Raw genomic sequence first — 224,893 nt, 5'->3', positions numbered from 1 at the left:
GGCAGGCTCCGCAAGACACCGGACGCCGTTGTAGACGAGTGGATCGACCTCTCGACCGCGCTGAGAGCTGGTCGCTGATGGACGAGCGACTTGCGCACATGACCCGCGACGCCCGCGGGTTGGACTACCGAGTCAAGGGCTTCCTCAATCTCATCGCGAGTCGAGGTGGAGTGCTGTACGGCAGCGTCGAGACGAACATGGCCGATCTCGGCATCAAATCGAGGAAGGGCTACTACGCCTGGCGCAGTGCTGCGCTGGAGTCGGGGCTGATGGTCGAGCAACGGCGATTCGACGCGGCCACGGCCTATGTCGCCGATCTCGATCTCCTCGCGACCCTCGTTTCCGAGGCGCCGAGCGAGGGGGCATGTACTCCAAAGGAGTACGTGGTCGGCGAGACCCCCCACGAAGCATGTACTCCAAAGGAGTACATGGTCGGCGAAGCATGTACTCCAAAGGAGGAATCTGAAGACTCCTATGTGTCTCCTACCAACACGGCTCACCCTGACATCGGCAAGGCTCCCTCCTTCTGGGACGACGGTGACAAGGAGGCTCAGAACACCGAGACCCCTTCGGGGATCTCTCCTCGGGTAGCCGCTGTCAACAAGGTCGAGGCAACGGAGGAGACGACGGTGCCCGAGATCGCTCTCTGTGTCGATCACGGCAATGTCTATCCAAAGGACGGCTGTCCTCATTGCTTCGCCGTCGCCAGTCGAGAGCGGAGCGAGTCGAAGCACTCCGACGAGCAGCGTCGTCAGTGGTTCGAGAACAACCTGGAGCAGAACGAAGACCCGAGGGCTCTCGGGATCGACCCTGACGAGATCACTCCCAGCGGATACGTTCCTCGCCGTCGCCGATGAACTGTCTCGTCTGAGATAGATCCTCGATCAACCCAAGGTTCCAACTCGGAACCTTCCATCCCTCCGTCGCCCCTCCGGCTGAGGCGCGAGGAGCGATCCGCGAGGCACCTTCGGTACTCCGCGCTGCGCCGTGAGCGCTGCAATCCATCTTCACCTCCGGTGGACGACACCCGTCCATCCGGCGATCTAGTCATGCCCGAAACCGGGCTACGCAGAGAAGGAGAAAACCCATCAGGAACACGATCAACGACCCCGGCCTGCTGGCCCGGCCCCATGAGCGCTGGGAGCACCTGCTCCCGCTACTCCCCGGCCAAGAGGCTCGAGTCGCCATCGAGCCGATCACGGTCATGGCGATCCACCCGAGTTTCGACGCCAGCCGAGAAGCCGCTGCCGACCGGAAGCTCCAGCGGAGCCGCCGAAACCGAAAGCGCGCCGGCCAGACCGACCCCGTCAACTGAAGGAGATCGACAGCATGACCAACACCTACAAGAACCTCGAAAACCAGATCCTCGCCGGCGCCAAGGGCATCACTGCTGCCGACCTGGCTTCCGCGTACTTCGCAGATCGCTTCAACGAGCTCGTCCTACGACGGCAGACCATGGAAGCAACGGCAAGGCGCGACGCTGCTGCCAACGCAGATGCGGAACTCGCCGAGTTCGTCGCCCAGGTGCTCCGCGACAGCGCGTACGACCTCCGGCTGCCGCTGGACACGAAGTACGCCGTCGGAGACATCGAGATCGAGGATGGTGTGCCGACCATCGTCGTGAAGCCGCTCGCTCCGACCGAGCACACGGGCACTGGCACCGCGTCCGGCAAGGTGAGCGTGAAGCTGCACAACCTTGGCAGTCCCGTTCTCGACACCAAGATGCTGCGCGACCTGATGGCGAAGCACTCGCTGAACGGCAACCTGTCGTTTGTCGATGTTGGGAACTTCAGCCAAGGCGAGTCGATCAACATCGTCACGATGAAGCACGCTCTCCTCGACAACCCCGTTGTTCCGAGGCCGAGTGCTGACGGCCTTGCCCACGAGATCGTCGCGTTCGCCAAGCGTGGTCGCAGTGACACGGTGGGACGGGCTGCTCGTGTGCTCGACACGACCGTGGTCGCCAGCGATGAGCAGGCTGCCACTGTTCGGGGCACGATCGCCGCCTACAGCGACAACGGCATCCGCTGGACACTTAACGAGATCGTCAACGAGATCCGACCCTTCGTCGAGCGGCGATCCGGCCTCGCGCCGAACCTCGGTGTCATCGAGAAGATCGAGATCTCGAACGTGCGCCCGTGGTCGAGCGGTCCCGGTGGCGCTAGCGGCGCCGAGATCGAGTTCACCGCCACTGCTCGCTCCCGTCGAAGTGTCAACTGATGGCTCGGCAGCCAACGGCGTCATCCCGTCGCGCAGAGACCTTGGAGCAGGCTCGGACATGGCACCGGGTGAAGAACACGTACCTCAGCGACGGCTTCTGCGAGCCCTGCAGCGTGCAGGCTGCCTACGGCCACCAACTCGGCTTCTCAGAGGTCGCTCCGGTCTGTGCGGACTGCACCGGCACGGGGCCCTCGTGGCGCAACGCGGGGGACGACGCGGCCAGGTGGGCTGGGAACACCCCTTCGGTCTCTGGTCCGCCTCAGATCGGAGCGTGGGCCGCGTGAAGGGCGGTAAGGCGCTGGGCAGGAAGTTCGTTCGGCAGGGCAAGCAACTCGACTGCGAATCGGCGTTCAAGCCGGGGCAGAAGGTCACGGCCGGCAGCATCAAGCGGCGAACGGCGGTGCAGATCATGCGGATCGAGGCGAGGACGACCTGAGGATGACGATGACGACCACCGACATCTACCGCCTTGGTGCATTCCTGTCAGCAGGGATCGAGGTCGACAGAGCCGAAGCGCTAGTGGCCCTCGTCCGCTCCATCGAGGAGAACGATGACGCCGGAGCAAGGGTGCGTCAGAAGGCGGCGCTGCTCGATCGCCTCGTCGGCGTGCCCTTGTACGACGCCTACGCCGCGTTGTTCTGCCATCCATCGGAGCACGAACCCTTCGGAGCCATCGGCTCCGATTACCTCAACAAGAAGGAGACCAAGCTTGGCAACGATGCCGAATCGCACTGAAGACCTCACCCCGGCCGGTGAGCGAAAGCGCAAGCAGCGTGGCACGACGACAGTCCGGGGCAAGAGCAACCCCGCGACTGTTCCGGTGCCCGATCCCGAATGGTCCAAGGCCGCTCGGATGGTGTGGGACTCGATGTTGGAGTCCGGAGGCGCGGCCTACTTCGAGTCCAGCGATTACGCCGTGCTCTACATCGTATGCGACCAGATCGAGCATCTGTATCAGCAGGGAGGCCGACGATCTCCCGAGTACCTGCGTGTCATCATGCAGGCGCTCGGTGCTCTGCTCGCCACCGAGGGCGATCGACGCAAGCTCCACATCGAGTTGCAGAAAGCTCCCGACGACGAGGAGGACTTCCTCGCCGGACTGGACGACCTGTTCGGCACCGGTTGAGCGAACAATGCCCCCTCCTGCCTCTCGATTCCGGGAGCGCCAGGAGGGGCCATCTGTCGTTCCATTAGACGCCGCGGCGCAAATGCGGCTCGGCATCAGGGGTGTGGCGTCATGCTGGTCCCGTGACGGAGAGTGACAGCAGCCAAGAGTTCGATGCGCAAGCGTGGTTGGACGACCTTGAGCGCGCTGGGGAAGAGCACCGTCAGGTCGTGCAGTTGCGGCCCACTGGCGACGTGCTCGGGCCGCTGCTTGCAGAGATTGCTCGCAGCAGCCAAAGGATCCTTAACCTCGCGAGGGTGCACTACTGCTTGGCGGCTGGTATGTCGCCGACACAGACGTACGCGTGGAAGCCTGCGACCGGCTCGATCGCTGAACAAGACGTCTCCCGGTGGGATGCTCCAACGGTCGCCTTCAGCGCGTCGCCTGACCTTCAATCCACGCACTGGTTGGACACAAACCCGATCCGCAATCCCACGGTCAGAGCGATCGAACATCTAACCCGGTGCTCCAACACTGCGTTGGATCACTTGGCTGCCGTTGGAGACCTGCTGGCAATCGAAGGCGGCGCATTGAGAGCACCGCTAACCCTCACTCGAACGGTTCTTGAAGCCGCCTCTGTGGCGTGCTTCCTTACGGATCTCGATGTCGGACCGCAGGAACGTCTGCGGCGGGCGATGAACGTCCACTTCAACGATGTGAAGGAGGGCGCGAACTTCACGGGGGACGCTGAGATCTCGGAGAGACTACTTACCGAACTGGATGAGTTGCGGGAGTTTGCGATTCAGCTCGGCTTTAGCGTTACCCCGCACAACCGGAAGAGGTGGACGCCGCCAGTCATCCACGGGGACGGCGAAACCAGGCCAGCCTCCGCCATGTCGATGGCTGAACTGCTCCTTCCGGGCATCGGGCGGACGACGTATCGCTCGCTGTCTGCTGTCGCACACTCCTACCGTCCTCCGATTCACATCGCTGGTGAGCATGCGATCTGGATCGAAGTCGACTCGTGGCAACGAACCGAGGGCATCGCGTGGCACTTGATCGCGCCGCTCCTGGCGGTTGACGAGATGCTGAAACGCTTGCAGGCGTACCTTGGATGGGAGATCGGTTCCGACAAGGCCGTTTTCGAGGAAGTCATCAAGGCGCTCATGATCGCCGGTGGCCTTCGGGACCAGGAGATACGCGAGCACTTGGGACTCCCGCCGCGGAACACCTGACCCAAATGCCCTCGGAGTGGTCACACCTGCGGCTGCCTGCCTCCAGACCTTTGAGCGTCACAGGATCTTTCGTGCTATGACGTAGCGGTCGGGAGGTTCAGCGCGAGGGGTCCTGCCCCCAGGGGGCGCGAGCAGGTGAGTCACGGCGACTCGCCTGAGGCAGCACGTCCAAGGCTCCCCTCAGTGGTCGCCGCGCCCTAGGCTCGCCAGATGACGGAGGAACGGCGAGGCGAACAGTGGCATACGGGGATGCGCGTCCGGGTGTGGAACCGCTACGAGGAACCGGGACAGTGGCGCATCGGAACCATCGTGGACCGATCGTGGGGACGAGACCGAGGAGCGCCGATCTACCGATTCACCGTCGAGATGGATGGCGTCGAGGGTGACTGGGTCTTCGAGCCCGGCCAGTTGCATTCCCCGACCGACGAGTGACTCAGACCCCAAGGGTTTCGAGCAGCGCAGACATATGTCCGAGGTCAGGGGCCAGCCCGTTGCCCATCTGACGGGGGCCGCTCTCAACGTCCAGCCCTGCCTCTACGAGCGCATCAACGAGGCCGGTGGGCGGCAGGACCACCAAGCCTTGATCGCGCAGTACGGCAGCTCGTTTGAGGATCCCTTTGTCGATGGTGAGGAACACGTCTGCACCGACCGCGAAGGCGTCCGGAACCATCACGCGGTCGTGTCCCTTCGGGAGGCTGGCGATGACTCGTGGAGGCAGGTACGGGATGCGTGGCTCCGGGTCCTCTCCATCCCCGTCGAGACCGAGCGACAGCGCGCGTCGCAGCCCCTCCATCGCACGGTCGCGTTGCTCCACTAGGGCAGCCGGCCTTGGATTCTTGGTGTCCGTTGCGGTTGCGTCGACGATGATGAAGCGCAGATCCCACCAGAGCCAGACGAAAATGAGCGTGGACAGCGCCTCGACCTCATTTGGGTCCGTCCCTAGGACAGTGAGCTCGTCCCCCTCACACATGGCTGCGACGTAGCGTTCGTAGAGAGAAAGAACGTTCGTGTCCCAAGCGACCCAGACAGGCCCCATGCCTTGCCGTGTGGGCACGAGGTCACGGATGCGGTCGTACTCGAACAACGGTCCGGCGAGCATCGCGGACCTACTCCGGCCAGGGGCCGGCGTCGTCGGGGTCGATGCGTGCGAGCGCGGAGATCATGCGCTCCAGTCCCCACGACGGATCGAGTAGCGGCACTCGCCGCTTCGCCCAATCGAGGTCTATGTCAGCGATCTCATCGGCTAGGTCCTCGTGGTCCGACTCGGGTGCCAGCACCGCAACCACCTTGCGGGGCCGGAATGCGAAGTGACCGGCATGTCGCCACTCCCGTTCCCACCAGAACTCCTTACGGGTGCCTGAGGGGTTGCCCATCTGCTCGATGAACGGCGTTAGCCGGAAGACGCTCTCATTCGCGAGGAGCTCCGCCTTAAGCCGTCCGCGACGGCCCTGGCTCGCGGCCTTCGCCTGGGAGATCAGCTCGTTCACGGGAACGGTGAGCCAGTCATGTCCAATCGTGATGTCGAGGTACCAGACCGGATTGCAGCCGCACCGGCGAGCGAAGGACTTGCTGAACACGATGCCGTACGGCTTGAACTTCTGCTGTCGACCCTTGATGTCCCGGACCATCATCCAGGAGTGCTCCAGCGGCGTTTCCGAGAAGCAGACGACACGTTGGGTCGCGATCGTGTCTTTGAGGTAGTCATCGAGATCCGCAGCCATCCCGAGCGGCGTTCGCGCCTGAATGGTTCGGTCTTCCAACAGGCTAAGGAGGTTTTGTCGCGCCTCGTACTTCTTCGTGTCACGTGTCAGGTGGACCAAGAAGGTGCTCAGATCGGTGCGCCGATGCAGCAGATCCTCAATGTTGTCCATCCAACGGTCCCCTGTCGCTTCAAGTTCCGAACCCAAGCGAGCGTAGAGGGCTCAGCGGACAGGCCGTTCAGAGCCGCACAGAAGGTCACATTCCGAGGTACTTCCCGCCCCGCAACACCGCGTTGCGAGCCCCGAAGGCAATCGTGAGGGCGAACCCCACACTGGAAGCGACCTCGAAGCGGTTGGCCTCCAACAGATCTTCGCCGGTCCTGTTGGCCTCCCCCAAGAAGTAGCCCAGGCACCAGAGGAGGACGCACGTGAAGACGAGGTTAGCGAAGAGCATCAGCGGCAACGGCCCATCGTGACCTGACGTGCTGGCCTGCTGCTCCTCCCACGCAGCTGCGAGCCGCTGACGGATGGCCGCGCTGACCGTTGGGTCAGCCATCTGCTGAGAGATCCCTTCGAGCGACTGCCTCACCGCGTCCGCGTACATCTGGTTCGTGGCGGACAGGGCAGCAACCTGTCTCTGGAGAGCAGCAGCGAAGTCAGGGCTCGATACGACCCTCGTCGCCGTCATCATCTGCTCGCGGAACGACTCCCAGAACTTGGGGTCCGAGAACAGCGACATCGTGGCGACGACCGAGCGGCGGTACGACTCCCAGAACTCCGCGCTCGACAGCGTGGACATCATGCTGACGACGGAGCGGCGATACGACGCCCAGAACTCGCGGTCGGCCATCAGGTTGGCGACGTCCTGCATGGATCGTCTGACGGCTGCCATGTACTCCTGGTCCGCGAGCCGGCGGGTAGCCGCGATGAGTTGGGCCTGCACCGCAGGATCGGAAAGCGCACGCGCAGCCGCCTGCTGACGCTCAATGTCCGATGCCATCCGCCCTCCTCGCGGGACATCGTAGGGCCAATCGCAAACTCCTTCTCTCTCCACCTTCGTCGGGCTATAGGCGAAGAGCGCCGTCGTCGGGAGGACGAGGAAGACAACGACTGGCCCCATCATCGCGCGCTCCTTACGGGACGCCTGCTCGATCATCTCGCGGCGGCCGGCCTCGCGGACGTCGGCGGCCTGCGCGTGGAGCAACGTCGGCCCGCGGGAAACCACGTTCGGTCGCCACCGCCACGTGGGTGGACCGGGCTACGACGCACGCCGGCTCGTCGCACCGAGGCGATCGAAGGTGTCGGCGATGGGGTTGCCGGTCTGGATCCGGGCGACCAAGGGCGCCGAGCTCGCGTGACGTTCGTGATCGACTACGAAAGGGCCCGCCTTCGGCGTGCCGAAGTGAGGGGCGGTCCGCCCCGCCAGTGGGGGTCCGGCCCCGCCGTCATGGTGACTGCCCCCGCCAGCTGGAGGAGTGCCATCAGTAGCAGTTCGTGACTAGATGTAGGACCGCAGCGTATCGATCGTGTCGGCTTCCTCAGCAGGCTTGTCCTCGCGGTAGCGAACGACGCGTGCGAACCTCAGCGCTACGCCGCCGGCGTACCGAGTGGAGCGTTGGACGCCATCGAACGCGATCTCTACGACTTGCTCGGGCCTGACGTAGACGATGTGTCCGTCTCGGTGGGTCTCCAGTTCGAGGAATCGCTCGGTCTGCCACGCAAGCATCTCGTCCGACATGCCTTTGAACGTCTTGCCGACCGGAACCCACCCTGGCGGGCTAGTGTGTGATCCAGTTTTGTCCAAGGTCTTGCCGAGCATCACGAACCCGGTGGGCGAGGACGGGTCGCGGGCGCCGAGGTGGATGTTGGAGAGCCAGCCGCGGCGCCGGCCGGAGCCGTGCTCCACGGCGAGGACGACCAGGTCGAGGGTATGCACCGGCTTGACCTTGACCCAGGCCGAGCCGCGGCGACCGGCGTCGTACCCGGCGTCGGTGGACTTCACGACGACGCCCTCGTGGCCCGACGCGAGGACCGCGTCGGTGAAGGCGGTGGCGTCGGCGACGTCGGTGCCGATCCAGCGCTGCACCCGGTGCTCGGCGGGGACCAGGTCCTCCAGGATGCGCCAGCGCTCATGGGCGGGCCGGTCGATGAGGTCGGTGCCATCGAGGTGCAGCACGTCGAAGAAGTACGGCGTCATGCCGGTGCTGTCAGTGCCGCCTACCGCGACCTCGGAGGCGGCGCGCGCCGCCGTCTCCTGGAAGGGGCGCGGGCGGCCGTCGTCGGCCAGGGACAGGGCCTCGCCGTCGAGCACGAGCCGGGTGGCCGGCAGCGAGCGGGCGATGGCGACGATCTCGGGCAGCCGGTGGGTGACGTCGTCGAGGCTGCGGGTGGCGATCACGACGTCGTCGCCGCTGCGGTGCACCTGGATCCGGATGCCGTCCAGCTTGGCGTCGACGCCCACCGGTCCGGCGCCGCCGGCGGCCTTGGCGATCGCAGCGGCGACATCCGGCGCGGAGGAGGCCAGCATCGGCAGGACCGGCCGGCCGACGGTCAGGCCGACCTCGGCGAGGGCGTCGGGGCCCGAGAAGGCCGCGTCGACGACATAGGTCGAGCCGCCCGCGAGCATCGCGGCGCGCCGGACCGCGGCCAGCGGGACCTCGGCGGCCGCGGCCAGCGCCTCGGTCACGATCGCCTCGAGCGCGCCCTGGCGGACCTCGCCGACGGCGACGGCGCGCAGCCACTCCTGCTCGCTCGCGGTCGCGCGCCCGAACAGGTCGGCGACCGCGACGCCGCGCTGGCCGACCGAGCCCGGCCCGGCGAGCAGCGACATCGCCGCGAAGGCGGCGTCGACCTCGCCGACCTCCAGGGTGGACGCGGAGGCGGGGGAGGGTAGGGCCTGGAGGCCCCGCCACCCGAGCCCGGTACGGCGCTGGCGGAGTCGTCCGCCGAGGTAGTGGGCCACGAGCGCGCGCTCACCGGGGTCGGCGGCGAGCAGCAGGGCGCTGATCAGGCGGGTCTTCTCCTTGCGCGAGCGCGTCGCGGCGACCTGGCGGGAGACGTCGACGAGGTCGCGGAGCAGCATCGGTCCGTCAGAGGGCTTCCAGGGAGGCGGCGGTCACGGCGCCGTCGATGACCTGCTCGTAGACCAGATCGAGGTCGAGGGCCTCGGCGCTGGTGCCGGACAGGTCGCCGAAGTAGCCGGCCACCTCCAGCGACACGAACCCGTGCAGCGAGGCGAACAGCGCCATCGCGCTCTGCAGCAGCCGGTCGTCGGGGAGTCCTGCGGAGCGGACCATGACGGCCAGCGCCTCGATCGCGTCGAGTGCCGCCGTGTAGAACGCCTCGCGGTCGATCGGCGGGCGGGTCAGGGCGGCATAGCGCTGGGGGTGGGTGCGGGCGAAGGCGCGCAGCGCGTGACTGAGGGCGCGCAGGCCGTCGATGCCGGCGTGGCCCATGGCGGCGGCGCGGACGTGCTCGCCGAGCAGGCGCATCGCCCGCACCTGGATCAGCGCCCGCAGGTCCTCGAGGTTCGCGACGTGGTTGTAGAGCGAGGAGACCCGGGCCTCGAGCTCGGCGGCGAGCGAGGTCATGGTGAGCGCGTCGTACCCGTCGCGGTCGACGAGCCGGTCCGCCGCCTGGAGCACCGCCTCCTGGTCGAGGCGGGTCCGGCGCCCGCGCGTGGTGTCGATGCTCAACTGCCCTCCGGAGCCTGAGGATGTACGTCCGGAACGAAAGGGGTTCGTCCCTGCGCGAGAGAGCCTAGTCCGTCGCGGGCCGAAGCGCAGCGACCTGCCGTGCGCCGTACAGTGCTGCGATGACCTCGTCGGGCGCCGCGGCCACCTCGGACGCCCCCGACGCGACCCGGCTCTGGCGGCCGGGTCGGCCGGTCCCGGTGGGCGCGCTGCTGCGCCAGCAGCGCCGGGGCGCCGGGGACCCGACCCACCGGCTGGCGGTCGCGGGCCGGCACTGGCGCGCGACGCGCACGCCGCAGGGCGTGGCGGCGCTCGCGGTCTCCGAGCCGGACCGCGCCGGCGCCGTCACGGCGTCCGCATGGGGACCGGGAGCCGACTGGGCCCTCGACCGGCTGCCCGCGCTGCTCGGCGACCTCGACGACTGGACCGGCTTCGAGCCCCGGCATCCGGTGCTGGCCGACGCCCGCCGGCACCACCCGCACCTGCGGCAGGGGCGCACCGGGCTGGTCCTGGAGGCGCTGGTGCCCGCGATCATCGAGCAGAAGGTGACCGGACAGGAGGCGTTCTCGTCGTTCCGGGCCCTCGTCCGCCGGCACGGTACGCCGGCTCCGGGGCCCGGCGCCGCGCACGGCCTGATGGTCCCGCCCGATGCGGCGACGCTGCGGCGGATCCCGTCGTGGGAGTGGCTGCGCCTCCACGTCGACCCGGCCCGCAGTCGGGCCGTGGTCCTCGCCGCCCGGCACGCCGACGCGCTGGAGCGCGCGGCCGTGCTGACGGGGGAGGAGTTGGAGCGCAGGCTGCGGGCACTGCCGGGGATCGGCGTGTGGACGGCGGCCGAGGTGCGTCAGCGGGCGCTCGGCGACCCGGACGCGGTGTCCTTCGGCGACTACCACGTCGCCAAGGACGTCGGCTGGGCGCTGGAGGGCCGCCTCTTCGACGACGCGGAGCTGGCCCGCTACCTGCGTCCGTGGGCCGGCCACCGGGGGCGGGTGCCGTTCCTCGTCGCCGCGGCGGGCCTGCGCCGACCGCGGCGCGGCCCGCGCCTGGCGCCACGCGGTCACCTCGGGACCCGTGACCAAATGCCGTGATAAGTGTTACACCGAGCAACAGGCAGTCGCGGGGGCGGGCGGGTTCGGCGCTCCGGTGTGGCAGGCAGGGGTGCGTATGGGAGAGCCGGGCGCGGTGTTTGCCGTCGCGGGCCATGACGTCGACCGGGTGACATCCGTTGTCGGGGGCATGGACGACGTGAGGCGGGCGCGCGGATGAGCGCGGTGGTCGCCGGGGGACGCTCCCTCCTCGACAACATGACCGGCCGGTTCCGTGCGGGGGTGGTCACGACCGGTGAGCTGGTGAAGCTCGCGGTGGAGTCCATCCAGTGGGGCTTCTCCGACATCGTCGCCCGCCGGTTCTCGTGGTCCGAGTTCCTCCTCCAGTGCTGGTTCATGACCCGGGTCTCGCTGCTGCCGACGATCCTGGTGGCCATCCCGTTCGGCGTCATCACGTCCGTCCAGATCGGCGCCGCCGCCAATCAGATCGGCGCCCAGTCCTTCATCGGCGCGGTCAACGGCATCGGTGTGCTCCGGCAGGGCGCACCGCTCGTGACCTCGCTGATGATCGCCGGTGCCGTCGGCTCCGCGGTGTGCGCCGACCTCGGCGCCCGCACCGTCCGGGAGGAGATCGACGCGCTCAAGGTCATGGGCATCTCGCCGATCCAGCGGCTGGTCGCCCCCCGCATCCTGGCGGCCCTGGTCGTGTCGCTGCTGCTCACCGTGATCGTGGCGATGACCGCCATGACGACCGCCTTCGTCATCGTCGTCGGCGGCGGCCAGATCTCGTCGGGCACCTATCTCGACTCGTTCGTCGGACTCGCCCAGCCGGGTGATCTGGTGCTCGCCGAGCTCAAGGGCCTCATCTTCGGCTTCGTCGCGATCATCGTGTGTGCGCACAAGGGGCTGAGCGCGCGCGGCGGCCCCAAGGCGGTCGCCGACGCCGTCAACCAGGCCGTCGTCCTCAGCGTGATCCTGCTCGCCGTCATCAACGTGGGCCTGACCCAGGCCTACGTCATGCTCTTCCCCGGAGGTGCCTGATGTCCGAGGTCCAGCTCGGTCGCGGGCTCGGGGCCCGGTTCTCCGACGCCGTCGTCGGCCTCGCCGACGCCCTGATGAGCACGCTCGCGATGTTCGGCTCCTTCGTGAGCTTCTCCGGCAAGGTGTTCCGCGAGATCCCGGCGACCCTCGCCCTCTACCCCAAGGAGGTGCTGCGTCAGATCAAGGACATCGCCTGGGGCAGCGGCGCCCTTCTCGTCGGGGGCGGCACGGTCGGCGTGATGATCCTGCTGTCGGTCGCGGCCGGCACGTCGATCGGCATCGAGGGGTTCAACGGCCTCGAGATCGTCGGCCTCGCTCCGTTGACCGGCTTCATCTCCGCTAGCGTCAACACCCGTGAGCTGGCGCCGCTGATCGCGGCACTGGCGCTCGGCGCCCAGGTCGGCTGCCGGTTCACCGCCCAGATCGGCTCGATGAAGATCCACGAGGAGATCGACGCCCTCGAGGTGATGGCGGTCAGCGCGGTGCGTTACGTCTGCACCACGCGCGTGATCGCCTGCATGGTCGCGATCCTGCCGCTCTACCTGATCGGCCTGATCGGGAGCTATATCGCCTCGGAGGCATCGGTCGTTCTCCTGTTCGGGCAGTCGCGGGGCCAGTACGACCACTACTTCTCGACGTTCATCCAACCCAGGGACGTCGCCTTCTCGATCGTGAAGATCCTGATCTTCTCCCTGACCGTGGCCCTGATCCACTGCTGGTACGGCATGCGCGTCGGGGGCGGTCCGCAGGCTGTTGGCGAGGCCACCGGCACCGGGATCCGCGCGAGCATCGTGTCCATCGTCGTGCTCGACATGGTCCTGACCCTGGTGTTCTGGGGCGGCGACCCGGGCTTCCGGATCTCGGGGTGAGGTGAGGACATGGCACGCGAGGTCTCTCGCAACGAACTGGCCCGCCGGGGCCTGATCGCGCTCGTCGCGCTCGCCGTCATCGGCGCCTTCATCACGCTGCGCAGCAACGGCACCTTCGGCTCCCGGCCCCATGTCACCGCCGAGGTCGCCAACGCCGGCGGCGCGCTGCGCACCGGCTCCGACGTCAAGATGAACGGCGTCATCGTCGGCAAGGTGTCCAAGATCAGTCGCGCCGCCTCCGGCGGCGTCACGGTCGACATGGAGATGTCGAAGCAGGACCTCGACGTCGTCCCGGGCAACGTCGTGGCGCGGATCCTGCCGGCGACCGTGTTCGGCACCACCTTCGTCGACCTGGTCGTCCACGGGGCCGCGTCGGGCGAGCTGAAGGCCGGTGCCAAGGTTCCCGCCGACAGCACCCAGGAGACCCTGGAGCTGCAGCAGGCGCTCGACGACATCGACCGTCTGGTCAAGGCGCTCGGTCCGGCCGAGCTCGCCTCGGCCATCGGCTCGGCGGCCGAGGCGCTCGACGGCCGCGGCGGCCGGATCGGCGCCACCGTGCGCACCCTCAACGGCTACCTCGACCGGATCAACCCGCGGATGCCGCAGGTCCGCGCGGACCTGGAGGCGCTCGCCTCGACCACCCGCCTGGTCGACGAGATCGCGCCGGACCTCCTGGACGCGACCGACGACGTCCTGGTCACCCTGCACACGATCGTCACCCAGGAGGCGGCCATCACGGCGCTGATCAGCGGCGGCACCAACCTGGCCCGGACCTCGCGGGGCTTCCTGAGGACGAACGAGCGGAAGCTGGTGGACTTCATCAACGGGTCGGCGGTCCTGCTCGACGCGGTCTACGACAACCGCAAGGCGGGCATCACCGACGCGCTGGCCGTCAACATCCTGCTCGGTACGAACCTGCCGCAGGCCGTGCGCGGCGGCTTCGTCAAGACCGACGGCACGCTGCGCCTCTCGCCGCCGCCGTACTACACCAGTGGCCAGCGGCCGGCGTACCGCACCGGCAGCACCGACCCGGCCGGCGTCGGCCGGCTGTGGGGGGACGGCCGATGACCGGGCTGCGCTCGATCGCGATCAAGTTCGCCGCCTTCGCGGTGGTCAGCGGCCTGATGCTGCTGCTGCTGGTCAACACCATGCAGAACGGCGTCAGTGGCGGCACCCACGAGTTCAAGGCCGAGTTCGCCGATGTCAGCGGCCTGCGGGTCGGCGACGACGTCAAGGCGGCCGGCGTCCGGGTGGGCCAGGTCACGGGGATCGAGGCGACCCCGGACGGCGCCGAGATCAGCCTCGAGCTGGTCGAGGACCAGCCGCTGCTCGACTCCACCAAGCTCGTCATGCGCTACCAGAACCTGCTCGGCCAGCGATACATCTCGCTCGTCCAGGGTGCCCAACGGGGCGGGGAGCTGAAGGACGGCGCCACGGTGCCGATCGCCCGCACCGACCCGGGCTTCGATCTCACCGGCCTGCTCAACGGCTTCCGGCCCCTGTTCAAGGTGCTCCAGCCCGGCGACGTCAACCAGCTGGCGACCTCGCTGATCAAGGTGCTCCAGGGCGAGGGCGGCACCGTCGAGCAGCTGCTCGAGCAGACCGGCGAGCTCAGCAACTTCCTCGCCGACCGCGACGCCGTGATCGGTGAGGTGATGACCAACCTCAAGCCGGTGCTCGACAACATCGCCGGGAAGGGCGACGAGCTCTCCCAGACCGTCGCCGAGCTGCGCGGCCTGATGACGGGGCTCGCCGAGGACCGCGAGTCCATCGGTGCCTCGATCGACGGCGTGAGCCGACTCGTCGGCGCGACCAGCTCCCTGCTCAAGGAGGTCAAGGTGCCCCTGACCAAGACGACGGATCAGCTGGTCACCGTCGCCGACATGTTCGAGCGGTCCCGCAAGAGCCTGGTGGACGCGGTCCCGGCATTCACCACCGTCTTCGACTCGCTGGGGCGCGCGACGTCGTACGAGAACGCGCTCAATGTGTACGTGTGCTCGATGTCGATCGCCCTCACCGAGAACGGCACCGGGATCAATCCGGTCGGCAACAACGGTCCCTGGTCGGCGGCGTGCCGATGAAGCCCATGAACGAGCGCAACCCGCTGCGCGTCGGCATCGTCACCCTGGCGATCCTCGGCCTGGTGGGCGCGGCGGTGATCGTGCTCAGCGTCAGCACCTTCGGCACGAAGACCTACAGTGCGGTCCTCGAGCACACGGGCGGTCTGAGGCAGGGCGAGGACGTGCAGGTGCACGGCGTGATCTCCGGCAAGGTCACCGCCATCGAGCTGGAGAAGGACCACGTCCTGGTGACCTTCGCCCTCGACTCCGGGATCAGCCTGGGCGAGCGGTCCTCGGCGACGGTCAAGGTCGCCACGCTGCTCGGCACCCACTACCTGGAGGTCGACCCGAACGGGTCGGGCAGCCTCGCCGGTGGCCAGATCCCGCTCGAGCGGACGTCGGTGCCCTACAACCTGCAGGACGTCATCGAGAAGGGCTCCGAGGCGCTCGACGAGCTCGACCCCGAGTTGTTGGCCCAGGCATTGACCGCCATGGCCGACACCCTCGGCGCGAGCAAGGAGGAGATCGGCCCGGCGCTCGAGGGGGTCGCCCGCCTCTCCGAGGTCGTCTCGAAGCGCTCCGACCAGGTCGGCGACCTGCTGGAGTCGACGCGCAAGGTCACCGACCAGCTCTCGGCGAGCAGCCAGGACTTCGTCGGCCTGATGAAGCAGACCAACCTGGTCGTCAGCGAGATCACCGCCCGCCGGGAGGCCATCCACCGGCTGCTGGTGGAGACCACCGACCTGTCCAAGGCGCTCACCGCGATCGTGAAGTCGACCAACGGCAAGCTGGAACCCGCGCTGAAGGACGTCAAGGCCGTCCTCGACACGCTCAACAGCCAGGACAAGCAGCTGACCAAGCTCCTGGAGCAGATGGCACCCGCCGTCCGCTATGTCGCCAACGCGACCGGCAGCGGGCCCTACCTGCCGCTCTACGTCAAGCCGCCGGCGATCCCGGCCGACGACACCACCTGCAAGCTGGAAGGGACGTGTCAGCGATGAGCCGGGTCCTCGACAGGCGCGTGCTGCGCGCCGCCGCCGCGGTCGCGGCGACCGTCGCCGTCCTCCTGGCCACCGGGTGCGGCCTCGTCGGCGGGTCGGACAAGATGACGGTGAAGGCGTACTTCGCCGACTCCGCGGGACTGTTCGTCGGCAACGACGTCGGCGTCCTCGGCGTCACCATCGGATCCATCAGCTCGATCGAGCCGGCGGGCGACAAGGTTCTCGTGACGATGGAGATCGACGCCGGACAGCCCGTCCCCGCCGACGCCGGCGCCGTCGTCGTGGCCCGGTCGGTGGCCACCGACCGGTACGTCGAGCTGACGCCCGTCTACCGCGAGGGCGCGAAGCTGAAGGACGACGCGACCATCGGACTGGACCGCACCCAGACACCGGTCGACTTCGACCAGGTGCTGGAGTCGCTCAACGACTTCGCCACCGGCATCGGCGGCAACGCCGAGACGACGAAGGCCGTCCAGAAGTTCATCGACGCCGGCACCGAGGCCCTGCAGGGCCGCGGCCCGCTGCTCAACCAGACGATCCACTCGCTCGCGAACGGCGTCGACGGGATCGCCAGCCATCGCGAGGACATCGCGGCGACCCTGCGCTCGCTCGACGTGCTGCTGACCACGATCGCGGCCAACGAGGACACCGCCCGCACCTTCATCCAGCAGGTATCCGCGGCGTCCCAGCTGCTCGCCGACGAGCGGGGCAACTTCCAGCAGGCGCTACGCTCGCTCGACAAGGCGGTGACGACCGTCGCGAAGTTCGCCGTCGACAACCGGGAGTCGATCGTCGCCAGCCTCGACGGCTCGACGACGCTGATGAACACCCTGCTGACCAAGCAGGACCAGCTCGCCGAGATCCTCCGGGTGATGCCGCTCGCGCTGCAGAACCTGCAGCTGGTCCAGGGCGACCGCCTCCCGGTCCGGATCGACCCGCTGATCCTCGACCCGCTGGGCGGGCTCCTGCAGCAGGTCTGCCAGGGCCTGCTGGGACCGCTGTGCAACATCATCAACGGCACGCAGCCGGGATCGTGAGGGAACGATGACCGCGATGACTGCGATGCGGACGAGGGCCGGCGTCGCCGGCCTGCTCGTCCTCGTGCTGGGCGTGCTCTCGGCCTGCAGTACGACGATGCGCGACCTGCCCATCCCGGGCACGGGGGTCGCGGGCGACACGATCGAGATCGAGGCGCAGTTCGACGACGCCCTCAACCTCGCGGTGGGCGCGCCGGTCAAGGTCAACGGCGTCGACATGGGCAAGGTCAAGTCGATCGAGCCCGACGACTTCACGGCCCGCGCGACCTTGACGGTCAAGAAGGACGCGGTGGTGCGGGAGGGCGCCCAGGCGCGGCTGCGCTACACCACGCCGCTCGGGGAGCTGTTCGTCGACGTCACCAACCCGGCCACGGGCCCGGAGCTCGCCGACAAGGCCGTGCTGGGCCGCGAGAGCACCCGGACGGCCCCCTCCGTCGAGGACGCGCTGGCGCAGGCCTCGCTCCTGATCAACGGCGGCGGCCTCGACCAGCTGCAGACGGTCACCGAGGAGCTGAACACCGCGCTGAGCGGCAACGAGGCGGACTATCGCGCGCTGCTCGACAAGGCCTCCGTCTTCCTCACCCGGGCCAACGCCACCACCCAGGCGATCGACGGCGTCCTGTCCTCGATGAACTCGCTGTCGACCACGCTGAACGGGCGCAAGAAGACCATCAACCGGGCGCTCAAGGACATCCGCCCGGCCGCCAAGGTGCTGCGCGAGAAGACGCCGGCGTTCACCGAGCTGCTCGCCGAGGTCGAGAAGTTCAGCGGGGCCGCCAACGACACCGTCACCAAGACCCGCACCCAGCTGCTCAGCATGCTCAGCGAGCTGGAACCGGTGCTGGCGGAGTTCGCCGCCAACAACGGGACCTTCGAGAAGTCGTTGCAGGCCGTCATCCAGGCGTCCGGCTCGGCGGACGCGGTGATCGGCACCGACTACCTCAACATCGCGCTCGAGCTGCACGTCGACAACCTCAACATCGACGGCCTGCTGACCGGCGCCGTCAACGGGCTGGTCACCGACCTGCTCGACCTGATCGGCCTCGGCGACCTGCTGCCCGGGCTGCTGGGTGGCGGGAAGGGTGGCGGCAAGGCCAAGCACGGCGCGGCCGCCCCGGCGGCTCCTGCCGGTCCGGCCGGGACGGGGAGCACCCCGGACGGCACCGGGCCCACGTCCGACCCGCTCGGCCTCAACGGCCTGCTCGGCGCGCTGTTCGGACGGGGGGCCTGAGATGGTCAAGAAGATCCTGGGCGACCGGCTCTACCTGAGCCTCGCCGGCATCGTGGTGGTGCTGGTCGTGACGACGGCCTACATCTTCGCCGCCGTCCTCGACCAGCCGCTGACCTCGCGCCCGGTCGAGGTGAAGGTCCAGCTCGCGCAGACCGGCGGTCTCTTCGAGGGCTCCGTGGTGACCTATCGCGGCATCAAGGTCGGCAAGGTCCGCTCGATCGTGCCCGCGGCCGAGGGGGTCGAGGCCACGATCGCCATCACCACGGGCACCGAGATCCCGAAGGACTCGCTGGCCCGGGTACGCAGCCTCTCGCCGGTCGGCGAGCAGTACCTCGACTTCCAGCCACAGCAGGCCGCCGGGCCGTACCTCGCCACCGGCGACGTCGTGCCCGCCGAGTCGACCGACCTGCCCAAGAGCCTGAGCTCGACGGTCGTCGCGGTCAACAACGTGCTGCGCCAGATCGACGACAAGAAGCTGCGGATCGTCCTGGGGGAGCTGAGCACCGGCCTGAAGGGCACCGGCGACGACCTCGGCCAGATCCTCGACCAGGGGACCGCGATCCTGCAGACCCTCGACGAGGTGTGGCCCGAGACCGACCGGGTCATCGCCAACTCCGGCAGCGTGTTGTCCATCGCGACCGACAACGCCGACTCGCTGCGCCGGCTCGCGACCTCGGCGAAGCAGTTCGCGCGCTTCCTGCGCGACTACGACCCGGAGCTGCGCGACCTGCTGAAGCGGGGACCGGGCCAGCTCGACGAACTGGTCGAGCTGGTCGAGGACGCCAACCAGGTGCTGCCCGGCTTCTTGTCGACAGGAGTAAGTTTCACCGACGTGTTCCGTTCCTACGAGCCCCACCTGCGCAACCTGCTGCAGAACTACTCGCCGGGACTCCGGTCGCTGCTGTCGAAGGTGCGCGACGGCGAGCTGCGGATCGAGCTGATCCCCGACATGGACCCCCGGTGCAGCTACGGCACCGCGCGGCTGGACCCCAAGAAGACCGAGCGCCGGCCGCTGCAGAAGGACGGCCGCTGCGCCGCGTCCTTCGCCACGCTCCAGCGCGGCGCCGCCCACGCCCCGGGGCCGGTGCGGTGACCCGGGAGTCCCGGCCCAGCACCCTGCTCGTCGCGCTGGTCGCGGCCCTGGTCGCGAGCCTCGCGGTCATCGGCTGGCTGGTCGTCCAGGAGCGGGGAGCAGACGACGACCTCGCGGACGCCCGGTCGCGGGCACAGACCCTCGCGGCGCAGGACGACGCCGAGAAGGCGGCGATCGAGGCGGCCAAGGAGGTGCTGGTCGAGACCACGACGTACTCGTGGAAGGACGGCGAGCACGACTTCGCCTGGCTCGACAAGATCGCCGACACCGAGCTGAGGGCCAAGCTCGAGGCCAACGTCAGCACGCTCCAGCAGGCGATCGTCGACGGTCGAGCCACCGCGAAGGGCCAGGTCGTCGACGCGGCCGGGCGCGTGGTCGACGCCAGCCAGGTCGAGGTGCTCGCTTTCGTCGACCAGGCCATCACGGACGAGACCAATGCCGACGTGAAGATCGAGGAGCAGCGCGTCAGCATGACGATGAAGCTCGTCGACGGCAGCTGGCTGGTCGACCGGCTCGAGCTGCTGAGTGGCACCAACAGCGGCGAGGGCACCCCGTAGGACGTGAGCCCACCCACGACGGACGTCCGAGGACACCACTAGATTGACGCGCGTGGCGCACGACGACAACGACCCCCTGGCCGGCCTGAGGACCGCGCTGCGCCGCGTCCTGCTGACGCTGATCGGCGTGCCCTTCCTGGTGGCGATCGCGATGTCGCTCGTCGACTCCTACCGGCGCCGGGGCAAGCGGCCCAAGCCGTTCCCGACGACCCCACCGCGCACGGTCGCGGTGGGCGACGGGAACGTCACGACCTACACGTTCGGCCGCGACCTGTACGACGACATGCTGGCCGCGATCGACGGCGCCCAGCGCCAGATCCTCTTCGAGACCTACATCTGGAAGGGCGACGCGACCGGGGAGCGGTTCAAGCGTGCGCTGATCGCCGCTGCCGAGCGCGGCGTCGACGTCTACTGCATCTACGACGGGTTCGCGAACCTGGTCGTCTCGCCGGCCTTCCAGCGCTTCCCCCCGAGTGTGAAGGTGCTGCGCTACCCGGTCTACTCGGCCGGGTGGCGCTTCTTCGACCTGCGGCGCTACGGCCGCGACCACCGCAAGATCCTCGTGGTCGACGACAACGTCGGCTTCGTCGGCGGCTACAACATCGGCTCGGCGTACGAGTCGGAGTGGCGCGACACCCACGTCCAGATCACCGGACCCGCCGTCTGGGACCTCAAGCGGGCGTTCGCGGACTTCTGGAACCTCAACCGCCGCCGGCGGCTGCGCGGCTCCGAGCGCCCCCTGCTGCTGGAGACCGCGTCGACCTGGGAGCCCCGGGTGCGGGTGCAGCGCAATGTGCCGCGGCTGTGGATGTTCCCGATCCGCGCGATGTACATCGAGGCGATCAACCGGGCCAGCCGCAATGTGTGGATGACCCAGGCCTACTTCCTTCCCGACGAGGACTTCATCGACGCCGTCAAGGCCGCCGCCCGTCGTGGCGTCGACGTCCGGCTGCTGCTGCCGCTCAAGTCCAACCACATCGTGGCCGACTGGATCTCTCGCGGTCACTTCACCCAGTTGCTCGACGCCGGTGTGCGCATCCTGCGCTACCGCGACGCGATGGTGCACGCGAAGACCGCAACCGTCGACGGCACCTGGGCGACCGTCGGCACCGCGAACATCGACCGGCTCAGCCTCACCGGCAACTTCGAGATCAACGTCGAGATCATCGACGAGGGCTTCGCCCGCGAGCTCGAGGAGATCTTCGAGATCGACCAGTCGCACTGCCTCGAGCTGACCAGCGGCGAGTGGGAGGCGCGCGACGTGCACCGCAAGTTCACCGAGCTCGTCCTCGCTCCGCTCCGCCCGCTGCTCTGAATCCGGCCTGCTAGGGTGACGCTGTTGTAACAGCGTGTTGCACTCGGGGTTGCAACAACGCGGGAGGGCCGGCTGCCCCGGCCCGGCTCGTCGCCGCGACGCGCCGCCGACCCGAACCGAGGAGAAGCCCATGTGGTTCCGTGCACCCGTCCGCGACCTGACCGGCAAGCAGGTCCTGGTCACCGGCGCCGCCAGCGGCATCGGCCGTGCGGTGGCCGAGCAGGCGGCCGACCGGGGGGCGGTGCTGCACCTGACCGACGTCCAGCCGGAGCGCCTCGCCGAGGTCGCCACAGCGATCCGGGCCCGCGGCGGTCGGGTCGGCACCGCGGAGGTCGCCGATGTCGCGGACCATGAGCAGGTGCGCCGCCTCGCCGCCCACGTCACCGAGCGCGCCGGTGCCATGGACGTCGTGCTCAACGTGGCTGGCATCGCGATCTGGGGCACTGTCCGCAGCCTCGAGCCCGAGCACTGGCAGCGTCTCGTCGACGTCAACCTGATGGGTCCCATCCACGTCATCGAGGAGTTCGTGCCCCCGATGATCGACGCCGGCCGCGGTGGCCAGCTGGTCAACGTCTCCTCGGCCGCCGGCATCATCGCGATGCCGTGGCATGCGGCCTACAGCGCCACCAAGTTCGGTCTGCGGGGTGTCTCCGAGGTGTTGCGCTACGACCTGCGCAAGCACCGGATCGGCGTCAGCCTGGTGTGTCCCGGCGGCGTCGACACCGGCCTGGTCGAGACGATCCGGATCGCTGGGATCGACCAGCAGAGCAAGGCCTTCGTCCGTGCGCGCGGGCACTTCCAGAAGCGCGCCGTCTCCCCGGAGCAGGCCGCCGCGGCGATCTGGAAGGGCGCCCTGCGCAACCGGTACTGGGTCTACACCTCGCCCGACATCCGGCTGGTCCACTGGCTGCAGCGCTACTTCCCGCCCGGGTACGCCGTCGCGATGCGGGTGTTCAACTACGGCGCCAACAAGGTGCTGCCCGCGGTCGAGCAGGCGCGGCGGGTCGCATGAGCGGTCCGGACGAGCCGCGGATCACGCCCGGGGGCTGGCGCGAGGTCGGCCCCTTCGTCGCGGCCTTCGCCCGGATCGCCGGCCGGGTCCAGGGCACCGAGCCGCCGGCGGTCTTCCTCACCCTGGGCCGCCACCGCCGGCTGTTCTGGGGCTGGCTGCACTTCGCCGGCCGGCTGATGCCGGGGGGCCGACTGTCGCGGCGGGAGTCGGAGCTGGTCATCGTCCGGGTCGCGGCGCGCCGCGGATCGGCGTACGAGCTCGAGCAGCACCGGCGCCTGGCCCGCCGGGCCGGGCTGTCCCGCGCCGAGGTCGCCGCCATCGAGGCGGGGGAGAGGGACCCGGGTCTCAGCGCCCGGGAGCGGCTGCTGCTGCGCGCCACCGACGAGCTGCTCGCCGACCAGGACCTCTCCGACCCGCTGTGGGCGGAGCTGGGGACGCACTTCGAGGACCGCGAGCGGATCGAGATCCTGATGCTCGTGGGCCACTACACGATGCTCGCCACGGCACTGCACGCCCTGCGGGTCCGGCCCGACAGGCCGCGCTGATCCCTTGTAACTAAGTGTTACGTGCGCAACAACGCCCGGGTAGGTGCGAAAACCATGCTGTAACCCTTAGTTACAAGCGAGGCGGCGGTGCTGTCGGCGCTCCCTCGTAGGCTGGAGCCATGCGTCCGGTCACCGATCTCGAGCGTCGTGTCGCGCCCTTCCACGTGCAGTCCGACTACCAGCCCTCCGGTGACCAGCCGGCCGCCATCGCGGAGATCACGAAGCGCATCAACGACGGGGTCCAGGACGTCGTCCTGCTCGGCGCGACCGGCACCGGCAAGACCGCGACGGTGGCCTGGGTGGCCGAGCAGGTGCAGCGGCCGCTGCTGGTGCTCCAGCCCAACAAGACGCTGGCCGCGCAGTTCGCCAACGAGCTGCGTCAGCTCTTCCCGGACAACGCCGTCGAGTACTTCGTCTCCTACTACGACTACTACCAGCCCGAGGCCTACGTCCCGCAGACCGACACCTACATCGAGAAGGACTCCTCGATCAACGAGGAGGTGGAGCGGCTGCGCCACTCGGCGACCAACAGCCTGCTCACCCGGCGCGACGTGATCGTGGTGTCGACCGTGTCGTGCATCTACGGCCTCGGCACCCCGCAGGAGTATGTCGACCGCATGGTCCGGCTGCGGGTGGGGGAGGAGCACGACCGCGACTCCGTGCTGCGCCGGCTGGTCGAGATCCAGTACACCCGCAACGACCTCGCCTTCACCCGCGGCACCTTCCGGGTGCGGGGCGACACGCTGGAGATCTTCCCGGTCTACGAGGAGCTGGCGGTCCGCATCGAGTTCTTCGGCGACGAGATCGAGCGGCTGATGACGCTGCACCCGGTCACGGGCGAGGTGATCACCGAGGACCAGGAGCTCTACGTCTTCCCCGCCAGCCACTACATCGCCGGTCCCGAGCGGATGGAGCGGGCGATCAACGGCATCGAGGCCGAGCTCACCGAGCAGCTCGAGACCTTCGAGCGGCAGGGCAAGATGCTCGAGGCGCAGCGGCTGCGGATGCGCACGACGTACGACATCGAGATGATGCGCCAGGTCGGCTCCTGCTCCGGCATCGAGAACTACTCGATGCACATGGACGGCCGCAGCCGGGGGAGCGCGCCCAACACGCTGCTCGACTACTTCCCCGAGGACTTCGTGCTCGTGGTCGACGAGTCCCACGTCGCTGTCCCGCAGATCGGCGGCATGTACGAAGGCGACATGTCGCGCAAGCGCAACCTGGTCGAGCACGGCTTCCGGCTGCCGAGCGCCATGGACAACCGGCCGCTGCGCTGGGAGGAGTTCCTGGACCGGATCGGCCAGACGGTCTACCTCTCCGCGACGCCCGGCGACTACGAGCTCGACAAGGTGCAGGGCGACGTCGTCGAGCAGATCATCCGCCCCACCGGCCTGGTCGACCCCGAGGTCGTGGTCAAGCCGACCAAGGGCCAGATCGACGACCTGATCCACGAGATCCGGCTGCGCGCCGACAAGGAGGAGCGGGTCCTGGTCACGACGCTGACCAAGAAGATGTCCGAGGACCTCACCGACTACCTCCTCGATGCCGGCATCCGCACCCGCTACCTGCACTCCGAGGTCGACACCCTCAAGCGGATCGAGCTGCTGCGCGACCTGCGGCTCGGTGCCTATGACGTCTTGGTCGGCATCAACCTGCTCCGCGAGGGGCTCGACCTGCCCGAGGTGTCGCTGGTCTCGATCCTCGACGCCGACAAGGAGGGCTTCCTGCGCTCCGACAAGTCGCTGATCCAGACCATCGGCCGCGCGGCGCGCAATGTGTCCGGCGAGGTCCACATGTACGCCGACCGGATCACCCCGTCCATGGAGTCGGCCATCGACGAGACCAATCGTCGCCGGGCCAAGCAGGTCGCCTACAACGAGGCCCACGGGATCGACCCGCAGCCGCTGCGCAAGAAGATCGCCGACATCACCGAGATGCTCGCCCGTGAGGACGAGACGACCCAGGAGCTGCTGCAGACCTGGGCCGATGTCGGGCAGAAGGGACGCGCCGGGGGCGTGAAGCCGAAGAAGTCGCCCACGCCCCAGCTGCGCAGCACCGACATCGGCGGGCACGCCGCCGAGCTCGCCGGCCTGCCCAGCTCCGACCTGGCGCAGCTGATCCAGGACCTCACCGACCAGATGAAGGCCGCCGCGGCCGAGCTGCAGTTCGAGCTGGCCGCCCGGCTGCGCGACGAGATCGGCGAGCTCAAGAAGGAGCTGCGCCAGATGCTCGAAGCGACCAAGTGAGGAGGAAGCGCCGACCGAGGAACGAGGTCGAAGTGCTTCCGACGAACGCGGGAGCGCGGGAGCGCCAGCGAGCGCCGGCGACGAAGTGAGGAGCGGACGCCAGCCGAGGGACGCCGTGACTCGGGCCCGGACGGCAGCGTTGGAGTGAGAAGTCGGGTGAAAACGACCACGCTCCGGCCATGTCGCCTTGGTCACAACGAGAACGTGTTCTAGTATCGCCCCGTTGCCGGAGCAGGACCGGCGACAACCGTGGGGAGAGGAGTCGGCGCGTGGCGTTCAATGCCATGGCGGTCGTGCGCGGCCCCGGCGAGATCGCGCTGATGGTCGTCGAGGTCACCAAGCGGATCTTCACGCGCCCCTTCCAGTTCCGCGAGTTCCTCGAGCAGGCCTGGTTCGTCACCAGCGTGACGCTGATGCCGACGATCATGGTCTCGATCCCCTTCGGCGCGGTCATCTCGCTGCAGGTCGGCAATCTGACCGGACAGCTGGGCGCCCAGTCCTTCGCCGGAGCGACCGCCGTCCTCGCCACCGTGCGCGAGGCGGCGCCGATGGCCGCGGCGATGATCATCGCGGGGGCGGCCGGGTCGGCGATCTGCTCCGACCTCGGCGCGCGCAAGATCCGTGAGGAGATCGATGCCATGGAGGTCCTCGGCATCGACCCGCTCGAGCGCCTCGTCGCGCCGCGGGTGGTGGCGACGACGTTCGTCGCGGTGATGGTCAACGGCATCGTGATCGCCGCGGGCATCGGCGGCGGCTATTTCTTCACCGTCATCGTCCAGGGCGGGTCCGCGGGTGCGTTCCTGTCGACCTTCGCCGGGCTCGCCTCGCTGCCCGACCTCTACGTCGCGATGATCAAGGCGCTCATCTTCGGCTGGCTGGCCGCGATCATCGGCTCCTACAAGGGCCTCAACGCGGGCGGCGGCCCCAGCGGCGTCGGCCGCGCCGTGAACGAGACGGTGATCATCGCGTTCATGGCGCTGTTCTTCCTCAACGCCGTGATCACCGCCATCTACTTCCAGGTCGCACCCCCGGCGGGTCTGTGATGGCGGCGGCAGGCGAGTTCCTCGGCGACGCGTACAAGAGCGGCCGGGCGTCCCTCGAGGGGTACGGCGACCAACTGCTCTTCTACGTCAAGGCGCTGACCTGGGCGCCGCGTGCCATCCGGCGCTACCCGCGCGAGATCTCCAACACCCTGGCCGAGGTCACCTTCGGCGCGGGCGGCTTGAGCCTGATCGCCGGCTCGGCCGGCGTGATCGCGTTCATGGCGTTCTTCGCCGGCACCGAGGTGGGCATCCAGGGCTACGCGTCACTGAGCCAGATCGGAGTGGCGAAGTTCAGCGCCTTCATCTCCGCCTACTTCAACACTCGCGAGGTCGCCCCGCTGGTGTCCGCGATCGCCTTGGCCGCCACGGTGGGCTGTGGCTACACCGCCCGCCTGGGCGCGATGCGGATCTCCGAGGAGATCGACGCCCTCGAGGTGATGGGCATCCCGTCGCTGCCGTTCCTCGTCACCACCCGGATGGTCGCCGCCTTCATCGCGGTGATCCCGCTCTACCTCGTGGCCCTGTTGGCGTCCTTCCTCTCGCCGCGCCTGATCGTCGTCTACATCTACGGGCAGGCGCCAGGGACCTACGACCATGCCTTCTTCCAGTTCCTGCCGCCGATCGACATCCTGTGGTCCTTCTTCAAGCTGCTCTTCCTGGCGGTCGCGGTGATCCTCATCCACTGCTACTACGGCTACACCGCCTCGGGCGGCCCGGCCGGCGTGGGGAGGGCGGTCGGCAGGGCGATCCGGACGAGCATCGTGACCATCGTCGTGGCCAACTTCTTCCTGAGCTTCGCGATCTGGGGATCGACCACCACGGTCAGGATCACGGGGTGAGCCGCCGATGCTGGTGAACATCCATCACGACAGCCCCCGGGAGCACAACCGCCTCCTCGTGGCCGGCGTCGTCTTCCTCACCGTGATCGCGGTGCTCATCTGGCTCTCGATCGCCATCTACAACAAGACCTTCGACAACGTCACGACGGTCACGGTCAAGGCCGACCGCGCGGGCCTCCAGCTGGCCAAGTTCGGCGACGTCCGGATCCATGGCGTGCTCGTCGGTCGGGTCGACAAGATCGACCAGGACGGTGAGGAGGCGGAGATCACCCTCGCCCTGGAGCCCGACCAGGCCGAGCGGATCCCGGCCAATGTCGGCGTCCGGATCCTGCCGACCACCCTGTTCGGCCAGAAGTTCGTCGCCCTCGTGCGTCCCGAGGCCCCGTCCGGCCAGATCGAGGACGGCGACGTGATCCCGTCCGACCGGGTCGAGACGAACGTCGAGCTGAGCCAGGTACTGGCCGACCTCTTCCCGCTGCTGCGCGCGGTCCGGCCCGCCGACCTCAACGCCACCCTGCACGCCCTCGCCACGGCGCTGGAGGGCCGGGGCGAGCAGCTCGGCGCGACGATGGACCAACTCGGCGACTACATCGGCGCGATCAGCGATCACCTGCCGACGCTGCGCAAGGACCTGATCGCCCTCGCCGACGTCGCCGACGCCTACGACCTCGCCGCCCCCGACCTGCTCGACGTGCTCGACAACGTCACGGTCACCAGCAAGACGGTGACGGAGAAGGCCCAGGAGCTCGACGTCTTCTTCTCCGACCTCACCGGCCTGTCCGACACCGCCACGCGATTCCTGGGCGACAACGAGCAGAACCTGATCCGGATGGGGCAGGTCACCGCTCCCGTCATCGACCTGCTCGCCGAGTACTCCCCGGAGTTCCCGTGCCTGATCCGCGGCGCGGCCAACTACGCGCCGATCCTGTCCAAGACCTTCGAGGGCAACGTGGTCAAGCAGTACATCGAGTTCTTCCAGCCTCAGTTCCGGCCCTATGACGAGCGCGACCTGCCCCAGTACGGCGAGGTCGGCCACGGCCCCTGGTGCGCCGGCCTGCCGAACTTCACCGTGCCCGGCACCCCGAACCCGCTCGACCAGGGGTCCGACATCGACGAGAAGGGCGGCTTCTCGCCGCTTCCCCTGCAGGGCCTGCTCGGCCGGCCGGCCTCCATCGACAGCGGGTACGCCGGCAGCGCGGCCGAGCAGCGGGTGGTCAACGCGATGCTGGCCGGTGAGAGCGGTGCCGACGACCCGGCGGCGTACGGCGCCCTCGGCTCGCTCCTCTACGGCCCCGTCGTGCGCGAGGGGAGGGCCGCCGGATGAGCGGCCGCAACCAGCGCAACGCGGTCACCGTCGCCGCGGCGGTCAAGCTCGGCGTGTTCACGGTGGTCTCGGTGTTCGTGACCGGCCTGCTCGCGGTGATCATGGGCAATATCGGCTTCGGCGAGCGCAACGAGTACCAGGCGATCTTCACCAACGCGACGATGCTGGAGAAGGGCGACGACGTACGGGTCGCCGGCGTCAACGTCGGCGAGGTCAAGAAGGTCGAGCACTACCGGCGCTCGATGGCCAAGGTGAGCTTCAAGGTCGACGCCGGGGTGACGCTGACGACCGCCTCCCGGGCCAACATCCGCTTCCTCAACCTCGTCGGCGACCGCTACATGAGCCTCGAGCAGGGGACCGGCGCCGACGCGGCGGACCCGCTCGTCGACGGTGCCACGATCCCGGTCGGCAACACCGAGCCTGCGCTCGATCTGACCGTCCTCTTCGACGGCTTCAAGCCGTTGTTCGCCGCGCTCACCCCCGACCAGGTCAACGAGCTGAGCATGAACCTCGTCCAGGTGCTCCAGGGCGAGGGCGGCACGGTGCGCAGCCTCCTCGACCACACCGCGTCGCTCACCACGACCCTGGCCGACCGTGACCAGCTGATCGGGGAGGTCGTCACGAACCTCACCCAGACCCTTAAGACCGTCGACGACCGCCACGAGCAGCTGAGCACGCTGATCGTGGAGCTCAAGGATTGGATGACCGATCTCGCGAAGGACCGCGACACGATCGGATCCTCCCTCGACAACATCTCCGAGCTCACCGTGGCGGTCGCCGACCTGCTCCGCCGGGGCCGGCCGCTGCTCAAGGAGGACATCGCCGCCCTCCGCGAGCTCTCCAAGCTGCTCAACCAGAAGGAGAACCGGGCCAACCTCGCCGAGCTGCTCGACCGGATGCCGGAGACGATGACCGACCAGACCCGGACCGGCACCTACGGCTCCTGGTACCAGTACTACGTCTGCGGCGTCTCGGCGAGCATCCGGCTCCCGCTGATCGGCGACCTGCCGATCATCAAGGAGATCCAGAAGTTCATCACCGACTTCTCCTTCAAGTCCACGGCCCCGAGGTGTCAGGACCGATGAATCACCCCACGACGTTCTTCTCCCCCGCTTCGCTCCTCCGAACAACGTCGCGGGGACCCCGATGACCCATCCCGCGACCAAGGCCCGTGACGCCCGCATCCTGCGACTGGGCGTGATCACCCTCGTGCTCATGGCGCTCGTCTCGGCCGCCACCTTCAACCTCGGCAAGTTTCCCGGCTTCCGCGGCACCAGCTACTACGCCGAGTTCAGCGACGCCAGCGGCATCCGGAAGGGCAATATCGTCCAGGTCGGCGGCATCCGGGTCGGCCGGGTCACGGCCATCGCCCTCGCCGGAGACCGGGTGAAGGTGCGCTTCGAGGTCGACGGCGACGTCGACTTCGGCAAGGAGAGCAGCGCGTCGATCGAGGTGCTCAACCTGCTCGGTGAGAAGTTCCTCGACCTCCAGCCGGCCGGCAAGGGCCAGCTGGCGGCGGGCGGGACCATCCCGGTCGAGCGCACCCAGGCGGCGTACGACATCGTCGGCGTGTTCGGTGACCTGACCACGACGACCGAGGAGATCGACACCGACCAGCTCGCGCAGGCCCTCGACACCGTGGCCGACACGCTCGACGAGTCCGCGCCCGAGATCCAGGCGTCCTTCGACGGCATCTCCCGGCTCTCACGGAGCATCGCGTCGCGCGACGCCGAGATCCAGACCCTCTTCGAGAGCTCGAAGGAGGTCACCCAGGTCCTCGCCGACCGCAGCGAGGACATCGTGGAGCTGATGAAGAACAGCGACCTGGTCTTCCAGGAGCTGACGAAGCGCAAGGACGCGGTCCACGCGCTGCTGGTCAACGCCCGCGCCCTCGCCCAGGAGCTGCGCGGCGTGGTCGAGGACAACCAGGAGCAGATCGGTCCGGCGCTCCAGGAGGTCGACGGGCTCGTCTCGTTCCTGGTGTCGAAGAAGGACAAGCTCAAGGCTACCCTCGCCGCGCTCGGCCCCTATGTGTCCATCCTCAGCAACATCATCGGCACGGGGCCGTGGTTCGACGCGTACGCCGCGAACCTGCTGGCCCTGCCCACCGGTGAGTTCGTCCCCGGGTTCGACGGGTGAGGGCGATGGTGACCACCGTGCTCCGGCGCATCGACCGCCGCCTCCTCGCCGCCGTCGGCGTGGCCCTGCTGCTCGCCGTCGCGGTCAACCTGGTCCGCTCGCCGGCGGAGATGAAGACCGTCACCGCGCACTTCCCACGCGCGGTCAGCGTCTACGAGGGCACCGACGTGCGGATCCTCGGCGTCAATGTCGGCAAGGTGACCGCGGTGACGCCCGAAGGCAACTCGGTGCGGGTCGAGATGGAGTACGACGCGTCGTACCGGGTGCCCGCCGAGGCGCAGGCCGTGATCGTGACCCCGACCCTGGTCGCGGATCGCTACGTCCAGCTCACGCCCGTCTACCAGGGTGGCGACGTGATGGCCAGCGGTGCCGACATCGCGCTGCCGAAGACGGCGGTGCCGGTCGAGCTGGACCGCATCTACGGCAGCCTCCAGGCACTCACCCGTGCCCTGGGCCCCAACGGCGTCAACGCCGACGGCACCCTCGACCATCTGCTCGAGGCCGGCACCAAGGCGTTCGCGGGCCAGGGCGCCAAGGGCAACCAGATGATCCGCGACCTCGCCGACGCGGCACAGACCTTCGGCGACGGCGCCGGTCCGCTCTTCGAGTCCGTCACCCAGCTGGCGCGGTTCACCACGACCCTCGCCGAGAACGACTCGCTGGTCCGGGCCTTCATGCAGGACCTCACCGGCGTCTCGGCCATGCTCGCCGAGGAGAGCGACGAGCTGCAGCGGGCCGTGGCTGCCGTCGCCAAGGCGGTCGGCAGCGTGAAGGGCTTCGTCCGCGACAACCGGGACGCCTTCGTCGCCGACGTCCGCAAGCTCACCGAGGTGATGAGCACCATCGCCTCCGAGAAGGAGAACATCGAGACCGCGGTGAAGGTCGCGCCGGTCGCGATGGGCAACCTCGCCATGGGCTTCGACCACGTCAGTGGCAGCCAGAACTCCCGGATGGCCATCGGCGGACTGGTCTGGGACGTCGACGGCGTGGTCTGTGCGTTCATCCAGCAGCACCCGGCGATGCCGGCGGCGCTCAAGGACACCGCCTGCGACCTGATCGAGAAGCTGATCGAGCCGATCCTGACCAAGCTGCCCTGGCTGCCGCCCGAGTTCAAGAGCTATCTGCCCCGGCAGGCCGCCACGAAGGACGGCGTCCAGGTGCCCGACGTGTCGGACGTCTCCTACTCCACCGGCGAGGACGCCTCGGTCCTGACCCTGCTCGGAGGTGCCTCGTGACCGGCTCCCGGACCGTCCGGCGCAGGTCGTGGCGCGGCGTCGTCGCCCTCCTGCTCGGCACCACCCTGCTCGCCGGCTGTAGCAGCTTCGACGGCGCCTACGACCTGCCGCTGCCCGGGCACCCCGTCGACGCCGACGAGGCGTTCGAGGTGACGGCCTACTTCCGCGACGTCCTCAACGTCGTCCCCCGCTCGCCGGTCATGGTCGACGACGTGGTGATCGGCGAGGTGACCGAGGTCGAGCGGGCCGGGTGGAACGCGAAGGTGACCCTGCGGCTGCGCGATGACGTCAAGCTGCCCGACAACGCGATCGCCGACATCCGCCAGGTCTCCCTGCTCGGGGAGAAGTACGTCGCCCTCGAGGCGCCCGAGCAGGAGACGCCGACCGGGAGGCTGGGGGAGGGTGACGAGATCGCCCTGGCCAAGACCGGCCGCAACCCCGAGGTCGAGGAGGTCCTCGGCGCGCTGTCCTTCCTGCTCAGCGGTGGCGGCGTGGCCCAGCTCGGCACCATCACCCGGGAGGCGAACCTGGTCATGTCCGGGCGTGAGGACCGGCTGCGCAACCTGCTCTCGTCACTGGACTCGGTGGTCGGGACCATCGACCAGCAGAAGCTCGACATCATCCAGGCGCTGGAGTCGCTCAACAACCTGACCTCGACGCTCAATGCGGAGAAGAAGACGATCGGCGACGCGCTCGACGCCGTCGGTCCCGCCGTCGAGGTGCTCGCTGCGCAGCACGACGAGCTGATCCAGATGCTCGGCTCCCTCGACCAGCTCGGCAAGGTCGGCACCCGGGTGATCAACGCGAGCAAGGAGGACGTGCTCCGGATCCTGGAGGACCTCAGCCCGATCCTGCGCCGGCTGACCGAGGCCGACGAACAGCTCGCGCCCGGGCTCAACCTGCTGGTCAGCTTCCCGTTCCCGCAGGCGGCCAACAACATCGTGCAGGGCGACTACGCCGACACGATCATCCGGGCCGACCTCGACTTCGCGAACCTGTACAAGACGCTGGGCCTTCCCGAGATCCAGCTGCCCGATCTCGGCGAGGTCCTCGATCAGGTGGGCAAGTGCCTCAAGAGCGGCAGCCTGACCAGCGCCGCCTGCCTGAAGGTGCTCAGCGACGTCAACCTGCTCGCCGACCTGCAGACCAAGTGTCAGGACCCGGCCATCAAGAACAGCCCGGTCTGCAAGCTGCTCACCTCCCTGCCGAACCTCGACCTCGGTGGCCTGCTCGGCGGCTCCAACGGGCTGCTCGGCCCGAACGGGCCGCTCGGCGGCCTGCTCAAGGGCCTGACCGGAGCGCGACCGTCGGCACACCGGACCTCGACCACCGACCTGCTGGGCGGAGGCGTGCTGTCATGAGCAGGGGAGTGCGGATCCGGCTGATGGCGTTCGTGGCGCTGAGCGCCATCGGCATCATCTACGTCGGCGCGACCTATCTCGGCGTCGTCGACCGGATCACCGGCCGCGGCATCACCGTGACGGCGAGCCTGCCCGGTTCCGGGGGGCTCTTCGAGGGCAGCGAGGTGACCTATCGCGGGGTCAAGATCGGCCGGGTCTCGAAGATGGACACGACCGACGACGGCGTCGACCTGACCCTCGATCTCGAGGAGAGGACCCGGCTGCCGCTGGACTCGCGGCTCTACGTCCACAACCTCTCGGCCGTCGGTGAGCAGTACCTCGACTTCCAGCCCGCCGATGTCGCGGGTCCCTATGCGAAGGATGGCTCGACCTTCGTCGGCGACGAGCGTTCGCTACCGGTCGACGAGGGCGACCTGCTCGTGGATCTCAACCGGTTCGTCGGCTCGGTCGACAAGGAGAGCCTGGCGAAGGTCGTCGAGGAGCTCGGGCTGATGTTCACCGACACCGGCGCCGACCTGCAGCGCCTCCTCGACGGCGGCTCGGCGTTCATCGCCGAGGCCGGTGCGCACACCGAGGAGACCATCCGGCTGCTCGACAGCGGTCTCGCGGTCCTGAAGACCCAGCAGGGACAGAAGGAGAACATCCGTCGCTTCGCGGCCGATCTCAACACGATCACCACCGCGCTGCGCGGCAGCGACGGCGACCTGCGCACCGTGCTCAGTGTGACTCCCGGTGCCGCCCGGGCGGTGACCAAGCTGCTCCAGGAGCTGGAGCCGACGATCCCGGTGCTGCTCAGCGACCTGATCACCGTCGACCAGGTGCTGCTCAGCGAGCTCGACGGCATCGAGCAGCTGCTCGTCACCTACCCGGCGCTGATCGCGGGCGGGCCGACCGGCAGCACCTCCGACGGCTGGGGACATGTCAACCTCCAGTTCGACTACAGCGTCCCGCCCTGCACCCAGGGCTACGTTCCGCCGTCGGAGTGGCGCTCCACGCAGGACCTGACCGACGCCAAGCCGGCGGACGTCAACTGCACGGCGGGGCCGCCGTACGTCATGCGCGGCAGCAAGTACGCGCCGGGCAACCGGAAGAACCGGGCCTCGCCCGGTCGCGTCTACAGTGGCACCTACGATCCGTCCACCGGCCAGGTGCCGGGGCTGGTCGACACCGCGGGGAACCCGGTCGAGCTGCGGCAGCCGGAGGACCTGTCCGTCCTGGGAGGGGATGCGTGGAAGTGGCTGTTGGTGGGTCCGGTGGCGAGCAGGTGAGCGACGAGCGGAGCCGGGTCCGCCTCAATGTCGCCCTGTACGCCGCCACGGTGGTGTGCGGCTGCGTCGCACTGCTCCTCCTCTACCTCCACGTGAGCACCTCCGACAACGAGGTCAACGGCACCGACGTGGTGCCGGGCGCCGGCCGGGACGTCGGCCGGGGCACGATCGAGGCGGTCCGGCTCGCGAACGACACCGAGCAGGAGCGCACGGCCGCCCAGCTCGACGCCGCGACGAAGATGGTCACCGCCTTCGTGAACTTCGACTACCAGGAGCCGAAGAGCACCATCGAGGCGGTCAAGTCGATGGCCACCGGCACCTTCCTCTCCCAGTACTCCCAAGGCGCGAAGGACCTTGAGAAGCTCGCGGCCGAGGCCCAGTCCGACATGGTCGCCGAGGTGGTCTGGGCCGGGCTGGTCGCCGGCGACGAGGACACCGCGACCGCCATCGTCGCGACCAGCGGCACGGTCCGGAACAAGACGACGGACTTCCAGCCCGAGGCCCGCAACTACCGGATCCAGCTCGAGCTGGTGCTGGAGGACGGTCGCTGGCTGACCAAGGACCTCCAGTACGTCGCGCTGGGCTGATGCTGCGCAGGATGAGGAAGAGATGAGTCGCCCCACCCCCCGCAAGCCCGCCAGCTCGCGCGGCCAGACGCCCCGGCCGCGCCGGATCGCGGGCCGCCCGGACACCACCCGCGCGACCTCGTCGGAGACCGGCGACGTGACGGACGACCCGATCGATGCGCCGGTCGATGTGCCGGTCGATGTGCCGGTCGAGCTGTCCGTGGAACCGCCGGCGGATCCGGACGATCGCGCTGCCGGGCTGCTGGCCCGCCCGCGCACCACCCGGGTGCTGATCGCGGTGCTCGCCCTGGTCACCTTGGCCTTGGTCGCCGAGTTCGCGCTGCTGCTGGTCGACCGCTTCGGCGACGACGACGAGCCGTCCACGCGGGTCAGCGACGCCAGCGGCCTGAGCGTCCCGAAGGGACGGCCGGTGGTGATCCCCGCACTCCAGTGGCGCGACGGCGTCGAGGCCGCCGCGAAGGCGGCCCAGGAGCTGGTCTCTGTCGACTACGGGAAGTACGACGAGGAGGTCGCCCGCGCCGTCGAGCTCACCACGGACCGCTACGAGCAGGACTACCTCAAGACGATCGGCGACGTGAAGGAGCAGGGCATCGCCCAGAAGCTCGTCGTCCAGGCCAGCGTCGTCGCGCAAGGGGTCGTGCGCGCCAACCGCACCCGGCTCGAGGCGCTGGTGTTCCTCAACCAGGTGGTCCAGCGCGAGCGTGACGGCAAGCCGGAGACGGTGGTGACGCCGTACCGGGTGCTCGTCACGATGGTCAACACCGACCACGGGTGGCTCGTCGACCGGCTCGACACCGACGACCCGTCGGCCACGCCCGCTCCCGAGGCGCCGGGCGGGGACGCGCCGAGCCAGGACCCGACAGAGCAAGACAAGACCGAGTAGTCGTGTCTCCCACGCCCCCGCCTGCTACGCGACGTTTCCGACTCGATCTGGCCGCGTTGGCGTCGCTCGACGTGCGATCCAGCATGCCGTCGCTCCGCCGCCTTGCCAGATCGGCCGGAAACGCCGCTCGCTACGACGGCGACGTGCGAGACACGACTAGCTAGAACACGTTACAGTTCCGTCGTGGCCACCCCAGGAGAGAGCATCGTCGACTGCGATCTGGCCGTGGTGGGCGCGGGCCCGACCGGTCTGTTCGCCACCTACTATGCAGGATTCCGCGGGATGCGGGTAGCACTGATCGACTCGCTGCCCGAGCTCGGCGGCCAGATCACCGCCATGTACCCCGAGAAGGCGATCCTCGACGTCGCCGGCTTCCCGAGCGTCAAGGGCAGGGATCTGGTCGAGGGCCTCGCCGCCCAGGCGCTCAGCGCCAAGCCCGAGCAGCTGCTCGGCCGCACCGCCACCGACCTCGCCGTCGACGACGACGGTCTCACCCTGCGCCTCGACGACGGCATCGACGTGCGCGCCAAGGCGCTGGTCATCACCGCGGGCATCGGCAAGTTCAGTCCGCGCCCGCTGCCCGCGGCGGAGGGTTGGGTCGGGCGTGGCGTGGAGTTCTTCGTCCCCGGCTTCGAGCCCTACCGCGACCAGGACGTGGTCATCGTCGGCGGCGGCGACAGCGCCTTCGATTGGGCCGTGCACCTGGAGCCGGTCGCCCGCTCGGTGACGCTCGTGCACCGGCGCGACGCCTTCCGGGCGCACCAGCGCACCGTCGAGCAGGTCCAGGCGTCCTCGGTCAGGATCGTCACCAAGGCCGAGGTCGCCGCGCTCCGCGACGCCGACGGCGGGAGCGCGGGTCCGCTCGCCGAGGTCGAGCTGAGCGTCGACGGCGAGTCGCAGCGGCTCCCCGCCCAGGCCGTGGTCGCCGCGCTCGGCTTCATCGCCGATCTCGGACCGCTGCAGCAGTGGGGTCTGGAGACCCACCGCCGCCATATCGTCGTCGACCCGTCGATGCGGACCACGCTCCCGCGCGTGTTCGCCGCGGGCGACATCACCGAGTACGCCGGCAAGGTCCGGCTGATCGCGGTCGGCTTCGGCGAGGCCGCGACCGCCGTCAACAACGCGGCCGTGGTCATCGACCCGACCGCTCACGTGTTCCCCGGACACTCCTCGGAAGGGAGCTGAGCATGAGCGCCGGTCGCGACCAGGTCAAGCTGACCGAGGAGGAGGTGCAGGGCCTGCTCGAGGAGAACCTCAAGGTCCAGGTCGCGGCCAATGGCCGCGACGGCTTCCCGCATCTCACCACGCTCTTCTACGACCTCCAGGACGGCCGGATCGTGTTCTGGACCTACGGCCGCAGCCAGAAGATCCTCAACCTCGAGCGGGATCCGCGGGTGACCGCGCTGGTCGAGGACGGCACCGACTACTTCGAGCTGCGCGGCGTCTCCATCGAGGGCCGCGCCGAGATCGTGCGCGAGCACGACCGGATCCTCGAGATCGGCAAGGCCGTGTCCGTGCGGATGTTCGGCGTCGACTCGTTCGAGGCGCTCGGCGAGATCGGCGCGCAGACGGTCGAGAAGCAGGCGACCAAGCGGGTCGGCGTGATCATCCATCCCGACCGCGTGGCGTCCTGGGACCACCGGAAGATGACGTGAAAGGCAGCATGTCCATGAAGATCAAGGTCGACTTCGACCTGTGCGAGTCCAACGGCCTGTGCGAGGCGATGGCGCCCGAGGTGTTCGAGCTGGACGACGACGACTTCCTGCAGCTCCACACCGAGCACACGACCGACGAGAACCTCGAGAACGTCAAGCGCGCCGTCGCGGCCTGCCCGCGCGCCGCGATCACGCTGGTGGAGGAGTGAGCATGGAGGCGACGACGTCGCTCGACGGCAAGGTCGCGATCGTCACCGGCGCCGGTGCCGGCCTGGGCCGCGCGGAGGCGGTCGCGCTGGCCCGGGCCGGGGCCCGGGTGGTGGTCAACGACCTGCCGGGAGCCGGGGACGACGCGGTCGAGGAGATCCGCTCGCTCGGCGGCCAGGCGGTCGTCGTACCGGGCGACGTGAGCGAGCGGGCCACGGCCGACGCGATGGTCGCGGCCGCGGTCGAGCTCGGTGGGCTCGACATCGTCGTCAACAACGCGGGCATGACCCGCGACCGGATGCTCTTCAACCTCGGCGACGACGAGTGGGACGCGGTCATCGCGGTCCACCTGCGCGGCCACTTCCTGCTCTCGCGCAATGCCGCGGCCTACTGGCGCGGCAGGGCCAAGGAGAGCGAGTCGGGCACCGTCTACGGCAGCATCGTCAACACCGCCTCCGAGGCGTTCCTCGGTGGCTCGCCGGGCCAGGCCAACTACGCCGCCGCCAAGGCCGGCATCGCCGCGCTCACGCTGTCGACGGCCCGCGGGTTGTCCCGCATCGGCGTGCGGGCCAACGCGATCTGCCCCCGCGCCCGGACCGCGATGACGGCCGAGGTCTTCGGCGAGGACCGGTCCGGCCAGGCGGTCGACCCGTACTCGGCCGACCACGTCGCGCCGCTGGTCGCCTACCTCGCCTCGCCTGCCGCCGAGCGGATCACCGGCCAGGTCTTCGTCGTGTACGGCGGCATGGTCGCCCTCGTGGCCGCCCCTGTCGTGGAGCAGCGCTTCGACGCCGCCGGAGACCTGTGGACCGGCGACGACCTCGACAAGCAGCTCGGTGGCTTCTTCGCCGACCGCGACCCCCACGTCGGCTTCGCCGCCGACTCGATCATGAGGCTGAGTGTGTGATGGGACGTCTGGACAGCAAGGTCGCGATCGTCACCGGAGCCGCGATGGGCCAGGGCGCCGAGATCGCACGGGCCTATGTCTCCGAGGGGGCCCACGTCGTCATCGCCGACGTCGCCAAGGAGCAGGGCCAGGCGCTGGCCGACGAGCTGGGCGACGCCGCTCACTTCGTGCACCACGACGTCGGCGACGCAGCCTCCTGGGCGAGCGTCGTCGACGACGCGAACGCCCGCTTCGGGGCGGTGAACGTGCTCGCCAACAACGCCGGCATCCTGCGGTTCGGCGACATCGAGCGGATGCCCGCCGAGGAGGTCGAGCTGCTGTGGCGGGTCAACCAGCTCGGGTGCTTCCTCGGGATGCAGGCGGTGACCCGAACGATGCGCAAGAACGGCGGCGGCTCGATCATCAACGCCTCGTCGGTCGAGGGACTGGCCGGCATGCCGTCGTGCACGGCGTATGCCGCCACCAAGTGGGCGATCCGCGGCATGACCAAGTGCGCGGCGATGGAGCTCGGCCCCAAGGGGATCCGGGTCAACTCGGTGCATCCCGGGATGATCGACACCCCGATGACCCGGGTCCACGGCGGCGACGCCGCGATGGAGTTCGGCGCCAGCAAGGTGCCGCTGCGCCGGGTCGGCACGCCGGAGGACATCGCGCCGGTCTACGTCTTCCTGGCCAGCGACGAGTCGTCGTACATCAACGGCGCCGAGATCGCCGTCGACGGCGGCGTCACCTCCACCCATGCGTTCGGGGCCTGAGTCTTGTCAGTCGCGCAGGATGAGGCCGACCGCGGTCTCCATGTGCGCCGCGGTCTCCGCCGCCGTGGAGCGGCCGGTCACCCAGGCCACCAGCGCGGAGAGCCACACGTCGCCGATGACGCGCGCGATGGCGACGTCCTGGTCGGTCAGCGCGCCCTCGTCCGGGACGCCGCCGTGCATCGCGTGGGTCACGATCGAGGTCATCGCCATGCCGACGACGTGGATCTCGTTGGTGACGCTGCTGTCGGCGAACATGAAGGCGCGGGTGAGCGCCTCGGTCAGCTTGGGGTCGCCCTGCATGCCGCGGGCCATCCGCTTGAGGACGTACAGCACCCGCTCGGCCTGCGTGTCGCCCGGGATCTCGCGCTCGCCGAGACGGGCCGAGGCCTCGTCGAACTGGCGGCCGAGGGCCGAGACCAGCAGGTGGATCTTCGAGGGGAAGTAGCGGTACAGCGTGCCGAGGGCCACGTCGGCCCGCTCGGCGACCGCGCGCATCTGGACGGCGTCGAAGCCGCCGGACTTGGCGAGGTCGTAGGTCGCGTCGAGGATTCGCTTGCGGCGCTCCCGCTGTGCGGCCGATCCGAGATCGTCGGACGTGGACGGGTTCGCGATGGTCACGAGAGGTCCCCCTGCGGTGCTGTGAAGAGTCGGGTCGATATGGACCCAGTGGATAGGCTACCGGCAAGTAGCGCATAATTTGGAACACGTTCCACTACGTTTCGTTTCGGACTGCTCCCCGGGAGCAAGGCTTGGGGAGAGGTACCTGTGCGGATCGCGATGCTTTCCTACCGCAGCAAGACCCACGTCGGGGGGCAGGGTGTCTACCTGCGCCACCTGAGCCGTGAGCTCACCCGGCTGGGGCACACCGTCGAGGTGTTCTCCGGCCAGCCCTATCCGGCGCTCGACGAGGGCGTCACGCTGACCAAGGTCCCCAGCCTCGACCTCTATCGCGAGCCGGATCCGTTCCGGGTGCCCAGGCTGCGCGAGTTCCGCGACCTGATCGACGTCCAGGAGTTCGCGATCATGTGCCTGGCGGGGTTCCCCGAGCCGCGCACCTTCGCGCGCCGGATCGTCAAGGTGCTCGCGCAGCGCCGCGGTGACTTCGACGTCGTGCACGACAACCAGGTGCTGGGCCACGGGATGCTCGACGTCGAGGCGGCCGTCGGCGCCCCGATGCTGACCACGATCCACCACCCGATCACCTTCGACCGGAGGATCGATCTCGCGCAGACCCGCAACCCCTGGCGGAAGTTCACCCTGCGGCGTTGGTACGGCTTCCTACGGATGCAGGCGCACGTCGCACGCCGGGCCCGCTGGATCCTCACGCCGTCGGAGGCGTCCAAGCGCGACATCGCCCGCGACTTCGACGTCGACCCGGCGAGGATGCAGGTCATCCTGCTCGGTGTCGACGACAACTTCGTGCCGCCCAGCAAGCCGCGGGTGCCGGGCCGGATCATGGCGATGGCCAGCGCGGATGCCCCGATGAAGGGCGTCGCCACGCTGCTCGAGGCGTTCGCCAAGTTGCGCACCGAGCGCGACGTCGAGCTGGTCCTGGTGACCCGCCCCGCGCCGGGTGGTCGCACCGAGAAGCTGATCGAGAAGCTCGGCATCGGCGACGCCGTCCGCTTCGCCCACGGGCTGACCGACGACGAGCTGGTCGAGCTGATGGGCTCGGCCGAGGTCGCCTGCGTCCCGTCGCTCTACGAGGGCTTCTCGCTGCCGACCGCGGAGATGATGGCGTGCGCGACGCCGCTCATCGTGTCGCGCGCCGGTGCGATCCCCGAGGTGGTCGGCGAGGACGGCGAGTGCGCCGACCTGGTCGCCCCCGGCGACGTCGGTGAGCTGCTGCACGCCCTGGAGCGGATGCTCGATGACCCCGAGCGCCGCGCGCGGATGGGTGCTGCCGGCCGCCGACGGGTCGAGGAGCAGTTCAGCTGGAAGGCCGTGGCCGTCAAGGTCGCCGCGGCGTACGACAAGGTCATCGCGGACCACGCCGCCGAGGCCGCGGAGAAGGGGAACTGAGGACATGCTGACCGTTGACTTCGACCGTCTCGGCCTGCGGGCCGGCGACCGCGTCCTCGACATGGGCGCTGGTGCCGGTCGGCACAGTTTCGAGATGTACCGCCGCGGCGCCGACGTGATCGCCTTCGACCTCGACGCCGAGGAGCTGGAGGGCGTCCGCGACCTGTTCGTCGCGATGAAGGAGGCCGGCGAGGTGCCCGAGGGCGCGGAGGCCGACGTCAAGCAGGGCGATGCGCTCGCGCTCCCGTTCGCCGACGGCGAGTTCGACCGGGTCGTGTGCTCCGAGGTGCTCGAGCACATCCACGACGACGTCGCCGCGATCCGGGAGCTGATCCGGGTGCTGCGCCCGGGCGGCACCCTCGCGGTGACCGTGCCCCGGTGGCTGCCCGAGGTCATCAACTGGCGACTCTCGGCCGACTATCACCATGCCGCGGGCGGCCACATCCGGATCTACACCGACCACGAGCTGGTCGACAAGATCACCAAGGGCGGTCGCTCCAACGACGGCACGCCGGGCGAGGCGATGCTGTTCGAGGGCAAGAGCTATACCCACGGCCTGCACGCGCCGTACTGGTGGATCAAGTGCGCCGTCGGCGTCGAGAACGACACCCACCCGCTCGCGAAGGCCTACCACAAGCTCCTGGTCTGGGAGATCATGAAGCAGCCCACGGCGCTCCGGCTCGCCGGCAAGGTCCTCGACCCGATGATCGGCAAGTCCATGGTCCTCTACTTCCGCAAGCCGGACGACGCATGACGGCGGTCCCCGAGGTCGCCCTCTCGCGGCTGCCGTACGTCGACGGAGTTCTCACCGCCCAGGAGGTCGCCGACACCGCGGCCGCCATCGCGGCGATGCAGGAGCCGTGGGGCGCCGTGCCGTGGACGACGGGTGAGCACGTCGACATCTGGAACCACGTCGAGGCTGCGATGGCGATGCTGGTCGGCGGCCAGGTCGAGGCCGCCGAGCGCGCCTACGCCTGGGTGCCGACGATGCAGCGCGCCGACGGCTCGTGGCCGATGAAGATCGTCGGTGGCGAGCCGGCGGACGAGCGCGGCGAGGTCAACATGTCGGCGTACTTCGCGGTGGGCCTGTGGCACCACTGGCTGGTACGCCGCGACATCCGCTTCGTCGAGCGCTACTGGCCCTCGGTCCGGGCCGGTCTCGACTTCGTCGTCTCGCTGCAGCAGCCCTTCGGCGGCATCCGCTGGACGCCGGTCGATGACTTCTGCCTGCTCACCGGCAACTCCAGCATCTACCACTCGCTGCGCGCCGGCGTCGCCCTCGCCGACCTGATGGACGACCCCCAGCCCGAGTGGGAGCTGGCGGGCGGCCGGCTCGGCCACGCGGTGCGCACCCACGCGGACAGGTTCGCGGACAAGTCGACGTACTCCATGGACTGGTACTACCCGGTCCTCGGGGGCCCGGTCCGCGGCGAGGCGGCGCTCGCCCTGCTGGAGCGGCGCTGGGACGACTTCGTGGTCCCGGGGCTCGGCATCCACTGCGTCGACACCAATCCCTGGGTCACCGGTGCCGAGACCTGCGAGCTGGCGATGGCCCTCGATGTCATCGGCGACTCCGCGTCGCGCCGCCGCGCCCTGCGCCTGGTCGCCGACATGCAGCACCTGCGCGAGTCCGACGGGCGCTACTGGACCGGTTGGGTCTACGCCGACCCCGCGCGTCCCGCCCCCGACGACGAGCCGCGCGACGTGCACTGGCCGCACGAGCACACGACGTACACGGCGGCGGCTGTGCTCCTCGCCGTCGACGCCCTGGGGGAGACCTACGGCCATGCGACCCCGGGGTCCGGGATCATGCGCGGCACCTCGCTCGCCCCCCATTTCGAGGAGATCGCGCTGGAGTGCGAGTGCGCCTCAGAGCGGGTCGCCCGCTGAACCCTGGGTGCGCTGCAGGACGCGCAGGGAGCCCTGGACGGCGACCTCGCTGAACGCGCCGCTGGCCAGCGCGGGCAGGTAGATCAGCTCGTACGGCGGCCGCCCACCGTCCGCGGGGTCGGGGAAGACGTCGTGGACGGCGAGGTAGCCGCCGGTGTCGACCCAATGCGCCCAGCCCGCGAAGTCGTCGCGGGCAGGCTGCTCGCCGTGGCCGCCGTCGATGAAGAGCAGGGAGAGCGGCGTGCGCCAGTGGGCGGCGACGGTCCTGGACTGGCCGACGACCGCGATCACGTGGTCCTCCAGCCCAGCCCGCGCGATGTTCTTGCGAAACTGCCCCAGCGTGTCCATGAGGCCGAACTCGGGGTCCACGACGCTGGCGTCGTGGTGCTCCCATCCGGCCTGGTTCTCCTCGGAGCCGCGGTGGTGGTCGACGGTGAAGACCACAGCGGTGGCACCGGTCGCTCGGGACACCCGCTGCGCGGCCGCACCGAGGTAGATGCCGGACTTGCCGCAGTAGGTGCCGATCTCGAGGCCCGGCCCGTGGGGCAGCCGCTCGAGCGCGATCCGGAAGAGCAGATCGCCCTCGTCGCCGGGCATGAAGCCCTTCGCGGCACGGGCGAGATCCAGCAGGTCGGACGGCATCTGGTCCGGGGCGGTGTCGGGCACCCCGTCACTCTAGTAGAGTTAGAACGCGTTCTAGTTTTCGTACGGCGGGAGAGCATCAATGTCGATCGGCATCACCGACGAGCAGGTCGAGCTCGCCAACAGCCTGCGCAAGTGGGCCGCGAGCCTGTCCCCGCTCGCGGCCGTGCGGACCGCCGAGGGCGAGACCGCCGCGGACTTCGCGGCGACCTGGTCGGCCGCCGAGGAGATGGGCGTCGCCGCGATCGCGGTCGCCGAGTCCGGAGGGGGCGGCGGGGGCACCGTGCTCGACCAGGCGGTCGCGCTCGAGGCCTGCGCCCACGAACTCGTGCCCGGGGGGCTCCTCGGTGCCGCGGTCGGCTCGCTGCTGACCGGCCGTCCGGGCCGGTACGGCGTGCAGGTGCATCCCGCCGGTGCGGTCTGGGACGGCGGCGCGGCCCGCGAGCTGCTGCTCCTCGACGCCGGGGAGGGTGTGGAGGTCGTCCCGGAGCAGGGCATCGATCTCAGCGCCCGGCATGCCCGGATCGTCGGCGCCGCCGTGGGTGCGCCCGACGAGCGCCGCCACCGGCTCGCGGTCACCCTCGCTGCTGCCGAGGCCGCGGGCGTCACCCGCTGGTGCCTGGAGACCGCGGTCGACTACGCCAAGGTCCGCGAGCAGTTCGGCCAGCGGATCGGTGCCTTCCAGGCCATCAAGCACTTGTGCGCCCAGATGCTCGAGACGGCGGAGGCGGTGACCGCCGCGGCCTGGGACGCCGCCGCGGCCGCCCCGGCGCCGGATGCGGGGGACAGCGAGCAGGATCAGTGGGCCTTCGCCGTCGACGTCGCGCAGGCCGTCTGCTTCGACGGCGCCGTGGAGGTCGCGAAGTCGTGCATCCAGGTGCTCGGCGGGATCGGGTTCACCCACGAGCACGATGCCCATCTCTATCTCCGCCGTGCGTTGACCCTGCGGGCACTCGTGGGCTCCGCCGACGCCGCTGCCGAGCGGGTGACCGCCGCTGCCGTGGCCGGCGTACGCCGCCGGGTGGATGTCGACCTCGAGGGCCGCGACGCCGCGGTCCGCGCCGAGGCCCGGGCCACCGCCGAGCGGATCGCCGCCCTGCCGCGGGCGGAGCAGCGCGCGGCCCTGGTCGACGTCGGCTACCTGACCCCGCACTGGCCGGCGCCCTACGGCCTGGGTGCGGACCCGACGCTGCAGATCGTCATCGACCAGGAGTTGGGTCGTGCGGGCGTGGTCCGTCCGGACCTGGTCATCGCCGGCTGGGCGGTGCCGACGATCCTCGGCCACGGCACCGACGCCCAGCGCGAGCGCTACGTCCGGGCCTCGCTGCTGGGCGAGCTCACCTGGTGCCAGCTGTTCTCCGAGCCGGGTTCGGGGTCCGACCTCGCCTCACTGCGCACCCGCGCGGTCCGGGTCGAGGGCGGCTGGTCGCTGACCGGCCAGAAGGTGTGGACGTCGGTGGCCGAGCGCGCCGACTGGGGGATCTGTCTGGCCCGCACCGACGCCGACGTGCCGCAGCACAAGGGGATCACCTACTTCCTCGTCGACATGCGCTCCGCGGGCATCGAGGTGCGCCCGCTGCGCGAGATCACCGGTGAGGCGCTGTTCAACGAGGTCTTCCTCGACGACGTCTTCGTTCCCGACGAGTGCGTCGTCGCCGAGCCGGGCGACGGCTGGCGGCTGGCCCGCACGACGCTCGCCAACGAGCGCGTCGCGATGGCGAGCGCCCGGCTGACCAAGAGCGTCGAGCGGGCCGTCGAGCTGGCCGCCACCCGCGACCTCGGTCCGGTCGAGCGGGTCGCGGTCGGTCACCAGGTCGCCCTCGCCACCGTCTGTGCGCTGCTCGGCGTCCGCACCACGCTGCGTGCCCTGGGCGGCCACGGCCCCGGAGCCGAGTCGAGCGTCGCCAAGCTGCTCGGCGTCCGCAGTCGTCAGGACTCCTCCGAGCTCGTGGTCCGGCTCCAGGGGGATGACCTCGCCCTGCTCGGCGCCCTCGCCAAGGAGTCCGGCGACCCGCTGACCGCCGACGTCTGGGAGCAGCTCAACACCCGCTGCCTCTCCATCGCCGGCGGGACGACGCAGATCCTGCGCAATGTCGCCGGCGAGCGGATCCTCGGCCTGCCGCGCTGAATGTCGCTGGGTGCGGGCCGAGCACGTGCTGGGCCCGGTCAGGCCGCCGGTGGCAGACGCTTCAGGATCTCGGCGAGCTGTCGGCCGTGCTCGACGAGGGTCTTGTCGATCGAGGTGACCTTGTCTTCGATCACGGTGATCTTGTCTTCGATCACGGTGATCTTGTCTTCGATCACGGTGATCTTGTCTTCGATCACGGTGATCTTGTCTTCGATCACGGTGATCTTGTCTTCGATCACGGTGATCTTGTCTTCGATCACGGTGATCTTGTTCTCGATCACGGTGATCTTGTCTTCGATCACGGCGATCCTGCGGCCCTGCTCGGTCAGCAGGCCGTAGAGCGCGACGACGTCGTTGGTGTTGCGCTCGACGCGGAGCTCGAGGTCGGGATTCGGCGTGGGCATCGTTCCTCCGAGGTGGACGGGTACGGCGACCCTAGGCCGCGCTCGGCTCTCACGCCAGCGCTTCATCCGCGCCTGTGGACGACTGCGCTCGCCGCCACCTGTTCCAGTGCCAGTGCAGGAACCGGTCGGTGGCGCGGACCAGGTGCTGGGAGCGGATCGAGGGGAAGATGTCGAAGGCGTGCTGGGCGCCCGGCAGCTCGGCATAGGTCACCGTCCGCCTCGATGTCGAGCGCAGCGCCGCGACGAAGGCGCGGGCCTGTCCCGGGTCGACCAGGGTGTCGCGCGACCCGTGGATGACGAAGAAGTCGGGAGCCTCGGGAGTCACGCGCAGCAGCGGACTGGCCTGTTCGAAGACGGTGCGCTCCGAGCGCGGCGAGCGCTTGAACACGAGGGGAGCGAGGAACTTGTCCCGCATCAGCTCGGCGGTGCGCAGGCCGCTGGCACCGGCCAGATCGTAGACGCCGTAGTAGGGGACGGCCGCCTGGACGCTGGTGTCAGCGGACTCGAAGCCGGGCTGGAACTCCGGCGCGTTCGGCGTCACCGCGGCGAGGGCGGTGAGGTGGCCGCCCGCGGAGCCGCCGGTGATCGCGAGATAGTCGGGATCGCCGCCGTACTCGGTGATATGGGCCTTGATCCATGCGATCGCGGCCTTCACGTCGACGATCTGTGCCGGCCACGGGTCACGGGGCGCGAGGCGGTAGTTGATCGCGACGCAGACCCAGCCCTTGGCGGCCAGGTGCTGCATGAGGGGCAGGCCCTGCTGGTCCTTGTTGCCGATCGTCCACCCGCCGCCGTGCACCTGGAGCAGCACCGGCGCCCCGGCGGCGGGGGTGACCTCGGAGGTGTAGACGTCGAGCAGCCCCCGCCGCCCGTACGGCGCGAAGGGGATGTCGCGGTGCACCTCGACGCCCGCCCTGCGCGCCGCGGCCCGGAAGGCGAAGGGGTTGGCGATCCGCCGCCAGGGGGTGGCCAGCTCGGCCGGCGTGGGCTTCGCGTCGAGTTGCTCGACGTAGTCGACGCCGAGGCCCTCGACCAGTGCGTCCTCGGCATCGATGACGGCCCGACGGCTCTGGGCTATCAGGAAGGCCAGCCCGGCGGAGGACAGGGCGGCCAGGGCGAGTCCTCGCGGGTCGCGCCGTGTCCCGCGGCTGTGCGCGAGCGCGTCCGCGGCCGTGAGTCCCAGGACCTGGGGGGCGAGCTCGCCGGTGAGCCAGCCGGCGAAGAAGGCGGGGATCCCGGTTCGGAAGCCGGGGAGCGGGCGGATGGCGTTGGCGGTCAGCGCCGCCGTGACGAGCTGGCGACGTGCGAATCCCATGACGCGAGGGTATCCGGCTCGTTGTGAGAAACTGGTACTCGTTCTAGTTTTCCATGGGGGTTGGCGGATGGATCGGCTGTCGGGACTGGATGCGAGCTTCCTCTACCTGGAGACGCCCGCCCAGTTGATGCACGTGTGTGCGGTGATGGTGCTGGACCCGGCCACCATGACCGGGCCCTACTCCTTCGCCACGCTGCAGCGCGAGATCGACCTCCGGGTCCGCGACGTGCCCGCCTTCACCCGCAAGGTGCGCGGTGTCCCGCTCGGCCTCGACCACCCGGTCTGGGTGCGCGACCAGGCCTTCGACATCGAGCGCCACGTCCACCGCCTGGGACTGCCGACGCCGGGCGGCTATGCGGAGCTGATGGACCTGTGCGCCCACCTCGCCTCGCTGCCGCTCGACCGGTCGCGCCCCCTGTGGGAGATGTGGGTGGTCGAGGGCTACCGCACCGACGAGGGCGAGGAGAAGGTCGTCGTCTTCGCCAAGATGCACCACGCCACGGTCGACGGCGTGTCCGGGTCGAACCTGATCTCCCACCTGTGCTCCCTGGAGCCCGACGCGCCGCCGATGGTCGTCGAGCAGCAGACGCATCCGCGCGATCCGGGCCGGGGCGAGCTCCTCGGCCGTGCCGTCGTCGGTACGGCGGCCCGGCCGGTCACGCTGGTCAAGGTGCTCAAGCCGTCGGCGCAGCTGATCACCAGGAGCATCGGCCGAGCCCGGCAGGGGACGGCGATGGCGGCGCCCTTCTCCGCGCCGCGGACCTCGTTCAACGGCACCATCACCTCGCACCGCTCGATCGCGATGGCCGACCTCGACCTCGAGGAGATCCGCCGGCTCAAGAAGGTGACCGGGACGACCGTCAACGACGTCGTGCTCGCCGTCGCCGGCGGCGCCCTGCGCGCCTATCTCGCCGAGCGCGACGAGCTGCCCGAGGCGTCGCTGCTGGCCACCGTTCCGGTCAGCGTGCGCGACAGCTCACGGCGCGCAACCGGCGCCAACAAGGTCTCCGCGCTGTTCACCAAGCTCGGGACCGATATCGCCGACCCGCTGGAGCGGCTGCGGATGCTCGCCGAGCGCAACCTGCACGCCAAGGAGCACCACAACGCGATCAGTGCCGACGCGCTGCAGGACTGGGCGGAGTTCGCGGCGCCTCGGACCTTCGGCCTCGCGGTGCGCGCCTATGCCAACCTGCGTCTGGCCGAGAAGCACCCGGTCGTGCACAACCTGGTGATCTCCAACGTGCCCGGACCGCCGATCCCGCTCTACTTCATGGGTGCCCGGATCGACGCGCTGTGTCCGCTCGGCCCGGTCTTCCACGGTGCCGGGCTCAACGTCACGGTGATGTCGAACGCCGGTCAGATGCACGTCGGCGCGATCGCCTGCCGCGAGTCGATGCCCGAGACCGACGCGCTGGTGCGCCACTTCCCGGCTGAGCTGGCGCGGCTCACCGCGGCTGTGGACGCCTCGGGAGGTCCCGACGCCGCGCGTTGACGGTCGCGGCCGCCTCGACGAAGCGCGGCACGAACCTCTCGGCGCCGAGCACGCACCCCGCGTGCCCGTCGTCGACCTCGTGCACGGTCGCACCGGGGATCGCGCGAGCGAGCGCGAGCTGTCGCGACGTCGGGATCACCCGGTCGCGCATCATCGCGACGACCGCGGTCGGTACGTCGATCCGCGAGAGCCACGGTCGCGAGTGGTGCCGGCCGAGCGCGGCCAGCGCCTGCCCGACCGCCCAGGGGCTGGTCGAGCGGAACTCCCGCAACGCCCACGCGTGCAGGTCCGACGGTTCGAGGTCGACTCCGCGGGCCGCGGCCCGGGCGGCCCGGAGTGCGGTGCGGGACCGCGACACGCCGCGCAGGGCGAGCATCGTGCTGCCCATCCCGAGGAAGAACCCCCGTTCGGCGGGGGTGAGCTGGAACCGGTCGGTCGTGGCGCCGAGCACCAGTCCGTGCACCTTCTCGGGGTGCTGGCGCCAGACCCGCTGCGCCACGATCGAGCCCATCGAGTAGCCGCCGACGATCACCTCCGTCAGGTCGAGGAGCTCGATCAGGGCGGCCACGTCGTCGGCGCAGTCGACCAGGCTGAACGTCTCGCTCTGGATGCCGCGGCCGTGCCAGCGCTGGTCGAGAGTGACGACGCGGAACCGCCGGGAGAGCGGTTCGATCGCCGGGAACCACGTGAGCAGGCCGGTCGTGCCCAGCGCGTGCAGCAGCACGATGGCGGGCGCCGCGGGGTGGGGGCCGGGCGTGTCGGTGACATAGGTCGCCCCGCCCCGGCCGGGCAGCTCCACCATCCGTCCCGGAGGGATCGCGGTCGGCGGCAGCCGGACACGGCGGCGTGCGACATCGACGAGTGAGACGGCCCCCATGCGGCCAACACTAGAACACGTTACAGTTTCGCTGTGGATGCAGAGGCGATCAACGCAGTCCGCGCCGTCGTCGGCGAGGTCCTGGAGCGCGAGTCCGACGCCCGCGAGTGGTCCGCCTGGGCCGCCGCGGGGCTGACCTCGCTCCCCGTCCCCGAGGAGTACGGAGGCGAGGGCCTCGGCCTCGACGCGGTCGCGGTGCTGTTGCGCGAGAGCGGACGCCGGGCCGTGCAGGTCCCGGTGTGGGAGACGCTGTGCTGCGGCGCGCTGACCCTCGCCGGCCACGGCACCGACGCCCAGCGCGAGGAGCTGCTGCCCGGCGTCGCCGCCGGCGAGCTGGTCATGACATCTGCGCTGCAGGGCGAGGCGACGTACGCCGACGGCGCGGTCAGCGGGCGCAAGCTGGCGGTGACCTTCGCCGACCGCGCCGAGCGTCTGCTCGTGGTCGCGCGGGACGGTGACGGGGGCGAGGTCGTCGTCCTCGTCGATCCCGCCGGTCCCGGTGTCACCCTGCTGCCCGCGAGCGCGTCGAGTGCGACGCCGCAGCACACCGTCGTCCTGGACGGCGCTCCCGCCGACCCGCTCGCCGACGGTGCCGCCGCCCGGCTGCGCGACCTGGCCCGGGCGGGTCTCGCCGTCACCGCTGCCGGCGTGCTCGCCGGCGCCCGCGACCTGACCGCCGACTACGTCAAGGGCCGCCGGCAGTTCGGCCGCGCGCTCGCCGAGTTCCAGGCCGTCTCGCTGCAGATGGCCGACGTCTACGTCACCTCGCGCACCCTCGACCTCGCCGCCGACAACGCGGTGTGGCGCGTCGCCGAGAGCCTGCCGGCCGCCGACGACCTCGCGGTCGCCGGCTACTGGGCGAGCCAGGTGGCGCCGTACGCCTTCCGCACCTGCCACCACCTCCACGGCGGCATGGGCGTCGACATCACCTATCCGCTCGTCGCGCTGACCACCTGGGGCACCGACCTCGCGCACGCCCTCGACACGACGGGGGCGCAGGTGCCGGTCGAGAGCGCCGGCGCGAAGAACCTCGAGCTCACCGACGAGCAGCGGGCTCTCAAGGAGCGGCTGCGCGCCTACTTCGGCGGGGTCGCGGCCGAGTTCGACGGCATCCACGACCCGGACCCCGTCGAGGGGGCGTGGAACCGACACGGGCCGACGTACGAGCGGATGATCCGCCGCCTCGGCGACGACGGCTGGATGGGCGTCGGCTGGCCGAAGGAGTACGGCGGCCACGGGCTCGGCGAGGTCGAGCAGACGATCTTCGCCAACGAGGCGCAGTACGCCGACGTGCATCTGCCGTCGGTCACCCTGCAGACCGTCGGCCCGACCCTGATCCGCTACGGCACGCAGCGGCAGAAGGACCTCTTCCTCGAGCGGATCCTCAAGGGCGACGTGCACTTCGCGATCGGCTACAGCGAGCCCGACGCCGGCACCGACCTCGCCTCGCTGCGCACCACCGCGCGCCGCGACGGAGACCACTACGTGGTCAACGGGCAGAAGATGTGGACCACCGGCGGCCACCAGGCCGACTACCTGTGGCTCGCGGTCCGCACCGACCCGGACGCCCCCAAGCACAAGGGCATCTCGATCCTGATCGTGGACACGAAGGACCCCGGCTACAGCTGGACGCCGATCATCACCGCCGACGGCTCCCACCACGTCAACGCGACCTACTTCAACGACGTCCGGGTCCCCGTCGACATGCTCGTCGGCGAGGAGAACCAGGGGTGGCGGCTGATCACCACGCAGCTCAACCACGAGCGGGTCATGCTCGGCCCCGCCGGCCGGATCGAGGGCCTGCGCGACCGGGTGGTCCGCTGGGCCGGGACGGCCGGAGTGCTCGACCGCCCCGACGTGCGCGACGTCCTCGGCCGGACCACCGCGGTGTTCCGGATCAACGAGCTGCTCAACTGGGAGGTCGCGCGCGCCGCGGCCGCCGGCGAGATCAAGGTGGCGGACGCGTCGTCGTCGAAGGTGTTCGCCTCCGACCAGGTGCAGCACCTGCTCGCCGATCTCATCTCGCTCGTGCACCGCCACGGAGACGCCGGGGAGAAGGAGACGAAGGAGTTGCTCGACTATCTCGACGCGCAGGCCAAGCGGAACCTCGTGCTCACCTTCGGTGGCGGGGTCCAGGAGGTCCAGCGCGAGCTGATCGCGATGTTCGGCCTCGGCCTGCCGCGGGTGCCCCGATGAGCACCCACGAGCAGCAGCCGCTGGTGGAGGCCGCCGTCCACGACAAGGTGATGGCCGAGGCGGAGCGGATCCAGGGGTGGGGCGAGGCCGCCGAGCGGGTCGCCCGCGACGAGGTCAACCAGCCGACGATCAACAACTGGCTCGAGGCGATCGGCCTCGACAACCCGCGCTTCAGGGCGGGTGAGGCTCCGCCGTCGATGGCCCAGGTCTGGACCATGTACGGCCTGGGCGGAAGACCGGCCGAGGACGACCCGCTGCACGCGATGATGCGGGCACTCACCGACGCTGGCTTCACCGCCGTCCTCGGCACCAACTGCGAGCAGTCCTACGACCGCTACCTGACGGTGGGGGAGCGGCTGCGGGTCACCACCGCGCTGGACTCCGTCGTCGGCCCGAAGGCCACCGGCATGGGCGTCGGCTACTTCGTGACCTCCCGCAACACCTGGTACGTCGACCATCCGGACGGGCGCAGTGAGCGCGTGGCGACCATGCTGTTCCGGGTCCTCAAGTTCGTCCCGCGTGCGAAGGCCGACGCGTGAGCGGCCCGGTGCGCCCGGTCGTCAACCGGGACAACGCCTACTTCTTCGAGGGCACAGCGAGCCATGAGCTGCGCATCCAGAAGTGCAACGCGTGCGGCGTGCTGCGCCATCCGCCCGGCCCGGCCTGCCCGGACTGCGGCGCCTTCGACCGCGGCCATGTCGTGGCCGCCGGCACCGGCACCGTCTTCTCCTACCTCGTCCACCACGCCCCGCAGGTGCCCGGCAAGGAGCTGCCCCTGGTCGTGGCGCTGCTCGACCTCGACGAGGGCGTGCGGATGGTGGCCGAGATGACCGGTCCCGTCGAGATCGGGGACCGCGCGGTCGTCGGCTGGAACGTGGTCGACGACGACCTGACCCTCCCGATCTGGACGAAGGTGGACCGATGACGGTCGAATCGAACGTGGGCGCGCTGAAGGTGGGAGACCGGCTTCCCGAGTGGAGCCTGCCCATCACCCCGACCCTGGTCGTCTCGACCGCGATCGCGACCCGCGACTTCCAAGATGTCCACCACGACCGCGATATCGCCCAGACGGCCGGCTCGAAGGACATCTTCGTCAACATCCTGACGTCCACGGCGCTGTGCGAGCGCTATGTGACCGACTGGGCAGGCCCCGACGTGCAGATCCGGGGGATCGCGATCCGGCTCGGCGCGCCGGCGTACCCCTATGACACCTTCACCTTCTCCGGCGAGGTGACTGCGGTCGAGGACGGCGTCGCGACGATCAAGGTGGTCGGCGCGGTCTCGCTCGGCGACCACGTGATCGGCACCGTCACTGTGCTCGATCCGAGGGGGCAGGCGGCATGAGCGAGCGCACCCTCTCCGGCAAGGCCGCCATCGCGGGCATCGGAGCGACCGAGTTCTCCAAGGAGTCCGGCCGCTCCGAGCTGCAGCTCTCCGTCGAGGCGGTGCGGCACGCCCTCGCCGACTGCGGCCTCACCCCCGCCGACGTCGACGGCCTGGTCACGTTCACCATGGACACCTCGTCCGAGATCGCCGTGGCCCGTGAGCTCGGTATCCCCGAGCTGCGCTTCTTCAGCCGGATCAACTACGGCGGAGGCGCGGCCTGCGCGACCGTCCAGCAGGCCGCCATGGCAGTCGCCACCGGCGTCGCGGACGTCGTCGTCGCCTACCGCGGCTTCAACGAGCGCTCCGGCGACCGCTTCGGGCAGGTCTCCAACTGGGCGGCAGCCCAGGTCAACACCAACGGCCTCGACAACGCCTGGACCTACCCGCTCGGTCTATCGACGCCGGCAGCCACCGTCGCCATGCAGGCCCGCCGCTACATGCACGAGTACGGCGCCACCTCCGCGGACTTCGGCCGGGTCGCGGTCGCCGACCGGAGGCACGCCGCCACCAACCCGGCCGCCTTCTTCTACGGCAAGCCGATCACCCTCGAGGACCACCAGGCATCCCGGATGATCGCGGACCCGTTGCACCTGCTCGACTGCTGCCAGGAGTCCGACGGCGCCGTCGCGCTCGTCGTCGTGTCGGCGCAGCGGGCGCGCGACCTGGCCCAGCCCCCGGCGTACGTCGCCGCAGCGGCCCAGGGCTCGGGCAGGGACCAGTTCGTGATGACCTCCTACTACCGCGACGACATCGGGATCCCGGAGATCGGTGTCGTCGGGCGCGAGCTGTGGAAGCAGTCCGGGCTCACCCCCGCGGACATGCCGATGGCGATCCTCTACGACCACTTCACGCCGTACGTCCTCATGCAGCTGGAGGAGCTCGGGTTCTGCGGCCGCGGCGAGGCCAAGGACTTCGTCCGGGATGGCGCCATCGAGGTCGGCGGACGACTGCCCGTCAATACCCACGGTGGCCAGCTCGGCGAGGCGTACATCCACGGCATGAACGGCATCGCCGAGGGCGTGCGCCAGATCCGCGGCACCTCGGTCAACCCGGTCGCGGACGCCCACCATGTGCTGGTCACCGCCGGCACCGGGGTGCCGACGAGCGGCCTGATCCTGTCGGCCTGACCCCGCCTGTCCGCGGACACGCCTCACACCCCGCCCGGAGGCGGGGTGTGAGGCGGGGTGGCTACTCGTCGGGTGGCGAGGTGCTCTGGATAGGGTGGGTGCCGCGGTGGTCGACCCGGAACCGGTGGCCGTGGGGGCTGGTCCACACGTAGGTGGCCGGCATCGGGATGTCGTAGTGCCAGGTGGAGTGGGTCTTGGCGCGGTGGTGCCGTCGGCACAACGCGACCTCGTTGCAGGTGCAGGTGGGACCACCCTCGGCGTGGGGGCGGGTGTGGTCGAGGTCGCAGGCTTGGGCGGGTCGGGTGCAGTGCGGGAACCGACACGTCTGGTCCCGCAGGACCACCCGGGTGCGGTGGCGGTCGGGGATCTCGTAGGAGCCGACGGGGAGATGGTCGGCCAGGTCGATCACGGGTCGCACGATGATGGTCGTGTTCTTGGACTGCAGCCATTTCCGGATCTGCGCGGAGGTGATCGGGCAGCGGCCTTCCTCCCACCGGCCGACCGGGTTCGCGAACGGGTTCTGGCCGGTGAGGGTGGTGTCGGTGACGTGGACGTTGAGGACCACCTTGCGACCAGGGACCGTGTCGACGACTTCTCCGGTGTCGGGGTCGGGGATGAGCAGGTCGAGGGCGAGGTCCTGCCTCGCGAGCTCGGCGGCGGCCTTGGAGCGGCGCACATCCAGCGACGACTCGTCGCCCAGCCGCCCGAGGACCTCGGCCCGCCGAGACACCGCCAGGTTCAGGTCGTGCCCGTCGGCAGCGTCGAGGAGGCCGTCGAGGTGGACCAGCCCGTGCTCGTCGGTCTCGCTGATGTCGAACCGACGAGCGTCGGCGGCCTTGCGTCGTTCGGTCTCTGCACGTTCGGGGTCGAACCGCAGCACGGCCTCGGCGACCAACCTCTCGAGTTGGGCCCACCCGACGCCGGAGGCATCCCAGAGCTGCCGGTCCACGAATGCGGCTGCCTCGGCCGAGAGGGGGTGGGTGAGGTCGGCGATCCGTTCGGCCCGCCACGGCGCCAACCGGCCCGAGGTGACGGCGTTGTAGACGTTCGGGAGTCGCCAGGCGCACTCGATCACTCGCCCGACGTACGCCTTCCCACCGTCCGGGGAGCGTCCGAGGACCGCGACGAGTTCCATCAACGCGAACTCCGACACCAACGGTGCACCGGGCCCGGCGATCGGGACCCCGGTGTCGAGGTAGCCCTCGGTGATGGTCGCGCCCCCTTTGGGCCCGGCGATCACGTGGTCGCTGGCCCAGGCGGTGATGTCCTCCCACTCCTCGACGATCAACGTCTCGCGGGACCGGATCCGCTCACCGACACGCGACAGCAACACTGCTGTCGAACGGGCGTCGGTGGCGAGATCCATGACTGGATTCTCCCACCCACCCACGACACTTCAAAGTGTCGCAAACCCGCCTGTGGACAGGCGAAACCCGATCCCGGGGGTGTGGACAATCAACGTCACGGTTCGTGACAGAAGTGCCCGACCAGCCGACCCGCGAACCGCAACCCGACCGCCGAACCCAGCCCCCGCCCCGCCGTTCTCGTCGCTGCCTCTCCGAACGCAACCGCGCACCCGACCGAAGCCCGAGCACAGCCCCTACGGCACGACCAGCACCAAGAACGACGGCAGCCGATCCCGGTCCCCGGGCCGCAAGCCGACCGCCGGACCCAGCCATCCACCCACGGTCCTCGTCGCCGCCCGTTCGGAACGCAACCACCCACCCGACCGAAGCCCGAGCACAGCCCCTACGGCACGACCAGCACCAAGAACGACAGCAGTCGATCCCGGCCCCCGGACCGCAAGCCGACCGCCGGACCCAGCCATCCACCCACGGTCCTCGTCGCCGCCCTTTCGGAACGCAACCACCCGCCGAACCCGGCCTCTCGCCCATCGCTCTCGTCACTGCCCGCTTGACACGAAACCGGCTGCGCGACCGAAGCACGCGGACATTCCGGCGCACCATCGGCGCGAAGCCGGCGCCTACTCCTCGACCCAGATGTTGTCGTGCTCCCGCATGAACGCGTCGTACTCCTCGGGGGTCCATTCCTCGCCGCGGGCGAGCCGGTCGAGGCCCTCGAAGTACGCCTCGCGCGGCGCGCCCGGCGCGAAGTGCAGCAGCATCGACGCCGGGGCGCCGGACTCGTTGCGGAAGCCGTGGATGCCACCGGGTGGGACGTGCAGGAAGTCGCCCGGCCGCGCGGTCGTCCACGCGGAGCCGGTGTGGATCCTGACCTCGCCCTCGAGGACGTAGAACGACTCCGCGATGCTGCGGTGGAAGTGCGGGCTCGGGCCGCTGACTGCCTCGGAGAACTCCCAGCGGTAGAGCCCGAACAGCCCGCCGGTGGCCTCGCCCCGTGCGAGGTAGTGGACCCGGTTGCCGTTGGGGTAGACGAGGTCGGGGCCGTCGGAGCCGGGACGGACCCAGGCCGAGACCTCGCCGTCGCCGTCGTACAGCGGTGGGGGATACGACATCCCGTCACCCTACGGCCGCGCGGCGTAGCCTGCGGGGATGGACCTGGACGAGGTGGCCGCGTTCGCCCGCGCCCTGCCGGGTGCCGAGGAGGGGGAGCGGCGCGGTGCCCTCGCCTGGTCGGTCAACGGCAGGGTCTTCGCCTGGGAGCGGCCCTACTCGAAGGCCGACATCAAGCGGTTCGGCGGCGAGCCGTACCCGCAGCAGCCGATCGTCGCCGTCCGCACGGCCGGGCTGGTGGAGAAGGAGGCGCTGCTCGCGAGCAGCTCGCCCGCGGTCTTCACGATCGTGCACTTCGACGGGTACGCCGCCGTCCTGGTCGAGCTGGCGGGCGCCGGGCCCGAGGAACTGTGGGAGATCCTGGTCGACGGCTGGTCGGTGCACGCGTCCGCGGACCAGCTCGCCGCCTACGACGCCCAGTGACCGGACCCACACCGCGCGGGTGGGTCCCGATGTGCCACCATGGACGCCAAGAGCTCGCGTGCTCTGGGGTCGGTGAAACTCCGAACCGGCGGTAACAGTCCGCGACCCGATCGCAGCCAGCGATCGGTTGACCAGGTGTGATTCCTGGACCGACGGTCAAAGTCCGGATGGGAAGTGCACGCACGAGTGTCCGACGGACGGCCGCCGCAGGCCCCCGCCGCACGCCAGGCAAGCCCCGGAGTCCGCGTCGAGGACGACGAGAGGCGGTGGCCGATGGCGGAGACCTTCACCCGCGAGTACGACGCGATGCGTCGCGCGCTCGCGCTGGCGGCGACCCCGGGCGTGCCGCTGCATCCCAACCCGCGGGTCGGCTGCGTGCTGCTCGGGCCCGACGGGACGCTCGTCGGCGAGGGCTACCACCACGGCGCGGGGATGCCGCACGCCGAGGTCGAGGCGCTCCGGTCGGCGGGTGACCGGGCCCGCGGTGCTACCGCCGTGGTGACCCTGGAGCCGTGCAACCACACCGGCCGCACCGGCCCCTGCGCCCAGGCGCTGATCGCGGCGGGTGTCGCCCGGGTCGTGATCGCCCAGCGCGACCCCAACCCGCAGGCCGCGGGCGGCATGGAGACGCTCCGCGCGGCGGGGGTCGAGGTGGACGCCGGTCTGCTCGCCGACGAGGCGGCGGAGGTCAACCGCGCGTGGACCTTCGCCCACCGCACGGGCCGCCCGTACGTCACCTGGAAGTTCGCGACCACCCTCGACGGGCGCAGCGCCGCCAGCGACGGCACCTCGCGCTGGGTCTCCTCGCCACCCGCCCGTCGTGACACCCACCTGCTGCGCGCACTGTGCGACACGATGCTCGTCGGCACCAACACCGTCGCTGTCGACGACCCGCAGCTCACGGTGCGCGACGACGAGGACCGGCCCCTGCCGCGTGGGGCCCAGCCACTGCGCGTGGTGCTGGGGGAGCGGGACCTGCCCGCCGACCGGCGTGTCTTCGACGACGCCGCGCCGACGCTCCGTCTGCGCAGCCACGATCCGGAAGCGGCGCTCCGCGTCCTCTACGCCGAGCACGACCGGCACCACGTCTTCCTGGAGGGCGGGCCGACCCTGGCCGCCGCCTTCGTCAAGGCCGGCCTGGTCGACGAGGTCGTCACCTACGTCGCCCCGATGCTCCTCGGCGCCGGCCGCTCGGCCGTCGGGAAGCTCGGAATCCGCACCATCGCCGACGCGTTGCGCCTCGAGCTGGTCGACAGCATCGTCGTCGGCGCGGGTGCCGAGGCCAACGTGCGCCTGATCATGAGACCCACCAGAGAAGGAACCACCATGGGAGGAACGGCCTGATGTTCACCGGCATCGTCGAGGAGCTCGGCACCGTCGTCGCCGTCGAGGACCAGGGGGACGCCATCCGGCTCACCATCGCCTCCGACGTGACGCTGTCCGACGCCGGCCTCGGGGACTCGATCGCTGTCAACGGCTGCTGCCTGACCGTCGCCGAGCGCACCGACACCACCTGGACGGCCGACGTGATGGCCGAGACGCTCGCCAAGACCAGCATCGGCGGCCTGGTCGCCGGCGACCGGGTCAACCTGGAGCGGGCGGTCACCGCCGAGAAGCGTCTCGGCGGCCACATCGTGCAGGGCCATGTCGACGCGATGGGTGAGGTCCTCTCGCGCACGCCGAGCGGGCCCGGACCGGACAAGCACTGGGAGGTCGTCGAGATCGCGATGCCCGCCGGGCTCGGCCGCTATCTCGTCGACAAGGGCTCGATCACCGTCGACGGGATCTCGCTCACGGTCGTCGAGGCCGGCGAGGCCAGCTTCAGCATCAGCCTGATCCCCGAGACCCTCGCCCGCACGACGCTCGGTTTCCGAGCCGTCGGCGACAAGGTCAACCTCGAGGTCGACGTCATCGCCAAGCACGTCGAGAAGCTCCTCGGCGCCTACCCCAAGGAGAAGAGCGCATGAGCGCGAAGGTCCGGCTGGATCCCGTCGAGCGCGCGATCGCCGACATCGCGGCCGGCAGAGCCGTCGTGGTCGTCGACGACGAGGACCGCGAGAACGAGGGCGACATCATCTTCGCCGCCAGCAAGGCGACCCCCGAGCTGATGGCCTTCACGATCCGCCACTCCAGCGGCGTCATCTGCGCGCCGATGCCGGGCGCCATGCTCGACCGGCTCGAGATCCCGCTCATGACACCTCACAACAAGGACGCCTACCGCACGGCGTACACGATCTCCGTCGATGCGCGCGACGGCGTCAGCACCGGCATCTCCGCGGCCGACCGCGCCCACACCGTGCGGGTCCTGGCCGACTCCGCTACCGAGCCCTGGGAGCTGACCCGGCCCGGCCACGTCTTCCCGCTGCGCTACCGCGAGGGCGGCGTCCTGGTCCGCCGCGGCCACACCGAGGCCGCCGTCGACCTGTGCCGCCTGGCCGGGCTCACGCCGGCCGGTGTGCTCGTGGAGGTCGTCAACGACGACGGCACCATGAAGCGCGCCCCCGAGCTGCGCGCGTTCGCCGACGAGCACGATCTGGCGATGATCTCGATCGAGGACCTGGTCCGCCACCGTCGTCGGGTCGAGCGCCACGTGGTGCGCGAGGCCGAGACCCGGTTGCCCACGAGCCACGGGGACTTCACGGCGATCGGCTACACGATCACCGTCGACGGCAGCGAGCACGTCGCGCTCGTGTACGGCGAGCCGGCGACGCTCGGCGACGACGGCCCGGTCCTGACCCGGGTCCACTCGGAGTGCCTGACCGGTGACGTCTTCGGGTCCAGCCGCTGCGACTGCGGTCCGCAGCTCAACGAGGCGATGGATCGCATCGTGCAGGAGGGCCGCGGTGTGGTGGTCTACCTGCGCGGCCACGAGGGCCGGGGGATCGGCCTGGTCGCCAAGCTGCAGGCCTACCAACTCCAGGACGGCGGCCGCGACACCGTCGACGCCAACCTCGACCTCGGCCTGCCGGCCGACGCCCGCCACTACGGTGCGGCGACCCAGATCCTCAAGGATCTCGGCGTCGCCGAGGTGCGGCTGCTGACCAACAACCCCGACAAGGTCGCCTCGCTCGAGGACTACGGCGTGCACGTCACCGAGCGGGTCCCGCTCACCCCGCACCCCAACGGCCACAACCTCGCCTACCTGCTGACCAAGCGGGACCGGATGGGCCACGACCTGCCCGAGCTGCCCGACCTCGAAGGAGTCAACTGACATGGCCGGACACGGCGCCCCCGACATCGCTCCCGTCGACTGCCACGACCTGCGCGTCGCGGTCGTGGCGGCCAGCTGGCACACCGAGGTCATGGACGGCCTGATCGCCGGCGCGCAGCGCGCCTTCGCCGACCACCGGGTCGAGGCGCCGGTCGTCGTCCGGGTGCCGGGCACCTTCGAGCTGCCAGTGACGGCAGCCGTCCTCGCGCCGTCGTACGACGCGGTGGTCGCGCTCGGCGTCGTCATCCGCGGCGGCACGCCGCACTTCGAGTACGTCTGCAACGCCGCCACCGACGGTCTCACCCGGGTGTCGCTGGACCACCACACCCCGATCGGCTTCGGCGTGCTGACGTGCGACACCGAGGAGCAGGCGCTGGACCGGGCGGGACTCGACGGCTCGAGCGAGGACAAGGGCTACGAGGCGGCCTCCGCCGCGCTGCAGACCGCCGCGACGCTCAAGCGGATCCGCAGCCGCGGCTACACGGGCTGAGACCGGCGCAGGTCGGTCCATGACGACGCCGTAGGCTGACCTCCCGTGAAGACGTTCGACGAGCTGTTCGCAGAGCTCAGCGACAAGGCAGCCACGCGACCCGAGGGATCCGGCACCGTTCGGGCCCTCGACGCGGGCGTCCATGCGATCGGCAAGAAGCTGATCGAGGAGGCCGCCGAGTCCTGGATGGCGGCCGAGCACGAGGGCAAGGACGCCACGGCGCTGGAGATCAGCCAGCTGCTGTACCACGCCCAGGTCCTCATGATCGCGAGCGGACTCTCGCTCGACGACGTCTACGCACACCTCTGAGGCCCCGGCCTCACGTAGGAAGGCACCATGCTCAAGATCGCCGTCCCCAACAAGGGGGCCCTGTCCGAGTCTGCCTCGGGCATGCTGCGCGAGGCCGGCTACGCCCAGCGCTCCGACTCCAAGCAGCTCACCAAGATCGACCCCGACAACGAGGTCGAGTTCTTCTACCTGCGCCCGCGCGACATCGCGCTGTACGTCGGCGAGGGCACGCTCGACGCCGGCATCACCGGCCGTGATCTGCTCCTCGACTCGCACGCCATGGCCACCGAGGCGCTCCAGCTCGGCTTCGGCCACTCCAAGTTCCGCTTCGCCGCGCGGCCGGGCACCGCGGAGAAGGTCGAGGACCTGACCGGCAAGCGGATCGCCACGTCGTACGACGGCGTGGTGAAGCGCTACCTCGCCGCGCGGGACATCGACGCGTCCGTGGTCCGCCTCGACGGAGCCGTCGAGACCAGCATCCAGCTCGGCGTGGCCGATGTGATCGCCGACGTCGTCGAGACCGGCAGCACCCTGCGCAACGCCGGCCTGGAGGTCTTCGGCGAGGTCATCCTCGAGTCCGAGGGCGTGATGATCACTCGCGAGGGCGCCGACCCCGGCGCGCTGGAGGTCTTCACCCGCCGGCTGCAGGGCGTCCTCGTGGCGCGGGCCTACGTGATGATGGACTACGACATCCGCGCCGAGAAGGTCGAGCAGGCCATCGCCCTCACCCCCGGCATCGAGAGCCCGACCGTCAGTCCGCTCCACCGCGAGGGCTGGGTCGCGGTCCGCTCCATGGTGCAGCGGGCCACCGCCCAGCGCGTGATGGACGAGCTCTACGCGCTCGGGGCGCGGGCGATCCTCACGACCGACATCCACGCCTGCCGGATCTGACGTGGCGACCGAGCACCCCGAGCACCCCGAGCAGCCCCCGTTGCCGCGCACCTGGCGCCCGCTCGGCCCGCGGATCGCCGCGGCCACCTTCGGCGTGGTCCTGATCGGCGCCTTCGCCTGGCTGTGGCTGCAGTTCGACGACGAGACCCGGGCCAAGGTCAACAACCTGGAGAAGGCGACGGTGATCCTCATCGTGCTGCTGGGCCTGGGCCTGCTCAACGCCCTCGCCCGCTCCCGGGTGGTGGCGCGCGCCGACGGGCTGACCATCGTCAACGGCTACCGCACCCGCCGGCTCGCCTGGTCCGAGGTCGGCACCGTACGGATGCCGCAGGGTGCCCCCTGGCCGCACCTGCAGCAGGGCGAGGACCAGAAGATCTCGCTGCTCGGCATCCACGCCTCCGACGGCGCCCGGGCCGCCACCGCGGTCCGGGAGCTGCGGGCACTCGTGGCGGCCCATCACTCCTGATTCCCGCACGGTCGGACTCAGCGTGCGCGGATGCCCCAGGACGCCGCGAACCTCTCGCCCGGCGCCAGCACGACCAGGTCGTCGCCGGAGTTGAAGGCGTCGGGCGGAGCGGTCATCGGCTCGACCGCCACGCTCACCCGCGGGGTCGGGGTGTCGTCGCCGGTGTAGACCTGCAGCCACCGGTGGTGCTCGTCGACCCACAGCGCGACACCGTCGCCGTCGTCGGTGCGCAGCAGCACCGTGGCTCGGCCGTCGGCGTCGCGGGCCAGGTCGGTCAGCGCGTGGTTGAGCACGCTGGCACCGATGGGCTCCGCCACGCCCGGGTCGAGGTGGATCTCCTGGATCGGACCGCGGCCGACCGGGAGCAGCCGCTCGGGATCGGTGCGCAGGTAGGTCTCCGCCGAGACCTCGAGCACCCACTCGTCACACGGACCAGGCCCGGCGAGGAGGTACGGGTGCGCCCCGGACGCGTACGGCGCCGCCGTGGCGGCGAGGTTCGTCGCCGCCTGGGTCACCGTCAGGCCGTCCGCGCCCAGCGCATAGGTCGTCGTCAGCGCCAGCGCCCAGGGGTAGCCGGTCTGCGCAGGCAGGAAGTAGGACAGCTCGACCCGGTCGGGCCCGGCCGCCGCCAGCGTCCACGACGCCCACCGGACCAGCCCGTGCGAGGCGTTCCCACGCTTCGGCTCGGTCAGCGCGAGCTGGTGCGCCGCGCCCCCGAAGGAGTAGCGCCCGTCCCGGATCCGGTTCGGCCACGGCACCAGCAGCTGCCCGCGCCCGCCCGAGGGCATCGCATCCTCGGCGAACCCGTCGACGAGGTCGCGCCCGTCGTGGGTCAGGGACCGCAGTGCTCCGCTGCCCTGGGTGACGACGGCGCGGTAGCCGTGGGAGGTGAGGACGTGCTGCTCGCCGGTGGGTGCGGTCACGGCGGCCAGCCTAGGCGCCGTGCGGTGCTCAGGTCCGCACGACCAGGTCCGCCCGGTCCCGGGTCCCCTCCCGCGCGTGCAGTGCCTCCTCATCGGCCAGCCACGCGTCCCAGTGCGGCCGCATGCCCTCGCCGTCGCGTTCCAGCCAGCGGGCCAGGCGGACGTCGCGGTCCGCCTCCACCCAGACCAGCAGGGTCACCAGCTCGTCGTACGCCGCCGCGGCGCTGCCGACGCCCTCGAGCACTAGCAGCGGACCCGGATCGACGGTCCGGGTCTCGGCCCAGGCGTCGGCGTACCAGTCCCAGCGGCGCCAGCGGCCGGGACGTCCGGCGGCCAGCGGTCGCAGCAGCGCCTCGACGGAGGCGCCGAGACCCGGGAGCCCCCGCCAGCCCTCGAGCATCTCGTCGGTGCCGAGCACGACCGCCTCGGGCGCCAGTGCGGCCAGTCCGCGCGCGAGGGTGGTCTTGCCCGACCCGGCCAGGCCGTCGATGCACACCAGGCGGCCGTCGCCCAGCGTCGGTGGTCGCGCGAAGGCGGTGGCCAGGACCTGGGCGGCGAGGTCAGAAGGCGAGGCCGTGGCCACGGTAGGTCGCGACCTCCTCGACGAACCGGTCGCCCTGGAGCAGCAGCACGCGGCGCCCGTGCTCGAAGGGCTCACCGGACTTCGCGTGCCGGAACCACACCAGGTCGCCGATCGCGAGCGCGGCCGCGGCGGCACCGACGAGCGGGGTCTGCACCTCGCCTGCGCCCTCGAGCCCGGTGAGGGCGAGGCCGGCCGGTGCCCACGGCGTCGGCGCCCGATCGGCCCCGGTCGGACCGGAGGCGATCAGCCCGCCGCCGTGCACCGTCGCCACGGTCGCCGACGGCCGCCGGGTGACCGGCAGCCCGAAGAAGGCGGCCGGGGTGGGGGAGAAGACCTCGTAGTGGTCGAACAGCGTCGGCGCGAGCAGGCCGGAGCCGGCGGTCACCTCGGTGACGACGGGGTCGGCGGCCGAGGACTCGATCGAGCCGGACCCGCCGGCGTTCCAGAACTCCAGTCCCGCGAACTCGCCCCGCCCCTCGAGCGCGGCCAGCGCCTCGGCGACGGCGGTACGCCGGACCTGGAGCTGGGCGACCGAGAGCCGCTTCAGCCTGCGCACGATCGCCGACTTCGCGCGCTGGTGCGGCACGGCGTCCGGGACACCGGCCACCTGGCCCTCGTAGGTCATCACGCCGACCAGCTGGAACCCGGGGCGCTCGACGACCGCGCGGGCCAGCGCCGTCACCGCGCCGACGTCGTACAACGGCGAGCGCTTCGGGCCGACGGCCTGGCCGCCCCAGCGCAGCCCGGCGTCGACGTCGATCGCCACCCGGACCGGCACGGCTGTCGAGGCCCGCAGGCTGTCGACCAGATCGAGGTGGGCGAGGTCGTCGACCATGATCGTCACCCGCGACGCGGACCGCGGCGAGGCGACCAGCGCCGACAGTGCGGTGCGGTCGACGCTCGGATAGGCCACCACGATGTCGTCGCAGACGTCCTGCTCGGCCAGCCACAGCGCCTCGGCGAGGGTGTAGGCCAACACGCCGGCGAACCCGTCGGCGGCCAGGGCACGCCCGACCAGGGACGGGACCCGGATCGACTTGGAGGCGACCCGGATCGGCGTGCCGCCCGCCCGGCGGGCGAGATCGGCGGCGTTGGCGTCGAAGGCGTCGAGGTCGACCACGAAGACCGGGGTGGACAAGGGCTCCGGCCAGGCCGCGGCGGCCTCGCGCAGGCGCGCGGCGAGCCGGTTGCGCGCGATGGAGGACTGGTGCTGCACGACGCCATCGTTCCACGGATGGGATGATCGACCGGTGAGCGCATCGCCGAAGGAGCGTCCCGACGCCCGCCGCCTGCAGGGCTCGGAGTACGTCGACGACGTCGGCGCCGCCGACGCCGCCCTGGCGCGTGCCCTCCGCGCCTACGACGACGGCGCGGCGTCGTACCCCGAGGTGCTGGCCGTGCTCGGTCCGGCGCGGCTCCTGGTCCCGGTCGTCGCGATCCTCGGGGAGGCCGAGATCGGCGCGGACGGCCTGGCCCGCGACAAGTCCAGCGACATGGCGGCGGTCCTGCTGACCGGTGCCGACGGCCGGATGGCGCTGCTCGCCTTCACCGACACCGCCGCCCTGGCCGCCTGGGACCCCCAGGCCCGCCCGGTCCCGGTCGCGGCCCACCTCGCCGCCGCCACCGCCGTCCAGGAGGGCGCCCACGCGCTCGTCGTCGATGTCGCCGGCCCGCACCCCTTCGTCCTCGCCGACGACGACCTCCACCGGGTCGCGGCCCGGTGGACCCCCGTCCGGATCGAGGACGGCGGCTGGGGTTGGCTGGGTGCCGGGGATTAGGACGCGCGGGAACAATCCGGGTAGCATCCTGCGTTGACCGATCCGTCATGCCTGCGTGAGTGGGGATGACGGATCCACAAGCGGGGACCAGCACCATCGTCTCCCACCCGCAGCGACCGCCAGGTCGTCGGGTCCGGTCCGTGGAGAGCCCCGCCCGGGGCCGTCGTACGACGACACCGGGGTCCCGGGGCTCGCGACTGGCTTCCGCTTGGACTAGCGGGAGCCTCTTCTCATTTGCACGGCCGAAGACCTCCCGACCGACCGAGTTTGGAGGACTTATCAGCACCGAGCTGCGCATCAACGAGCGGATCCGGGTACCCGAGGTCCGGCTCGTGGGACCCAACGGAGAGACCGTCGGCATCGTCCCCACCGACCAGGCACTCAAGCTCGCGCAGGAGGCCGACCTGGACCTGGTGGAGATCGCGCCGATGGGGAAGCCCCCTGTCTGCAAGCTCATGGACTACGGGAAGTTCAAGTACGAGAACGCCCAGAAGGCCCGTGAGGCGCGACGGAACCAGACCAACGTCATCATCAAGGAGATGAAGCTCCGGCCGAAGATCGACGCGCACGACTACGAGACCAAGAAGGGTCACGTCGTTCGCTTCCTCAAGGCCGGCGACAAGGTCAAGATCACGATCATGTTCCGTGGTCGGGAGCAGCACCGCCCCGAGCTGGGCTACCGCCTGCTGCAGAAGCTGGCCGAGGATGTGCAGGAGCTGGGCTTCGTGGAGTCCAACCCCAAGCAGGACGGCCGCAACATGACCATGGTCATCGGGCCGCACAAGAAGAAGGCCGAGGCCAAGGCCGAGGTGAAGGCGGCCAAGGAGGAGCGTCGCGCCGAGCGCGAGGCGGAGGCCGCCGCCGACGCCGCCGCGCAGGCCGAGCGGGTCGCCCAGAAGCCGGCCGCGCAGAAGAAGGAGCGGGGTCGCTCGGAGAACCTCGATCCCGAGATCGACGCCTGAGACTGACTCGAAGATAGGAAGAGACGAGATGCCGAAGAACAAGACGCACTCCGGTGCCAGCAAGCGGTTCAAGGTCACGGGCAGCGGCAAGATCCTGCGCGAGAAGGCCGGCAAGCGCCACAACCTCGAGAAGAAGGCCTCCAAGGTCACCCGTCGCCTGACCGGCACGGTCGAGGTCGCCAAGAACGACGTCCCGCGCGCGAAGAAGATGCTCGGTCTCTGACCGGCCGTCGTCCGCACCTGAGCTAAGCAACAAGGAGTTAGAAGATGGCACGCGTCAAGCGCGCAGTGAACGCGGCGAAGAAGCGTCGTACCACCCTCGAGCGGGCCAGCGGCTACCGCGGCCAGCGTTCGCGGCTGTACCGCAAGGCCAAGGAGCAGGTCACCCACTCCCTGGTCTACAGCTACAACGACCGCAAGAAGAACAAGGGCAACTTCCGCCGCCTGTGGATCCAGCGGATCAACGCGGCCGCCCGCGCCGAGGGCCTGACCTACAACCGCTTCATCCAGGGCCTCAACCTGGCCGGCATCGAGGTCGACCGCAAGATCCTCGCCGACCTCGCGGTCAACGACCCGGCCGCGTTCTCCGCGATCGTGGCGCAGGCCAAGGCCGCGCTGCCCGAGGACGTCAACGCGCCTCGCGAGTCTGACCAGGTCTCCGCCTGATCCTCGGACCCTGGGCATGACTCCTCTGACCGCGGGCAACACCCGCGTCAAGGAAGCACGCAAGCTGCACCGCCGCTCGGCTCGTTCCGAGCGGCGGTGTTTCCTTGCCGACGGCCCGAAGGCCGTCGAGGGCGCCCTCGCCGTGCCGGGATGCGTCGTGGAGGTCTTCGCGACCCCCGTCGCCGCCGCCGAGTACGCCGACCTGCTCGGCGCCGCACCGGTCACCCTCGTCGACGACCGGGCGATGAGCGGCCTGAGCGACAGTGTCAACCCGGCCGGCCTCGTGGCCGTGTGCGCCTTCCTCGACGGGCGAATCCCGGCGGGTCCGCGGCTGCTGACGATCTGCGCCGACGTGCGCGACCCCGGCAATGCCGGCACCGTCATCCGCACCAGCGACGCTGCCGGCGCCGACGCGGTCGTCCTCGCGGGCGACTCGGTCGACGCCTACAACCCCAAGACGGTCCGGGCCAGCGTGGGCAGCCTGTTCCACCTCCCGGTCGTCCTCGAGCGGGACCCGGCCACCGCCGTCCGTCGGGCCCAGGCATCCGGACTGACCGTACTGGCCGCCGACGGCGGGGGAGAGGTCGACCTGTTCGCCGCCGACGAGCTGCTGTCCCGTCCGACGGCCTGGCTGTTCGGCAACGAGGCATGGGGCCTGCCCGGCGAGCTGGCCGCGCTCGCCGACCACCGGGTCCGCATCCCGATCCTCGGTGGCGCCGAGTCCCTCAATCTCGCCACCGCCGCGGCGGTCTGTCTCTACGCCAGCGCCCGCGCCATGATGAGGGCGTGAACGACACCCTCGACCTGCTGCCGGACGGCGTCGTCGTCGCTCGTGCCGACGGACGGGTCAGTGCCGTCAACGCGGTCGCGGCGAGGATGCTCGGCCTCGGCCCGGCGGCCGAGCTGATCGGCCGCCCGCTCGATGAGGTGCTCGCCCTCGCCGATCACGACGCGCGGACGTGGTACGACGCGAACGCGCCGTACGACGGCTTGTCCACCCGCACCGGCGTGCCCGAGCAGTCCTGGCTGCTCCCCGACGGCACCGAGGTGCTGGTCACCGCCCGCCTGCACCGCGCCGAGCGCAACGGCCCGGTCAGCGCCGTCGCCGTCGACCTGCGCTCCGGTCGCGGCCGTGCCCGTCTCGATCGGGACCGCTCCGACCTGGTCGCCACCCTGGCCCACGAGCTGCGCTCACCGCTCACCGGCGTGAAGGGCTTCGTGCAGGCCCTCCTCAACCGCTGGGACAAGCTGACCGACGAGCAGAAGCGGCTCATGCTCACCACCGCGAGCGCCGACGCCGAGCGACTCAGTCGGCTGATCGCCGAGTTGCTCGACGTCGCCCGGATCGACACCGGCCGGCTCCAGCTCCACCGCCGACCGACCGACCTCCCCCGCAAGGCCACGCTGGTCCACGAGTCCATCACCGTCGTCACGTCCACGCCGATCGAGCTGGAGATCGAGCCGGACCTGCCGCCGATCGACGCCGACCCCGACAAGGTGATGCAGGTCCTCACGAACGTCGTCGAGAACGCCGTGCGCCACGGCAGCGGGACCGTCCGGATGCACGTCGGCCGCTGGCGCGACGACGCCGACCACCTGGCCGTCACCGTCACCGACGAGGGCACCGGCATCGCGCCGGAACTGCGGCAGCGGATCTTCACGAAGTTCTGGACCGAGGGCACCGGCGGCGGGTCGGGCCTCGGTCTCTACATCGTCCGCGGCCTCGTCCGCGTTCACGGCGGCAACGTCGTCGTCGACGATCGCCCGGGCGGCGGCGCGCGGATCGTGACCACCTGGCCGTGCGCGCCCGTCGTGGCACCATGACCCCATGACCGAGCAGCTGACGGAGGCCGACCAGCCCGTCGACGTGCTCCGCCGCTATCTCGGCGGCGCCCGGGAGGCACTGCTCTGGAAGCTCGAAGGGCTGGGGGAGCGGCAGCTGCGGCTGCCCCGCACGCCGACCGGCACCACGCTCCTCGGCACGGTGCTGCACTGCGCCAACGTCGAGATCGGCTACTTCGGGCCCACCTTCGGCCGGGTCTGGCCCGAGCCCGACCACCCGGCGGTGATCGCGATGGACGCCTATGACACCGACCCCCAGGCCGACTGGACCGTGCCCGCCGACGTCCCGGCCGCCGAGCTGGTCGCGCTCTACGGCCGGGTCGGAGCGTTCGCCGACGCCGCGCTGGCCGAGCTTCCGCTCGACACCCCGGGCCGGGTCCCCTGGTGGCCCGCGGAGCGCGCCGCGACCACGCTGCACCACATCGCGGTGCACGTCCTGTGCGACCTCCAGCGGCACGCCGGGCAGGCCGACATCCTCCGCGAGCAGCACGACGGGGCCGCCGGACTGCGCCCCGCGATGAGCAACGTGCCCGACGGCGTCGACTGGCCGGCGTACGTCGCTCGGCTGACGGCGATCGCCGACACGTTCCAGGACTGAATACCGGTTCGCTCCCGGGTGGCCCGGGTTCCTAGACTGGCGCCGATATGTCTGGCCCGAACACTGACTACGACCCCGTGGAGGTCGCCGCTGTGAGCCCTGCTGAGCTCGAGACGGCGCGCGACGCCGCGCTGGCCGCCATCGCCGCCGCCACCGACCTGGAGCAGCTGAAGGCGGTGCGCTCCGAGCACGCCGGCGACCGCTCCCCGCTCGCCCTCGCCAACCGCGAGATCGGCGCGCTGCCGCCCCAGGCCCGCAAGGAGGCCGGCCAGCGCGTCGGTCAGGCCCGGGGCGCCGTGAGCAAGGCGCTGGCCGCGCGGCAGGAGGTGCTCGAGGCGGAGCACGAGGCGCGGATCCTCGTCGAGGAGGCCGTCGACGTGACGCTGCCGACCGACGAGCTCGTGCTGGGTGGCCGGCACCCGCTCACCACCGGCGCCGAGCTGATCGCCGACATCTTCGTCGCGATGGGCTGGGAGGTCGCCGAGGGGCCGGTCATCGAGGCCGAGTGGCTCAACTTCGACGCGCTCAACCTGGGTCCGGACCACCCGGCGCGGACCATGCAGGACACCTTCTGGACCGAGCCCGCCGACCACCACGTCGTGCTGCGTACCCACACCAGCCCGGTCCAGGCCCGCACCATGCTCACCCGCGGCGTCGCGGAGGGCGCGCCCATCTACGTCGTGTGCCCCGGGCGGGTCTTCCGCACCGACGAGTACGACGCCACCCACTCGCCGATGTTCCACCAGGTCGAAGGCCTGGCGATCGACGAGGGGATCTCGATGGCCCATCTCAAGGGCACGCTCGACCACTTCGCGAGCCAGATGTTCGGCGAGGGCATCACGACCCGGTTCCGGCCGTCGTACTTCCCCTTCACCGAGCCCAGCGCCGAGGTCGACCTGGTCTGCTTCGTCTGCCGAGGCGTCGACGCCGAGCACTGCCGGACCTGTCGCGGCGAGGGTTGGATCGAGTGGGGCGGCTGCGGCATCGTCAACCCGCGTGTGCTCCAGGCCTGCGGCGTCGACTCCGAGCGCTTCTCGGGCTTCGCCTTCGGCATGGGCATCGACCGGACCCTGATGTTCCGGCACGGCCTGGAGGACCTGCGCACGCTGTTCGAGGGCGACGTGCGCTTCACCACTGCTTTCGGGAGTGAACTGTGAAGGCCCCTGTCTCCTGGATCCGGGAGCTCGTCGACCTGCCCGCCGAGGTCACCACCGAGGTGCTCACCGACCGGCTCACCGCGCTCGGACTCAAGCTCGAGGCGATCGACTCCGCCGACATCACCGGTCCGCTCGTCATCGGCAAGGTGCTGACGATGGAGCCGGAGCCGCAGAAGAACGGCAAGACCATCAACTGGTGCACGGTCGATGTCGGTGACGCCAACGGCACGGGTGAACCGCAGGGCATCGTCTGCGGCGCCCACAACTTCGAGCCCGGCGACCTGGTCGTCGTCATCCTGCCCGGCGGCGTGCTGCCCGGCGGCTTCGCGATCTCCGCGCGCAAGACCTACGGCCACGTCTCGGCCGGCATGATCTGCTCGGTCCGCGAGCTCGGCATCGGCGAGGATCACGACGGCATCCTGGTGCTGCCCCCCGACGCCGGCGTCCCCGGCGACGACGTGTTCGGCCTGCTCGGGCTCGACGACGAGGTCATCGAGTTCGAGATCAACCCCGACCGCGCCTACGCCCTCTCGCTGCGTGGCGTCGCCCGCGAGGCGGCGCTGGGCTTCGACGTGCCGTTCGCCGACCCGGCCGAGCGCGAGCTTCCCGACGTCGACGGCAAGGCCTGGGAGGTCGTCGTCGACGACCCCGCCGGCTGCCCGGTCTTCGCCGCACGGCTGGTCAGCGGCTTCGACCCGGCCGCGCCCACGCCCGACTTCATCAGGCGTCGCGTCGAGCAGGCCGGCATGCGCTCGATCTCGCTGGCCGTCGACGTCACCAACTACGTCATGCTCGAGCTCGGCCAGCCCATCCACGGCTACGACGCCGACAAGGTCGCCGGGCCGCTCGGTGTGCGCCGGGCCCACGAGGGCGAGCAGCTCACCACCCTGGACGGTGCCGTCCGCACGCTCTCCACGGACAACGGGGGTGACCTCGTCATCACCGACGACTCCGGCCCGATCGGCCTCGCGGGCGTGATGGGTGGCGCGACCACCGAGATGTCGGAGACCACCACGCGGATCCTGGTCGAGGCGGCCCACTGGGACGCCGTCTCGATGTTCCGCACCGGCAGACGCCACAGGCTGACCTCCGAGGCCGGCAAGCGCAACGAGCGCGGCGTCGACCCGCTGCTGCCCGGCGTCGCCGCCGACCGCGTCGTCGAGCTCCTCGTCGAGCACGGCGGGGCGACGGCCGAGCCCGGCTACACCCTGGTGGGCAGCGCTCCCGAGCGGCCCACGGTCACCATCGCCACCGACCTGCCCGCCCGGCTCAGCGGCATCGACATCACCGCGATGACCACCGTCGAGAGCCTGCGCGCGATCGGCGCCGCCGTCGTCGAGCAGGACGCCGACACGATCGAGGTCACCCCGCCGACCTGGCGCCCCGACATCAACGACCCCTACGACCTGGTCGAGGAGGTCGTCCGGATCGTCGGCTACGACCAGGTGCCGAGCGTGCTGCCGCGCCGGGCCACGGGCCGCGGCCTGACCCGCACGCAACGCCTGCGCCGCCGGGTCGGCCGCACCCTCGCGGGCGCCGGCCTGGTCGAGGTCGTCAGCTTCCCGTTCGTCGGCGAGGCCACCTTCGACAAGCTCGGCCTGTCCGCCGACGATCCGCTGCGCGCCACCGTCGGCCTGGCCAACCCGCTGTCCAGCGAGGAGCCGGCCTACACCACCACCCTGTTGCCGGGACTGCTCGAGGCCGCCTCGCGCAACGTCGGTCGGGGCGCGCCGGGCGTCGCCCTGTTCGAGACCGGCACCGTCGCCTTCCCCGCCGACAACGGCCCCGCCCCGATCTACGGCGTGCACACGCGGCCCACCGAGGCCGAGCTGGAGAAGCTGGTCGAGGCGCTGCCGGTGCAGCCGCAGCACGTCGCCGTCGTCCTCGCGGGCGAGCGCCGCCGCGCCGGCTGGTGGGGGCCGGGCGCCGACGCCGGCTGGAGCGATGCGCTGGCGGTCGTCCGGCGCCTCGCGGCCGATCTCGGCGTAGGGATCGACGTCGCCTCGGCCGCCCGGATGCCCTGGCATCCCGGCCGGTGCGCCCTGGTCAGCGTCGACGGCGTCCAGCTCGGGCACGCCGGCGAGCTGCACCCGAGCGTGTGCGCGGCCTACGGCCTGCCGGCCCGCAGCGCCGCCGTCGAGCTGGACCTCGACGCGCTGATGGCGGCGGCCGCCGACGTCATCTCGGGCCCGGAGTTCTCCACCATGCCCGTCGCCAAGGAGGACGTCGCGCTCGTCGTCGACGCCGGCGTCACCGTCGCGGCCGTCGAGGCCGCCCTGCGCGAGGGCGCCGGCGAGCTGCTGGAGTCGATCCGGCTGTTCGACGTCTACACCGGCGAGCAGATCGGGGCCGGCCAGAAGTCGCTGGCCTTCGCCCTGCGCTTCCGGGCGCCCGACCGGACCCTCACCGAGGCCGAGACCGGTGCCGCCCGCGATGCCGCCGTCGCCCGCGCTGCCGAGCTGACCGGAGCGGTGCAACGCTGAGCCCGGCGACGTGGTGAGGCCGGGGCCGCGGCTGCGGTTGGCCGACGAGGTCACCTGGGACGGCACGGCCGTCCCAGGTGAGCGCACCCGCGTGCTCCTCACCGCACTGGCCGACGCCCGGGGCAAGGCGGTGGGCGAGGAGCGCCTGATCGAGGAGATCTGGGGCGACGAGCCGCCGGCCAACCCGACCAAGGCCCTCCAGGTCGTCGTCTCCCGCGCCCGGTCGGCCACCGCTCCGGATGTCGTCGAGCGCGCCGGCCACGGCTACCGGCTCGCCCTCGACACTGCAGACGTCGACGTCTGGGCCCACGACCACGCGGTCGAGGCCGCCCGCCGGGCCGCCGCGGCCGGCACCTGGAGCGAGGCGGTCGCGCAGCTCGACCACCTCGACGGTGAGCCCGCCCTCGCCGGCCGGATCCTCTCGGCCCTGGGGCGCCACGACGACGCCCTCCCGCTGCTGGAGGCGGGCGGAACGGCCCTCGACGATGCCTGCCTGGCGGCCCTGCTGCGCAGCGAGGCCGCCGTCCGCGGCGTGCCGGCCGCACTCGCCCGCTACGCGGCCCACCGCGCCGGGCTCGCCGACCGGCTCGGCGTCGACCCGGCCCCCGAGCTCCAGGCGCTGCACCAGGAGCTGCTGCTGCGCGACCGTCCCGTCCGCTCGGGCCTGAGCCACTACGCCAGCAGCCTGGTCGGCCGCGACGCCGACCTGATCCGGCTACGCGCCCTCGTCCGGACCCACCGGGTCGTCTCGATCGTCGGCCCCGGCGGCCTCGGCAAGACCCGGCTCGCCCAGCTGGTCGCCGCCGAGGCCGAGCAGCCGCTGGTGCATGTGGTCGAGCTGGTCGGCGTCGTCGACCCGGCCGATGTCGTCTCCGAGGTCGGCTCGGTGCTCGGCGTCCGCGACTCGGTGCACGGCCGGACCGTCCTCACGCCCGAGCAGCAGCGCGACATACGATCCCGGATCGCGCAGCAGCTCGACCAGGCGCCGGCACTGCTGGTCCTCGACAACTGCGAGCACCTGGTCGAGGCGGTCGCCGACCTGGTCGCCTTCCTGGTCGCCGTCACCCCCTCGCTGCGGGTGCTCACCACCACCCGTGCGCCGCTCGCGATCGCTGCCGAGCACGTCTTCGAGCTGAGCCGGCTCGGTGCGGCCGACGCCGGCGATCTCTTCCGGCAGCGAGCACTCGCGGCGCGGCCGGGGGCGATGCTCCCCGACGCGCCCGTGGCCGAGATCGCCGAGCGTCTCGACGGCCTCCCGCTGGCCATCGAACTCGCCGCGGTCAAGGTGCGCGCGATGTCGGTCGCCGACATCGCGGCCCGGCTCGAGAACCGGTTCGCGCTCCTGCGCGGTGGCGACCGTAGTGCGCCCGACCGGCACCAGACCCTGCTCGCCGTGATCGACTGGTCCTGGAACCTGCTCGGCGACCGCGACCGGCGCGGCCTGCGCCGGCTCTCGGTCTTCCACGACGGGTTCACCCTCGACGGCGCCGAGGCGATCCTGGGCGCCGACGCGCTCGCCACCGTCGAGGAGCTGGTGGCCCAGTCGCTGCTGACCCTCGTCGACGCCGGTGCCGGTGCGCCCCTGCGCTACCGGATGCTCGAGACGGTGCGCGAGTTCGGCCGGATGCAGCTGATCGACGCGGGGGAGGAGGCCGGGGCCCAGCGGGACCATCGCGACTGGGCGGTCGCCGCCGCCGATCGGCTCGGTGCGGGCCTGTTCACCAACGACCAGGTCGCCACGGTCGACGCGATCGCGACCGAGGAGAACAATCTGGCCGACGCCCTGCGCCGGGCCCTGGCCGACGCCGACGCCGACGCCGTCGTCTCGCTGCTCGCGGCCCTCGGCGGCTTCTGGAGCATCCGCGGCGAGCACGCGCGCGTGATCATGCTGTGCGAGACCGTGGCCCGCGTGCTGACCGAGGTCCGGGCCGCGCCGGAGCGGGCGGACCAGACCCGTGCCGCCCTGTGCCTGACCCTGGTCAACTCCTGGATCGCCCAGCTCGAGGTCCTCGACGACCTGCTCGGTGAGCTGGCCCGCCTCGGCCCCGGTACGACGAGCCCGCGGGTCCGCGCGATGACAGCCGTGGTCCTGGGGGCGAGCGCCCCCGCCGCGAGCCCGCTGCTCTCGCCCTCCGACGAGCTCATCCACGACCCCGACCCCCTCGTGCGCGGGATCGCCCTGCAGTGGCGCAGCCACGAGCGCGAGAACATCGGCGATCCCGTGGCCGCCATCGCCGCGGCCGAGGAGGCGCTGGCCATCGCCACCGACCAGACCGGGCCGTGGACCCTCGCGGTGCTCCACGCCCAGCTGGCCGGGCTCTACAGCCAGGTGGGGCGGCTGACCGATGCCGAGCCCCACGCGCGTGCGGCCGTACCCGTGCTGGTCCGGCTCGGCGCCCACGAGGACGCACTCCAGGCGATGACGGTCTCGGCGGTGGCCTGGCTCGAGCGCGGCGACCCGGCCGCCGCGGAGCAGGTCCTGGAGGACGTCCTCGCGCGCACCGACCTGACCGCCGGGGGCGGCGGCTACAGCGCACGGGGCACGCTGCTGGTCACCCAGGCCGAGATCGCCTTCGCCCGCGGCGACGTCGACGAGGGCTGCCGGATCGTCGAACAGGCGGCAGAGGCGATGGCAGCTGTCCGCTTCCCCGGCATGGGGGCCGACGCCGACATCGCGCCGTGGCGGATCTACGGCAACACGGTGGCGATCCTGGCCTTCGCGCTGCACGACCGCCCCGCCCAGGGCCGCGCGCTCTACGCGTGGCTGGTGGGCGCGGTGCCGCGGGTCGTCGACCGCGATCGCACGTTCGTCGACGTGCCGGTCGTCGGGCTGATGCTCTTCGCGCTCGGCACCTGGGCCCTGCGCTTCGGCACCCTGCGGCCGGCCGAGGCGGTGCGCCTGCTGGCGCTGGCCGAGCGGCTGTCGTACCCGCGCTTCGTGCCGTCGCTGTCCTGGGACCGCGCCGTGGCCCGGTGCGAGGAGGCCGCGCCGGGGGAGCTGGCCCTCCTCGCCGCCGAGTACGGCGAGCGCCGCGGGCCCGACCTGTTGGACGAGACCCGCGACGTCGTCGCACGCCTGTTCGGCTGATCCGGGGCGCTCCCGGGCTCAGACCTTGCGCGAGTACGACCGCACGGCCAGCGGCGCGAAGATCGCGACCACGACGGCGCAGCCGAGCAGTGCCCATGCGACCTCGGTGGTCACCTGGCCCTCGTTGATCAGGTCGCGGCACGCGGTGACCACATGCGAGACCGGGTTGACCTTGACGAACGCCTCGAGCCAGCCCGGCAGGGTCTCCGCCGGGACGAACGCGTTGGACAGGAAGGTCAACGGGAACATGATCATCATGGAGATGCCCTGCACCGCCTGAGCGGAGCGGGCCACGGTGCCGAGCCAGGTGAAGATCCAGGCCAGCGACCAGGCCGCGACGATCGTCAGCAGCCAGCCGCCCAGCGTGCCGAGGACGCCGCCGCCCGGCCGGTAGCCCATCGCGATGCCGACCAGGATGGTCAGCGTCGCGGCGATCGTGTAACGGATGACGTCGGCCAGCGCCGGACCGGCCAGCGGCGCGATCCGGGCGATCGGCAGCGACCGGAAGCGGTCGAAGGTGCCCTTGTCCATGTCCTCGCGCAGTTGGGTGCCCATCGCCATGCAGGTGGTGAGCGCGGTCTGCGCCAGGATGCCCGGGATGATCAGCGGCAGGTAGTCCTGCACGCTGCCGGAGATCGCGCCGCCGAAGATGTAGGCGAACATCGCGGTGAACAGCAGCGGCTGGATGGTGACGTCGAAGAACTGCTCCGGGTTGCGGCGCATCTTCTTCGTCGCGCGCCAGGCCATCGCCAGGGTCTGGTCGACGGTCTCGCGCAGGGACGGGCGGGCGGGCAGCTCCGCCGGCGACAGCGGTACGGCGGTCGCGGCGTGGGCGTCGATGAGCGTGGTCATCAGGCCACCTCCTCGGTCTCGTGGTTCCGGTTCGGCTCGCTGTGGTGCCCGGTCAGCGCGAGGAACACCTCGTCGAGCGTGGGCTGGCGCACCGTGGCGGTGGTGATCGGCAGCTCGGCCTGGCGCAGCGCGATGAGCACGTCGCCGGCCTGGTCGGCGTCGGCCAGGGGCACGTTGAGTCCGCCGGCCTCGGGGGTGAGCACCGGTGCCTCGCCGAGCGCCCGCTCGACGACGGCGGCCGCGGTGGCGGTCTGGGTCCGGTCGGCGAGCCGCAGGTGCAGGGTGGAGGAGCCGACCCCGGACTTGAGCTGCTCCGGCGTACCCTCGGCGACCTTGCGGCCGGCGTCGATGACAGCGATCCGGTCGGCCAACTGGTCGGCCTCGTCGAGGTACTGCGTGGTCAGCAGGATCGTGGAGCCCTGGGCGACCAGCTCGCGGATGGTGTCCCACATCTGGCCGCGGGTGCGCGGGTCGAGGCCGGTGGTCGGCTCGTCGAGGAAGATGAGTGGCGGCCGCGCGATCAGCGACGCCGCCAGGTCGAGCCGGCGGCGCATGCCGCCGGAGAAGCTCTTGATCTGGCGGCTGGCCGCCTCGGCGAGGCCGAAGCGCTCGAGCAGGTCGGCGGCGATCCGGCGGGCGGCGGGCGGTCGGTGGCCGAGCAGCCGGCCGAAGAGGACCAGGTTCTCGGTCGCGGTGAGGTTCTCGTCGACCGAGGCGTACTGGCCGGTGACGCCCAGCAGTTGGCGGACCCGGTGCGGCTCGGCGGCGACGTCGACGCCGAAGATCGTGGCCCGCCCGCCGTCGATGGGCAGCAGGGTCGCGAGCATGGAGAGGGTGGTGGTCTTGCCGGCGCCGTTGGGGCCGAGCACGCCGAAGACCTCGCCGCGGGCGACGTGGAGGTCGACGCCGTTGACCGCGCGCACCGGCGCAGCGCCCTTCACGGAGAAGGTCTTGACCAGGCCCGTCGCGGCGACCGCGAGGTCGTCGCGGGGCGTCGGGGGGTGGAGGATGTCGTTCATGGACCCCAGCCTGCGAGGATGGGGTTTCAGTTCGGCTTCACCGGACGACGCCGCGGTTTCAAAGGCCCCGCGATAGCGGTTTCATGCAGGACCCTGTATGTTTATGCATATGAGCAAGGTGAAGGTCGCCGTCGCCGGCGCCAGCGGGTACGCCGGAGGCGAGGTGCTGCGTCTGCTGCTGGGTCATCCCGGCGTCGAGATCGGCGCGGTCACCGCGGGCAGCAACGCGGGGGAGCGCCTCGGTGCGCTGCAGCCCCACCTGGTGCCGCTCGCGGAGCGGGTGCTCGAGCCCACCGAGGTCGAGGTGCTCGCCGGCCACGACGTCGTCTTCCTCGGCCTGCCCCACGGCCAGTCCGGTGCGCTCGCCGAGGCACTCGCCGCCCACGACCCCGAGGTCGTCGTGATCGACTGCGGCGCCGACTTCCGGCTCCAGGACGCCGCGCAGTGGGAGCGGTTCTACGGCAGCGCCCACGCCGGCACCTGGCCCTACGGCCTGCCCGAGCTGCCCGGCAACCGCGACGCACTGCGCGGCGTGAAGCGGGTCGCCGTTCCCGGCTGCTATCCCACGATCTCCTCCCTCACCCTGGCCCCGGCGGTCGCCGCCGGCCTGGTCGTCCCCGACGTCGTGGTCGTGGCCGCCTCCGGCACGAGCGGCGCCGGCAAGGCGGCGAAGCCGCATCTGCTCGGCAGCGAGGTGATGGGCAACGCGAGCGCGTACGGCGTCGGCGGGGTGCACCGGCACACGCCCGAGATCACGCAGAACCTCGGCAGGCTCGTGGCCGGTGGTGCGGCGAGCGTCAAGGTCAGCTTCACCCCCCTGCTCGTCCCGATGCCGCGGGGCATCCTCGCCACCTGCTCGGCCCCCCTGACCGGCCCGGTGAGCGCCGAGGAGGCGCACGCCGTCTACGCCAAGGCCTACGCCGACGAGCCGTTCGTCCACGTGCTGCCGGCCGGCCAGTGGCCGCAGACCCAGGCGGTCCTCGGCTCCAACGCCGTGCACCTGCAGGTCACCGTGGACGAGGCGGCCGGCCGGCTGGTGGCCGTCGGCGCGGTCGACAACCTCGCCAAGGGCACCGCCGGCGCCGCGGTGCAGTGCATGAACCTCGCCCTCGGTCTCGACGAGACCACGGGCCTCACGACGGTGGGGCTGGCCCCGTGACGAGCGAGCAGACCTACTCCCTGTCCCGCTACCCGGAGACCCTCGCCGTCGTCCGGCTGCCGGCGGGGGCCGAGATCCCGCTGTGGGCCGAGTCCTCCTCGGTCTTCTCGATCACCGCGACGGCCACGGAGACCTCGCTGGTGTGCGCCGGCCGGAGCGTGCCGAAGAAGGCGCGCCACCACAAGCCACTGACCGCCTTCTGCGTCGACGGCGAGCTCGACCTCGGCGCCGTCGGCGTCCTGGTCGGCCTGCTGGCGCCGCTCGCCGAGGCCGAGATCCCGGTCTTCACCCTCTCCACCTTCGACACGGACTGGATCCTGGTCCCGACCGGCATGGGAGACCGGGCGGAGGAGGCCTGGCGACGATCGGGCCACACCGTCGCCCCCGCCGTCCCCGCCTGAACCATCCCGAAGGAATCCGAGAACCCATGAGCGTCACCCACCCCGCCGGCTTCGTCGCCGCCGGCGCCGCCGTCGGCCTGAAGCCGAGCGGCAAGAAGGACCTCGCCCTCGTCGTCAACCAGGGCCCCACGTTCGACTCCGCGTCGGTCTTCACCAGCAACCGCTGCAAGGCCAACCCGGTGCTGTGGAGCGAGCAGGTCGTCAAGGACGGCGTCGTGCGCGCCGTCGTCCTCAACTCCGGCGGCGCCAACTGCTACACCGGTCCGGAGGGCTTCCAGACCACCCATCAGGTCGCCGAGCGGGTCGGCGAGCTCGTCGGGATCGCCGCCGGCGACGTCGTGGTCTGCTCCACCGGCCTGATCGGCCTCGTCAACGACCGGCAGGCCCTGCTCGACGGCGTCGGCACCCTCCACGCCCGGCTGTCCGCCGACGGCGGCGGCGACGCGGCCGAGGCGATCATGACGACCGACACGGTCAGCAAGCAGGTCGTCGTGGCCGGCCCCGACGGCGCCGCCTGGTCGATCGGCGGCATGGCCAAGGGCGCGGGGATGTTGGCGCCGGCCCTCGCGACGATGCTCGTGGTCGTCACGACCGATGCCGTCGTACCCGCCGCCGACCTGGATGCCGCGCTCCGCGCGGCGACCCGGGTCAGCTTCGACCGGCTCGACTCCGACGGATGTCAGTCCACCAACGACACCGTCACCGTCATGGCGAGCGGCGCCTCCGGTGTGACGCCGAGCCTGCCGGACTTCACCGCAGCGCTCACCGAGGTCTGCCGCTCGCTGGCGATCCAGTTGCTCGCCGACGCCGAGGGCGCCGACCACGAGATCGCGATCACCACGATCAACGCGGCGACCGAGGACGAGGCGGTCGAGGTCGGTCGCAGCGTCGCCCGGAGCAATCTGTTCAAGGCGGCCGTCTTCGGCAAGGACCCCAACTGGGGCCGCGTACTGGCCTCGGTCGGCACGACCACCGCAGCGTTCGACCCGGCGGACCTCGATGTCGCGATGAACGGCGTGTGGGTCTGCCGCAACAGCACACCCGCCGAGGACCCCGCCCTCGTCGACCTGTCCGCCCGGTCGGTCACCGTCACCATCGACCTGAAGTCCGGCGACGCCGAGGCGACCGTCTGGACCAACGACCTCACCCACGCCTACGTCCACGAGAACAGCGCCTACTCCTCATGAGCGACATCCCGACCGAGACGCACGAGCCCGGCAAACCGGACCAGTTCAAGGCGCACACCCTCGCCGGTGCGCTGCCCTGGTTGAAGGCCTACCACGGCAAGGTCGTCGTCGTGAAGTACGGCGGCAACGCGATGACCGACGACACCCTCAAGCGCGCGTTCGCCGAGGACATCGCGTTCCTGCGCTTCGCCGGCTTCCGCCCGGTCGTCGTGCACGGTGGCGGCCCGCAGATCTCGCAGATGCTCGACCGGCTCGGCATCGAGTCCGAGTTCCGCGGCGGCCTGCGCGTCACCACGCCCGAGGCGATGGACGTCGTCCGGATGGTCCTGGTGGGGCAGGTCCAGCGGGAGCTGGTCGGACTGATCAACGAGCACGGCCCGCTCGCCGTCGGCCTGTCCGGCGAGGACGCCGGCCTCTTCACCGCCGAGCAGACCGGCACCGTCGTCGACGGCGAGGAGGTCGACCTCGGCCTGGTCGGCGAGGTCGCGCAGGTGCGCCCCGAGGCCGTGCTCGACCTGATCGAGGCCGGGCGGATCCCCGTCGTGTCCAGCGTCGCGCCCGACATCGACGGCGTCGTCCACAACGTCAACGCCGACTCCGCCGCCGCCTCCCTGGCCGCCGCCCTCGGCGCCGAGAAGCTGCTCGTGCTCACCGACGTCGAGGGCCTCTACCTCGACTGGCCGGACCCCGAGGAGGTCATCGGGGAGATCAGCCCCGAGGCGCTGGAGGAGATCCTCCCGTCGCTGGCCAGCGGCATGATCCCGAAGATGAGCGCCTGCCTGCAGGCGGTCCGCGACGGCGTCAAGCGCGCGACCGTCGTCGACGGCCGCCAGGCGCACGCCGTCCTGCTCGAGCTCTTCACCGACGAGGGCGTCGGCACCCAGGTGCTGCCCGGCGTCACCACCAAGACCCGCAAGGCCCGGGAGACCCAGAAGTGACCACGAACCCCGCCACCGACCTCACCGCCGACCCGACCACCGGGGAGTGGACCGAGCGCTACGCCGGTGCCCTGATGAACACCTTCGGTCCGCCGAAGACCGTCCTGGCCCGGGGCGCGGGCGCCCACGTGTGGGACGCCGACGGCCGCGAGTACGTCGACCTGCTCGGCGGCATCGCCGTCAACGCGCTGGGCCACGCGCACCCGCGCCTCGTCGCCGCTGTCACCGAGCAGCTGCAGACCCTCGGCCACATCTCGAACTTCTTCGCCAGCGCGCCGCAGATCACCCTGGCCGAGCGCCTGGTCGGGCTGCTCGGCACCGACGCCCGGGTGTTCTTCACCAACTCCGGCTCCGAGGCCAACGAGACGGCGTTCAAGCTGACCCGCCGCACCGGCCGGACCCGGATCGTGGCCACCGAGGGCTCCTTCCACGGCCGCACCCTGGGCGCTCTCGCGTTGACCTCCAAGGAGGCCTACCGGGCACCCTTCGAGCCGCTGCCCGGCGACGTCGTGTTCGTGCCCTACGGCGATGTCGCCGCGCTCGAGGCGGCCGTCGACACCGACACGGCCGCGGTCCTGGTGGAGCCGATCCAGGGCGAGGCGGGTGTGATCGTGCCGCCGCGCGGCTACCTGCCGGCCGCCCAGCGGATCGCCCACGAGAACGGAGCCCTGCTCTGGCTCGACGAGATCCAGACCGGCGTCGGCCGCACCGGCGCCTGGTTCGCCCACCAGAACCCGGCCCTCGTGGACGCGCCCGTCACCCCCGACATCGTGACCCTCGCCAAGGGCCTGGCCGGCGGCATCCCGATCGGTGCCTGTCTGGCCACCCACGGCTCCGGCAAGCTGTTCGACCCCGGCAACCACGGCACCACCTTCGGCGGCAACCCCGTCGCCGCCGCAGCCGCCCTCGCCGTCCTCGACGTGCTCGCCGAGGACGGCCTGCTGGCCCGGGCGACCGCACTCGGGGCCCGGCTGCAGGAGGGCGTCGGCGCCGATCCCCGGGTGCGGGAGACCCGGGGATCGGGCCTGCTCGTCGGGCTCACCCTCGCCGAGCCCAGGGCGGCCGAGGTGGTCGCCGCCGCGCAGGACGCCGGCTTCATCGTCAACGCGGCCACCCCCGAGCGGATCCGGATGGCGCCGCCGTTCGTGCTCTCCGAGGCGGACGCGGAGGCCTTCCTGGCCGCCTGGCCCGCGATCCTCGACCAGGCAGGAGTGACACCGTGACCCGATCGTTCCTCCGCGACGACGACCTGACCCCGGCCGAGCAGGCCGAGGTGCTCGCCCTCGCCGCGAAGCTCAAGGCCGAGCCCTACGACCACCGACCACTGGCCGGTCCCCGCACCGTCGCGATGATCTTCGACAAGCCGACGCTGCGCACCCAGGCGTCCTTCGCCGCGGGCATCGCCGAGCTCGGCGGCCACCCGATGCTGGTGGACGGCACCCTGGCGGGCATCGGCAGGCGCGAGTCCGTCGCCGACGTCGCGCGGGTGCTCGGCCGCCAGGCGGCGCAGATCGTCTGGCGGACCTATGCCCAGGCCAGCCTCGACGAGATGGCCGCGTACGCCGGCGTACCGGTCGTCAACGCGCTCACCGACGACTTCCATCCGTGCCAGCTGCTCGCTGACCTGCTCACGATCCGCGAGCACAAGGGAGAGCTGGCGGGCCTCACCGCGGCCTTCCTCGGCGACGGCGCCTGCAACATGGGCAACTCGTGGCTGCTCGCCGGTGCCACCGCGGGGATGCACGTGCGGATCAGCGGTCCCGAGGGCTATGTCCCCGCGGCGGCGATGTTCGACCGGGCCAACGAGATCGGCATCGCGACGGGCGGCTCCGGTGCCGCCGTCGCCGACCCGGTCGCCGCCGTCACCGGCGCGGACATCGTGATCACCGACACCTGGGTGTCGATGGGCAAGGAGGACGAGGCCTCCGAGCGCCGCGCCGTCTTCGGTCCCTGGTCGGTCACGCCCGAGCTCGTCGCGGCCGCCGAGCCCGGAGCGATCGTGCTGCACTGCCTGCCGGCGTACCGCGGGATGGAGATCGCGGCCGAGGTCCTCGACGGACCGCAGAGCGTCGTGTGGGACGAGGCCGAGAACCGCCGCCATGCCCAGAAGGCGATCCTGACCTGGCTCGAGGGCACCCGGTCCTGAGATGAACGAGCACGCCCTGACCCCGATGACGAAGAGCGCCCGGCAGGCGCTCGTCGCCGAGCTCCTGGAGACCCGCGAGGTCCGCTCCCAGCCCGAGCTCGCCGACCTGCTCGGCAACCGGGGCGTGCACGTCACCCAGGCCACGCTCAGTCGCGACCTGGTCGAGCTCGACGCCGTCCGGGTCCGCTCCACGAGCGGCGCGCTCGTCTACGCCGTCCCTGCCGAAGGCGGTGACCGCTCGCCCGTCACGGGGGAGAGCGCCGCCTCCCAGCACCGCCTGTCCCGGCTGGCCACGGAGCTGCTGGTCAGCGCCGAGGCCAGCGCCAACCTCGTCGTCCTGCGCACGCCGCCGGGCGCGGCCCAGTTCCTGGCCAGCGCGATCGACAAGGTCGAGCTCTCCGATGTGCTCGGGACCATCGCGGGCGACGACACTGTGCTCGTGATCGGACGCGACCCCGCCGGGGGAGACGCCCTGGCCCACAAGTTCACCGCACTCGCCGAAGGCGACACCCGAAAGGAACCATGAGTTGAGCAAGGTCCTGACCTCCCTTCCCCGGGGGGAGCGCGTCGGCATCGCCTTCTCCGGCGGCCTCGACACCTCCGTCGCCGTGGCGTGGATGCGCGACAAGGGCGCGATCCCGTGCACCTACACGGCCGACATCGGTCAGCCCGACGAGCCCGACGTCGCCGGCGTCCCCGCGCGCGCGAAGCAGTACGGCGCCGAGATCGCCCGTGCCGTCGACATCAAGCCGCAGCTGGTCGAGGAGGGACTCGCCGCCCTGGCGTGCGGTGCCTTCCACATCCGCTCCGGCGCCAAGGCCTACTTCAACACCACGCCGCTGGGCCGCGCCGTCACCGGCACCATGCTGGTGCGGGCGATGCAGGCCGACGACGTCAACATCTGGGGCGACGGCTCGACGTACAAGGGCAACGACATCGAGCGGTTCTACCGCTACGGCCTGATGGCCAACCCCGAGCTGCGGATCTACAAGCCGTGGCTGGACGCGGACTTCGTCGCGGAGCTGGGCGGACGCCACGAGATGAGCGAGTGGTTGGTCGCGCACGACCTGCCCTACCGCGACGCCACCGAGAAGGCGTACTCCACCGATGCCAACATCTGGGGCGCGACGCACGAGGCCAAGACCCTCGAGCACCTCGACGTCTCGCTCGAGACCGTCGAGCCGATCATGGGCGTGAAGTTCTGGGACCCCGCGGTCGCGATCGAGACCGAGGACGTCACGGTCGGCTTCGAGGCCGGCCGCCCGGTCTCCCTGAACGGCCGGCGCTACGACGACGCCGTCGCGCTGGTCATGGAGGCCAACGCCATCGGCGGCCGCCACGGCCTGGGCATGTCCGACCAGATCGAGAACCGGATCATCGAGGCCAAGTCGCGCGGCATCTACGAGGCGCCGGGCATGGCGCTGCTCTTCACGGCGTACGAGCGGCTGCTCAACGCGATCCACAACGAGGACACCCTGGCCAACTACCACCTCGAGGGCCGCAAGCTGGGCCGCCTGCTCTACGAGGGCCGCTGGCTCGACCCGCAGGCGCTGATGCTGCGCGAGTCGATCCAGCGCTGGATCGCCTCGCTGGTCAGCGGCACGGTCGTCCTGCGGCTGCGCCGCGGCGACGACTACACGATCCTGCGCACCGAGGGCGACAACTTCTCCTACCACCCCGAGAAGCTGTCGATGGAGCGCGTCGAGAACGCCGCCTTCGGCCCGACCGACCGGATCGGCCAGCTGACCATGCGCAACCTCGACATCGCCGACTCCCGCGCGAAGCTCGAGGCGTACGCCGGCCAGCCGCTCGACCAGGGCACCGTCCTCGTCGAGCACGGCACCCTGTTCGGCGAGCTGCCCGCGGGCGGCTACGACCAGATCACCGCCAACCCCGACGGCGGCGACGAGGGCGAGGCGATCCTCGAGGAGGCCGCCATGGAGCTCGGGACGGACTGATGGCCGCAGGCATGGGACCGGCCGAGCCCACCAGGCGCACGGTGGCCCGGGTCCTCCCGGTCAGCAGCGAGGGCAAGGTCCTCCTGCTGCTCGGCTGCGATCCGGCGCTGCCGGACGTGCGGTACTGGTTCACCGTCGGGGGAGCGGCCGACGCGGGGGAGTCGCTCGCCGAGGCCGCCGCCCGGGAGCTGCGTGAGGAGACCGGTGTGCTGGTGGCTCCCGAGTCGCTCGGCGAGCCGTACGGCACCTTCGAGGTGGCGTTCTCGTGGGACGGACGGGACTACGTCAACGACTCGACCCTCTTCGCCGTGGCGCTCGAGGAGTCGGAAGCAGGAGCGATCAGCTTCGCGGGCCTGGATCTGCTGGAGTCGCAGTCGATCTTCGACGCCGCCTGGTGGACCCCCGAGGAGCTCGACCGTGACGGCCGCGCGGTGGATCCGCGGCTGATCGACCAGATGCGGGCGGCGATCGCGCACGTCCGAGGAGGAATGTCATGACCGACGAGAGCACTGCCGGGGCGACCCAGGGCGGCAAGCTGTGGGGCGGCCGCTTCGAGGGCGGCCCGTCGCCCGAGCTCGAGGCCCTGTCCCGCTCGACCCACTTCGACTGGCGGCTGGGGCTCTACGACATCGCCGGCTCCCACGCGCACGCGAAGGCGCTCGGCGCCGCCGGCCTGCTCACCGCCGACGAAGAGACCGAGCTGCACCGGGGGCTCGACGCCCTCGCCGCACGGTTCACGGACGGCTCGCTGCGCCCCGACCCCTCCGACGAGGACGTCCACGGGGCTCTGGAACGACTCCTCATCGAGGAGGTCGGCCCCGACGTCGGTGGGAAGCTCCGGGCCGGGCGCTCGCGCAACGACCAGATCGCCACGCTCTTCCGGTGCTACCTGCTCGACCACGCCGGCGCCGTCGCCGACCTGGTGCTCGACCTCGTCGACGCGCTGGCGGGACAGGCCGAGCGGCACCTCGCCTCCGTCGACGGGGGACCGGCGATCATGCCGGGCCGCACCCACCTGCAGCACGCCCAGCCGGTGCTGCTGTCGCACCACCTGCTCGCGCACGCCTGGGCGCTGCTCCGCGACGTCGAGCGCCTCGGTGACTGGCGGCGACGCGTGGCCGGCGACTCGCCGTACGGGTCGGGGGCACTGGCCGGGCAGAGTCTCGGACTCGATCCGGAGCTCGTCGCCCGTGAGCTCGGGTTCACCGGCTCGACCGCCAACTCGATCGACGGGACCGCCTCGCGCGACTTCGTCGCGGAGTTCGCGTTCGTCGCGGCACAGATCGGCATCGACGTCAGCCGGATCGCCGAGGAGGTCATCCTCTGGGCGACCAAGGAGTTCGGCTTCGTCACGCTCCACGACTCCTGGTCCACGGGATCGAGCATCATGCCGCAGAAGAAGAACCCCGACATCTCCGAGCTGGCACGGGGCAAGGCCGGCCGCCTGGTCGGCAATCTCGCCGGGCTGCTCACGACGCTCAAGGCACTGCCGCTCGCCTACAACCGCGACCTGCAGGAGGACAAGGAGCCAGTCTTCGACTCCGTCGACACGCTGGAGGTGCTGCTCCCGGCGTTCACCGGGCAGGTCGCGACCCTGGTGTTCGACACCGACCGGATGGGTGAGCTCGCCCCCCAGGGATTCTCTCTCGCGACCGACATCGCGGAGTGGCTCGTGAAGCAGGGCGTGCCCTTCCGGATCGCGCACGAGCTGGCGGGGGCCTGCGTGCGTGCCTGCGAGGAGCGCGGGATCGAGCTCGACGGGCTCACTGATGAGGAGTTCGCCGCGATCTCACCGCACCTGACCCCCGAGGTCCGCACCGTCCTGACGGTCGAGGGATCGGTCGCGTCGCGCGACGGCCGGGGCGGCACCGCACCCGCCCGTGTCGCCGAACAGCTCGCTGACCTGCGCAAACGCGTCCGGGAGACCCGCTCCGCAGGCTGAGGGGCACCCCGATTTGCAACGAGGGGGACAGGTGCTGTTAATGTTCTTCTCGTTGCGGGGAACGCAGCGAAAACCTCCGGGGCAAGGCCCCAACGACGAGGGCTTCACTGCGTCCGGAGCCGTCCTCGACGGTGTCCGCAGCCTGGTTCAGACCCCGGTCTGACACTCCGGGAGACCGGAGTTGACGAGCGGGAACCGAACCAGTAACGTTTCACAGGTTGCCCCGCGACCGAGGCCCAGCAGGGTCCGAGGCGCGAGAAGCGTGTGATGTTTGAGAACTCAACAGTGTGTCATGCATAGATTGTTGTGACGTTTGTGTGCACTCAGGTCCTTTGGGGTTTGGGTGTGTGTTTTCGGCAATGATGATTCTGATGACAGTTTGTCAGCAGTTTCTGTTGCTGGGTATCGAGTTTTCTTATGGAGAGTTTGATCCTGGCTCAGGACGAACGCTGGCGGCGTGCTTAACACATGCAAGTCGAGCGGAAAGGCTCCTTCGGGGGTACTCGAGCGGCGAACGGGTGAGTAACACGTGAGTAATCTGCCCTGTGCTCTGGGATAGCCACCGGAAACGGTGATTAATACCGGATATGACCACTCCGCGCATGTGGTGGTGGTGGAAAGTTTTTCGGCGCAGGATGTGCTCGCGGCCTATCAGCTTGTTGGTGAGGTAATGGCTCACCAAGGCTTTGACGGGTAGCCGGCCTGAGAGGGTGACCGGTCACACTGGGACTGAGACACGGCCCAGACTCCTACGGGAGGCAGCAGTGGGGAATATTGGACAATGGGCGGAAGCCTGATCCAGCAACGCCGCGTGAGGGATGACGGCCTTCGGGTTGTAAACCTCTTTCAGTACCGACGAAGCGTGAGTGACGGTAGGTACAGAAGAAGGACCGGCCAACTACGTGCCAGCAGCCGCGGTAATACGTAGGGTCCGAGCGTTGTCCGGAATTATTGGGCGTAAAGGGCTCGTAGGCGGTTTGTCGCGTCGGGAGTGAAAACCATGGGCTTAACTCATGGCTTGCTTTCGATACGGGCAGACTAGAGGTATGCAGGGGAGAATGGAATTCCTGGTGTAGCGGTGAAATGCGCAGATATCAGGAGGAACACCGGTGGCGAAGGCGGTTCTCTGGGCATTACCTGACGCTGAGGAGCGAAAGTGTGGGGAGCGAACAGGATTAGATACCCTGGTAGTCCACACCGTAAACGTTGGGCGCTAGGTGTGGGGCCTATTCCATGGGTTCCGTGCCGTAGCTAACGCATTAAGCGCCCCGCCTGGGGAGTACGGCCGCAAGGCTAAAACTCAAAGGAATTGACGGGGGCCCGCACAAGCGGCGGAGCATGCGGATTAATTCGATGCAACGCGAAGAACCTTACCTGGGTTTGACATACACCGGAAGCCCCCAGAGATGGGGGTCTCTTTGATACTGGTGTACAGGTGGTGCATGGCTGTCGTCAGCTCGTGTCGTGAGATGTTGGGTTAAGTCCCGCAACGAGCGCAACCCTCGTTCCATGTTGCCAGCACGTCCTTTGGGATGGTGGGGACTCATGGGAGACTGCCGGGGTCAACTCGGAGGAAGGTGGGGATGACGTCAAGTCATCATGCCCCTTATGTCCAGGGCTTCACGCATGCTACAATGGCCGGTACAAAGGGCTGCGATCCCGTGAGGGGGAGCGAATCCCAAAAAGCCGGTCTCAGTTCGGATTGGGGTCTGCAACTCGACCCCATGAAGTCGGAGTCGCTAGTAATCGCAGATCAGCAACGCTGCGGTGAATACGTTCCCGGGCCTTGTACACACCGCCCGTCACGTCACGAAAGTCGGCAACACCCGAAGCCGGTGGCCTAACCCTTGTGGGGGGAGCCGTCGAAGGTGGGGCTGGCGATTGGGACGAAGTCGTAACAAGGTAGCCGTACCGGAAGGTGCGGCTGGATCACCTCCTTTCTAAGGAGCACACCCGCGTCGATGACCGAATGTGTTGTCGTGTATGGGGTGTTCGGATAGTGGAACGCAACGATCGTTGGATGGGTAGTGCTCTGGATGTTGTTCTGGGGTGTTGTTCTGTCTGGTAGGTGTGGCACGCTGTTGGGTGTCTGAGGCATCAGACGCCTGCCCATGTTTGTGGGTGTGGGGCTGGTTGGCTTCTGGTTGTTTGACTTCTTCATAGTGGACGCGAGCATTAATATTAGTGTTTGTTTCGTGATTGTTTTGTGTGTTCTCTTAATTGGTTTGTTCCACATTGCTTGTGAGGGCCTCTGTTTTGTGAGGGGGCTTCTTGTGGGTGGCTGCTGGTGTGCATGCGATGGGTGACTGTTGTTGTGTGTGTTGGTGGTTTGTTGTGGGCAAGTTGTTAAGGGCACATGGTGGATGCCTTGGCATCGAGAGCCGATGAAGGACGTTGGAGCCTGCGATATGCCCTGGGGAGTTGGCAACCGAGCGTTGATCCGGGGATGTCCGAATGGGGAAACCCAGCTGGAGTTATGTCCAGTTACCCGCATCTGAATAAAATAGGGTGTGTGGAGGGAACACGGGGAAGTGAAACATCTCAGTACCCGTAGGAAGAGAAAACAAAAGTGATTCCGAGAGTAGTGGCGAGCGAAATCGGATGAGGCTAAACCCATGTCGTGTGATAGCCGGCAGGCGTTGCGGTGTGGGGGTTGTGGGAGTGTTGTTGTCGTCTCTGCCGGGGTGACGCACAGTAAGAAACTTCAAACGAGGTCGAAGTCCGTTGGAAAGCGGTGCCGTAGCGGGTGATAGCCCCGTAGACGATAGGTTGGAGCTGTGTTCAGCATTTCCCAAGTAACACGCTACTCCTGGAATGGTGTGTGAATCTGGCGGGACCACCCGTTAAGCCTAAATACTCCTCGATGACCGATAGCGGACCAGTACCGTGAGGGAAAGGTGAAAAGTACCCCTGGCGGGGAGTGAAATAGTACCTGAAACCATGTGCCTACAATCCGTCGGAGCTTTGGTCCTTGTGGCTGGGGTGACGGCGTGCCTTTTGAAGAATGAGCCTGCGAGTTAGCGATACGTGGCGAGGTTAACCCGTGTGGGGTAGCCGTAGCGAAAGCGAGTCCGAATAGGGCGTTTGAGTCGCGTGTTCTAGACCCGAAGCGGAGTGATCTATCCATGGGCAGGTTGAAGCGCCGGTAAGACGGCGTGGAGGACCGAACCCACTTCAGTTGAAAATGGAGGGGATGACCTGTGGATAGGGGTGAAAGGCCAATCAAACTCCGTGATAGCTGGTTCTCCCCGAAATGCATTTAGGTGCAGCGTTGCGTGTTTCTTGCCGGAGGTAGAGCACTGGATAGCCGATGGGCCCTACCAGGTTACTGACGTTAGCCAAACTCCGAATGCCGGTAAGTGAGAGCGTGGCAGTGAGACTGTGGGGGATAAGCTTCATAGTCGAGAGGGAAACAGCCCAGACCATCGGCTAAGGCCCCTAAGAGGTGGCTAAGTGGAAAAGGATGTGGAGTCGCAGTGACAACCAGGAGGTTGGCTTGGAAGCAGCCACCCTTGAAAGAGTGCGTAATAGCTCACTGGTCAAGTGATTCCGCGCCGACAATGTAGCGGGGCTCAAGCCATCCGCCGAAGCCATGGCAGTTCCATCTGTTTGAGTACAGGACCCAGGCATCTCTTTGTGGGGTGTCCAGGGGTGGGGCTGGGTAGGGGAGCGTCGTGTCACGGGTGAAGCGCCGGAGTGATCCAGGTGTGGATGTGACACGAGTGAGAATGCAGGCATGAGTAGCGAATCACGGGTGAGAAACCCGTGCGCCGATTGATCAAGGGTTCCAGGGTCAAGCTAATCTGCCCTGGGTAAGTCGGGACCTAAGGCGAGGCCGACAGGCGTAGTCGATGGACAACGGGTTGATATTCCCGTACCGGCGAAATGGCGCCCATGACGAGCCCGGTGATGCTAACCACCCGAAGCACTTTGTACCGATCCCTTCGGGGTGAGGGCTTGGTGTGGAGCGTGGGATCCGATCCGGTAGTAGTCAAGCGATGGGGTGACACAGGAAGGTAGCCCAACCGCCGCGATGGTAGACGGCGGGTAAGCATGTAGGACGTGACTTAGGCAAATCCGGGTCACAGCCCTTTGGTGGGTGAGTCTGAGATGTGATGCCGACCCCGTAGGGGGGAAGTGGGTGATCCTATGCTGTCGAGAAAAACCTCTAGCGAGCCATGAGCCGCCCGTACCCGAAACCGACTCAGGTGATCAGGTAGAGAATACCGAGGCGATCGAGACAACCATGGTTAAGGAACTCGGCAAAATGCCCCCGTAACTTAGGGATAAGGGGGGCCCGAGGCGTGTACCCACTTGCTGGGGAAGCGCCGGAGGCCGCAGAGACCAGGGGAAAGCGACTGTTTACTAAAAACACAGGTCCGTGCGAAGTTGTAAGACGATGTATACGGACTGACTCCTGCCCGGTGCTGGAAGGTTAAGAGGACGGGTTAGAACGTAAGTTCGAAGCTCAGAATTTAAGCCCCAGTAAACGGCGGTGGTAACTATAACCATCCTAAGGTAGCGAAATTCCTTGTCGGGTAAGTTCCGACCTGCACGAATGGAGTAACGACTTTCCTACTGTCTCAACCATGGACTCGGCGAAATTGCACTACGAGTAAAGATGCTCGTTACGCGCGGCAGGACGGAAAGACCCCGGGACCTTTACTATAGTTTGGCATTGGTGTTTGGTTCGGCTTGTGTAGGATAGGTGGGAGACTTTGAAGCAGTCACGCCAGTGGTTGTGGAGTCATCGTTGAAATACCACTCTGGTCGTACTAGATGTCTAACCTAGGGCCATGATCTGGTTCAGGGACAGTGCCTGATGGGTAGTTTAACTGGGGCGGTTGCCTCCCAAAATGTAACGGAGGCGCTCAAAGGTTCCCTCAGCCTGGTTGGCAATCAGGTGTTGAGTGTAAGTGCACAAGGGAGCTTGACTGTGAGACAGACATGTCGAGCAGGGACGAAAGTCGGAACTAGTGATCCGGCCACTGCGAGTGGAAGCGTGGTCGCTCAACGGATAAAAGGTACCCCGGGGATAACAGGCTGATCTTCCCCAAGAGTCCATATCGACGGGATGGTTTGGCACCTCGATGTCGGCTCGTCGCATCCTGGGGCTGGAGTAGGTCCCAAGGGTTGGGCTGTTCGCCCATTAAAGCGGCACGCGAGCTGGGTTTAGAACGTCGTGAGACAGTTCGGTCCCTATCCGCCGCGCGCGTAGGAAACTTGAGAAAGGCTGTCCCTAGTACGAGAGGACCGGGATGGACGAACCTCTGGTGTGCCAGTTGTACCGCCAGGTGCATGGCTGGTTGGCTACGTTCGGAAGTGATAACCGCTGAACGCATCTAAGCGGGAAGCACGTTTCAAGATGAGGTTTCCCACTCCTTTGTGGGTTAAGGCCCCCAACAGACTATTGGGTTGATAGGCCGGAGGTGTACAGCAGTAATGCCTAGCCGACCGGTACTAATAGGCCGAAGACTTGCCACAACAAACCCCCAACACACTCAACAAACTCCTCACGAGACACCACAGTGTTGGTGCGCGCGTCCACGATGAAGATCCAACCCCGACCACCCCCCGCTGCTGGGGGGTGTGCCTGACAGGGGTTCATAGAGTTACGGCGGCCATAGCGGCAGGGAAACACCCGGTCCCATCCCGAACCCGGAAGTTAAGCCTGCCAGCGCCGATGGTACTGCAACCGAGAGGATGTGGGAGAGTAGGACGCCGCCGGACATAGATTGGCTCAGGGCCAGCACCTCGTGTGCTGGCCCTGAGTGCTTTTTGCGGTCATTTCGGCACCACTGGTCTCCATCGGTGTCGTTGCTCGTCCACAGGCCCGGCAGGTGAGGGTTTCGTCCACAGCGCGTAGCGGACCGGACGTGGAGCGGCGGGCGCTGGGCGCACGATGGTCCTCGACAGGGCGAGCGGCGGAGCTCGCTGCGACGAGATCTCGGGAGGTGGCCGGCGATGGCGGTCGACCAAGTGGCAGGTGCGGTGCCGGACGCCGCGGCCAACACGGTGGTGCTGAGCGGTCGGGTGGCGTCAGCTCCGGAGGAGCGGGTGCTGCCGAGCGGCGACCGACTGTGGACCTGCCGGGTCATCGTGCCGCGCTCCGAGGTGCGTCGACTCGCGTCGGGGCGCAGAGGCCCGTCCGTCGACGTGGTCGACCTGGCCGGCTGGTCGGCCCGGGTGCGGCGCTCGATGCGCGGTTGGCGCGCCGGCGACGTGGTGGGCGTCGAGGGCGCGCTGCGGCGCCGGTTCTACCGCATGGGCGGACAGACCGCGTCGCGGGTCGAGGTCGAGGTCACGACAGCTCGGGTGCTGCGTCGCGCAGCGAACGGATGAGGACGCCCAGGCTGGGCTTGGGCTGGAAGGAGGTGGCCTTCTCGGGCAGCAGCCGGTCGGCCTCGGCGACCCGGAGCACCAGCTCGACCGACGGAGCCGGCATCAGGACGGCGATCGCGTCCGCGCGGGCTCCGCCGAGTGCGTCGTCGACGGTGTGGTGGTAGGCGATGCCTGTCGGCCCGTGGGGGAGAGCCGGCACGACCCGCCGGTGCAGGGCCTCGACAGCCGCCTCGTCCGGTCCGTTCCCCAGCCCGACGACGGCCCAGCGATCACCGTCGGTGGCCGCGAGACGGGCCGAGGAGAGGGCCTGGACGGCGTCGGGCTGGGCCAGCTCGCGGTACTCGAGCCGGAGGGTCTCGGCGGCGTCGCGCAGATCGTCGAGCGAGGTCCCGCCGAGGGTGCGGTGGATGGGGCCGAGGAAGAGCGGCGTGTCCGTCTGGTCGACCAGCATGGCCAGGCCCAGGTCGGTGGGTCGCGGGCCGGTCGGGCCGCCGACGCGGCGGCGCTGGAGCCGGAGGTAGGCCGCGTACCGGTGATGGCCGTCGGCGATGAGGGCGCGGCCGTCGGCCAGCTCGGCGGCGACGGCGGCGAGCGTCTCGGGGGAGCGCTCGGCCCAGATCCGGTGCTCCTGGCCAGCTCGGTCGGTGAAGGCGTGGTCCGGTTCGCGTCGGGCCACGGTGCCGAGGAGGTCACGCAGTCGCTGACCGCCCTGATGGACCAGGAGGATGGGCGCGGGGTTGAGCTGCATCTCGTCCATCCGGTCGGCCAGCTCGTCGGCCTGGGCGGGATGGATGCCTTCGTGCGGCAGCACGGCGCGGTCTTCGGGCCGTGCTGCCCGGCGGGAGACGTCGAGTGCGCCGACCAGGCCACGGACCGTCATCCCGTTGGCGCTGTACTCGTGCAGGTAGAGCGCTGGAGCGGTGTCGGCGCGGACCAGGCCGCGGGTCTGCCAGCGCTGGAGGCGGGCGGACACGTCCTTGTACGGGCGCGCGAACGCGCGGCCGGTGCTGGGGTGGCCCACACGGGCAGGCGTGAGCATCAGGGCTGCGAACGGCTCCAGGCGCAGCGGCCCGGCCACATACGGTGGCGTCACCAGGGCTGTCGCGTCCATCAGGGCATCGTACGGAGGCCGTGGTGGTGGCTGCTGGCAAGGTGGTCCTCGTGTTGCTCACCTCCACCGCACCCCTGGCTGACGCCTACGACGTGGCCATGCTCGACCTGGACGGCGTCGTCTACGTCGGACAGCAGGCCGTCGACGGTGCCGCCGGCCATCTCGCCCGGGCCCGGGCGAGGGGCCTGACGGTCGCCTTCATCACCAACAACGCCTCCCGCCCGGCGGCGGTGGTCGCCGGGCACCTGCGCGAGCTGGGTGTGCCGGCCGAGGACGCCGACGTGGTGACCAGCGCCCAGGCGGCGGCCCGGCTGTTGATGGAGCGGTTCGGCCGGGGGGCGCGGGTGCTGTGTCTGGGTGGGGACGGACTGCGCAGTGCGCTCGAGGAGGTGGGCCTGGTCGCGGTCGGCGTGGACGCCGCGGCGGAGGCGGCTGTCAGCGGGTACGGGCCGGACCTGTTGTGGCGCGACATCATGCGGGCGGCGGTGCGGATCCGGGACGGGCTGCCGTGGCTGGCGAGCAACACCGACCACACGATCCCGACAGCCTACGGAGTGGCGCCGGGGCACGGCGTCCTGGTGGACATGATGGCGCGGTTCACCGGGGTGACGCCGCAGGTGGCGGGGAAGCCGGCACGGCCGTTGCTGGATGAGACCGTGCGGCGCACCGGCGCCCGACGGCCCCTGATGGTCGGCGACCGCCTGGACACCGACATCGAGGGCGCGCGGAACGCGGGGATCGACTCCCTCCTGGTGCTGACCGGCGTCACCGGGCTCGCCGAGCTGGTCGCCGCGGCACCAGCGGAGCGCCCGACCTATGTCGCGCCGGACCTCGGCGGGCTCACCGTGCCGCACGGGGCGCCGCAGCGGGACGAGGACGGGCGTTGGCGCCTCGGGGGCTGGACGGGTCGGGTCGAGGCGGGCCGGCTGGAGCTCGAGCGCAGCGGCGCCATGGCCTCGGCTGCCGACTGGTGGCGGGTGGCCGCAGTGGCCGGCTGGGACCACCGGGACCGGACGGGCGCTGCGCCCGACGTCACCTCGGCACGGGTCCCCGAACCCGACCCGACGGCGCGGTAGCCTCGCGTCATGACCGAGGTAGGTGTTCCGGCGCCCACGCCGACCGGGATCGACGCCGTCGACCGGGTGCTCGATCTCGTCGCGGGGCTCGCCGAGCGTCCGATCGAGGAGCACGCGGGCGTGCTCGAGGAAGCGCACAGCGAGCTGCGGCGCACCCTCGACAACCCGCCTGCCGCATCCGTCGTGGCCGGCACGTCCGCCGGACCGTAGTGCCACCGCGCCGACTGCGCCTCGACGCGGAGCTGGTCCGCCGCGGGCTGGCGCCGTCCCGGGAGCGCGCCGCACAGCTGATCGCCGACGGCCGGGTGAAGGTCGCGGGCGCTCTCGCGACCAAGCCCGCGACCGGGGTCACGACCGATGTCGCGATCGTGGTGCGTGAGGGGGAGCACGGCCCGGACTACGTGTCCCGGGGTGCGCACAAGCTCGCGGGGGCCCTGGCGGCCTTCACTCCGCGTGGGCTGGCGGTCGCGGGCCGGCGCTGCCTGGACGCAGGCGCGTCGACGGGTGGGTTCACCGACGTGCTGCTCCGGGCGGGAGCGGGCGAGGTGGTCGCCGTCGACGTGGGCTACGGCCAGCTGCACTGGTCGCTGCAGCAGCACGAGCGGGTGGTCGTGCACGACCGGACCAACGTCCGCACCCTCACCGCCGACGACATCGGCGGGCCGGTCGACCTCGTGGTCGGCGACCTGTCCTTCATCTCGCTGCGGCTGGTGCTCGACGCCCTCCTCGGCGTGACCCGGTCCGACGGGGACCTGGCGCTGATGGTCAAGCCCCAGTTCGAGGTCGGCAAGGACCGGCTCGGCAAGGGCGGAGTGGTCCGCGACCCCGAGCTGTGGGTGGAGACGGTGCTGGCCGTCGCGCACGCGGCCGCGGAACGCGGCTGGGGCGCCCGCGCGGTGACGGTGAGCCCGCTGCCGGGTCCCTCGGGCAACGTCGAGTTCTTCCTCTGGCTGCGGCACGGGCCGGCGACGCTGAGCGACGAGGCGCTCTCCGTGGTCGTCCGGCGTGGCACGTCGGACCCGGATGAGAGGGTGAGCCCATGACGTCCGCGACCGACGAGACCGTGCGCCGGGTGCTCGTGCTCGCCCACACCGGCCGCAGCGAGGCCCGCGACGTCGCGCGCGCCTTCGTCAAGGAGCTGACCGGCCACGGCATCGTCGTCCGGCTGCTGCGGCACGAGGCCGACGACCTCGACCTGGCGCCCGCCGACTACCAGCCGTCGGTCGAGCTGACCGACTCGGAGTCCGACGCGAGCCACGGCTGTGAGCTGACCGTGGTCATCGGCGGCGACGGGAGCATCCTGCGCGCCGCCGAGGTGACCCACCAACGCTCGACGCCCGTGCTGGGCGTCAACCTCGGGCACGTCGGCTTCCTCGCCGAGGCCGAGCACGAGGACGTCGCGGCCACGATCGACGCGATCGTCCAGCAGCGCTACACCACCGAGGACCGGCTCACCCTCGACGTCAAGGCGTACGTCGGAGGCCGGCTCGTCTACGCGACCTTCGCCGTCAACGAGGCCAGCGTCGAGAAGGCCGCCCGCGAGCGGATGCTGGAGGTGGTCGTCGAGATCGACGACCGACCGCTCTCGCGGTGGGGGTGCGACGGGGTCGTGTGCGCGACGCCGACGGGCTCCACGGCCTACAACTTCAGCGCCGGAGGGCCGATCGTGTGGCCGCAGGTCGAGGCGCTGTGCATCGTGCCGCTGAGCGCGCACGCCCTGTTCGCGCGGCCGATGGTGGTCGCCCCCTCCTCGGTCATCGCGATCGAGGTCCTCGAGGGCAACCAGGGCTCCGGGGTGCTCTGGTGCGACGGCCGCCGCAGCGTCGACCTGCCGCCCGGAGCCCGCATCGAGGTGAGTCGCGGGCAGCGTCCCGTCCGCCTGGTCCGGCTCCACCAGGCGCCGTTCACCGACCGCCTGGTGGCGAAGTTCGGGCTGTCCGTCGAGGGCTGGCGCGGGGCTGCGGCCGAGCGGCGCCAGCTGCGGCAGTCGGGCGGCACGGCGAGGGGGGCGGCGCAGTGATCGAGGAGATCCGGATCAGCTCGCTCGGGGTCATCGACTCCTCGACGCTCGAGCTCGGGCCCGGACTGACCGTCATCACCGGCGAGACCGGTGCCGGCAAGACCATGGTCGTCACCGCGCTCGGCCTGTTGCTCGGCGGCCGGGCCGACAGCGGCGCGGTCCGGGCGGGCGCCAAGCAGGCCCGGGTCGAGGGGCTGGTCGCGGCGGCCGCGCTGCCCGGCCTGGTCGCCGCGGTCGAGGAGGCCGGCGGCGAGGCCGACGACGACGGGATCGTGCTGGCCCGCAACGTGAGCGCGGAGGGCCGTTCCCGGGCGTTCGCGGGCGGCGCCGCGGTGCCGGTCGCGACGCTGGCCGGGCTCGCCGAGCCGCTGGTCGCGGTGCACGGGCAGTCCGACCAGCACCGGCTGCTGAAGGCACAGACCCAGCGCCATGCGCTCGATCGGTTCGGCGCCCTGGGCCGGATCCATGCCGACTACGTCGCCGTCCACGACCGGCTGGTCGCCACCGAGCGCGAGCTGGCCGAGGTGACGGCGACCGCGCGGGAGCGGGCCCGGGAGGCCGACCTGCTGCGCTTCGGTGTCGACGAGGTCGCCGCCGTCGCGCCCCAGCCCGGCGAGGACGCCGAGCTGGCCGCGGAGGAGGCGCGCCTCGGGCACGCCGACACCCTGCGCGGCGCCTCCGAGCAGGCTCGGGAGGCGCTCTCCAGTGAGCACGGCTCGCCCGACGCCCTCGGGGCGGTGGCGGCCGCACGCGGCCTCCTCGAGGGCGTCCGCGACCACGACGCCGAGGCCGGTGCCCTGGCCGACCGGGTGGCCGAGGTGAGCTACCTGCTCTCCGACGTCGCGGCCGACGTGGCGTCGTACGCCTCGCGGATCGACACCGACCCGGCCCGGCTGGCAGCCGTCTCCGAGCGCCGGGCGGCGCTGATCGCCCTGACCCGCAAGTACGGCGACACGGTCGACGAGGTGCTGGCCTGGGCGGAGCGGTCGGCGATGCGACTGCTGGATCTGGACTCGACCGACGACCGGATCCGGGAGCTCGCCACCGAGGCCGCCGCGCTGCGCGAGGAGCTGGCCGCGGCCGGCACCCGGCTCAGCGAGGCGCGGGTCGAGGCCGCCGGGCGACTGGGCGCGGAGGTCTCCGGCGAGCTCACGCTGCTGGCGATGCCGCACGCCGTGGTCACGATCCGGGTCTCGCCGCGGGTCGCGGATGCGCCGGCCGACCCGGGCCACCCGCCGGCCGACGTGCTGCGGGTGGGTGAGCGCTGGGTGCGCTTCGGGCGCAGCGGCCTCGACGAGGTCGAGTTCCTGCTGGCGGCCAACACCGGCTCGGAGCCGCGCCCCCTGCACAAGGGTGCCTCCGGCGGCGAGCTCTCGCGGGTGATGCTGGCGGTCGAGGTCTGCCTGGCCGGCACCAGCCCGGTGCCGACGTTCGTGTTCGACGAGGTCGACTCCGGGGTCGGCGGCGCGGCCGCCGTCGAGATCGGGCGCCGGCTGGCGACGCTGGCCGACCAGGCCCAGGTCCTCGTCGTGACCCACCTGCCGCAGGTCGCCGCCTTCGCCGACCGCCATGTCCTGGTCGAGAAGTCCAGCGACGGCTCGGTGACCAGCTCGGGTCTGGTCACGCTCGACGATGCGGGGCGCGAGCGTGAGCTCTCGCGGATGCTGGCCGGCCTCGCCGAGTCCGACACCGCCCTCGCCCACGCGCGCGAGCTGCTCGAGCTCGCACGAAACGCCCCGCGGGCACAGTGAAACACCCCGGCATGACGTAGGATGGAATCCCGTGAACATGGCGTCCCCATACGGTCAGACACAGCGCGGACAGAATCAACAGGCAAAGCACGTCTTCGTCACCGGAGGCGTCGCCTCCTCGCTGGGCAAGGGACTCACCGCCTCCAGCCTCGGCCGGCTGCTGCGCTCGCGCGGCCTGCGGGTCACGATGCAGAAGCTCGACCCCTATCTCAACGTCGACCCCGGGACGATGAACCCCTTCCAGCACGGTGAGGTGTTCGTCACCAACGACGGCGCGGAGACCGATCTCGACATCGGGCACTACGAGCGATTCCTCGACACCGATCTCAACCAGATCGCCAATGTCACCACCGGGCAGGTCTACTCGTCGGTGATCGCCAAGGAGCGCAAGGGCGAGTACCTCGGCGACACCGTCCAGGTGATCCCCCACATCACCAATGAGATCAAGGACCGGATCCTCGCGATGGGCCACGGCGACGAGCCCGTGGACGTGGTCATCACCGAGATCGGCGGCACCGTCGGCGACATCGAGTCGCTGCCCTTCCTCGAGGCCGCGCGCCAGGTCCGCCACGACATCGGTCGTGACAACGTCTTCTTCCTGCATGTCTCGCTGGTGCCGTTCATCGGCCCGTCGGGTGAGCTGAAGACCAAGCCCACCCAGCACTCCGTCGCCGCCCTGCGCCAGGTCGGCATCCAGCCCGACGCGGTGGTCTGCCGCGCGGACCGGGAGCTGCCGGAGAGCATCAAGAAGAAGATCTCACTGATGTGCGACGTCGACCAGGAGGCCGTCGTGACGGCCGCCGACGCGCCGTCGATCTACGACATCCCGAAGGTGCTGCACCGTCAGGGCCTCGACGCGTACGTCGTCCGCCGGCTGAACCTGCCCTTCCGTGATGTCGACTGGACGGTCTGGGACGACCTGCTCCGCCGGGTGCACCACCCGAAGGAGGACGTCACCGTCGCCCTGGTCGGCAAGTACGTCGACCTGCACGACGCCTACCTGTCGGTGAGCGAGGCGCTCCGCGCCGGCGGCTTCGCCCACGAGGCCAAGGTGGAGATCCGCTGGGTCGCCTCGGACGACTGCGAGACCCCGTCCGGCGCGGCCAAGCACCTCGCCGACGTCGACGCGATCTGCGTGCCCGGCGGCTTCGGCATCCGCGGGCTGGAGGGCAAGCTCGGCGCGCTGACCTACGCCCGCGCCCACGGCATCCCGACCCTCGGCCTGTGCCTGGGCCTGCAGTCGATGGTCATCGAGTACGCCCGCACCGAGCTCGGCCTGGCCAAGGCCGGCTCGACCGAGTTCGACCCGGACACCCCGGAGCCGGTCATCGCCACGATGGAGGAGCAGAAGTCCATCGTCGAGGGCGCGGGCGACCTGGGCGGCACCATGCGCCTGGGCCTCTACCCGGCGCAGCTCAAGCCCGGCACCATCGCCCGTGAGGTCTACGGCGCCGAGGTCATCGAGGAGCGGCACCGGCACCGCTACGAGGTCAACAACACCTACCGCGCCCAGCTCGAGGAGGCCGGCCTGGTCTTCTCCGGGCTCAACGCCGAGCTCGACCTGGTCGAGTTCGTCGAGCTGCCGCGCGACGTGCATCCCTACTACATCGGCACCCAGGCCCACCCCGAGCTGCGCTCGCGGCCCACCCGCCCCCACCCGTTGTTCGCCGGCCTGGTGGGCGCGGCGATCAAGCGACAGCGCGAGACCAGGCTCGAGATCGACGACTCGAACCTGCACGCCGAACCGGTCGACCCCACCGAGTCCGTCGACGAGCAGTGAGCCTGCTGCGCGACGTCCCCGAGTCGTGGCCGGTCGAGGACAGCAACGACCTGCATCGCGACGACTGGGTGGTCGCCTTCCGCTCCGACCGGATCCGGCGTCCCGGCGCCGAGGACGAGGAGCCGTTCCGGCGGCTGGTCCTGGAGCATCCCGGTGCGGCCGTCGTCCTGGCCATCGACGAGGACGACCGCGTGCTCTGCCTGCGGCAGTATCGCCACCCGGCGCAGTACCGGCTGGTCGAGCTGCCCGCGGGGGTGGTCGACCACCCCGGTGAGGACCCGGAGCAGGTCGCCCGCCGCGAGCTGCGCGAGGAGGCAGCACTGGCGGCGGAGCGTTGGACGCACCTGCTCTCGACGCTCAGCTCACCCGGGTACTCCGCCGAGCGGATCCACTACTACCTCGCGGAGGGCCTCTCGCCGGCCGACCGGGGGGACTTCGTGCTGCGCCACGAGGAGGCCGACCTGGAGACCTTCTGGGTGCCCTTCCCCGAGCTGGTCGACGCCATCCTGGCCGGCGACGTCACCGACGGGCCGGTCGTCCAGGCTGTCCTCGCCTGTCACGTGCTGCGGGAGCGCGCCCGGCGGGCGTAGATTCCCCGGTATGCGCATCGGCGTGCCGAAGGAAGTCAAGAACCACGAGTACCGGGTGGCCATCACCCCGATCGGCGTCCACGAGCTGGTGGCCAAGGGCCACCAGGTCGTGGTCCAGGCCGGCGCGGGCGAGGGCTCCTCGATCAGCGATGCCGACTACGTGGCGGCCGGTGCGGCGATCCTGCCGGACGCCGACGCGGTGTGGGACGCCGCGGAGCTGGTGCTGAAGGTCAAGGAGCCGGTTGCCGAGGAGTACCACCGGATGCGTCAGGGGCAGGTGCTGTTCACCTACCTCCACCTTGCGGCCGACCGCGCGCTGACCGAGGAGCTGGTCGCCCGCGAGGTCACCGCGATCGCCTACGAGACGGTGCAGCTGCCCTCCGGAGCGCTGCCCCTGCTCTACCCGATGTCCGAGGTCGCCGGCTGCCTCGCGCCGCAGGTCGGCGCCTACTCGCTGATGAAGGCCCAGGGTGGGCGGGGGGTGCTCATGGGCGGCGTCGGCGGGGTCGCCAACGCCAAGGTGGTGGTGATCGGCGCCGGTGTGGCCGGGCAGAACGCCGCCAACATCGCGCTCGGCATGGGCGCCGACGTCACCCTGCTCGACACCGACCTCGACAAGCTGCGGATGTCGTTCTGGCGCTACGACAACCGCGTCCACGGGCTCGCCTCGTCCAAGCTGGCGATCGAGCAGCAGGTCACCGAGGCCGACCTGGTGATCGGGGCGGTGCTGATCCCCGGCGCGGCGGCGCCGAAGCTGGTGTCCAACGACCTGGTGGCGCGGATGAAGCCGGGCTCGGTGCTGGTGGACATCGCGGTCGACCAGGGCGGCTGCTTCGAGGACACGCACCCGACGACCCATGCCGACCCGACGTACCAGGTCCATGGCTCGACGTTCTACTGCGTGGCGAACATGCCGGGCGCTGTACCGAACACCTCGACCTACGCGCTGACCAACGCCACGCTGCCGTACGTCGTCGCGCTGGCCGACAAGGGCTGGCGGGAGGCGTGCCGGTCCGACACCAGCCTGGCGCTCGGCATCAACACCCACGCGGGTGTCCTGACCAACGCCGCGGTCGGTGAGGCCACCGGCATCGCGGCGGTCCCGATGGCCGAGGCGCTAGCCTGACCGCGTGAGTGGCACAGGGGCGGTGGACCGGGCGGTCCGCACGTACCTGGACCATCTGACGGTCGAGAAGGGACTGGCGGCCAACACGCTGACCTCCTACCGCCGCGACCTGCGACGCTATCGTGAGTACCTCGCCGGCGTCGGGATCGGCGGGCTGGACGACGTCACCGAGGCCACCGTCACCGAGTTCAAGACCCGGCTCCGCGAGGGCGACGCCGACCATCCGCCGCTGAGCGCGTCGAGCGCGGCGCGCACGGTCGTCGCGGTGCGCGGCTTCCATCGGTTCGCCGCCGCCGACGGCCTCGCGACGGCGGACCCGGCGGCGGCGGTCAAGCCGCCGAGGCCCGCCAAGCGGCTGCCCAAGGCACTGCCCCTCGCCGACGTCGAGGCCATCCTCGAGGCGGCCGGCGCTCCCGACACCCCGCTCGCCCTGCGCGACCGGGCCCTGCTGGAGGTTCTCTACGGCACCGGGGCCCGGATCTCGGAGGCGGTCGGACTCGACGTCGACGACGTCAGCCACCTCGCCGTGCCCGAGCTCGACCCGGCCGACGCGACGCTGTTGCTGCGCGGCAAGGGCGGCAAGGAGCGGCTGGTCCCGGTGGGCTCCTACGCCCGGGCCGCGCTGTCGGCGTACCTCGTCCGGGGACGGGCGAGCCTGATCGGGGTCTCGACAGGCTCGACCAGCAGTGCGGCACTCTTCCTCAACGCCCGCGGCGGCCGGCTCAGCCGGCAGTCGGCCTGGGCGACGCTGGTCAAGGCCGCCGAGCGCGCCGGCGTGACCCGCGACGTCTCGCCGCACACCCTGCGGCACTCGTTCGCCACCCACCTGCTCGACGGCGGTGCCGACGTGCGCGTGGTCCAGGAGCTGCTGGGGCACGCGTCGGTGACGACGACGCAGGTCTACACGCTCGTCACCGTCGACAACCTGCGTGAGGTCTTCGCGACCGCACACCCGAGAGCCCGCCATGGCTGACGCGTACGACCGGATCCTGGAGCACGCGGAGGACCAGGGGCTGGCGCTGTACCCGCACCAGGAGGACGCGATCCTCGCGCTGCTGGCGGGCGACAACGTGGTGCTCGCGACGCCGACCGGGTCGGGCAAGTCCCTGGTGGCCATGGCGGCCGCGATGGGGGCACTGGCCGATGACCGGGTCACCTTCTACACCGCGCCGATCAAGGCGCTGGTGAGTGAGAAGTTCTTCGACCTCGTCGAGATCTTCGGCGCCGCCGATGTCGGCATGCTCACCGGGGACGTGGCGGTCAACGCCGACGCGCCGATCATCGCGTGCACCGCCGAGGTGCTCGCCAATATCGCGCTGCGCGAGGGCGACCGGGCCGACGTCGGCATGGTCGTGATGGACGAGTTCCACTTCTACGGCGAGCCGGGCCGCGGCTGGGCCTGGCAGGTGCCGCTCATCGAGTTGCCGCAGGCGCAGTTCCTGCTCATGTCGGCCACGCTCGGCGACACCACGGAGCTCGGCGCCGACCTGACCCGCCGCAACGGCCGCGAGACCACGATCGTCGACGACGCCGAGCGCCCGGTGCCGCTCGACTTCACCTGGTCGCTGGAGCCGATGGGGGAGAAGCTCGAGGAGCTCGTCACCACCGGCCAGGGCCCGGTCTACGTCGTCCACTTCACCCAGGCGGCCGCGGTCGAGCACGCGGTGTCGCTGCTGAGCGGGCCGGGGCGCCTGGTCACCGTGCTGCCCAAGGACCGCAAGGAGCAGATCGCCGAGAGGATCGCCGGAGTCCGCTTCGCCGCCGGCTTCGGCCAGACACTCAACAAGCTGCTGCGCCAGGGGATCGGCGTCCACCACGCCGGGATGCTGCCGCGCTACCGGCGCCTGGTCGAACAGCTCGCCCAGGCCGGTCTCCTCACCGTCATCTGCGGCACCGACACCCTCGGCGTCGGCATCAACGTGCCGATCCGGACCGTGCTGTTCACCGGGTTGGCGAAGTTCGACGGCTCCCGGCAGCGGGTGCTGCGCACGCGCGAGTTCCTGCAGATCGCCGGGCGTGCGGGCCGGGCGGGGTTCGACACGGCGGGCTATGTCGTCGTCCAGGCACCTGAGCACGTCATCGAGAACGAGAAGGCGAAGGCCAAGGCGGCCGCCAAGAACGCCGCGATGAGCGCCGAGAAGCAGGCGAAGCGAGGCTCGAAGGCCCAGCTCAAGAAGCCGCCGCCCGGCACCGTCGTGTGGACCGAGCAGACCTTCGACAAGCTCGTCGAGGGGAGGCCCGAGCCGCTGAAGTCGCAGATGAAGGTCGACAACGCGATGCTGGTCAACGTCCTCTCCCGCGAGGAGGACGCGTTCCCGGTCATGCGCCGGCTGCTCATGGACAACCACGAGGAGCGACGCAGCCAGCTGCGGCTGGCCAAGCGTGCGGTCCGGCTGGCCCGCAGCCTGGTCGCCTCCGAGGTGCTGACCCGGCTCGACGAGGTCGACGCCGACGGCCGACGCTACGTGCTGACCGAGGCGCTGCCCGACGACTTCGCGCTCAACCAGCCACTGTCCCACTTCGCGCTGGCGGTGCTCGACGTGCTCGACCCCGACAGCGAGACGTTCATGCTCGACGTGATCTCGGTCGTCGAGGCCACGCTCGAGGCGCCGCGCCCGCTGCTCATGGCCCAGCGGCACCAGGCCCGCGGTGAGGCGATCGCCGCGCTCAAGGCCGACGGCGTCGAGTACGACGAGCGGATGGCCCTGGTCGAGGACATCACCTGGCCCGAGCCGCTGAGCGACCTGCTCGAGCCGCTCTTCGAGACCTACCGGGAGCGGCATCCCTGGCTCGCGCCCGACGCGTTGGTCCCCAAGTCGGTGGTCCGCGAGATGTGGGAGCAGGGGATGGGGTTCACCGACCTCGTCTCGCGCTACCAGGTGGCCCGCTCCGAGGGCCTGGTGCTGCGCTATCTCACCGACGCCTACCGCGCGCTGCGGCAGACCGTGCCGGCGTCGTACCGGACGCGTGGTGAGGGGGAGCTGGAGCTGCTGGTCGACTGGCTGGGCGAGACGGTCCGCCAGGTCGACTCCTCGCTGCTCGACGAGTGGGAAGCGCTCAACGACCCGTCCCACGCCACGCGCGAGGTCAGCCAGCACGCCCCGCCGCCCCCGCCGCGCCCGCTCAGCCAGCAGGGCCGGGTCTTCGAGGTCATGGTCCGCAACGCGCTGTGGCGGCGCGTCGAGCTGGTCGCCCGCGACGACGTGCCGGCCCTCGCCGCGCTCGACGAGGGCGCGGAGTGGGGCAGCGCCGAGTGGGACCAGGCCATCGAGGACTACTACGCCGAACACGACCGGCTGCTCACCGACGCCGACGCGCGCGGCCCGGCGCTGCTCGCCCTGGAACGCTCCGCCGACCGGTGGGTCGTGACCCAGACGCTGCACGACCCGGAGGGCAATCACGACTGGGTGATCCGGGCCGAGGTCGACCTCGCGGCCAGCGACGAGGCCGGCGAGGCGGTCGTCCGGACGGTGGAGATGGTGAGCCTCACCGGCCCCTCCTGAGGCCCCCTTCCGGCCGGCTGTCGGCGCGCCTCCCGAATGTCGCCGTGTCGACATTGTTGGATGGAGGAGTCCCGGGCTCTGGGGAAGGAGCCCGCAACCACACCAGAGATGGTCCAGACAAAGGTGAGGGCGATGGTCGGCTACTACGGAGGATCCAGTGCACCCGACATGCCGCCGCGGATGCCGATCCCGGCGCCCGGCAGCGACGTACCGCTCGGCACGGAGGACGCTGCCGTGACGGGCGAGGCATCCCCGCGCGAGGACGCGATGACGCTGCAGTTCCCGCTGCCTGACCGCGGGGCGCCGGAGAGCGTCGCCGAGCGTGCGGTGCAGACGGTGACCGGCGAGATCGGCCCGACCGGCCGACCGATGCCGGTGCTGCCGGAGCCGCGGCCGGTGACCGCTCACGGCAACGCCCGCGTGATCTCGATGTGCAACCAGAAGGGTGGCGTCGGCAAGACCACGACCACCATCAACCTCGGGGCCGCGCTCGCCGAGTTCGGCCGCAAGGTGCTGCTCGTCGACTTCGACCCGCAGGGCTCGCTCTCGGTGGGTCTGGGGCTCAACCCGCACGAGATGGAGAGCACGGTCTACAACCTGCTCATGGACCCGGAGGCCACGCTCGACGAGGTCGTCGTGCCCTCCGGTGTGCCGGGCATGGACCTGCTGCCCTCCAATATCGACCTCTCGGCCGCCGAGGTGCAGTTGGTGCACGAGGTCGCCCGCGAGCAGACCCTGCAGCGGGTCCTCGCCCCGGCGATCGCGGAGTACGACGTCATCCTCATCGACTGCCAGCCGTCCCTCGGCCTGCTGACCGTCAACGCGCTCACCGCCTCCGACGGCGTCATCGTGCCGCTGGAGTGCGAGTACTTCGCGCTGCGCGGCGTCGCGCTGCTCAAGGCGACCATCGACAAGGTCAAGCAGCGCCTCAATCCCGGTCTCGAGGTCGACGGCGTCCTCGGCACCATGTACGACGGGCGCACGCTCCACGGTCGCGAGGTGCTCGAGCGCCTGGTGCAGGCCTGGGGTGACCAGGTCTTCCACACCGTCATCCGCCGCACGGTGAAGTTCTCCGACTCGACCGTCGCCGGTGAGCCGATCACGTCCTACGCCTCCGGATCGAGCGGGGCGGAGGCGTACCGCCAGCTCGCGAAGGAGGTGGCGGCCCGGTGTCTCGACGTGTGAGCATGCCGGCCGCGGACGACCTGTTCCGGCCGACCTCGGAGCCGTCCGGGCCGGCGGTCCGCGCCGTCCCCGATCCGCCCGCCGAGCTGCCGACCGACGCGCCCAAGGGCCCGAGCGGCCGGGTCCGGCACGACGAGAAGATCACCGTCTACGTCACCTCGGCGGAGCTGATGGAGCTGGAGCGGGCGCGGCTCACCCTGCGCGGCGAGCACGGCATGGCTGTCGACCGCGGCCGTCTGGTCCGCGAGGCGCTGCATCTGGTCCTGGGCGAGCTCGAGGCCGAGGGGGAGAGCTCCGCGCTGGTCAGGCGCCTGCGTGAGTCATGATGCTGGGGTGAGCGAGGAGGGGACGGAGGAGGTCCACGGCGGCTTCGCCGTCCGTCTCGCGAACTTCGAGGGTCCGTTCGACCTCCTGCTGAGCCTGATCTCCAAGCACAAGCTGGACGTCACCGAGATCGCGCTCTCGCAGGTCACCGACGAGTTCATCGCCCACATCAAGCAGCTGCCCGACGACGCGCTGGAGGAGACCACCTCCTTCCTGCTCGTCGCGGCGACCCTGCTCGACCTGAAGGCGGCCCGGCTGCTGCCGGCCGGCGACGTGGAGGACGAGGAGGACCTCGCGCTGCTGGAGGCGCGAGATCTGCTCTTCGCGCGGCTGCTGCAGTACAAGGCCTACAAGCAGGTCGCCGCGTTGTTCGACGCGCGGCTGCAGGCCGAGGCCCGGCGCTTCCCGCGAGCGGTCGGGCTGGAGGATCGGTACGCCGGGCTGCTGCCCGAGGTGCTGATCGGCATCGGCCTGGACCAGTTCGCGGCGCTGGCGGCCAAGGCGATGACCCCGAAGCCGGAGCTGCAGCTGACCCTGCACCACATCCACGCGCCGACCGTGAGCGTGCGCGAGCAGGCCGCGATCGTGGTCGACCGGCTGCGGCGCAGCGGCACCTTGACCTTCCGGGCGCTGTGCGGCGACGTGCCCGACACGCTGACCACGGTCGCGCGCTTCCTCTCGCTGCTCGAGCTGTTCCGCGAAGGAGCGGTGGCCTTCGACCAGGTGACCCCGCTGGGCGAGCTGACGGTCCGCTGGACCGGCGACGAGGCGGTCGATGTGGAGGATCTGATCACCGACGAGTTCGACGGGGCGGCGCCGGCCGGCGACCCGCCCCCGGAGGAGAGTCCGAGCGATGAGTGAACCAACCGACGCGCCCGCCGAGGAGGCGCTGCCCGTCCCCGTCGCCGAGCTGCGACCCGCGCTGGAGGCGGTGCTCATGGTCGCCGACCAGCCGCTCGACGCGGTCTCGCTGGCCACGGCGGTCGGCTACCCCGAGCCGCAGGTGACCGAGGCGCTCGCCGCGCTGGCCGCCGAGTACGACGAGCAGGGCCGCGGCTTCGAGCTGCGCAACGTCGCGGGCGGGTGGCGCTACTACACGCGCGAGGAGCTCGCGCCCGTCGTCGAGGCCTTCGTGCTGGAGGGCCAGCAGGCCCGGCTCACCCAGGCCGCGCTGGAGACCCTCGCCGTCGTCGCCTACCAGCAGCCGGTGTCGCGGGCGCGGGTGTCCGCGGTGCGAGGGGTCAACGTCGACGGCGTGATGCGGACCCTGATCAGCCGCGGCCTGGTCGAGGAGGCGGGCCGCGACGGCGAGCATGGCGCGACGCTGTACCGCACGACCGGCTACTTCCTCGAGCGGATCGGCATCGTCTCCCTCGAGGAGCTGCCCGACCTCGCGCCGCACCTGCCCGAGCTCGCCGAGGTCGAGGAGGAGCTCGCGCCCGCCGTCGAGCCTGCGGCGGAGCCCGTCGACGCGTCGTCGGAGGAGCCTGCCGATGACGCGTGACATCGCCGTCGACGACGACGGCCAGATCCGGCTGCAGAAGCTGCTCGCGCAGTCGGGCGTCGCCTCGCGCCGGCGCTGCGAGGAGCTGATGCTCGAGGGAGAGGTCGAGGTCGACGGCGAGATCGTCACCCGCCTCGGCACCAAGGTCGACCCGCGCACCGCGGTGATCAAGGTGTCCGGGAGGCGGCTGCCCCCGGTCTCCGACCACGTGTACCTCGTGCTCAACAAGCCGCGTGGCGTGGTGTCCACGATGTCCGACCCGCAGGGTCGCCGTACCCTCTCCGACCTGGTCGCCGACCGCAAGGAACGGTTGTTCCACGTGGGCCGGCTCGACACCGACACCTCGGGCCTGCTGCTGCTCACCAACGACGGCGACTTCGCGCACCGGATGGCGCACCCCTCGTTCGAGGTCGAGAAGACCTACGTCGCCGAGGTCGCCGGACGGCTCGCCAAGGGCACCGTCGCCGACCTGCTCGCCGGAGTCACGCTCGACGACGGCCCGGTGGAGGTACGCCGGGCGCGGGTCATCGACACCTCGGCCGACAGGTCGATCATCGAGCTGGTCATCCACGAGGGCCGCAACCGGATCGTGCGCCGGCTGCTCGACCAGGTGGGCCACCCGGTGCGTCAGCTGAGCCGGACCAGGTTCGGTCCGATCGAGCTCGGCACCCTGCGCGGCGGCGCGCTGCGGGAGCTGTCGGACGACGAGCTCGGCCAGCTGCTGGAGCTGGTCGGCCTGTAGACCTACGGTGGGTGGGTGATCCCGGTCGCGCCCGTGCCCACCGCGCTGCGGCGCTACGTCGCGACGCGGATCCCGTACGACGTCGACTTCGGAGCGCCCGGCGTCCACCGGGGACTGCCGTCGACCACGCTGACCTTCGTGCTGCCGCTCGATGAGCCGCTGCGGGTCTCCTGGCCGGGGGAGGCGGGGTCCCTGCACGCCGCGTGGGGATCCCTGTCGGGCCTGCACACGGCGCCGGCCGCGGTGCACCACGACGGCGCACAACGCGGCATCCAGCTCGCGCTCACCGTCGAGGGCGCCCGGGCCCTGCTCCGGCGGCCCGCCTCGGACCTGGCCGGCGCCCTGACCGACGTCGACGAGGCCGTCGTGCCGCGCGCGCTGCGGGAGCTCCCCGAGCGCCTGAACGACCTCCCTTCCTGGCCCGCCCGGGTGGCGTTGGTCGACCGCACCCTCGCGGCCCTGGCCGCGGCGTCGGGTGACCTCGCCCTCCGCGCCGAGGTGGCGCGGGCACTGGCGCTCCTCACGTCCGGGACGCCGGTCGCCGGCGTGGCCGCGGAGGTCGGCTACAGCCGGCGTCGGCTGTCCACCCTGGTCCGGGCCGAGTGCGGTCTCGCGCCGAAGGCGTACCAGCGAGTCGCGCGCCTGGAGGCGGCGCGGCAGGTGCTGGGGCGCCGGCCGTTGGCCGAGGTGGCGGCGCTGTGCGGCTACAGCGACCAGGCGCATCTGACCCGGGAGTGGAGCATCCTGGCGGGGTGCACGCCCACGACCTGGCTGCGCGACGAGTTCCCGTTCGTTCAAGACCGCAGGGACGAACCGGACGCAGGATCGGAGCATGACTGACACAGCGACCTCCGCAGCGACTATCCGGCTCTGGGCGGCGATGCAGTTCCGCGACACCGACGCGATGTCCGCCTGGCTGCGAGCCATCGGCTTCACCGAGCACGCCACCCACCGCGACGAGCAGGGCACCGTGGTCCACGCCGAGTGGCTGTGGCCCGGCGGTGGCGGCCTGATGTTCGGCGCGGTGCGCCCCGAGAGCCCGCTCCAGCCCGCGGGCTCCGGTGCGGTCTATCTGGTGACCGACGACCCCGACGCCGTCTTCGGGGCCGCGGTCGCGGCGGGCGCGAGCGTGGAGCGGGCGATGGTGGACCAGGACTACGGCGGTCGCGGCGGCAGCGTCCGCGACCCCGAGGGCAACCACTGGTCGTTCGGGTCCTACCAGCCGGGCGCCGACGCGGGGGCGTGATCCCCTAACCTTGCCTGCGTGTCGGAGACGAGAGTGCTCGCAGGCCCGGTCGAGATCGTCGGGACCGGGCTGATCGGCACCTCGATCGCGCTGGCCTGCCGCCGTGCCGGCCTCGACGTGCTGCTCACCGACACCGCCTCCGATCACGTGCGCACCGCGACCGGGCTCGGCGCGGGACGGGCCCGCACGGCGGCCGACGTCCCGCAGCTGATCGTGGTCGCCGTACCCCCGGATGCGCTGGGCGCCGTCCTCGGCCAGGTCCTCGACGACGCCGGACCCGAGACCGTCGTGACCGACGTCGGCAGCGTCAAGGCCGGCCCGCTGGCCGCCGTGGTGGGGCACCCGGCCGTGAGCCGGTACGTCGGCAGCCACCCGATGGCGGGCACCGAGCACTCCGGCCCGCTCGCGGCCAACGCCGAGCTGTTCGACGGCCGACCGTGGGCGATCACCCCCGGTCCGGAGGCCGCGCCCGCCGCGACCCGGGTCGTGGAGGCGCTGGCCGCGGTCTGCGGTGCCGTCCCGGTGCACCTGAGCCCGGTCGAGCACGACCGGGCCGTCGCGCGCACCTCGCACGTGCCGCACCTGATGGCCTCGCTCGTCGCGGGCACGCTCGCGGGCGCCTCGGCCGAGCACCTCGCGCTGTCGGGCACCGGCGTGCGCGACGTCACCCGGGTCGCCGGCGGCGACCCCCGGCTCTACAGCCAGATCATCGGCGGCAACGCGTCCGCCGTCGCCGCCCTGCTCGCCGAGGTCCGCGACCGGCTCGACCTCGCGCTCGAGGCGGTCGCCGGCGGCGACCGGGTCGGCCTGGAGTCACTGCTGGCCTATGGCCAGGCGGGCACCCGTGCCATCCCCGGCAAGCACGGCGCCGCCCCACAGCCGATGGCGGCGGTCCGGGTGGCCCTGCCCGACCAGCCGGGCGGCCTGGCCCGGCTGTTCGCCGACGCCGGTGACAGCGGCGTCAACATCGAGGACGTGCGGATCGACCACGACCCCGGCCGGCCGGTCGGCCTCGTCGAGCTCGACGTGGTGGAGGGCCGGGCCGAGGAGCTGCGGTCCGCTCTGGAGTCGAGAGGGTGGGTGACCCACCGGTAAGGTTCCGCCCGTGAACGCGCCGGTGAACGTAGTCGTAGCAGTGGACGGAACCTCCGGCTCGGGCAAGTCCAGCACCTGTCGCGCGGTCGCCGACCGGCTCGGGCTGCGCTACCTCGACACGGGCGCGCAGTACCGCGCGATCACCTGGTGGATGCTCGACCAGGGGGTCGACGTGCACGACCCGGCCGCGGTCGCCGTACGCGCGGGGGAGCCGGTGCTGGCCTCCGGCACCGACCCGCTCGCGCCCACCATCACCGTCGACGGTCGTGATGTCTCCGTCGAGATCCGCAGCGACGAGGTCAACGCCGCTGTCTCGCCGGTCAGCGCGGTGCCCGAGGTCCGCTCGCGGCTGGTCGACCTCCAGCGCACGATCATCGCCCCCGTCGACGGACCCCGGGGCGGAATCGTCGTCGAGGGCCGCGACATCGGCTCCGTCGTCTGGCCGCAGGCCGAGCTCAAGGTCTACCTCACCGCCGACCCGGCCGCACGGGCCGCCCGCCGGGCCCTGGAGAACGGCGGTGCCGACGTCACCGCCACCCAGGAGTCCCTGCTCGCCCGCGACCGGATCGACTCCGGCCGGGCGGTCGCCCCGCTGACCATGGCCGACGGCGCGATCCACGTCGACTCCACCGAGCTGACCCTGGACGAGGTCGTCGACGTGGTGGTGGGCCTGGTGATGGAGCGCCGGTGAGCGCGCACCGGGCCCCGCGCCCCGCGCGCTGGCTCCTCCGTGGGGGACGGCCGACGTCACGGTGGTTGATCCGGCGCCGGTGGGACGTCCGCGTGCACCACGCCGAGCGGTTCCCGCGGACCGGGCCCGCCGTCGTCGCGGGCAACCACATCGGATTCGTCGACGGGCCGCTGATGGCGATCTTCGCCCCGCGGCCGGTGCACGCGCTGACCAAGATCGAGATGTTCTCCGGACCGCTCGGAGTGTTCCTGCGGGCCTCCGGACAGATCCCGCTGGACCGTGACCACACCGACCCGGCCGCGGTGCGGATCGCGCTGCGGGTGCTCCGCGAGGGGTACGCGGTCGGCGTCTTCCCCGAGGGGACCCGGGGGCCGGGTGACCTGGAGAGGTTCCACGGCGGGGCGGCGTACCTGGCGCTGGTGACGGGCGCGCCCGTCGTACCGCTGACCTTCCTGGGCTCCCGCGATCCGGGTGGATCGAGCAGCTCGCTGCCGCATCGGGGGGCCCGGATCGACATCGTCGTGGGGGAGCCCTGCGCCGTCGATGCGGTGCCCTGGCCCCGGACGCGGGAGAATGTCTCATCTACCTCGGCCGCGCTGCGCGACCACATGCAGCAGCAGCTGGCCGGAGCCCTGGACGAGACGGGGCGGAGCCTGCCCGGCCCGCTCCCGCAAGGAGAACGTGATGAGTGAAGACACCCCGACCGGGGTGGTCCCGGTGCTGGCCGTCGTCGGCCGCCCGAACGTCGGCAAGTCGACCCTGGTGAACCGGATCCTCGGTCGCCGCGAGGCGGTCGTCGAGGACATCCCCGGCGTGACCCGTGACCGGGTCTCCTACGACGCCGAGTGGGCCGGTCGCGCGTTCACCCTCGTCGACACCGGCGGCTGGGACCCCGACGCCCGTGGCATGGCCGAGCGGATCAAGGTGCAGGCCGAGGTCGCGGTCACCCTGGCCGACGCCGTGCTCTTCGTCGTCGACGCGTCCGTGGGCATCACCGACGCCGACGAGGCGGTGGTCCGGGTGCTGCGCAAGTCCGGCAAGCCGGTCGTGCTCGCCGCCAACAAGGTCGACGACGAGCGGGCCGAGGCGGAGGCCTACGGCCTGTGGAACCTCGGCCTCGGCGAGCCGTGGCCGGTCTCGGCACTGCACGGCCGCGGCTCGGGCGACCTGCTCGACGCCGTCCTCGCGGTGCTGCCCGAGGCCCCGGACCGGGTGGAGGAGGAGATCGGCGGACCCCGCCGGATCGCCATCGTCGGCCGCCCCAACGTCGGCAAGTCCTCCCTGCTCAACAAGCTCGCCGGCGAGGAGCGTGTCGTCGTCGACAATGTCGCCGGCACCACGGTCGACCCCGTCGACGAGCTGGTGTCGCTCGGCGGCCGCGACTGGCGGTTCATCGACACCGCCGGCATCCGCAAACGGGTCAAGGAGGCCTCGGGACACGAGTACTACGCCTGGCTGCGGACCTCGACCGCGATCGAGCGCGCCGAGGTGTGCGTCCTCGTGCTCGCCGGCAACGAGTCCATCGCCGAGCAGGACATGCGGATCCTGCAGGAGGTGCGCGAGGCCGGCAAGGCGCTCGTGATCGCCTTCAACAAGTGGGATCTCGTCGACGCCGAGCGCCGCTACTACCTCGACCGCGAGATCGAGCGCGACCTGGTGCAGGTGCAGTGGGCGCCGCGGATCAACATCACGGCGAAGACGGGCTGGCACGTCGACCGGCTGGTGCCCGCCCTCGACCGTGCCATCGAGGGCTGGGAGACCCGGGTCTCCACCGGTGCGCTCAACGCCTTCCTGGGCAGGATCGTCGCCGAGCACCCGCACCCGGTCCGTGGCGGCAAGCAGCCGCGGATCCTGTTCGGCAGCCAGGTGCAGAGCGCGCCGCCGGTGTTCAAGCTGTTCACCACCGGCAAGCTCGACCAGGGCTACGAGCGGTTCGTCGAGCGCCGGCTGCGCGAGGAGTTCGGGTTCGTCGGTACGCCCATCGAGATCAAGGTGCAGCCGCGGGAGAAGCGCGCGCGTCGCTAGCCCGGGTGGGCGTCGGGTGCTTCGGGTGGGCGATCCGGGGGCGCGGCGTTGCGGTTTGGTCCCAAACCGCAACAATTCAGCTGATTTCCCTGCGGTTTCTGCCCAATCGTGACGTCCTCACAGGCCGGGTCCCCGCTTGCCATGTTCGAACAAATGTTCGAACATGGAGGAGTGAGCCAGCCCGCCGTCATCGACCAGCTGCGTGGCCGGATCGCCGCCCTCGAGGGCGGTCCGACCCGGCTGTTCGTGCCGGTCCTGCCGATGCTCGCTGGGCTGGTCCAGCTGCGCACCGGCGGGGTCTACGGCGTCGACTCCGCGACCCTCGGCATGACGCTGGCCGCCGGCGCCTCGCAGGCCGGTGAGTGGGTCGGGTTCGCCGGGTGGGACGACTTCGGCGCCGAGGCCGCCCAGCAGCGGGGGATCGTGCTCGGCCGCACGGTCCTGGTGCCCGCGCCCGGCGAGCACTGGCTCGAGGTCACCGCGGCCCTCGTCGATGTGCTCCGGGTCGTGGTGCTGCGCCCGCCCGGCGGCGTCGACCCGAAGTCGGCTGCCCTCCTCGAAGCCCGGCTGCGGGCCCGCTCGGCGGTGCTCGTGGTGCAGGGGGAGTGGCCGCGCTGCGAGGCGCGGATCAGCGCCGAGGAGGTCGCCTGGGCCGGGCTCGACCAGGGCCGTGGTCGGCTGCGCGAGCGACGGGCGACCCTCGTCGCGCGCGGTGGTGGGCGGATGCCTGCCCGCGCCGAGGTGGTGCTCGACTGATGGCGGATGCGTGATGGCGGGGCGGACGATGGTCCTGTGGTGTCCGGACTGGGCGGTCACGGCGGGCATGCTGGAGCTGGCCGACACCGGTGCCTGGACGGGGGCGGAGCCGGGCGTCGACGCGGCGGCGCCGGCCGTCGTCCTCGCCAACAACGTGGTGACGGTGTGCAATGCCGCCGCCCGTTCCGAGGGCGTACGCCGCGGGCAGCGGCGTCGTGACGCCCAGGCGCGCTGTCCCGAGGTGATGCTGCTCGCGGCCAACCCCGACCGGGACGCCCGGTGGTTCGAGCCGGTGCTCGCGGCGGTGGAGGCGGTGCGGCCGGGGGTGGCGCCGCTGCGACCCGGTCTGCTCGCCGTGCCCGCCCCGGGACGCTACTTCGCCCGCCGCGGGCTCGACGGGGAGGAGGCCGCGGCGGCGGTGCTCGCCGAGCGTCTCGTGCAGGAGGGGGTGTGGGACAGCCGGTTCGGTGCGGCCGACGACCTCTACACCGCCGAGCGGGCCGCCCGGCAGGCGTCGCCGCAGGCCTGCCTGTCGATCGCGGCGGGCGGCTCGGCGGAGTTCCTGCGTGGCCTGCCGGTCACCGTCCTCGCCGACGACGGACCGGAGGGGGCCGAGCTCGCCGGCCTGCTGCGCCGGCTCGGCCTGGCGCTGCTGGCCGACTTCGCCCGGCTCGGAGCAGGCGAGGTCGCCAACCGGTTCGGGAGCTACGGCGCCGATGTGTGGCGGCGGGTGCAGGGCCGGGAGGCGACCCGGCTCGCCCCCCGCACCCCGCCGCCGGAGCTGGCCTGTGCGATCTCCTTCGAGCCGCCCCTCGAGTCCGCCGAGGCCGTCACCTTCAGCGTCCGCACCACCGCCGAGCGGTTCGTCGCCGGTCTCGCCGACCGGCAGCTCGTGGCGACCTCGGTCCGGATCGAGGCGGAGTTCGAGGAGGGGGTCTCCACCCGGACCTGGCTGCACCCTCGGTGCTTCACCTCACGCGACCTGGTCGACCGGGTGCATTGGCAGCTCCAGGCCGGGATGGCGTCCTCGGGCCTGCGCAGCCGCAAGTCCGTCGGCGAGACGATCTCCTCGGCGGTCACCGTCGTCCGCTTCCTGCCCGATGTCGTCGAGCCGGCCGGCGACCACGCCGACGGGCTGTGGGGCGGCGGCGCCGAGGAGCAGGTGGTGCGCGGGGTCGCCCGGGTCCAGGCGATGGTCGGGTACGACGCCGTCCGGGTCCCCGTGCTCCAGGGCGGCCGGGGCGCCGCCGATCGGCAGGCGCTGGTGCCGTGGGGCGAGCGACCGGTCGGGCTGCGTCCCGTCGATCGTCCGTGGCCGGGCCGGATCCCGGGGCCGGCTCCGAGCCGGGTCTTCGCCACGCCCCTCGAGGCGGAGGTCGTCGACGAGGCCTCGGTCCCGGTGGCCGTCACGCCGCGCGGGCTGGTGACGGGGGAACCGTGGCGGATCCGGATCGGCCGGCACTGGTGCCCGGTCGCCTCCTGGGCCGGGCCCTGGCCGGTCGACGAGGGGTGGTGGCTCGCGTCGAGCGGAGCCGCGGGCCCGGCCCAGGGGCTGACCGCCCGGTTCCAGGTGGTGGGCGTGGACGGCCGGGCCTGGCTGCTGCGCTGGCACGCGCCCGCCCGCTGGGAGGTGGAGGCGGCCTATGACTGAGTGACCCCGAGGCCACCGGCTCAGAGGTCGTGCCACTGGATATCGGGGATGGGAGCGGCCTACCCTGCTGGAGGGAGGGCGGCGACGTCTGGAGGAGACATGGGACGGACCGGCAAGCCGGCTGACCTCGTCGGACGCAACCTGCGCGCCCTGCACGGAGCTCTCGAGCACAGCGTCACCATCCAGATGTCCCGGCTCCAAGGGCTGATGGACGACCTCGTCGCCCGCGGATCGCTGACCCGGGCCGAGGCTGACAGCCTCCTCGGCCAGCTGGTCAGCACCGGCAAGGCCTATTCCCAGGCGCTGCTGCAGGTGCTCGACACCGTTCGCGGCCAGGCGCCCCGTCTGCCCCTCGTGCCCACCCAGCTGGTCCCGACCCAGCTCCTGCCCGGCCGCAAGAGGCCCGCGCCGACGCCCGGTGCGCCCGAGGTGCCTGACGCACCCGACAACGTCGAGTCGCTGGTGGTCCCCGATCTCGACCAGCTCACCGTCCCGCAGGTGAAGGCCCGGCTGGCCGGGCTCGGGGCCGCCGACCTACGGCGGATCCAGGAGCGCGAGGTGGCCGGGAAGAACCGCAAGGGCGTGCTCGGCGAGATCGACCGGCTGCTGCGCGCCTAGCCCGGATCGGGACCGGGGAGGACTCCGGCGCGTGCCGCTCCGAGAGGTGACATGCGTCCCACCTGTAACGAATCCGCGCGCCCCGACGCTGTGAGGGGGGAAGCAGATCGGGAACGAGGAGTGTGGGCATCGTGCGGTTCGGGTGGGGTACGTCGGCGGTCGGACGGGCTCGGGGAGTCGTGGTCACAGGCGTGGCACTGCTCCTCGCCACGGCTCTGCTGGTGGTGGGACAGGGCGAGGTGACGCCCGCCGACGCAGCCACGGCGGCTGCCGCGCCGACCGGGGTGGCGACCGGGGTGGCGGCGAAGAAGGGACCCGACCCGGCGTACGTCGTCAAGCCGGGGATCGTGTTCAACCACCCGTTCCGCAGTACCAAGAAGAAGACCAAGATCCAGCGCCGGATCATCAAGACGGTCAAGAACGTGCCGGCCGGCGAGACGATCCGCCTGATGACCTGGAACTTCGACTCGCCGAAGTACGCGAACGCCTTCATCAAGGCCCACCAGCGTGGTGTCTCGGTGCAGATCATCATGGCCCGGGGCCTGGCGAAGTCGCAGGGACCGGGCCGCTCCTACCCGACCTTGCGCAACGCGCTCAAGAAGGGCAACGCGGACCGGCCCAAGGAGCTGCGCAGTTGGATCCGCACCTGCATGTCGACCTGTCGCGGCAAGGGTGGCGCGATGCACTCCAAGCTGATGCTGGTCAGCCGCTCCGGCGCGACCACGAACATCGCCATGCAGGGCTCGGGCAACTTCACCGGCGCCGCGGCCGTGCAGCAGTTCAACGACTGGACCACCGTCACCGAGAACCCGGGCCTCTACGACGGCTGGATGACGATGTGGAAGCAGGCGAAGAAGGACAAGAACGTCAAGCCGCTGCGGTTCACGGTGCCCAGCACCACCACGCCGGGGTCCACCATCACCACGATGTTCGCGCCGCACCGCAAGAAGACCGACCCGGCGCTCAAGGTCCTCAACAAGGTGCAGTGCACGGGCGCGTCCAACGTCCCCGGTGGCCGCACCAAGGTGCGGATCGCCAACGCCGTATGGGGCGACCAGCGCGGTGTGAAGGTCGCGAAGAAGGTCCGCGCGCTGCACAACGCAGGCTGCGACGTGCGGATCGTGTTCATGATGATGCCGCTGAAGATCCGCAACATCCTGCGCGGCCTCCCGGCGAAGCAGATGGTCTACATCACCGGCGCGACGGCCAACAAGTTCAAGGACCGCTACGTCCACCTCAAGGGCCTGGCGGTCCAGGGGCACGTGGACGGCCGCGCCGACGGCAATGTCGTCCTGTCCAGCAGCGAGAACTGGACCCAGCTCGGCTGGCACTCCGACGAGCAGAACGTCATCTTCTGGGACGACCAGCCGATGGCGGCGAAGTACGCCGCCTGGGTGGACCTGATCTTCCGCCAGGCGCCGCGCAACCTGAACAACTACGTGAACTCCGCCGACCCGAACGGCCGGTTCGTCCCCGGCACCGAGTTCCTCGGGCCTCAGGACTACCCGTTCCACGAGCTCGAGCTGAACTGATCGCGTCGGTACGCCGCCCGGGGTGGCCCGTCAGTGCTCGAGCGACGGGTCCCACCGGTTGGCGATCAGCTTGAAGCTCGGCGTGTCGTCGAGGGACGTCATCGCCTCGTAGATCCGCTCGTACTGTGTCGAGGCGATCCGCCACGCGCCGTCGGCGTCGCGCCGGTAGGTGTCGACGTAGTACCCGCCGCCCCGGATCTGCACCTTGAAGTCCGGCACGATCACGGTGTCCTCGAACGCCCACGAGCCGGTCGCGGTGTCGCCGTCGACGTCGATCTCGGGGTGGTTGGCGATATGGATCGTGATGATCGAGGGGCCGAGGTTCTTCTCCATGTACGCCACGACGTCGGCCCGGTTGTCGAAGTGCAGCGGCTCGCCCATCGCCTGCGTGCCGTAGCGGGCGCTGACGTCCTCGGCGAGACAGTCGGCGTACTCCTCCCACCTCTTCAGGTCGAGGGTGCGGAAGTAGCGGTGCTTGAGGCGCTTGATCTCCTCGATCGCGACAAGGTCCATGACCGCACTGTAGAACGTGTTCTAGGTCTGGTCGAGGGTGTCGGCGGGTGCTGGCACCCTCGAACGATGGCGGGCGCGCGGGTGTTGCTGGAGGCGGAGGGGGACGAGGCGCGGCGTCGCCTCGCCGGACTGACGGGCACCTTCGACGAGGTGGTGGCCGCCTCGCGCGACACCAACGCCGACGACGAGCACGATCCGGAGGGCGCCACCATCGCGTTCGAGCGGTCGCAGCTCGCGACGCTGGTCGCGCAGGTACGCCGACACCTGGCCGAGGTGGAGGCGGCGCTGGCGAGGCTGGACGCCGGCAGCTACGGGCGGTGTGAGACGTGCGGAGCGCCGATCGCCCCGGCCCGGCTCGAGGCGCGGCCCACGGCCCGGACCTGCGTCGGATGCTGAGCGGCACGCGCGAGGATGCTCAGCGCGACAGCCGCGCCGGGAGTCCGAGCGGCGCGAACCGGTCGTCGTGGAAGGTGGTGATCTCGGCGATCCGGCCACCGGTGACGCGCAGGACGTCGATGGTCAGCGGCAGATGGGCGTCCTCCTCCGCGTGCCAGAGGTAGAAGGCGACCGCGGGCTGCCGGTTCACCGCGGTGACGACGGTGCGCAGGGGGCCCAGATCGGCGAAGCCGCTCGCTACCCAGTCGCCCACGACGGCGTCGCGGCCGGCGTGCAGGCCGGGCGTCGGCGGCATCGAGCAGCGGATGTCCTCGCGCAGCAGCGCGGCGAGGGCGCCGATGTCCGCGGCGACACCGGCCTCGACGTAGCGACGTACCACCTCGCGGGTGGCGGGATCCTCCGTGCCGCCGGTCCAGTCCTGCCGCTCGGAGGGCAGGTGCTCACGCATGCCGGCGCGCGCACGCCGCAGCGCGCTGTTCACCGAGTCGAGCGAGTCGCCGAGCAGTTCCGCGACGTCCTTGGCCGGCCAACCGAGCACGTCGCGCAGGATCAGCGCGGCCCGCGGGCGCGGAGCGAGGTGCTGGACCGCGACCACGTAGGCCAGCTCGATCGTCTCCTGGTCCACGGCGAGCGCCTCCGGTCCGTCCGCGTCGTCTGTGGGCAGCTCGTCGAGCAGTCGGTCCGGATAGGGCTGCAGCCACCGCACCTCGCCGCCGGTCGCGGCCCGCGGCCGGCGCTGGGCCAGTAGGTCCAGGCAGGCGTTGGTGGCGATGCGGTACAACCAGGCCCGGAAGGTGGAGCGGCCCTCGAAGGTCTCCCGCCGCCGCCAGGCACGCAGGAAGGTCTCCTGCACCGTGTCCTCGGCGTCCTCGAAGGATCCCAGCATCCGGTAGCAGTGCACGTGCAGCTCGCGGCGGTGGGGCTCCGCCAGCTCCGCGAACGCCGCCTCGTCGATCTCGCCCGGGCTGTCCAACTCACGCTCCTCGACTCGTGTGCTCACGCTCATCACGTCATCCTTCCGTCGCGTCCTGTCACCGGTATGACGGCCGCGGGCCGGAGAACTGGTCACCGTGGAGCGGGAGCCTAGGCTGGGCCGGTGAGCGACGTGCTGGACGAGGGGCCGTTCTTCCACGGCACGAAGGCCGATCTCGGGGTGGGTGACCTCCTGACCGCGGGCTTCCGGTCGAACTACCGGCCCGAGGTGGTGATGAACCACATCTACTTCACGGCCCTGCTCGACGGCGCCGGGCTCGCCGCCGAGCTCGCGCCGGGGCCGGCCGCGCCACGCGTGTACGCCGTCGAGCCGACCGGCGCCTTCGAGAACGACCCGAATGTCACCGACAAGAGGTTCCCCGGCAATCCCACGCGCTCCTACCGCAGTCGGGAGCCGCTCCGCGTCGTGGGCGAGGTGACCGACTGGACGCGGCTCACTCCCGAGGCGCTGCAGGCCTGGCACGACCGGCTGGCGGCGCTGCGCGCGGACGAGCGCGGCGAGATCATCAACTGATCACGCCGCGTCGTACGCCGCCTGGAGCTCGGCCACGTCGATCCTGCCCATCTTCAGCATGGCGTTGCAGGCCGCCTGGTTGGCGGGCGTCGTGTAGTCGCCGCACAGCTCCTCGAGCTCGACGGGGATGACCTGCCAGGAGATGCCGTACCTGTCCTTGCACCAGCCGCAGGGACCGGGTTCGCCGCCGTCGGCGGTGAGGATGTCCCAGTAGTGGTCGACCTCCTCCTGGCCGTTGACGCGGAGGTAGAAGGAGAACGCCTCGTTGAGGTGGAACTCGGGGCCGGCGTTGAGGCCGATGACCTCGTGACCGGCGACGGTGAACTCGACGACCTCGGCGACCGCCGTACCGGGCTCGGTCCAGGCGGTGAGCACCTGGCCGACTGACGAGTCCGGGATGTGCTCGGCGTAGAACTTCGCGGCCTCGACGGCCTTGTCGTTGCCGAACCACAGGTGGGTGCGTACCGAAACCATGGGATCTCCTCGGGCCTGGGGTCCTCGGCGAGGACCGCTGCCCAGGACGACCCGGCGACCGCGGGAGATTCATCTAGTCCAGGCAGAACTCGTTGCCCTCGACGTCGACCATGTTCTGGCAGGACTCGTTCTCGTCGTCGGTCATGCCGGACCCCACGCGGACGTCGAGGTGGACCCGATTCTTCGCGACCTTGGCCTCGGGGACCCGCTGGAAGTACAGCCGCGGCCCGACACCCGTCGGGTCCTGGCACACGGCCCAGGCGTCGTCGGGGTCGGGCGGGAACGGCGGGTCGACGTACCCGAGGGCGGCCTTCCAGAAGTCGGCGACCGCCCGCGGGCTCGCGCAGTCGAAGGCCACCTGTACCTGCCGCACTCCGGTCATCGGGACAGCGTAGGACGTTGGAGATCGAACAGGTGTTCGATTAGAGTTGGAGGCATGGGGTGGAACAACCCACCGGTCCCGTGGAGTGAGGTCGAACGCCGGCTGTCCGGTCGCGCGCCGGCCCTCGAGGCCCCGGTGTCGCACCGGAAGCGGCCGCGGGCCGAGCCCGATCAGGTGAGCCGGCCGGACGCAGCGGTGCCGTACGCCGAGCTGCACTGCCACAGCCACTTCAGCTTCCTCGACGGCGCCAGCTCGCCCGGCGATCTGGTCAAGGAGGGGGTCCGGCTGGGTCTCGACGCGCTCGCCCTCACCGATCACGACGGTTTCGCCGGAGCGCCGCTGTTCGCGGAGGCGGGCACCGACTACGCCATGGCGACGGTCTACGGTGCTGAGCTGACCCTCGGCGTCCATCGCTCCCAGAACGGCATCCCCGACCCCGAGGGCAGTCACCTGCTGGTGCTGGCGCGCGGGGTGGAGGGCTACCACCGGCTCTCCGGGGCGATCACCGAGGCCGGGCTACGCGCGCCGGAGAAGGGCAGTCCCGCGCACGACCTCGATGAGCTCGCGGAGCGGGGGAGAGGGCACTGGGCGGTGCTCACCGGGTGCCGCAAGGGCACCGTCCGCCAGGCGCTGCGGTGCGCCGGCCCGGCTGCCGCCGCGCGCGAGCTCGACCTGCTGGTCGACCGGTTCGGGGGCGAGCACGTCGTCGTGGAGCTGGCGGTCAGCGACCATCCGGGCGGCGAGGAGGACAACGACCTGCTGGCCCGGATCGCCGACGACCGGGGGCTGCCGGTCGTGGCGACCGGCAACGTCCACTTCGCGACCCCGGAGAACCGCCGGCTGGCGGCAGCGATGGCGGCGGTGCGGGCCCGACGCAGCATCGCCGAGCTCGACGGCTGGCTCGACCTGTCCGGTGGCGCGCACCTGCGCAGCGGTGAGGAGATGCTGCGGCGGTTCGCGCACCGTCCGGACGCCGTACGCCGCTCCGTCGTCCTCGCGGGGGAGCTGGCCTTCGACCTGCGCAAGGCCTCGCCGCGGCTGCCGAAGCAGGGCATCCCGGAGGGGCGCACACCGGGGGAGCAGCTGCGGCACCTGCTGGAGGAGGGCTTCGCGGAGCGCTACGCCCACCTGCCCCACGCCGAGAAGGCGCGACACCGGGTGGAGGAGGAGATGCGGGTGATCCTCGAGAAGGACTTCGCCGGCTACTTCGTCATCGTCCACGACATTGTGAAGTTCGCTCGGAGGAAGAGGATCCTCTGTCAGGGGCGGGGCTCCGCGGCGAGCAGCGCGGTCTGCTACGCGCTCGGGATCACCGCCATCGACTCGGTCTTCTACGACCTCCCGTTCGAGCGGTTCATCTCCGCCCATCGCGAGGAGGAGCCGGACATCGACGTCGACTTCGACTCCGACCGGCGCGAGGAGGTGATCCAGTGGGTCTACGACACCTACGGCCGGCGCAACGCCGCGCAGGTGTGCAACGTGATCAGCTACCGGCCGCGGATGGCGATCCGCGACGCGGCGAAGGCGCTGGGCTACTCCCCGGGCCAGCAGGACGCCTGGTCCAAGCAGGTCGACGGCTGGGGGCGGGAGATCGACGAGGAGATCGGCGTACCTGCGCAGGTGCGCTCGCTGGCCGAGGAGCTGATGGGCGCGCCCCGCCACCTCGGCATCCACTCCGGCGGGATGGTGCTCACCGAGCGGCCGATCGGCGAGGTCTGCCCGATCGAGAAGGCGCGGATGGAGAACCGCACGGTGCTGCAGTGGGACAAGGACGGCTGCGAGTCGATGGGGCTGGTGAAGTTCGACCTGCTCGGCCTCGGCATGCTCGGCGCGCTCGACCACATGATCCGGCTGGTCGAGGAGCACCTCGGGGTCCGCTGGGAGCTGGCGACCCTCCCGAAGGAGGAGCCGGAGGTCTACGAGATGCTCGGCCGGGCCGACTCGATCGGCGTCTTCCAGGTCGAGTCCCGCGCCCAGATCGGCACCCTGCCGCGGCTCAAGCCCCAGGAGTTCTACGAGCTGGCCATCGAGATCGCGCTGATCCGGCCCGGCCCGATCCAGGGCGGCGCGGTGCATCCCTACATCCGCCGCAAGACCGGGCGGGACGAGGTCACCTACCCGCACCCGCTGCTGGAGCCGATCCTGAGCCGCACGCTCGGCGTACCGCTCTTCCAGGAGCAGCTCATGCAGATGGCCGTCGCCCTGGGCGACTGCACGCCGGACGACGCCGACCTGCTGCGTCGGGCGATGGGCTCCAAGCGCGGCATCGAGCGGATCGAGAAGGTCAAGGACAAGCTGTACTCCGGCATGGCCCGCAAGGGGATCACCGGCGACGCGGCCGACGCGATCTACGTCCAGGTGCTGTCCTTCGCGGGCTTCGGGTTCGCCGAGTCCCACGCGCTCAGCTTCGCTCTGCTCGTCTACGCCTCGTCGTGGTTCAAGCTGCACTACCCGGCGGCCTTCCTGGCCGGGCTGCTGCGCAACCAGCCGATGGGCTTCTACTCCCCGCAGTCCCTGGTCGCCGACGCGCGCCGCCACGGCGTCGTCGTCCTGCCGCCCGACCTGGTCCGCTCCGGCATCCAGGCCGGGCTGGAACCGGGCGAGTCGGCCGCCCACGACCCCCTGCGCTACGACGGCGCGCTGACCGTGCGGCTCGGGCTCGACACCGTGAAGGGCATCGGGAAGGACGTCGCGACCCGCATCGTGGCCGAGCGCGCTGCGGCGCCGTACGCCGACATTCCCGACCTCTCCCGGCGCGCCGGGCTGACGCCGGCCCAGCTCGAGGCGCTGGCGACAGCGGGCGCGCTCGCCGGGTTCGGCCTGGATCGCCGCCAGGCGCTGTGGATGGCGGGCTATGCGGAGAGTGGTGAGCAACTCCCGGGGAGCACGCCGGCGCCGGCGCCGCCGGAGCTGCCGGAGATGTCGGCCTGGGAGGTGACGCTGGCCGACCTGTGGGCGACCCGGGTCTCCACCGACGTCCACCCGGTGCAGCACTTCCGCGGGTCCCTGGCCGCGGCCGGCATCAAGTCGGTGGCCGATCTCCCCACCACCGACGCCGGCCGGCGGGTGCACGTCGCCGGCCTGATCACCCACCGGCAGAGCCCGGGCACCGCCGGTGGGATCACCTTCCTCAACCTCGAGGACGAGACCGGCATGCTGAACGTCGTCTGCTCCGCCGGGGTGATGAGGGTGTACCGCCAGGCGGCCCGCAACCGGATCGCGGTGGTGATCCGCGGCCAGGTGGAGCGTCAGGACGGCGTCACCAACCTGGTCGCCGACCGGATCGAGCCGCTGGAGTCGGTCCTGCCGGGGGTCGGGGCGGCGCTGCAGATCCGACAGTCGTCGCGTGACTTCCGGTAGCGGCGGCGCACATCGTCGATTGGGCAGAGACTGCACGTCCTGGGGCCGAATTGTCCCGGTTTGGGACCAAACCGCAACGACCTCGGACCGTGATGCGATGTCGATCACCCGGATCGGCGACCAGCGCGCGGGTACTTCGGACAGGACAGCGATCGACGACGAGAGGAGACGGCGATGGGTCTCGACGACAAGCTGAAGAACCAGGCCCAGGAGAAGGTGGGCGAGGCCAAGGAGGCGGTGGGCAAGGCCACCGACGACGAGGACCTCGAGACCGAGGGCAAGGTCGACAAGGCCAAGGGCAGCCTCAAGCAGGCCGGCGAGAAGGTGAAGGACGCCTTCAAGTAGGCCCGAGGTCCGTCGGAGGGACCCGGCGTCGCCGGGTCCCTCCGATGTGTCCGGGCCTGCGGCCGTCGCCCCGAGGGGCGGCCGAGCCACACCTCGATTGGGCAGAGACTGCACGTCTGGACGCCGAATTGTTGCGGTTTGGGACCAAACCGCAACGCTGGAACCGACCTGAGCCCCACCCCGGTCCGCCCAGCGGCACACCGGCCCCGGTTCGCCGGGGACTCCGGGGAGCCGGTAGAGTCCGCACTGTTCGACATCCTTTAACGAGCCGTCCTGTGAGGCGGAGAAGGAGGGTCATTCAGCCTTGCCTGCCCAGCAGACCCCGAAGGCACACGATGGCACCGTCAGCGGTCGGGTCGTTCTCGACGCCGGTGACATCAGCCGGGCATTGATCCGCATTTCCCACGAGATCCTCGAGCGCAACAAGGGCGCCGAGGATCTTCTGCTTCTCGGGCTCCACACCCGTGGCGTCCCGCTCGCCCGCCGCTTGGCCGACAACATCGCCCAGGTCGAGGGGACGGCGGTCGCCACCGGCGAGCTCGACGTCACGATGTACCGCGACGACCTGCGCTCCCACCCGACCCGGGCGCCGCACCGCACGCAGGTGCCCGCCGGCGGTGTCGACGGCAAGACCGTCGTACTGGTCGACGACGTGCTCTACAGCGGGCGCACGATCCGGGCCGCGCTCGACGCGCTCTCGGACCTGGGCCGGCCGGACGTCGTCCGGCTGGCGGTGCTGGTCGACCGGGGGCACCGCGAGCTCCCGATCCGCGCCGACCACGTCGGGAAGAACCTGCCGACCGCCCGCAGCGAGCGAGTGAGCCTGCGGCTGGTCGAGACCGACGGCGAGGACGAGGTGCGCATCCAGTGAACCGGCACCTCCTGAGCATCGACGACCTGAGCGCCGACGACATCCAGCAGATCTTCACCACCGCCGCGGAGATGCACGACGTGCAGCGACGCGAGGTCAAGAAGCTGCCGGCCCTGCGTGGCCGCACGGTCATCAACCTCTTCTTCGAGGACTCCACCCGCACCCGCTCCAGCTTCGAGATCGCCGGCAAGTGGCTGTCGGCCGACGTGATCAACCTGTCCGCCAAGGGCAGCAGCGCGAGCAAGGGCGAGTCGCTGCGCGACACCGTGCTCACGGTGACCGCGATGGGCATCGACGGCCTCGTCGTGCGCCACGGCGCGAGCGGCGCCGCCGAGCAGATCAGCCGCTGGATCGACGTCCCGGTGATCAATGCCGGCGACGGCACCCACGAGCACCCGACGCAGGCGCTGCTCGACGGGTACACGTTGACCCGCAAGCTCGGGACGCTCGAGGGCAAGCACGTCGCGATCGTCGGCGACCTGACCCACAGCCGGGTCTTCCGCAGCAACGTCAAGAGCCTCGCCAAACTGGGCGCGAGCGTCACCGCGGTGGCGCCGCCGACGCTGATGCCCGCCGGGGTGGGGGACTGGTCCAAGGCGGCCGGCTTCGCCACCAGCCACGACCTCGACGAGGTGCTGCCGAGCGCGGACGCCGTGATGATGCTGCGTGTCCAGCGCGAGCGGATGAGCGGCGGCTTCTTCCCGACGGCGCGCGAGTACACCGTCGGCTACGGCCTCACCCGCGACCGTCTCGCGCTGCTGGAGCCGGGCACGCCGATCCTGCACCCGGGCCCGATGAACCGCGGCCTGGAGATCTCGCCCGACGCCGCCGACGCCGCCGACAGCCTGGTGCTCGACCAGGTCTCCGCCGGCGTCGCCGTCCGCATGTCCGTGCTCTACCACCTGCTCGCCGGCGAGGAGACCACCGCATGAGCACCCTGATCACGGGCGCGACCCTGCCCGACGGTACGACGACCGATGTCCTCGTCCAGGACGGCGCCATCGCCGACCTCGGCTCGCTCAAGGCGAAGGCCGACCGCACCATCGACGCCGCCGGGCTGCGCCTGCTGCCCGGCCTCGTCGACCTGCACACCCACCTGCGCGAGCCCGGTCGCGAGGACGCCGAGACGGTCCTCACCGGCTCCCGTGCCGCCGCGGTCGGCGGCTACACCGCGGTCCTCGCGATGGCCAACACCAGCCCGGTCACCGACACTGCCGAGGCCGCCGAGCGGGTCTACGACCTGGGCCGTCAGGCCGGGCTGGTCGACGTCCAGCCGGTCGGCGCGGTCACCAAGGGCCTGGCCGGAGAGGAGCTCGCCGAGCTGGGCCTGATGGCCCGCTCCCGAGCCCGGGTGAGGGTCTTCTCCGATGACGGCAGGTGCGTCCACGACGCCCGGGTGATGCGTCGCGCACTGGAGTACGTCAAGGCGTTCGGCGGTGTGGTCAGCCAGCACAGCCAGGACCCGTCGCTGGCCGGCCCGACCGCGTGCTGCCACGAGGGCGAGCTGTCCGGCCGGCTCGGCCTGCCGGGCTGGCCCGGTGTCGCCGAGGAGGTCATCGTCGCGCGCGACGCGATGCTCGCCCGGCACACCGGCAGCCGGGTCCACGTCGCGCACGTCTCGACCGCCGGCAGCGTCGAGGTGGTCCGCTGGGCCAAGTCCCAGGGGATCAGTGTCACCGCTGAGGTGACGCCCCACCACCTGCTGCTCACCACCGACCTGCTCGCCGGCTACGACCCGACGTTCAAGGTCAACCCGCCGCTGCGTCCCGACGAGGACGTCCGGGCACTGCGCGAGGCGCTGGCGGACGGCACCATCGACGCCGTCGCGACCGACCACGCGCCGCACGCGCGCCACGACAAGGAGCACGCCTTCGTCGACGCGGCGTTCGGCATGCTCGGCCTCGAGACCGCGCTGCCCGTCGTGACCACCGTGATGGTGGAGAACGGCCTGCTCGACTGGGCCGGGGTCGCCCGCGTGATGAGCGCCAACCCGGCCCGGATCGCCGGCCTCGACGATGCGCACGGCCGGCCGATCGCCGTCGGCGAGCCCGCCAACCTGACCCTGATCGACCCGTCCGCGCAGGTCGTGGTCGATCGCGCCGCCAGCGTCTCGCTGAGCCGCAACAACCCCTGGCACGACCGCAAGCTGACCGGTCGCATCGTCGCCACCCTGCTGCGTGGCACGCCGACCGTCCTGGAAGGAGCCCTCGCATGAGCACCCCCGCACTCCTCGTCCTCGAGGACGGCCGCACGTTCCACGGCGAGGCGTACGGCGCCGAGGGGGAGACCTTCGGCGAGGCCGTCTTCAACACCGGCATGACCGGCTATCAGGAGACGCTGACCGACCCGTCGTACCACCAGCAGGTCGTCGTCATGACGGCCCCGCACATCGGCAACACCGGCGTCAACGACGAGGACCCGGAGTCGCAGCGGATCTGGGTCGCCGGGTACGTCGTGCGTGAGCCGGCGCGCATCCCGAGCAACTGGCGCTCCCGGCGCAGCCTCGACGACGAGCTCGCGGAGCAGGGCGTCGTCGGGATCTGCGGCATCGACACCCGCGCGCTCACCCGCCACCTGCGCGAGCGCGGCGCCATGCGCGTGGGCATCTCCACGGTCGAGACCGACCCGGAGGCTCTGCTCGCCCGCGTCAAGGAGTCCGCCGAGATGAGCGGCGCCAACCTGTCCGAGGCGGTCTCCACGAACGAGGCCTATGTCGTCCCGGCCCAGGGGGAGCGGCGGTTCACCGTGGCCGCGCTCGACCTCGGCATCAAGGACATGACGCCGCAGCGGATGAGCGAGCGCGGCATCGAGGTCCACGTGCTGCCGGCCACCGCGTCGATCGACGATGTGCTGGCGGTGCGCCCCGACGGCCTGTTCTTCTCCAACGGCCCCGGCGACCCGGCCGCCACGACCGGCCAGGTCGAGCTGCTGCGGCAGGCCCTCGCGCAGGGCCTTCCCTACTTCGGCATCTGCTTCGGCAACCAGCTCTTCGGCCGGGCGCTCGGCTTCGGCACCTACAAGCTGAAGTACGGCCACCGCGGCATCAACCAGCCGGTGATGGATCTGACCACCCGCAAGGTCGAGGTCACCGCCCACAACCACGGGTTCGCCGTCGACGCACCGCGCGACACCCCCACCGAGACGCCGTACGGCACCGTCACCGTGAGCCACGTCTGCCTCAACGACGACGTCGTCGAGGGCCTCGAGCTGCGCGACGCCGACGGCAGGCTGAAGAGCTTCTCCGTCCAGTACCACCCCGAGGCCGCCGCCGGCCCGCACGACGCGGCGTACCTCTTCGACCGCTTCACCACCCTGCTGGAGGAGAACGCCTGATGCCGAAGCGCGACGACATCAAGTCCGTCCTGGTCATCGGCTCCGGGCCGATCGTCATCGGCCAGGCCTGCGAGTTCGACTACTCCGGCACCCAAGCCTGCCGGGTGCTCAAGGAGGAGGGCCTGCGGGTCATCCTGATCAACTCCAACCCGGCCACGATCATGACCGACCCGGAGTTCGCCGACGCGACGTACGTCGAGCCGATCACCCCGGAGTTCGTCGAGAAGGTGATCGCCAAGGAGCGTCCCGACGCGATCCTGCCGACCCTCGGTGGCCAGACCGCGCTCAACGCGGCCATCGCGGCCCACGAGAGCGGCGTGCTCGAGAAGTACGGCGTCGAGATGATCGGCGCCAGCTTCGAGGCGATCCACCGCGGCGAGAACCGCGAGCTGTTCAACGCGATCGTCGAGAAGGTCGGCGGCGAGGTCGCCCGGTCCTTCGTCTGCCACTCGATGGACGAGGTCGAGAAGGCCGCCGGCGAGCTCGGTTTCCCGGTCGTCGTCCGTCCGTCGTTCACCATGGGCGGCCTCGGCTCCGGCATCGCGTACGACGAGGCCGACCTGCACCGCATCGCCGGCGCCGGCCTGTCCGCCAGTCCGACTACCGAGGTGCTGATCGAGGAGTCGATCATCGGGTGGAAGGAGTACGAGCTGGAGGTGATGCGCGACAAGGCCGACAACGTTGTCATCATCTGCTCGATCGAGAACTTCGACCCGATGGGCGTGCACACCGGCGACTCGATCACCGTCGCGCCGGCGATGACGCTGACCGACCGCGAGTACCAGCACCTGCGCGACCTCGCCATCGGCATCATCCGCGAGGTCGGCGTCGACACCGGCGGCTGCAACATCCAGTACGCCGTCAACCCCGCCGACGGCCGGGTCATCGTCATCGAGATGAACCCGCGCGTCTCGCGCTCCTCCGCGCTGGCGTCCAAGGCGACCGGCTTCCCGATCGCGAAGATCGCCGCCAAGGTCGCCGTCGGCTACACGCTCGACGAGATCCCCAACGACATCACGCGCGAGACGCCGGCGTCCTTCGAGCCGAGTCTCGACTACGTCGTGGTCAAGGTGCCGCGGTTCGCCTTCGAGAAGTTCCCGACCGCCGACCCGACGCTGACCACGCACATGAAGTCGGTCGGCGAGGCGATGGCGATCGGCCGCAGCTTCACCGAGGCGCTCAACAAGGCGCTGCGCTCGCTCGAGAACAAGCACGCGCCCTTCGACTGGGCGGCACCGCTCGGCGACCGGGCCGCGCTCCTGGAGCAGGTGAAGGTCCCGCACGACGGGCGCCTGCAGAAGGTCATGCAGGCGATCCGCGCCGGTGCCACCCAGGACGAGGTCCACGACGCCACCCGGATCGACCCCTGGTTCGTCGACCAGCTCTTCCTCATCGACGAGATCGCCCAGCAGGTCGGCGCGACCGCGACTCTCGACGCCGGCGCGCTGCGCCTGGCCAAGCGGCACGGCTTCTCCGATGCCCAGATCGCGGCCATCCGGGGCCTGAGGGAGTCCGAGGTCCGGATCGCCCGGCAGACCCTCGGCGTACGACCGGTCTACAAGACCGTGGACACCTGCGCCGCGGAGTTCGCCGCGCAGACGCCGTACTACTACTCGTCCTACGACGAGGAGACCGAGGTCCAGCCCCGCGCCGAGGGCAAGCAGGCCGTGATCATCCTGGGCTCGGGACCGAACCGGATCGGGCAGGGCATCGAGTTCGACTACTCCTGCGTGCATGCCAGCCTCGCCCTGGCCAAGGCCGGCTACGAGACGATCATGGTCAACTGCAACCCCGAGACCGTCTCGACCGACTACGACACCTCCGACCGGCTCTACTTCGAGCCGCTCACCCTCGAGGACGTCCTCGAGATCTACGAGGCCGAGAAGGCCGCCGGCCCGATCGCCGGCGTCATCGCCACCCTCGGCGGGCAGACGCCGCTCGGCCTGGCCCAGGGCCTGCAGGACGCCGGCGTCCCGATCGTCGGCACCAGCCCCGAGGCGATCGACCTGGCCGAGGAGCGCGGCGCCTTCGGACGGGTGCTGGCCGCGGCGGGCCTCGTCGCGCCCAAGCACGGCACCGCCGTCTCGTACGACGAGGCCCGGACCATCGCGCACTCCATCGGCTACCCGGTGCTGGTGCGGCCGTCGTACGTCCTCGGTGGGCGCGGCATGCAGATCGTCTACAGCGACGCCGCGCTGGAGGCCTACATCGAGGCCGCCACGGAGATCAGCCCGGACCGGCCGGTGCTGGTCGACCGGTTCATCGACGACGCGGTCGAGATCGACGTCGATGCCCTGTACGACGGCACGGAGCTCTTCCTCGGCGGCGTGATGGAGCACATCGAGGAGGCCGGCATCCACTCCGGCGACTCCTCGTGCGCCCTGCCGCCGATCACGCTCGGCAACGCCGAGATCGGCCGCATCCGCGCGGCGACCGCGGCGATCGCCGAGGGCGTCGGTGTCCGCGGCCTGATCAACATCCAGTTCGCGCTCGGCGCCGACGTGCTCTACGTCATCGAGGCCAACCCGCGGGCGTCACGCACCGTCCCGTTCGTCTCCAAGGCGACCGGCACCCAGCTCGCCAAGGCCGCCGCGCGGCTGATGCTGGGGGAGTCGATCGCCGAGCTGCGCACCTCCGGCGTGCTCCCGGCCGAGGGCGACGGCGGCACCCTGCCCGCCGACTCGCCGATCGCGGTCAAGGAGGCAGTGCTGCCGTTCAACCGGTTCCGCACCAAGGACGGCCAGTTCGTCGACACCGTGCTCGGCCCGGAGATGAAGTCGACCGGCGAGGTGATGGGCTTCGACGCCGACTTCGGGACGGCGTTCAGCAAGTCGCAGGCCGCGGCGTACGGTCCGCTGCCCACCTCGGGCAAGGTCTTCATCTCGATCGCCGACCGCGACAAGCGCACCATGGTGTTCCCCGCGCGGGTCCTGGTCGACTATGGCTTCGAGATCCTCGCGACCCAGGGCACCGCCGAGGTGCTGCGGCGCAACGGCATCCAGGCCACCGTGGTCCGCAAGCACTTCGAGGGTCCCGGCCCCGGCGGGGAGCCGACAGTGGTGCAGATGATCCTCGACGGCGACATCGACCTCATCGTGAACACCCCGCACGGGTCGACCGGTGGGGGCGACTCCCGGGTCGACGGCTACGAGATCCGCTCGTCGGCGGTCCTCACCGGCACCCCGTGCATCACGACGGTCCAGGGCCTGGCCGCCGCCGTCCAGGGCATCGCGGCGGTCCGGGCGGGCGCGATCGGCGTGCGCTCGCTGCAGGAGTGGAACACGGCCGCCGAGGCGACGCGGTGACGCTCTACGACAAGGTCTTCGACAACGTCCTGGTCCGCGTCGACGCCGAGCGGGCGCACCACCTGACGTACGACGCGCTGCGGGCCGGCGGTCCGCTGCTGTCCCGCGCGCCGATCCCCGCCGGCCCCGGCGGCGCGCCGGTGCGGGCGATGGGGCTGACCTTCCGCAACCGGCTCGGTCTCGCCCCCGGCTTCGACAAGAACGCCCAGGTCTACGACCGGATGGGCGCGTTCGGGTTCGGACACGTGGAGATCGGCACGGTCACCGCGCTGGCCCAGCCCGGCAACCCCCGACCGCGGCTGTTCCGCCTGCCCGACGACCGGGCGATCGTCAACCGGATGGGCTTCAACAACGACGGGGCGACCGCGGTTGCCGCGCGACTGGCGAAGCGGCGGCGCGGCGACCTGGTGCTCGGCGTCAACATCGGCAAGTCCAAGGTCGTGCCCGACGACGACCAGGCGGCGGTGGAGGCCGACTACGAGACGTCCACCCGGCTGCTCGCCCCCCACGCGGACTACCTCGTCGTCAACGTGAGCTCGCCGAACACGCCCGGCCTGCGCAACCTGCAGGCCGTCGAGAAGCTCGCGCCGCTGCTCGGCCACGTCCGGCGTACCGCCGACGAGGTGACCGCCGCGTCGCTGCCGCTGCTGGTCAAGATCGCACCCGACCTGTCCGACGAGGACGTGCTCGCCGTCGCCGACATGGCGCTCGACCTCGGCCTGGCCGGGATCATCGCGACCAACACCACGATCTCCCGCGACGGGCTGCGCACGCCCGCCGCGCAGGTCGAGGAGATCGGCGCCGGGGGCCTGTCCGGCGCGCCGCTCACCGAGCGCTCGACCAAGGTGCTGCGGCTGCTGCGCGGCCGCGTCGGCCCTGCGCTCACGCTGATCGGCGTCGGCGGCATCGGGACTCCCGAGCAGGCCCGGGCCCGGGTCGCGGCCGGTGCCGACCTGGTGCAGGCCTACAGCGCGCTGATCTACGGTGGCCCGATGTGGCCGCGCCGGATCCTGAAAGGCCTGTGAGATGAGCTTCGGGGACTACCAGATCGAGCTGTACCTCGGTGCGCTCGGCGGGGTGCTCCCCGCCCATCCCTTCGACTACGCCGACCTGGAGGCTCGCGCCCTCGCCGCGCTGCCGCCGGAGCTGCGGACCTATGTCGCCGGGGGAGCCGGCGACGAGGCGACCCAGCGGGCCAATGTCGCGGCCTTCCAGCACTATGCGCTGGTGCCGCGGATGCTGCGCGCGTCGGCCGAGCGCGACCTGTCCGTCGAGCTGTTCGGGCGCAGGCTGACGAGCCCCCTGCTCCTGGCGCCGATCGGCGTCCTCGGCCTGTGCACGCCCGACCAGCACGGCGACGTCCACGGTGCTGAGGTGGCGGCAGCGACCGGCGTACCCCTCATCGGCTCGACCCTGATGAGCGACCCGCTCGAGGACGTCGCCGCCGCGGCCGGCGACGCGGGGAAGTGGTTCCAGCTGTACACGCCGAAGAACCGCGACCTCGCCGCCAGCCTCGTGCAGCGGGCGGAGCAGGCCGGCTACGAGGCGATCGTGGTCACGCTCGACACCTGGGTGCCCGGCTGGCGCCCGCGCGACCTGGCCAGCGGGAACTTCCCGCAGCTGCGGGGCAAGGCGCTGGCCAACTACACCTCCGACCCGGTCTTCCAGGAGATGACCGGCCCGGATCCCGATCCCGGCACCATCGTCATGACCTGGGTCGGCACGTTCGGCCATCCGGTGACCTGGGAGGACCTGCCCTGGCTGCGGTCCCTCACCGACCTGCCGATCGTGCTCAAGGGCATCTGCCATCCCGACGACGCGCGACGCGCCCTCGACGAGGGCGCCGACGGCATCTACTGCTCCAACCACGGTGGCCGGCAGGCCAACGGCGGGGGAGCGGCCCTCGACTGGCTGCCCGACGTCGTGACCGCGGTCGACGGTCGTGCCCCGGTGGTCTTCGACTCCGGCGTGCGCACCGGCGCCGACGTCGTCAAGGCGCTCGCGCTCGGTGCAGACGCGGTCGCGATCGGCCGGCCCTACGCCTACGCCCTGGCGCTCGGCGGCGTTCCCGGCGCGGTGCACCAGGTGCGCGCCCTCCAGGCCGAGCTCGACCTGATCCTGGCCGTCGACGGCTACCCCACCCTCGCCGACCTCGGTCCCGACGCCCTGCGGAGGATCCCCTCATGACCTTCGGTGCCCGGCTCCATGCCGCGATGACCGACCGCGGTCCCTTCTGTGTCGGCATCGACCCCCACGGCGCCCTGCTCCGCGCCTGGGGCTACGACGACGACGTCGCCGGGCTGGAGCGGTTCGCGCTCGGGGCGGTCGAGGCGGTCGCGCCGTACTGCAGCGTCGTCAAGCCGCAGTCGGCCTTCTACGAGCGCTTCGGCAGCCGCGGCGTGGCCGTCCTGGAACGGGTGATCGCCGGCGCGCGCGCCGCCGGGGCGCTGGTCCTGCTCGACATCAAGCGCGGCGACATCGGCTCGACCTCGCAGGCCTACGCCGACGCCTACCTCGACCCCGCCTCGCCGCTGGCCTGCGACGCGGTCACGGTCAGCCCCTTCCTCGGCTTCGGGTCGCTGCAGCCCTTCGTCGACACGGCCGTCAAGCACGACGCCGGGCTCTTCGTGCTGGCCGCGACCTCCAACCCGGAGGGTCCCGAGGTGCAGGACGCCGTCACCGGCGGACGGACGGTCGCCGCGGCGATGCTCGACCACCTGCGCCGGCTCAACGCCGACGCGATGCCGCTGGGCTCGTTCGGTGCCGTCGTCGGTGCCACCCTGGCCGACGACCGGGGCCTCGACCTCGACGTCAACGGCCCGATCCTGGCACCCGGCTACGGCGAGCAGGGGGGCACGACGGACGACCTCCGCCGGATCTTCGGGGCGAGCGCCGCGCACGTGCTGGCCAGCTCGTCGCGCGGTGTGCTCCGGCTCGGGCCCGACGCGGCCGCGATGCGCGCGGCCGTGCTGCGGACCAACGACGAGCTGCGCGGGCTCCAGGGCTGAGTCCGATGCTGAGCGTGCGGCGTCGTCTCCCGCTGCTGCTCCTGGTCGTCGCCGCAGCCGTGGTGGCGGGTCTCCTCGTGCTGCGCGGCGGCGAGGACGACCCCTTCGCCGGCTACTGCTCCGAGGTCGCCGACCGCCGCGAGGACGTCGGCGCGGCGCTGTCGGCCGGCGCGACGACCGGGCTGCTCCGTGCGCTGCCGAGCTTCGAGGCGCTCGCGGACCGGTCGCCGGACGACATCCGGGACGACTGGAGGCTCGTGGTCACCCGGATCAGCGACCTCGAGGATGCCCTCGACGACGCCGGGGTCGACCCCGCGGCGTACCGCGTCGAGGACCCGCCCCCCGGCCTCGCCGACGACGACCGGTTGGCGATCGAGGCGGCGGCCGTCCGGCTCGGATCACCGGAGACCGCGACCGCGCTGGCCCGCGTCGAGCAGCAGGCCCGCGACGTCTGCAAGACCCCCTTGAGCCTCTGACCCCGTGGGGGACCGGGCCGCGTTGCCGACCGGGAACCCGTGTGGCTAGATTGGCAGCCGGCTCGCACCCGCCGACCGTCCGACCGAAGGATCTCTCACCCGTGGCCCTGCCTCCCCTGACCCCTGAACAGCGCCAGGCCGCCCTCGAGAAGGCAGCGGCCGCCCGCCGGGAGCGGGCGGAGGTCAAGAACCGGCTGAAGAACTCCGGCGCCTCCATCCGCGAGGTGTTGCAGCAGGGGCAGGTCAACGAGGTGATCGGCAAGATGAAGGTCCTCGACCTGCTCCAGTCGGTGCCCGGCCTCGGCAAGGTCCGGGCCCGCCAGGTGATGGAGCGGCTCGGCATCGCCGAGTCGCGCCGGGTCCGTGGGCTCGGCGCCAAGCAGGTCGCCGCGCTCGAGCGCGAGTTCGCCGACCAGTAATGCCCGCCCAGCTCTTCGTCCTCGCCGGACCCACCGCAGTCGGCAAGGGCACGGTGGCCGCTGCGATGCGCGAGCAGCACCCCGAGATCTACCTGTCGGTGTCGAGCACGACCCGACCGCCACGCCCCGGTGAGGTCGACGGGGTGCACTACCACTTCGTCTCCGCTGAGGAGTTCGACCGCATGGTCGCCGACGGCCAGATGCTGGAGTGGGCCGTGGTGCACGGGGTGCACCGCTACGGCACGCCACGCGGTCCGGTCGACGCGGCGCTCGCCGCCGGTCGGCCCGCGCTGCTCGAGATCGACCTCCAGGGCGCGCGGCAGGTGCGGGCGTCGATGCCGGAGGCGGTCTTCGTCTTCCTCAAGCCGCCGTCCTGGGAGGAGCTGGTCCGCCGGCTCGTCGGGCGCGGCACCGAGGACGCGGAGGAGCGCGAGCGGCGTCTGGCCACGGCGCGCGAGGAACTGGCCGCCGAGGCGGAGTTCGACGTGACGATCGTGAACCGCGAAGTTCACGCTGCCGTCGAGGAGTTGGTAACCTTGATGGTTGATTCCCGCTGATCGGCCATCCGGCCGATCCCGCCCATCTTCTGTGAGGCTTCTTCACGTGTCTGCCCCGAACATCGCCGCCGAGGGTGTCACCAACCCTCCCATCGACGACCTGCTGTCCAAGACCGACAGCAAGTACAAGCTGGTGCTCTACAGCGCCAAGCGCGCGCGGCAGATCAACGCCTACTACTCCCAGCTCGGCGAGGGCCTGCTGGAGTACGTCGGTCCGCTCGTGGAGACCCACGTCCAGGAGAAGCCCCTGTCGATCGCGCTGCGCGAGATCAACGAGGACCTGCTGACCTGCGAGGACATCGACCCGGCGGAGCTGGCCGCCGAGCAGGCCGCCGCGGCCGCCGCTGCGGCTGCCGTCGAGGCCCCGGTCGCCGACGCCGAGTGATCTGACCCCCTCATGTCCGGCCCCAGGGTGGTGCTCGGCGTCTCGGGCGGCATCGCCGCCTACAAGGCGTGCGAGCTGCTGCGCCGGTTCACCGAGTCCGGGCACGACGTGAGCGTCGTACCGACCGCGGCGGCGCTGGAGTTCGTGGGCGCGCCCACCTGGGCCGCGCTCTCTGGCAAGCCGGTGTCCGCCGAGGTCTGGGACGGCGTCCACGAGGTTCCGCACGTCCGGCTCGGCCAGAGCGCCGACCTGGTCGTCGTCGCGCCCGCCACCGCCGACCTCCTGGCCAAGGCCGCCCACGGCCTGGCCGACGACCTGCTCACGAACACCCTGCTCACTGCTCGGTGTCCGGTGGTGCTGGCGCCGGCGATGCACACCGAGATGTGGGAGCACGCCGCGACGGCGGCCAATGTCGCCACGCTGCGCGCGCGGGGCGTCCTGGTCATCGAGCCGGCCGAGGGGCGTCTCACCGGCGCCGACACCGGCAAGGGCCGGCTGCCCGATCCCGAGGAGATCTTCGAGGTCGCCCGCGACGTCCTCGCCCGGGCTCAGGGCGGCGGTGCCGTGACCCCCCTCGACCTCGGCGGGCGCCACGTCGTCGTCTCGGCCGGCGGCACCCGTGAGCGTCTCGACCCGGTCCGCTTCCTCGGCAACCGCTCCTCGGGCCGCCAGGGCTACGCGTTGGCCCGGGCCGCCGTCGCCCGCGGCGCCGAGGTCACCCTGGTGGCCGCCAATGTCGACCTGCCCGACCCGGCCGGAGTGAAGGTGGTCCGTGTCGAGTCGACCGCCGAGTTGCGCGACGCCGTGCTCTCCGCCACCGCCGGTGCCGACGCGGTCGTGATGGCCGCCGCTCCCGCCGACTTCCGCCCGACCGAGGCGTCGGAGGTCAAGATCAAGAAGGCGGACGACGGGTCCGCCCCGTCGATCACGCTGCAGCAGAATCCCGACATCCTCAAAGAGATCTCGACCCACCGGGCCCGCCCGGAGGCCGTGATCGTCGGCTTCGCCGCCGAGACCGGCGACGCGACCGGGAGTGTGCTCGACCTGGCGCGGGCCAAGCTCGCCCGCAAGGGCTGCGACCTGCTCGTCGTCAACGACGTGAGCGGGGGAGCGGTCTTCGGCAGCACCGACAACGAAGCGGTGATCCTGGGGGCCGACGGATCCGCCGTCGACGTACCGCACGGCACCAAGTCGGCCCTCGCCCACCTCATCTGGGACCAGGTCGTCGTCCGCCTCGCCTGACGCCACGCCCTGAGACTTCTCGGGCATCACCCCAGCCCATCCGTATCGTTGGACCACCGCCCCACCCGCCCCCAATCAGGAGTTCCCACCACCATGACCGGACGTCTGTTCACGTCGGAGTCGGTGACCGAGGGTCACCCGGACAAGATCGCCGACCAGATCAGCGACACCGTGCTCGACTACCTGCTCGAGCACGACCCCAAGAGCCGTGTCGCCGTCGAGACCCTGCTGACCACCGGCCTGGTGGTCGTGGCCGGCGAGGTGACCACCGAGGCCTACGCCCCGGTGGCCCAGCTGGTGCGCGAGAAGGTGCTCGAGATCGGCTACGACTCCTCCGAGAAGGGCTTCGACGGCAACTCCTGCGGCGTCCAGGTCGCGATCGGTGCTCAGTCGCCCGACATCGCGCAGGGCGTGGACACCGCCGAGGACGTTCGCCTCGGCGGGTCCTCCGACGAGCTCGACAAGCAGGGTGCGGGCGACCAGGGGCTGATGTTCGGCTACGCCTGCGACGACACGCCCGAGCTGTTCCCGCTGCCGATCAAGATCGCGCAGACGCTGGCCGAGAAGCTCACCGAGGTGCGCAAGGACGGCACGCTGGCCTACCTCCGCCCCGACGGCAAGACCCAGGTCACCATCGAGTACGACGAGGACGACCGCGCGGTTCGGGTCGACACCGTGGTGCTGTCCACGCAGCACGCCGAGGACGTCACCCAGGAGCAGATCGCCGCCGATATCACCGCCAAGGTGATCGAGCCGGTGCTCGAGCAGTTCAAGACCAGCGTGCCGTTCGACGGCTACAAGCTGCACATCAACCCGACCGGCAAGTTCGTCGTCGGCGGCCCGATGGGCGACGCCGGCCTGACCGGCCGCAAGATCATCGTCGACACCTACGGCGGCATGGCCCGCCACGGTGGCGGCGCGTTCTCGGGCAAGGACCCGTCCAAGGTCGACCGCTCGGCCGCCTATGCCATGCGCTGGGTCGCCAAGAACATCGTCGCCGCGGGCCTGGCCCGTCGCGCCGAGGTCCAGGTCGCCTACGCGATCGGTGTCGCCAAGCCCGTCGGTGTCTTCGTGGAGACCTTCGGCACCGGCGTCGTCGCTGACGAGAAGATCCAGCAGGCCGTGCTCGAGGTCTTCGACCTGCGCCCCGCCGCGATCCTGCGCGACCTCGACCTGCGCCGCCCGATCTACGCCAAGACGGCCGCCTACGGCCACTTCGGCCGCGAGCTGCCCGAGTTCACCTGGGAGCGTACCGACCGTGCCGACGCGCTGAAGGCCGCCGCCGGCCTCTGATCCACCGACCCGGCGCATCTGTACGCCTCTCAACCGCCGACCCGTCGCGTTCAAACGCGACGGGTCGGCGTGTTCTGGAGGTTCAGATGCGACGGGTCGGCGATGGATCGGATCCCGCTGGTAGAACATCCGGCATGACCCCCACCCCCGACGAGCCGGCGCTGGAGCTGCCCGGTCTCGTCCGGGACCGGGCGGCCGAGGGCCGGGCCAAGGCGGCCGCGACCCGGGCCCGGAAGGTCGCCGACGCCGAGATCGCCGCGGTGGACCCGGTGGCCCGGGTGGTCATCGACCTCCCGCTGGCACACCTCGACCGGGTCTTCGACTACGCCGTCCCGGCCGCGATGGCCGAGGGTGCGGTGTCCGGCAGCCGGGTCAAGGTGCGCTTCGGGGGCCAGGACGTCGACGGCTTCGTCGTGGGGCGCGCCGCCGCCTCCGAGCACGAGGGCCGGCTGGCACCGCTGCGACGCCTGGTCAGCCCTGAGCCGGTCCTCAGCCCCGCGGTGGCGGCCCTGTGCGCGCGGGTCGCCGAGCGGTACGCCGGCGTGAGCGCCGACGTTCGCCGGCTGGCCGTCCCGCCCCGGCACGCCACCACCGAGAAGGAGCCGACCCCGCCCGAGCCCCTGCTCGCCTACGACGCCGGCGCGGCCGAGGCCGCCTGGTCGGCCTATCCCGCGGCGCCCCCCTTCCTCGCCCACCTGCGCAGCGGACATCCGCCGCGGGCGGTGTGGTCGGCCGGGCCGGGGGAGGACTGGCCGCTGCTGCTCGCCCACCTCGCCGGTGCCGCCCTGGCCGCCGGTCGGGGGAGCGTGCTGTGCCTGCCCGACCACCGCGACGTCGCTCGCCTCGACGCCGCTCTGACCGCCGTGCTGGGTCAGGGCCACCACGTCGCCCTGCACGCTGATCCCGGCCCGGCCGCGCGCTACCGCGAGTTCCTGGCGGTGAGCCGGGGGGAGCGGCGGATCGTGGTCGGCACGCGCTCCGCGGCCTTCGCCCCGGTCCGCGACCTCGGCCTGGTGGCGATGTGGGACGACGGTGACGACCTGCACGCCGAGCCGCGGGCACCGTACCCGCACGTGCGCGAGGTGCTGCTGCTGCGCGCCGAGCAGGAGGGCGCTGCCGCGCTGCTGGGCGGATTCTCCCGCACCGTCGAGGCCCAGCACCTGCTCCACACCGGCTGGGCGCGCGAGATCGCGCTGCCACGGGCCACGGTGCGCGTGCGGGCACTGATCGGCATCAGTGGCGCGACCGACACCGCGATCGCCCGTGACCCGAGCGCCGGCGCGGCCCGGGTGCCGCGCGAGGCGCACGACGCACTGCGCTGGGGGCTCGCCCGCGGGCCGGCGCTGGTCCAGACGCCGCGCTCGGGCTACGCCCTGCGACTGGCCTGCGAACGCTGCCGGACCCCCGCTCGTTGCCGCGCGTGTGCGGGCCCGCTCGAGCTGACCGGGCCGACCACGCCGCCGCGGTGTCGCTGGTGCGCCACGGAGGCACCCGGCTGGTCCTGTGCCGAGTGTGGCGCGACCGGGCTGCGGGCGCCGGTCGTCGGCGACGCCCGGACGGCCGACGAGCTGGGCCGCAGCTTCGCGAAGGTCCCGGTCGTGTCGTCCTCCGGCGACCAGGTCCGGGCCCGGGTCGGCCCCGAGCCGCGGATCGTGGTCGCGACCCCGGGTGCCGAGCCGGTCGCCGAGGGCGGGTACGCCGTCGTCGTCCTGCTCGACACCTGGTGGGCGCTGGGCCGCGACAGCATGCGGGCCCCCGAGGAGGCGCTGCGCCGGTGGTGCAACGCCGTCGGGCTGCTCGGCACCGGTGGTCGCGCCCTGGCCGTCGGTGACCCGGCCGTGCCCGCGCTGCAGGCGCTGGTGCGCTGGGACCCGGCCGGATTCGCCGTCCGCGAGGCGGAGGAGCGCTGGGAGGCCCGGCTACCGCCCGCGGCCCGGCTGGCGACGGTCACCGGCCCGCCGGGCGCGCTCGATGACGTGCGCGCGCTGCTGGCGCTCCCCGAGGCCACCGAAGTGCTGGGGCCGGTCCCGACCCGCGACCCCGAGGTGGAGCGGCTGGTGCTGCGCGTCCCGCGTGCGCAGGGCACGGAGCTGGCCCGGGCGCTGGCGGAGGCGCAGCGGCTGCGCTCGGCCCGCAAGCTCGAGCCGGTGCGGATCCAGGTCGATCCCTGGGAGCTGTGACCACCGGTGCACCGACAGCCCACTAGGCTGACCCGGTGGCGATCCGACCCATCCGACTCTTCGGCGACCCCGTCCTGCGCAAGCCCGCGATCGAGGTCGTCCACTTCGACGCCGAGCTGCGCCAGCTGGTCACCGACCTGACCGACACCATGCTCGACGCACCCGGCGCCGGCCTCGCCGCGCCGCAGATCGGCGTGGGCCTGCGGGTCTTCACCTGGTACGTCGACGGCGAGGTCGGTCACCTCGTGAACCCGAGCCTCCAGCTCTCCGCCGAGACCCAGGACGGCCCGGAGGGATGCCTGTCGCTGCCCGAGCTCACCTACGACTGCCTGCGCGCCCTGTCGGTGGTGGCGAGCGGGTTCACCATGCACGGCGATCCGGTGACGATCGAGGGCTCGGAGCTGCTCGCCCGGGCGATCCAGCACGAGACCGACCATCTCGACGGGATCCTCTTCATCGACCGCCTCGACGAGGCCGGGCGCAAGGCGGCGATGCGCGAGATCCGCGAGTCGGAGTGGTTCGGGCTCGAGAAGCCGACAGTGAAGGTCTCGCCGCACGCGACGGGAGGGTTCGGCCGATGACGCCGCTCCGCCTGGTCTTCGCCGGCACCCCTGAGGTCGCCGTGCCCACCCTCGACGCGATCGCCGCCTCCGTCCATGAGCTGGTCGGTGTCGTCACCCGCCCCGATGCGCCTGCCGGCCGCGGCCGCAGGCTGACGCCGAGCCCGGTGGCCCAGCGGGCCGAGGAGCTCGGCGTACCGGTCCTCAAGCCCGTGCACCCGCGCGATCCCGAGTTCCAGGAGGCGCTGCGGGCGCTCGACCCGGACTGCTGCCCGGTGGTGGCCTATGGCGCCCTCATCCCGCGCAGCGCCCTCGACATCCCACGCCACGGGTGGGTCAACCTGCACTTCTCCGTCCTGCCGGCCTGGCGCGGCGCGGCACCGGTCCAGCACTCGATCTGGGGCGGCGACGAGTTCACCGGCGCCACGACCTTCCGGATCGTCGAGGCGCTCGACGCCGGCCCGACCTTCGGTGTGATGACCGAGCGGATCCGGCCGACCGACACGGCGGGCGACCTGCTCGGCCGACTCGCGGAGGGGGGCGCGAGCCTGCTCGTCGCGACCCTCGACGGCATCGCCGACGGCTCGCTGGAGGCCCGCGAGCAGCCGGCCGACGGGATCAGCCTCGCCCCGAAGATCACCGTCGACGACGCCCGGGTGGACTGGAAGGAGCCCGCGGTCGGGGTCGACCGCCGGATCCGCGCCTGCACGCCCGGTCCCGGTGCCTGGACGACGTTGGACGGCGAGCGGGTCAAGCTCGGCCGGGTCGAGGTCGTCGCGGGCGGCCCCGAGCTGGCGCCTGGAGCGATCCGGGCCGGGAAGAACGAGGTCCTGGTGGGCACGGGCAGCGACCCGGTCCGGTTGACCGAGATCAAGGCGTTCGGGAAGAGGCAGATGGGCGCCGCCGACTGGGCCCGCGGCGTACGCCTCCCGGAGACCGCGACCTTTGAGTAGGCCCCCGTCGCGGCGCCGGACGCCGCGGGCGGTCGATCCCGCCCGGCTGGCCGCCTTCGAGGTGCTCAAGGCGGTGCGCGTCGACGGCGGCTACACCAACCTGCTGTTGCCCGCGATCCTGGCCCGGCACGGTCTGACCGGCCGCGACGCGGCCTTCGCGACCGAGCTCGCCTCGGGCACGATCCGCCGGCAGGGCACGTACGACGCCGTGCTGGCCGCCTGCGTCGACCGGCCGCTGCGCAAGGTCGAGGCGAAGGTCCTCGACGCGCTGCGACTCGGCACCCACCAGCTGCTGGCGATGCGGGTGCCGACCCACGCCGCGATCGACACGACCGTGACGCTGGTCCGGGCGCAGGTCAACCAGGGGGCGGCCGGGTTCAGCAACGCCGTGCTGCGGAAGGTCGCGGCGCAGGACCTCGACGCCTGGCTGGCTCAGGTCGCGCCCGCCGACCTCGCCACCGCCCACAGCCACCCGGCCTGGGTGGTCGCCGAGCTGGGCCGCGCGCTGGGCGACCGCGACGGCGAACTGCCCGCACTGCTGGCCGCCGACAACGACCCGCCCCGCGTCACCCTGGTGGCCCGGCCGGGACTGTCCGCCCGCGAGGAGCTCCCCGGCACACCGACCCCGTACTCGCCGTACGGTGTCGTGCTCGACGGTGGCGACCCCGCAAGCGTGGCGGCGGTGGCCGCGGGCCGGGCCGGTGTGCAGGACGAGGGCTCCCAGCTGGTCGCGCTCGCCCTGGCGGCGTCCCCGGTCGACGGTCGCGACGAGCGGTGGGTCGACCTGTGCGCCGGGCCCGGCGGCAAGGCATCGCTGCTCGCTGCCCTCGCGGCGGAGCGGGGGGCGAGACTCACCGGCGTGGAGCTGCACCGCCACCGGGCCCGCCTGGTCGCGCGGGCCGCGGCCTCCGGCACCGGCCTGGCCGGAGTCGTCCAGGCCGACGCCACCCGGGCGCCGTTCGCCGACGGCAGCGCGGACCGGGTCCTGCTCGACGCGCCGTGCACCGGGCTCGGAGCCCTGCGCCGACGCCCCGAGGCGCGCTGGCGGCGTACCCCGGCCGATCTGGCCGAGCTCGTCGCCCTCCAGCGCGCGCTGCTGGCCGAGGCCGTCCGCGTGCTGCGGCCCGGGGGAGCGTTGCTCTACGCGACCTGCTCGCCGGTCCTGGCCGAGACCGCCGAGGTCGTGACGGCGGCCCTCGCCGAGCACGCTGCGTCGTGGGGGCTGCGCCTCGACGACGTGGGCGAGCATCTGCCCGGCGTACCGGACGCGGAGGGGCCGCTGCCGGGGACCGTCCAGCTCTGGCCGCACCGGCACGGGACGGACGCGATGTTCCTCGCGCTGCTGCGCCGGGAATGACCGGGATTGGTTGACGGTTCAACCAGTCATGAAGAAGATCGGGTTCCTCTCGTTCGGCCACTGGACGCCGAGCCCGCACTCGCAGGTGCGGACCGCCTCCGACACCCTGCTCCAGTCGATCGACCTCGCGGTCGCGGCGGAGGAGCTCGGCGCGGACGGCGCCTACTTCCGCGTGCACCACTTCGCCCGGCAGCTCGCCAGTCCCTTCCCGCTGCTCGCCGCGATCGGCGCCCGGACCGACCGGATCGAGATCGGCACCGGCGTGATCGACATGCGCTACGAGAACCCGATGTACTTCGCCGAGGACGCCGGCGCCGCCGACCTGATCTCGGGCGGCCGGCTGCAACTGGGCATCTCGCGCGGGTCACCGGAGCAGGTCGTCGACGGGTGGCGCTACTTCGGGTACGCGCCGGCCGAGGGCGAGACCGAGGCCGACATGGCCCGTCGGCACACCGAGGTCCTCCTCGAGGTGCTGCGCGGGGAGGGATTCGCCCAGCCCAGCCCACGTCCCATGTTCGCCAACCCGCCCGGGCTGCTCCGGCTCGAGCCGCACTCCGAGGGCCTGCGCGAGCGGATCTGGTGGGGTGCCGCGTCCAACGGCACCGCCCGCTGGGCCGCCGAGCTCGGCATGAACCTGATGAGCTCGACCCTCAAGGAGGACGAGAGCGGCCAGCCGTTCCACGTCCAGCAGGCCGACCAGATCCGGGTCTTCCGCGAGGCATGGGCCGCCGCCGGGCATGAGCACCAGCCGCGGGTGTCCGTCAGCCGGTCGATCTTTCCGCTCGTCTCCGACGAGGACCGCATGTACTTCGGCGGGCGTCCCGACGACGACCAGGTCGGTCAGATCGACGACATGCGCGCGATCTTCGGCCGCTCGTACGCCGCCGAGCCGGATCGGCTCGTCGAGCAGCTGCGCGGCGACGAGGCCATCGCCGAGGCCGACACGCTGCTGCTGACGGTCCCCAACCAGCTGGGGGTTGCCTATTGTACATCGGTTATCGAGAGCGTCATTCAGCACGTGGCTCCCGAACTCGGGTGGCGATGACCGGTCGCTCGCCCTCGGTCTGACGGGGTCGATCCGGGCCCAAAACGAAACCAACGGGCGAGGCGTGAGCAACCGTTGAACTGCTGTTACTGCTGTCGCTCGGCGAGCACCAGCTTCGACTGTGACGGCAACGGCGCTGCCACGAGCCCTCGCGAACTCTGTCGCGTCGAAACGACAGGTCAGCGCAGAACGTTGGCGTCAACCGATGTTGCCTTACAGAGGCGGGCGAAATGGTCGGAGTCAGCCGCACGTAGGAACTCCATGCATCGCCGGACCGAGTTGTAGACGGCTCGTGCGTCGAGAACGTCCACCGCCTCGCTTCCTTCACCGTGGGACCACCTATTGCAGAAGTCGTAGACGTCACGGTAAGGCTGGAGTTCTGGCTCCTCGATCATTGCCTCAAGTTGCTTGTCGAAGTGGCTAAGGTCCGGCGTGCGATAACTCGCGAAACTCTCCAGCACACGGCGTGCTGCGTTGGGAAGTAGGAACAGGCGCTCGTGGTCGCTTGGCTCCGCAAGACCCTTCATGATCATCGAGAACAGGTAGGCGTACTCGGAGGTGCTCTTGCGAAGCAGATCGGGCAGCGGGGCAATACGCGTCTGGCGCTGCCCGCCCTGGTTGCTTGCGAAGCACTCGACGAAGGCGACGCGCGGGTATCTCGTCTCGTCAGGGTCGTTGTTCTTCAGCTTCTTGAACGAGGTGTCCCACTGGTTCTTCTGCGACTTCAGGAACAGGCGCAGCAGGTTGAAGTCGTGGGTGAAGAGAATAAACTGTCCCGCGTTCTCTAGCGCCGAGACCAGCCACTGATGGGTAGCGAAGACCGACTCGCGGTCCAGGGAGCTGGAGGGGTCATCGATTACGACAATCCGCTGGCCAGGGTCAGCCTTGTGACTTTCATCCTCCAACTGGCGCAGGAAGTACAAGAGCGAAAGAGTGGTGCGCTCACCATCACTGAGATGAGTTGCGGCCTGGCCGCCGCGCCAGCAGGTGTAGGACTTGCCGTCGTCGGTGACGCGGACGGAGAGGTGGCCCCGCCCAAACACCCTCGACAGGTCTTCGGTGAGCCTCCTAGCCGTCTCGCTGGTCGTGAGCCTCTGCTCGCGGATTCGCCTCAACGCGCTCTCGCTGACGGACGCCGCTCGCGTGTCGGCCGTTCCCTTCTCGGATGCTTCGTCGACCTGCTTCTTGTGGTCCAGGAAGCGCGCACTGTGGGAGCCAACCAGGTGATCGAGAACCGTGTTGATGCTCTCGGTACGGATGCGGTCGTGGTCGTCAGCCTGCTCGTTGTGCGTTGTGACAAGCTCATCCGCAGCCGTCGTACTGGGTGGCGTACCCAGTAGGGTCAGGTCCGGCGACGTGAGGGTAGCGCTTGGGTCCAGCTCCTTCGCACTAAGAGCGACCTCGACAGCTTCAAGGACGGCGCTCCTCGTCGCTACGGCCGCCTGGATAGCCTCGACGGCCTCCTGGTAGCCGGGACGATGCTCGCTGGCGATGAGCGACGAGTCGGGCCACTCATTTACCCACGCTGCCAAGTCCCTTGCTTCTTGACTCACCCGTTCGCGCAGCGTGCGGGCGCGAGCGCGGATGCTCACCCAGCTCTCGTCGAAGTGCTTCGCAAGGGCTTCTCGGCGCTCCTTGGTAAGCGGCGAGGCGCAGAACAAGCATTCGGACTCGTCCTCGTGCAGTTCGCGGCCCTCTTCAACCCATCGCTGCGCTTCGGGATGACCTTCGAGTGAGGCCAGAGCTTGGCGGGTCGGAGTTTCGGACAAGAGCGCGTCCATGTCGCTCAGGCTGGCCGTGACGGCATCCGGCATCGCGCGGGGAGTTGGAATCTTCTCTGGCGCGCCCTCCCCCAGGCGCATCAGCGCGGCGGCGTGGTCAGCGGCGCTCGGCACCTCTCCCTTGAACCCGGCGAGGTTGGCTTTCACTGTCGGCAGTTGATACCGGTGCTTGGTGAATCGTCGTCGGTCTACGTCCTCCAACTCCGCGACGATGAGGTTCTGGACCTCGCGCGCCAGCGCCTCGGCCTTCTTGTCGTGCTCCTTGGCCTTGCTGGCGAACTCCTTGGCGGACTTGGTGAGGGCCGTGATTTCCTCAGCGAGGCGCTCCTCTTCCTCCTTCGCCGAGATGGCCTCTCTGCCCAGCGTCACGATGGCGGACGCGGATTCGCCGTCCAGAAATGCTGAGAGGTTCTCCTCCACCCACCGCTTGGTGAACACCGCCATACCAGTGGCGGGGCCGATCGCTCCACGCGCCACGCGGTGAGAGGTTCCGCCCTCGTCCTCCCAGGACGTATCCACGGGGGCGCCCTCATCGGCGAGCGCTAGTAGCAGGTCAGCAATGGTGGACTTGCCGCTCCCGTTGTGTCCGTAGACGATGGTGCGTTTCCCGAACGGGACGTCCTTGGGCCAGAAGCCCGGCGCAAGGGAGCGCCACTGACTAGCGATGTTGAGACCGCGAAGCACCAAGCGAGCCTATGAGTCGGGGCCAGCTCCCGTACTGGAAATGGATCGACTGGTTCCATACGGCCACTGCACCGCCGCTGTTTCGCCATTACGCAGCGAAGCCTCCCCATCGTGCCGTAGCCTGCGTTCCCAGTCAACCAGCTCCTCGGTCGAGCGACATTCACCGGCAAGGAGCCGAAACATGTACCTCACCAACCACGACGCAGTTCTTGAAGCCATCGAAGGCTGTCGTGAAGTCCGCGTCACGTGGCCTTCGCAGGAAGACGGTGGAGCCGTTCAGATCAGGCGCTGTGCTCCCATGGACTACGGCCCGAGTAGGAGGGCAAGCGACCAGACTCCTCGATACCACTTCTGGGACTTCGAGAGCGACAGCGGCAGGAACCACACACTCTCCTTGCTCGCTGCCCAGATCATGAGCGTCGAAGTACTGGAGTCAATGTTTGACCCATCATCATTCGTCACATGGGACACCAACCAGTCACGCTGGTTCGTGCAGCGCAACTCTTGGGGCGAGAAGAACTAGCCCGCGCATTCTGCATGAGGGATCGGTTGTTGCTGTCCACTCTTGACTTCGTCCCAACCAACTGGGCGTCGACTACAACGCGCACGTGATCGAGTCGGTCCTCATCCACATCGCGCCGGGGCTGGGCTGGCACTGACCTGGGCGAGGAACTGCCGGATCGTGTCGCGGCTGCGGCTGAGACAGGCGATCCGCTTCTCCAGGCCCACCAACTCCTCCGCGAGCAGGGCGGCCACCTCGGCGGAGCAGGTCGCCTGCTCGCGGGCGCAGGCATCCTCGGCCTCGAGCAGCACCTTGACCAGGCGGGTCGGGACGCCGGCCTGGACCAGGCCGGCGATCCGCTCGATCCGCTCGACATGGTCCTCGCCGTAGGTCCGGTAGCCGTTGGGCAGCCGGTCGGCGAGCAGCAGGGCCTGCTGCTCGTAGTAGCGGATCAGCCGGGTGGCGACCCCGGTCCGCCCGGCCAGTTCGCCGATCCTCACCGCCGTGTCCTCATGTCTGCTGCCTCACATCCCCATCGCCGGACCTTGACATTGACATCAGTGTGAGACTCTAGCGTCGAGGACATGACCTCCGCCAGCCCCAGCCGCGCCACGTCCGCACCACCCACCGACCGGCTGCCCTGGCCCGTCCTGACCGTGCTCGGCGCGGCGACGCTGGTCATGGTCACCGGCGAGATGCTCCCCACGGCGGTCCTCGGTCCGATGAGCCGCGGGCTCGCTGTCTCCGAGTCCGCAGCCGGCCTGCTGGTCAGCATCTGGGCCGCCGTCGTCGTGGTGGCGAGCATCCCGCTGGTCCGACTCTCCCGGGGCCTGCCGCGCACCGGTGTGATCGCCGGGAGTCTGGTGGTGTTCGCGATCGCCGCTGCCGGCACCGCCCTCGCCCCGTCGTACGCCGTCGTGCTGGTCGCACGCACCCTGGGCGCCGCCGCGGTCGGCCTGCTCTGGTCGACGGTCAACGCGCACGTCGCGGACCTCGTGCCCGACAGGCTGCTGGGCCGGGCGACGTCGGTCGTGCTCGGAGGAGCGACGCTCGGGATGGTGCTGGGAACGCCGGTCGGACGGCTGGTCGCGGACCTGGTCGGCTGGCGCGCGTCCTTCGCGGTGCTGGCCGGAGCGAGCCTGGTCGCGGCGACACTGGTGCTGCGCGTCGTCCCCTCGTCACCAGCCCCGAGTGCCGACGACATCGCAGGGGACGCGCGCGGGGGCTCGCTGCGTCCGATGGTCGTGGTGACCGTCCTGGTGGCCCTGATCCTGGTCGGTCACTACGGCGCCTACACGTTCATCACGAGACTGAGCGGACCGCCCGCCGCGGCGCTGCTGGTCTTCGGCCTGGCCTCGGCGGCCGGGGTCATGGTCGCCGGGCGGGTGGACCGCACCCTTCCCGGCCTGGTCACGGCGACGCTGCTGACCGCGGTCGCCGTGCTGGCCGTGGGCAGCGACGGCAGCCTCGGGTTGGTCGCGCTGTGGGGCGTGGCCTCCGGGGCGCTGCCGCCGCTGGCGCAGACGTTGATCCTGCGCCTCGGCGGGCCGGCGCACCGCGCGCTGGCCGGCGCGCTGATCCCGGTGCTGTTCAACGGCGGCATCGCCGTCGGCGCGGCGCTCGCGTCCGGCATCGTCGCGCGGTACGGCGTCGGCGGGCTCGGCCTGCCCGCCGCGGCGTTGATCGGGCTGGCCGCGCTCGGGCTGGCCGCGCTCGGGCTGGCCGCTACGGCCGCTCCCAGTGCGGCGCGAACGTCATCCCGGCGACGAACGCCGTCAGATCGGCCGGGGACAGGCCGTCCTCACCGCCCTGCAGCGTGACGAAGTAGTTGCCGTGCAGCGGACTCATCCACAATGCGGAGCCCTCCTTGTCGACGCTGCCCTTCCAGTCGTCGTACGACGACCGGGGGCGCGCGACGACGGAGACGCCGAGCTCGCCGCGGGTGCACCAGGCCTTCTCGTCGATCGCGAAGTACTCACAGCTCCAGTCGGGCGCCTCGATCACGACCGGGAAGGTGGGTCCGGTGGGGACGGTCGGGGCGGTGAGCTCGGCACCCGGGGACGTGACCGTGGCGGTCGCGGTGGGGCCGCTCGCCATGGAGCCGTCGCGGGCGGCCGTGCCGGTCCCGGACAGCGCGCCGGCGGCGACGGAGACCGCGGCCACGACGGCGACGGCCGCCGCGGTGCCGGACAGCGCCACCCGGCGTCGCCGGCGCAGCCGCAGGCCGGCGGCGAGGGAGCCGGCGGCGAGATGCTCGAGGTCGGGCCGCTCGTCGCGCAGCCGCTCGCGCAGCGCGGGGCCGACGAGGGCGTCGAGCCGGTCGGTGCGCTCGGTCGGGTCGTGGTCGGTCATGGGCGGGTCCTCTCGGAGACGGGGTCGATCAGGGGGCGCAGCCGCTGCAGGGCGCGGCGGGCGCGGGTGCGCACCGCGGACTCGCTGATCCCGAGGTCGGCGGCGGTGTCGGCGACGCTGCGGTCCTCCCAGTAGCGCAGGAGCAGCACGGCGCGGTCGAGCGGTGCGAGCCCGGTGAGCGCGTCGAGGAGGTCCACCCGCAGCTCCGGGTCGGTGCCGGGAGTGGGAGGCGGCCCGATGTCGGCGTCGCCCAGGTCGCGCGGGCGCTCGCTGTTGCGGCGCAGCCGCCGGTGCGACAGGAAGGTGTTGAGCAGGGTCGTGCGGGCATAGGCCAGCGGGCTCTCGGCCGCCTGCACCCGTCGCCACCGGGTGAACACCTTGGCGTACGTCGCCTGGGTGAGGTCCTCGGCGAGGTGGTGGTCGCCGGTCAGCAGCATCGCCGCCTGGTGGAGCTGGGCGCCGGTCGCCCGCACGAAGGCGGTGAACTCCTCGGTCTGCCGGTCGTCGGTCACACCCATCTGACGCTCCAGGGGCCGTGCCGCGTGACAGCGGGGCTCACGGGGCTCAGCCCAGGAGGTGCCGCAGATAGCGCCGCGGATCGTCGAGGTAGCGACGCCAGTGCTGGACGAGCTCGAGCTCCTCCCACGTCGTCCGGCGCAGCCCCCAGTCGCCGACCTCGAGGATGGTCGCGCCCGGCATCGCCGCGAGAACGGGGGAATGGGTGGCGCAGAGCACCTGGCCGCCCTCGCCGACCACGCGGTCGAGGACAGAGATCAGGCCGAGCGTGGAGGAGAAGGACAGCGCGGCCTCGGGCTCGTCGAGGCAGTAGAAGCCGGGGGAGTCGAAGCGGGTGCGGAGCACCTCGAGGAAGGACTCGCCGTGGCTCATCTCGTGGAACACCGGGGCGCGCTCGCCGGGGTTCTGCTCGACGAAGGTGTACCAACCGTGCATGGTCTCGGCACGGAGGAAGAACCCCCAGCGGCCGGCGCCGAGACCCCGCTGGATCCGCAGTGCGCCGTGGAGCGGCGACTCGGACTCCCGTGTCGTGTGCCGGCCCTGGTTGGTGCCGCCCTCCGGCGAGAGCCCGTAGGCCACGGCGATCGCCTCGACCAGTGTCGACTTGCCGGAGCCGTTCTCGCCGACGAGGAAGGTCACGCCCTCTCCGAGGTCCAGTCCGTCGCGGACGACCTGGGCCACTGCGGGGATCGTCATCGGCCACTCGTCGGGATCGAGCCGGTCCTCGGCGGTGACCCGGACGACGGGCGGCTGGTCGAAGTCCACCCGCTCACGCTACGTGCTGGGCACTAGGTTGAGCCGATGAGGACGTGGCAGCGCCGCTCGACCCGGATCGCCTATGAGAACCCGTGGATCCGGGTGCGCGAGGACGAGGTGACCCGCCCCGACGGCAGCGCCGGGATCTACGGCGTCGTCGAGGTCAGGAACCCGGCGGTGTTCATCGTGGCGCTGACCGACGCCGACGAGGTGGTCCTGGTCGAGGTCGACCGCTACACGACCGGCGACCGGTCGTCGCTCGAGGTCCCCGCCGGCGGCACGGACGGGGAGGATCCGCTGACCGCGGCCCGTCGCGAGCTGCGCGAGGAGACCGGTCTGGCGGCGTCCGAGTGGCGGGAGATCGGTCGGATGAACGCGCTCAACGGCGTGGCCGCGGCCCCGGAGATCGTCTACCTCGCCCGTGGCCTCACCCATGTCGGCGACGACGCGATGCTCGAGGACGGCATCGTCGCGGTCCACCGGGTTCCCCTCGACGAGCTGCTCGCCCGGGTGGGTCGTGGCGAGATCGCCGACGGTGAGAGCCTGGCCTGCCTGCTGCTCGCGCTGGTCGCGCTCGGCCGCGTCGGCTGACGGGTACCCTCGACAGCCATGGCGTCCCCCGCGGTCGAGTTCGAGGTCGAGAGCCGCGTCGTGCGGGTGAGCAACCCCGACCGGGTGTACTTCCCGGAGATCGGCGCCACCAAGCTCGACCTGGTCGAGTACTACCTGGCCGTCGGCGAGGGGATCGTCAACGCCCTCTGGGAGCGACCGTGCATGCTGCACCGGTTCCCCAAGGGCCTCGCGGGCGACAAGGTGCACCAGAAGCGCCTCCCGGCCGGCGCTCCCGACTGGGTGGAGACGGTCCAGCTGTTCTTCCCGCGCTGGAAGCGCACCGCCGACGAGCTGTGCGTGACCGAGCTGGCCTCGGTGGTCTGGGCGGTGCAGATGTCGACGGTCGAGTTCCACCCGTGGAACAGCCGCCGCGGCGCGACCGAGCAGCCCGACGAGTGGCGGATCGACCTCGACCCGGGGCCCGCGTCGACGTACGACGACATCCGCCGCGTCGCCCACGTCGCGCACGAGGTGCTCGACGAGCTGGGCGCCGTCGGCTACCCGAAGACCAGCGGCAGCAAGGGCCTGCACGTCTACGTGCGGATCGCGCCGGACCACGACCACAAGGGGGTGCGCCGGGCCGCGCTCGCCTTCGCCCGCGAGGTCGAGCGGCGGGCGCCGGAGCTGGTCACGACCACCTGGTGGAAGAAGGACCGCGACCCGGCCGCGGTGTTCGTGGACTACAACCAGAACGCCCGCGACCACACCATCGCGGCGGCGTACTCCGTGCGTGGCCTGCCCGACGCCCGCGTGTCCACCCCCCTCCGGTGGGACGAGATCGACGACGCCGACCCACGCGACTTCACCATCCGCACGGTGCCGGCGCGGTTCGCCGATCTCGGCGACCTGCACCACGACATCGACGACCACGTCTTCGACATCGCGCCGCTGCTGGCCTGGGCCGACCGCGACGACCTGCCGGAGGAGGACGCCTCTGACGAGGGGGCCGGGGAGTAGGTTGCGAGGGTGACGCTGACCTCGCTCGACGCCGCGGCCCTCGACGCCGCCGACCCGCTCGCCGGCCACCGGAGCCGCTTCGTCGGGGCGGAGGGGCCGATCGTCTACCTCGACGGCAACTCCCTGGGCCGGCCGCTGCGGGCGACGGCAGCGCGGATGGCGGCCTTCGTCGAGGAGGAGTGGGGCGGCCGGCTGATTCGCGGCTGGGACGAGCGCTGGTTCGAGCTGCCCCTGACGCTGGGCGACCGGCTCGGCCGGGTCGTCCTCGGCGCGGCCCCCGGGCAGGTCGCTGTCGGCGACTCCACGACGGTGCTGCTCTACAAGATGGTGCGCGCAGCGGTCGCCGCCCGGCCCGGGCGGCGCGAGATCGTCGTCGACCGCGACAACTTCCCGACCGACCGGTACGTCGTCGAGGGGGTCGCTCGCGAGTGCGGGCTCACCGTCCGTTGGCTCGATGTGGACCCCGACGGCGGGATGACGGCCGAGGACCTCGCGCCGGTGCTCGGACCCGACACGGCGCTGGTCGTCGTCAGTCACGTCGCCTACAAGTCCGGCCACCTCGCCGACCTCGAGACGCTGACCCGACTCGCGCACGACGCGGGCGCATGGATCCTCGTCGACCTGTGCCACTCCGGCGGCTCGGTGCCCGTCGAGCTCGACGCATGGGAGATCGACGTCGCCGTCGGCTGCAGCTACAAGTACCTCAACGGCGGCCCGGGCGCCCCGGCGTACGGCTACGTGGCAGCGCGCCACCTCGCCGACGACACCTTCGCCCAGCCCGTGCAGGGGTGGATGGGCGCGGCCGACTCGTTCGCGATGGGGCCCGCTTACGCCCCGGCCGCCGGCATCCGGCGGCTGCTCAGCGGCACGCCGCCGATCGTCGGGATGCTCGGTCTCGAGGACATGGTCGACCTGCTGGAGCAGACCGGCGTCGGCGCCGTACGGGCGAAGTCCGTGGCACTGACCGAGTACGCCGTCGCGCTCGTCGACCGCGACCTGCCCGGGGTCCGGATCGCCTCACCGCGGGACCCGGCCCGGCGCGGCGGGCACGTCACCCTGGCCCACCCGCGGATGCGGGAGGTGACCGCCGCGCTGTGGGAGCGCGACGTCATCCCGGACTTCCGGATGCCCGACGGGCTGCGGATCGGCCTCTCGCCGCTGTCGACCTCGTTCGCGGAGGTGGCGGCCGGGGTGGCCGCGATCGGCGCGGCACTGGCCTGAGGGGCCGGCGAGCCTCAGGCGCTCAGCAGCTCATCGAGCGCGGCCCGCAGCTCGCGGGCATGGGCGTGCAGGATCACGGCGGCGAAACCGTTGCCGCGGGCGTCCTCGTGATCGGCCTCGCGGTCCCAGGCCTCGGCCAGACGACGGACCTCGGCCTGCGGGTCCGTGCGGGCGCTCTCACCGGCCCGCTTGCGGGCCTCGCTGTTCATCATCGGCATCGGGTGCCTCCCTCGGAGACGTGGTGGTCCACCTCCATCATCGGCCGGTCGGCGCCGCGGCGAAGGGTTATCGCGAGATCGCCGCCGCAGCCCGGCGACGTCGCGGCAGGTCGGCCTCGGTCAGGCGCCGCGCGCACCGCCCCCTAGACTGGCCGTCCGTGGGCCACATCCAGATCACCCCGTCGATCCTCAACTCCGACTTCGCGCGGCTCGGCGAGGAGGTGGCCCGGATCCCGGGCGCCGACTGGGTGCACGTCGACGTCATGGACAACCACTTCGTGCCCAACCTGACCTTCGGTCCGGGGATGGTCGAGGCGCTGGCCCGGGTCAGCCCGGTTCCGCTCGACGCGCACCTGATGATCGAGGACGCCGACCGCAACGCCCCGGCGTACGTCGAGGCGGGCTGCGGCTCGGTGACCTTCCATGTGGAGGCGGCCAAGGCGCCGGTCCGGCTGGCGCGGGAGATCCGCTCGGCCGGCGCGCGGGCCTCGATGGCCCTCAAGCCCGCGACCCCGATCGAGCCGTACGAGGACCTGCTGGCCGAGCTCGACATGGTGCTGATCATGACCGTCGAGCCCGGCTTCGGCGGCCAGCGGTTCCTGGACCTGTGCCTGCCCAAGATCCGGCGGGCCCGGGCGCTGATGGACAAGCACGGCGTCGAGACCTGGCTCCAGGTCGACGGCGGGGTCTCGCTGGAGACCATCGAGCGGTGTGCCGAGGCCGGTGCCGACGTCTTCGTCGCCGGCTCGGCGGTCTACTCCGCGCAGGACCCCGACGCCATGGTCGCCGCGCTGCGGGCGAAGGCCGAGGGCGCCCGGTCCTGACCGCGGACGGCGCCCGTCGTACGGGCAACTTGTCGGGCGGAACTGTCACTTGGCGGGCGTTGCAACGCCCGACAAGTGCAGGAATCACCGGTCGACCGGCGATTCCTGCACGGAGCCGGCCTCAGCTCTCGAGCGCCGCGTCCAGCGTGATCGGCACCGCGGCGAGCGCCTTGCTGACCGGGCAGCCGACCTTGGCCGCGCCGGCGGCGGCGTCGAAGCCTGCGGCGTCGAGGCCCTCGACCTCGGCCCGGACGGTGAGGGTGATCCCGGTGAGCTGGAAGCCACCGGCGGGGTCCGGCCCGAGGGTGACGTCGGCGGAGACGTCGAGCGCGACGGGGGTGCCACCGGCCTTCGCGATCTCGTTGGACAGCGCCATCGCGTAGCACGCGGAATGGGCGGCGCCGATGAGCTCCTCCGGGCTGGTCGTGCCGTCGGCGTCGTCCGCGGCGCGCTTCGGGAAGGAGACATCGAAGGTGCCGGCTCCCGACGAGGTCAGCTCGACCTGGCCGGTGCCGTCCTGCAGGCCGCCGTTCCAGGCGGTGCGTCCGGTGCGAGTGGGCATGGTGCTCCTCCTGCGGAACAGGTGTCGATTGGGCAGAGACTGCACGTTTCCGGCCCCAATTGTTGCGGTTTGGGACCAAACCGCAACGCCCGACGAGCCTCAGACCACGGACAGCACGCAGTCCGCGAGGACCGGAGAGCCGTCCCGCTCGCCGCCCTCGATCGTGGCGGAGCCGATGATCGACCCGCCCTCGCGCCAGCCGGCGACACGGATGGTCTCGCCCGGGAACACCACCCCGGCGAAGCGGCCGGTGAACCCGGCTACCCCGGTGGCGTCGCCGCCGAGCAGGCCGTCGGTGAGCTCGCGCAGGACGATGCCGTAGGAGCACAGCCCGTGCAGGATCGGCGCGGGGAAGCCGGCGGCCTTCGCGAAGCCGGGGTCGGCGTGGAGGGGGTTGCGGTCGCCGCAGAGGCGGTAGAGCAGGGCCTGCTGCGGCGTCACGGTGTACGACGACACGTGGTCCGGCACGCGCTCGGGCACGACCACCGGGGCCGCGGAGCCGCGGTCACCGCCCCAGCCGCCCTCGCCCTTGACGAAGATGGACGAGCGCACCCGCCACAGCTCCTCGCCGGTCCCGTCGGAGCCGGCGGTCGCGACGCCCTCCTGCCAGATCACGGCGGCCTTGCCCTTGTCCCAGATGTCGGTGAGCGTCGTGCGCACGGTCGCGGTGCCGGCCGTCGGGAGCGGACCGGACGTCGAGATCGACTGCGACCCGTGGACGACCTGGGCCAGGTTGATGTCACAGCCCGGCAGGTCCAGCGGCGGCGGGTCGGTCTCGTGGAAGGTCGGTGCGACGACGCCGAAGGACGGCAGCACCTGCAGCGCCGCGTCGTCCAGGGTGTATCGCAGGGCGACGGGGGACAGGTTGTCGCCCGGGCGTGCGCCCGCCCCGATGCCGAGGTGGTAGAGCAGGACGTCGGACTCGGTCCACGAGAAGGTGCGGGAGCCGAGGTCGGCCCCGATCGCGATGGACGGATCAATCGGCATGGGCGATGTCCTCTGCAGCGAGATATCCGAAAACGATGGCAGGACCGATCGTGCCACCCGGGCCCGGGTAGGTGTTGCCCATGACGGCCGACGAGACGTTGCCCGCGGCGTACAGGCCGGGGATGACCGAGCCGTCCTCGCGCAGCACCCGGGCGCGCTCGTCGGTGACCAGGCCGCCCTTGGTGCCGAGGTCGCCCGGCACGATCTTGACGGCATAGAAGGGGCCCTTCTCGATCGGCGCGAGCGAGCAGTTCGGCTTGACGGTCGGGTCGGAGTAGTACTTGTCGTAGGCCGACTCGCCACGGTGGAAGTCCTCGTCGACCCCGGAGCGGGCGAAGCCGTTGAACCGCTCGACCGTGGCGTCCAGCGAACCCTCGGGAAGGCCGACCTCGGTGGCGAGCTCGCCCAGCGTGTCGGCGCGGGTGACGACGCCCTCCTTGTACCAGCGCCCCGGGAACGGCTGGCGCCCGGCGACGCCCGCGAACAGGTAGCGGTTGCGGTAGGTCTGGTCGAAGACCATGTACGACGGCACGTGGTCGACGCCCGTCGCCTGGCCCCGGTAGATCTCGTGCGTGGCCTCGACGTACGGCAGCGCCTCGTTCATGTAGCGCGCGCCCGCCGAGTTGACGATGATCGAGCCCGGCAGGTTGCGCTCGGCCAGGCAGAACCAGGCCCGGCCCGGGAGCGGGATGGTGGGTCCCCACCAGGCGTCGTCGAGCAGGTCGGTCGCAGCCCCCGCCGCCGTCCCGGCCAGCAGTCCCGCGCCGGTGTTGGACGCCGCGCCGGTCGACCAGGCCGACGAGGTCGGCTGGGGCAGGAACTTCTCACGCAGCTCCTGGCTGTGCTCGAAGCCGCCCGAGCCGAGGATCACGCCGCGGGTCGCGCGGAGCGTGCGACGCTCGCCGTCCCGCTCCACGACGACGCCGACGACCCGGCCGTCCTCGACGAGCAGGTCGAGCAGCGCGGTGTGGTACTCGACGGGCACGCCGGCGTCGGCGAGGCCCTTGCGCAGCCCGATCGCGATCGCGTTGCCCATCGCGAACATCCGCTTGCCGGTCACGATCGCCAGCAGTCGCTTGAGCATCACCTTGAGCATGGTCAGCGGGCCGCGGATCGTGCGCAGGCCGAGGCTGATCTTGCGGAAGTCGGCCTGGGTGACGATCAGGTTGGCCGGGGCCTTGGTGTACGGCGGGTGCAGCCGGTCGAGCTCGTCGCCGAGGAAGCGCGCGTCCATCGGCACCGGCTCGACGCTGCGCCCGCGCGGCCGGCCGCCGGGACGCTCGGGCAGGTAGTCGGCGTACTCCGGAACCCAGGTGAAGCGCAGCGGTGTCTTCTCGCGCAGGAAGTCGAGCACCTCGGGTCCGCGGTCCAGGTAGGTGTCGCGGCGCACCTTGGGCACCACGTCGCCGACGATCGCGTCGAGATAGGTCTTCGCGGCCTCACGGTCGCCGGCGTCGACCTGGCCGGCCGCCTGCAGGGCGTAGTTGCCGGGGATCCACACGCCGCCTCCGGAGCGGGCCGTGGAGCCGCCGAAGTGACCGCTCGCCTCGACCAGGACGGTGTCGAGACCCTGGTGGGCGGCCGCGAGGGCTGCGGACATGCCAGCACCGCCGGCGCCGACCACGACGACGTCGTAGGAGTCCTTCATGGCAAAAATGTAACAGGTTCTAGTTCCTGCGCCGACGGCGCGCCCCCGGCTTGCAGCAAAAGTAGAACCTGTTCTAATCTGAGTGCTCACACACTCTGTCGCAGACACAGGAGCTCCCATGAACCAGGACTTCGCCCCCGAGGTGACCGCCGTCCTCGACGGCGTGCGTGACCTCCTCCCGACCTTCCGCGAGCGGGCGGAGGAGGGGGACCGGCTCCGGGTGATCCCGGACGCCTCGATCAAGGAGCTCGAGGAGACCGGCTTCTTCCGCCTGCTCCAGCCGAAGCGGTACGGCGGCATGGAGGCCGACCCGGTCGCCTTCTACACGGCGGTGCGCGACATCGCCTCAGCCGACGGCTCGACCGGCTGGGTGTCCAGCGTGGTCGGCGTCCACCCGTGGCAGGTGGCGCTCTTCGACGACAAGGCCCAGCAGGCCGTGTGGGGGGACGACGGGAGCGTCCGGCTCTCGTCGTCCTACGCGCCGACGGGCAAGGCGGTCGTGACCGACGGCGGCTTCACGCTCTCGGGCAAGTGGAGCTTCTCCTCAGGCTCCGACCACTGCGCCTGGGTGCTGCTCGGCGGTCTCGTGTTCAACGCCGAGGGCCAGGTCGTGGACTTCCGCACCTTCATGGTGCCGCGGGAGAAGTACCAGGTCGTCGATGTCTGGAACGTCGTCGGGCTGCGCGGCACCGGCTCCAACGATATCGTCGTCGAGGAGACCTTCATCCCCGAGGAGTTCACGCTCTCGATGGGGGAGACCGGCCAGTGCAAGGGCCCGGGCCAGGCGGTCAACACCAGCGACCTCTACAAGCTGCCGTTCCACTCGATCTTCACCTCGACCATCGCCACGCCGATCATCGGCATGGCCAAGGGCGCGTACGCCGAGCACGTCGAGATGCAGCAGAAGCGGGTCCGCGCGGCGTACCTCGGCGAGAAGGCGTCGCTCGACCCCTTCGCCGCGGTCCGGATCGCGCGCTCGTCGTCCGAGATCGACGCCGCGTGGGCGCTGGTCATGAGCAACATCCGCGAGGAGCAGGCGCACGTCGCCCGCGGCGAGCAGATCCCGCTCGAGCTGCGGCTGCGGGTGCGTCGCGACCAGGTGCTCGGCACCGCGCGGTCGATCGAGGCGATCGATGCCCTCTTCGAGGCGTCGGGAGGCCGGGCGCTCGCCGAGGGCACCTACCTCCAGCGGGCGTGGCGCGACGCCCACGCTGGCCGGGTGCACGCGGCCAACGACCCCGAGCGCGCGCTGCAGATGTACGGCGCGCAGCAGTTCGGTCACAAGGTCGACCCGGGGATGTACTGATGGGTCGCCAAGAACTGGCACGGTTCAAGGAGGCCACCCGCCGCTCGGCGCAGGTCAAGACCGAGGCGACCGGCGAGATCACGCTCAACTACTACGAGGCGGGCACCGGCGAGGGCCGGCTGCCGCTGGTGATGCTGCACGGCGGCGGGCCCGGCGCGTCGTCCTGGTCGAACTTCGGCCCGGCGCTCGAGGGCTTCGCGGCGCACTACCGCACGATCCTGGTCGACCAGCCGGGCTTCGGCGGGTCGGACAAGCCGCCGGTGGTGGGCAACTTCTACCGGTTCGCGGCCGACGCGGTCGTCGCGCTGCTCGACGAGCTCGGCATCGAGAAGGTGCACCTGCTCGGCAACAGCCTCGGGGGCGGTACGGCGATGCGGCTCGCGCTGACCTATCCCGACCGGGTGGGCCGGCTGGTGCTCATGGGTCCCGGTGGGCTCTCGCTCAACCTCTTCCACGCCGACCCGACCGAGGGCGTGCAGCGGCTGATGGACTTCGGCGCCGATCCCAGTCGTGAGTCGCTGCGCGCCTTCATCTCCAGCATGGTCGTCAACCAGGCCCTGGTCACCGACGAGCTCGTCGAGGAGCGCTTCGCCGACGCCACCGCGCCCGGCGCGCAGGACGCGATGCGCTCGATGGGCATGTCGTTCTGGAACCCGGAGACCGCCGAGGACGGCATGCTCTGGCGCGAGGCGCACCGGCTGCGCAAGCACACCCTGCTGACCTGGGGCCGCGAGGACCGGGTCAACCCGCTCGACGGCGCGTTCGCGGCGCTCAAGCTGATCCCCAAGGCCCAGCTCCACGTCTTCCCGAACTGCGGCCACTGGGCCCAGATCGAGGCCGCCGACGAGTTCCGCGAGATCACCGTCAACTTCCTCAACCGTCACAAGGAGCGCTCCTGATGTCGATCGACATCAAGTCCATGGGCTACATCCGGGTCGCGAGCACCGACCTGGACGCCTGGAAGACCTTCGCCGGGAAGGTCCTCGGCCTGGCCGAGGGGCGCGGACCGAACCCGGAGCACCAGTACTGGCGCGTCGACGAGGTCTCGGCGCGCGTGGTCGTGTTCCCCAGCGATGTCGACCAGCTCGACTGCACCGGCTGGGAGCTGGCCGACCACCAGGCCCTGCAGGCCGCCCGCGAGCACCTGCAGAAGGCCGGCGTCGAGTTCGAGGAGGGCACCCGGGAGGAGCTCGACGAGCGCAGGGTGCAGGAGCTGATCCGGTTCCGCGATCCCTGGGACAACGTCTTCGAGCTCTTCCACGGCATCACCTACGAGGCGCGGCCCGTCGTCACGCCGTACGCCGCCACGTTCGTGACCGGCGACCAGGGCATGGGCCACATCGTCGTCCCGGTGCTCGACGACGTCGAGGCGCTGCGCTTCTACACCGAGGTGCTCGGCTTCCGGCTGCGCGACTCGATGAGCATGCCGGGCGAGTTCGTCGGCAAGGAGCCGGGCAGCAAGGTCTGGCTGCGCTTCCTCGGCGTCAACCCGCGCCACCACTCGCTGGCGTTCCTGCCGATGCCCAACCCGAGCAAGTGCGTGCACGTGATGCTCGAGGTCGACGAGCTCGACCACGTCGGCCGCGCGCTGGAGCGGGTCCGCAAGCACAAGGCACCGCTGTCGGCGACCCTCGGACGGCACATGAACGACGAGATGATCTCGTTCTACGTCAAGTCGCCCGGCGGCTTCGACGTCGAGTTCGGCACCGAGGGGATGACCGTCGACGACGACCGCTGGGTCGCGCGCGAGTCCACGGCGGTGTCGTACTGGGGTCACGACTTCAGCGGCGGGCACTGAGGGACGTCACGATGGGGGTCACTACCGTGGGAGCCGTGCCGGCAGAGAACCAGGACCCGTCCGGGGACGCGATCCCCGACGGGATCAGCCCCGACGCGCGGGCGACCTGGCCGCACCCCGAGCTGATCCAGTCCTGGCTGGGTGACGCCGAGGTCGACTTCGAGCTGCGACCGGGCGAGGAGGTCGCGGTCCACGACGACCCCGAGGCCCAGGCCGCGGCGCGCCGGTTCCGCGATGTGCTCGGCTGCTTCGCCTCCGGCATCGCCGTCATCACGACGATGAGCGACGGCGAGCCGGTGGGCCTGACCTGCCAGTCCTTCTCGAGCGTCTCCCTCGACCCGCCCCTGGTGACCTTCATCCCCGCCCGCTCGTCGCGCGCGTGGCCGCTGATCCATCGTGCCGGGCGGTTCTGCGTCAATATCCTCGCGGCCGACCAGGAGCATGTCTCCGGGCAGATGGCGACCAAGGGCGCCGACAAGTTCGCCGGCATCGACTGGACACCCGCGACGGCCACCGGCTCGCCGGTCATCGCGGGGACGCTCGCGCACCTCGACTGCACGATCCATGCGGTCTACGAGGGCGGAGACCACTTCATCGTGGTCGGCAGGGTCGAGCACCTCGAGGCCCACGCCGACGACGCCGCCGTCGTCGAGCCGCTGCTCTACTTCAAGGGCCGCTACCGCACCACCGAGTCGTGACCTGCCCCACTCCGGCACGTTGAGCCCCTGATCGAGGACGACACACCGGTCGGGGGATCGATGAGGATGCGCAGGTCGCTCGGGACGGTCGCCGTCGCGGCCGCCCTGGTCGCCGGGCTGGCCACCGGCCTGCCCGCGGCGACTCCTGCGGCGGGGGCGGACTCCACGCCACCGACGCCACCGACGCCACCGGCGCCGGTGGTGCAGCCGCTCGCTCCCGGTGGGGTCCGCGCCTTCTGGACCGCGAAGCGGATGCGGGAGGCCGTGCCGCTCGACCTCGACCCGGCGGGGACACCGCTCGCGGCACCGGCGGCACCGGCGGCACCGGCGGCGGCCGGGCGGCGCGCGGCCGACCCGAGTCCACGCAGCACCGGCAAGCTCTTCTTCAGCCAGGGCGCCTCGACCTATGTCTGCTCGGCTGCTGCGATCAACACGCCGGAGCGCAATCTCGTCGTGACCGCCGGACACTGCGTGAACTCCGGCGGCGTGTCGGGCTTCCTCGGGAGCTGTCGCGCCGGCAGCTACTTCACCAACTTCCTCTTCGTCCCCGGCTACGACCACCGCGCGGCGCCCTACGGCTCCTGGGTCGGCACCCACGCGGTGACGCACAGCGAGTGGATCCAGCAGTGCGACGCGTTCGCCCGCGACCAGGCGATGATCGCGGTCGCACCCCTGAACGGGCGCAATCTCGTCGACGTGGTCGGCGGCAACGGGCTGGCGTGGAACTACCCCGCCCGGGAGGACGGGGTGCGGATCGTGGGCTGGCCCGCCGAGGCGCCGTACGACGGGCAGTCCCGGCACGAGTGCACCGGGCCGTCGACCCCACTGCCGCAGAGCAGCGACGCACAGCTGTCCTGCCCGATGAACCAGGGGTCCAGCGGCGGGCCGTGGTTCCTGCGGATGGCGAGCGCCGACACCGGCTTCATCTGGGCGGTCACCTCGCGGCTCATCGAGGGACGCTCGGTGCTGCTGGCGACCCCCTTCGACGCGTCCATCGAGGCTCTGCTCGCGGCGGCGCGCACCGCCGGCGGGCCGGTGGCGGCACGCCTCCTGGACGGCCGCCCGAAGAAGGGGCGCAAGCAGCGTGTCCGGCTGGCCGCGACGGCGAGCACGGTGGGCTTCGGCGAGAGCTACCAGCTGGTGGCCAGCACCCGGCGGGTGCGCAAGGTCGTGCTCCAGGTCCGGACGGCTCCGGCCGGGCCCTGGCAGCGGATCGCGACACTGCGCACGCGCGGTGGGGGCGCGGTCGTCACCGAGGCGGGCCCGCCGGGGACCCGGTGGTACCGCGTGAAGGTGAAGAAGCGCAGGAAGCACAGCAAGCCGGTCGCGGTGACGGTGCTGCCGTGCCCGCTGCCGCTGGACCGGGCGCCGGCGGTGGTCGCCGGCACGCGCTGCACCAGCCCGGTGGGCTGAGCCGGCGATCGGTCCCTCATCCAGGCTCAGAGCCCGATGGCCGCCCGGTGCCGGTGCGGCGCGCCGTACAGCTGCCCGAGTGCGTGCGCCCGCTTGAACACCAGATGGGCGTCGTGCTCCCAGGTGATCGCGATGCCGCCGTGCAGCTGGATGCACTCGCTCGCCGCGAGTGTCGCCGTCTCGAGCGCGTACGACGCCGCGGCGTGGGTCAGGAACGCGGCCTCCTCGACGTCCGAGGCCGGGTCGGCCAGGGCGTAGGCGGCGGCCCACCCGGCGGAGCGGGACATCTCGACCCGTGCCAGCAGGTCGGCCAGGCGGTGTTTGAGCGCCTGGAAGGAGCCGATCGGACGCCCGAACTGCACCCGCTCCTTGCTGTAGTCGACGGTCATCCGCAGGGCGCGGTCGGCGAGGCCCACCGCGAGCGCGGTCGCGGCGGCGCTGCCGACCAGCTCCGCCCGGGCCCGGGCGGCGGCGCCGTCGCCGACCGCGGTGAGCTGAGCGCCGGCCAGGTCCAGCCGGGCCAGCCGGATGCTCTGGTCCATCGACTCGACCCAGGTGGCACGCGCGCCGCTCACCTCGACCAGGTCGTCGCCGCGGACCGCGAGGACCACCGCGGCCCGGTCGCCGTCGAGGAGCGGACCCTCGTCGAGGGCCACGGTGCCGATCTCCCCGGCCGCGAGCCGGGGGAGCAGTCGTCCCTTCGCCTCCTCGGTGCCGCCGGCGAGCAGCGCCTCGGTGGCGACGGCGGTCGCCAGGAGCGGACTCGGGGCGAGCGTGCGACCGAGCTCCTCGAGCACCACGGCGGTCTCGAAGAAGCTCGCTCCGACGCCGTCGTACTCCTCCGGCACGGCGAGCGCCGCGACCCCGATCTGGTCGCACAGCATCGCCCACAGGGCCTCGTCGTGGCCGGTCTCCGAGACCGACGCCGCACGCACCGCGGCCGAGTCGGCCCGCTTGTCGAGCAGGCCGCGCACGGTCGCCGCCAGCTCGGCCTGCTCCTCGCTCAGCTCGAAGTGCATCAGGCGCTCCGCAGCGTCTCGAGGATCCGGGCCCGGTGGAAGGCGGGCGTGCCCCAGGCGGTGACGAGCGCCCGGATCCGGGTGATCCAGATGCTCAGGTCGAACTCCTCGGTGTAGCCGATCGCGCCGTGCACCTGCAGCCCGGTGCGCGAGGCGAGATAGGCGGCGTCGGAGCAGGCGACCTTCGCCGCGGACACCGCGCGAGGGGTCGGGTCGAGTGCCGCTCCGGACACCAGCGGCCGGGCGAAGTCGAGGGCGATCCGCACGTCGGCGAGCTTGTGCTTGATCGCCTGGTAGGAGCCGATCTCGCGGCCGAACTGCTTGCGCTGCTTGACATAGGTCACCGCGTCGGCCAGCACCCGCTCCCCGGCGCCGAGCAGCTGGGCGGAGGTCGCGAGCACGGCGAGGTCGAAGGCCTCCTGGGCGCGGTCGGCCGTGTCGTGCACCGGTCCGGGGGTGACCGGGAACAGCCGCCGGGTCCGGTCCACCGACGTCCGGGGCTCGCCCGCGCTCGCCGTACGCACGCCGTCGCTGCCGGCGAGATAGACGATCTCCGCGGCGTCGGCGTCGAGGGCGTAGGGCGTGTGGGGCGGGACGGCGACGGTCACGACGCGGCCCGCGGCGACGGCGGCCCGGGCCTCGCCGGACAGCTCGGTGGCGAGATAGGCCGCGGCCTCGACCCAGGGGCCGGGGACGGCGTGGCGGCCGAGTGCCTCGAAGGCGACCGCCAGCTCGACCGGCGTCGCGCCCATGCCGTCGGCGTCCTCGGGGACGAGCAGGGCCGTCACGCCCTGGTCGGCGAGACGCTGCCACAGCCGCAGGCCGGGCGCATGGTCGCCCGCGGCCCAGGCCCGGGCGACGGCGACGGTGTCGGCGGCGGCGAGAAGCGCCTCCAGCGACCCGGCGAAGTCCTGCTGGTCGGTGGTGAGCTCGAACCTCATCGCTGGGCTCCCTTCGGCTCGCGCGGGAGTCCGAGGATCCGCTCCGCGATGATGTTGCGCTGGATCTCGTTGGTGCCGGCGTAGATCGGCCCGGACAACGAGAAGGTGTAGCCGTCGAGCCAGGCCGACGCGAGCTCGGCGTCGGCACCGAGCAGATCGAGGGCGGTCTCGTGGAGAGCCACGTCGAGCTCGCTCCACCAGACCTTGTTGACCGAGCCGGCCGCGCCGATGTCGCCGCCTTCGCGCAGCCTCGTCACCGTGCCCCACGTGTACAGGCGGTAGGCCTCGGCCTTGAGCCAGGCGTCGACCACGCGGTCGGCGACGCGAGGATCGGGCCGCTCGTCGTACAGCGCCAGCAGGCGGTCGGCCGCGGCGGTGAAGCGGCCGGGGGAGCGCAGCGAGAGGCCGCGCTCGTTGCCCGCGGTGCTCATCGCGACCCGCCAGCCGTCGCCGGGCGCGCCGAGCACGTCGGCGTCGGGGACGAAGACGTCGTCGAAGAAGACCTCGGCGAAGCCGGCCTCGCCGTCGAGCTGCGCGATCGGGCGGACCGTGACTCCGTCGGCGTCGAGCGGGAACAGGAAGTAGGTGAGCCCGGCATGCTTCTGGGCCTCCGGGTCGCTGCGGAACAGGCCGAACCCCCAGTGGGCGAGGGCCGCGCGCGAGCACCAGATCTTCTGGCCGTTGAGGACCCAGCCGCCGCGCGCGTCGTCGCGGCGCGCTGTGGACCGCAGCGAGGCGAGGTCGGAGCCGGCCTCGGGCTCGCTCCAGCACTGCGCCCAGATCCGCTCACCGGTCGCCATCGTGGGCAGGAACCGGTCCTGCTGCTCGGGGGTGCCGTGCTCGAAGATGATCGGCGCGAGTAGGAAGATCCCGTTCTGCGAGACGCGCAGCGGAGCGCCGGCCCGGTAGTACTCCTCCTCGAAGACCACCCACTCGACCAGTGACGCGTCGCGACCGTGGTACGCCGCGGGCCAGGACACGACCGACCAGCGGGCGGCGGCGAGCCTGGCCTCCCACTCCTGGTGGAGCCGGAAGCCGTCCGGGGTGTCGAGGGACGGCAGCGGCTCGGCGGGCACGTTGGCGGCCAGCCAGGCCCAGGCCTCGGCCTGGAAGGCCGACTCGGACTCGCTCAGGTGGAGATCCATGTCAGTTCGTGTTTCCTCATCGGCGTGACGGTCGGCGTAGGAGAAATGTAGGCGGGGGCCGTGCCCTAACCAAGCATTTGCTTGGTAGGGTACCAGCCATGAACCTGACCGAGGGCCCGGAGGACCGTGCGTTCCGCGCCGAGATCCGGGAGTGGCTGGGTGACCACCTCGCCGGCGAGTGGGCCCCGCTGCGCGGTCTGGGCGGCCCGGGCCGCGAGCACGAGGCCCACGACGAGCGGCTGGCCTGGAACCGGCACCTCGCCGAGCACGGCTGGACCGCGGTCGGCTGGCCGGTCGAGCACGGCGGCCGCGGGCTCTCCCTGTGGCAGCAGGTGATCTTCCACGAGGAGTACGCCCGGGCGAACGCGCCCGCCGGCGTCAACCATCTCGGCGAGCAGCTGCTCGGTCCGACCCTCATCGCTTTCGGCACGCCCGAGCAGCAGCAGCGGTTCCTGCCGGAGATCGTCGCGGTCCGCGAGCTGTGGGCGCAGGGCTACTCCGAGCCGGGTGCCGGCTCCGACCTCGCCAACGTCCAGACCCGGGCTCGCCTCGACGACGCCACCGGGGCGTGGGTGATCGACGGGCAGAAGGTGTGGACCTCGCTGGCGCACCTGTCCGACTGGTGCTTCGTGGTCGCCCGCACCGAGGCGGGCTCGCAGCGCCATCAGGGCCTGTCCTTCCTGCTCGTGCCGCTGCGCCAGGACGGCGTCGAGGTGCGCCCGATCGAGCAGCTGACCGGCGGCTCGGAGTTCAACGAGGTGTTCTTCACCGGCGCCCGGACGGCGGGCGACCTCGTCGTGGGCGAGCCCGGCCGCGGCTGGGGCGTGGCGATGGGTCTCCTCGGCTTCGAGCGCGGCGTCTCCACGCTCGGCCAGACCGTGGGCTTCGCCCGTGAGCTCGACAGCGTCGTGGCCCGGGCCAAGGAGAACGGCGCCATCGACGACCCGGTCGTGCGCGACCGGCTCGCCGCCCTCAAGGCCGAGCTCGCCGTGATCCGCAGCTACGCCCTGCGGGCGCTGGCGCTGGTCGACGGTGGCCAGGACTCCGCCGCCGGCGGGGGCGCGGGCTCGATCTTCAAGCTCGCCTGGGCCCGCTGGCACCGGACGCTGGGTGAGGTGGCGATGGACGTCGCCGGGTGCGAGGGCATGCTCGCGCGCGAGTCCGCGACGCCGTACGACCTCGACGACCACCAGCGACTTTTCCTCTTCTCCCGCGCCGACACGATCTACGGCGGCAGCGACGAGATCCAGCGCAACATCCTCGCCGAGCGGGTGCTCGGCCTACCGAAGGAGCCTCGCGGATGACCGCCATGCGACCCGAGCAGCCCACGCCCGACTACGTCCCGGGCCACGACCTGCTCGGCGGCAAGGTGGTCGTCGTGACCGCGGCCGCCGGTGCGGGCATCGGTGCCGCGGTCGTGCGACGGGCCCTGGAGGAGGGTGCGAAGGCGGTCGTGTTCAGCGACACCCACGCCCGCCGCCTGCAGGAGGCCGAGGAGGCGTTGGCTGCCGAGTTCGGCGCCGAGCGGGTCCGCCAGCTGGTCTGCGACGTGACCAAGGAGGAGGACGTCCAGGCGCTCCTCGACGCGGCCGACGAGCTCGGCGGGGTCGACGTGATGATCAACAACGCCGGCCTCGGCGGCACCGACTCGATCCTCGAGGTCACCGACGAGACCTGGAACCGGGTCATCGACATCACCCTGACCGGCACGATGCGGGTCACCCGCGCCGTCGGTCAGCGGTTCGCGGCGTCCGGGCGGAAGGGGGTCATCGTCAACAACGCCTCCGTGATCGGCTGGCGCGCCCAGGAGGGCCAGGCCCACTACGCCGCGGCGAAGGCCGGTGTCATGGCGCTCACCCGCTGCTCCGCCCTCGACCTCGCGCCGCACGGCATCCGGGTCAACGCCGTCTCACCCAGCCTCGCCATGCATCCGTTCCTGGAGAAGGTCACCTCGCCGGAGCTGCTCGCCGAGCTCAAGCAGCGCGAGGCGTTCGGCCGCGCGGCCGCGCCCTGGGAGGTCGCGAACGTGATGGTCTTCCTCGCCAGCGACTACTCGTCGTACCTCACCGGCGAGGTCATCTCCGTCAGCAGCCAGCACGCCTGAGCCCCCTACCAGCACAAGGAGACCTGTCATGGCCGAGGCCTTCATCATCGACGCGGTCCGCACCGCCGTGGGCAAGCGCGGCGGCGCGCTGGCCGGCGTCCACTCCGCCGACCTGGCCGCCCACTCCCTCGGTGCGCTCGTCGAGCGCACCGGGATCGACGCCGGCGCCGTGGACGACGTGATCCTCGGCTGCTGCGACACCATCGGCTCGCAGGCCGGCGACATCGCCCGGACGGCGTGGCTGGTCGCGGGCCTGCCCGACCACGTCCCCGGCGTCACGATCGACCGCCAGTGCGGCTCCTCGCAGCAGGCCGTGCACTTCGCCGCGCAGGGCGTCATGTCCGGCACCCAGGACCTGGTGGTCGCGGGCGGCGTGCAGAACATGAGCGCGATCCCGATCTCCGCGGCGATGCTGGTGGGCCAGCAGTACGGCTTCTCCACGCCGTTCGCCGAGTCGCCGGGCTGGCTGAAGAGGTACGGCGACCAGGAGGTCAGCCAGTTCCGCTCCGCCGAGATGATCGCGGAGAAGTGGGACATCTCGCGCGAGGACATGGAGCGCTTCGCCCTGGCGTCGCACGAGCGCGCCCGGGCCGCTATCGACGCCGGGAGGTTCCGAGCCGAGATCGCGCCGTACGTCCTCGAGGACGGCACCGTCGTCGACACCGACCAGTGCCCGCGCGACACCTCGCTCGAGAAGATGGCCGGCCTCGAGCCGCTCGCCCCGGGCGGGCGGATCACCGCCGGCGTCGCCTCGCAGATCTGCGACGGCTCGGCCGCGATCCTGGTCGCCTCCGAGCAGGCGGTGCGCGAGCACGGGCTCACGCCGCGGGCCCGGATCGTGCACCTCTCGGTCCGCGGCGACGACCCGGTGTGGATGCTGACCGGCCCGATCCCCGCGACGAAGCACGCGCTGGCGAAGGCCGGCATGACCATCGACGACATCGACGTCTTCGAGTGCAACGAGGCGTTCGCCTCCGTCGCGCTCGCGTGGATGAAGGAGATCGGCGCGCCGCACGAGAAGGTCAACGTCAACGGCGGCGGCATCGCGCTGGGTCATCCGATCGGCGCGACCGGCGCCCGGCTGATGACCACCCTGCTCAGCGAGCTGGAGCGCACGGGCGGGCGCTACGGGCTGCAGACCATGTGCGAGGGCGGTGGGCAGGCGAACGTGACGATCATCGAGCGGCTCTGACCTGAGTTAGCTGTACCTAGCCGCGGTGACGTCGGCGCCGCTCGGTCTCGAACGCCAGCCGCCGGATCCGGTCGCCGTGCACGGTCGGGTCCGCGAACGCGACGGCGACGCCGAGCCCGCCGCTCGCGAAGCGGACGTGCCGCACGACGGCGGCCGGCTGGACGAGGTCGTCGCCGTCGATGCGGACCGTCGCCTCGACCGGGCTGCCGACCGGCGGCGGCGGGGTGCGGACGGTGGCCAGCAGGCCACCCTCGCTGAGGTCGAGGACGACGCCGGGCAGCTCGGTCGGCTCCTCGGCCTCCTGCCTCTCCCAGCGGAGGAGCACCGGGACGGCCACGCGTGCGCGGAAGTACGCCCGCTGCTGGAGCCGGGTCGCCGGAGCGCTGGGGCACAACAACCAGACGTCGCCGTACGCACGGCGCGCCGGGCGCGTGGTCACCGGGCACTCCATCCGCCCGAGCGGGTACGTCCAGGCCACCGTGCCGTCGAGGTGGTGCTCGCGTGGGTCCAGGCCGGCCGGCGGCGCGACGACGAGCCGGGTCGAGCCGTCGGGCTGGGGTTCCAGATCGAGCACCTTGGTCGACACGGCCGTCGGGCCGCCGGTGGTGGGCCGCAGGGTGAGGGCGACGGGCTGCAGCACGCCGGGATGCACCTCACGTGCCGTCTGCCGCATGGTCTCCCCATCGGCCGGGAGGGGTCCGTCCTGAGTGGCACGCGAGCGCTGTCGGAGGCCGGTGCTTCGATGTGTCCATGATCGATCACCTCGGCATCAACTGCGCCGACCTCGAAGCGTCCAAGTCCTTCTACGACTCCGTCCTCGCCCCGCTCGGCTATGCGCGGGTCATGGATTTCGGTGTGGCCTGCGGCTACGGCGTCGAGGGCGACCCCGCGTTCTGGCTGAGCACCTACGACGACATGCCGGAGGCCCAGCGCGAGGTCCACGTCGCGTTCAAGGCCGCCGACGTCGCCGCCATTCACGCCTTCCACGACGCCGCGGTCGCCGCCGGCGCCGAGGTGCTGCACGCGCCGCGTCCGTTCCCGGAGTACCACCCCGGGTACTACGGCGTCTTCGTCCGCGATCTCGACGGCAACAACGTCGAGGCGGTCACCCACGGCTACGTCGCCGAGGGCTGACGGCAGGTCCCGCGCGCGGCCGTTCGAGCAGCCCTCAGATCAGCACTGTGGAGAACCGGGGTGTTCGAACGGGTGTTCGGGTAGAATCGGGGCATGATCTCGGACCTCGCGGACGCCACGGCGGAGCAGTTGCTCCATGCGGCGCAGGTCGGGGTCCGGGATGGTCGGCTCCTTGAGGTCCGCAAGCTGGAGCTGGTGTTGGCCTGGGCCGACCTGCATGCCGGGGATCCCCAGGCCGAGCCAGGTGCGGTCCCGGTCCGGTGCGGCGGCCCCCGTCTGGTCACCCTCGGCGGTGAGGGGACTCCGCAGGTCGCGGACCTCGCATTGGTCGAGATGGCGATCGCGCGCCACGAGGGCGTGCTGGCCACCCGCAACGCGCTGGCCGACGCCCTCGATCTGCGTCACCGCCTCCCGGCGGTGTGGGCCGGAGTCCGGGCCGGTCGCTGTGAGGTGTGGGTGGTGCGCCGGGTCGCCCGGATGTCGCGCAGGCTCGACCGCGACCGGGCCTCGGTCGTCGACACGGCGGTCGCGGCCACGTTGGACGAAGCACCCGCACGGATCGTCGCGGTCGCCGAGGCCAAGGTCATCGAAGCCGACCCCGCCGCCCATGCCGCACGGGTCAAGACCAACCGGGACACTAAGGGCGTCTGGTACCCCCAGCCCCGCCCGGGCTCGCAGGTCGACGAGGACGACAACACCGGCAACGACACCGCAGGTGTCGCCGCGGTGTTCGCTCGTATCGACGAGGCCGATGCTCTCGCTCATGCCCGGATGGTCGAGGACCTCGCGGTCGCGCTGGCCGCGCACGCTCCCGACGTACCCGAAGGCGACGAGTCGCCCGGCATGGATCACTGGCGGGCCGAGGCGTTCGCGATGCTCGCCGACCCCGCCGCGGTCCTGGCGTTCCTCCGCGCCGTCGAGGACGCATCGACCGAGGAGGGCGAGCGGCCCGACGCCTCGGCGCAGCATGCGGCGGCCGCGGAGATCGTCATCCATCTCGGCCACGACAGTGAGGGCGACCTCGGTCCGGTGGCCCGAGTCGAGCGGCTCGGTCCGCGACTGCTCGACCAGGTCCGCGACCTGCTCGCCCGCCACGCGACGGTGACGATCACCCCGGTCGTCGACCTCCATGCGGGTCGCTCGGTCAACGGCTACGAGCACCCCACCGACGTCAGACGGCGCACCGAGCTGCGTGCCCTGGGCGACAGGTTCCCCCACGCCACCGGACTCTTCACCCGACACGGTCGCCCACCCGACCACGACCACACCGTGCCCTACGACAGCCATGGTCCGCCCGGCCAGACCGGCGACCACAACGACACCCCGCTGGCACGCCATCACCATCGGGCCAAGACCCACCTCGGCTACTCGGTGTTCCAGCTCGGGCCGGACCGGTGGGTCTGGGGCACGCCCCACGGCCTGTACCGGCTCGTCACCGGCACCGGCACGACCGCTCTCACTCAGACCGAATACCACCTGCTCGCCGAGCAGGCGGTCGTGCTCGGAGCGGCCTACGCCGCCTGACGGCCGCGGGACGACTGCGCCTCAGAGCACGGTCCACCAGATCCCGACGATGCCCGGCACCAATCCGAGCAGCAGCCAGGGAGACTTCCAGGAGCGGCCGTTGATCGCCAGTGTCGCCGCGATGCCGCCGACCATGAACGCGGCGGCGATCAGGTTGAGCCCGACCCGGGCGTCGGTCCGGTCGTCGGCCACGTGGTCGGCCGCGATGACGAAGCCGACCGACAGGTGCAGGATCGTGGTGATGACCAGCACCGAGATGACTCGGCGTTGCACCCGCTGGAGCCGCTCGATGTCCTTCGGGTCCGGTGCCTTGCGGGGAGCGTTCGGATCCATCAGGTGACGCCGCCGCGAGGTCCCTGCGTTGCCGGGGCCGGCGGGCGAGGTCTCGTTCACGCAGCCAGGATATCCAGTGGAACCGTCGCCTCCCGCACCGCATGCTGCTCCTATGGAGATCCATCCGTTCGGCCCTGACGACACTGCGGCCCTCGCCGCCTGGACCGACCTGGTCAACGCGATCGGCGCGTTCGACGCCCCCTGGGAGCGGCCGATGACCACCGCGATCGCCGAGGCCCGGTGGCGCCACGGCTGGGACGGTGAGCCCGGCACGCCGTTCCTCGCCCGTGTGGGGGAGGAGGTCGTCGGCTGGGCCGCGATCTCGACCAGCGAGTACGACAATCTGCACCTGGCCTGGCTCGAGCTGGGTGTCCACCCCGACCACCGGCGCCAGGGCCACGGTTCCGTCCTGCTCGCCCGGCTCGAGGCCGAGGCCCGGAGCGCGGGCCGGACCAGCATCGCGGTCGACGCGTGGGAGTCCGAGGCCGCCGACGGCTTCGCCAAGGCGCACGGCCTGGACCGCAAGTCCGCCGAGATCAACCGCCGCCAGGTCGTCGCCGAGATCGACTGGCCGGCCCTGGACGGTCGCTACGACGAGGCGCTGCCCCATGCGGCCGGGTACGTCCTGGAGCGCCTCCTCGGCCCGACGCCCGATGACGGCCTCGAGGCGCTCGCCGAGATGGCGTCCGCCATCAACGACGCACCGACCGATGACCTCGACTACGAGGACGAGGTGTTCAGTGGTGAGCGGATGCGGGCCTACGAGACCGCGGTCGAGGCGCACGGCGACCGGCTCTACCGGGTCGTCGCCCGCCATGTCGCGACCGGGGAGCTCGCTGCCCAGACCGTCGTCGCCGTCTCCCGGGCCGAGCCGACGTGGGGTGACCAGCACGACACGTCCGTCACGCGCGCGCACCGCGGCCACCGCCTCGGTCTGCTGCTCAAGACCGACATGCTGCGCTGGCTGCGCGACGCCGAGCCGGCGCTGGCGACCATCGACACCTGGAACGCCGAGTCCAACGACAGGATGATCGAGGTGAACGAGGTGCTCGCCTACCGGGTCATGGGCCGGGCGTGGGCCTACCAGCGGTCCCTGTGAGTCGTCAGGAGTAGCGGTGGCTCTTGGCGGCGTGTCCCCGCTCGCGGGTGCAGGTGCGGCCGCTCATGTTGCGGTGGCCGCACAGGCCGTCGTCGGCGCTGTCGGCGTCGTCAGGCTGCGCCGCGGCGGGCGTGGGCGCGGCGGGCGCCGCCTTGGCCGCCTTCTTCGCCCGCTTCGGGGGCGCCGCGCTGCCGCCGGCCCGCTTCTGGGCCTCGGCGTACCGGGCTTCGCGCATCGCGCGGACTGCGTCCATCTTGCTCATCGGCGGCTCACCTGACCGACCCTAGGGGAGTGGTCCGACAGTTCCTGCAGGTGGGGCTAGGCTCGGCGCTTCCGACGACCTCAGGGGTGCACATGGTGGCGAGCCGATCCGCTCGCGAGCGCAAGGCGGCCGCACAGGCCGGCCCGCTGGCCCGGGTCCGGATCGAGGTCGGAGCGCAGGAGCAGTTCGTCTACAAGATCAACTGCACCGAGTGCATCGCGAAGGGTCACCGACCCTGGTCGGCCTACCGCCCGGGCGCCGACAACGGGTTCATGGCCGCGATGGACCGTTGGGTCTTCCATCTCAGGGAGAAGCACCCGTCGAGCGACGCGCCCTGTCTGGAGTTCCTGGCGGCCGCCGAGCAGCGGCTGCACGAGCGGCGCACCCAGCAGGACACGGCGAGGACGCGACCGGACTGACCGGCCGCGTCCGCGACCACCCGATCAGACCAGGTACGACGACGCGCGCTTCAGCTCGTCGGCCGCCTGGACGACGATCCGCTCGATCAGCTCCTCGCACGACGGCAGGTCGTCGATCACGCCGACGACCTGTCCGCTGGCGAGGACGCCGGCCGACGTGTCGCCCTCGACCAGGCCCGCCCGCAGCATGGTCGGCGTGTTGGCGGCGAGGGCCATCTGGCCGAGGGTGCGGCCCTGCGCCTTCTTCATCGCGCGGCCGTCCTTGAGCAGGGCGGACCACGACATCCCGGACGACCGCTTGAACTCCAGCGTGCGGCGCATCGTCGGGCCGAGTCGGCGCACGGCCGAGGTCTCTTCGAGCGATGCGACGAGGTCGGTGCGGAGCATCCGGTGGGGCATGCCGTCGACCTTGGTTGTGACCACCGTGTCGGCCAGCCCCTTCGACAGGTAGAGCTCCTTGACGGCGTCCGGGACGGCGGAGTCGCGGGTCAGCAGGAAGCGGGTGCCCATGCCGACCCCGGCGGCGCCGTACGACAGGGCCGCGGCGAGGCCGCGCCCGTCGTAGAAGCCGCCCGCAGCGATGACCGGGATGTCGACGGCGTCCAGCACGGTCGGCAGCAGCAGCGTCGTCGGGACGGCGCCGGTATGGCCGCCGCCCTCGCCGCCCTGGATCATCACGGCGTCGGCGCCCCACGAGGCGACCTTGACCGCGTGCTTGGCCGCGCCGATCGAGGGCATCACGACGATGTCGTGGTCCTTGAGCTTGGCGATCAGCTCCGGCTTGGGCGCCAGCGCGAAGGAGGCGACCTTCACCCCGTGGTCGATGAGGAGCTGGCAGCGGTCGCCCGCGTCGGCGGCGTCGGCGCGGAGGTTGACGCCGAACGGCTGGTCGGTGCGGCCCTTGACCTCGATGATGGCCTGCTCCAGCTCGGCGAAGGTCATCGTCGCGGACGCCAGGATGCCGAGACCGCCGGCGTTCGCGGTGCCGGAGACCAGGCGGGGGCCCGACACCCAGCCCATCCCGGTCTGCACGACGGGATGCGGGACCCCGACCAGGTCGGTGAACGGGGTCCGGAGCTGCTGCTCACGCATCCGGGACCTCCTTGAACCGCAGGCCCTTCGGGTCGATCATCTCGCGGATGAGGAGCAGCTCCTCGGTGGTCGGCTCGCGGGTGGTCGGGACATCGGCGGGCGCGTCGAGCGCGAACCCGGTCGCCTCGACCACCTCGGCCACGCTCACCCCCGGGTGCACCGAGACCAGGCGCACCGTGTCGCCGGCGCCGCCCAGGTCGAAGACCGCGAGGTTGCTGACGATGCGGTGGATGTCGTTGAACCGTGCCGCGCCGGGGCCGGCCGCCGCGGCCCGCGACGGGCCGACGCCGGAGACGATGTCGACCTGCTCGACGAAGACACGGGTCGAGTGCTTGGGCACCCAGTACGACGTCCGGTTGTTCACCGTGTTGCCCGGAGCGCCGCGCGAGCCGAGCAGCTGGCGCTTGGGCCGGGCGAAGTCGCCGATGGCGGAGATGTTCTGGTTGCCGTGTCGGTCGACCTGGGTGGCGCCCATCATCACGTGCCGCTTGCCGTAGGCGACGACGTCGAAGACCCGACGGAACGGGATCCAGCCCTCGACCACGTCCTTGCCGCCCAGCGGTGGGGTGCCGCCGAGGAAGACGGACTCGCCGTCGCTGATCACCAGGTCGGGGTTCGAGGTCAGCTTCGCCAGCCGGACGCCGAGCGTCGGCAGCAGGCCCATCGGGCTGGCGAAGATCTCGCCGTCCTCGCTGAAGGCGTCGGCGATCGCGGCGGCGCAGACGTCGGCACGTGTGAACTCGGTGTCACTCATCGAGCGTTCTGCGCTCGCTGCGCTCGCGCCACTCCCGCGCTCGCGGCCAGCGCCGCTGAGCTCGTTCCTCGCTCCGTCGCTGCCGCTCACTTGGTCGTCTCCTCGGTGAAGGCCTGGACGGCGGCCTGGTACGACGCCTCGTCGCCGGCCAGGAAGCGGTCGTGGAACGCCTGCCAGTCCTCGTCGGAGCCGGACGCGGCCGCGGCGTACGCGCGCTGGAACCTCTCGTCGCGCTCGTAGTCGGGCGTGCAGGTGCTGAAGTGGGCGCCGTTCGGCGTCTCCACGACGCCGGTCACCATCATCCGGCTCAGCAGCAGCCGCTGGACGGGCGTGTCGACGGTCAGGCCGGCGGTGTCGACGACCTGCTCGACGCTGACATAGGTCCTGTCGGCGGCCATCGCGAAGAGGTCGTCGAAGTACGGGTCGGGCCCGAGGTAGGACGCGTTGCCGTGCGGGTCGGCGCGGTTGAGGTGGACCAGCGCGGCGTCGAGCCGCAGCGCCGGGACGGCGACGAGCTCCTCGTGACCGTGACCCTCGTCGTACGGGCTGGTGACGGTCGTGATCCAGGGGTTGTTGACCAGGACGTCGGAGCCCAGGCCCGCGCGCATGGGCAGGAACGGCAGCCGCTCGGCTGCGGCCTTGAGTCCGGTCTGGAACATGCCCTCGTCGAGCTCGACGATCTCGGGGATCGCTAGCCCCGATTCGGGGGCGGCCTGGCGGGCGCGCTGGAAGTTCGGCTCGAGGGGGACCGAGTCGAGGGACACGAACGCGTAGACCAGCCGGCGGATCTTGCCCGCCCGGGCGAGGAGGCCGACGTCGGCGCCGCCCCAGCTGACGATGGTCAGGTCGGTGAGGTCGGAGTTGTAGAGCGCGCGGACCAGGGCCATCGGCTTGCGCCGCGGGCCCCAGCCGCCGATGCCGATCGTCATCCCGCTCTCCAGGCTGCCGATCACCTCGTCGATGCTCATCCGCTTGTCGCGCGGCTTGCGGCTCACTGGGCAGCCCCCTTGCTCTTGTCGGTACCGGCGAAGTCATCGCGCAGCTCGTCGCTGACGCCCATCAGGTTGAGCTCGAAGGTGAAGCCCTGCTCCCAGCGGTAGGACTTGTTGACGTCGACCGGGTCGATCCCGTTGAGCGCCTCCTTGGCCGCGCGGATGACCCGGGTGTCCTTGGCGGCGATCTCGCCGGCGACCTTCAGGGCGGCGTCGTCGAGCCGGTCGCGGGGGACCACCTCGAGGACGGAGCCGAACTGGACCAGGTCCTTGGCGGGGATGGTGCGCGCGGTGAAGTAGAGGGTGCGCATCATGTGCTGCGGGACCAGCCGCGCCATGTGCGTCGCGGCGCCGAGCGCGCCCTGGTTGACCTCGGGGACGCCGAAGTAGGCGTCCTCGCTCGCCACGATGACGTCGGCGTTGCCGACCAGGCCGACGCCGCCGCCGACGCAGAAGCCGTTGACGGCCGCCACCACGGGGACCGCGCATTGGTAGACGGCCTTGAAGGCGGCGAAGCAGCCCTTGTTGGCGCCGAGGAGGGCGTCGAAGCCCGTCGTGTGCTGCATCTCCTTGATGTCGACACCGGCGTTGAAGCCCTTGCCCTCCGCGCGCAGGACCACGACCTTGGTGTCGAGATCGGCGCCCGCCTCGTCGAGGGCGGCGGCCACGTCGTACCACCCCTGCACGGTGAGGGCGTTGACCGGGGGAGCGTTCATCGTGACGACGCGGATGCCGTCCGGCCGCAGCACGCTGGTGACTGTCATGGCGCCACCATACCAAGCACTTGCTTGGTAGCATACGTCCCGTCCCGCGCCCGCGTGGACACCCGACGTCGTAGAGGAGACCGAAGTGAGCAGGTTGCTGGAGGGGCGGGTCGCCATCGTGACCGGTGCCGGGCGAGGCATCGGACGCGCCCACGCCCTGGAGCTCGCGCGGCACGGCGCCCGGGTCGTCGTCAACGACTTCGGCGTGTCCCTCGCCGGCGAGGACACCACCGAGACGCCGGCCCATGAGGTCGTCGCCGAGATCGAGGCGATGGGCGGCGAGGCCGTCGTCAACGGCGCCGACGTCGCGGACTTCGCCGCCGCCGAGGCCATGGTGCGCCAGGCGATCGACGTGTACGGCGGCCTCGACATCCTCGTCAACAACGCCGGCTTCGTCCGCGACCGGATGCTCGTCAACACGAGCGAGGAGGAGTGGGACTCCGTCGTCCGCGTCCACCTGAAGGGCCACTTCGCGCCCCTGCGGCACGCCGGCGCCTACTGGCGCGCCGAGGCCAAGGAGGGGCGCCAGCGCGCGGCCCGGGTCATCAACACCTCCTCGGGCGCCGGCCTGCAGGGCTCGATCGGCCAGGCGACGTACTCCGCGGCCAAGGCGGGCATCGCCGGCCTGACCCTCGTCGCCGCCGCCGAGATGGGTCGGTACGGCGTCACCGTGAACGCGATCGCGCCCGTGGCCCGGACCCGGATGACCGAGGGTGCCTTCGACACCTCGGCCATGGCCCTGCCCGAGGACAACTCGCCGATCGTGGCCTGGCTGGCCTCCGAGGAGGCCGGGGACGTCACCGGCCGGGTCGTGGAGATCGACGGGTCGGTCATCACGGTCGAGAACGGCTGGGCCCATGGCGCCTCCCGCGACAACGGCACCCGCTGGGAGGCCGACCGGGTCGGCCCCGCCCTCCGTGAGCTGCTCGCCGCGGGACCGGCCCCCGAGCCGGTCTACGGCACCTCCTGAGCGACTCCACGGAGGCCGATTCGGGAAGCCCGGGCGGCTGCGGTAGTGTTCCGTTCGCTCCGGCGGTGATGCCGAACGGGGCTTCGGGCTGTAGCGCAGCTTGGTAGCGCACCTGACTGGGGGTCAGGGGGTCGCAGGTTCAAATCCTGTCAGCCCGACAGAAAAGCCCAGGCGAGAGTAGGTCTCCTCGCCTGGGCTTCGTCGCGTCCGGGCTCATTCACCGCCCGGCGTCGCCCGCCGGCGGCCGGGCGGCGATGCTGCTGGCGATCAGATCGGTGAGTGCCTCGACCGCGTCGTCGGCGGTGATGGCGCCCCGATTGAGCTCGGCGCCCAGGGTCTCCGCGGCACCGAGGACGGCGACGCAGCGCAGCCGCAGCGCGACGGCGGTGAGATGCGAGTACGGCAGCAGGGTGGTGGCCATCCAGTCGCGGTAGCTGTCCAGCATGGCCAGCTGGATCGCGAGGACTTCGGGGTTCCCTTTGAGGGCCGCTGAGATCGCGTCGAACTCGGGCATGTCGGTGGCGCAGGCGAAGTAGGCGGCGCTCAGCACGCGAGCGAGCTCCGTCCTGTCCGGTGCTGCCGCGAGGGCGGCCTGTTCGGCGGTGCGTCGGAGCTTCTCGTCGAGTCGCCGGTAGAGGGCGAGGAGCAGCTCGGGTCGGGTGCCGAAGTGGTCGTAGACGATCGGCCTGCTCACTCCTGCGGCCTCGGCGAGGGTGACGAGGGTGAGGCGGTCGGCGCCGTGGTTGCGCACCATCGCCAAGGCGGTGTCGAGCAGCTGCTCGCGCCGCGCCGCCCTGGACATCCGAGCAGCCTTCTCTCCCGCCATGGGGACACAATAGCTACATTGAGTAGGTTACAAAATGTAGTGAAACCTGCGGAGAGGATCTCAACGATGCGACCATCCATCTTGATTCTTGGCGGCTCCGGCCAGGCCGGGTCCGACACGGCCGCTCTGTTGCGGCGCTGGCATCCGACGGTGCCGCTGACGATCGCGGGCCGCGATCTTGATCGCGCGCAGCGTGTGGCCGGCGAGGTCGGCGGGGCGACGGCGGTCACGATCGACCTGCGCCGCCGCGACCTCGGGCTGCCCGACGATGCTGTCTACTCGGCGGTGGTCGCGGCCTTGTGGGACGACCGGCTCAACGGCCTCAGGTACGCACAGGACCGCGGCCTGCCGTACCTGAGCATTTCGAGCGGTCTGCTCGACATCGGGCCCGAGGTCGTCGCCGGCGCCCAACGGGCGAGCGCCGCACCGATCCTGGTGGCGAGCCATTTCTGCGCTGGGATCGCCACGCTCGCGGCACTGGACGTCGCCGGCGACCTCGACCGCATCGACAGCATCCGGCTCGGGCTGATCCTGGACGAGACCGACACCGGCGGACCGGCCGGGACCGCCGATCTCGAGCGCTGGTCGGCGGTGACCGCGGCGGGCCTGGTGCGCCACGACGGCGTCTTCACCTGGCTGAGCGCCGACACCACGCAGGTCGACGTCCGTGCCGTCGACGGCGCCCAGATGGCGGGGCACAGCATCCCCATCCTCGACGTGCCGAGTCTGGCGCTGGCGACCGGAGCTCCTGATGTCCGGGTGGACCTCGCCGTCGGTGAGTCATCGAGCCGTCGGCGCGGCAAGGCCGCCTCGATCGAGATCCGCATCGACATGACCGGAACCGACGCGACCGGAACGTCACGACGCCTGAGCCGCTACCTGATCCATCCCCACGGCCAACGACCCCTCACCGCCGTCGGCATCGCCCTCGGCGTCGAGCGCCTGGCCGGCCTCCGCGGAGACCCCGTGAGGCCAGGCATCCACACCCCCGAGTCGTTGATCGACCCCGGCTACGCCGCGCAGCGGCTGAGCGAGATCGGCGCCGTCCTCGCTGACGCGCCACCCGACAGCGCAGGCCCGGGAGGGGAGAGCGCCGGGCAGGCACTCGATCCGTGGCAGGAGGTGCTTGCTCGCTGGGATCTCTCGGCCGACGGGGCACCGTTGGCCACGCCCGGCAGCGACCTGCTCCCCGTGCGGTGGAACGGCCGGCCTGCGATGCTCAAGCGCGCGAACACCCCCGAGGAGCGAGCCGGGGCCGCCGTGCTGCGGTGGTGGGGCGGCGACGGGGCCGCGGAGGTGTTCACGCACGAGGGCGACACCGTCCTCATGGAGCGGGCGACCGGCGACGGCGATCTCATGGCCATGGCCCTGGGAGGCCGCGACGACGAGGCCACCCGGATCCTGTGCGACACCGTCGCACACCTGCACCGGAACCGCCCTGGCGCGCCCGCGACCGACCTGGTCCCCCTCCGGGAGTGGTTCGCCTCCCTCGCGGCGGTCCGCGAGGACGGCCCGCGGTATGCACGATCGTGGGAGGCGGCCGAGGCGCTGCTCGCAGACCCGCGCGACGAGGTGGTGCTGCACGGCGACGTGCATCACGACAACGTCCTCGACTTCGGCGCTCGGAGCTGGCTGGCGATCGACCCGAAATGCGTCACGGGCGAGCGCGGCTACGACTACGCCAACCTGCTGACCAACCCCGATCTGCCGACCGCGGCGGAGCCCGCCCGCTTCGCCCGCCAGCTCGACGTGATCGTCACGGCGTCCGGTCTGCCGCGTGAGCGCCTGCTGCGGTGGGTGGTCGCCTTCGCCGGCCTCTCCGCCGCCTGGTTCGACGAGGACGGCGACTCCGGGCGGCGGGACCGTGACTTCGCCGTCGCCGATCTCGCCGCCGCGCACCTGTCGGACGCGGCAGGGCGTGCGGTTCGTGCGCTATCCTGATGGTGCACGAGATGCATGGAAGGGGGCGGCGATGACGACCGTGGACGACCTCATCAGGAGTGACCGGACCATCCGGGCGAGCGCCAGTGCCCTGGGCTTCGCGCTCGCGTCGGTGGAGACCTATGCCGAGCCCGCCCTGGCCCGGGCGGTCCAGGCCGAGCAGAACCTGTACGACCGCCTGGCCGAGGAGTTCGGGATGCTGACCCCCGGCGAGGCGGGCCAGCGACTCGGCTCGCGCTCCCGGGCACCGCGCAATCTCGCGGCCCAGGCACGCAAGGCGGGGCGGCTGCTGGCGATCAAGCGCGGCAGCCACGTCCTCTACCCGGGGTTCCAGTTCGGGGAGGACGGGCAGCCGCTGCCGGTCATCGCGGCCCTGGTCGAGCTCGCCAGGCGCCACGAGCGGTCCGAGACGGGCATCGTGCAGTGGCTGTGCGGGCCGACCACCTACCTCGACGGGAGGCGTCCGGTCGATCTGGTCCGGTCCACCCCGGACGAGGTGCTCGCGCTCGCCGAGAGGGCGTGGGGCGTCGAGTGGTGACACCGGCGCCGCCGGACGTGTTCGACCCCGCCGTCGCCCGCGTCGAGGCGGGTGAGCGGCTGTACCGCGTGCACAGCAACACCCGCGGCGCGCTCGAGTTCAACCCCGGCGTGGGATCGCCGACCCGGTTCGCCTTCTTCGAGGACGAGGCCGGGGGCACCGTGCCGGTGCTCTACGCCGCGGCCGCGCAGGACGGAGCGGTGGCCGAGACGCTGCTCCACGACGTCCCGATCGGCGGCGGCCTGCTCGGGTACGACGACTATGCGTCGAAGGTCATGAGCCGGATCGTGGTGTCCCGGCGGCTGAGGCTGGCCATGCTGCACGGACTGGGGCTGCGCCGGCTCCGGGTCACCGCGGACCAGGTCACGTCGTCCCCGGCGTCCAGGTACGCCGGCACCGTGGCCTGGGCGAGGGCGGCGCACGAGGCGGGTCTCGACGGTCTCGTCTGGATGTCGCGTCAGTGCAACGATGCCCGGGCCTACGTGTTCTTCGGCGACCGCTGCGGAGACGCGTTCGCGGTCGATGACGGGTTCGGCCGGACCTTCGCCACCGGCGTCGACCTCCTGTGGCTCATCGAGCTGTGCGCGCCGCTGCGGGTCGACGTCCTGCCCCCGCCGTCGTCATGACCTGGGAGGTCATGGGCACCGTGACCCCGGCTGCCTAGGCTGCGGACATGACCGTGTTGGTGGAGAGCCCCCAGGTGGGGCCGATGCTCCGTTCGTGGCGGGAGCGCCGCCGGTTCAGCCAGCAGGAGCTGTCGAACCGGTCGACCGTGTCCACCCGGCACCTCAGCCGGGTCGAGACCGGGCGGGCGCACCCGACGCCGGACATGATCCTGCACCTCGCCGAGAACCTGGAGGTCCCGCTGCGCGAGCGCAACCGGCTGCTGCTGGCGGCGGGCTACGCCCCCCGCTACTCCGAGCACGCCCTGGACGACGGCTCGCTCGCGGTGGTCATGGAGGGCCTGCGCCGGCTGCTCGACGCGCACCTGCCGTACCCCGCCCTGCTGCTCGACGACTACTGGGACGTCGTCGACGCCAATGCCGCGATCGCACCCTTCCTTTCCGGCTGCTCGCCGGAGCTGCTGGAGCCGCCGATCAACGTCGTCCGGCTGTGCCTGCGCGACGACGGACTGGCCAGCCGGGTCGGCAACCTCGACCTGTGGGCCGGCCACCTCTACCACCGCGCCGTCGGCCGGGCCGAGCGCACGCACGACCCGCGCCACCACGCACTGGTGGCCGAGATCGTGGAGCTCTCAGGCGGCGTACCCCGGCTGGACCCGGTCACGACCGGCCCGGTGCTCACCCTGGAGCTGCGGTACGACGACCGGGTGCTGCGGATGTTCAGCACTGCCGCGCAGCTGACGACGGCGACCGACGCCGCCCTGGAAGGGCTGGCGCTGGAGACCTTCCTGCCGGCGGACGAGGAGACCCGCGCGTTCTTCACGAGCTGAGCACAACCACTAGGTTCGACCCGTGCAGACCACCCAGATCCGCCTCGCCGCCCGCCCCGTGGGCGAGCCGGCCGACAGCGACTTCGCCTTCGTCACCGAGGACCTGCCCGCGCTCGCCGAGGGCCAGGTGCTGCTCCGCACCGTCTACCTCTCCCTCGACCCGTACATGCGTGGGCGGATGGGCGAGGCCCGGTCGTACGCCGAGCCGGTGCCGCTCGGCGGTGTCATGGTCGGCCAGACGGTGTGCGAGGTGGTGGAGAGCCGGTCCGAGCGGCGCGCCGTCGGCGACCTCGTGCTCGCCTTCACGGGCTGGCAGACGCATGCCGTCGCCGACGCCCGGCACACCCGCCGGCTGGACCCGGCCGAGGCGCCCGTCTCGACCGCGCTGGGCGTGCTGGGGATGCCCGGGTTCACGGCGTACGCGGGTCTCCTGGAGATCGGGCGCCCGCAACCGGGGGAGACCGTGGTCGTGGCGGCCGCGACCGGGCCGGTCGGCTCGGCCGTCGGGCAGATCGCCCAGCTCAAGGGCGCACGCTCGGTCGGTATCGCGGGCGGTCCGGAGAAGGTCCGGGCCCTGACCGAGGACTTCGGCTTCGACGTCGCACTCGACCATCGCTCGCCGTCCTTCCGCGACGACCTGGCGGCGGCGACGCCGGACGGGATCGATGTCTACTTCGAGAACGTCGGCGGCGCCGTCGCCGAGGCCGTGAACCGCCGCCTCAACCTGTACGCGCGGATCCCGGTCTGCGGGCTGGTCGCCGACTACAACGCGACCGAGGACCCGACCGGCCCGGACCGCCTGCCGGCGTACCTGCGACGAGTGCTGACCCGAAGCCTGACGGTGCGCGGCTTCATCCAGAGCGAGTTCGAGCCGACCCTCACCGAGCCCTTCCGGCGCGACATGGCGGCGTGGGTGCGCGAGGGCCGGGTGCGCTACCGCGAGGACGTGGTCGAGGGCCTCGAGAGCGTGCCGGAGGCCTTCCGTGGCCTGCTCGTCGGCCGCAACTTCGGCAAGCTCCTGGTCCGGGTGGGCGACGACCCGACCCGATGAGCCTTGCGATAGGTGTTACCAGCGGTAGCATCTAGGCATGGGTGGCATCGGTGTGGACCAGACGGACTACCAGGACCTGTTGCGGACGCTGTCCGAGGCTTCGGTCGAGCACCACTTCGACGCGTTCCTCGACATCGCGTGGGACGACCCGGCGTACGCCATCGACCCGCAGGATCCGCGCTGGATCCTCCCGGACGTCGATCCGCTCGGGCGCACCGAGTGGTACCGCTCGCTGCCGGTGGAGCGGCAGATCGAGGTCGGCTTCTACCGCCAGACCAATGTGGTCAAGGTGGGCCTGCAGTTCGAGCAGGTGCTGATCGCCGGCCTGATGATGTACTGCCTCGACCTGCCCAACGGCCGCGCCGAGTTCCGGTACTCCACGCACGAGGCGACCGAGGAGTGCCACCACACCCAGATGTTCCAGGAGTTCGTGAACCGGACCGGCCTGGACGTCCCCGGCGCGCACAGCCTGTTCCGCGCCCTCGGCCCGTTCCTGCCCCTGGCCGCCAAGCGCCTGCCCTTCATCTTCTTCATCGGCGTGTTGGGCGGCGAGGAGCCGATCGACTACGTGCAGAAGGTGATGCTCCGGTCCGGTGCTCCGATGCATCCCCTGCTGGAGCGGATCAGCCAGATCCACGTCGCCGAGGAGGCGCGGCACATCGGCTTCGCGCACCAGTTCCTCGAGCACCGCGCGCCTGGCCTCAATGTCGTCCAGCGCGGCGTCGCCTCCGTGCTCATGCCGGTCCTGATGCGCGTGCTGTGTGACGCGATCGCCGTACCCGGACCGAGGGCCGTGCGCGACATGGGCATCCCCCGGGAGGTCGTGCGCGAGGTCTGGTGGGGGAGTCCGGAGTCGCGGAAGTTCCTGCGCGACATGTTCGGTGACGTGCGGATGCTGGCCGAGGAGACCGGCCTGATGAACCCGGTGTCGCGGCGGATCTGGCGCGCACTCGGCATCGCGGGGCGTCCCAACCGGTTCCGCAGCGAGCCGGTGCCGGCGGCGGACTGAGAACAGCGAGGCGGCCGCGGTGGCCCATGCTCAGTTCGAGTCGATCCACCCGTTCACGGTCATCCGGTATCGGGGCATCGCACGGCACGTCGTGATCCCGACGGCGTCGGCGCTCGTCGCCCAGCGCGAGTGGTACTTCGCCGCCCTCGACGCCTACCGGGCCGGCCGTCCCCGGGACGGCTGCCGCGCGCCTCGTCGACGACCTTGTGGCCGAGCCGATCTTCACGACCGAGGAGGTCGAGCGGCCGGGCCCGGCGGGACCGGCCTTGACGGCAGGGGCCGGGTCGATTCAGTCCGAGCCTTCGTCGGTGAGGCTGCGCCGCATGTCGACCACCCACTGCTTGGAGGCGACGTGCGAGGCGCGCAGCGCGTCGCCGGGCCAGTCGTCGGGCAATAGCGCCGCAGGCAGCACCGGGTCGGTCAGCAGGTGCCGTCCCGAGGTGGCGCACGCGGTGAACCGGAGCACCGGGTCGTCGGTGTCGGTCGTGGCGAGCAGCTGGCGGGCGGTCGCCGCCCAGGCGTCGAGGTCCCAGAGGCGGGCGGCCAGTGCGGCGGGCTCGGTGTCCGGCGCCGCGCCGGTGAACCGGTCGCAGACCGCGCCGACGGCGTCGGGCCAGGTCAGGTGGAGGTTGGCCGGGCGGGTCCACACGCCCTCGCGGAGCTCGGCGAGGCGGAGTGCGGACAGGTTCGCGCGCAGGTCGGCCCGGTCGCCGGCGGTACGTCCGGCGGTCGTCACGGCGACCAGGATCCAGGAGCCGTCCCAGTCCCGGAGCGAGGGGTGCGTCGCCTCCTCCTGGCGGCGTTGCCGTCCAGCGAGGCGCTCGGAGAGCCGGTACCCACCCTCCTCGTCCCGGACGACGTCGCCGGCGGTGGCCATCCGCGACAGTGCGACCCGCACCGTGGCCTCGGCGAAGCCCACCGCGGAGGCGGCCGCCACGAGCTCGCGCGTCGTGAGCCGGGGGACCTCCGCACCCAGGAGCAGGGTGAGCAGGGCCGAGCGAGTCGAGACGGGCTTGAGGTCGAGGGCTGCCATGGCGACAGCGATGTTACAGAAGCCGGACGGTTGCGGCGCATCTGTTGTGACCTGCTTCTAACGCTCTTGGCACGGTTGTAGCCGTTGTGTAACGGTGCCGCCATGACTGAGAAGCGACTTGCGGGGCGGACCCTGATGATGTCCGGCGGCAGCCGGGGGATCGGGCTGGCGATCGGGCTGGCGGCGGCGCGGGAGGGCGCCAACGTCGTACTGCTGGCGAAGACCGACATCCCGGACCCGCGGCTGCCCGGCACGGTGCACACCGCTGCCGCGGAGATCGAGGCCGTGGGCGGGCAGGCGCTGGCCGTCGTCGGCGACGTGCGCGACGAGACGTCCGTGACGGACGCCGTCGCCCGTGCGGTCGAGCGCTTCGGCGGGATCGACATCTGCCTCAACAACGCCTCGGCGATCGCCCTCGACGGCACCGAGGCGCTGCCGGTGAAGCGCTTCGACCTGATGACCCAGATCCAGCTGCGCGGCACCTATCTGCTCACCCGTGCCTGTCTGCCTCACCTGCGCGCGGGCGACAACCCTCACATCCTCTCACTCAGCCCGCCGCTCAACCTGTCGCCGGAGTGGCTGGGCAAGCACCCGGCGTACACGCTGGCGAAGTACGGCATGTCGCTGCTGACCCTCGGCTGGGCGGCGGAGTACGCCGAGGCGGGAGTCGCGGCCAACTGCCTGTGGCCGGAGACGCTGATCGCCACCTCCGCCGTGCAGAACCTCCTCGGCGGCGACACGGCCATGCAGCGGGCACGAACGCCGGAGATCATGGCCGACGCCGCGATGGCGATCCTCGCCCGGCCGTCACGCTCCTTCACGGGCAACGCCGTCCTCGACGTGGATGTGCTCCGCGAGGCCGGCGTCACCGACCTGTCGTCGTACGGCGGCACGGGCGAGCTGGAGTACGACATCTTCGTGGACGCGCCTCAGTAGGAGAGCGCGAGCCGCAGCCGGGTGTGGCGTCGCACGAAGATGCTCGGCGCCCACACCGCGGCGCTCGGCTCGCCCTCGTCGAGCCGGAAGGAGGACGTGCGGACCAGCAGTGCCCGCAGCGCGGCGCTCGCCTCCATCCGGGCCAAGGCCGAACCGACGCAGAAGTGCGCGCCGCGGCCGAATGCGAGGTGCTGGCGGATCCCGGGCCGCGTGAGGTCCAGCTCGTCGGGCCGCTCGAAGCGGGCCGGGTCACGGTTCGCCGCGCCCCACATCAGCAGCAGGCTGCTCCCCGCGGGGAGGGACACGTCGCCCAGCACGGTGTCGGCCGCCACCTGTCGATAGTGGCCACGGAACGGCGACTCCAGACGGAGGCACTCGTCGAGGAGCGGATCCAGCAGCTCCGGCTCGGTGCGGACCCGGTCCTGCAGCGCGGCGTCGGTCGCGAGGCGGCGAGCAGCCGTGGCGACCAACCCGGCCGTGGACTCGCCGCCTGCGCCCACCAGCTGGAGCAGGATCAGGACCGCCGTGTTGGCCTCGAGATCACCGGCCAGGCAGGCGTGGGCCAGCTCGCCCATCAGGTCGTCGCCGGGCCGCGCGAGCGCCGCCTCGAAGCGCCGGGCAAGGTGATCGTGCAGCTCGAGGGACGCGCTCACCGTCGCGTCGAGCCGATCGTCGTCGACCCAGCCGCCGAGCATCTCGGTGCTGTCATAGGCCCAGTGCAACAGCGCCGGCACGTCCGCGGCGGGGAGTCCGAGCAGGTCGGCGACCAGTGCGATCGGGAGCCGGTCGGCCATGTCGCGGGCCCAGTCGGCGATCCCGTCCGTGAACCATCCATCCCAGAGCCGGTCGACGTGCTGGGCGACCGTCGACTCCAGCGCCCGGATCCGGCGACCGATCGTGCCCATCACGGCGGTGCGGTGCGTCGGGTGCACCGGGTCGTCCGCGGTGGCCAGCACCTGCTCGACGGTGCCGCCGCCGTCCATCGCGAGCTCGGCCGCGGTGCCGTCCGCGCGTCGGAGCAGGACCGTGCGCAGGTGGGAGGAGTACGTCGCCGGGTCCGCGAGCGCTTCTCGGACCAGGTCCCACGAGGTCACCAGGTGGACCCCCGTGCCGGCGACCCGGTGCACCGGCGCATTCCTGCGCAGCCGGGCGAGCGCCGGGTACGGATCGTCGATGAGGGTCGGGTCGAAGACGTCGAACATGGGCGCCAGCGTCGAGCGCCCGGCCCGCGTGGTCAACCGGCGCGGACAGGTCGGGCATCCGCCAGCGTCCTGGTGTCTCATCGCAGGCGTGAATCTGGCGGGACTCTGTCTCAGCGCGGGACACTCTGCACATGGGTGACGACTGGCTCGTCGGCGGCCGCCGCCGGGAGGTCGCCGTGCGACGGATCCATCGCGCGGCGCGCGAGCTCTTCCTCGAACGCGGCATCGACCGGACCACCGCGGACGCGGTGGCGCGCCGGGCCGGCTGTTCCCGAGCCACCTTCTACCGGCTCGTGGGGAGCCGGGCCGCGCTCGTCGACGCCCTGCTGACCGCCGGGGCGGCCGGCGTGGTCGCCCGCGTCGAGGAGGCCACCGCCGGCCTGACCGGTGCCGCCCGGGCGACCGAGGCCATCGTCGCCGCCGCCGAGGCGATCCGGGCCGACCGGGTCGTCGCGGCGTGGCTGCGGGACCGTGGCAGCCTCGACGACGTCCTCGGCGGCCCGGACGGGGTCACGGCTCTCGCGAGCTCGCTCACCGGTGCCGTCCGCGCCGAGGGGCGCGACGGCGAGTGGATCGTCCGCTCGGTGCTGTCACTGGTGGCGATGCCGGGCGGCGATCCGGTGGCCGAGCGTGAGCTGGTGGCGGCGTACGTCGTCGCGCCACTGGGACTCGGCGGACTCAGCGGGAGTTGAGGGCCCGCTCGGTGCCGAGGCTGGCCCGGGCCGCGGCGCGGGTGCCGGCATCGCGGGAGCCCGGGGCGGCGTGGCCGGCCTGGGCGGCGCCCTTCCAGGTGCCGCGGATGCCGTGGTCGCGCTGCATCCGGCCGAAGTAGTCGACGACCTCGACCTCCCGGGCCCGGAGCGCGAGCTCGGTGGAGGTGGGGCCCTCGGGCACAGGGACGTCGGCGGCGATCGCCGCGGCCCGGGTCTCGGCGCGGGCGGCCGCGAGCCGCTCGCCGATGTGGTCGGCCCAGGCCTCGTAGAACGCTGCCCGGGCGGTCGAGCCGTGCACCGGTCGGACCTCCCAGCGGCGGCGCCGAGCGTTCCACACCTCGCGCTGGTCGGCCTTGTGGGCGCCCGAGCGCAGGTGCGCGTCGCCGTCGGCCACCATCTGGGTGACCAGTGTGGCGTAGAGCGCCTGCACGACCGCGATGTCGGAGGGGAAGCCGTAGAGCGTCACCCGGGTGTTGCTGGTGTAGATCGCCACCCGCACCTCGTTGGCCCGCGCGATCTCCAGCATCAGGCGCACGTAGCGCGCCAGGGACCGCTTGCCGGACTCGCCGATCAGCACCGTCTCCCAGGTCGGCTCCTCACGGCTCTCCTCGGCTCCGGCGGTGGCCCGGGCGACGGCGAGTGCGATCTGATGGCGGGTGGCCAGCGACTGCGCCTTGGCGAAGAACGCCTCACGCTCGGCCTGGTTGGCGGTGCGCTCGGCCTGGCGCAGCAGGCGCCCGATCCGCAGCAGCGTGCGGTCCTCGCCGTCGACGCCGGTGTCGAGGCCGTGCAGCCGGTAGGCCGTGTGGAGCAGGTCGGCCTGGACCGGCCGACCGACGTCCTCGAGCAGCCGGAGGAAGGTCGTGCGGAAGGCCGCGCCGTGTCCCTCGGCCCCGGCCAGATGGTGCGCGACCTCGTGGAGGACGACCGCCGCCCGCAGGGACCAGTCGCCGCCGACCTCCCGGGGCGGGATCGCCACGACGCCGCGCGCCGGCAGCTCGTCGTACTCGTAGTGGGCGCGGGTGTGGCCCCGCCGCGCACGGACCACGAGCGGCACGCCGGCGAGGTCGAGGCCGGTGCCGTCGTCGTACCTGCTGCCGGTGGCGACGAGGTGGGCCAGCACCCGGTCGACGAACTCCTGGACGTGAGCGGGATCGGTGAACCGGGGCTCGGTCTCAGGCTCGAACGCCTGCAGGTCGGGACCGACCTGGACCCGCAGCGCCCGGCCGGGGGTGCGGGACGCCTCGTCGAGCCAGCCGGCGAAGAGGTCCTCGGCGGCGTAGACCTCGCGGGTGTCGGGCATGCCCCCAGCCTGTCAGGCCGCTCCGACGGTTCCCTCCTGGAGCCGGCCCTGAAGCCGGTCGCGCAGCGCGACGAGCTCGGCGACGGCCTCGACGAAGCGCACCGTGCTGTCGCCGACCCCGTTGTCGTCGAAGTAGTGGTGGCGCATCGCGGCGCGGGCGATCCGGTGCTCGTCGTGGTCGAGCCGCGCGGTGAGCAGCGCGGTGAGACCCGCGAGGCCGTCGGTGTCGACGACGTCGGCGCAGCGACTCACCGGGACCTCGCGGCGCAGCCGCTCGGCGTCGCGGTGCCGGTCGGTGATGAGCAGCGGCTTGTCGGTCTGCAGGTAGAGCCAGTCCAGGCCCACCGAGGAGACGTCGGTGACCATCGCGTCGCAGCCGGCGAAGACGGCGAGGATGTCGCCCTGCCAGATCGCGGCATGTCCCGCCGCCGGCTCGCGCTCGGCAGCCCGCTCGACCAGGTCGAGGATCGCCTGGTGCGCCTCGCGGATCGCCGTCGTCTGGCTCGTGGTCACCTTCGGGTGCGGCTTGTAGACCAGGCGGACGTCGGGCACCGCGAGGATGGAGCGCGCGATCTCGACACCGAGGACGTCGACGGAGGTGTAGTCGTTGTAGTCCGCGTCGCCCTCCCAGGTCGGGGCATAGAGGACCGTACGGCGCTCGCTGGTCGGCAGCAGGGGAGCGGGATGGAGGTCCAGCTGCGGGCGCCCGATCCGGACCAGCCGGGACTCGTCGAACTCCATGAGCGCCGCGCGGTGGCGCTGCACGGCGGCCTCGCCGGCGACGAAGACCCGGTCGTAGGCCTTCGCGTTGTTGGACACCATCGACTGCTTGTCGCTCTCGCCGTGGTTGATGTGCACGTGCAGCATCCGGCCGTCGAGCAGCGAGTTGAAGTTGAGCATCGAGTTGTTGCAGTAGACGACGACCTTCGCGTCGAGGTCGTCGTACGCCGCGGCGAGATCGGCGAAGCCGGGAGCGAGGAGCACCGGCAGCGACGTGCGCTCCGTGACGATCGCGTGGGTCTCCGGGTCGCGGGTCAGGACCGCGACGGGATGGCTGTCATCGAGCCTCTCCAGCACGGGGAGCCACTGGAGGAGCTGGTAGACCCGGGTGGGGTCGTCGGCGAAATAGGCGATGACGGGCTTCTGCACTCCCGGATTTTACGGCTCCGCGAGGGAGCCGGACGAACCGACGGAGCCCCACGGAGGTTGCAGTTGGATAACCTCGCCCGGTGCTCGATCTCCGGCGACCGCTGCGCCGCCTCCTGAACCGTTCCGTCCACGCCGCCTGGCGCTGGGCCGAGCACCGGGGAGATGTGTCGCCGGGCACCGCCCTGGCCGACGAGTTCGGCTCGTTCGGGCCGGGGGCGTGCCTGGCCTTCCCCCTGTCGGCGGTCGTCAACGCCTCGGCGATCCACGTCGGCCGGGACACCCTGATCGGGAAGTACGCCACCCTCTCGGTCGGCTACGGCCCGACCCAGGCGGTCCTGCCCGAGCGCGGCCTGCGGATCGGCGAGCGCTGCGTGCTCGGCGCCCGGGTGTGCATCACCGCCCACGAGTCGATCGAGATCGGCGACGACGTGTGGTTCGGCCAGGACGTCTTCGTCTCGGACGCCAGCCACGGCTACGAGGACCCCGACGTCCCGATCGGTCGCCAGTTCGGAGCGCACCGGCCGGTGCGGATCGGCGCCGGCTCCTGGATCGGCCACGGCGCGATGATCCTGCCGGGCACCACCATCGGCCGCCAGGTCGTGGTCGCCGCCGGCTCGGTGGTGCGCGGCGACGTCCCCGACCACGCCGTGGTCGGCGGCGTGCCCGCGCGGCTGCTCCGGCGCCTGGACGCCGGCGGGAGCTGGGCCCGCGCGAGCGACGCGGCGTCCGGGTCGGCGGCCAGGTAGTGTGGTCGCTCCCGAGCTGATCGACTGGTACCGAACCGTGGGCAGGAGCCGCAGAACCTGATGACCGCCTGGCTACTGCTGGGGCTCGCCATCCTCCTGGTGCTCGCGTGCGGCCTGTTCGTCGCGGCCGAGTTCGCCTTCGTCACCGTCGACCGCGGCCAGGTCGACCGCGCCGCCGCGAGCGGCGACGTCGCCGCCGTGGGTGTGCAGAAGGCGCTCCGCTCGCTCTCGACCCAGCTCTCGGGGGCCCAGGTCGGGATCACGATCACCAACCTCGCCATCGGCTTCCTCGCCGAGCCCGCGATCGCCGAGCTGCTGCGCGACCCCCTGGCGCAGGCCGGCGTGGCCGACAGCGCCGTGCGCCCGGTGGGCGTCGCGCTCGGGCTGACGCTGAGCACCCTGCTGACCATGTTGATCGGCGAGCTGGTGCCCAAGAACGTCGCGATCGCGCTGCCCCTGACCACCGCCCGGCTCACCCAGCGCCCGATGCGGGCCTTCACCGCGGTGTGCCGCGGGCCGATCCGGCTCCTCAACGGCAGCGCCAACGCGATCGTGCGCCGGCTCGGCGTGGAGCCCCAGGAGGAGCTCCGCTCCGCGCGCAGCTCAACCGAGTTGGCCTCCCTCATCCAGCACTCCGCCGACGAGGGCACCCTCGACGCCGAGACCGCCGAGCTGATGGAGCGCTCCGTCGAGTTCGGCACCCGCACCGCCGGCGAGATCATGACGCCCCGGGTCCGGACCCGCTCGCTGGAGGCCAACGACCGCGCCAGCGCCGTGATCGCCCTGGCCCGGGAGTCCGGCAACTCCCGCTTCCCGGTCCTCGACGACGCCGATGCCGTCGTGGGCACGGTCCACGTCAAGAACGCCGTGGCGCTGCCGCTGCACGAACGTGCCACGACCCGGGTCAAGCACCTGATGGCCAAGCCGATCCTGGTGCCCGATTCGCTGCGCCTCGACCCCCTGCTCGCGCTGCTGCGGGCCGACGGCTTCCAGATGGCGATCGTCCTCGACGAGTACGGCGACCACGCGGGGATCGTCACGCTCGAGGACGTCATCGAGGAGATCGTCGGAGACATCGCCGACGAGCACGACCGGCTGGGCCACCGCGGCCGGCTGCGCCGCGACGGCACATGGTCGCTCTCCGGCCTGCTGCGCCCCGACGAGGTCGAGGACCTCACCGAGGTCGAGCTCCCCGAGAGCGAGGACTACGACACCGTCGCGGGCCTGGTCCTCAAGCTGCTGGGCCGGATCCCGCAGACCGGAGACGCGGTCGTCGTGCCCCTGCCGGCGGCGGGGGAGGACGACGACGAGCCGCCGCGGCGCGCGGTCCTGACGGTCGACCACATGGACGGACGGCGGATCGACCGGATCTCGATGCGGGTCGAGGAGGTCGGGACCGATGGGTGACCTCGGCGGTGTCCTGCTCGCGGTGGTCCTGCTGGCCGCCAACGCCTTCTTCGTCGGCGCCGAGTTCGCACTCATCTCGGCACGGCGCAGCCAGATCGAGCCGCGCGCCCAGGCCGGATCGCGGATGGCCCGGATCACGCTGTCCGCGATGGAGCGGGTCTCGGAGATGATGGCCGGCGCCCAGCTCGGCATCACGATCTGCTCGCTCGGCCTCGGCGCGGTCGGCGAGCCCGCGCTCGCCCACCTCATCGAGCCCCTGTTCCACGAGCTCGGGGTGCCCGAGGCGTGGCTGCACCCGGTCGCCTTCGTGATCGCGATGACCATCGTGGTCTTCCTGCACGTCGTGCTGGGCGAGATGGTGCCCAAGAACATCGCCATCGCCGGACCGGACCGCGCCGCCCTGATCCTCGGTCCGCCGATGCTCGGCATCGTCACCGTGCTCCGCCCGATCATCGCGGGCATCAACGCGATCGCCAACGGCATCCTGCGTCTGCTGCGGATCGAGCCGAAGGACGAGGTCGGCAGCACCTACACCCGGGAGGAGGTGGCCGCGCTCGTCGAGGAGTCGCACGGCGAGGGCCTGCTCGCCGCCGGCGAGTACGACCGGCTCTCCTTCGCGCTCGGCTTCACCGAGAAGACGGTCGGCGAGGTGATGATGCGCCCCGACACGCTCGCGACCGTGGTCCGAGGGTCCACCGGGGCCGACGTCGAGGCGCTGTGCGCTGCCACGGGGTTCAGCCGGTTCCCGGTCGTCTCCGCGGGGGAGGACGCCGAACTTCTCGGCTATCTCCACATCAAGGACGTCCTCGAGCCCGTCGAGGAGCGCCGCCAGCGACCGGTCGCCGACCGGTGGATCCGCCCGTTCGCGACCGTGACCCGCGACGCGCTCCTGCACGACGCGCTCGAGGTACTGCAGCGCCGTGGCGCCCACATGGCGCGCGTCGTCGACCTCGACGGTACGACGCTCGGCGTCGCCGCCCTCGAGGACGTCATCGAGGAGTTGGTCGGCGAGATCCGCGACGCGGCCCACTCCGAGGAGTCGTCGAGCGCGTGACCCCGCCCGCGACTAGAGTGTCGTCCGTGGCTGCTCATCGGGTGCTGACGCTGCCCAACCTGATCAGCTTCCTGCGGTTGCTCGGCGTCCCGCTGTTCCTGTGGCTGGTGCTCGGCCCCGAGGCCGACGTCCTGGCCCTCGTCGTGCTCATGCTCTCGGGTGTCACCGACTTCCTCGACGGCTGGCTCGCCCGCCGCCTCGACCAGACCTCCGAGCTCGGCGAGCTGCTCGACCCGATCGCCGACCGCCTCTACATCCTCGCCGTCGTCGTCGGCCTGGCGATGCGCGACATCATCCCGTGGTGGGTCGCGCTGTGCCTACCGCTGCGCGACCTGCTGCTGTGGGGCCTGGTGCCACTGCTGCGGACCCGCGGCTACAGTGCGCTGCCGGTCCACTTCCTCGGCAAGGCCGCCACCTTCAACCTGCTCTACGCCTTCCCGCTCCTGTTGCTCGGCGACGGCGACGGCACGGTCGCCACCCTGGCCCAGGTGTTCGGCTGGGCGTTCGCGCTGTGGGGGATCGGCCTGTACTGGTGGGCCGGGGTGCTCTACGCCTGGCAGGTGCGCAAGCTCCTGGCCACGACGGAGCGGCGTGCCCATGCCTGACACCCTCGACCGGGCCCGGACCCCGCTGCTGACCCTGATCACGCAGGAGGCCGTCGACCGCGACTACCAGGTCGCCGCGGCCCGCGCGTCGACCGCGGGCGAGCGCGGCCCGCGACGCGGCTACCACGTGGCGGTGGTCCTCGTGGTCGGCCTGTTCGCGATGCTGGTGACGGTCGCCGCCGTGCAGACCTCCCAGAACGCCGATGTCGACGACGCCAGCCGGGCGAGCCTGATCGAACGGGTCGAGTCGCGCCGCGCGACCGTGCGCCGGTTCCAGGTGGAGCTCGCCGGGCTGCGCTCGTCCAACGCCGCCGCGGAGGACACGTTGCGCTCCCTCGGCCGCCGGTACGCCGACATCCAGGCCTCCCGCTCGCGGCTCGGCGCCCTGACCGGGTTCGAGCCAGTGACCGGGCCCGGGGTCAAGGTCACCGTCGACAACCCGTCGTACGCGGGGGCGAACGAGAAGCTGCGCGACTCCGACCTCGCGATGCTGGTCGACGGCCTGTGGGACGCGGGTGCGGAGGCGATCGCCGTCAACGGCCAGCGGCTCAACGCCCGGGGCGGGATCACCAATGTCGGTGAGGCGATCGAGGTCAACGGCGTCGGCGTCGCCCCACCCCTGACGGTGCTCGCGATCGGCGATCCGCGCACCCTCCGGTCCTACTTCGTCGAGAGCCAGGCCGGCCAGCGCTTCCTCGGCTTGACCCACCAGTACGGCTTCGAGCAGCGGATGGAGGATGTCGACGACCTGCACCTGCCTGCCGCGCCCGGTGGGCTGCGCCAGCTACGGTCGGCGGTGCACGAGCAGGACCGATCCAAGATCCGTGGAGGTGAGATGCCGTGATCGCCGTGCTCGGACTCGTCGTGGGCGTGGTCCTCGGCTTCGTGTTCCAGCCCGACGTGCCCCGCTCGGTGGAGCCCTATCTCCCGATCGCGGTCGTCGCCGCGCTGGACGCGGTCTTCGGCGCCTTGCGCGCCTATCTCGACGGGATCTTCGACGACAAGGTGTTCGTCGTGTCCTTCTTGAGCAATGTCGTGATCGCGGCGGGCATCGTCTACCTCGGTGACCGGCTGGGCGTCGGCGGCCAGCTCTCCACCGGCGTCATCGTCGTGCTCGGGATCCGGATCTTCACCAACGTGGCGGCCATCCGCAGACATGTCTTCCACGCCTGACGCCCCCGCGCCCGCCGCCGAGACGGAGCCGCCGGCCACGCCGACCGACCGCCTGCGGGCCGCGCTGCTGCGCCCGTCGCGCCGGCAGCTGGTCGCCGCGGTGCTGCTCGCGCTGCTCGGCTTCGGTGCGGTCACGCAGGTGCGGCTGACCGGCGTCGACGACGACTACACCGGTCTGCGCGAGCAGGAGCTGATCGACCTGCTCGACGGCCTGGCGGGGACCCGCCAGCGCACCGAGGCCGAGATCGACCGGCTCGAGGAGGTCGCCGGCGGGCTGCGCGACGACTCGACCAGGCGACAGACCGCGATCGACCAGGCCGAGGACGAGGTCGACAACCTCAACATCCTGGCCGGCCTGGTGCCGGTGACCGGCCCCGGGTTGCGGGTGCGGATCACCGAGGACGAGGGCCGGGTGCGGCTGGCGTCGCTGCTCGACACGATCCAGGAGCTGCGCACCGTCGGCGCCGAGGCGATCGCCGTCAACGGACGGGTGCGGGTGGTGGCCCAGACATCCTTCGCGGAGATCGACGGCGGCTTCGAGATCGACGGCGAGCGGGTCGAGGGGCCTTATGTCATCGAGGCGATCGGCGAGCCGAGCGTCCTGGCGGGCGCCATCAACTTCTCGCTCGGACCCCGCAAGCAACTCGAGGACGACGGGGCCACGGTCGATGTCGAGGAGCGGCGCACGATCGACATCGAGGCCGTCGTGCGACGCGACGAGGCTTCGTATGCGGTCCCGGATCAGGGGCAGTAGCCTTCGGCCATGACGAACCCCGCGGACCTGAAGTACACCGCCGAGCACGAGTGGCTGCGCCAGCCCGGCGAGGTCGCCGGCTCGGTGCGGATCGGCATCACCGACTACGCCCAGGACGCCCTCGGCGACATCGTCTACGTCTCGCTCCCCGAGGTCGGCGCCGCCGTCACCGCGGGCGACGCGTGCGGCGAGCTCGAGTCGACCAAGTCGGTCAGCGACGTCTACGCACCCGTCACCGGCGAGGTCGTCGCCGTCAACGAGGCGCTCGACGCCACCCCCGAGCTGGTCAACACCGACCCGTACGGCGCGGGCTGGCTCTTCGAGATCGTCCCGGCCGCGGCCCAAGACCTCGACGGACTGCTCGACGCCGCCGCCTACGAGGCCCAGCTCGACACCTGATCCGGTAGGTTCGAGACAGACTCACCGTGAGGAGCCCCTGATGCCGTTCTGCACCGCCTGTGGTCGGCAGAACCCCGATGACGCCCGCTTCTGCTCGCAGTGCGGGAACCGGTTGGTCGCGCCCGAGCCGGCGCCCCCGGTCACCGACGCCACCGCCACGATCCAGTTCGGCGGCGGCGCGGGGGTCGAGACCTCCGATCGGGCGCTGAGCCCCGTGGACGCCGCGGCGGTCGACGCCCTGCCGGTCGGCCACGCCCTGCTCGTCGTCCAGAAGGGGCCCGGCTCCGGCAGCCGCTTCCTCCTCGACGCCGACGAGGTGAGCGCCGGACGGCACCCGGAGAGCGGCATCTTCCTCGACGACGTCACGGTCTCGCGTCGGCACGCGCTGTTCCGCCGCGACGGCGACACCTTCACCGTCGAGGACGCCGGCAGCCTCAACGGCACCTACGTCAACCGGGACCGGATCGAGAAGGTCCAGCTCAAGGACAGCGACGAGGTCCAGGTCGGGAAGTACCGCCTGGTCTTCTTCGCCGGGCACGAAGGCGTCTGATGACGGCTGCCGTCTCTCGGCCGCGGGAGCCACGGCTCAACATCGGGCAGGTGCTCGACAGGTTGCGGGTGGACTTCGAGGACATCAGCATCCCCAAGATCCGGTTCCTCGAGGCCGAGGGCCTGGTCAAGCCAGAGCGCACCCCGTCGGGGTACCGCAAGTTCTCCGAGGCCGACATCGAGCGGCTGCGCTACATCCTGCGGATGCAGCGCGACCACTACCTGCCGCTCAAGGTGATCGGCGAGCATCTCGACGCCATCGACCGGGGCCTGGCCCCGCCGGAGCCTGAGCCGGTGGTGCCCACCGTGCCCACCGTCGCGCTGGGGGCCGACGGGCTGCCCGCGCCGGAGTCGTTCCGCCGTACCGACCGGTTGCGGCTCTCGCGCAAGGAGCTGGTCAAGGTGGCCGAGATCGATGAGGACCTCCTCGGGCAGCTCGAGTCCTTCGCGCTGATCACCCCGTCGGCCACCGGGCACTACGACACCGACGCGCTCGTGATCGCGCAGACGGCCCGGGAGCTGGCCGACTACGGCATCGAGCCCCGCCACCTGCGTGCCTTCCGCACCGCCGCGGACCGCGAGGTCGGACTGATCCAGCAGGTCGTCACGCCCCGCAAGGGCCGCGACGCCGCCGCGAGTGCCCGGGCGGAGGAGGCGGTCAGCGAGATCGCCGCTCTGTCCGTGCGGTTGCACGCGACGCTGGTCAAGGCCGGCCTGCGGCGGATCTGAGCCGCCGAATTCGACGCAGTAGGCTGGACGCATGCGCGAGGTCGACGTGATGGGTGTCCGGGTGGAGATGCCGTCCAACCAGCCGATCGTGCTGCTGCGAGAGGTCGGGGGCGAGCGCTACCTGCCGATCTGGATCGGGGCCGTCGAGGCCACCGCGATCGCGTTCGCCCAACAGGGAGTGGTGCCGCCGCGACCGCTGACCCACGACCTGATGCGCGACGTGCTCACGGCGACCGGCAACGAGCTGAGTGAGGTGCGGATCACCGACGTCCGCGACGGCGTCTTCTACGCGACCCTGGTCTTCGCGTCCGGGGTCGAGGTGAGCGCCCGTCCCTCGGACTCGATCGCCCTCGCCCTGCGCACCGGCACCACGATCTACTGCGCCGACGAGGTGCTCGCCGAGGCGGGCCTCGCGGCGCCCGCCGAGGAGGAGGACGAGGTCGAGGCGTTCCGCGAGTTCCTCGACCACGTCTCGCCGGAGGACTTCGGCTCCGAGGGGTGAGTCTCAGCCTCAGGGTGAGGGTTTTCGCGACACGCCCGGCCACGTCTTTGACCGGCCCGACACCCGCGCCGTACCTTGAAGGAGTCGAAGGACAGCAGTGCCGCGCAGTGCCCGGCGTCCGACCCCGTTGAGCCCTGGAGGCCCCGTGAACGAGCAGCAGCCCGAGAAGGTCGGTCAGGACGCGACCGCGGCGACGGCTGCCGCCGAGGAGCAGGGGCTGCTCTTCACCGACGACGTCTCCCCGCTGCCCAGCGATCTCGGCTACCGCGGCCCGACCGCGTGCAACGCGGCCGGCATCACCTATCGCCAGCTCGACTACTGGGCCCGCACCGGCCTGATCGAGCCCAGCGTCCGCGGCGCCAAGGGATCCGGCTCGCAGCGGCTCTACAGCTTCCGCGACATCCTGATCCTGAAGATCATCAAGCGACTCCTCGACGCCGGCATCTCGCTGCAGAACATCCGCACGGCAGTCAGCCACCTGCGCGAACGCGGCACCGACGACCTGACCCAGGTCACCCTGATGAGCGATGGCGCCTCGGTCTACGAGTGCACCAGCAACGACGAGGTCATCGACCTCCTCCAGGGCGGACAGGGCGTGTTCGGCATCGCGATCGGCGGCGTGTGGCGTGAGATCGAGGGCACCCTGGCCCAGCTGCCGAGCGAGCACGCCAACGACGCCGAGCCCGACGCGCCGGTGGCCGGCGACGAGCTCGCCGCTCGCCGCGCGGCTCGCAACGTGGGGTAGCCTGTACCCGCTGTTTGATGCTGCACGGGAGAGTCAGGCCCCGTGTCTGCGCCGAAGGGGCAATCCCTCCCCGGAACCTCTCAGGCGCCAGGACCGTGCGGAGCAGGCAACTCTGAAGGCGCGATGACGCGCCGACAGAGGGGGAGGGCTCGATTGTCTTCGATCCCTGAGGAAACCTGCCTGCTATGAGCGCATCCGTCGGCCCTGCCCCCTTCGTCCGGCGCCACATCGGCCCCGACGACACCCAGGTCGAGACCATGCTCGACCGCCTCGGCTACGCGTCCCTCGACGCCCTGATGGACGCCGCCGTGCCGAAGTCGATCCGGGCCACCGACCCGCTGGACCTCCCCGCCGGCGTCGACGAGGAGTCGGCCGCCGCCGAGCTCCGGGCCCTCGCCGGGGCCAACGTCCCCGGTGAGTCCATGATCGGCCTCGGCTACCACGCCACCCTCACCCCCGCGGTGATCCGCCGCAACGTGCTCGAGGACCCGAGCTGGTACACCGCCTACACGCCGTACCAGCCGGAGATCTCGCAGGGCCGCCTCGAGGCCCTCATCAACTTCCAGACCATGGTCGCCGACCTGGCCGGTCTGCACACCGCCGGCTCCTCCCTGCTCGACGAGGGCACCGCCGCGGCCGAGGCCGTCGCGCTGGCGCACCGCGTCAACCGCAAGGCGCAGGGCCCGTTCGTCATCGACGCCGACGCGCTGCCGCAGACCATCGACGTCGTCCGCACCCGGTGCGAGGGCCTCGGCATCGAGATCGTCGTCGCCGACCTCGCGGGCGGGCTGCCCGCGGGCCCGGTCGCCGGCGTGCTGGTCCAGTACCCCGGCGCGTCCGGCCGGGTCGCCGACATCAAGCCGGTCATCGACGCCGTGCACGAGCACGGCGGACTGGCCGTCGTCGCCGCCGACCTGCTCGCCCTGACCCTGCTGGAGGCGCCCGGCACCCTCGGCGCCGACGTCGTCGTCGGCTCGGCCCAGCGCTTCGGCGTCCCGCTGTTCTACGGCGGGCCGCACGCCGGCTTCATGGCGGTGCGCGAGGGCCTGGAGCGCCAGCTCCCGGGCCGGCTCGTCGGCGTCTCGGTGGACGCCGAGGGTTGCCCGGCGTACCGCCTCGCGCTGCAGACCCGCGAGCAGCACATCCGCCGCGACAAGGCGACCTCGAACATCTGCACCGCCCAGGTGCTGCTCGCCGTGACCGCCGGCATGTACGCCGTCTACCACGGCCCCCAGGGGCTCAAGGGCATCGCGACCCAGGTCAACGCGACCGCCTCGCTGCTCGCCGACCGGCTGCGCGGCGCGGGCGTGAGCGTCGTCCACGACGCCTTCTTCGACACCGTCCTCACCGAGGTGCCCGGCCGGGCGGCCGAGGTCGTCGCCGCCGCGCGCGAGCGTGAGGTCCACCTGCGCCTGGTCGATGCCGACCACGTCGCGATCAGCGTGGGGGAGACCGGCGGCAGGGCTGTCGACGCGGTGCTCGCGGCGTTCGGCGCCGAGCCGGTCGGGGACGGCGGCTGGTTCGTGGCCAGTGCGCTGCCGGGCGAGTTGGAGCGGACCACCGACTACCTGACCCACCCGGTCTTCAACACCCACCACAACGAGACCTCGATGCTGCGCTACCTCGCGCGGCTCTCGAACCGCGACTACGCCCTGGACCGCGGCATGATCCCGCTCGGCTCCTGCACCATGAAGCTCAACGCGACCACCGAGATGGAGCCGATCTCGCTTGCCGGGTTCGCCAACCTCCACCCGTTCGTGCCGGCCGCCGACGCCGACGGCTACCGGCAGCTGATCGACCAGCTCGAGGGCTGGCTCGCCGAGGTCACCGGCTACGACCGGGTGTCCATCCAGCCCAACGCCGGCGCGCAGGGCGAGTACGCCGGCATGCTCGCCATCCGCAACTACCACCGGGCCAACGGCCAGGGACAGCGCGACATCTGTCTGATCCCGTCCTCCGCGCACGGCACCAACCCGGCCTCGGCCGTCATGGCCGGCATGAAGGTCGTCGTGGTCAAGGCCAACGACGACGGCACCGTCGACCTCGACGACCTGCGGGCCAAGTGCGAGCAGCACTCCGAGACCCTCGCCGCGATCATGGTGACCTACCCGTCGACGCACGGCGTCTACGAGGAGACCATCACCGAGCTGTGCGACCTCGTCCACGAGCACGGCGGCCAGGTCTACATCGACGGTGCGAACTTCAACGCGCTGCTCGGCTACGCCGCGCCCGGCCGGTTCGGTGGCGACGTCTCGCACCTCAACCTGCACAAGACGTTCTGCATCCCGCACGGCGGCGGTGGCCCGGGCGTCGGCCCGGTCGCGGTGCGCGCCCACCTCGCGCCGTACCTCCCGACGCATCCGCTGCACCCCGACGCCGCCCGGCGCGAGGGCACCGGCGCGATCAGCGCGGCGCCCTTCGGGTCCGCGGGCATCCTGCCGATCTCGTGGGCCTACATCCGGATGATGGGCGGCGCCGGTCTGACCCGCGCCACCGCCGTCGCGGTGCTCTCGGCCAACTACGTCGCGGCCCGTCTGGGCGAGCACTTCCCGGTGCTCTACCGGGGCGAGTCCGGGCTGGTCGCCCACGAGTGCATCCTCGACCTGCGTGGCATCACCGCGCAGACCGGCGTCTCCGTCGACGACGTCGCGAAGCGGCTCATCGACTACGGCTTCCACGCGCCGACCATGTCCTTCCCCGTCGCCGGCACGCTCATGGTCGAGCCGACCGAGTCCGAGGACCTCGCCGAGGTGGACCGGTTCTGCGACGCGATGATCGCGATCAAGGGCGAGATCGACCGGGTGGCCGCCGGCGAGTGGGACGTCGACGCGTCGCCGCTGCACCACGCGCCGCACACCGCCCGCACCCTGGTCGGCGACTGGGACCGGGCCTACTCCCGTGAGGTCGCGGTCTTCCCCGCCGGCATCACCCCCGACAAGTACTGGCCCCCGGTCGCCCGGATCGACCAGGCCTACGGCGACCGCAACCTGGTCTGCGCCTGCCCGCCGATCGACGCCTACGCCGACTGACACCGTGGACCGACCGGCCGTGACGCCGTACGACGACGCGCTGGCGTCGCTGCAGGCCGCGGGTCGACTGCCGTCGGTCTCGGCGGCCGTGGCCCGTGGCGGCACTCCGGTCTGGCAGGGGTGCGTGAGCGTCCTCCCGGACCGCGAGGTGAGCGGCGCGACGGCGTACCGGATCGGATCGATCACCAAGACCCTGACCGCGGTGCTGGTCGTCCAACTGCGCGACGAGGGCCGGCTCGGTCTCGACGACCCGCTCGGCCGGTTCGTGCCGGAGACCGGCTACGCGTCGGTGACGCTGCGCGAGCTGCTGGCCCACACCGGGGGCCTGCAGAGCGAGCCGGCGGGAGCCTGGTGGGAGCGCGTCGACGGCAGCTCCTTCGCGGACCTGGTCGCCGCGAACGACGGCGCCGGACGCATCGCGGCGGCGGGGGAGTACTTCCACTACTCGAACCTCGGGTTCGCCCTCCTCGGCGAGGTCGTCGCGCGACTGCGGGGCGCCCCCTGGTGGGAGGTCGCGCGGACGCGGCTGCTGGGTCCGCTCGGCATGGCCGCCACGTCGTACCACCCGCCGGCCGATCACGCGCCCGGCCGCAGCGTCGACCACTTCGCGCACACCCTCAGCGCCGAGCCGCACACCGACACCGGAGCGATGGCGCCCGCCGGGCAGCTGTGGAGCACGACCGGCGACCTGCTGCGCTGGGCGGACTTCCTCGCCACCGGCCACCCCGACGTCCTGGCCGCGACGAGCCTGGCCGAGATGGCCCTCCCGGCCCGGCCCGGGACGGCCGACGACGCCTACGGCCTCGGCCTGCGGCTGCTCGGCGTCGGGGGACGCACCCTGGTCGGCCATACCGGGTCGATGCCCGGCTTCCAGGCGTCGCTCTTCGTCGACCCGGTGAGCCGCGACGCCGTCGTCGCGCTCGCGGACGCCACGACCGGGCTGGGCGCCGAGGAGGTGCCGGGCCGGTTCCTCGACGCCGGCCCCGGCCCCGGCGAGGGCGCCCGGGCCGGAGTCCCGGCGTGGCGGCCGTCGGCGCGGCCGCTCCCGGGCCGGGTCGCGGAGGTCCTGGGTGTGTGGTTCTGGGGCAACACGGCCCTCGGCATCGAGTGGGTCCACGGCGAGCTGAGGGTCCGGGACCTGCGCAGCGGCGAGCTCGAGGATCGGTTCGCCCCGGAGGGCGACGGCTTCGTCGGCGTCGACGGCTACCACCGCGGCGAGATCCTCCACCTGCGCCGGCGCCCCGACGGGACCCTCGGCCACCTGGAGTGCGCGACCTTCGTCTGGACCCGCGCGCCCTACGACCCGCACGCTCCGATCCCCGGGGGCGTTGCCGAGCCGCTGTGAGCGGCGGGGCATGATGCTGCCGTGAACGAGAACGCGTTCCAGTTCGCCTGGTTCCAGCAGTCCGCCGCCGGATTCGACCCGCTGCCGCTCGCGCAGAGCCTGTGGCGCGACGACCAGATGCACGGCGTCGCCGTCAGCGGACTGCTCGCCCGCGCGCTCGAGCAGGCCGTGGGCGAGGCCGGGCGCACCGGCCTGGTGCCCGCCCGCTACCACGTCGACCTGTTCCGGCCGGCCCGGATGATCACGACGACCGCCTCCGCGCGGATCGTGCGCGAAGGCACGCGCCTCGTGCTGCTGGACGCCGTCGTCGAGCAGGAGGGGGTGGTCGTCGCCCGGGCCGGAGCGACCTTCCTGGCGCCGTCGGCGAACGCGCCGGGCGAGGTCTGGGCGGCGCCGGCGGAGCGGCCCGTCCCGCCACCGGCCGACCTCCTCCCGGCTCCGAGCGAGCACCACGTGCCGATCTTCGCCAGCACCGCCGGCTGGTCCGACAACTTCGGCGACCACCAGAACGCCGGACGGCACCAGACCTGGCAGACCGCCATCCCGATCGTCGCCGGTGAGGAGTGCACGCCCTTCCAGGCGGTGGCCTCGATCGCCGACGCCACCAGCATGGTCACCAACTGGGGTGCGCGCGGTGTCGAGCACATCAACACCGACATCGACCTGGCACTGTGCCGGCTCCCGGACAGCACCCGGCTCGGCCTGCGCGCCGCCGACCACCTCGCCGCCGACGGGATCGCCGTCGGCACGGCGGAGGTCTTCGACGGCAGCGGAAGCCTGGGCACCGCCACCGTCACCTCCCTCGCCAACACCCGGCGTACCGTCGATCTCTCGGGCGGGGTGGAGCCCCGCGGCGCGGTCTGAGGGCGCGGTGGTTGTTGCGGTTTGGTCCCAAACCGCAACATTTCGGGGCAATTCCATGCGGTTTGTGCCCAAACGCGGTGGGTCTGTGAGGGCAAGACTGCCGTCTGGGTGGTGCCGGTGACGATCGTCGGCGTCGAGGAGGAGCCGGCTCGTCGCCAGGATGCCGAGCGCGGTGGTCGTTGCGGTTTGGTCCCAAACCGCAGCAATTCGGGGCAATTCCCTGCGGTTTGTGCCCAATCCCGAGACCAGTGACAGCCCGCCGTCGATTCACCCGTCATGAACACGACCGGCCGCACCCCAGCAGGGGCGGACCGCATTGCCCGGCCCGGGGCTCAGTCCGCCGGGGCTCAGCCTGCTCGGGTGTCGTCCACGATCTCCGCGTCGACCGGGAGGTCGAAGTCGAAGGTGAGCTCGTCGCGGTCGAGGTCGGCGAGCGCGCCGAACTCGCTGGAGGCGAGCGCCTTGGGTGCCTCCTCGATCTCCTTGGGCACGGGGATGTCGGCGACCGGGTCGGCGGCGTTGAGCTTGCGGGCGGCGGGCAGGACCGAGCGCTCGAGGGAGCCGGTGAAGGCGTTGTAGTCCTTGACGCTGCGCTGCAGCGAGCGGCCGAGCTTGTCGACGTGCTCGGAGAGCTTGAGGATCCGGCGGTAGAGGACCTGACCGAGCTCGAAGAGGACCTGGGCGTCCTCGGTGAGGGCCTCCTGCTTCCAGGTGAAGGCGACGGTCTTGAGCATGCTCCAGAGGTTCGTCGGGGTCGCCAGGACGATGCCGTTGCCGAAGGCGTGCTCCATCAGCGACGGGTCGACCTCGAGGGCGGCGTTGAGGAGCTGCTCGTTGGGGATGAACGCGACGGTGAACTCCGGGCTGACCGCGAGGCCGGTCCAGTACCCCTTGCGGGCGAGGGTGTCGACGTGGCCGCGGACCTTGCGGGCGTGATCGTCGAGCAGTCGCTGCCGGGTCTCGGGCTCGAGGCCCTCGCGCTGGGCGTCCATGAACGCGTTGTAGGGCACCTTGGCGTCGATCGCCATCTGCTTGCCGCCGGGGAGGTTGATGACCATGTCGGGCCGGCGGCTGCCGGAGTCGGCCTCGACGGAGTGCTGCAGCTCGAAGTCGACCCGGTTGAGCAGTCCCGCGGTCTCGACCAGCGTGCGCAGCTGGGTCTCGCCCCATGCACCCCGGACGGCGTTGTTCTTGAGCACCGAGGCGAGGGTGTCGGCGGCCTTGCGGGAGTCCTCGACCGAGCGCTGGGTGTGCTTGATCTGGGTCGCCAGCTCGGTGTGCTGCTGGACGCGGGCCTTCTCGAGGTCGTCGACCTTGCGCTGCATGGCGCGCAGGTGCTCGACGACCGGGGTGAGCGTCTTGAGCACCTGGGTCTGGCCGGTCTCGCCGCGCTCCCGCTCCTGCTGGGCCTGGCGCTGCTGCTCGACGAGGGTGCGGTAGCGGGCCCGGGCGTCGTCGACGGCGTCGCGCAGCTCCTCGACCGTCGCGAGCGCGCCGGTCAGCTCGGCCTGCACGGCGGCGCGGGCGGCGGCCTCCTCGGCACGGACCGCGCCGGCGCGGGACTCGCCCTGCAGCTGGACCCGCTGCACCTCGTGACGCAGCTCGGCGAGCGCGGTCTCGTGCTCGGCGCGCAGCCCAGCCAGGACCGCCTCGTGGCGGGCGGCGACGACCTCGGGGGCCTCCTCCGGCGCGACCTCGGGGGTGGCGGGGAGGGTGGCCTGGCGCACCAGCCAGCCGGCCCCTGCACCGAGCAGGAGACCGACGAGGAGGGCGAGGAGGAGGGCCATGGGAGCAGTCAAACAGGAGGGCCCGACAGAACGTCGCGGGGCGCGCCGATTCAGGCGTACCGGACGGTCCGGTCGTCCTTGGTCCAGCCGTAGAGCGCCAGTCCGCCGGCCTCGGCCAGTCGGACGGACAGTCCCGTGGGGGCGCCGACGGCGACGAGGACGCCGACGCCGCTGGCGACGGCCTTCTGCACCAGCTCGAAGCCGGCGCGGCCGCTCACGACCAGCGCCGCGGCCGCCGACGGCGCGCCGGCGAGGAGCCGGGCGCCGACGACCTTGTCGACGGCGTTGTGCCGCCCGACGTCCTCCCGGACGGCGAGCAGGGTGCCGTCGTCGGCGAACAGGCCCGCCGCGTGGGCGCCGCCGGTGCGGTCGAACAGCTCCTGCCGGGGCCGCATCCGGCCGGGCAGGCGGCGGACCAGGTCGGGGGAGGGGAGTGGCCCGGCCCACGGTGCCGTCGCCCGCCGGGCCAGCACCTCGGCGACCTCGTCGGAGCCGCACACCCCGCAGGCGGCCGAGCCGGCGCTGAGCGCGTCGAGTTGTCTCGGCACCCGGGCGGGTACGGCGTCCAGGGTCACGGTCACGACGTTGAACTTCTGCTCCGGGCGCAGCTCCACGTCGGTGCAGTAGGCGACGCCGGTGGCCCGGCCGAGGCCCTCGTGGTGCACCCACCCGGCAGCCAGCTCGAAGTCGTGACCCGGCGTGCGCAGGGTCGTCCAGACCCGCCGGGCCGGGGCGCCCGGCCAGGCCAGCCGGATCTCCAGCGGCTCCTCGGTCAGCACCCGGTCCTCGTGCCGGCGGACGTCGTCGCCGCGATGCTCCTCGACCCGAAGGCGGGTCGTGGGACCCGGACGGCGCGCCTTCACCCCGGTCACAGCACGGCCCGCCGCCGGCGCAGCTCGTCGAGGCGATCGGCCAGCCGGCGTCGTACGGCGCCGGGGAGGTCCTGCCCGAGCGCGGCCTCGGCGGCGGCCTCGGTGGCGTCGTCGAGATGGGTGATCGGGAAGTAGGCCTCGACGACGTCGCCCTGCACCCAGCCCTGGTGGGCCCCGATGATCGCGGCGAGCTGGTCGAAGTAGGCCACGGCGAAGGGAGCCGTGATCTCGCGCTGGGCGGCCTGCCACATCCCGGTGCCGGCGGCCTTGACCTCGTAGTTCGGCACGGAGACCTCGCCGGTGGCGCGGACCCAGGCGAACTCCTTGCCTGCGGCCGTCGGGAGCGAGGACACCGCGCGGGCGTGGTAGACCGTCGTGGCGCCGGTGCGCTCGGCCTCGAGCGCGGCGTCGAGCGCCGCCCGGTCGGTGGCGCCGAGCTCGGCCAGGCGACGCAGTGCCTTCCAGCGCAGGTCGCTGTCGCCGGTGATGCCGCCGGGCAGGTCCTCGCCGGCGGCCCACCGCTCCAGCGCCGCGGCATCGGCGCTCGACAAGATGGTGGCCCGGAACGCCGACAGCTGCACCTCGGAACCGGCTTCCGCCCGCTCCGCCGCCGCGCGCACGGCAGCATGGAACCGCTCGGTCGAGCCGGCGGGGGCGATCGGCAGCACCGTGTCGAGCACCCACGGCAGCAGATTGCGTACGCCGTCGGCCGTGTCCTCGACCGGCGGCGCGGTCGCGAGCAGGTCGGCGACCTGAGCGGGTGCGAGCACGCCCTCGAACAGGCCCAGGCGGACGCTGTTCCACATGGTCGCGCGCAGCTGGGGGTCGCTCATCGACGGCGCGAGCGCGGGCAGCGCGGTCATGGTGACCGGGTCCGGCGGGCTCACGGCCCAGGTGGTCTCCGTGGCGTCGAGCAGGACCGGTGAGTCACCCGCGTCGAAGGACGTCGCCGGGCCGTCGACGACGAACGCCCGGGTGCTCCAGCCATCGGGCCCGTGGACGGCGATCTCGATCTCGTGCCGCCGGTCGGCCGGGTAGGCCGCCGGGGAGGTGCGCCGGACCGCCCCGGCCGCCCGGTCCAGCTCGAGCCGGTCGGCGCCCGGGGTCAGCAGCCAGTCCTTCACGAAGCCGTCGAGCGAGGTGCCGCCGGCGGCCCGCTCCCAACTCGCGAAGAGATCGTGCATGGTCGCGTTGCCGAAGCGGTGCAGTGCGAAGTGGTCGCGGACGCCGCCGAGGAACGCCTCGTCGCCGAGCCGGTGCGCGAGCTGGCCCAGCACGTTGGATCCACGCGCGTAGGAGATGCCGTCGAAGTCCTGCAGCGCGGAGAGGGCGTCGGGGGCGGCGTTCCCCGCGACGGGATGGGTGGTCGGGCGCTGGTCGGCCGTGATGCCCCAGGTCCGGCGGGCGTAGGACTGGTGCAGCCGCGCGTCGGCGTACTCGGTCGCATCAGCGATCACCCGGTAGCCCATGTACTCGGCGAAGGACTCGTTGAGCCACAGGTCGTCCCACCACGTCGGCGTGACCAGGTTCCCGAACCACTGGTGCGCCATCTCGTGGGCGATCAGGGCGGCGCGGAAGCTCCTGTCGGCCCGGGTGGTGCTGCCCTCGAAGAGCAGCGGATCGCGGATCGTCACACAGCCCGGGTTCTCCATCGCGCCGGCGTTGAACTCGGGGACGAACGCCTGGTGGTAGTCGCCGAACGGGTAGCGCACGCCGAACAGGCGATGCAGCTCGTCGAAGGACTGCCGGGTGAGCGTGAACAGCTCGTCGGCCTCGTGCTCGAGCGTCGACGCCAGGCTCTGCCGGGCGCTGAGGCCGAGCGGGATGCCGTCGTGCTCGGCGCGGAGCAGGTGGTAGGGCCCGGCGACCAGGGTGACGAAGTAGGTCGCCAGCGGGGGCGTCGGCCCCAGCTCCCAGCGCCGCGTGCCGTCGCCGGAGCCCGCCTCGCGGGCGGGGGCGTTGCCGACGACGACCCACTCCGCCGGCGCGGTGACCCGCAGCGAGTACGGCGCCTTGAGGTCGGGCTGGTCGAAGCACGCGAAGACCGAGGGCGCCGCGTCCATGAAGGACATGCCGTAGACGTAGGCGCGTCCGTCGGCCGGGTCGACCGAACGGTGCAGTCCCTCTCCGTCGTTGCGGAAGGCCATCGTCGCCTCGACGACGAGCTCGTGGTCGCCCGCACCCAGGTCGAGCGGCACCCGACCGTCGACGAGTTGGTCGGCAGCGAGCTCCTGCCCGTCGAGGCGGATCGCGTGGACGGCCCGCGGCTTCAGGTCGACGAAGGTGACCGTGCGCTCGCTGCGGAACCGGATCGTGGTGAGCGAGTGGAAGGTCTCCTCGCTCAGCGACAGATCCAGCTCGACGTCGTACGACGTCACGGCGAGCACGCTCGCCCGGTGCTCGGCCTCGGCGCGGGTCAGGCTCATCCAGTCAGCCTAGAACGGACGCCGGACGGCTGCGGATGTGGGAGGGTTCGGGCCATGCGCGCGTGGACCCAGGTGCCGCCTCAGCAGGGCAGACGGTTCGTCATCACCGGCTCCAACGGTGGCCTGGGCCTGGAGACCGCCCGCATCCTCGGCTCCCGAGGGGCGGAGGTCGTCCTGGCCTGCCGCAGCCTGGCGAAGGGCGAGGCCGCGGCGCGCACCGTCCCGGGTGTCGACAAGGGCCGGGTCGAGGTGCGCCAGGTGGACGTGAGCGACCTCGCGTCGGTGCGCGCCTTCGCCGACGGCCTGGTCGCGGACGGGCGGCCGGTCGACGTCCTGGTCAACAACGCCGGCGTGCTCGGAGTCCCGCACGCGGTGACGCCGGAGGGCGTCGAGATGCACTTCGCGACCAACTACCTCGGCCACTTCCTGCTCACCCGGCTGGTGCTGCCGGTGCTCACCGACCGGGTGGTCGTGGTGAGCTCCCGCGAGCACCGCTCGGGGCGGCTCGACCTCGATGATCTCGGCTGGCAGCGCCGCCCCTATCGGCCGTTCCAGGCCTACGGCGACTCGAAGCTCGCCGACCTGCTGTTCATGCGCGAGCTCGACCGCAGGCTGCGCGCCGAGGGGGCGACGCTGCGCGCCGTCGCCGCCCACCCCGGCGCGTCGGCGACCGGCATCACCAGCGGCTCGGGCCATCCGGTCGTGACGGCGATCGGCCACTACGGCCAGAGGCTCGTCGGCATGCCGGCCTGGCGCGGCGCGCTCTGCACCGTCTACGCGGCGACCATGGACGTGCCCGGCGGGACCTATGTCGGCCCGCACGGGCGGACCGAGCTGTGGGGCTGGCCCGCGCCGGCCAGGATGTCGCGGAAGGCCGACGACGAGCTGCTGGCGCGGGCGCTGTGGGAGCGGTCCGTCGGGCTGACCGGCGCCGTCGCCCCGGAGCGGTTCAGCCGACCGTGATGCTCTCGAAGGTCACCGGGGTGTTGGGGCGGCCACCGCCGCTCTGGGCCCAGTAGCCGTCGTTGCCGCTCGCGGTCGCCTCCTGGAGCTTCTTCACCGACGCCTCGTCGAGGTGTCCCCACACCGTGTAGTTGGGCGGGAACTGCGAGTCGCCGAAGACGATGAAGAACTGGCCGCCACCGCTGTGGGGCTGACCGGTGTTGGCCATGGCCAGGGTCCCGGCCGGGTACGTCTCGGATCCGTCGACCTCGTCGGGGATCGTGTAGCCGGGCCCGCCGGTGCCGGTCTTCGGGTCGGCGTCGGACGCCTTCGGGTCGAAGTACGGGTCGCCGCACTGCAGGAACTCGAAGCCGGGGTCGTTGCCCTGGCGGTGGCAGGACGTGTCGTCGTAGTAGCCCTGCTTCGCGAGCGAGGCGAAGGACTCGACCGTGCACGGTGCCTTGGCCGCGTCGAGGGTGATCGTGAGCTCGCCGATGGAGGTCTTCAGCACCGCAGGCACGTCGCCGGAGTACTGCGGGTCCGTGGGCGGCAGGTCGACCGGTCGCGCGGCCTCGCCGTCCTCCTCCCAGTCGCACTGACCGGCCGCGGCGTCGGCCGTGCTGTCGGTCGTCGTCGTGTCCGCGGACGGCGTCGTGGACCCACCCGTCTCCGGGTCCTCGGCGGACGACGAGTCGTCGCCGCAGGCGGACAGGGCGGCGAGCAGCAGCAGTGCCGGGACACCGGCGAGCAGGCGAGAGCGCATGGGGCGCATCGTACGCAAGGGACCTGAGCGGACGGTGCCGTTTCGGCCGACCGGCGGATGACAGACTCCGCCCATGATCCTCGAGCACGCCGTCCTGCCCGTCGTACCCGGTCGGGAGGAGGAGTTCGAGGCGGCCTTCGCGCAGGCCCGGCCGATCATCGCGGCGATGCCGGGCTTCCGCAGCCTCGCGCTGCGGCGCTCCGTCGAGACGCCGAGCCACTACCTGCTGCTCGTCGAGTGGGACACGCTGGAGGACCACACCGTCGGCTTCCGTGGCTCGCCGGACTACCAGCGGTGGCGCGCGCTACTGCACCGGTTCTACGAGCCGTTCCCGGTGGTCGAGCACTTCGTCGACGTACCCCGCGAGGGCTGACCGGCGATCCGGCGATGGCAGGGTGGAGCCATGGACGACGACGCCCTGATCATGGACCGTCAGCCGCTGCCCGCCGGGATCCCGGAGCGGCTCGCGGCCCAGCTGAGGTTCGTCGCGGAGGCCGACAAGCTCAAGACCGTGCTGCGCGCCTCGCCGCTCGCGGCCGCGGATCGCCGCGAGAACGACGCCGAGCACTCGTGGCACCTCGCGCTGATGGTGGTCCTGCTCGCTGAGTACGCCGACGAGCCGATCGACGTCGGGCACGCGGTCAAGCTCGTGGTGATCCACGATCTGGTCGAGATCTACGCGGGCGACAGTCCGGTGTTCGTGCCCGGCGCCGCCGACGACCAGGAGGAGCGTGAGTCCGCGGCGGCCGACCGGCTGTTCGGCCTGCTGCCGCTGGACCAGGCGAGTGAGCTGCGCGCCCTGTGGGACGAGTTCGAGGCGGGCGTCACGCCCGAGGCGCGGTTCGGCAAGGCGATGGACCGGCTGGAGCCGATGCTGCTGAACTGGCTCGCCGGTGGCGGCACCTGGGGCCTGCCCGGCGCCTCGGAGGCCACCGTCCGCGCCCGCGAGGCGGGGGTGGTCGCCGCGTCGACATCCCTGGGCGATGCGACCGGACTGCTCGTCGAGGAGGGCCTACGGCGGGGCTGGATCCGGCCGTGACCACGCCGGAGCGCTGGACCCGGGCGACCGTCCACCCGGACATGTGGCTCGACGCCGACGACGATCCCCGCGAGACCGACGGGCCGAGCGCGGAGGGGGAGCGGGCCACCCTGCTCGACTACCTGCGCAACCGCGGGCGAGCCTGAGCCCGGCCTGTACGGCGAGCCCGACGGAGACTTCGACGGCGCCGCGGGCAGCGAGGAGCTGGTCGCGGCAGCCCGGGCCGACCTGGCACGGGAACAGGAGGCGACCGATGCCGTCCTCGCCGCGTTCGAGGATCTGGGGGAGCTGGTCGGAGCGGAGCGGGCAGTAGCCGAGGGCGCCGCCCGGCCCGGCTAGCCTCAGCGGCGTGAGCGCGACGATCAAGGCCGCTGGGCTGGCGGCCGGGCACGGGGCGACAGCACTGTTCTCCGGACTGGACCTGGTGATCGCGCCGCGCGACATCATCGGGCTGGTCGGCCCGAACGGCGCCGGCAAGTCGACGCTGCTGCGGACCCTCGCCGGCGACCTGCGGCCCGAGGCCGGCTCGGTCGCCATCGCGCCGGCGTCGGCCACGATCGGCTACCTGCCCCAGGAGACCGAGCGCCGGGCCGGGGAGACGGTGCGGGGGTTCCTCGGACGCCGTACCGGCGTGGCAGCGGCGCAGGCCCGGTTCGACACCGCGACCGCGCGGCTCGAGGCGGGGGAGCAGGGCGCCGACGACGAGTACGCCGAGGCGCTGAAGCGCTGGCTGGCGCTGGGCGCGCCGGACCTGGACGAGCGCGCCGAGGCGATCGCCGCCGACGTCGGGCTCGCCGTGGACCTCGACCAGCCGATGACGTCGCTGTCGGGCGGTCAGGCGGCGCGGGCCGGCCTGGCCAGCCTGCTGCTCTCGCGCTATGACGTGTTCCTGCTGGACGAGCCCACGAACGACCTGGACCTCGACGGACTCGACCGGCTGGAGCGCTTCGTCGCCGATCTCGGTGTCGCCGCGGTCATCGTGAGCCACGATCGCGAGTTCCTCGCGCGCACCGTCAACCGGATCGTCGAACTGGACCTCCACCAGCGGGCGATCAACGTCTACGGCGGCGGCTACGAGGCCTGGCTCCAGGAGCGCGAGGTCGCCCGCCGTCACGCCCGCGAGGCCTATGAGGAGTACGCCGACACGGTGGCGGGCCTCCAGGCTCGGATCACCACGCAGCGCGGCTGGGCTGCCCAGGGCGTGCGCAACGCGCGGCGCAGCATCGACAAGGAGCCCGACAAGTCGGTGCGGAGGTTCCGCGCTGAGTCCAGCGAGAAGCAGGCGGCCAAGGTGCGCCAGTCCGAGCGGGCGCTGGAGCGTCTGGAGGAGGTCGCCGAGCCCCGCAAGGAGTGGGAGCTGCGGATGGAGATCGCCGCCGCCCCACGCTCCGGCGCGGTGACCGCGGTGCTCCGCGACGCCGTCGTACGCCGGGGCGGGTTCACCCTGGGGCCGGTGAGCCTGGAGATCGGCTGGGCCGAGAAGGTGACGATCACCGGGGCCAACGGGGCAGGGAAGTCCACGCTGCTCGCCGCTCTGCTGGGCCGCGCCGAGCTCGCCGCGGGGGAGTCGCACCTCGGGCCGGGCGTGGTGGTCGGCGAGGTCGACCAGGCGCGACGGCTGTTCGAGACCGATGAGCCGCTGGTCGAGGCCTTCCAGCGCCATGTGCCGGACCTCGCCCCGGAGCCGGTGCGCACGCTCCTGGCGAAGTTCGGCCTGAAGGCCGACCACGTGCTGAGGTCGGCGGCGACATTGTCGCCCGGCGAGCGGACCCGCGGCGCGCTCGCGCTGCTGCAGGCCAGGGGAGTGAACCTGCTCGTGCTCGATGAGCCCACCAACCACCTCGACCTGCCCGCGATCGAGCAGCTCGAGTCGGCGCTCACCGCCTTCCCAGGCACCCTCCTGCTGGTCACCCACGACCGCCGGATGCGCGCAGCCGTGGCGACAGACCGCGAGCTGCACGTCGACGGGGGTCGGGTCAGCGAGCGGTGATCGGCTCCGGCGATCCGTCCGCACTGAACTGCAACGCCGTGGTTGCATTACGACAGTGAATGTGCAACGCTGAGGTTGCAGTCATCGACAACCGATTTCAGAAGGAGTGCAGTCATGGTCAGGAACGACACGGAGACGGTCGAGGCGGTCAGCATCACCCGCACGGTGGAGATCGCGGCCGCCGTGCCCCAGGTGTGGGCGGCGGTCACCCGTAGTGAGCTGATCGCGTGCTGGTTCGGTGACCAGTGCGAGTTCGACGCGCGTCCCGGAGGCCAGGGGAGCTTCGGCTGGACCGAGCACGGCGTGTCGGTGCCGGTGGAGGTGATCGAGGTGGAGGAGTCGACCCGGATCAGCTTCCACTGGGCCAACGAACCGGGAGGCGATCTGTCGGAGGGGCACCGGACCACGGTGACGTTCGAGCTCGAGGAGATCGACGGCGGGACCCGGCTGACGGTGACGGAGACCGGCTTCGATCTGCTGGCGGGCGACGCTGCCTATCGCACGAAGGCCTGGGCCGGCAATGTCGAGGGGTGGCGCGACGAGCTGGCCGAGCTGGTCGCGTTCGCGCCGAGCGTCGAGCTGGCGGCGTGAGCGCGCACGGCCAGGTGCTGGCGGTGTGCGCGGCGCTCGGTGACGAGACGCGCTGGCGGATCCTGGAGCAGCTCGGCCGGGCCGACCACTCGGCCTCGGCGCTGGCCGAGATCCTGCCGCCGAGCCGTCAGGCCATCGCCAAGCACCTGGGTGCGCTGGAGGCCGTCGGCCTGGTCGAGTCGCACCGCGTCGGCCGGGAGCTGCGTTTCCGGGCGCTCGGCGCCGAGCTCAGCGCCACCGCGCGCGCACTGGAGGAGATCGGCGCGGCCTGGGACCGTCGGCTCGCTGCCATCAAGGTGGTCGCCGAGTCGCTGGGCGAGGGGGAGTGACCGAGGACCTTCCCGCTGGCAGGGCATGGCAGGGTGCGGTGGATGAGCGACAACTCCGGGGAGGCCGCCGTCGGGTCGGAGTCCGGCCTGGCGGACGACGCCTTCTCGCCCAAGTGGGCTGACGATGACCGGCCGCGCATCCCGCGGGTGGCCGGTGAACGTGAGGCGCTCGCGGCGTACCTGGACTACTACCGGGCGACCGTGGAGATGAAGTGTCGCGGTCTGACTCCGGAACAGGCGCGGACCAGGTCCATGCCGCCATCGACGTTGTCGCTCCACGGTCTGGTCCGCCACCTCGCCGGGTGTGAACGCTGGTGGTTCCAGCAGAACTTCGAGCGACGCGACGTGCCCTACCTCTTCTTCACGGACGACAATCCCAACCTCGACTTCGACCTGCCGACGGATGCCGACTTCGTCGCCGACCTGGAGAACTGGCGCCAGGAGTGCGCTGCCTCCCGCGAGATCCTTCGCGCCCACGAGCTCGATGACACTGCCCGTCCGCTGGATTGGCATGAAGATGTCGATCTGCGCTGGTTGGTGCTCCGCATGATCACCGAATATGCCCAGCACTGCGGACACGCCGACCTGCTGCGTGAGGGGATCGACGGGAGCATCGGGACCTGAGTGATGGTCCGTGCCGGCTAGCGCACTGTGATCTGACATAATGTCACTTATCGGCGATCACTCACCCGGGAGTTGCAGCACGCCTCCCGAAGCCCCTCGTGCGGCTCACCGGCACGTGGGCGGCCGCCGGATCACGGGTGTCAGCCGATTCGCTTGGCGGTGAACTCCTTCGTGGCGCGGCACCGGTCGGGGCCGCTGTAGCGGAAGGTCGCCTTGACCTTCTTGCCGGACGCCCGTCCGCCCAGGGTGGCGGAGTAGAGGTCGCCCCGGTCGGTGACATCGACGATGCCGGACTTCGGGAGCTTGAACGTCGGCATGTCGTACCAGTTCGTGGTGTACGTGAACGGGTTCGGGTAACCGCCGCACGTCGTCTGGGTCCGGACCCGGAAGCCGACCACCTTGTTGCCCTTGACGCGGAAGGTCACGCTCTTGTCCTTGCTGCGGTACGTCCCGGCGCGCAGCCGAGACGGCGCCTGAGCCGGCTTCACCTTCGCGTTGGCCGTCGCCCGCGCCACACCGCTGAGGACCGTGACCACCAGCTTGCTCTTGCGCTTCTTCTTGAGCTTGACGGTCAGCTTCGCGGTGCCGGTGGAGCCGGGGTAGATGTCGTACGGCACTGTCGCGCTCTTCACTTTGAGACCCTTGCCCCTCCCCTGCACGACCACCTGGCTCGCGATCCCCTGACCGGTGTTGCGAACGTCGACGTCGACCTTCGTCCAGACGCCGGGCACCAGGTTGAGCTTCGGCTTGCCGAGCAGGGTGGTCGAGTCCACCTGGAGCGCCGGCTGGGCGTGCTCGGGGACGAGAGTGCCGAACAGGTAGTCGTACCGAGTGCCCGAGCCGACCAACTCCACGGCGGCGCAGTCGTAGTCGTCGTCCAGGTACACGCCGCTCCAGTCGAGGACGTACGTCGTCGGTCCGGTGCGCTGCCACTCAACATCGGTGTCTCCGACGGTCGGCGTCGCGTACGCGGGTCCGTCGCAGCCGCCGGGGACGCTCTCGCCGACGGTGAGTCGGAGTGTCGCCTGGTCGGCGCCAGTAGTCGGCGAGCCCGCAAGCACGACTGTCGCTGTGGCGCGGTTCTGGTCGAAGACGAGGCGAACGCTGGTCTGCACCAGTTGGCGGGCGGCGTTGTCGGTGGCCGGCGGTTCGACCCTCTTCAGGATCCCGGATGCGGCGATCACCTTCTCGTCAGCGCGTGCGGCAGGTGCCGCGGCTACCGATCCGGCGAGCGCGATGCCCGCGACGGAGATCAACGAGGTGAGGAGTCGAGCACGCATGCCCATTTTCCTATCGCACGCTGCCCGTGCCTAAACCCCGATGTCGAGGAGAGTCCCTGGACGTGGTGGGGTTTGCGGGCCGAACTGCCGTGTTCGAACTCCTGGAGGCGCTCTCCGCGCGGGCATCGCTCAGCAGCGAACCTCAGACTGCTCGGTCATCACCCATTGTCCGCCGGACGGGACCATGTCGACCGTGCCGCACTTCCCGCTACTGACGTACTCGACCCACAGCTCGGCGTGGCTCGGACCCTGTTCCCTGGTGTCCACGACGACCTCGGCGTCCGTCCCGGCCGCCTTGAACAGTGCGGCGCTCAGCTCGGTGAGCTCCTCGCAGCTCGACACGCTGGCCAGGCCGCTGGTCGCCAGCTCGGCGATCATCTTCTCGACCAGGCCGGACGTCAGGTAGGTGCAGGCCCGGGCGGCGTCAGGCTTCCGGCTCGCGACCAGCCAGGCACGAAAGCTCTCCTCCGGACTCTGGGCGGCCCCGGACCGATCCGTCGTGGGCTCTGCAGAGGACTCCGCCGAGGGCGATGCTGTGGCGTCCGGGCCCGGGCCGCCATCGGCGCCGTCGCCGTCCTGGGTGTCGCCACAGGCGGCAGTGCCGACCAGCATGAAGACCGCCAGGGCTGCCTGTGTAGGGCGGCTCGTAGCTTGTGACACCCGGAACCTGGACTGTTGACGAAGGCACACCATGCCGGCTGACGCTATCGAACGCGCCCGATCGGGCGACGCGTCAGGGGGACGGTGCGATGATCGAGGTCCTCGACCAGGTGAGCCACTTTCAAAGAGCGTGCCGCCGCCGGTACCTGGTCAGGACCACGCCGTTGGAGAACACCCGGGTCTCGACCAGGTCGAGGTGCACCCGGTCGTCCAGAACCGTGAAGAACGGCGTGCCGCCGCCGACCAGGACCGGCGCGGTGGCGAGCACGTACTCGTCGATCAGTCCGGCCCGCATGGCCGTCGCGGCCAGCGTGGCGCCGGCGATGTCCATCGGGCCGCCGTCCTCGGCCTTGAGCCGGGTGATCTCGGCGACCGCGTCGCCGGTGACCAGACGGCTGTTCCAGTCCACCGTACGGGTCGTCGACGAGAACACCGCCTTGGGCATGGCGCGCCAGCGACGGGCGTACTCGCGCTCCGCCTCGGTGGCGTCGGGCTGTTGGTCGGCTGTCGGCCAGTGCGAGCTCATCGTGTCCCAGAGCTTGCGCCCGTACAGCGCCAGACTCGTCGCGGCGACCCGATCGGACCACCACTGGAACAGCTCGTCACTCGGTACGCTCCAACCGAGATCGTCGCCGGGTGCGGCGACGTAGCCGTCCAGACTCACGTTCATGGCGAAGGTCAGCTTCCGCACGGTGTGCTCCTTCCTGGCGTC

At 71.2% G+C, this 224,893-nt stretch carries 227 protein-coding genes, 1 tRNA gene, 3 rRNA genes and 2 riboswitches (1 of these 233 running past the window's edge); of the genes, 178 read left to right on the top strand and 53 right to left on the bottom strand.

The features are described from left to right. The 8 genes from QJ852_15320 to QJ852_15285 form a co-directional block, all read left to right on the top strand. Positions 1-78, top strand: the end of a protein-coding gene (locus QJ852_15320) for a hypothetical protein (protein WGX94523.1). Its footprint begins 165 nt before the window's first position; only the last 78 of its 243 coding nucleotides appear in the window; its start codon lies off the left edge, out of view; it ends in the stop codon at positions 76-78. Beyond that, a complete protein-coding gene (locus tag QJ852_15315) occupies positions 78-857 on the top strand; it encodes a hypothetical protein (protein ID WGX94522.1) in 780 nt (259 codons plus the stop codon). Before QJ852_15320 ends, QJ852_15315 begins: the two co-directional genes overlap by 1 nt. 472 nt (positions 858-1,329) lie before the next feature. Further along, a complete protein-coding gene (locus QJ852_15310) occupies positions 1,330-2,220 on the top strand; it encodes a hypothetical protein (GenBank protein WGX94521.1) in 891 nt (296 codons plus the stop codon). 271 nt (positions 2,221-2,491) lie between these two features. Then, complete coding sequence (locus QJ852_15305; GenBank protein ID WGX94520.1) at positions 2,492-2,656, top strand: hypothetical protein; 165 nt, start codon at positions 2,492-2,494, stop codon at positions 2,654-2,656. An 8-nt stretch (positions 2,657-2,664) separates the two neighbouring features. Further along, entirely contained in the window at positions 2,665-2,955 is a 291-nt protein-coding gene (locus QJ852_15300; protein ID WGX94519.1) for a hypothetical protein, read from the top strand. Next, positions 2,930-3,346, top strand: coding sequence for a hypothetical protein (locus QJ852_15295; protein WGX94518.1), 417 nt, complete (start codon positions 2,930-2,932; stop codon positions 3,344-3,346). Before QJ852_15300 ends, QJ852_15295 begins: the two co-directional genes overlap by 26 nt. 122 nt (positions 3,347-3,468) lie before the next feature. After that, the gene (locus QJ852_15290) at positions 3,469-4,560 is read left to right on the top strand and encodes a hypothetical protein (protein WGX94517.1); all 1,092 of its coding nucleotides are present in this window, start codon (positions 3,469-3,471) and stop codon (positions 4,558-4,560) included. Between the two features lie 210 nt (positions 4,561-4,770). Beyond that, entirely contained in the window at positions 4,771-4,992 is a 222-nt protein-coding gene (locus QJ852_15285; GenBank protein WGX94516.1) for a hypothetical protein, read from the top strand. A 1-nt stretch (position 4,993) separates the two neighbouring features. On the opposite strand, the gene QJ852_15280 is transcribed toward QJ852_15285, so the two are convergent. The 5 genes from QJ852_15280 to QJ852_15260 all read right to left on the bottom strand — a co-directional run bounded on the left by QJ852_15280 (position 4,994) and on the right by QJ852_15260 (position 9,955). After that, on the bottom strand, positions 4,994-5,659 hold the full coding sequence (locus QJ852_15280; protein ID WGX94515.1) for a hypothetical protein: 666 nt from the start codon (positions 5,657-5,659) through the stop codon (positions 4,994-4,996). Between the two features lie 7 nt (positions 5,660-5,666). Continuing rightward, the gene (locus QJ852_15275; GenBank protein WGX94514.1) at positions 5,667-6,431 is read right to left on the bottom strand and encodes an abortive infection system antitoxin AbiGi family protein; all 765 of its coding nucleotides are present in this window, start codon (positions 6,429-6,431) and stop codon (positions 5,667-5,669) included. 85 nt (positions 6,432-6,516) lie between these two features. Continuing rightward, the gene (locus QJ852_15270; GenBank protein WGX94513.1) at positions 6,517-7,485 is read right to left on the bottom strand and encodes a hypothetical protein; all 969 of its coding nucleotides are present in this window, start codon (positions 7,483-7,485) and stop codon (positions 6,517-6,519) included. 273 nt (positions 7,486-7,758) lie between these two features. After that, a complete protein-coding gene (locus QJ852_15265; GenBank protein ID WGX94512.1) occupies positions 7,759-9,342 on the bottom strand; it encodes an ATP-dependent DNA ligase in 1,584 nt (527 codons plus the stop codon). Positions 9,343-9,349: 7 nt separating this feature from the next. Then, positions 9,350-9,955: a WHG domain-containing protein gene (locus tag QJ852_15260; protein WGX94511.1), complete on the bottom strand. Its 606-nt coding sequence runs from the start codon at positions 9,953-9,955 to the stop codon at positions 9,350-9,352. Positions 9,956-10,074: 119 nt separating this feature from the next. On the opposite strand from QJ852_15260, the gene QJ852_15255 reads away from it, so the two are divergent. From QJ852_15255 to QJ852_15115, 29 genes are all read left to right on the top strand, one after another. Beyond that, positions 10,075-11,040 (top strand): DNA-3-methyladenine glycosylase 2 family protein, encoded by a 966-nt coding sequence (locus QJ852_15255; GenBank protein WGX94510.1) that lies wholly within the window; start codon positions 10,075-10,077, stop codon positions 11,038-11,040. Positions 11,041-11,214: 174 nt separating this feature from the next. After that, entirely contained in the window at positions 11,215-12,039 is an 825-nt protein-coding gene (locus QJ852_15250; GenBank protein WGX94509.1) for an ABC transporter permease, read from the top strand. Beyond that, the gene (locus QJ852_15245; GenBank protein WGX94508.1) at positions 12,039-12,908 is read left to right on the top strand and encodes an ABC transporter permease; all 870 of its coding nucleotides are present in this window, start codon (positions 12,039-12,041) and stop codon (positions 12,906-12,908) included. Before QJ852_15250 ends, QJ852_15245 begins: the two co-directional genes overlap by 1 nt. A gap of 9 nt (positions 12,909-12,917) precedes the next feature. Further along, positions 12,918-13,976, top strand: coding sequence for an MCE family protein (locus QJ852_15240; GenBank protein ID WGX94507.1), 1,059 nt, complete (start codon positions 12,918-12,920; stop codon positions 13,974-13,976). Further along, on the top strand, positions 13,973-14,989 hold the full coding sequence (locus tag QJ852_15235) for an MlaD family protein (GenBank protein ID WGX94506.1): 1,017 nt from the start codon (positions 13,973-13,975) through the stop codon (positions 14,987-14,989). The genes QJ852_15240 and QJ852_15235 overlap by 4 nt, the downstream gene beginning before the upstream one ends. Further along, positions 14,986-15,969 carry an MlaD family protein gene (locus QJ852_15230; protein ID WGX94505.1) on the top strand — a complete coding sequence of 328 codons (984 nt, stop codon included), beginning with the start codon at positions 14,986-14,988 and terminating at the stop codon, positions 15,967-15,969. Before QJ852_15235 ends, QJ852_15230 begins: the two co-directional genes overlap by 4 nt. Next, a complete protein-coding gene (locus QJ852_15225) occupies positions 15,966-17,006 on the top strand; it encodes an MCE family protein (GenBank protein WGX94504.1) in 1,041 nt (346 codons plus the stop codon). Before QJ852_15230 ends, QJ852_15225 begins: the two co-directional genes overlap by 4 nt. Positions 17,007-17,022: 16 nt before the next feature. Further along, positions 17,023-18,237: an MCE family protein gene (locus QJ852_15220; GenBank protein ID WGX94503.1), complete on the top strand. Its 1,215-nt coding sequence runs from the start codon at positions 17,023-17,025 to the stop codon at positions 18,235-18,237. A gap of 1 nt (position 18,238) precedes the next feature. Beyond that, positions 18,239-19,330 (top strand): MlaD family protein, encoded by a 1,092-nt coding sequence (locus QJ852_15215; protein ID WGX94502.1) that lies wholly within the window; start codon positions 18,239-18,241, stop codon positions 19,328-19,330. Further along, positions 19,327-19,887 (top strand): hypothetical protein, encoded by a 561-nt coding sequence (locus QJ852_15210; protein WGX94501.1) that lies wholly within the window; start codon positions 19,327-19,329, stop codon positions 19,885-19,887. Before QJ852_15215 ends, QJ852_15210 begins: the two co-directional genes overlap by 4 nt. Before the next feature lie 52 nt (positions 19,888-19,939). After that, positions 19,940-21,202, top strand: a complete 1,263-nt coding sequence (locus QJ852_15205) for a phospholipase D-like domain-containing protein (protein ID WGX94500.1) — start codon at positions 19,940-19,942, stop codon at positions 21,200-21,202. A 130-nt stretch (positions 21,203-21,332) separates the two neighbouring features. Then, positions 21,333-22,214, top strand: a complete 882-nt coding sequence (locus tag QJ852_15200) for an SDR family oxidoreductase (GenBank protein ID WGX94499.1) — start codon at positions 21,333-21,335, stop codon at positions 22,212-22,214. Continuing rightward, the gene (locus QJ852_15195; protein ID WGX94498.1) at positions 22,211-22,759 is read left to right on the top strand and encodes a carboxymuconolactone decarboxylase family protein; all 549 of its coding nucleotides are present in this window, start codon (positions 22,211-22,213) and stop codon (positions 22,757-22,759) included. Before QJ852_15200 ends, QJ852_15195 begins: the two co-directional genes overlap by 4 nt. A 119-nt stretch (positions 22,760-22,878) precedes the next feature. Beyond that, the gene (gene uvrB / locus QJ852_15190; GenBank protein ID WGX94497.1) at positions 22,879-25,008 is read left to right on the top strand and encodes an excinuclease ABC subunit UvrB; all 2,130 of its coding nucleotides are present in this window, start codon (positions 22,879-22,881) and stop codon (positions 25,006-25,008) included. 269 nt (positions 25,009-25,277) lie between these two features. Further along, a complete protein-coding gene (locus QJ852_15185; GenBank protein WGX94496.1) occupies positions 25,278-26,051 on the top strand; it encodes an ABC transporter permease in 774 nt (257 codons plus the stop codon). Beyond that, entirely contained in the window at positions 26,051-26,890 is an 840-nt protein-coding gene (locus tag QJ852_15180) for an ABC transporter permease (protein ID WGX94495.1), read from the top strand. The genes QJ852_15185 and QJ852_15180 overlap by 1 nt, the downstream gene beginning before the upstream one ends. A 7-nt stretch (positions 26,891-26,897) precedes the next feature. Continuing rightward, positions 26,898-28,214 (top strand): MCE family protein, encoded by a 1,317-nt coding sequence (locus QJ852_15175; GenBank protein ID WGX94494.1) that lies wholly within the window; start codon positions 26,898-26,900, stop codon positions 28,212-28,214. After that, complete coding sequence (locus QJ852_15170) at positions 28,211-29,299, top strand: MCE family protein (GenBank protein ID WGX94493.1); 1,089 nt, start codon at positions 28,211-28,213, stop codon at positions 29,297-29,299. The genes QJ852_15175 and QJ852_15170 overlap by 4 nt, the downstream gene beginning before the upstream one ends. 61 nt (positions 29,300-29,360) lie before the next feature. Then, positions 29,361-30,353, top strand: coding sequence for an MlaD family protein (locus QJ852_15165; protein ID WGX94492.1), 993 nt, complete (start codon positions 29,361-29,363; stop codon positions 30,351-30,353). A 5-nt stretch (positions 30,354-30,358) separates the two neighbouring features. Continuing rightward, on the top strand, positions 30,359-31,588 hold the full coding sequence (locus QJ852_15160; protein WGX94491.1) for an MCE family protein: 1,230 nt from the start codon (positions 30,359-30,361) through the stop codon (positions 31,586-31,588). Next, positions 31,585-32,949 carry an MCE family protein gene (locus QJ852_15155; GenBank protein ID WGX94490.1) on the top strand — a complete coding sequence of 455 codons (1,365 nt, stop codon included), beginning with the start codon at positions 31,585-31,587 and terminating at the stop codon, positions 32,947-32,949. Before QJ852_15160 ends, QJ852_15155 begins: the two co-directional genes overlap by 4 nt. Further along, on the top strand, positions 32,946-34,217 hold the full coding sequence (locus tag QJ852_15150; GenBank protein ID WGX94489.1) for an MlaD family protein: 1,272 nt from the start codon (positions 32,946-32,948) through the stop codon (positions 34,215-34,217). Before QJ852_15155 ends, QJ852_15150 begins: the two co-directional genes overlap by 4 nt. Continuing rightward, positions 34,214-34,804, top strand: coding sequence for a hypothetical protein (locus QJ852_15145; protein ID WGX94488.1), 591 nt, complete (start codon positions 34,214-34,216; stop codon positions 34,802-34,804). Before QJ852_15150 ends, QJ852_15145 begins: the two co-directional genes overlap by 4 nt. Before the next feature lie 22 nt (positions 34,805-34,826). After that, positions 34,827-35,687 (top strand): hypothetical protein, encoded by an 861-nt coding sequence (locus tag QJ852_15140; protein WGX94487.1) that lies wholly within the window; start codon positions 34,827-34,829, stop codon positions 35,685-35,687. A 183-nt stretch (positions 35,688-35,870) separates the two neighbouring features. After that, positions 35,871-36,872 (top strand): NAD(P)/FAD-dependent oxidoreductase, encoded by a 1,002-nt coding sequence (locus QJ852_15135; protein ID WGX94486.1) that lies wholly within the window; start codon positions 35,871-35,873, stop codon positions 36,870-36,872. A gap of 2 nt (positions 36,873-36,874) precedes the next feature. Then, positions 36,875-37,342: a pyridoxamine 5'-phosphate oxidase family protein gene (locus QJ852_15130; protein WGX94485.1), complete on the top strand. Its 468-nt coding sequence runs from the start codon at positions 36,875-36,877 to the stop codon at positions 37,340-37,342. Positions 37,343-37,356: 14 nt separating this feature from the next. After that, positions 37,357-37,551, top strand: a complete 195-nt coding sequence (locus QJ852_15125; protein ID WGX94484.1) for a ferredoxin — start codon at positions 37,357-37,359, stop codon at positions 37,549-37,551. Positions 37,552-37,553: 2 nt separating this feature from the next. Continuing rightward, positions 37,554-38,456: a 3-oxoacyl-ACP reductase gene (locus QJ852_15120; GenBank protein WGX94483.1), complete on the top strand. Its 903-nt coding sequence runs from the start codon at positions 37,554-37,556 to the stop codon at positions 38,454-38,456. Further along, positions 38,456-39,211, top strand: coding sequence for a glucose 1-dehydrogenase (locus tag QJ852_15115; GenBank protein WGX94482.1), 756 nt, complete (start codon positions 38,456-38,458; stop codon positions 39,209-39,211). The genes QJ852_15120 and QJ852_15115 overlap by 1 nt, the downstream gene beginning before the upstream one ends. A gap of 6 nt (positions 39,212-39,217) precedes the next feature. On the opposite strand, the gene QJ852_15110 is transcribed toward QJ852_15115, so the two are convergent. Continuing rightward, the gene (locus QJ852_15110) at positions 39,218-39,829 is read right to left on the bottom strand and encodes a TetR family transcriptional regulator (protein WGX94481.1); all 612 of its coding nucleotides are present in this window, start codon (positions 39,827-39,829) and stop codon (positions 39,218-39,220) included. Between the two features lie 159 nt (positions 39,830-39,988). On the opposite strand from QJ852_15110, the gene QJ852_15105 reads away from it, so the two are divergent. Genes QJ852_15105 through QJ852_15095 form a run of 3 tightly spaced genes read left to right on the top strand, consistent with a single transcriptional unit; the run spans position 39,989 to position 43,123 of the window. After that, positions 39,989-41,233, top strand: a complete 1,245-nt coding sequence (locus QJ852_15105; protein WGX94480.1) for a glycosyltransferase family 4 protein — start codon at positions 39,989-39,991, stop codon at positions 41,231-41,233. A 4-nt stretch (positions 41,234-41,237) separates the two neighbouring features. Then, the gene (locus QJ852_15100) at positions 41,238-41,987 is read left to right on the top strand and encodes a class I SAM-dependent methyltransferase (protein ID WGX94479.1); all 750 of its coding nucleotides are present in this window, start codon (positions 41,238-41,240) and stop codon (positions 41,985-41,987) included. Further along, positions 41,984-43,123 (top strand): prenyltransferase, encoded by a 1,140-nt coding sequence (locus QJ852_15095; protein WGX94478.1) that lies wholly within the window; start codon positions 41,984-41,986, stop codon positions 43,121-43,123. Before QJ852_15100 ends, QJ852_15095 begins: the two co-directional genes overlap by 4 nt. On the opposite strand, the gene QJ852_15090 is transcribed toward QJ852_15095, so the two are convergent. Next, positions 43,103-43,789: a class I SAM-dependent methyltransferase gene (locus tag QJ852_15090; GenBank protein ID WGX94477.1), complete on the bottom strand. Its 687-nt coding sequence runs from the start codon at positions 43,787-43,789 to the stop codon at positions 43,103-43,105. The two genes, QJ852_15095 and QJ852_15090, sit on opposite strands and share 21 nt — an antisense overlap. A gap of 58 nt (positions 43,790-43,847) precedes the next feature. On the opposite strand from QJ852_15090, the gene QJ852_15085 reads away from it, so the two are divergent. Further along, positions 43,848-45,893: an acyl-CoA dehydrogenase family protein gene (locus tag QJ852_15085; protein WGX94476.1), complete on the top strand. Its 2,046-nt coding sequence runs from the start codon at positions 43,848-43,850 to the stop codon at positions 45,891-45,893. A 38-nt stretch (positions 45,894-45,931) separates the two neighbouring features. Here the strand turns inward: QJ852_15085 and QJ852_15080 are convergent, their stop codons facing one another. Both QJ852_15080 and QJ852_15075 read right to left on the bottom strand, forming a co-directional pair. Continuing rightward, the gene (locus QJ852_15080) at positions 45,932-46,297 is read right to left on the bottom strand and encodes a hypothetical protein (protein WGX94475.1); all 366 of its coding nucleotides are present in this window, start codon (positions 46,295-46,297) and stop codon (positions 45,932-45,934) included. A 49-nt stretch (positions 46,298-46,346) separates the two neighbouring features. After that, complete coding sequence (locus tag QJ852_15075) at positions 46,347-47,612, bottom strand: alpha/beta hydrolase (GenBank protein ID WGX94474.1); 1,266 nt, start codon at positions 47,610-47,612, stop codon at positions 46,347-46,349. A gap of 67 nt (positions 47,613-47,679) precedes the next feature. Between QJ852_15075 and QJ852_15070 the strand changes: the two genes are divergently transcribed. After that, positions 47,680-49,104: a wax ester/triacylglycerol synthase family O-acyltransferase gene (locus QJ852_15070; protein WGX94473.1), complete on the top strand. Its 1,425-nt coding sequence runs from the start codon at positions 47,680-47,682 to the stop codon at positions 49,102-49,104. On the opposite strand, the gene QJ852_15065 is transcribed toward QJ852_15070, so the two are convergent. Further along, a complete protein-coding gene (locus tag QJ852_15065) occupies positions 49,058-49,981 on the bottom strand; it encodes an alpha/beta hydrolase (protein ID WGX94472.1) in 924 nt (307 codons plus the stop codon). The genes QJ852_15070 and QJ852_15065 overlap by 47 nt on opposite strands. A gap of 33 nt (positions 49,982-50,014) precedes the next feature. On the opposite strand from QJ852_15065, the gene QJ852_15060 reads away from it, so the two are divergent. From QJ852_15060 to QJ852_15040, 5 genes are read left to right on the top strand one after another with little or no spacing between them, the layout of a single operon-like run. Then, a complete protein-coding gene (locus QJ852_15060; protein ID WGX94471.1) occupies positions 50,015-52,177 on the top strand; it encodes an acyl-CoA dehydrogenase in 2,163 nt (720 codons plus the stop codon). Beyond that, complete coding sequence (locus QJ852_15055) at positions 52,174-52,716, top strand: hypothetical protein (GenBank protein WGX94470.1); 543 nt, start codon at positions 52,174-52,176, stop codon at positions 52,714-52,716. The genes QJ852_15060 and QJ852_15055 overlap by 4 nt, the downstream gene beginning before the upstream one ends. Next, on the top strand, positions 52,713-53,102 hold the full coding sequence (locus QJ852_15050) for an OB-fold domain-containing protein (protein WGX94469.1): 390 nt from the start codon (positions 52,713-52,715) through the stop codon (positions 53,100-53,102). Before QJ852_15055 ends, QJ852_15050 begins: the two co-directional genes overlap by 4 nt. Next, positions 53,099-53,521, top strand: a complete 423-nt coding sequence (locus tag QJ852_15045; GenBank protein WGX94468.1) for a MaoC family dehydratase — start codon at positions 53,099-53,101, stop codon at positions 53,519-53,521. The genes QJ852_15050 and QJ852_15045 overlap by 4 nt, the downstream gene beginning before the upstream one ends. Beyond that, on the top strand, positions 53,518-54,690 hold the full coding sequence (locus QJ852_15040; protein WGX94467.1) for a lipid-transfer protein: 1,173 nt from the start codon (positions 53,518-53,520) through the stop codon (positions 54,688-54,690). Before QJ852_15045 ends, QJ852_15040 begins: the two co-directional genes overlap by 4 nt. 61 nt (positions 54,691-54,751) lie before the next feature. On the opposite strand, the gene QJ852_15035 is transcribed toward QJ852_15040, so the two are convergent. Together QJ852_15035 and QJ852_15030 are read right to left on the bottom strand one after the other, a co-directional pair. After that, positions 54,752-56,056 (bottom strand): HNH endonuclease, encoded by a 1,305-nt coding sequence (locus QJ852_15035; GenBank protein ID WGX94466.1) that lies wholly within the window; start codon positions 56,054-56,056, stop codon positions 54,752-54,754. A gap of 618 nt (positions 56,057-56,674) precedes the next feature. Further along, positions 56,675-57,166 carry a cupin domain-containing protein gene (locus QJ852_15030; protein ID WGX94465.1) on the bottom strand — a complete coding sequence of 164 codons (492 nt, stop codon included), beginning with the start codon at positions 57,164-57,166 and terminating at the stop codon, positions 56,675-56,677. Between the two features lie 37 nt (positions 57,167-57,203). On the opposite strand from QJ852_15030, the gene QJ852_15025 reads away from it, so the two are divergent. From QJ852_15025 to QJ852_14990, 8 genes are all read left to right on the top strand, one after another. Next, a complete protein-coding gene (locus QJ852_15025) occupies positions 57,204-57,587 on the top strand; it encodes a hypothetical protein (protein ID WGX94464.1) in 384 nt (127 codons plus the stop codon). 54 nt (positions 57,588-57,641) lie between these two features. Continuing rightward, a riboswitch (FMN riboswitch) is annotated at positions 57,642-57,771 on the top strand. 89 nt (positions 57,772-57,860) lie between these two features. After that, positions 57,861-58,931, top strand: a complete 1,071-nt coding sequence (gene ribD / locus QJ852_15020; protein WGX94463.1) for a bifunctional diaminohydroxyphosphoribosylaminopyrimidine deaminase/5-amino-6-(5-phosphoribosylamino)uracil reductase RibD — start codon at positions 57,861-57,863, stop codon at positions 58,929-58,931. Next, positions 58,931-59,554 (top strand): riboflavin synthase, encoded by a 624-nt coding sequence (locus QJ852_15015; protein WGX94462.1) that lies wholly within the window; start codon positions 58,931-58,933, stop codon positions 59,552-59,554. The genes ribD and QJ852_15015 overlap by 1 nt, the downstream gene beginning before the upstream one ends. Continuing rightward, on the top strand, positions 59,551-60,798 hold the full coding sequence (locus tag QJ852_15010; protein WGX94461.1) for a bifunctional 3,4-dihydroxy-2-butanone-4-phosphate synthase/GTP cyclohydrolase II: 1,248 nt from the start codon (positions 59,551-59,553) through the stop codon (positions 60,796-60,798). The genes QJ852_15015 and QJ852_15010 overlap by 4 nt, the downstream gene beginning before the upstream one ends. A 1-nt stretch (position 60,799) precedes the next feature. After that, positions 60,800-61,288 (top strand): 6,7-dimethyl-8-ribityllumazine synthase, encoded by a 489-nt coding sequence (gene ribH, locus QJ852_15005; protein WGX94460.1) that lies wholly within the window; start codon positions 60,800-60,802, stop codon positions 61,286-61,288. 45 nt (positions 61,289-61,333) lie between these two features. Beyond that, complete coding sequence (locus tag QJ852_15000; protein ID WGX94459.1) at positions 61,334-61,597, top strand: phosphoribosyl-ATP diphosphatase; 264 nt, start codon at positions 61,334-61,336, stop codon at positions 61,595-61,597. 27 nt (positions 61,598-61,624) lie between these two features. Continuing rightward, complete coding sequence (hisG, locus tag QJ852_14995) at positions 61,625-62,467, top strand: ATP phosphoribosyltransferase (protein WGX94458.1); 843 nt, start codon at positions 61,625-61,627, stop codon at positions 62,465-62,467. Between the two features lies 1 nt (position 62,468). After that, complete coding sequence (locus tag QJ852_14990; GenBank protein ID WGX94457.1) at positions 62,469-62,933, top strand: PH domain-containing protein; 465 nt, start codon at positions 62,469-62,471, stop codon at positions 62,931-62,933. 17 nt (positions 62,934-62,950) lie between these two features. Here the strand turns inward: QJ852_14990 and QJ852_14985 are convergent, their stop codons facing one another. Genes QJ852_14985 through QJ852_14975 form a run of 3 tightly spaced genes read right to left on the bottom strand, consistent with a single transcriptional unit; the run spans position 62,951 to position 65,655 of the window. Beyond that, the gene (locus QJ852_14985; GenBank protein ID WGX94456.1) at positions 62,951-63,856 is read right to left on the bottom strand and encodes an aldose 1-epimerase family protein; all 906 of its coding nucleotides are present in this window, start codon (positions 63,854-63,856) and stop codon (positions 62,951-62,953) included. A gap of 28 nt (positions 63,857-63,884) precedes the next feature. Beyond that, positions 63,885-64,439, bottom strand: coding sequence for a 4-amino-4-deoxy-L-arabinose transferase (locus tag QJ852_14980; protein ID WGX94455.1), 555 nt, complete (start codon positions 64,437-64,439; stop codon positions 63,885-63,887). Next, positions 64,417-65,655, bottom strand: coding sequence for an amino acid deaminase/aldolase (locus QJ852_14975; protein WGX94454.1), 1,239 nt, complete (start codon positions 65,653-65,655; stop codon positions 64,417-64,419). Before QJ852_14975 ends, QJ852_14980 begins: the two co-directional genes overlap by 23 nt. 34 nt (positions 65,656-65,689) lie before the next feature. Here QJ852_14975 and QJ852_14970 point away from each other — a divergent pair, with 34 nt between their 5' ends. From QJ852_14970 to QJ852_14925, 10 genes are all read left to right on the top strand, one after another. After that, positions 65,690-66,217, top strand: coding sequence for an SseB family protein (locus QJ852_14970; GenBank protein ID WGX94453.1), 528 nt, complete (start codon positions 65,690-65,692; stop codon positions 66,215-66,217). A gap of 278 nt (positions 66,218-66,495) precedes the next feature. Continuing rightward, complete coding sequence (gene infC, locus QJ852_14965) at positions 66,496-67,179, top strand: translation initiation factor IF-3 (protein WGX99467.1); 684 nt, start codon at positions 66,496-66,498, stop codon at positions 67,177-67,179. A 28-nt stretch (positions 67,180-67,207) separates the two neighbouring features. Next, a complete protein-coding gene (gene rpmI, locus QJ852_14960) occupies positions 67,208-67,402 on the top strand; it encodes a 50S ribosomal protein L35 (GenBank protein ID WGX94452.1) in 195 nt (64 codons plus the stop codon). 44 nt (positions 67,403-67,446) lie between these two features. Then, positions 67,447-67,845: a 50S ribosomal protein L20 gene (gene rplT / locus QJ852_14955; protein ID WGX94451.1), complete on the top strand. Its 399-nt coding sequence runs from the start codon at positions 67,447-67,449 to the stop codon at positions 67,843-67,845. Positions 67,846-67,861: 16 nt separating this feature from the next. Then, entirely contained in the window at positions 67,862-68,635 is a 774-nt protein-coding gene (locus tag QJ852_14950) for an RNA methyltransferase (GenBank protein WGX94450.1), read from the top strand. Next, entirely contained in the window at positions 68,632-69,669 is a 1,038-nt protein-coding gene (locus QJ852_14945) for an ATP-binding protein (protein ID WGX94449.1), read from the top strand. Before QJ852_14950 ends, QJ852_14945 begins: the two co-directional genes overlap by 4 nt. Positions 69,670-69,673: 4 nt before the next feature. Further along, a complete protein-coding gene (locus tag QJ852_14940) occupies positions 69,674-70,285 on the top strand; it encodes a DinB family protein (protein WGX94448.1) in 612 nt (203 codons plus the stop codon). A gap of 47 nt (positions 70,286-70,332) precedes the next feature. Continuing rightward, a complete protein-coding gene (gene pheS / locus QJ852_14935) occupies positions 70,333-71,442 on the top strand; it encodes a phenylalanine--tRNA ligase subunit alpha (protein WGX94447.1) in 1,110 nt (369 codons plus the stop codon). Beyond that, positions 71,439-73,925, top strand: a complete 2,487-nt coding sequence (gene pheT, locus QJ852_14930) for a phenylalanine--tRNA ligase subunit beta (protein ID WGX94446.1) — start codon at positions 71,439-71,441, stop codon at positions 73,923-73,925. The genes pheS and pheT overlap by 4 nt, the downstream gene beginning before the upstream one ends. A 10-nt stretch (positions 73,926-73,935) precedes the next feature. After that, positions 73,936-77,013, top strand: coding sequence for an AAA family ATPase (locus QJ852_14925; GenBank protein WGX94445.1), 3,078 nt, complete (start codon positions 73,936-73,938; stop codon positions 77,011-77,013). Between the two features lie 18 nt (positions 77,014-77,031). On the opposite strand, the gene QJ852_14920 is transcribed toward QJ852_14925, so the two are convergent. Both QJ852_14920 and QJ852_14915 read right to left on the bottom strand, forming a co-directional pair. Further along, positions 77,032-77,865 (bottom strand): ABC transporter permease, encoded by an 834-nt coding sequence (locus QJ852_14920; GenBank protein ID WGX94444.1) that lies wholly within the window; start codon positions 77,863-77,865, stop codon positions 77,032-77,034. Then, complete coding sequence (locus tag QJ852_14915; protein WGX94443.1) at positions 77,865-78,884, bottom strand: ATP-binding cassette domain-containing protein; 1,020 nt, start codon at positions 78,882-78,884, stop codon at positions 77,865-77,867. Before QJ852_14915 ends, QJ852_14920 begins: the two co-directional genes overlap by 1 nt. Positions 78,885-78,987: 103 nt before the next feature. On the opposite strand from QJ852_14915, the gene argC reads away from it, so the two are divergent. The 14 genes from argC (at position 78,988) to QJ852_14845 (ending at position 94,957) form a co-directional block, all read left to right on the top strand. After that, entirely contained in the window at positions 78,988-80,043 is a 1,056-nt protein-coding gene (argC, locus tag QJ852_14910) for an N-acetyl-gamma-glutamyl-phosphate reductase (protein ID WGX94442.1), read from the top strand. Continuing rightward, the gene (locus QJ852_14905) at positions 80,040-80,444 is read left to right on the top strand and encodes an ACT domain-containing protein (protein WGX94441.1); all 405 of its coding nucleotides are present in this window, start codon (positions 80,040-80,042) and stop codon (positions 80,442-80,444) included. The genes argC and QJ852_14905 overlap by 4 nt, the downstream gene beginning before the upstream one ends. Before the next feature lie 26 nt (positions 80,445-80,470). Continuing rightward, a complete protein-coding gene (gene argJ / locus QJ852_14900) occupies positions 80,471-81,631 on the top strand; it encodes a bifunctional glutamate N-acetyltransferase/amino-acid acetyltransferase ArgJ (protein WGX94440.1) in 1,161 nt (386 codons plus the stop codon). Continuing rightward, the gene (gene argB / locus QJ852_14895) at positions 81,628-82,569 is read left to right on the top strand and encodes an acetylglutamate kinase (protein ID WGX94439.1); all 942 of its coding nucleotides are present in this window, start codon (positions 81,628-81,630) and stop codon (positions 82,567-82,569) included. The genes argJ and argB overlap by 4 nt, the downstream gene beginning before the upstream one ends. Continuing rightward, entirely contained in the window at positions 82,566-83,792 is a 1,227-nt protein-coding gene (locus QJ852_14890; GenBank protein ID WGX94438.1) for an acetylornithine transaminase, read from the top strand. The genes argB and QJ852_14890 overlap by 4 nt, the downstream gene beginning before the upstream one ends. Beyond that, positions 83,789-84,715 (top strand): ornithine carbamoyltransferase, encoded by a 927-nt coding sequence (gene argF / locus QJ852_14885; protein WGX94437.1) that lies wholly within the window; start codon positions 83,789-83,791, stop codon positions 84,713-84,715. The genes QJ852_14890 and argF overlap by 4 nt, the downstream gene beginning before the upstream one ends. A gap of 1 nt (position 84,716) precedes the next feature. After that, positions 84,717-85,241 carry an arginine repressor gene (locus QJ852_14880; protein ID WGX94436.1) on the top strand — a complete coding sequence of 175 codons (525 nt, stop codon included), beginning with the start codon at positions 84,717-84,719 and terminating at the stop codon, positions 85,239-85,241. 1 nt (position 85,242) lies between these two features. Next, entirely contained in the window at positions 85,243-86,673 is a 1,431-nt protein-coding gene (gene argG / locus QJ852_14875; GenBank protein ID WGX94435.1) for an argininosuccinate synthase, read from the top strand. Then, positions 86,673-87,170: an NUDIX domain-containing protein gene (locus tag QJ852_14870; GenBank protein WGX94434.1), complete on the top strand. Its 498-nt coding sequence runs from the start codon at positions 86,673-86,675 to the stop codon at positions 87,168-87,170. The genes argG and QJ852_14870 overlap by 1 nt, the downstream gene beginning before the upstream one ends. After that, entirely contained in the window at positions 87,167-88,615 is a 1,449-nt protein-coding gene (gene argH / locus QJ852_14865; protein ID WGX94433.1) for an argininosuccinate lyase, read from the top strand. The genes QJ852_14870 and argH overlap by 4 nt, the downstream gene beginning before the upstream one ends. Before the next feature lie 414 nt (positions 88,616-89,029). Continuing rightward, positions 89,030-90,555, top strand: a 16S ribosomal RNA gene (locus tag QJ852_14860). A 396-nt stretch (positions 90,556-90,951) separates the two neighbouring features. Further along, positions 90,952-94,099, top strand: a 23S ribosomal RNA gene (locus QJ852_14855). A gap of 129 nt (positions 94,100-94,228) precedes the next feature. Then, positions 94,229-94,345: ribosomal RNA gene (gene rrf, locus QJ852_14850) — 5S ribosomal RNA — on the top strand. Together the 16S, 23S and 5S rRNA genes form the textbook arrangement of a ribosomal RNA operon. Before the next feature lie 234 nt (positions 94,346-94,579). Next, positions 94,580-94,957, top strand: a complete 378-nt coding sequence (locus tag QJ852_14845; GenBank protein WGX94432.1) for a single-stranded DNA-binding protein — start codon at positions 94,580-94,582, stop codon at positions 94,955-94,957. Here the strand turns inward: QJ852_14845 and QJ852_14840 are convergent. Then, a complete protein-coding gene (locus QJ852_14840; GenBank protein WGX94431.1) occupies positions 94,917-96,068 on the bottom strand; it encodes a DUF1015 family protein in 1,152 nt (383 codons plus the stop codon). The genes QJ852_14845 and QJ852_14840 overlap by 41 nt on opposite strands. Before the next feature lie 50 nt (positions 96,069-96,118). Between QJ852_14840 and QJ852_14835 the strand changes: the two genes are divergently transcribed. The 25 genes from QJ852_14835 (at position 96,119) to QJ852_14715 (ending at position 121,283) form a co-directional block, all read left to right on the top strand. Then, positions 96,119-97,144: an HAD-IIA family hydrolase gene (locus tag QJ852_14835; GenBank protein WGX94430.1), complete on the top strand. Its 1,026-nt coding sequence runs from the start codon at positions 96,119-96,121 to the stop codon at positions 97,142-97,144. A 9-nt stretch (positions 97,145-97,153) separates the two neighbouring features. Then, a complete protein-coding gene (locus QJ852_14830; GenBank protein ID WGX94429.1) occupies positions 97,154-97,354 on the top strand; it encodes a hypothetical protein in 201 nt (66 codons plus the stop codon). Then, positions 97,354-98,187, top strand: a complete 834-nt coding sequence (locus QJ852_14825; protein WGX94428.1) for a TlyA family RNA methyltransferase — start codon at positions 97,354-97,356, stop codon at positions 98,185-98,187. Before QJ852_14830 ends, QJ852_14825 begins: the two co-directional genes overlap by 1 nt. Beyond that, positions 98,184-99,164: an NAD kinase gene (locus QJ852_14820; GenBank protein ID WGX94427.1), complete on the top strand. Its 981-nt coding sequence runs from the start codon at positions 98,184-98,186 to the stop codon at positions 99,162-99,164. The genes QJ852_14825 and QJ852_14820 overlap by 4 nt, the downstream gene beginning before the upstream one ends. Further along, entirely contained in the window at positions 99,161-100,915 is a 1,755-nt protein-coding gene (gene recN, locus QJ852_14815; GenBank protein WGX94426.1) for a DNA repair protein RecN, read from the top strand. Before QJ852_14820 ends, recN begins: the two co-directional genes overlap by 4 nt. 37 nt (positions 100,916-100,952) lie before the next feature. Beyond that, positions 100,953-102,695 (top strand): CTP synthase, encoded by a 1,743-nt coding sequence (locus QJ852_14810; GenBank protein ID WGX94425.1) that lies wholly within the window; start codon positions 100,953-100,955, stop codon positions 102,693-102,695. Then, positions 102,692-103,285, top strand: a complete 594-nt coding sequence (locus QJ852_14805) for an NUDIX hydrolase (GenBank protein ID WGX94424.1) — start codon at positions 102,692-102,694, stop codon at positions 103,283-103,285. Before QJ852_14810 ends, QJ852_14805 begins: the two co-directional genes overlap by 4 nt. Positions 103,286-103,295: 10 nt before the next feature. After that, a complete protein-coding gene (gene ald, locus QJ852_14800; GenBank protein ID WGX94423.1) occupies positions 103,296-104,411 on the top strand; it encodes an alanine dehydrogenase in 1,116 nt (371 codons plus the stop codon). A 4-nt stretch (positions 104,412-104,415) separates the two neighbouring features. Next, complete coding sequence (locus QJ852_14795; protein WGX94422.1) at positions 104,416-105,384, top strand: site-specific tyrosine recombinase XerD; 969 nt, start codon at positions 104,416-104,418, stop codon at positions 105,382-105,384. Further along, a complete protein-coding gene (locus tag QJ852_14790; GenBank protein ID WGX94421.1) occupies positions 105,377-107,914 on the top strand; it encodes a DUF3516 domain-containing protein in 2,538 nt (845 codons plus the stop codon). The genes QJ852_14795 and QJ852_14790 overlap by 8 nt, the downstream gene beginning before the upstream one ends. A 369-nt stretch (positions 107,915-108,283) precedes the next feature. Continuing rightward, entirely contained in the window at positions 108,284-109,099 is an 816-nt protein-coding gene (locus QJ852_14785; GenBank protein WGX99466.1) for a ParA family protein, read from the top strand. Positions 109,100-109,101: 2 nt separating this feature from the next. Continuing rightward, positions 109,102-109,425 carry a hypothetical protein gene (locus QJ852_14780; GenBank protein ID WGX94420.1) on the top strand — a complete coding sequence of 108 codons (324 nt, stop codon included), beginning with the start codon at positions 109,102-109,104 and terminating at the stop codon, positions 109,423-109,425. Between the two features lie 7 nt (positions 109,426-109,432). Then, positions 109,433-110,284 (top strand): ScpA family protein, encoded by an 852-nt coding sequence (locus QJ852_14775; protein WGX94419.1) that lies wholly within the window; start codon positions 109,433-109,435, stop codon positions 110,282-110,284. Then, positions 110,277-110,927, top strand: a complete 651-nt coding sequence (scpB, locus tag QJ852_14770; protein ID WGX94418.1) for an SMC-Scp complex subunit ScpB — start codon at positions 110,277-110,279, stop codon at positions 110,925-110,927. Before QJ852_14775 ends, scpB begins: the two co-directional genes overlap by 8 nt. Continuing rightward, entirely contained in the window at positions 110,917-111,669 is a 753-nt protein-coding gene (locus QJ852_14765) for a pseudouridine synthase (protein WGX94417.1), read from the top strand. Before scpB ends, QJ852_14765 begins: the two co-directional genes overlap by 11 nt. Before the next feature lie 15 nt (positions 111,670-111,684). After that, positions 111,685-112,509 (top strand): AraC family transcriptional regulator, encoded by an 825-nt coding sequence (locus QJ852_14760; GenBank protein ID WGX94416.1) that lies wholly within the window; start codon positions 111,685-111,687, stop codon positions 112,507-112,509. Beyond that, positions 112,502-112,915 carry a VOC family protein gene (locus QJ852_14755; GenBank protein WGX94415.1) on the top strand — a complete coding sequence of 138 codons (414 nt, stop codon included), beginning with the start codon at positions 112,502-112,504 and terminating at the stop codon, positions 112,913-112,915. The genes QJ852_14760 and QJ852_14755 overlap by 8 nt, the downstream gene beginning before the upstream one ends. An 18-nt stretch (positions 112,916-112,933) precedes the next feature. Then, a complete protein-coding gene (locus tag QJ852_14750) occupies positions 112,934-114,010 on the top strand; it encodes a prephenate dehydrogenase (GenBank protein WGX94414.1) in 1,077 nt (358 codons plus the stop codon). A gap of 10 nt (positions 114,011-114,020) precedes the next feature. After that, positions 114,021-114,701, top strand: coding sequence for a (d)CMP kinase (cmk, locus tag QJ852_14745; GenBank protein WGX94413.1), 681 nt, complete (start codon positions 114,021-114,023; stop codon positions 114,699-114,701). 92 nt (positions 114,702-114,793) lie between these two features. Continuing rightward, positions 114,794-115,393, top strand: a complete 600-nt coding sequence (locus QJ852_14740; protein WGX94412.1) for a lysophospholipid acyltransferase family protein — start codon at positions 114,794-114,796, stop codon at positions 115,391-115,393. Next, positions 115,386-116,726: a ribosome biogenesis GTPase Der gene (gene der / locus QJ852_14735; protein ID WGX94411.1), complete on the top strand. Its 1,341-nt coding sequence runs from the start codon at positions 115,386-115,388 to the stop codon at positions 116,724-116,726. Before QJ852_14740 ends, der begins: the two co-directional genes overlap by 8 nt. A 171-nt stretch (positions 116,727-116,897) precedes the next feature. Further along, a complete protein-coding gene (locus QJ852_14730; GenBank protein ID WGX94410.1) occupies positions 116,898-117,482 on the top strand; it encodes a hypothetical protein in 585 nt (194 codons plus the stop codon). A gap of 13 nt (positions 117,483-117,495) precedes the next feature. Continuing rightward, positions 117,496-119,133, top strand: a complete 1,638-nt coding sequence (locus QJ852_14725) for a DNA polymerase Y family protein (protein WGX94409.1) — start codon at positions 117,496-117,498, stop codon at positions 119,131-119,133. A gap of 99 nt (positions 119,134-119,232) precedes the next feature. Beyond that, the gene (locus QJ852_14720; protein WGX94408.1) at positions 119,233-119,751 is read left to right on the top strand and encodes a hypothetical protein; all 519 of its coding nucleotides are present in this window, start codon (positions 119,233-119,235) and stop codon (positions 119,749-119,751) included. 191 nt (positions 119,752-119,942) lie between these two features. Continuing rightward, complete coding sequence (locus tag QJ852_14715) at positions 119,943-121,283, top strand: phospholipase D-like domain-containing protein (protein ID WGX94407.1); 1,341 nt, start codon at positions 119,943-119,945, stop codon at positions 121,281-121,283. Positions 121,284-121,313: 30 nt separating this feature from the next. On the opposite strand, the gene QJ852_14710 is transcribed toward QJ852_14715, so the two are convergent. Then, positions 121,314-121,796, bottom strand: a complete 483-nt coding sequence (locus QJ852_14710) for a nuclear transport factor 2 family protein (GenBank protein ID WGX94406.1) — start codon at positions 121,794-121,796, stop codon at positions 121,314-121,316. Between the two features lie 66 nt (positions 121,797-121,862). On the opposite strand from QJ852_14710, the gene QJ852_14705 reads away from it, so the two are divergent. Then, entirely contained in the window at positions 121,863-122,192 is a 330-nt protein-coding gene (locus QJ852_14705) for a TraR/DksA C4-type zinc finger protein (GenBank protein WGX94405.1), read from the top strand. A gap of 19 nt (positions 122,193-122,211) precedes the next feature. On the opposite strand, the gene QJ852_14700 is transcribed toward QJ852_14705, so the two are convergent. Next, a complete protein-coding gene (locus QJ852_14700) occupies positions 122,212-123,198 on the bottom strand; it encodes an RNA polymerase subunit sigma-70 (protein ID WGX94404.1) in 987 nt (328 codons plus the stop codon). A 90-nt stretch (positions 123,199-123,288) separates the two neighbouring features. On the opposite strand from QJ852_14700, the gene arr reads away from it, so the two are divergent. Beyond that, positions 123,289-123,699, top strand: coding sequence for an NAD(+)--rifampin ADP-ribosyltransferase (arr, locus tag QJ852_14695; protein WGX94403.1), 411 nt, complete (start codon positions 123,289-123,291; stop codon positions 123,697-123,699). Here arr and QJ852_14690 read toward each other — a convergent pair whose 3' ends face one another. Both QJ852_14690 and QJ852_14685 read right to left on the bottom strand, forming a co-directional pair. After that, positions 123,700-124,173, bottom strand: coding sequence for a VOC family protein (locus tag QJ852_14690; protein ID WGX94402.1), 474 nt, complete (start codon positions 124,171-124,173; stop codon positions 123,700-123,702). 73 nt (positions 124,174-124,246) lie between these two features. After that, positions 124,247-124,555, bottom strand: a complete 309-nt coding sequence (locus QJ852_14685) for a VOC family protein (protein ID WGX94401.1) — start codon at positions 124,553-124,555, stop codon at positions 124,247-124,249. A gap of 54 nt (positions 124,556-124,609) precedes the next feature. On the opposite strand from QJ852_14685, the gene QJ852_14680 reads away from it, so the two are divergent. From QJ852_14680 to QJ852_14580, 21 genes are all read left to right on the top strand, one after another. Further along, a complete protein-coding gene (locus QJ852_14680) occupies positions 124,610-127,915 on the top strand; it encodes an error-prone DNA polymerase (protein WGX94400.1) in 3,306 nt (1,101 codons plus the stop codon). Between the two features lie 174 nt (positions 127,916-128,089). Then, on the top strand, positions 128,090-128,260 hold the full coding sequence (locus QJ852_14675) for a CsbD family protein (GenBank protein ID WGX94399.1): 171 nt from the start codon (positions 128,090-128,092) through the stop codon (positions 128,258-128,260). Positions 128,261-128,564: 304 nt separating this feature from the next. Further along, the gene (gene pyrR / locus QJ852_14670; protein WGX94398.1) at positions 128,565-129,131 is read left to right on the top strand and encodes a bifunctional pyr operon transcriptional regulator/uracil phosphoribosyltransferase PyrR; all 567 of its coding nucleotides are present in this window, start codon (positions 128,565-128,567) and stop codon (positions 129,129-129,131) included. Next, on the top strand, positions 129,128-130,063 hold the full coding sequence (locus tag QJ852_14665; GenBank protein ID WGX94397.1) for an aspartate carbamoyltransferase catalytic subunit: 936 nt from the start codon (positions 129,128-129,130) through the stop codon (positions 130,061-130,063). Before pyrR ends, QJ852_14665 begins: the two co-directional genes overlap by 4 nt. Beyond that, positions 130,060-131,346, top strand: coding sequence for a dihydroorotase (locus QJ852_14660; GenBank protein ID WGX94396.1), 1,287 nt, complete (start codon positions 130,060-130,062; stop codon positions 131,344-131,346). Before QJ852_14665 ends, QJ852_14660 begins: the two co-directional genes overlap by 4 nt. Beyond that, complete coding sequence (gene carA, locus QJ852_14655) at positions 131,343-132,464, top strand: glutamine-hydrolyzing carbamoyl-phosphate synthase small subunit (GenBank protein WGX94395.1); 1,122 nt, start codon at positions 131,343-131,345, stop codon at positions 132,462-132,464. The genes QJ852_14660 and carA overlap by 4 nt, the downstream gene beginning before the upstream one ends. Then, positions 132,464-135,769, top strand: a complete 3,306-nt coding sequence (gene carB, locus QJ852_14650; GenBank protein WGX94394.1) for a carbamoyl-phosphate synthase large subunit — start codon at positions 132,464-132,466, stop codon at positions 135,767-135,769. The genes carA and carB overlap by 1 nt, the downstream gene beginning before the upstream one ends. Beyond that, complete coding sequence (locus tag QJ852_14645; protein WGX94393.1) at positions 135,766-136,794, top strand: quinone-dependent dihydroorotate dehydrogenase; 1,029 nt, start codon at positions 135,766-135,768, stop codon at positions 136,792-136,794. The genes carB and QJ852_14645 overlap by 4 nt, the downstream gene beginning before the upstream one ends. A 1-nt stretch (position 136,795) precedes the next feature. Continuing rightward, positions 136,796-137,956, top strand: coding sequence for an alpha-hydroxy-acid oxidizing protein (locus tag QJ852_14640; GenBank protein WGX94392.1), 1,161 nt, complete (start codon positions 136,796-136,798; stop codon positions 137,954-137,956). Further along, positions 137,953-138,777, top strand: a complete 825-nt coding sequence (gene pyrF, locus QJ852_14635; protein ID WGX94391.1) for an orotidine-5'-phosphate decarboxylase — start codon at positions 137,953-137,955, stop codon at positions 138,775-138,777. The genes QJ852_14640 and pyrF overlap by 4 nt, the downstream gene beginning before the upstream one ends. A 14-nt stretch (positions 138,778-138,791) precedes the next feature. Beyond that, on the top strand, positions 138,792-139,253 hold the full coding sequence (locus tag QJ852_14630; GenBank protein ID WGX94390.1) for a hypothetical protein: 462 nt from the start codon (positions 138,792-138,794) through the stop codon (positions 139,251-139,253). 101 nt (positions 139,254-139,354) lie between these two features. Continuing rightward, positions 139,355-139,672, top strand: a complete 318-nt coding sequence (mihF, locus tag QJ852_14625) for an integration host factor, actinobacterial type (GenBank protein ID WGX94389.1) — start codon at positions 139,355-139,357, stop codon at positions 139,670-139,672. Beyond that, positions 139,672-140,229, top strand: coding sequence for a guanylate kinase (gene gmk, locus QJ852_14620; GenBank protein ID WGX94388.1), 558 nt, complete (start codon positions 139,672-139,674; stop codon positions 140,227-140,229). The genes mihF and gmk overlap by 1 nt, the downstream gene beginning before the upstream one ends. A gap of 46 nt (positions 140,230-140,275) precedes the next feature. Further along, positions 140,276-140,614, top strand: coding sequence for a DNA-directed RNA polymerase subunit omega (gene rpoZ / locus QJ852_14615; protein WGX94387.1), 339 nt, complete (start codon positions 140,276-140,278; stop codon positions 140,612-140,614). Positions 140,615-140,626: 12 nt separating this feature from the next. Then, positions 140,627-141,856, top strand: coding sequence for a bifunctional phosphopantothenoylcysteine decarboxylase/phosphopantothenate--cysteine ligase CoaBC (coaBC, locus tag QJ852_14610; protein ID WGX94386.1), 1,230 nt, complete (start codon positions 140,627-140,629; stop codon positions 141,854-141,856). Positions 141,857-141,949: 93 nt separating this feature from the next. Next, positions 141,950-143,149 carry a methionine adenosyltransferase gene (gene metK / locus QJ852_14605; protein WGX94385.1) on the top strand — a complete coding sequence of 400 codons (1,200 nt, stop codon included), beginning with the start codon at positions 141,950-141,952 and terminating at the stop codon, positions 143,147-143,149. 134 nt (positions 143,150-143,283) lie between these two features. Continuing rightward, positions 143,284-145,329 (top strand): primosomal protein N', encoded by a 2,046-nt coding sequence (locus QJ852_14600; GenBank protein WGX94384.1) that lies wholly within the window; start codon positions 143,284-143,286, stop codon positions 145,327-145,329. A 35-nt stretch (positions 145,330-145,364) separates the two neighbouring features. Beyond that, on the top strand, positions 145,365-145,910 hold the full coding sequence (gene def, locus QJ852_14595) for a peptide deformylase (GenBank protein ID WGX94383.1): 546 nt from the start codon (positions 145,365-145,367) through the stop codon (positions 145,908-145,910). Next, positions 145,907-146,842 (top strand): methionyl-tRNA formyltransferase, encoded by a 936-nt coding sequence (gene fmt / locus QJ852_14590; GenBank protein ID WGX94382.1) that lies wholly within the window; start codon positions 145,907-145,909, stop codon positions 146,840-146,842. Before def ends, fmt begins: the two co-directional genes overlap by 4 nt. Then, entirely contained in the window at positions 146,835-148,199 is a 1,365-nt protein-coding gene (locus QJ852_14585; GenBank protein WGX94381.1) for a transcription antitermination factor NusB, read from the top strand. Before fmt ends, QJ852_14585 begins: the two co-directional genes overlap by 8 nt. A 28-nt stretch (positions 148,200-148,227) precedes the next feature. Beyond that, positions 148,228-149,244, top strand: coding sequence for an LLM class flavin-dependent oxidoreductase (locus QJ852_14580; protein ID WGX94380.1), 1,017 nt, complete (start codon positions 148,228-148,230; stop codon positions 149,242-149,244). A 179-nt stretch (positions 149,245-149,423) separates the two neighbouring features. Here QJ852_14580 and QJ852_14575 read toward each other — a convergent pair whose 3' ends face one another. Beyond that, positions 149,424-151,709 (bottom strand): AAA family ATPase, encoded by a 2,286-nt coding sequence (locus tag QJ852_14575; protein WGX94379.1) that lies wholly within the window; start codon positions 151,707-151,709, stop codon positions 149,424-149,426. A 181-nt stretch (positions 151,710-151,890) separates the two neighbouring features. Here QJ852_14575 and QJ852_14570 point away from each other — a divergent pair, with 181 nt between their 5' ends. Further along, positions 151,891-152,232: a hypothetical protein gene (locus QJ852_14570; GenBank protein WGX94378.1), complete on the top strand. Its 342-nt coding sequence runs from the start codon at positions 151,891-151,893 to the stop codon at positions 152,230-152,232. A 101-nt stretch (positions 152,233-152,333) separates the two neighbouring features. Here the strand turns inward: QJ852_14570 and QJ852_14565 are convergent, their stop codons facing one another. Further along, a complete protein-coding gene (locus tag QJ852_14565; protein ID WGX94377.1) occupies positions 152,334-152,711 on the bottom strand; it encodes a MerR family transcriptional regulator in 378 nt (125 codons plus the stop codon). Between the two features lie 84 nt (positions 152,712-152,795). Here QJ852_14565 and QJ852_14560 point away from each other — a divergent pair, with 84 nt between their 5' ends. Beyond that, entirely contained in the window at positions 152,796-154,031 is a 1,236-nt protein-coding gene (locus QJ852_14560) for an MFS transporter (GenBank protein WGX94376.1), read from the top strand. On the opposite strand, the gene QJ852_14555 is transcribed toward QJ852_14560, so the two are convergent. Genes QJ852_14555 through QJ852_14545 form a run of 3 tightly spaced genes read right to left on the bottom strand, consistent with a single transcriptional unit; the run spans position 153,937 to position 155,844 of the window. Then, on the bottom strand, positions 153,937-154,563 hold the full coding sequence (locus QJ852_14555; GenBank protein WGX94375.1) for a hypothetical protein: 627 nt from the start codon (positions 154,561-154,563) through the stop codon (positions 153,937-153,939). The genes QJ852_14560 and QJ852_14555 overlap by 95 nt on opposite strands. Continuing rightward, the gene (locus QJ852_14550; GenBank protein ID WGX94374.1) at positions 154,560-155,081 is read right to left on the bottom strand and encodes a SigE family RNA polymerase sigma factor; all 522 of its coding nucleotides are present in this window, start codon (positions 155,079-155,081) and stop codon (positions 154,560-154,562) included. The genes QJ852_14555 and QJ852_14550 overlap by 4 nt, the downstream gene beginning before the upstream one ends. A gap of 46 nt (positions 155,082-155,127) precedes the next feature. After that, entirely contained in the window at positions 155,128-155,844 is a 717-nt protein-coding gene (locus QJ852_14545) for an AAA family ATPase (protein ID WGX94373.1), read from the bottom strand. Between the two features lie 36 nt (positions 155,845-155,880). Between QJ852_14545 and QJ852_14540 the strand changes: the two genes are divergently transcribed. From QJ852_14540 to QJ852_14530, 3 genes are read left to right on the top strand one after another with little or no spacing between them, the layout of a single operon-like run. Beyond that, the gene (locus tag QJ852_14540) at positions 155,881-156,426 is read left to right on the top strand and encodes an NUDIX hydrolase (protein ID WGX94372.1); all 546 of its coding nucleotides are present in this window, start codon (positions 155,881-155,883) and stop codon (positions 156,424-156,426) included. An 18-nt stretch (positions 156,427-156,444) separates the two neighbouring features. Next, positions 156,445-157,404, top strand: coding sequence for a non-homologous end-joining DNA ligase (ligD, locus tag QJ852_14535; protein WGX94371.1), 960 nt, complete (start codon positions 156,445-156,447; stop codon positions 157,402-157,404). Between the two features lie 9 nt (positions 157,405-157,413). Continuing rightward, positions 157,414-158,625 carry an aminotransferase class V-fold PLP-dependent enzyme gene (locus QJ852_14530; protein WGX94370.1) on the top strand — a complete coding sequence of 404 codons (1,212 nt, stop codon included), beginning with the start codon at positions 157,414-157,416 and terminating at the stop codon, positions 158,623-158,625. Positions 158,626-158,639: 14 nt separating this feature from the next. Here the strand turns inward: QJ852_14530 and QJ852_14525 are convergent, their stop codons facing one another. Continuing rightward, the gene (locus tag QJ852_14525) at positions 158,640-158,843 is read right to left on the bottom strand and encodes a hypothetical protein (protein WGX94369.1); all 204 of its coding nucleotides are present in this window, start codon (positions 158,841-158,843) and stop codon (positions 158,640-158,642) included. A gap of 158 nt (positions 158,844-159,001) precedes the next feature. On the opposite strand from QJ852_14525, the gene rpe reads away from it, so the two are divergent. Continuing rightward, entirely contained in the window at positions 159,002-159,667 is a 666-nt protein-coding gene (gene rpe / locus QJ852_14520; protein WGX94368.1) for a ribulose-phosphate 3-epimerase, read from the top strand. 121 nt (positions 159,668-159,788) lie between these two features. Here the strand turns inward: rpe and QJ852_14515 are convergent, their stop codons facing one another. The 3 genes from QJ852_14515 to kstD form a co-directional block, all read right to left on the bottom strand. Continuing rightward, complete coding sequence (locus QJ852_14515; GenBank protein ID WGX94367.1) at positions 159,789-160,229, bottom strand: OsmC family peroxiredoxin; 441 nt, start codon at positions 160,227-160,229, stop codon at positions 159,789-159,791. 99 nt (positions 160,230-160,328) lie between these two features. Continuing rightward, positions 160,329-161,216 (bottom strand): MaoC/PaaZ C-terminal domain-containing protein, encoded by an 888-nt coding sequence (locus QJ852_14510; GenBank protein ID WGX94366.1) that lies wholly within the window; start codon positions 161,214-161,216, stop codon positions 160,329-160,331. Continuing rightward, complete coding sequence (gene kstD, locus QJ852_14505; protein ID WGX94365.1) at positions 161,206-162,864, bottom strand: 3-oxosteroid 1-dehydrogenase; 1,659 nt, start codon at positions 162,862-162,864, stop codon at positions 161,206-161,208. Before kstD ends, QJ852_14510 begins: the two co-directional genes overlap by 11 nt. Positions 162,865-162,982: 118 nt before the next feature. Here kstD and QJ852_14500 point away from each other — a divergent pair, with 118 nt between their 5' ends. The 5 genes from QJ852_14500 (at position 162,983) to QJ852_14480 (ending at position 168,079) form a co-directional block, all read left to right on the top strand. Continuing rightward, the gene (locus tag QJ852_14500; GenBank protein ID WGX94364.1) at positions 162,983-164,170 is read left to right on the top strand and encodes a flavin-dependent monooxygenase; all 1,188 of its coding nucleotides are present in this window, start codon (positions 162,983-162,985) and stop codon (positions 164,168-164,170) included. After that, the gene (locus QJ852_14495; GenBank protein WGX94363.1) at positions 164,170-165,069 is read left to right on the top strand and encodes an alpha/beta fold hydrolase; all 900 of its coding nucleotides are present in this window, start codon (positions 164,170-164,172) and stop codon (positions 165,067-165,069) included. Before QJ852_14500 ends, QJ852_14495 begins: the two co-directional genes overlap by 1 nt. Beyond that, on the top strand, positions 165,069-165,968 hold the full coding sequence (locus tag QJ852_14490) for a VOC family protein (GenBank protein WGX94362.1): 900 nt from the start codon (positions 165,069-165,071) through the stop codon (positions 165,966-165,968). Before QJ852_14495 ends, QJ852_14490 begins: the two co-directional genes overlap by 1 nt. A gap of 35 nt (positions 165,969-166,003) precedes the next feature. Continuing rightward, positions 166,004-166,666: a flavin reductase family protein gene (locus QJ852_14485; protein WGX94361.1), complete on the top strand. Its 663-nt coding sequence runs from the start codon at positions 166,004-166,006 to the stop codon at positions 166,664-166,666. A 66-nt stretch (positions 166,667-166,732) separates the two neighbouring features. Next, entirely contained in the window at positions 166,733-168,079 is a 1,347-nt protein-coding gene (locus QJ852_14480) for a hypothetical protein (protein WGX94360.1), read from the top strand. 26 nt (positions 168,080-168,105) lie between these two features. Here QJ852_14480 and QJ852_14475 read toward each other — a convergent pair whose 3' ends face one another. The 3 genes from QJ852_14475 to QJ852_14465 are packed head-to-tail and all read right to left on the bottom strand — an operon-like array spanning position 168,106 to position 171,184. Then, positions 168,106-169,098, bottom strand: coding sequence for an acyl-CoA dehydrogenase family protein (locus QJ852_14475; GenBank protein WGX94359.1), 993 nt, complete (start codon positions 169,096-169,098; stop codon positions 168,106-168,108). Then, the gene (locus QJ852_14470) at positions 169,098-170,039 is read right to left on the bottom strand and encodes an acyl-CoA dehydrogenase family protein (GenBank protein ID WGX94358.1); all 942 of its coding nucleotides are present in this window, start codon (positions 170,037-170,039) and stop codon (positions 169,098-169,100) included. The genes QJ852_14475 and QJ852_14470 overlap by 1 nt, the downstream gene beginning before the upstream one ends. Beyond that, positions 170,036-171,184 (bottom strand): acyl-CoA dehydrogenase family protein, encoded by a 1,149-nt coding sequence (locus tag QJ852_14465; protein WGX94357.1) that lies wholly within the window; start codon positions 171,182-171,184, stop codon positions 170,036-170,038. The genes QJ852_14470 and QJ852_14465 overlap by 4 nt, the downstream gene beginning before the upstream one ends. Positions 171,185-171,282: 98 nt before the next feature. Between QJ852_14465 and QJ852_14460 the strand changes: the two genes are divergently transcribed. Genes QJ852_14460 through QJ852_14450 form a run of 3 tightly spaced genes read left to right on the top strand, consistent with a single transcriptional unit; the run spans position 171,283 to position 174,480 of the window. Further along, positions 171,283-172,488 carry an acyl-CoA dehydrogenase family protein gene (locus tag QJ852_14460; GenBank protein WGX94356.1) on the top strand — a complete coding sequence of 402 codons (1,206 nt, stop codon included), beginning with the start codon at positions 171,283-171,285 and terminating at the stop codon, positions 172,486-172,488. Beyond that, positions 172,485-173,288, top strand: a complete 804-nt coding sequence (locus QJ852_14455; GenBank protein ID WGX94355.1) for an SDR family oxidoreductase — start codon at positions 172,485-172,487, stop codon at positions 173,286-173,288. Before QJ852_14460 ends, QJ852_14455 begins: the two co-directional genes overlap by 4 nt. A gap of 28 nt (positions 173,289-173,316) precedes the next feature. Further along, positions 173,317-174,480: an acetyl-CoA C-acetyltransferase gene (locus QJ852_14450; protein ID WGX94354.1), complete on the top strand. Its 1,164-nt coding sequence runs from the start codon at positions 173,317-173,319 to the stop codon at positions 174,478-174,480. 16 nt (positions 174,481-174,496) lie between these two features. Here the strand turns inward: QJ852_14450 and QJ852_14445 are convergent, their stop codons facing one another. Then, the gene (locus QJ852_14445) at positions 174,497-175,153 is read right to left on the bottom strand and encodes a PilZ domain-containing protein (GenBank protein WGX94353.1); all 657 of its coding nucleotides are present in this window, start codon (positions 175,151-175,153) and stop codon (positions 174,497-174,499) included. 77 nt (positions 175,154-175,230) lie between these two features. Between QJ852_14445 and QJ852_14440 the strand changes: the two genes are divergently transcribed. Both QJ852_14440 and QJ852_14435 read left to right on the top strand, forming a co-directional pair. Continuing rightward, positions 175,231-175,614: a VOC family protein gene (locus QJ852_14440; protein WGX94352.1), complete on the top strand. Its 384-nt coding sequence runs from the start codon at positions 175,231-175,233 to the stop codon at positions 175,612-175,614. A gap of 93 nt (positions 175,615-175,707) precedes the next feature. Next, a complete protein-coding gene (locus QJ852_14435) occupies positions 175,708-177,138 on the top strand; it encodes a hypothetical protein (protein WGX94351.1) in 1,431 nt (476 codons plus the stop codon). Between the two features lie 21 nt (positions 177,139-177,159). Here QJ852_14435 and QJ852_14430 read toward each other — a convergent pair whose 3' ends face one another. Then, complete coding sequence (locus QJ852_14430) at positions 177,160-177,531, bottom strand: hypothetical protein (protein WGX94350.1); 372 nt, start codon at positions 177,529-177,531, stop codon at positions 177,160-177,162. A 52-nt stretch (positions 177,532-177,583) separates the two neighbouring features. Here QJ852_14430 and QJ852_14425 point away from each other — a divergent pair, with 52 nt between their 5' ends. After that, on the top strand, positions 177,584-178,570 hold the full coding sequence (locus QJ852_14425; protein ID WGX94349.1) for a GNAT family N-acetyltransferase: 987 nt from the start codon (positions 177,584-177,586) through the stop codon (positions 178,568-178,570). A gap of 4 nt (positions 178,571-178,574) precedes the next feature. Here QJ852_14425 and QJ852_14420 read toward each other — a convergent pair whose 3' ends face one another. Further along, positions 178,575-178,832, bottom strand: a complete 258-nt coding sequence (locus QJ852_14420; GenBank protein ID WGX94348.1) for a hypothetical protein — start codon at positions 178,830-178,832, stop codon at positions 178,575-178,577. 92 nt (positions 178,833-178,924) lie between these two features. Here QJ852_14420 and QJ852_14415 point away from each other — a divergent pair, with 92 nt between their 5' ends. After that, a complete protein-coding gene (locus tag QJ852_14415; GenBank protein WGX94347.1) occupies positions 178,925-179,251 on the top strand; it encodes a hypothetical protein in 327 nt (108 codons plus the stop codon). 24 nt (positions 179,252-179,275) lie between these two features. Here QJ852_14415 and QJ852_14410 read toward each other — a convergent pair whose 3' ends face one another. The 4 genes from QJ852_14410 to QJ852_14395 all read right to left on the bottom strand — a co-directional run bounded on the left by QJ852_14410 (position 179,276) and on the right by QJ852_14395 (position 182,853). Further along, positions 179,276-180,343, bottom strand: a complete 1,068-nt coding sequence (locus QJ852_14410; GenBank protein WGX94346.1) for a nitronate monooxygenase — start codon at positions 180,341-180,343, stop codon at positions 179,276-179,278. Beyond that, on the bottom strand, positions 180,336-181,097 hold the full coding sequence (locus QJ852_14405) for a CoA-transferase (GenBank protein WGX94345.1): 762 nt from the start codon (positions 181,095-181,097) through the stop codon (positions 180,336-180,338). The genes QJ852_14410 and QJ852_14405 overlap by 8 nt, the downstream gene beginning before the upstream one ends. An 86-nt stretch (positions 181,098-181,183) precedes the next feature. Further along, a complete protein-coding gene (locus tag QJ852_14400; protein ID WGX94344.1) occupies positions 181,184-182,092 on the bottom strand; it encodes a CoA-transferase in 909 nt (302 codons plus the stop codon). Beyond that, on the bottom strand, positions 182,089-182,853 hold the full coding sequence (locus QJ852_14395) for an enoyl-CoA hydratase family protein (GenBank protein ID WGX94343.1): 765 nt from the start codon (positions 182,851-182,853) through the stop codon (positions 182,089-182,091). The genes QJ852_14400 and QJ852_14395 overlap by 4 nt, the downstream gene beginning before the upstream one ends. 85 nt (positions 182,854-182,938) lie before the next feature. Here QJ852_14395 and QJ852_14390 point away from each other — a divergent pair, with 85 nt between their 5' ends. Then, a complete protein-coding gene (locus QJ852_14390; GenBank protein ID WGX94342.1) occupies positions 182,939-183,823 on the top strand; it encodes an SDR family oxidoreductase in 885 nt (294 codons plus the stop codon). Between the two features lie 84 nt (positions 183,824-183,907). After that, a tRNA-Pro gene (locus QJ852_14385) sits at positions 183,908-183,981 on the top strand. 59 nt (positions 183,982-184,040) lie between these two features. Here the strand turns inward: QJ852_14385 and QJ852_14380 are convergent. Beyond that, complete coding sequence (locus QJ852_14380) at positions 184,041-184,625, bottom strand: TetR/AcrR family transcriptional regulator (GenBank protein ID WGX94341.1); 585 nt, start codon at positions 184,623-184,625, stop codon at positions 184,041-184,043. 90 nt (positions 184,626-184,715) lie between these two features. Between QJ852_14380 and QJ852_14375 the strand changes: the two genes are divergently transcribed. The 6 genes from QJ852_14375 to QJ852_14350 are packed head-to-tail and all read left to right on the top strand — an operon-like array spanning position 184,716 to position 190,641. Continuing rightward, entirely contained in the window at positions 184,716-186,590 is a 1,875-nt protein-coding gene (locus tag QJ852_14375; GenBank protein WGX94340.1) for an aminoglycoside phosphotransferase family protein, read from the top strand. Between the two features lie 31 nt (positions 186,591-186,621). Next, entirely contained in the window at positions 186,622-187,128 is a 507-nt protein-coding gene (locus QJ852_14370; GenBank protein WGX94339.1) for a hypothetical protein, read from the top strand. Continuing rightward, on the top strand, positions 187,125-187,754 hold the full coding sequence (locus tag QJ852_14365) for an RES family NAD+ phosphorylase (GenBank protein ID WGX94338.1): 630 nt from the start codon (positions 187,125-187,127) through the stop codon (positions 187,752-187,754). Before QJ852_14370 ends, QJ852_14365 begins: the two co-directional genes overlap by 4 nt. A gap of 47 nt (positions 187,755-187,801) precedes the next feature. Next, positions 187,802-188,581, top strand: coding sequence for a helix-turn-helix transcriptional regulator (locus QJ852_14360; protein WGX94337.1), 780 nt, complete (start codon positions 187,802-187,804; stop codon positions 188,579-188,581). Positions 188,582-188,603: 22 nt separating this feature from the next. Then, positions 188,604-189,632, top strand: a complete 1,029-nt coding sequence (locus tag QJ852_14355) for an NADP-dependent oxidoreductase (protein WGX94336.1) — start codon at positions 188,604-188,606, stop codon at positions 189,630-189,632. 37 nt (positions 189,633-189,669) lie between these two features. Then, a complete protein-coding gene (locus QJ852_14350) occupies positions 189,670-190,641 on the top strand; it encodes a diiron oxygenase (GenBank protein WGX94335.1) in 972 nt (323 codons plus the stop codon). Positions 190,642-190,930: 289 nt separating this feature from the next. Here QJ852_14350 and QJ852_14345 read toward each other — a convergent pair whose 3' ends face one another. Continuing rightward, positions 190,931-191,674 carry a PaaX family transcriptional regulator C-terminal domain-containing protein gene (locus QJ852_14345; protein WGX94334.1) on the bottom strand — a complete coding sequence of 248 codons (744 nt, stop codon included), beginning with the start codon at positions 191,672-191,674 and terminating at the stop codon, positions 190,931-190,933. Positions 191,675-191,776: 102 nt separating this feature from the next. Here QJ852_14345 and QJ852_14340 point away from each other — a divergent pair, with 102 nt between their 5' ends. Continuing rightward, positions 191,777-192,610 (top strand): NAD(P)-dependent oxidoreductase, encoded by an 834-nt coding sequence (locus QJ852_14340; protein ID WGX94333.1) that lies wholly within the window; start codon positions 191,777-191,779, stop codon positions 192,608-192,610. Here the strand turns inward: QJ852_14340 and QJ852_14335 are convergent. Next, complete coding sequence (locus QJ852_14335) at positions 192,604-193,812, bottom strand: cytochrome P450 (protein ID WGX94332.1); 1,209 nt, start codon at positions 193,810-193,812, stop codon at positions 192,604-192,606. The genes QJ852_14340 and QJ852_14335 overlap by 7 nt on opposite strands. Before the next feature lie 131 nt (positions 193,813-193,943). Between QJ852_14335 and QJ852_14330 the strand changes: the two genes are divergently transcribed. Continuing rightward, complete coding sequence (locus QJ852_14330) at positions 193,944-194,504, top strand: helix-turn-helix domain-containing protein (protein ID WGX94331.1); 561 nt, start codon at positions 193,944-193,946, stop codon at positions 194,502-194,504. On the opposite strand, the gene QJ852_14325 is transcribed toward QJ852_14330, so the two are convergent. Both QJ852_14325 and QJ852_14320 read right to left on the bottom strand, forming a co-directional pair. Continuing rightward, the gene (locus tag QJ852_14325; GenBank protein ID WGX94330.1) at positions 194,491-195,828 is read right to left on the bottom strand and encodes a DUF2786 domain-containing protein; all 1,338 of its coding nucleotides are present in this window, start codon (positions 195,826-195,828) and stop codon (positions 194,491-194,493) included. The genes QJ852_14330 and QJ852_14325 overlap by 14 nt on opposite strands. Positions 195,829-195,840: 12 nt before the next feature. Beyond that, positions 195,841-196,977, bottom strand: coding sequence for a CDP-glycerol glycerophosphotransferase family protein (locus QJ852_14320; GenBank protein WGX94329.1), 1,137 nt, complete (start codon positions 196,975-196,977; stop codon positions 195,841-195,843). A gap of 80 nt (positions 196,978-197,057) precedes the next feature. Between QJ852_14320 and QJ852_14315 the strand changes: the two genes are divergently transcribed. The 15 genes from QJ852_14315 (at position 197,058) to QJ852_14245 (ending at position 210,878) form a co-directional block, all read left to right on the top strand. After that, positions 197,058-197,723: an acyltransferase gene (locus tag QJ852_14315; protein ID WGX94328.1), complete on the top strand. Its 666-nt coding sequence runs from the start codon at positions 197,058-197,060 to the stop codon at positions 197,721-197,723. 60 nt (positions 197,724-197,783) lie between these two features. Beyond that, positions 197,784-199,130: a hemolysin family protein gene (locus QJ852_14310; protein ID WGX94327.1), complete on the top strand. Its 1,347-nt coding sequence runs from the start codon at positions 197,784-197,786 to the stop codon at positions 199,128-199,130. Further along, entirely contained in the window at positions 199,123-200,184 is a 1,062-nt protein-coding gene (locus tag QJ852_14305; protein WGX94326.1) for a hemolysin family protein, read from the top strand. Before QJ852_14310 ends, QJ852_14305 begins: the two co-directional genes overlap by 8 nt. A gap of 26 nt (positions 200,185-200,210) precedes the next feature. Then, positions 200,211-200,789: a CDP-alcohol phosphatidyltransferase family protein gene (locus QJ852_14300; GenBank protein WGX94325.1), complete on the top strand. Its 579-nt coding sequence runs from the start codon at positions 200,211-200,213 to the stop codon at positions 200,787-200,789. Further along, a complete protein-coding gene (locus QJ852_14295; protein ID WGX94324.1) occupies positions 200,782-201,633 on the top strand; it encodes a DUF881 domain-containing protein in 852 nt (283 codons plus the stop codon). The genes QJ852_14300 and QJ852_14295 overlap by 8 nt, the downstream gene beginning before the upstream one ends. Then, positions 201,630-201,962, top strand: a complete 333-nt coding sequence (locus QJ852_14290) for a small basic family protein (protein ID WGX94323.1) — start codon at positions 201,630-201,632, stop codon at positions 201,960-201,962. Before QJ852_14295 ends, QJ852_14290 begins: the two co-directional genes overlap by 4 nt. After that, complete coding sequence (locus tag QJ852_14285; GenBank protein WGX94322.1) at positions 201,946-202,716, top strand: DUF881 domain-containing protein; 771 nt, start codon at positions 201,946-201,948, stop codon at positions 202,714-202,716. The genes QJ852_14290 and QJ852_14285 overlap by 17 nt, the downstream gene beginning before the upstream one ends. Positions 202,717-202,725: 9 nt before the next feature. Beyond that, positions 202,726-203,115 (top strand): glycine cleavage system protein GcvH, encoded by a 390-nt coding sequence (gene gcvH / locus QJ852_14280; GenBank protein ID WGX94321.1) that lies wholly within the window; start codon positions 202,726-202,728, stop codon positions 203,113-203,115. A gap of 40 nt (positions 203,116-203,155) precedes the next feature. Beyond that, positions 203,156-203,665, top strand: a complete 510-nt coding sequence (locus tag QJ852_14275; protein ID WGX94320.1) for an FHA domain-containing protein — start codon at positions 203,156-203,158, stop codon at positions 203,663-203,665. After that, positions 203,665-204,393 carry a MerR family transcriptional regulator gene (locus QJ852_14270; protein ID WGX94319.1) on the top strand — a complete coding sequence of 243 codons (729 nt, stop codon included), beginning with the start codon at positions 203,665-203,667 and terminating at the stop codon, positions 204,391-204,393. Before QJ852_14275 ends, QJ852_14270 begins: the two co-directional genes overlap by 1 nt. A gap of 31 nt (positions 204,394-204,424) precedes the next feature. Beyond that, complete coding sequence (locus QJ852_14265) at positions 204,425-204,895, top strand: bifunctional nuclease family protein (protein ID WGX94318.1); 471 nt, start codon at positions 204,425-204,427, stop codon at positions 204,893-204,895. Positions 204,896-205,040: 145 nt separating this feature from the next. Further along, complete coding sequence (locus QJ852_14260; GenBank protein WGX94317.1) at positions 205,041-205,640, top strand: MerR family transcriptional regulator; 600 nt, start codon at positions 205,041-205,043, stop codon at positions 205,638-205,640. Between the two features lie 15 nt (positions 205,641-205,655). After that, a riboswitch (glycine riboswitch) is annotated at positions 205,656-205,746 on the top strand. A gap of 79 nt (positions 205,747-205,825) precedes the next feature. Then, the gene (gene gcvP, locus QJ852_14255; protein ID WGX94316.1) at positions 205,826-208,669 is read left to right on the top strand and encodes an aminomethyl-transferring glycine dehydrogenase; all 2,844 of its coding nucleotides are present in this window, start codon (positions 205,826-205,828) and stop codon (positions 208,667-208,669) included. Between the two features lie 4 nt (positions 208,670-208,673). Then, positions 208,674-210,014 carry a serine hydrolase domain-containing protein gene (locus QJ852_14250; protein ID WGX94315.1) on the top strand — a complete coding sequence of 447 codons (1,341 nt, stop codon included), beginning with the start codon at positions 208,674-208,676 and terminating at the stop codon, positions 210,012-210,014. Between the two features lie 21 nt (positions 210,015-210,035). Next, positions 210,036-210,878, top strand: coding sequence for a thioesterase family protein (locus QJ852_14245; GenBank protein ID WGX94314.1), 843 nt, complete (start codon positions 210,036-210,038; stop codon positions 210,876-210,878). Between the two features lie 347 nt (positions 210,879-211,225). Here QJ852_14245 and QJ852_14240 read toward each other — a convergent pair whose 3' ends face one another. Genes QJ852_14240 through pepN form a run of 3 tightly spaced genes read right to left on the bottom strand, consistent with a single transcriptional unit; the run spans position 211,226 to position 215,963 of the window. Next, positions 211,226-212,665 carry a DNA recombination protein RmuC gene (locus tag QJ852_14240; GenBank protein WGX94313.1) on the bottom strand — a complete coding sequence of 480 codons (1,440 nt, stop codon included), beginning with the start codon at positions 212,663-212,665 and terminating at the stop codon, positions 211,226-211,228. A gap of 50 nt (positions 212,666-212,715) precedes the next feature. Continuing rightward, complete coding sequence (locus QJ852_14235; protein ID WGX94312.1) at positions 212,716-213,537, bottom strand: formate dehydrogenase accessory sulfurtransferase FdhD; 822 nt, start codon at positions 213,535-213,537, stop codon at positions 212,716-212,718. Further along, on the bottom strand, positions 213,534-215,963 hold the full coding sequence (pepN, locus tag QJ852_14230; GenBank protein ID WGX94311.1) for an aminopeptidase N: 2,430 nt from the start codon (positions 215,961-215,963) through the stop codon (positions 213,534-213,536). The genes QJ852_14235 and pepN overlap by 4 nt, the downstream gene beginning before the upstream one ends. A 54-nt stretch (positions 215,964-216,017) precedes the next feature. Here pepN and QJ852_14225 point away from each other — a divergent pair, with 54 nt between their 5' ends. Continuing rightward, positions 216,018-216,926, top strand: coding sequence for an oxidoreductase (locus QJ852_14225; GenBank protein ID WGX94310.1), 909 nt, complete (start codon positions 216,018-216,020; stop codon positions 216,924-216,926). On the opposite strand, the gene QJ852_14220 is transcribed toward QJ852_14225, so the two are convergent. Beyond that, complete coding sequence (locus QJ852_14220; GenBank protein WGX94309.1) at positions 216,913-217,668, bottom strand: peptidylprolyl isomerase; 756 nt, start codon at positions 217,666-217,668, stop codon at positions 216,913-216,915. The genes QJ852_14225 and QJ852_14220 overlap by 14 nt on opposite strands. A gap of 73 nt (positions 217,669-217,741) precedes the next feature. Here QJ852_14220 and QJ852_14215 point away from each other — a divergent pair, with 73 nt between their 5' ends. The 7 genes from QJ852_14215 to QJ852_14185 all read left to right on the top strand — a co-directional run bounded on the left by QJ852_14215 (position 217,742) and on the right by QJ852_14185 (position 222,241). Next, positions 217,742-218,041, top strand: a complete 300-nt coding sequence (locus QJ852_14215; GenBank protein WGX94308.1) for an antibiotic biosynthesis monooxygenase — start codon at positions 217,742-217,744, stop codon at positions 218,039-218,041. A 30-nt stretch (positions 218,042-218,071) separates the two neighbouring features. Further along, entirely contained in the window at positions 218,072-218,707 is a 636-nt protein-coding gene (locus tag QJ852_14210; protein WGX94307.1) for an HD domain-containing protein, read from the top strand. Then, positions 218,704-218,853: a hypothetical protein gene (locus QJ852_14205; protein WGX94306.1), complete on the top strand. Its 150-nt coding sequence runs from the start codon at positions 218,704-218,706 to the stop codon at positions 218,851-218,853. Before QJ852_14210 ends, QJ852_14205 begins: the two co-directional genes overlap by 4 nt. Positions 218,854-219,056: 203 nt before the next feature. Then, the gene (locus tag QJ852_14200; GenBank protein WGX94305.1) at positions 219,057-220,697 is read left to right on the top strand and encodes an ABC-F family ATP-binding cassette domain-containing protein; all 1,641 of its coding nucleotides are present in this window, start codon (positions 219,057-219,059) and stop codon (positions 220,695-220,697) included. A gap of 114 nt (positions 220,698-220,811) precedes the next feature. After that, positions 220,812-221,288: an SRPBCC domain-containing protein gene (locus QJ852_14195; GenBank protein ID WGX94304.1), complete on the top strand. Its 477-nt coding sequence runs from the start codon at positions 220,812-220,814 to the stop codon at positions 221,286-221,288. Further along, positions 221,285-221,617 (top strand): helix-turn-helix domain-containing protein, encoded by a 333-nt coding sequence (locus tag QJ852_14190; GenBank protein WGX94303.1) that lies wholly within the window; start codon positions 221,285-221,287, stop codon positions 221,615-221,617. The genes QJ852_14195 and QJ852_14190 overlap by 4 nt, the downstream gene beginning before the upstream one ends. A gap of 42 nt (positions 221,618-221,659) precedes the next feature. Beyond that, complete coding sequence (locus tag QJ852_14185; GenBank protein WGX94302.1) at positions 221,660-222,241, top strand: DinB family protein; 582 nt, start codon at positions 221,660-221,662, stop codon at positions 222,239-222,241. A gap of 140 nt (positions 222,242-222,381) precedes the next feature. On the opposite strand, the gene QJ852_14180 is transcribed toward QJ852_14185, so the two are convergent. The 3 genes from QJ852_14180 to QJ852_14170 all read right to left on the bottom strand — a co-directional run bounded on the left by QJ852_14180 (position 222,382) and on the right by QJ852_14170 (position 224,872). After that, positions 222,382-223,521: a hypothetical protein gene (locus tag QJ852_14180; protein WGX94301.1), complete on the bottom strand. Its 1,140-nt coding sequence runs from the start codon at positions 223,519-223,521 to the stop codon at positions 222,382-222,384. Positions 223,522-223,650: 129 nt separating this feature from the next. Beyond that, the gene (locus tag QJ852_14175) at positions 223,651-224,133 is read right to left on the bottom strand and encodes a hypothetical protein (GenBank protein WGX94300.1); all 483 of its coding nucleotides are present in this window, start codon (positions 224,131-224,133) and stop codon (positions 223,651-223,653) included. A 169-nt stretch (positions 224,134-224,302) separates the two neighbouring features. Then, positions 224,303-224,872 carry a dihydrofolate reductase family protein gene (locus QJ852_14170; GenBank protein WGX94299.1) on the bottom strand — a complete coding sequence of 190 codons (570 nt, stop codon included), beginning with the start codon at positions 224,870-224,872 and terminating at the stop codon, positions 224,303-224,305. Positions 224,873-224,893: the final 21 nt, after the last annotated feature.

Source organism: Nocardioides sp. L-11A (assembly GCA_029961745.1).
Classification (GTDB): domain Bacteria; phylum Actinomycetota; class Actinomycetes; order Propionibacteriales; family Nocardioidaceae; genus Nocardioides.
This window is presented reverse-complemented; position numbering and strand designations above follow the sequence as displayed.

Bases quoted from the DNA above. Each gene is read 5' to 3' on its own strand.
- QJ852_15280 (WGX94515.1), bottom strand. From the start codon at position 5,659: ATGCTCGCCGGACCGTTGTTCGAGTACGACCGCATCCGTGACCTCGTG.
- QJ852_14335 (WGX94332.1), bottom strand. From the start codon at position 193,812: ATGTTCGACGTCTTCGACCCGACCCTCATCGACGATCCGTACCCGGCG.
- QJ852_14270 (WGX94319.1), top strand. From the start codon at position 203,665: ATGACGGCTGCCGTCTCTCGGCCGCGGGAGCCACGGCTCAACATCGGG.
- QJ852_15030 (WGX94465.1), bottom strand. From the start codon at position 57,166: ATGTCGTATCCCCCACCGCTGTACGACGGCGACGGCGAGGTCTCGGCC.
- QJ852_15120 (WGX94483.1), top strand. From the start codon at position 37,554: ATGGAGGCGACGACGTCGCTCGACGGCAAGGTCGCGATCGTCACCGGC.
- QJ852_14185 (WGX94302.1), top strand. From the start codon at position 221,660: ATGAGCGACAACTCCGGGGAGGCCGCCGTCGGGTCGGAGTCCGGCCTG.
- QJ852_14380 (WGX94341.1), bottom strand. From the start codon at position 184,625: ATGTCCAGGGCGGCGCGGCGCGAGCAGCTGCTCGACACCGCCTTGGCG.
- QJ852_15315 (WGX94522.1), top strand. From the start codon at position 78: ATGGACGAGCGACTTGCGCACATGACCCGCGACGCCCGCGGGTTGGAC.
- QJ852_14215 (WGX94308.1), top strand. From the start codon at position 217,742: ATGATCCTCGAGCACGCCGTCCTGCCCGTCGTACCCGGTCGGGAGGAG.
- QJ852_14555 (WGX94375.1), bottom strand. From the start codon at position 154,563: ATGACCGACCACGACCCGACCGAGCGCACCGACCGGCTCGACGCCCTC.
- QJ852_15215 (WGX94502.1), top strand. From the start codon at position 18,239: ATGGTCAAGAAGATCCTGGGCGACCGGCTCTACCTGAGCCTCGCCGGC.
- QJ852_14330 (WGX94331.1), top strand. From the start codon at position 193,944: ATGGGTGACGACTGGCTCGTCGGCGGCCGCCGCCGGGAGGTCGCCGTG.
- QJ852_15220 (WGX94503.1), top strand. From the start codon at position 17,023: ATGACTGCGATGCGGACGAGGGCCGGCGTCGCCGGCCTGCTCGTCCTC.
- QJ852_14220 (WGX94309.1), bottom strand. From the start codon at position 217,668: ATGCGCTCTCGCCTGCTCGCCGGTGTCCCGGCACTGCTGCTGCTCGCC.
- QJ852_14180 (WGX94301.1), bottom strand. From the start codon at position 223,521: ATGCGTGCTCGACTCCTCACCTCGTTGATCTCCGTCGCGGGCATCGCG.
- QJ852_15045 (WGX94468.1), top strand. From the start codon at position 53,099: ATGACGGTCGAATCGAACGTGGGCGCGCTGAAGGTGGGAGACCGGCTT.
- gmk (WGX94388.1), top strand. From the start codon at position 139,672: ATGCCCGCCCAGCTCTTCGTCCTCGCCGGACCCACCGCAGTCGGCAAG.
- QJ852_14840 (WGX94431.1), bottom strand. From the start codon at position 96,068: ATGGACGCGACAGCCCTGGTGACGCCACCGTATGTGGCCGGGCCGCTG.
- QJ852_14765 (WGX94417.1), top strand. From the start codon at position 110,917: ATGACGCGTGACATCGCCGTCGACGACGACGGCCAGATCCGGCTGCAG.
- QJ852_14450 (WGX94354.1), top strand. From the start codon at position 173,317: ATGGCCGAGGCCTTCATCATCGACGCGGTCCGCACCGCCGTGGGCAAG.
- QJ852_14350 (WGX94335.1), top strand. From the start codon at position 189,670: ATGGGTGGCATCGGTGTGGACCAGACGGACTACCAGGACCTGTTGCGG.
- QJ852_15025 (WGX94464.1), top strand. From the start codon at position 57,204: ATGGACCTGGACGAGGTGGCCGCGTTCGCCCGCGCCCTGCCGGGTGCC.
- QJ852_14790 (WGX94421.1), top strand. From the start codon at position 105,377: ATGGCTGACGCGTACGACCGGATCCTGGAGCACGCGGAGGACCAGGGG.
- QJ852_14345 (WGX94334.1), bottom strand. From the start codon at position 191,674: ATGGCAGCCCTCGACCTCAAGCCCGTCTCGACTCGCTCGGCCCTGCTC.
- argB (WGX94439.1), top strand. From the start codon at position 81,628: ATGAGCGACATCCCGACCGAGACGCACGAGCCCGGCAAACCGGACCAG.
- QJ852_14425 (WGX94349.1), top strand. From the start codon at position 177,584: ATGGAGATCCATCCGTTCGGCCCTGACGACACTGCGGCCCTCGCCGCC.
- QJ852_15230 (WGX94505.1), top strand. From the start codon at position 14,986: ATGAAGCCCATGAACGAGCGCAACCCGCTGCGCGTCGGCATCGTCACC.
- QJ852_14915 (WGX94443.1), bottom strand. From the start codon at position 78,884: ATGAACGACATCCTCCACCCCCCGACGCCCCGCGACGACCTCGCGGTC.
- argH (WGX94433.1), top strand. From the start codon at position 87,167: ATGACCGACGAGAGCACTGCCGGGGCGACCCAGGGCGGCAAGCTGTGG.
- metK (WGX94385.1), top strand. From the start codon at position 141,950: ATGACCGGACGTCTGTTCACGTCGGAGTCGGTGACCGAGGGTCACCCG.
- QJ852_14265 (WGX94318.1), top strand. From the start codon at position 204,425: ATGCGCGAGGTCGACGTGATGGGTGTCCGGGTGGAGATGCCGTCCAAC.
- QJ852_14540 (WGX94372.1), top strand. From the start codon at position 155,881: ATGAGGACGTGGCAGCGCCGCTCGACCCGGATCGCCTATGAGAACCCG.
- QJ852_14405 (WGX94345.1), bottom strand. From the start codon at position 181,097: ATGAGTGACACCGAGTTCACACGTGCCGACGTCTGCGCCGCCGCGATC.
- QJ852_14370 (WGX94339.1), top strand. From the start codon at position 186,622: ATGACGACCGTGGACGACCTCATCAGGAGTGACCGGACCATCCGGGCG.
- QJ852_14360 (WGX94337.1), top strand. From the start codon at position 187,802: ATGACCGTGTTGGTGGAGAGCCCCCAGGTGGGGCCGATGCTCCGTTCG.
- QJ852_14175 (WGX94300.1), bottom strand. From the start codon at position 224,133: ATGCTGGTCGGCACTGCCGCCTGTGGCGACACCCAGGACGGCGACGGC.
- QJ852_14570 (WGX94378.1), top strand. From the start codon at position 151,891: ATGTACCTCACCAACCACGACGCAGTTCTTGAAGCCATCGAAGGCTGT.
- QJ852_15035 (WGX94466.1), bottom strand. From the start codon at position 56,056: ATGGATCTCGCCACCGACGCCCGTTCGACAGCAGTGTTGCTGTCGCGT.
- QJ852_14275 (WGX94320.1), top strand. From the start codon at position 203,156: ATGCCGTTCTGCACCGCCTGTGGTCGGCAGAACCCCGATGACGCCCGC.
- QJ852_14475 (WGX94359.1), bottom strand. From the start codon at position 169,098: ATGCACTTCGAGCTGAGCGAGGAGCAGGCCGAGCTGGCGGCGACCGTG.
- QJ852_14685 (WGX94401.1), bottom strand. From the start codon at position 124,555: ATGACCGGAGTGCGGCAGGTACAGGTGGCCTTCGACTGCGCGAGCCCG.
- ligD (WGX94371.1), top strand. From the start codon at position 156,445: ATGGCGTCCCCCGCGGTCGAGTTCGAGGTCGAGAGCCGCGTCGTGCGG.
- QJ852_15130 (WGX94485.1), top strand. From the start codon at position 36,875: ATGAGCGCCGGTCGCGACCAGGTCAAGCTGACCGAGGAGGAGGTGCAG.
- QJ852_15225 (WGX94504.1), top strand. From the start codon at position 15,966: ATGAGCCGGGTCCTCGACAGGCGCGTGCTGCGCGCCGCCGCCGCGGTC.
- QJ852_15195 (WGX94498.1), top strand. From the start codon at position 22,211: ATGAGCGGTCCGGACGAGCCGCGGATCACGCCCGGGGGCTGGCGCGAG.
- QJ852_14720 (WGX94408.1), top strand. From the start codon at position 119,233: ATGGGACGGACCGGCAAGCCGGCTGACCTCGTCGGACGCAACCTGCGC.
- QJ852_14225 (WGX94310.1), top strand. From the start codon at position 216,018: ATGCGCGCGTGGACCCAGGTGCCGCCTCAGCAGGGCAGACGGTTCGTC.
- QJ852_15055 (WGX94470.1), top strand. From the start codon at position 52,174: ATGAGCACCCACGAGCAGCAGCCGCTGGTGGAGGCCGCCGTCCACGAC.
- QJ852_15085 (WGX94476.1), top strand. From the start codon at position 43,848: ATGTCGATCGGCATCACCGACGAGCAGGTCGAGCTCGCCAACAGCCTG.
- QJ852_14490 (WGX94362.1), top strand. From the start codon at position 165,069: ATGTCGATCGACATCAAGTCCATGGGCTACATCCGGGTCGCGAGCACC.
- QJ852_14375 (WGX94340.1), top strand. From the start codon at position 184,716: ATGCGACCATCCATCTTGATTCTTGGCGGCTCCGGCCAGGCCGGGTCC.
- QJ852_14515 (WGX94367.1), bottom strand. From the start codon at position 160,229: ATGCCCACTCGCACCGGACGCACCGCCTGGAACGGCGGCCTGCAGGAC.
- QJ852_14780 (WGX94420.1), top strand. From the start codon at position 109,102: ATGCCGGCCGCGGACGACCTGTTCCGGCCGACCTCGGAGCCGTCCGGG.
- QJ852_15065 (WGX94472.1), bottom strand. From the start codon at position 49,981: ATGGGGGCCGTCTCACTCGTCGATGTCGCACGCCGCCGTGTCCGGCTG.
- QJ852_14640 (WGX94392.1), top strand. From the start codon at position 136,796: ATGAGCTTCGGGGACTACCAGATCGAGCTGTACCTCGGTGCGCTCGGC.
- QJ852_14210 (WGX94307.1), top strand. From the start codon at position 218,072: ATGGACGACGACGCCCTGATCATGGACCGTCAGCCGCTGCCCGCCGGG.
- QJ852_14690 (WGX94402.1), bottom strand. From the start codon at position 124,173: ATGGTTTCGGTACGCACCCACCTGTGGTTCGGCAACGACAAGGCCGTC.
- QJ852_14510 (WGX94366.1), bottom strand. From the start codon at position 161,216: ATGCCGATTGATCCGTCCATCGCGATCGGGGCCGACCTCGGCTCCCGC.
- QJ852_14680 (WGX94400.1), top strand. From the start codon at position 124,610: ATGGGGTGGAACAACCCACCGGTCCCGTGGAGTGAGGTCGAACGCCGG.
- QJ852_15265 (WGX94512.1), bottom strand. From the start codon at position 9,342: ATGCTGCTCCGCGACCTCGTCGACGTCTCCCGCCAGGTCGCCGCGACG.
- QJ852_15080 (WGX94475.1), bottom strand. From the start codon at position 46,297: ATGCCCACGCCGAATCCCGACCTCGAGCTCCGCGTCGAGCGCAACACC.
- QJ852_14310 (WGX94327.1), top strand. From the start codon at position 197,784: ATGACCGCCTGGCTACTGCTGGGGCTCGCCATCCTCCTGGTGCTCGCG.
- QJ852_15255 (WGX94510.1), top strand. From the start codon at position 10,075: ATGACCTCGTCGGGCGCCGCGGCCACCTCGGACGCCCCCGACGCGACC.
- QJ852_14440 (WGX94352.1), top strand. From the start codon at position 175,231: ATGATCGATCACCTCGGCATCAACTGCGCCGACCTCGAAGCGTCCAAG.
- QJ852_15235 (WGX94506.1), top strand. From the start codon at position 13,973: ATGACCGGGCTGCGCTCGATCGCGATCAAGTTCGCCGCCTTCGCGGTG.
- QJ852_14525 (WGX94369.1), bottom strand. From the start codon at position 158,843: ATGCCGATGATGAACAGCGAGGCCCGCAAGCGGGCCGGTGAGAGCGCC.
- QJ852_14435 (WGX94351.1), top strand. From the start codon at position 175,708: ATGATCTCGGACCTCGCGGACGCCACGGCGGAGCAGTTGCTCCATGCG.
- argJ (WGX94440.1), top strand. From the start codon at position 80,471: ATGAGCGTCACCCACCCCGCCGGCTTCGTCGCCGCCGGCGCCGCCGTC.
- QJ852_15125 (WGX94484.1), top strand. From the start codon at position 37,357: ATGAAGATCAAGGTCGACTTCGACCTGTGCGAGTCCAACGGCCTGTGC.
- QJ852_14560 (WGX94376.1), top strand. From the start codon at position 152,796: ATGACCTCCGCCAGCCCCAGCCGCGCCACGTCCGCACCACCCACCGAC.
- QJ852_15310 (WGX94521.1), top strand. From the start codon at position 1,330: ATGACCAACACCTACAAGAACCTCGAAAACCAGATCCTCGCCGGCGCC.
- QJ852_14285 (WGX94322.1), top strand. From the start codon at position 201,946: ATGTCTTCCACGCCTGACGCCCCCGCGCCCGCCGCCGAGACGGAGCCG.
- carA (WGX94395.1), top strand. From the start codon at position 131,343: ATGAGCACCCCCGCACTCCTCGTCCTCGAGGACGGCCGCACGTTCCAC.
- ald (WGX94423.1), top strand. From the start codon at position 103,296: ATGCGCATCGGCGTGCCGAAGGAAGTCAAGAACCACGAGTACCGGGTG.
- QJ852_14240 (WGX94313.1), bottom strand. From the start codon at position 212,665: ATGGCCCTCCTCCTCGCCCTCCTCGTCGGTCTCCTGCTCGGTGCAGGG.
- gcvH (WGX94321.1), top strand. From the start codon at position 202,726: ATGACGAACCCCGCGGACCTGAAGTACACCGCCGAGCACGAGTGGCTG.
- QJ852_15275 (WGX94514.1), bottom strand. From the start codon at position 6,431: ATGGACAACATTGAGGATCTGCTGCATCGGCGCACCGATCTGAGCACC.
- pyrF (WGX94391.1), top strand. From the start codon at position 137,953: ATGACCTTCGGTGCCCGGCTCCATGCCGCGATGACCGACCGCGGTCCC.
- fmt (WGX94382.1), top strand. From the start codon at position 145,907: ATGACGCCGCTCCGCCTGGTCTTCGCCGGCACCCCTGAGGTCGCCGTG.
- QJ852_14455 (WGX94355.1), top strand. From the start codon at position 172,485: ATGACCGCCATGCGACCCGAGCAGCCCACGCCCGACTACGTCCCGGGC.
- QJ852_14785 (WGX99466.1), top strand. From the start codon at position 108,284: ATGCCGGTGCTGCCGGAGCCGCGGCCGGTGACCGCTCACGGCAACGCC.
- QJ852_15170 (WGX94493.1), top strand. From the start codon at position 28,211: ATGAGCGGCCGCAACCAGCGCAACGCGGTCACCGTCGCCGCGGCGGTC.
- QJ852_15105 (WGX94480.1), top strand. From the start codon at position 39,989: ATGCTTTCCTACCGCAGCAAGACCCACGTCGGGGGGCAGGGTGTCTAC.
- QJ852_15165 (WGX94492.1), top strand. From the start codon at position 29,361: ATGACCCATCCCGCGACCAAGGCCCGTGACGCCCGCATCCTGCGACTG.
- QJ852_14950 (WGX94450.1), top strand. From the start codon at position 67,862: ATGACTCCTCTGACCGCGGGCAACACCCGCGTCAAGGAAGCACGCAAG.
- QJ852_14465 (WGX94357.1), bottom strand. From the start codon at position 171,184: ATGGATCTCCACCTGAGCGAGTCCGAGTCGGCCTTCCAGGCCGAGGCC.
- QJ852_14420 (WGX94348.1), bottom strand. From the start codon at position 178,832: ATGAGCAAGATGGACGCAGTCCGCGCGATGCGCGAAGCCCGGTACGCC.
- QJ852_14880 (WGX94436.1), top strand. From the start codon at position 84,717: ATGAACGAGCACGCCCTGACCCCGATGACGAAGAGCGCCCGGCAGGCG.
- QJ852_15300 (WGX94519.1), top strand. From the start codon at position 2,665: ATGACGACCACCGACATCTACCGCCTTGGTGCATTCCTGTCAGCAGGG.
- QJ852_14810 (WGX94425.1), top strand. From the start codon at position 100,953: ATGGCGTCCCCATACGGTCAGACACAGCGCGGACAGAATCAACAGGCA.
- QJ852_15115 (WGX94482.1), top strand. From the start codon at position 38,456: ATGGGACGTCTGGACAGCAAGGTCGCGATCGTCACCGGAGCCGCGATG.
- QJ852_14600 (WGX94384.1), top strand. From the start codon at position 143,284: ATGACCCCCACCCCCGACGAGCCGGCGCTGGAGCTGCCCGGTCTCGTC.
- QJ852_14500 (WGX94364.1), top strand. From the start codon at position 162,983: ATGAACCAGGACTTCGCCCCCGAGGTGACCGCCGTCCTCGACGGCGTG.
- QJ852_15245 (WGX94508.1), top strand. From the start codon at position 12,039: ATGTCCGAGGTCCAGCTCGGTCGCGGGCTCGGGGCCCGGTTCTCCGAC.
- QJ852_15200 (WGX94499.1), top strand. From the start codon at position 21,333: ATGTGGTTCCGTGCACCCGTCCGCGACCTGACCGGCAAGCAGGTCCTG.
- QJ852_14660 (WGX94396.1), top strand. From the start codon at position 130,060: ATGAGCACCCTGATCACGGGCGCGACCCTGCCCGACGGTACGACGACC.
- hisG (WGX94458.1), top strand. From the start codon at position 61,625: ATGCTCAAGATCGCCGTCCCCAACAAGGGGGCCCTGTCCGAGTCTGCC.
- QJ852_14940 (WGX94448.1), top strand. From the start codon at position 69,674: ATGACCGAGCAGCTGACGGAGGCCGACCAGCCCGTCGACGTGCTCCGC.
- QJ852_15100 (WGX94479.1), top strand. From the start codon at position 41,238: ATGCTGACCGTTGACTTCGACCGTCTCGGCCTGCGGGCCGGCGACCGC.
- rplT (WGX94451.1), top strand. From the start codon at position 67,447: ATGGCACGCGTCAAGCGCGCAGTGAACGCGGCGAAGAAGCGTCGTACC.
- QJ852_14870 (WGX94434.1), top strand. From the start codon at position 86,673: ATGGCCGCAGGCATGGGACCGGCCGAGCCCACCAGGCGCACGGTGGCC.
- ribH (WGX94460.1), top strand. From the start codon at position 60,800: ATGGCCGGACACGGCGCCCCCGACATCGCTCCCGTCGACTGCCACGAC.
- QJ852_15095 (WGX94478.1), top strand. From the start codon at position 41,984: ATGACGGCGGTCCCCGAGGTCGCCCTCTCGCGGCTGCCGTACGTCGAC.
- QJ852_15160 (WGX94491.1), top strand. From the start codon at position 30,359: ATGGTGACCACCGTGCTCCGGCGCATCGACCGCCGCCTCCTCGCCGCC.
- QJ852_14295 (WGX94324.1), top strand. From the start codon at position 200,782: ATGCCTGACACCCTCGACCGGGCCCGGACCCCGCTGCTGACCCTGATC.
- QJ852_14920 (WGX94444.1), bottom strand. From the start codon at position 77,865: ATGACCACGCTCATCGACGCCCACGCCGCGACCGCCGTACCGCTGTCG.
- QJ852_14460 (WGX94356.1), top strand. From the start codon at position 171,283: ATGAACCTGACCGAGGGCCCGGAGGACCGTGCGTTCCGCGCCGAGATC.
- rpmI (WGX94452.1), top strand. From the start codon at position 67,208: ATGCCGAAGAACAAGACGCACTCCGGTGCCAGCAAGCGGTTCAAGGTC.
- kstD (WGX94365.1), bottom strand. From the start codon at position 162,864: ATGAAGGACTCCTACGACGTCGTCGTGGTCGGCGCCGGCGGTGCTGGC.
- QJ852_14700 (WGX94404.1), bottom strand. From the start codon at position 123,198: ATGAGCGTGAGCACACGAGTCGAGGAGCGTGAGTTGGACAGCCCGGGC.
- QJ852_14845 (WGX94432.1), top strand. From the start codon at position 94,580: ATGGCGGTCGACCAAGTGGCAGGTGCGGTGCCGGACGCCGCGGCCAAC.
- QJ852_15240 (WGX94507.1), top strand. From the start codon at position 12,918: ATGGCACGCGAGGTCTCTCGCAACGAACTGGCCCGCCGGGGCCTGATC.
- scpB (WGX94418.1), top strand. From the start codon at position 110,277: ATGAGTGAACCAACCGACGCGCCCGCCGAGGAGGCGCTGCCCGTCCCC.
- ribD (WGX94463.1), top strand. From the start codon at position 57,861: ATGGCGGAGACCTTCACCCGCGAGTACGACGCGATGCGTCGCGCGCTC.
- argC (WGX94442.1), top strand. From the start codon at position 78,988: ATGCATATGAGCAAGGTGAAGGTCGCCGTCGCCGGCGCCAGCGGGTAC.
- pepN (WGX94311.1), bottom strand. From the start codon at position 215,963: ATGAGCCTGACCCGCGCCGAGGCCGAGCACCGGGCGAGCGTGCTCGCC.
- QJ852_14445 (WGX94353.1), bottom strand. From the start codon at position 175,153: ATGCGGCAGACGGCACGTGAGGTGCATCCCGGCGTGCTGCAGCCCGTC.
- QJ852_14340 (WGX94333.1), top strand. From the start codon at position 191,777: ATGACTGAGAAGCGACTTGCGGGGCGGACCCTGATGATGTCCGGCGGC.
- QJ852_14305 (WGX94326.1), top strand. From the start codon at position 199,123: ATGGGTGACCTCGGCGGTGTCCTGCTCGCGGTGGTCCTGCTGGCCGCC.
- QJ852_14830 (WGX94429.1), top strand. From the start codon at position 97,154: ATGACCGAGGTAGGTGTTCCGGCGCCCACGCCGACCGGGATCGACGCC.
- QJ852_14755 (WGX94415.1), top strand. From the start codon at position 112,502: ATGACTGACACAGCGACCTCCGCAGCGACTATCCGGCTCTGGGCGGCG.
- coaBC (WGX94386.1), top strand. From the start codon at position 140,627: ATGTCCGGCCCCAGGGTGGTGCTCGGCGTCTCGGGCGGCATCGCCGCC.
- QJ852_15140 (WGX94487.1), top strand. From the start codon at position 34,827: ATGAGTCGCCCCACCCCCCGCAAGCCCGCCAGCTCGCGCGGCCAGACG.
- QJ852_14580 (WGX94380.1), top strand. From the start codon at position 148,228: ATGAAGAAGATCGGGTTCCTCTCGTTCGGCCACTGGACGCCGAGCCCG.
- uvrB (WGX94497.1), top strand. From the start codon at position 22,879: ATGCGTCCGGTCACCGATCTCGAGCGTCGTGTCGCGCCCTTCCACGTG.
- QJ852_14820 (WGX94427.1), top strand. From the start codon at position 98,184: ATGACGTCCGCGACCGACGAGACCGTGCGCCGGGTGCTCGTGCTCGCC.
- pheS (WGX94447.1), top strand. From the start codon at position 70,333: ATGTCTGGCCCGAACACTGACTACGACCCCGTGGAGGTCGCCGCTGTG.
- QJ852_15150 (WGX94489.1), top strand. From the start codon at position 32,946: ATGAGCAGGGGAGTGCGGATCCGGCTGATGGCGTTCGTGGCGCTGAGC.
- QJ852_15175 (WGX94494.1), top strand. From the start codon at position 26,898: ATGCTGGTGAACATCCATCACGACAGCCCCCGGGAGCACAACCGCCTC.
- QJ852_14325 (WGX94330.1), bottom strand. From the start codon at position 195,828: ATGCCCGACACCCGCGAGGTCTACGCCGCCGAGGACCTCTTCGCCGGC.
- der (WGX94411.1), top strand. From the start codon at position 115,386: ATGAGTGAAGACACCCCGACCGGGGTGGTCCCGGTGCTGGCCGTCGTC.
- QJ852_15070 (WGX94473.1), top strand. From the start codon at position 47,680: ATGGATCGGCTGTCGGGACTGGATGCGAGCTTCCTCTACCTGGAGACG.
- QJ852_14710 (WGX94406.1), bottom strand. From the start codon at position 121,796: ATGGACCTTGTCGCGATCGAGGAGATCAAGCGCCTCAAGCACCGCTAC.
- gcvP (WGX94316.1), top strand. From the start codon at position 205,826: ATGAGCGCATCCGTCGGCCCTGCCCCCTTCGTCCGGCGCCACATCGGC.
- QJ852_15010 (WGX94461.1), top strand. From the start codon at position 59,551: ATGAGCGCGAAGGTCCGGCTGGATCCCGTCGAGCGCGCGATCGCCGAC.
- QJ852_15015 (WGX94462.1), top strand. From the start codon at position 58,931: ATGTTCACCGGCATCGTCGAGGAGCTCGGCACCGTCGTCGCCGTCGAG.
- QJ852_14675 (WGX94399.1), top strand. From the start codon at position 128,090: ATGGGTCTCGACGACAAGCTGAAGAACCAGGCCCAGGAGAAGGTGGGC.
- QJ852_14725 (WGX94409.1), top strand. From the start codon at position 117,496: ATGGCGGGGCGGACGATGGTCCTGTGGTGTCCGGACTGGGCGGTCACG.
- QJ852_14705 (WGX94405.1), top strand. From the start codon at position 121,863: ATGGCGGGCGCGCGGGTGTTGCTGGAGGCGGAGGGGGACGAGGCGCGG.
- QJ852_14395 (WGX94343.1), bottom strand. From the start codon at position 182,853: ATGACAGTCACCAGCGTGCTGCGGCCGGACGGCATCCGCGTCGTCACG.
- QJ852_14550 (WGX94374.1), bottom strand. From the start codon at position 155,081: ATGGGTGTGACCGACGACCGGCAGACCGAGGAGTTCACCGCCTTCGTG.
- QJ852_15075 (WGX94474.1), bottom strand. From the start codon at position 47,612: ATGGGATTCGCACGTCGCCAGCTCGTCACGGCGGCGCTGACCGCCAAC.
- QJ852_14470 (WGX94358.1), bottom strand. From the start codon at position 170,039: ATGAGGTTCGAGCTCACCACCGACCAGCAGGACTTCGCCGGGTCGCTG.
- QJ852_15250 (WGX94509.1), top strand. From the start codon at position 11,215: ATGAGCGCGGTGGTCGCCGGGGGACGCTCCCTCCTCGACAACATGACC.
- QJ852_15180 (WGX94495.1), top strand. From the start codon at position 26,051: ATGGCGGCGGCAGGCGAGTTCCTCGGCGACGCGTACAAGAGCGGCCGG.
- carB (WGX94394.1), top strand. From the start codon at position 132,464: ATGCCGAAGCGCGACGACATCAAGTCCGTCCTGGTCATCGGCTCCGGG.
- QJ852_15285 (WGX94516.1), top strand. From the start codon at position 4,771: ATGACGGAGGAACGGCGAGGCGAACAGTGGCATACGGGGATGCGCGTC.
- QJ852_15040 (WGX94467.1), top strand. From the start codon at position 53,518: ATGAGCGAGCGCACCCTCTCCGGCAAGGCCGCCATCGCGGGCATCGGA.
- QJ852_14415 (WGX94347.1), top strand. From the start codon at position 178,925: ATGGTGGCGAGCCGATCCGCTCGCGAGCGCAAGGCGGCCGCACAGGCC.
- QJ852_14410 (WGX94346.1), bottom strand. From the start codon at position 180,343: ATGCGTGAGCAGCAGCTCCGGACCCCGTTCACCGACCTGGTCGGGGTC.
- QJ852_14195 (WGX94304.1), top strand. From the start codon at position 220,812: ATGGTCAGGAACGACACGGAGACGGTCGAGGCGGTCAGCATCACCCGC.
- QJ852_14495 (WGX94363.1), top strand. From the start codon at position 164,170: ATGGGTCGCCAAGAACTGGCACGGTTCAAGGAGGCCACCCGCCGCTCG.
- QJ852_14480 (WGX94360.1), top strand. From the start codon at position 166,733: ATGCGCAGGTCGCTCGGGACGGTCGCCGTCGCGGCCGCCCTGGTCGCC.